This is a genomic window from Actinomadura sp. WMMA1423, from assembly GCF_006547145.1.
GTDB lineage: Bacteria > Actinomycetota > Actinomycetes > Streptosporangiales > Streptosporangiaceae > Spirillospora.
The window spans coordinates 1-224406 of the sequence record NZ_CP041244.1 but is presented as its reverse complement, the minus strand read 5'-3'; the positions used below and the strand labels follow the sequence as shown (position 1 = coordinate 224406).

General features: G+C 74.6%; 215 protein-coding genes, 3 tRNA genes and 6 pseudogenes (1 of these 224 only partly in view). 100 read left to right on the top strand and 124 right to left on the bottom strand.

Translation table 11 applies throughout. From position 1 onward, the window contains the following. The 3 genes in view from FKD65_RS01090 to FKD65_RS01080 are tightly spaced (at most 17 nt apart) and all read right to left on the bottom strand, a layout consistent with a single transcriptional unit that may run on beyond the window. A protein-coding gene (locus FKD65_RS01090) for a HemK2/MTQ2 family protein methyltransferase (protein ID WP_141575353.1) crosses the window boundary here: on the bottom strand, positions 1-195 show its start. It extends 507 nt beyond the left edge of the window; the window shows 195 of its 702 coding nt (coding positions 1-195); the start codon lies at positions 193-195; the stop codon falls past the left edge of the window. Positions 196-212: 17 nt separating this feature from the next. Further along, on the bottom strand, positions 213-1385 hold the full coding sequence (locus tag FKD65_RS01085; RefSeq protein ID WP_141575350.1) for an iron-containing redox enzyme family protein: 1173 nt from the start codon (positions 1383-1385) through the stop codon (positions 213-215). Positions 1386-1399: 14 nt separating this feature from the next. Continuing rightward, positions 1400-2674: a glutamate--cysteine ligase gene (locus tag FKD65_RS01080; RefSeq protein ID WP_141575348.1), complete on the bottom strand. Its 1275-nt coding sequence runs from the start codon at positions 2672-2674 to the stop codon at positions 1400-1402. Positions 2675-2855: 181 nt separating this feature from the next. On the opposite strand from FKD65_RS01080, the gene FKD65_RS01075 reads away from it, so the two are divergent. Continuing rightward, the gene (locus tag FKD65_RS01075; RefSeq protein ID WP_205718501.1) at positions 2856-3449 is read left to right on the top strand and encodes a cysteine hydrolase family protein; all 594 of its coding nucleotides are present in this window, start codon (positions 2856-2858) and stop codon (positions 3447-3449) included. A 7-nt stretch (positions 3450-3456) separates the two neighbouring features. Next, a complete protein-coding gene (locus FKD65_RS01070; RefSeq protein ID WP_141575345.1) occupies positions 3457-4419 on the top strand; it encodes a GlxA family transcriptional regulator in 963 nt (320 codons plus the stop codon). Positions 4420-4549: 130 nt separating this feature from the next. Here FKD65_RS01070 and FKD65_RS01065 read toward each other — a convergent pair whose 3' ends face one another. Next, positions 4550-5419: a sulfite exporter TauE/SafE family protein gene (locus tag FKD65_RS01065; RefSeq protein WP_141575342.1), complete on the bottom strand. Its 870-nt coding sequence runs from the start codon at positions 5417-5419 to the stop codon at positions 4550-4552. Between the two features lie 89 nt (positions 5420-5508). Between FKD65_RS01065 and FKD65_RS01060 the strand changes: the two genes are divergently transcribed. The 3 genes from FKD65_RS01060 (at position 5509) to FKD65_RS01050 (ending at position 8058) form a co-directional block, all read left to right on the top strand. Further along, on the top strand, positions 5509-5859 hold the full coding sequence (locus FKD65_RS01060; RefSeq protein ID WP_141575340.1) for a YciI family protein: 351 nt from the start codon (positions 5509-5511) through the stop codon (positions 5857-5859). Then, the gene (locus FKD65_RS01055) at positions 5856-7154 is read left to right on the top strand and encodes an RNA polymerase sigma factor (RefSeq protein WP_141575338.1); all 1299 of its coding nucleotides are present in this window, start codon (positions 5856-5858) and stop codon (positions 7152-7154) included. Before FKD65_RS01060 ends, FKD65_RS01055 begins: the two co-directional genes overlap by 4 nt. Before the next feature lie 112 nt (positions 7155-7266). Then, on the top strand, positions 7267-8058 hold the full coding sequence (locus FKD65_RS01050; protein ID WP_141575336.1) for an alpha/beta fold hydrolase: 792 nt from the start codon (positions 7267-7269) through the stop codon (positions 8056-8058). A gap of 40 nt (positions 8059-8098) precedes the next feature. On the opposite strand, the gene FKD65_RS01045 is transcribed toward FKD65_RS01050, so the two are convergent. Together FKD65_RS01045 and FKD65_RS01040 are read right to left on the bottom strand one after the other, a co-directional pair. After that, complete coding sequence (locus tag FKD65_RS01045; RefSeq protein WP_141575334.1) at positions 8099-8722, bottom strand: YigZ family protein; 624 nt, start codon at positions 8720-8722, stop codon at positions 8099-8101. A 42-nt stretch (positions 8723-8764) separates the two neighbouring features. Next, the gene (locus tag FKD65_RS01040) at positions 8765-9544 is read right to left on the bottom strand and encodes an HAD-IIA family hydrolase (protein WP_141575332.1); all 780 of its coding nucleotides are present in this window, start codon (positions 9542-9544) and stop codon (positions 8765-8767) included. 189 nt (positions 9545-9733) lie between these two features. Here FKD65_RS01040 and FKD65_RS01035 point away from each other — a divergent pair, with 189 nt between their 5' ends. Together FKD65_RS01035 and FKD65_RS01030 are read left to right on the top strand one after the other, a co-directional pair. Next, positions 9734-11488, top strand: a complete 1755-nt coding sequence (locus FKD65_RS01035) for a class I adenylate-forming enzyme family protein (RefSeq protein WP_240809920.1) — start codon at positions 9734-9736, stop codon at positions 11486-11488. 7 nt (positions 11489-11495) lie between these two features. Beyond that, the gene (locus tag FKD65_RS01030; protein WP_141575330.1) at positions 11496-11915 is read left to right on the top strand and encodes a RidA family protein; all 420 of its coding nucleotides are present in this window, start codon (positions 11496-11498) and stop codon (positions 11913-11915) included. An 83-nt stretch (positions 11916-11998) separates the two neighbouring features. Here the strand turns inward: FKD65_RS01030 and FKD65_RS01025 are convergent, their stop codons facing one another. The 3 genes from FKD65_RS01025 to FKD65_RS01015 form a co-directional block, all read right to left on the bottom strand. Next, positions 11999-12574, bottom strand: coding sequence for a TerD family protein (locus FKD65_RS01025; protein WP_141575328.1), 576 nt, complete (start codon positions 12572-12574; stop codon positions 11999-12001). A gap of 143 nt (positions 12575-12717) precedes the next feature. Beyond that, positions 12718-14511, bottom strand: coding sequence for an acyl-CoA dehydrogenase (locus tag FKD65_RS01020; protein WP_141575326.1), 1794 nt, complete (start codon positions 14509-14511; stop codon positions 12718-12720). Next, positions 14508-15539, bottom strand: a complete 1032-nt coding sequence (locus FKD65_RS01015; RefSeq protein WP_141575323.1) for an ACP S-malonyltransferase — start codon at positions 15537-15539, stop codon at positions 14508-14510. The genes FKD65_RS01020 and FKD65_RS01015 overlap by 4 nt, the downstream gene beginning before the upstream one ends. Positions 15540-15687: 148 nt before the next feature. On the opposite strand from FKD65_RS01015, the gene FKD65_RS01010 reads away from it, so the two are divergent. Then, the gene (locus tag FKD65_RS01010; RefSeq protein ID WP_141575321.1) at positions 15688-16758 is read left to right on the top strand and encodes a 3-oxoacyl-ACP synthase III family protein; all 1071 of its coding nucleotides are present in this window, start codon (positions 15688-15690) and stop codon (positions 16756-16758) included. A gap of 113 nt (positions 16759-16871) precedes the next feature. Then, complete coding sequence (locus FKD65_RS01005) at positions 16872-17834, top strand: SgcJ/EcaC family oxidoreductase (protein WP_168220902.1); 963 nt, start codon at positions 16872-16874, stop codon at positions 17832-17834. A gap of 83 nt (positions 17835-17917) precedes the next feature. On the opposite strand, the gene FKD65_RS01000 is transcribed toward FKD65_RS01005, so the two are convergent. Together FKD65_RS01000 and FKD65_RS00995 are read right to left on the bottom strand one after the other, a co-directional pair. After that, positions 17918-18394, bottom strand: a complete 477-nt coding sequence (locus FKD65_RS01000; protein ID WP_141575316.1) for a DoxX family protein — start codon at positions 18392-18394, stop codon at positions 17918-17920. 113 nt (positions 18395-18507) lie between these two features. Continuing rightward, entirely contained in the window at positions 18508-19365 is an 858-nt protein-coding gene (locus FKD65_RS00995; protein ID WP_205718500.1) for a LysR family transcriptional regulator, read from the bottom strand. A 71-nt stretch (positions 19366-19436) separates the two neighbouring features. Between FKD65_RS00995 and FKD65_RS00990 the strand changes: the two genes are divergently transcribed. After that, a complete protein-coding gene (locus FKD65_RS00990; RefSeq protein WP_141575313.1) occupies positions 19437-20201 on the top strand; it encodes an SDR family NAD(P)-dependent oxidoreductase in 765 nt (254 codons plus the stop codon). Between the two features lie 25 nt (positions 20202-20226). On the opposite strand, the gene FKD65_RS00985 is transcribed toward FKD65_RS00990, so the two are convergent. From FKD65_RS00985 to FKD65_RS00945, 9 genes are all read right to left on the bottom strand, one after another. Beyond that, on the bottom strand, positions 20227-20829 hold the full coding sequence (locus tag FKD65_RS00985) for a DUF6058 family natural product biosynthesis protein (protein WP_141575311.1): 603 nt from the start codon (positions 20827-20829) through the stop codon (positions 20227-20229). Between the two features lie 58 nt (positions 20830-20887). Further along, positions 20888-22300, bottom strand: a complete 1413-nt coding sequence (locus FKD65_RS00980; RefSeq protein ID WP_141575309.1) for a hypothetical protein — start codon at positions 22298-22300, stop codon at positions 20888-20890. Beyond that, positions 22297-22788: a hypothetical protein gene (locus FKD65_RS00975; RefSeq protein ID WP_141575307.1), complete on the bottom strand. Its 492-nt coding sequence runs from the start codon at positions 22786-22788 to the stop codon at positions 22297-22299. Before FKD65_RS00975 ends, FKD65_RS00980 begins: the two co-directional genes overlap by 4 nt. Next, entirely contained in the window at positions 22785-23954 is a 1170-nt protein-coding gene (locus tag FKD65_RS00970; RefSeq protein WP_141575305.1) for a molybdopterin-dependent oxidoreductase, read from the bottom strand. Before FKD65_RS00970 ends, FKD65_RS00975 begins: the two co-directional genes overlap by 4 nt. Continuing rightward, a complete protein-coding gene (locus FKD65_RS00965; RefSeq protein WP_205718499.1) occupies positions 23951-24583 on the bottom strand; it encodes a methyltransferase domain-containing protein in 633 nt (210 codons plus the stop codon). The genes FKD65_RS00970 and FKD65_RS00965 overlap by 4 nt, the downstream gene beginning before the upstream one ends. Then, on the bottom strand, positions 24580-25239 hold the full coding sequence (locus FKD65_RS00960) for a TIGR04282 family arsenosugar biosynthesis glycosyltransferase (RefSeq protein WP_141575303.1): 660 nt from the start codon (positions 25237-25239) through the stop codon (positions 24580-24582). Before FKD65_RS00960 ends, FKD65_RS00965 begins: the two co-directional genes overlap by 4 nt. After that, positions 25236-25904 carry a glycosyltransferase family 2 protein gene (locus tag FKD65_RS00955; protein WP_205718498.1) on the bottom strand — a complete coding sequence of 223 codons (669 nt, stop codon included), beginning with the start codon at positions 25902-25904 and terminating at the stop codon, positions 25236-25238. Before FKD65_RS00955 ends, FKD65_RS00960 begins: the two co-directional genes overlap by 4 nt. Positions 25905-25941: 37 nt before the next feature. Continuing rightward, complete coding sequence (locus tag FKD65_RS00950) at positions 25942-26967, bottom strand: NAD(P)-dependent oxidoreductase (RefSeq protein WP_141575300.1); 1026 nt, start codon at positions 26965-26967, stop codon at positions 25942-25944. Positions 26968-27050: 83 nt separating this feature from the next. Continuing rightward, positions 27051-28109 (bottom strand): aminotransferase class V-fold PLP-dependent enzyme, encoded by a 1059-nt coding sequence (locus FKD65_RS00945; protein ID WP_141575298.1) that lies wholly within the window; start codon positions 28107-28109, stop codon positions 27051-27053. Positions 28110-28193: 84 nt separating this feature from the next. Here FKD65_RS00945 and FKD65_RS00940 point away from each other — a divergent pair, with 84 nt between their 5' ends. Next, complete coding sequence (locus FKD65_RS00940) at positions 28194-29096, top strand: LysR family transcriptional regulator (RefSeq protein WP_141575295.1); 903 nt, start codon at positions 28194-28196, stop codon at positions 29094-29096. 29 nt (positions 29097-29125) lie between these two features. Here FKD65_RS00940 and FKD65_RS00935 read toward each other — a convergent pair whose 3' ends face one another. Then, positions 29126-29902, bottom strand: a complete 777-nt coding sequence (locus FKD65_RS00935; RefSeq protein WP_240809919.1) for an IclR family transcriptional regulator — start codon at positions 29900-29902, stop codon at positions 29126-29128. Between the two features lie 61 nt (positions 29903-29963). Here FKD65_RS00935 and FKD65_RS00930 point away from each other — a divergent pair, with 61 nt between their 5' ends. Then, positions 29964-31340: a cytochrome P450 gene (locus FKD65_RS00930; RefSeq protein ID WP_240809918.1), complete on the top strand. Its 1377-nt coding sequence runs from the start codon at positions 29964-29966 to the stop codon at positions 31338-31340. A gap of 109 nt (positions 31341-31449) precedes the next feature. Here FKD65_RS00930 and FKD65_RS00925 read toward each other — a convergent pair whose 3' ends face one another. Together FKD65_RS00925 and FKD65_RS00920 are read right to left on the bottom strand one after the other, a co-directional pair. Further along, entirely contained in the window at positions 31450-31821 is a 372-nt protein-coding gene (locus FKD65_RS00925; protein ID WP_141575288.1) for a VOC family protein, read from the bottom strand. A gap of 124 nt (positions 31822-31945) precedes the next feature. Beyond that, positions 31946-32899 carry a YafY family protein gene (locus tag FKD65_RS00920; RefSeq protein ID WP_141575285.1) on the bottom strand — a complete coding sequence of 318 codons (954 nt, stop codon included), beginning with the start codon at positions 32897-32899 and terminating at the stop codon, positions 31946-31948. A 61-nt stretch (positions 32900-32960) separates the two neighbouring features. On the opposite strand from FKD65_RS00920, the gene FKD65_RS00915 reads away from it, so the two are divergent. Next, a complete protein-coding gene (locus FKD65_RS00915; RefSeq protein WP_141575283.1) occupies positions 32961-35285 on the top strand; it encodes an excinuclease ABC subunit UvrA in 2325 nt (774 codons plus the stop codon). Between the two features lie 9 nt (positions 35286-35294). On the opposite strand, the gene FKD65_RS00910 is transcribed toward FKD65_RS00915, so the two are convergent. The 3 genes from FKD65_RS00910 to FKD65_RS00900 all read right to left on the bottom strand — a co-directional run bounded on the left by FKD65_RS00910 (position 35295) and on the right by FKD65_RS00900 (position 37580). Further along, a complete protein-coding gene (locus FKD65_RS00910; RefSeq protein WP_141575280.1) occupies positions 35295-35765 on the bottom strand; it encodes a PPOX class F420-dependent oxidoreductase in 471 nt (156 codons plus the stop codon). 63 nt (positions 35766-35828) lie between these two features. Further along, on the bottom strand, positions 35829-37133 hold the full coding sequence (locus tag FKD65_RS00905; RefSeq protein ID WP_141575278.1) for a hypothetical protein: 1305 nt from the start codon (positions 37131-37133) through the stop codon (positions 35829-35831). A 3-nt stretch (positions 37134-37136) separates the two neighbouring features. Next, positions 37137-37580, bottom strand: coding sequence for a hypothetical protein (locus tag FKD65_RS00900; protein ID WP_141575275.1), 444 nt, complete (start codon positions 37578-37580; stop codon positions 37137-37139). A 137-nt stretch (positions 37581-37717) separates the two neighbouring features. On the opposite strand from FKD65_RS00900, the gene FKD65_RS00895 reads away from it, so the two are divergent. From FKD65_RS00895 to FKD65_RS00885, 3 genes are read left to right on the top strand one after another with little or no spacing between them, the layout of a single operon-like run. Continuing rightward, complete coding sequence (locus FKD65_RS00895; protein ID WP_205718497.1) at positions 37718-39640, top strand: hypothetical protein; 1923 nt, start codon at positions 37718-37720, stop codon at positions 39638-39640. Further along, positions 39637-39858 (top strand): hypothetical protein, encoded by a 222-nt coding sequence (locus FKD65_RS00890; RefSeq protein ID WP_141575273.1) that lies wholly within the window; start codon positions 39637-39639, stop codon positions 39856-39858. Before FKD65_RS00895 ends, FKD65_RS00890 begins: the two co-directional genes overlap by 4 nt. Positions 39859-39869: 11 nt before the next feature. Then, positions 39870-40661: an SDR family NAD(P)-dependent oxidoreductase gene (locus FKD65_RS00885; protein WP_141575271.1), complete on the top strand. Its 792-nt coding sequence runs from the start codon at positions 39870-39872 to the stop codon at positions 40659-40661. On the opposite strand, the gene FKD65_RS00880 is transcribed toward FKD65_RS00885, so the two are convergent. Further along, the gene (locus FKD65_RS00880; protein WP_141575269.1) at positions 40615-42276 is read right to left on the bottom strand and encodes an ABC-F family ATP-binding cassette domain-containing protein; all 1662 of its coding nucleotides are present in this window, start codon (positions 42274-42276) and stop codon (positions 40615-40617) included. The genes FKD65_RS00885 and FKD65_RS00880 overlap by 47 nt on opposite strands. Positions 42277-42350: 74 nt before the next feature. On the opposite strand from FKD65_RS00880, the gene FKD65_RS00875 reads away from it, so the two are divergent. After that, on the top strand, positions 42351-43046 hold the full coding sequence (locus tag FKD65_RS00875; RefSeq protein ID WP_141575266.1) for a TetR/AcrR family transcriptional regulator: 696 nt from the start codon (positions 42351-42353) through the stop codon (positions 43044-43046). A gap of 4 nt (positions 43047-43050) precedes the next feature. Here the strand turns inward: FKD65_RS00875 and FKD65_RS00870 are convergent, their stop codons facing one another. The 9 genes from FKD65_RS00870 to FKD65_RS00830 all read right to left on the bottom strand — a co-directional run bounded on the left by FKD65_RS00870 (position 43051) and on the right by FKD65_RS00830 (position 54149). Beyond that, the gene (locus FKD65_RS00870) at positions 43051-43557 is read right to left on the bottom strand and encodes a TIGR00725 family protein (protein ID WP_141575264.1); all 507 of its coding nucleotides are present in this window, start codon (positions 43555-43557) and stop codon (positions 43051-43053) included. A gap of 7 nt (positions 43558-43564) precedes the next feature. Next, on the bottom strand, positions 43565-43864 hold the full coding sequence (locus tag FKD65_RS00865) for a 4a-hydroxytetrahydrobiopterin dehydratase (RefSeq protein WP_141575261.1): 300 nt from the start codon (positions 43862-43864) through the stop codon (positions 43565-43567). Between the two features lie 61 nt (positions 43865-43925). Continuing rightward, complete coding sequence (locus FKD65_RS46130) at positions 43926-46007, bottom strand: glycosyltransferase family 39 protein (protein ID WP_141575258.1); 2082 nt, start codon at positions 46005-46007, stop codon at positions 43926-43928. 15 nt (positions 46008-46022) lie between these two features. After that, positions 46023-48137 carry a glycosyltransferase family 39 protein gene (locus FKD65_RS46125; RefSeq protein ID WP_141575255.1) on the bottom strand — a complete coding sequence of 705 codons (2115 nt, stop codon included), beginning with the start codon at positions 48135-48137 and terminating at the stop codon, positions 46023-46025. Next, positions 48134-49450 (bottom strand): bifunctional glycosyltransferase family 2/GtrA family protein, encoded by a 1317-nt coding sequence (locus FKD65_RS00850; RefSeq protein ID WP_141575252.1) that lies wholly within the window; start codon positions 49448-49450, stop codon positions 48134-48136. The genes FKD65_RS46125 and FKD65_RS00850 overlap by 4 nt, the downstream gene beginning before the upstream one ends. Before the next feature lie 92 nt (positions 49451-49542). Further along, positions 49543-51042, bottom strand: a complete 1500-nt coding sequence (locus FKD65_RS00845) for a HAMP domain-containing sensor histidine kinase (protein WP_240809917.1) — start codon at positions 51040-51042, stop codon at positions 49543-49545. Then, entirely contained in the window at positions 51039-51767 is a 729-nt protein-coding gene (locus FKD65_RS00840; RefSeq protein WP_141575250.1) for a response regulator transcription factor, read from the bottom strand. Before FKD65_RS00840 ends, FKD65_RS00845 begins: the two co-directional genes overlap by 4 nt. 85 nt (positions 51768-51852) lie before the next feature. Then, positions 51853-53055 carry a hypothetical protein gene (locus FKD65_RS00835; RefSeq protein ID WP_141575248.1) on the bottom strand — a complete coding sequence of 401 codons (1203 nt, stop codon included), beginning with the start codon at positions 53053-53055 and terminating at the stop codon, positions 51853-51855. An 83-nt stretch (positions 53056-53138) separates the two neighbouring features. Then, entirely contained in the window at positions 53139-54149 is a 1011-nt protein-coding gene (locus FKD65_RS00830; RefSeq protein WP_141575246.1) for a hypothetical protein, read from the bottom strand. A 283-nt stretch (positions 54150-54432) separates the two neighbouring features. On the opposite strand from FKD65_RS00830, the gene rsgA reads away from it, so the two are divergent. Continuing rightward, on the top strand, positions 54433-55521 hold the full coding sequence (rsgA, locus tag FKD65_RS00825) for a ribosome small subunit-dependent GTPase A (protein WP_141575244.1): 1089 nt from the start codon (positions 54433-54435) through the stop codon (positions 55519-55521). Then, positions 55518-56033, top strand: coding sequence for a GNAT family N-acetyltransferase (locus FKD65_RS00820; protein WP_205718496.1), 516 nt, complete (start codon positions 55518-55520; stop codon positions 56031-56033). The genes rsgA and FKD65_RS00820 overlap by 4 nt, the downstream gene beginning before the upstream one ends. Positions 56034-56145: 112 nt before the next feature. On the opposite strand, the gene FKD65_RS00815 is transcribed toward FKD65_RS00820, so the two are convergent. Together FKD65_RS00815 and FKD65_RS00810 are read right to left on the bottom strand one after the other, a co-directional pair. Continuing rightward, positions 56146-56973 carry an ABC transporter permease gene (locus FKD65_RS00815; RefSeq protein WP_141575239.1) on the bottom strand — a complete coding sequence of 276 codons (828 nt, stop codon included), beginning with the start codon at positions 56971-56973 and terminating at the stop codon, positions 56146-56148. After that, the gene (locus FKD65_RS00810) at positions 56970-57959 is read right to left on the bottom strand and encodes an ATP-binding cassette domain-containing protein (RefSeq protein WP_141575237.1); all 990 of its coding nucleotides are present in this window, start codon (positions 57957-57959) and stop codon (positions 56970-56972) included. The genes FKD65_RS00815 and FKD65_RS00810 overlap by 4 nt, the downstream gene beginning before the upstream one ends. A gap of 96 nt (positions 57960-58055) precedes the next feature. Between FKD65_RS00810 and FKD65_RS00805 the strand changes: the two genes are divergently transcribed. Continuing rightward, positions 58056-58781, top strand: coding sequence for a TetR/AcrR family transcriptional regulator (locus tag FKD65_RS00805; RefSeq protein ID WP_141575235.1), 726 nt, complete (start codon positions 58056-58058; stop codon positions 58779-58781). A gap of 193 nt (positions 58782-58974) precedes the next feature. After that, positions 58975-59418, top strand: coding sequence for a hypothetical protein (locus tag FKD65_RS00800; RefSeq protein ID WP_141575233.1), 444 nt, complete (start codon positions 58975-58977; stop codon positions 59416-59418). 35 nt (positions 59419-59453) lie between these two features. Here the strand turns inward: FKD65_RS00800 and FKD65_RS00795 are convergent. Together FKD65_RS00795 and FKD65_RS00790 are read right to left on the bottom strand one after the other, a co-directional pair. Next, positions 59454-59525 (bottom strand) — tRNA-Arg (locus FKD65_RS00795). Positions 59526-59566: 41 nt separating this feature from the next. Then, positions 59567-59640 (bottom strand) — tRNA-Cys (locus tag FKD65_RS00790). Positions 59641-59967: 327 nt separating this feature from the next. Here FKD65_RS00790 and FKD65_RS00785 point away from each other — a divergent pair. The 3 genes from FKD65_RS00785 (at position 59968) to FKD65_RS00775 (ending at position 62994) form a co-directional block, all read left to right on the top strand. After that, a complete protein-coding gene (locus tag FKD65_RS00785) occupies positions 59968-61428 on the top strand; it encodes a benzaldehyde dehydrogenase (protein ID WP_141575231.1) in 1461 nt (486 codons plus the stop codon). Positions 61429-61494: 66 nt separating this feature from the next. Next, the gene (locus FKD65_RS00780; protein WP_141575229.1) at positions 61495-62409 is read left to right on the top strand and encodes an alpha/beta hydrolase; all 915 of its coding nucleotides are present in this window, start codon (positions 61495-61497) and stop codon (positions 62407-62409) included. A gap of 240 nt (positions 62410-62649) precedes the next feature. Then, complete coding sequence (locus tag FKD65_RS00775) at positions 62650-62994, top strand: hypothetical protein (protein WP_141575227.1); 345 nt, start codon at positions 62650-62652, stop codon at positions 62992-62994. 84 nt (positions 62995-63078) lie between these two features. On the opposite strand, the gene FKD65_RS00770 is transcribed toward FKD65_RS00775, so the two are convergent. The 3 genes from FKD65_RS00770 to FKD65_RS43875 all read right to left on the bottom strand — a co-directional run bounded on the left by FKD65_RS00770 (position 63079) and on the right by FKD65_RS43875 (position 65753). Next, the gene (locus FKD65_RS00770) at positions 63079-64722 is read right to left on the bottom strand and encodes a DUF885 domain-containing protein (RefSeq protein WP_141575225.1); all 1644 of its coding nucleotides are present in this window, start codon (positions 64720-64722) and stop codon (positions 63079-63081) included. Between the two features lie 88 nt (positions 64723-64810). Next, positions 64811-65467, bottom strand: a complete 657-nt coding sequence (locus tag FKD65_RS00765) for a LysE family translocator (protein ID WP_141575222.1) — start codon at positions 65465-65467, stop codon at positions 64811-64813. Between the two features lie 118 nt (positions 65468-65585). Next, on the bottom strand, positions 65586-65753 hold the full coding sequence (locus FKD65_RS43875; RefSeq protein ID WP_168220900.1) for a hypothetical protein: 168 nt from the start codon (positions 65751-65753) through the stop codon (positions 65586-65588). A gap of 774 nt (positions 65754-66527) precedes the next feature. Between FKD65_RS43875 and FKD65_RS00755 the strand changes: the two genes are divergently transcribed. Genes FKD65_RS00755 through FKD65_RS00735 form a run of 5 tightly spaced genes read left to right on the top strand, consistent with a single transcriptional unit; the run spans position 66528 to position 70701 of the window. Beyond that, positions 66528-67544 carry a MoxR family ATPase gene (locus tag FKD65_RS00755; protein WP_141575217.1) on the top strand — a complete coding sequence of 339 codons (1017 nt, stop codon included), beginning with the start codon at positions 66528-66530 and terminating at the stop codon, positions 67542-67544. Further along, positions 67541-68554 (top strand): DUF58 domain-containing protein, encoded by a 1014-nt coding sequence (locus tag FKD65_RS00750; RefSeq protein WP_141575215.1) that lies wholly within the window; start codon positions 67541-67543, stop codon positions 68552-68554. Before FKD65_RS00755 ends, FKD65_RS00750 begins: the two co-directional genes overlap by 4 nt. Next, on the top strand, positions 68551-69498 hold the full coding sequence (locus tag FKD65_RS00745) for a VWA domain-containing protein (RefSeq protein WP_141575213.1): 948 nt from the start codon (positions 68551-68553) through the stop codon (positions 69496-69498). Before FKD65_RS00750 ends, FKD65_RS00745 begins: the two co-directional genes overlap by 4 nt. 40 nt (positions 69499-69538) lie before the next feature. After that, the gene (locus tag FKD65_RS00740; protein ID WP_141575211.1) at positions 69539-70153 is read left to right on the top strand and encodes a class I SAM-dependent methyltransferase; all 615 of its coding nucleotides are present in this window, start codon (positions 69539-69541) and stop codon (positions 70151-70153) included. Continuing rightward, positions 70150-70701: an RNA methyltransferase gene (locus FKD65_RS00735; RefSeq protein ID WP_141575209.1), complete on the top strand. Its 552-nt coding sequence runs from the start codon at positions 70150-70152 to the stop codon at positions 70699-70701. The genes FKD65_RS00740 and FKD65_RS00735 overlap by 4 nt, the downstream gene beginning before the upstream one ends. Before the next feature lie 60 nt (positions 70702-70761). Here FKD65_RS00735 and FKD65_RS00730 read toward each other — a convergent pair whose 3' ends face one another. Then, positions 70762-71604: a LysR family transcriptional regulator gene (locus tag FKD65_RS00730; protein ID WP_141575206.1), complete on the bottom strand. Its 843-nt coding sequence runs from the start codon at positions 71602-71604 to the stop codon at positions 70762-70764. A gap of 72 nt (positions 71605-71676) precedes the next feature. Here FKD65_RS00730 and FKD65_RS44685 point away from each other — a divergent pair, with 72 nt between their 5' ends. Genes FKD65_RS44685 through FKD65_RS44680 form a run of 3 tightly spaced genes read left to right on the top strand, consistent with a single transcriptional unit; the run spans position 71677 to position 74828 of the window. Continuing rightward, the gene (locus tag FKD65_RS44685) at positions 71677-71952 is read left to right on the top strand and encodes a hypothetical protein (protein ID WP_205718495.1); all 276 of its coding nucleotides are present in this window, start codon (positions 71677-71679) and stop codon (positions 71950-71952) included. Then, on the top strand, positions 71910-72983 hold the full coding sequence (locus FKD65_RS00725) for an MFS transporter (RefSeq protein ID WP_205718494.1): 1074 nt from the start codon (positions 71910-71912) through the stop codon (positions 72981-72983). Before FKD65_RS44685 ends, FKD65_RS00725 begins: the two co-directional genes overlap by 43 nt. Before the next feature lie 12 nt (positions 72984-72995). Further along, positions 72996-74828, top strand: coding sequence for a class I SAM-dependent methyltransferase (locus tag FKD65_RS44680; protein WP_205718493.1), 1833 nt, complete (start codon positions 72996-72998; stop codon positions 74826-74828). A 16-nt stretch (positions 74829-74844) separates the two neighbouring features. On the opposite strand, the gene FKD65_RS00710 is transcribed toward FKD65_RS44680, so the two are convergent. Then, positions 74845-75066, bottom strand: a complete 222-nt coding sequence (locus tag FKD65_RS00710; protein ID WP_141575205.1) for an EF-hand domain-containing protein — start codon at positions 75064-75066, stop codon at positions 74845-74847. Between the two features lie 118 nt (positions 75067-75184). Here FKD65_RS00710 and FKD65_RS00705 point away from each other — a divergent pair, with 118 nt between their 5' ends. Beyond that, entirely contained in the window at positions 75185-76000 is an 816-nt protein-coding gene (locus FKD65_RS00705; protein WP_141575203.1) for a glycerophosphodiester phosphodiesterase, read from the top strand. Between the two features lie 7 nt (positions 76001-76007). On the opposite strand, the gene FKD65_RS00700 is transcribed toward FKD65_RS00705, so the two are convergent. Further along, positions 76008-76607 (bottom strand): HAD family phosphatase, encoded by a 600-nt coding sequence (locus tag FKD65_RS00700; RefSeq protein WP_141575201.1) that lies wholly within the window; start codon positions 76605-76607, stop codon positions 76008-76010. A 57-nt stretch (positions 76608-76664) separates the two neighbouring features. On the opposite strand from FKD65_RS00700, the gene FKD65_RS00695 reads away from it, so the two are divergent. Together FKD65_RS00695 and FKD65_RS00690 are read left to right on the top strand one after the other, a co-directional pair. After that, complete coding sequence (locus FKD65_RS00695) at positions 76665-77423, top strand: DeoR/GlpR family DNA-binding transcription regulator (protein ID WP_141575199.1); 759 nt, start codon at positions 76665-76667, stop codon at positions 77421-77423. Next, positions 77420-78628, top strand: coding sequence for an MFS transporter (locus FKD65_RS00690; protein ID WP_141575197.1), 1209 nt, complete (start codon positions 77420-77422; stop codon positions 78626-78628). The genes FKD65_RS00695 and FKD65_RS00690 overlap by 4 nt, the downstream gene beginning before the upstream one ends. Here the strand turns inward: FKD65_RS00690 and FKD65_RS00685 are convergent. Next, complete coding sequence (locus FKD65_RS00685) at positions 78618-78896, bottom strand: type II toxin-antitoxin system Phd/YefM family antitoxin (protein ID WP_240809916.1); 279 nt, start codon at positions 78894-78896, stop codon at positions 78618-78620. The two genes, FKD65_RS00690 and FKD65_RS00685, sit on opposite strands and share 11 nt — an antisense overlap. A 202-nt stretch (positions 78897-79098) precedes the next feature. On the opposite strand from FKD65_RS00685, the gene FKD65_RS00680 reads away from it, so the two are divergent. The 3 genes from FKD65_RS00680 (at position 79099) to FKD65_RS00670 (ending at position 80749) form a co-directional block, all read left to right on the top strand. After that, a complete protein-coding gene (locus tag FKD65_RS00680; RefSeq protein WP_168221395.1) occupies positions 79099-79662 on the top strand; it encodes a ClpP family protease in 564 nt (187 codons plus the stop codon). After that, positions 79659-80264 carry an ATP-dependent Clp protease proteolytic subunit gene (locus FKD65_RS00675; protein ID WP_141575189.1) on the top strand — a complete coding sequence of 202 codons (606 nt, stop codon included), beginning with the start codon at positions 79659-79661 and terminating at the stop codon, positions 80262-80264. The genes FKD65_RS00680 and FKD65_RS00675 overlap by 4 nt, the downstream gene beginning before the upstream one ends. Before the next feature lie 140 nt (positions 80265-80404). After that, the gene (locus tag FKD65_RS00670) at positions 80405-80749 is read left to right on the top strand and encodes an RNA polymerase-binding protein RbpA (protein ID WP_141586204.1); all 345 of its coding nucleotides are present in this window, start codon (positions 80405-80407) and stop codon (positions 80747-80749) included. A gap of 99 nt (positions 80750-80848) precedes the next feature. Here the strand turns inward: FKD65_RS00670 and FKD65_RS00665 are convergent, their stop codons facing one another. Both FKD65_RS00665 and FKD65_RS00660 read right to left on the bottom strand, forming a co-directional pair. Beyond that, positions 80849-81514 carry a response regulator transcription factor gene (locus tag FKD65_RS00665; protein WP_141575187.1) on the bottom strand — a complete coding sequence of 222 codons (666 nt, stop codon included), beginning with the start codon at positions 81512-81514 and terminating at the stop codon, positions 80849-80851. Beyond that, on the bottom strand, positions 81511-82509 hold the full coding sequence (locus tag FKD65_RS00660) for a sensor histidine kinase (protein ID WP_205718491.1): 999 nt from the start codon (positions 82507-82509) through the stop codon (positions 81511-81513). The genes FKD65_RS00665 and FKD65_RS00660 overlap by 4 nt, the downstream gene beginning before the upstream one ends. A 135-nt stretch (positions 82510-82644) precedes the next feature. Between FKD65_RS00660 and FKD65_RS00655 the strand changes: the two genes are divergently transcribed. Genes FKD65_RS00655 through FKD65_RS00640 form a run of 4 tightly spaced genes read left to right on the top strand, consistent with a single transcriptional unit; the run spans position 82645 to position 85833 of the window. Then, positions 82645-83574 (top strand): ABC transporter ATP-binding protein, encoded by a 930-nt coding sequence (locus tag FKD65_RS00655; protein WP_141575183.1) that lies wholly within the window; start codon positions 82645-82647, stop codon positions 83572-83574. After that, on the top strand, positions 83571-84374 hold the full coding sequence (locus FKD65_RS00650; protein ID WP_141575180.1) for a DUF1349 domain-containing protein: 804 nt from the start codon (positions 83571-83573) through the stop codon (positions 84372-84374). The genes FKD65_RS00655 and FKD65_RS00650 overlap by 4 nt, the downstream gene beginning before the upstream one ends. Then, the gene (locus FKD65_RS00645) at positions 84308-85018 is read left to right on the top strand and encodes an ABC transporter permease subunit (protein WP_141575178.1); all 711 of its coding nucleotides are present in this window, start codon (positions 84308-84310) and stop codon (positions 85016-85018) included. Before FKD65_RS00650 ends, FKD65_RS00645 begins: the two co-directional genes overlap by 67 nt. Beyond that, positions 85015-85833 carry an ABC transporter permease subunit gene (locus FKD65_RS00640; RefSeq protein ID WP_141575176.1) on the top strand — a complete coding sequence of 273 codons (819 nt, stop codon included), beginning with the start codon at positions 85015-85017 and terminating at the stop codon, positions 85831-85833. The genes FKD65_RS00645 and FKD65_RS00640 overlap by 4 nt, the downstream gene beginning before the upstream one ends. Before the next feature lie 13 nt (positions 85834-85846). Here FKD65_RS00640 and FKD65_RS00635 read toward each other — a convergent pair whose 3' ends face one another. From FKD65_RS00635 to FKD65_RS00610, 6 genes are all read right to left on the bottom strand, one after another. Beyond that, positions 85847-86389: an FxsA family protein gene (locus FKD65_RS00635; protein ID WP_141575173.1), complete on the bottom strand. Its 543-nt coding sequence runs from the start codon at positions 86387-86389 to the stop codon at positions 85847-85849. Between the two features lie 84 nt (positions 86390-86473). After that, positions 86474-87220, bottom strand: a complete 747-nt coding sequence (locus tag FKD65_RS00630; RefSeq protein ID WP_141575171.1) for a polyprenol monophosphomannose synthase — start codon at positions 87218-87220, stop codon at positions 86474-86476. A gap of 5 nt (positions 87221-87225) precedes the next feature. Further along, positions 87226-88926, bottom strand: coding sequence for an apolipoprotein N-acyltransferase (gene lnt, locus FKD65_RS00625; protein WP_240809915.1), 1701 nt, complete (start codon positions 88924-88926; stop codon positions 87226-87228). A 555-nt stretch (positions 88927-89481) separates the two neighbouring features. Continuing rightward, positions 89482-89877: a hotdog fold domain-containing protein gene (locus tag FKD65_RS00620; protein WP_141575168.1), complete on the bottom strand. Its 396-nt coding sequence runs from the start codon at positions 89875-89877 to the stop codon at positions 89482-89484. Further along, entirely contained in the window at positions 89874-90713 is an 840-nt protein-coding gene (locus FKD65_RS00615) for an OAM dimerization domain-containing protein (protein ID WP_141575166.1), read from the bottom strand. The genes FKD65_RS00620 and FKD65_RS00615 overlap by 4 nt, the downstream gene beginning before the upstream one ends. Further along, positions 90710-92329: a lysine 5,6-aminomutase subunit alpha gene (locus FKD65_RS00610; RefSeq protein ID WP_141575164.1), complete on the bottom strand. Its 1620-nt coding sequence runs from the start codon at positions 92327-92329 to the stop codon at positions 90710-90712. The genes FKD65_RS00615 and FKD65_RS00610 overlap by 4 nt, the downstream gene beginning before the upstream one ends. A 274-nt stretch (positions 92330-92603) precedes the next feature. Between FKD65_RS00610 and FKD65_RS00605 the strand changes: the two genes are divergently transcribed. Both FKD65_RS00605 and FKD65_RS43870 read left to right on the top strand, forming a co-directional pair. Next, on the top strand, positions 92604-93371 hold the full coding sequence (locus FKD65_RS00605; protein ID WP_141575162.1) for a DUF4239 domain-containing protein: 768 nt from the start codon (positions 92604-92606) through the stop codon (positions 93369-93371). Beyond that, complete coding sequence (locus FKD65_RS43870) at positions 93371-94087, top strand: hypothetical protein (protein WP_168220899.1); 717 nt, start codon at positions 93371-93373, stop codon at positions 94085-94087. Before FKD65_RS00605 ends, FKD65_RS43870 begins: the two co-directional genes overlap by 1 nt. 82 nt (positions 94088-94169) lie before the next feature. Here FKD65_RS43870 and FKD65_RS00595 read toward each other — a convergent pair whose 3' ends face one another. Then, the gene (locus tag FKD65_RS00595; RefSeq protein ID WP_141575158.1) at positions 94170-95501 is read right to left on the bottom strand and encodes a DUF2252 domain-containing protein; all 1332 of its coding nucleotides are present in this window, start codon (positions 95499-95501) and stop codon (positions 94170-94172) included. 52 nt (positions 95502-95553) lie between these two features. After that, positions 95554-96606, bottom strand: coding sequence for a zinc-binding dehydrogenase (locus FKD65_RS00590; protein WP_240809914.1), 1053 nt, complete (start codon positions 96604-96606; stop codon positions 95554-95556). 136 nt (positions 96607-96742) lie between these two features. Between FKD65_RS00590 and FKD65_RS00585 the strand changes: the two genes are divergently transcribed. From FKD65_RS00585 to FKD65_RS00575, 3 genes are all read left to right on the top strand, one after another. After that, positions 96743-98119 carry a KamA family radical SAM protein gene (locus FKD65_RS00585; protein ID WP_141575156.1) on the top strand — a complete coding sequence of 459 codons (1377 nt, stop codon included), beginning with the start codon at positions 96743-96745 and terminating at the stop codon, positions 98117-98119. 61 nt (positions 98120-98180) lie between these two features. Further along, a complete protein-coding gene (locus FKD65_RS00580; protein WP_141575154.1) occupies positions 98181-99359 on the top strand; it encodes a cytochrome P450 in 1179 nt (392 codons plus the stop codon). Between the two features lie 63 nt (positions 99360-99422). Further along, entirely contained in the window at positions 99423-100490 is a 1068-nt protein-coding gene (locus FKD65_RS00575) for a DUF3616 domain-containing protein (RefSeq protein WP_141575152.1), read from the top strand. Here the strand turns inward: FKD65_RS00575 and FKD65_RS00570 are convergent. Beyond that, a complete protein-coding gene (locus FKD65_RS00570) occupies positions 100487-101485 on the bottom strand; it encodes an IS481 family transposase (protein ID WP_141575150.1) in 999 nt (332 codons plus the stop codon). The two genes, FKD65_RS00575 and FKD65_RS00570, sit on opposite strands and share 4 nt — an antisense overlap. Before the next feature lie 205 nt (positions 101486-101690). Between FKD65_RS00570 and FKD65_RS00565 the strand changes: the two genes are divergently transcribed. The 3 genes from FKD65_RS00565 (at position 101691) to FKD65_RS00555 (ending at position 104606) form a co-directional block, all read left to right on the top strand. Then, entirely contained in the window at positions 101691-102908 is a 1218-nt protein-coding gene (locus FKD65_RS00565; protein WP_141575147.1) for an acyl-CoA dehydrogenase family protein, read from the top strand. A gap of 155 nt (positions 102909-103063) precedes the next feature. Further along, positions 103064-103603, top strand: coding sequence for a DUF1707 and FHA domain-containing protein (locus tag FKD65_RS00560; RefSeq protein WP_141575145.1), 540 nt, complete (start codon positions 103064-103066; stop codon positions 103601-103603). A gap of 85 nt (positions 103604-103688) precedes the next feature. Beyond that, positions 103689-104606 carry a TIGR03619 family F420-dependent LLM class oxidoreductase gene (locus FKD65_RS00555; RefSeq protein ID WP_141575143.1) on the top strand — a complete coding sequence of 306 codons (918 nt, stop codon included), beginning with the start codon at positions 103689-103691 and terminating at the stop codon, positions 104604-104606. Between the two features lie 40 nt (positions 104607-104646). Here the strand turns inward: FKD65_RS00555 and FKD65_RS00550 are convergent, their stop codons facing one another. Both FKD65_RS00550 and FKD65_RS00545 read right to left on the bottom strand, forming a co-directional pair. Further along, complete coding sequence (locus FKD65_RS00550) at positions 104647-105087, bottom strand: Lrp/AsnC family transcriptional regulator (protein ID WP_141575141.1); 441 nt, start codon at positions 105085-105087, stop codon at positions 104647-104649. A 105-nt stretch (positions 105088-105192) separates the two neighbouring features. Beyond that, positions 105193-106215: a LacI family DNA-binding transcriptional regulator gene (locus FKD65_RS00545; protein ID WP_141575139.1), complete on the bottom strand. Its 1023-nt coding sequence runs from the start codon at positions 106213-106215 to the stop codon at positions 105193-105195. A 144-nt stretch (positions 106216-106359) separates the two neighbouring features. Between FKD65_RS00545 and FKD65_RS00540 the strand changes: the two genes are divergently transcribed. Next, on the top strand, positions 106360-107601 hold the full coding sequence (locus FKD65_RS00540) for an ABC transporter ATP-binding protein (RefSeq protein WP_141575137.1): 1242 nt from the start codon (positions 106360-106362) through the stop codon (positions 107599-107601). Between the two features lie 84 nt (positions 107602-107685). On the opposite strand, the gene FKD65_RS00535 is transcribed toward FKD65_RS00540, so the two are convergent. The 5 genes from FKD65_RS00535 to FKD65_RS00515 all read right to left on the bottom strand — a co-directional run bounded on the left by FKD65_RS00535 (position 107686) and on the right by FKD65_RS00515 (position 113996). Then, on the bottom strand, positions 107686-108624 hold the full coding sequence (locus tag FKD65_RS00535) for a carbohydrate ABC transporter permease (RefSeq protein WP_141575135.1): 939 nt from the start codon (positions 108622-108624) through the stop codon (positions 107686-107688). Continuing rightward, complete coding sequence (locus tag FKD65_RS00530; protein WP_141575133.1) at positions 108621-110006, bottom strand: ABC transporter permease subunit; 1386 nt, start codon at positions 110004-110006, stop codon at positions 108621-108623. The genes FKD65_RS00535 and FKD65_RS00530 overlap by 4 nt, the downstream gene beginning before the upstream one ends. A 24-nt stretch (positions 110007-110030) precedes the next feature. After that, positions 110031-111407: an ABC transporter substrate-binding protein gene (locus FKD65_RS00525; protein ID WP_141575131.1), complete on the bottom strand. Its 1377-nt coding sequence runs from the start codon at positions 111405-111407 to the stop codon at positions 110031-110033. Next, positions 111404-112633 (bottom strand): ABC transporter ATP-binding protein, encoded by a 1230-nt coding sequence (locus FKD65_RS00520; RefSeq protein WP_141575129.1) that lies wholly within the window; start codon positions 112631-112633, stop codon positions 111404-111406. The genes FKD65_RS00525 and FKD65_RS00520 overlap by 4 nt, the downstream gene beginning before the upstream one ends. Positions 112634-112886: 253 nt before the next feature. Next, complete coding sequence (locus FKD65_RS00515; RefSeq protein WP_240809912.1) at positions 112887-113996, bottom strand: Xaa-Pro peptidase family protein; 1110 nt, start codon at positions 113994-113996, stop codon at positions 112887-112889. A gap of 99 nt (positions 113997-114095) precedes the next feature. Between FKD65_RS00515 and FKD65_RS00510 the strand changes: the two genes are divergently transcribed. From FKD65_RS00510 to FKD65_RS00500, 4 genes and pseudogenes are all read left to right on the top strand, one after another. Beyond that, positions 114096-115016, top strand: a complete 921-nt coding sequence (locus FKD65_RS00510) for a 5'-3' exonuclease (protein ID WP_141575125.1) — start codon at positions 114096-114098, stop codon at positions 115014-115016. A 41-nt stretch (positions 115017-115057) separates the two neighbouring features. Then, a pseudogene (locus FKD65_RS45270) lies at positions 115058-115549 on the top strand (cyclic nucleotide-binding domain-containing protein); the annotation flags it as partial. A 68-nt stretch (positions 115550-115617) separates the two neighbouring features. After that, positions 115618-115959 (top strand): helix-turn-helix domain-containing protein, encoded by a 342-nt coding sequence (locus FKD65_RS46505; RefSeq protein ID WP_368367283.1) that lies wholly within the window; start codon positions 115618-115620, stop codon positions 115957-115959. A 79-nt stretch (positions 115960-116038) separates the two neighbouring features. Further along, the gene (locus FKD65_RS00500) at positions 116039-117457 is read left to right on the top strand and encodes an RNB domain-containing ribonuclease (RefSeq protein ID WP_141575122.1); all 1419 of its coding nucleotides are present in this window, start codon (positions 116039-116041) and stop codon (positions 117455-117457) included. 52 nt (positions 117458-117509) lie between these two features. Here the strand turns inward: FKD65_RS00500 and FKD65_RS00495 are convergent, their stop codons facing one another. The 5 genes from FKD65_RS00495 to nirB form a co-directional block, all read right to left on the bottom strand. Further along, the gene (locus FKD65_RS00495) at positions 117510-117698 is read right to left on the bottom strand and encodes a hypothetical protein (protein WP_141575120.1); all 189 of its coding nucleotides are present in this window, start codon (positions 117696-117698) and stop codon (positions 117510-117512) included. A gap of 234 nt (positions 117699-117932) precedes the next feature. Next, entirely contained in the window at positions 117933-118250 is a 318-nt protein-coding gene (locus tag FKD65_RS00490; RefSeq protein ID WP_141575117.1) for a DUF2470 domain-containing protein, read from the bottom strand. Beyond that, on the bottom strand, positions 118247-119137 hold the full coding sequence (locus FKD65_RS00485; protein ID WP_141575115.1) for an amidohydrolase family protein: 891 nt from the start codon (positions 119135-119137) through the stop codon (positions 118247-118249). Before FKD65_RS00485 ends, FKD65_RS00490 begins: the two co-directional genes overlap by 4 nt. Positions 119138-119162: 25 nt before the next feature. Then, positions 119163-120635 (bottom strand): FAD-dependent oxidoreductase, encoded by a 1473-nt coding sequence (locus FKD65_RS00480; protein WP_141575112.1) that lies wholly within the window; start codon positions 120633-120635, stop codon positions 119163-119165. Further along, positions 120632-123133, bottom strand: a complete 2502-nt coding sequence (nirB, locus tag FKD65_RS00475; RefSeq protein ID WP_141575110.1) for a nitrite reductase large subunit NirB — start codon at positions 123131-123133, stop codon at positions 120632-120634. Before nirB ends, FKD65_RS00480 begins: the two co-directional genes overlap by 4 nt. Before the next feature lie 145 nt (positions 123134-123278). On the opposite strand from nirB, the gene FKD65_RS46500 reads away from it, so the two are divergent. After that, positions 123279-123647 (top strand): hypothetical protein, encoded by a 369-nt coding sequence (locus FKD65_RS46500; RefSeq protein WP_368367196.1) that lies wholly within the window; start codon positions 123279-123281, stop codon positions 123645-123647. Then, positions 123566-123913: pseudogene (locus FKD65_RS46495) on the top strand (Sir2 family NAD-dependent protein deacetylase); the annotation flags it as partial. The gene FKD65_RS46500 and the pseudogene FKD65_RS46495, both read left to right, overlap by 82 nt. 65 nt (positions 123914-123978) lie before the next feature. On the opposite strand, the gene FKD65_RS45260 reads toward FKD65_RS46495, so the two are convergent. From FKD65_RS45260 to FKD65_RS00450, 4 genes are all read right to left on the bottom strand, one after another. Continuing rightward, positions 123979-124869, bottom strand: a complete 891-nt coding sequence (locus FKD65_RS45260; protein WP_141575108.1) for a DUF4142 domain-containing protein — start codon at positions 124867-124869, stop codon at positions 123979-123981. Positions 124870-124968: 99 nt separating this feature from the next. Next, complete coding sequence (locus FKD65_RS00460; RefSeq protein WP_141575105.1) at positions 124969-125448, bottom strand: MarR family winged helix-turn-helix transcriptional regulator; 480 nt, start codon at positions 125446-125448, stop codon at positions 124969-124971. A gap of 9 nt (positions 125449-125457) precedes the next feature. Next, a complete protein-coding gene (locus tag FKD65_RS00455) occupies positions 125458-128541 on the bottom strand; it encodes an FAD-binding and (Fe-S)-binding domain-containing protein (protein ID WP_141575103.1) in 3084 nt (1027 codons plus the stop codon). Between the two features lie 95 nt (positions 128542-128636). Continuing rightward, positions 128637-130403, bottom strand: a complete 1767-nt coding sequence (locus tag FKD65_RS00450; RefSeq protein ID WP_141575101.1) for a glycoside hydrolase family 15 protein — start codon at positions 130401-130403, stop codon at positions 128637-128639. A 100-nt stretch (positions 130404-130503) separates the two neighbouring features. On the opposite strand from FKD65_RS00450, the gene FKD65_RS00445 reads away from it, so the two are divergent. Beyond that, positions 130504-131139, top strand: a complete 636-nt coding sequence (locus tag FKD65_RS00445; RefSeq protein ID WP_141575098.1) for a helix-turn-helix domain-containing protein — start codon at positions 130504-130506, stop codon at positions 131137-131139. 14 nt (positions 131140-131153) lie between these two features. Continuing rightward, positions 131154-131882 carry an SRPBCC domain-containing protein gene (locus FKD65_RS00440; RefSeq protein ID WP_141575096.1) on the top strand — a complete coding sequence of 243 codons (729 nt, stop codon included), beginning with the start codon at positions 131154-131156 and terminating at the stop codon, positions 131880-131882. A gap of 70 nt (positions 131883-131952) precedes the next feature. Here the strand turns inward: FKD65_RS00440 and FKD65_RS00435 are convergent, their stop codons facing one another. The 3 genes from FKD65_RS00435 to FKD65_RS00425 form a co-directional block, all read right to left on the bottom strand. After that, positions 131953-132786 carry an ABC transporter permease gene (locus FKD65_RS00435; RefSeq protein WP_141575093.1) on the bottom strand — a complete coding sequence of 278 codons (834 nt, stop codon included), beginning with the start codon at positions 132784-132786 and terminating at the stop codon, positions 131953-131955. Further along, positions 132783-133733 carry an ABC transporter ATP-binding protein gene (locus tag FKD65_RS00430; RefSeq protein WP_141575091.1) on the bottom strand — a complete coding sequence of 317 codons (951 nt, stop codon included), beginning with the start codon at positions 133731-133733 and terminating at the stop codon, positions 132783-132785. The genes FKD65_RS00435 and FKD65_RS00430 overlap by 4 nt, the downstream gene beginning before the upstream one ends. A gap of 179 nt (positions 133734-133912) precedes the next feature. Further along, positions 133913-134272, bottom strand: a complete 360-nt coding sequence (locus tag FKD65_RS00425) for a hypothetical protein (protein WP_141575089.1) — start codon at positions 134270-134272, stop codon at positions 133913-133915. Between the two features lie 205 nt (positions 134273-134477). On the opposite strand from FKD65_RS00425, the gene FKD65_RS00420 reads away from it, so the two are divergent. After that, a complete protein-coding gene (locus FKD65_RS00420) occupies positions 134478-135314 on the top strand; it encodes an oxygenase MpaB family protein (protein WP_240809911.1) in 837 nt (278 codons plus the stop codon). Here FKD65_RS00420 and FKD65_RS00415 read toward each other — a convergent pair. From FKD65_RS00415 to FKD65_RS43860, 6 genes are all read right to left on the bottom strand, one after another. Next, positions 135311-138079, bottom strand: coding sequence for an RNA helicase (locus tag FKD65_RS00415; RefSeq protein WP_141575087.1), 2769 nt, complete (start codon positions 138077-138079; stop codon positions 135311-135313). The genes FKD65_RS00420 and FKD65_RS00415 overlap by 4 nt on opposite strands. A gap of 65 nt (positions 138080-138144) precedes the next feature. Next, positions 138145-139008: a twin-arginine translocase subunit TatC gene (gene tatC / locus FKD65_RS00410; RefSeq protein WP_141575085.1), complete on the bottom strand. Its 864-nt coding sequence runs from the start codon at positions 139006-139008 to the stop codon at positions 138145-138147. A 47-nt stretch (positions 139009-139055) separates the two neighbouring features. Continuing rightward, positions 139056-139421, bottom strand: a complete 366-nt coding sequence (gene tatA, locus FKD65_RS00405) for a Sec-independent protein translocase subunit TatA (protein WP_141575083.1) — start codon at positions 139419-139421, stop codon at positions 139056-139058. A 62-nt stretch (positions 139422-139483) separates the two neighbouring features. Then, entirely contained in the window at positions 139484-139669 is a 186-nt protein-coding gene (locus tag FKD65_RS00400; RefSeq protein WP_240809910.1) for a hypothetical protein, read from the bottom strand. Positions 139670-139691: 22 nt separating this feature from the next. Beyond that, entirely contained in the window at positions 139692-140708 is a 1017-nt protein-coding gene (locus tag FKD65_RS43865; protein ID WP_168220897.1) for a YafY family protein, read from the bottom strand. Then, positions 140705-141733: a YafY family protein gene (locus FKD65_RS43860; RefSeq protein WP_168220896.1), complete on the bottom strand. Its 1029-nt coding sequence runs from the start codon at positions 141731-141733 to the stop codon at positions 140705-140707. The genes FKD65_RS43865 and FKD65_RS43860 overlap by 4 nt, the downstream gene beginning before the upstream one ends. 96 nt (positions 141734-141829) lie before the next feature. Here FKD65_RS43860 and FKD65_RS00390 point away from each other — a divergent pair, with 96 nt between their 5' ends. Beyond that, positions 141830-142912, top strand: coding sequence for a DUF3866 family protein (locus tag FKD65_RS00390; protein ID WP_141575078.1), 1083 nt, complete (start codon positions 141830-141832; stop codon positions 142910-142912). 3 nt (positions 142913-142915) lie between these two features. Here the strand turns inward: FKD65_RS00390 and FKD65_RS00385 are convergent, their stop codons facing one another. The 11 genes from FKD65_RS00385 to FKD65_RS00335 form a co-directional block, all read right to left on the bottom strand. After that, entirely contained in the window at positions 142916-143419 is a 504-nt protein-coding gene (locus FKD65_RS00385) for a DUF3291 domain-containing protein (protein ID WP_141575076.1), read from the bottom strand. A gap of 32 nt (positions 143420-143451) precedes the next feature. Continuing rightward, on the bottom strand, positions 143452-144108 hold the full coding sequence (locus tag FKD65_RS00380; protein WP_141575074.1) for a metalloregulator ArsR/SmtB family transcription factor: 657 nt from the start codon (positions 144106-144108) through the stop codon (positions 143452-143454). A 57-nt stretch (positions 144109-144165) separates the two neighbouring features. Continuing rightward, positions 144166-145098 carry an FKBP-type peptidyl-prolyl cis-trans isomerase gene (locus FKD65_RS00375; RefSeq protein WP_141575072.1) on the bottom strand — a complete coding sequence of 311 codons (933 nt, stop codon included), beginning with the start codon at positions 145096-145098 and terminating at the stop codon, positions 144166-144168. Between the two features lie 133 nt (positions 145099-145231). Next, a complete protein-coding gene (gene pafA / locus FKD65_RS00370) occupies positions 145232-146590 on the bottom strand; it encodes a Pup--protein ligase (protein ID WP_141575070.1) in 1359 nt (452 codons plus the stop codon). A 205-nt stretch (positions 146591-146795) separates the two neighbouring features. After that, positions 146796-147563, bottom strand: coding sequence for a proteasome subunit alpha (gene prcA / locus FKD65_RS00365; protein WP_205718763.1), 768 nt, complete (start codon positions 147561-147563; stop codon positions 146796-146798). 21 nt (positions 147564-147584) lie between these two features. Further along, positions 147585-148430 (bottom strand): proteasome subunit beta, encoded by an 846-nt coding sequence (gene prcB / locus FKD65_RS00360; RefSeq protein WP_141575066.1) that lies wholly within the window; start codon positions 148428-148430, stop codon positions 147585-147587. A 293-nt stretch (positions 148431-148723) separates the two neighbouring features. Further along, a complete protein-coding gene (locus FKD65_RS00355) occupies positions 148724-148933 on the bottom strand; it encodes a ubiquitin-like protein Pup (RefSeq protein WP_021593619.1) in 210 nt (69 codons plus the stop codon). Between the two features lie 273 nt (positions 148934-149206). Continuing rightward, complete coding sequence (gene dop / locus FKD65_RS00350; RefSeq protein WP_141575063.1) at positions 149207-150724, bottom strand: depupylase/deamidase Dop; 1518 nt, start codon at positions 150722-150724, stop codon at positions 149207-149209. Between the two features lie 130 nt (positions 150725-150854). Continuing rightward, on the bottom strand, positions 150855-152618 hold the full coding sequence (gene arc, locus FKD65_RS00345) for a proteasome ATPase (protein WP_141575060.1): 1764 nt from the start codon (positions 152616-152618) through the stop codon (positions 150855-150857). 245 nt (positions 152619-152863) lie between these two features. Then, a complete protein-coding gene (locus FKD65_RS00340; RefSeq protein ID WP_141575058.1) occupies positions 152864-153802 on the bottom strand; it encodes a tRNA (adenine-N1)-methyltransferase in 939 nt (312 codons plus the stop codon). Positions 153803-153865: 63 nt separating this feature from the next. After that, positions 153866-155047: a site-2 protease family protein gene (locus tag FKD65_RS00335; protein ID WP_240809909.1), complete on the bottom strand. Its 1182-nt coding sequence runs from the start codon at positions 155045-155047 to the stop codon at positions 153866-153868. A gap of 138 nt (positions 155048-155185) precedes the next feature. Here FKD65_RS00335 and FKD65_RS00330 point away from each other — a divergent pair, with 138 nt between their 5' ends. The 5 genes from FKD65_RS00330 (at position 155186) to FKD65_RS00310 (ending at position 161851) form a co-directional block, all read left to right on the top strand. After that, complete coding sequence (locus tag FKD65_RS00330; RefSeq protein ID WP_141575056.1) at positions 155186-156169, top strand: PD-(D/E)XK nuclease family protein; 984 nt, start codon at positions 155186-155188, stop codon at positions 156167-156169. A 95-nt stretch (positions 156170-156264) separates the two neighbouring features. Continuing rightward, positions 156265-157488: a sensor histidine kinase gene (locus FKD65_RS00325; RefSeq protein ID WP_141575054.1), complete on the top strand. Its 1224-nt coding sequence runs from the start codon at positions 156265-156267 to the stop codon at positions 157486-157488. 110 nt (positions 157489-157598) lie between these two features. Then, positions 157599-158279, top strand: coding sequence for a response regulator transcription factor (locus FKD65_RS00320; protein ID WP_141575051.1), 681 nt, complete (start codon positions 157599-157601; stop codon positions 158277-158279). Positions 158280-158522: 243 nt separating this feature from the next. After that, complete coding sequence (locus tag FKD65_RS00315; protein WP_141575049.1) at positions 158523-159353, top strand: ABC transporter ATP-binding protein; 831 nt, start codon at positions 158523-158525, stop codon at positions 159351-159353. Beyond that, on the top strand, positions 159350-161851 hold the full coding sequence (locus tag FKD65_RS00310; RefSeq protein WP_240809908.1) for an ABC transporter permease: 2502 nt from the start codon (positions 159350-159352) through the stop codon (positions 161849-161851). The genes FKD65_RS00315 and FKD65_RS00310 overlap by 4 nt, the downstream gene beginning before the upstream one ends. Before the next feature lie 111 nt (positions 161852-161962). Here FKD65_RS00310 and FKD65_RS00305 read toward each other — a convergent pair whose 3' ends face one another. The 8 genes from FKD65_RS00305 to FKD65_RS00275 form a co-directional block, all read right to left on the bottom strand. Then, complete coding sequence (locus FKD65_RS00305) at positions 161963-163033, bottom strand: ABC transporter ATP-binding protein (RefSeq protein WP_141586191.1); 1071 nt, start codon at positions 163031-163033, stop codon at positions 161963-161965. A gap of 80 nt (positions 163034-163113) precedes the next feature. Continuing rightward, positions 163114-164181, bottom strand: coding sequence for an ABC transporter ATP-binding protein (locus FKD65_RS00300; RefSeq protein ID WP_141575047.1), 1068 nt, complete (start codon positions 164179-164181; stop codon positions 163114-163116). After that, on the bottom strand, positions 164181-165194 hold the full coding sequence (locus tag FKD65_RS00295) for an ABC transporter permease (RefSeq protein WP_141575045.1): 1014 nt from the start codon (positions 165192-165194) through the stop codon (positions 164181-164183). The genes FKD65_RS00300 and FKD65_RS00295 overlap by 1 nt, the downstream gene beginning before the upstream one ends. Positions 165195-165299: 105 nt before the next feature. Further along, positions 165300-166739 carry an ABC transporter substrate-binding protein gene (locus FKD65_RS00290; protein WP_205718490.1) on the bottom strand — a complete coding sequence of 480 codons (1440 nt, stop codon included), beginning with the start codon at positions 166737-166739 and terminating at the stop codon, positions 165300-165302. Between the two features lie 62 nt (positions 166740-166801). Then, entirely contained in the window at positions 166802-166945 is a 144-nt protein-coding gene (locus FKD65_RS44675) for a hypothetical protein (protein WP_205718489.1), read from the bottom strand. 163 nt (positions 166946-167108) lie between these two features. Beyond that, positions 167109-168101 carry an ABC transporter permease gene (locus FKD65_RS00285; RefSeq protein ID WP_141575043.1) on the bottom strand — a complete coding sequence of 331 codons (993 nt, stop codon included), beginning with the start codon at positions 168099-168101 and terminating at the stop codon, positions 167109-167111. Positions 168102-168530: 429 nt separating this feature from the next. Next, entirely contained in the window at positions 168531-168956 is a 426-nt protein-coding gene (locus FKD65_RS00280) for a hypothetical protein (RefSeq protein WP_141575041.1), read from the bottom strand. 215 nt (positions 168957-169171) lie between these two features. After that, positions 169172-169828 (bottom strand): HAD family phosphatase, encoded by a 657-nt coding sequence (locus tag FKD65_RS00275; protein WP_240809907.1) that lies wholly within the window; start codon positions 169826-169828, stop codon positions 169172-169174. A 180-nt stretch (positions 169829-170008) separates the two neighbouring features. On the opposite strand from FKD65_RS00275, the gene FKD65_RS00270 reads away from it, so the two are divergent. The 3 genes from FKD65_RS00270 (at position 170009) to FKD65_RS00260 (ending at position 172140) form a co-directional block, all read left to right on the top strand. After that, the gene (locus FKD65_RS00270) at positions 170009-170470 is read left to right on the top strand and encodes a universal stress protein (protein WP_141575038.1); all 462 of its coding nucleotides are present in this window, start codon (positions 170009-170011) and stop codon (positions 170468-170470) included. 181 nt (positions 170471-170651) lie between these two features. Further along, positions 170652-171494, top strand: a complete 843-nt coding sequence (locus tag FKD65_RS00265; protein ID WP_141575036.1) for a PAC2 family protein — start codon at positions 170652-170654, stop codon at positions 171492-171494. Between the two features lie 118 nt (positions 171495-171612). Continuing rightward, positions 171613-172140, top strand: a complete 528-nt coding sequence (locus FKD65_RS00260; protein WP_141575034.1) for an RNA methyltransferase — start codon at positions 171613-171615, stop codon at positions 172138-172140. A gap of 28 nt (positions 172141-172168) precedes the next feature. On the opposite strand, the gene mshC is transcribed toward FKD65_RS00260, so the two are convergent. From mshC to FKD65_RS00225, 7 genes and pseudogenes are all read right to left on the bottom strand, one after another. Next, on the bottom strand, positions 172169-173398 hold the full coding sequence (gene mshC / locus FKD65_RS00255; RefSeq protein ID WP_141575031.1) for a cysteine--1-D-myo-inosityl 2-amino-2-deoxy-alpha-D-glucopyranoside ligase: 1230 nt from the start codon (positions 173396-173398) through the stop codon (positions 172169-172171). A 79-nt stretch (positions 173399-173477) separates the two neighbouring features. After that, positions 173478-174422 carry an ABC transporter permease gene (locus FKD65_RS00250; protein WP_141575029.1) on the bottom strand — a complete coding sequence of 315 codons (945 nt, stop codon included), beginning with the start codon at positions 174420-174422 and terminating at the stop codon, positions 173478-173480. Between the two features lie 91 nt (positions 174423-174513). Then, positions 174514-175395 (bottom strand): annotated as a pseudogene (locus tag FKD65_RS00245) (ABC transporter permease); the annotation flags it as partial. A gap of 242 nt (positions 175396-175637) precedes the next feature. Continuing rightward, entirely contained in the window at positions 175638-176402 is a 765-nt protein-coding gene (locus FKD65_RS00240) for an NRDE family protein (RefSeq protein WP_141575027.1), read from the bottom strand. Between the two features lie 226 nt (positions 176403-176628). Continuing rightward, the gene (locus tag FKD65_RS00235) at positions 176629-177417 is read right to left on the bottom strand and encodes an SCO1664 family protein (protein WP_141575024.1); all 789 of its coding nucleotides are present in this window, start codon (positions 177415-177417) and stop codon (positions 176629-176631) included. A 53-nt stretch (positions 177418-177470) separates the two neighbouring features. Beyond that, positions 177471-178019: a DUF3090 domain-containing protein gene (locus tag FKD65_RS00230; protein WP_141575022.1), complete on the bottom strand. Its 549-nt coding sequence runs from the start codon at positions 178017-178019 to the stop codon at positions 177471-177473. A 10-nt stretch (positions 178020-178029) separates the two neighbouring features. Beyond that, positions 178030-178743, bottom strand: a complete 714-nt coding sequence (locus tag FKD65_RS00225; protein WP_141575019.1) for an MSMEG_4193 family putative phosphomutase — start codon at positions 178741-178743, stop codon at positions 178030-178032. Between the two features lie 53 nt (positions 178744-178796). Between FKD65_RS00225 and corA the strand changes: the two genes are divergently transcribed. Beyond that, positions 178797-179777 carry a magnesium/cobalt transporter CorA gene (corA, locus tag FKD65_RS00220; RefSeq protein WP_240809906.1) on the top strand — a complete coding sequence of 327 codons (981 nt, stop codon included), beginning with the start codon at positions 178797-178799 and terminating at the stop codon, positions 179775-179777. Positions 179778-179782: 5 nt separating this feature from the next. Here the strand turns inward: corA and FKD65_RS00215 are convergent, their stop codons facing one another. Beyond that, entirely contained in the window at positions 179783-180403 is a 621-nt protein-coding gene (locus FKD65_RS00215; protein ID WP_240809900.1) for a hypothetical protein, read from the bottom strand. Positions 180404-180535: 132 nt separating this feature from the next. On the opposite strand from FKD65_RS00215, the gene FKD65_RS00210 reads away from it, so the two are divergent. From FKD65_RS00210 to FKD65_RS00195, 3 genes are all read left to right on the top strand, one after another. Then, positions 180536-181495 (top strand): aldo/keto reductase, encoded by a 960-nt coding sequence (locus FKD65_RS00210; protein WP_141575014.1) that lies wholly within the window; start codon positions 180536-180538, stop codon positions 181493-181495. A gap of 130 nt (positions 181496-181625) precedes the next feature. Then, complete coding sequence (locus tag FKD65_RS00200; RefSeq protein ID WP_240809905.1) at positions 181626-183506, top strand: helix-hairpin-helix domain-containing protein; 1881 nt, start codon at positions 181626-181628, stop codon at positions 183504-183506. A 108-nt stretch (positions 183507-183614) separates the two neighbouring features. Continuing rightward, positions 183615-184250 (top strand): hypothetical protein, encoded by a 636-nt coding sequence (locus FKD65_RS00195; RefSeq protein ID WP_141575012.1) that lies wholly within the window; start codon positions 183615-183617, stop codon positions 184248-184250. A 39-nt stretch (positions 184251-184289) separates the two neighbouring features. On the opposite strand, the gene fabI is transcribed toward FKD65_RS00195, so the two are convergent. Then, positions 184290-185078 (bottom strand): enoyl-ACP reductase FabI, encoded by a 789-nt coding sequence (gene fabI, locus FKD65_RS00190; protein WP_141575010.1) that lies wholly within the window; start codon positions 185076-185078, stop codon positions 184290-184292. Positions 185079-185083: 5 nt separating this feature from the next. Further along, the gene (locus tag FKD65_RS00185; protein WP_141575008.1) at positions 185084-185788 is read right to left on the bottom strand and encodes a beta-ketoacyl-ACP reductase; all 705 of its coding nucleotides are present in this window, start codon (positions 185786-185788) and stop codon (positions 185084-185086) included. 157 nt (positions 185789-185945) lie between these two features. On the opposite strand from FKD65_RS00185, the gene FKD65_RS00180 reads away from it, so the two are divergent. Continuing rightward, a complete protein-coding gene (locus FKD65_RS00180) occupies positions 185946-187445 on the top strand; it encodes a TldD/PmbA family protein (protein ID WP_205718487.1) in 1500 nt (499 codons plus the stop codon). Between the two features lie 5 nt (positions 187446-187450). Beyond that, positions 187451-188833, top strand: a complete 1383-nt coding sequence (locus tag FKD65_RS00175) for a metallopeptidase TldD-related protein (protein ID WP_141586181.1) — start codon at positions 187451-187453, stop codon at positions 188831-188833. 127 nt (positions 188834-188960) lie between these two features. Here FKD65_RS00175 and FKD65_RS00170 read toward each other — a convergent pair whose 3' ends face one another. Continuing rightward, complete coding sequence (locus FKD65_RS00170) at positions 188961-189173, bottom strand: dodecin (protein ID WP_141575004.1); 213 nt, start codon at positions 189171-189173, stop codon at positions 188961-188963. A 68-nt stretch (positions 189174-189241) separates the two neighbouring features. Between FKD65_RS00170 and FKD65_RS00165 the strand changes: the two genes are divergently transcribed. The 6 genes from FKD65_RS00165 (at position 189242) to FKD65_RS00140 (ending at position 194803) form a co-directional block, all read left to right on the top strand. Next, positions 189242-189589: a DUF3099 domain-containing protein gene (locus tag FKD65_RS00165; RefSeq protein ID WP_240809904.1), complete on the top strand. Its 348-nt coding sequence runs from the start codon at positions 189242-189244 to the stop codon at positions 189587-189589. A gap of 588 nt (positions 189590-190177) precedes the next feature. Continuing rightward, entirely contained in the window at positions 190178-190993 is an 816-nt protein-coding gene (locus FKD65_RS45255) for a substrate-binding domain-containing protein (protein ID WP_141575002.1), read from the top strand. Further along, positions 190882-192189 carry a VWA domain-containing protein gene (locus FKD65_RS00155; protein WP_368367282.1) on the top strand — a complete coding sequence of 436 codons (1308 nt, stop codon included), beginning with the start codon at positions 190882-190884 and terminating at the stop codon, positions 192187-192189. The genes FKD65_RS45255 and FKD65_RS00155 overlap by 112 nt, the downstream gene beginning before the upstream one ends. Positions 192190-192304: 115 nt before the next feature. Continuing rightward, the gene (locus tag FKD65_RS00150; RefSeq protein WP_141574998.1) at positions 192305-193456 is read left to right on the top strand and encodes an acyl-CoA dehydrogenase family protein; all 1152 of its coding nucleotides are present in this window, start codon (positions 192305-192307) and stop codon (positions 193454-193456) included. Positions 193457-193473: 17 nt separating this feature from the next. Beyond that, positions 193474-194229 (top strand): 3-oxoacyl-ACP reductase FabG, encoded by a 756-nt coding sequence (gene fabG / locus FKD65_RS00145; protein ID WP_141574996.1) that lies wholly within the window; start codon positions 193474-193476, stop codon positions 194227-194229. 13 nt (positions 194230-194242) lie between these two features. Beyond that, entirely contained in the window at positions 194243-194803 is a 561-nt protein-coding gene (locus tag FKD65_RS00140; protein ID WP_168220894.1) for a TetR/AcrR family transcriptional regulator, read from the top strand. Here the strand turns inward: FKD65_RS00140 and FKD65_RS00135 are convergent. Together FKD65_RS00135 and icmF are read right to left on the bottom strand one after the other, a co-directional pair. Further along, positions 194800-195573, bottom strand: coding sequence for a helical backbone metal receptor (locus FKD65_RS00135; protein WP_141574991.1), 774 nt, complete (start codon positions 195571-195573; stop codon positions 194800-194802). The genes FKD65_RS00140 and FKD65_RS00135 overlap by 4 nt on opposite strands. A 13-nt stretch (positions 195574-195586) precedes the next feature. Continuing rightward, on the bottom strand, positions 195587-198805 hold the full coding sequence (gene icmF, locus FKD65_RS00130; protein ID WP_141586179.1) for a fused isobutyryl-CoA mutase/GTPase IcmF: 3219 nt from the start codon (positions 198803-198805) through the stop codon (positions 195587-195589). Between the two features lie 98 nt (positions 198806-198903). Between icmF and FKD65_RS00125 the strand changes: the two genes are divergently transcribed. Both FKD65_RS00125 and FKD65_RS00120 read left to right on the top strand, forming a co-directional pair. Continuing rightward, positions 198904-199389, top strand: coding sequence for a MarR family transcriptional regulator (locus tag FKD65_RS00125; protein ID WP_141586177.1), 486 nt, complete (start codon positions 198904-198906; stop codon positions 199387-199389). A gap of 44 nt (positions 199390-199433) precedes the next feature. Next, on the top strand, positions 199434-200705 hold the full coding sequence (locus FKD65_RS00120; RefSeq protein ID WP_141574989.1) for a hydroxyacid-oxoacid transhydrogenase: 1272 nt from the start codon (positions 199434-199436) through the stop codon (positions 200703-200705). A gap of 46 nt (positions 200706-200751) precedes the next feature. Here the strand turns inward: FKD65_RS00120 and FKD65_RS00115 are convergent, their stop codons facing one another. Further along, positions 200752-201855: a lysophospholipase gene (locus FKD65_RS00115; RefSeq protein ID WP_141574987.1), complete on the bottom strand. Its 1104-nt coding sequence runs from the start codon at positions 201853-201855 to the stop codon at positions 200752-200754. Between the two features lie 137 nt (positions 201856-201992). Here FKD65_RS00115 and FKD65_RS00110 point away from each other — a divergent pair, with 137 nt between their 5' ends. Beyond that, positions 201993-202793: a tryptophan 2,3-dioxygenase gene (locus FKD65_RS00110; RefSeq protein ID WP_141574984.1), complete on the top strand. Its 801-nt coding sequence runs from the start codon at positions 201993-201995 to the stop codon at positions 202791-202793. Further along, positions 202783-204093: an NAD(P)/FAD-dependent oxidoreductase gene (locus FKD65_RS00105; RefSeq protein ID WP_141574981.1), complete on the top strand. Its 1311-nt coding sequence runs from the start codon at positions 202783-202785 to the stop codon at positions 204091-204093. The genes FKD65_RS00110 and FKD65_RS00105 overlap by 11 nt, the downstream gene beginning before the upstream one ends. Here FKD65_RS00105 and FKD65_RS00100 read toward each other — a convergent pair. Beyond that, positions 204022-205467, bottom strand: coding sequence for an MFS transporter (locus tag FKD65_RS00100; RefSeq protein WP_141574979.1), 1446 nt, complete (start codon positions 205465-205467; stop codon positions 204022-204024). The genes FKD65_RS00105 and FKD65_RS00100 overlap by 72 nt on opposite strands. A 253-nt stretch (positions 205468-205720) precedes the next feature. Here FKD65_RS00100 and FKD65_RS00095 point away from each other — a divergent pair, with 253 nt between their 5' ends. Then, the gene (locus FKD65_RS00095; protein ID WP_141574977.1) at positions 205721-205963 is read left to right on the top strand and encodes a hypothetical protein; all 243 of its coding nucleotides are present in this window, start codon (positions 205721-205723) and stop codon (positions 205961-205963) included. On the opposite strand, the gene FKD65_RS00090 is transcribed toward FKD65_RS00095, so the two are convergent. The 3 genes from FKD65_RS00090 to moaA are packed head-to-tail and all read right to left on the bottom strand — an operon-like array spanning position 205960 to position 207878. Then, positions 205960-206268 carry a DUF6457 domain-containing protein gene (locus tag FKD65_RS00090; protein WP_168220893.1) on the bottom strand — a complete coding sequence of 103 codons (309 nt, stop codon included), beginning with the start codon at positions 206266-206268 and terminating at the stop codon, positions 205960-205962. The genes FKD65_RS00095 and FKD65_RS00090 overlap by 4 nt on opposite strands. 49 nt (positions 206269-206317) lie before the next feature. Beyond that, positions 206318-206884 carry a molybdenum cofactor guanylyltransferase gene (locus FKD65_RS00085; protein ID WP_141574974.1) on the bottom strand — a complete coding sequence of 189 codons (567 nt, stop codon included), beginning with the start codon at positions 206882-206884 and terminating at the stop codon, positions 206318-206320. Between the two features lie 4 nt (positions 206885-206888). Beyond that, on the bottom strand, positions 206889-207878 hold the full coding sequence (gene moaA, locus FKD65_RS00080; RefSeq protein ID WP_240809896.1) for a GTP 3',8-cyclase MoaA: 990 nt from the start codon (positions 207876-207878) through the stop codon (positions 206889-206891). Positions 207879-207985: 107 nt separating this feature from the next. Between moaA and FKD65_RS00075 the strand changes: the two genes are divergently transcribed. Further along, positions 207986-208798, top strand: coding sequence for an alpha/beta hydrolase (locus FKD65_RS00075; RefSeq protein ID WP_141574970.1), 813 nt, complete (start codon positions 207986-207988; stop codon positions 208796-208798). 284 nt (positions 208799-209082) lie between these two features. Continuing rightward, the gene (locus FKD65_RS00070; protein WP_141574968.1) at positions 209083-209877 is read left to right on the top strand and encodes a hypothetical protein; all 795 of its coding nucleotides are present in this window, start codon (positions 209083-209085) and stop codon (positions 209875-209877) included. A gap of 53 nt (positions 209878-209930) precedes the next feature. On the opposite strand, the gene FKD65_RS00065 is transcribed toward FKD65_RS00070, so the two are convergent. From FKD65_RS00065 to FKD65_RS00055, 3 genes are all read right to left on the bottom strand, one after another. Next, on the bottom strand, positions 209931-211124 hold the full coding sequence (locus FKD65_RS00065; RefSeq protein WP_141574966.1) for an RtcB family protein: 1194 nt from the start codon (positions 211122-211124) through the stop codon (positions 209931-209933). A gap of 35 nt (positions 211125-211159) precedes the next feature. Then, complete coding sequence (locus FKD65_RS46490; protein ID WP_368367194.1) at positions 211160-212938, bottom strand: GTP-binding protein; 1779 nt, start codon at positions 212936-212938, stop codon at positions 211160-211162. A 203-nt stretch (positions 212939-213141) separates the two neighbouring features. After that, positions 213142-213750 carry a hypothetical protein gene (locus FKD65_RS00055; RefSeq protein ID WP_141574964.1) on the bottom strand — a complete coding sequence of 203 codons (609 nt, stop codon included), beginning with the start codon at positions 213748-213750 and terminating at the stop codon, positions 213142-213144. Positions 213751-213943: 193 nt separating this feature from the next. Here FKD65_RS00055 and FKD65_RS45240 point away from each other — a divergent pair, with 193 nt between their 5' ends. Genes FKD65_RS45240 through FKD65_RS00045 form a run of 3 tightly spaced genes read left to right on the top strand, consistent with a single transcriptional unit; the run spans position 213944 to position 217427 of the window. Beyond that, positions 213944-214327 carry an MFS transporter gene (locus FKD65_RS45240; RefSeq protein ID WP_240809903.1) on the top strand — a complete coding sequence of 128 codons (384 nt, stop codon included), beginning with the start codon at positions 213944-213946 and terminating at the stop codon, positions 214325-214327. Beyond that, positions 214294-215412, top strand: coding sequence for an MFS transporter (locus FKD65_RS00050; RefSeq protein WP_240809902.1), 1119 nt, complete (start codon positions 214294-214296; stop codon positions 215410-215412). Before FKD65_RS45240 ends, FKD65_RS00050 begins: the two co-directional genes overlap by 34 nt. A gap of 44 nt (positions 215413-215456) precedes the next feature. Next, complete coding sequence (locus tag FKD65_RS00045) at positions 215457-217427, top strand: propionyl-CoA synthetase (protein ID WP_141574961.1); 1971 nt, start codon at positions 215457-215459, stop codon at positions 217425-217427. A 387-nt stretch (positions 217428-217814) separates the two neighbouring features. Here the strand turns inward: FKD65_RS00045 and selD are convergent, their stop codons facing one another. Continuing rightward, positions 217815-218807: a selenide, water dikinase SelD gene (gene selD, locus FKD65_RS00040; protein WP_141574958.1), complete on the bottom strand. Its 993-nt coding sequence runs from the start codon at positions 218805-218807 to the stop codon at positions 217815-217817. A 193-nt stretch (positions 218808-219000) separates the two neighbouring features. On the opposite strand from selD, the pseudogene FKD65_RS46485 reads away from it, so the two are divergent. The 9 genes and pseudogenes from FKD65_RS46485 to FKD65_RS00005 all read left to right on the top strand — a co-directional run. Beyond that, a pseudogene (locus tag FKD65_RS46485) lies at positions 219001-219438 on the top strand (AMP-binding protein); the annotation flags it as partial. Positions 219439-219520: 82 nt separating this feature from the next. Further along, positions 219521-220843 carry a long-chain fatty acid--CoA ligase gene (locus FKD65_RS00035; RefSeq protein ID WP_368367281.1) on the top strand — a complete coding sequence of 441 codons (1323 nt, stop codon included), beginning with the start codon at positions 219521-219523 and terminating at the stop codon, positions 220841-220843. A 10-nt stretch (positions 220844-220853) separates the two neighbouring features. Further along, positions 220854-220949, top strand: a tRNA-Sec gene (locus tag FKD65_RS00030). A 63-nt stretch (positions 220950-221012) separates the two neighbouring features. Beyond that, positions 221013-221204, top strand: a complete 192-nt coding sequence (locus tag FKD65_RS00025) for a DUF3099 domain-containing protein (protein ID WP_141574955.1) — start codon at positions 221013-221015, stop codon at positions 221202-221204. Continuing rightward, positions 221201-221587, top strand: coding sequence for a trimeric intracellular cation channel family protein (locus FKD65_RS46480; protein WP_368367193.1), 387 nt, complete (start codon positions 221201-221203; stop codon positions 221585-221587). Before FKD65_RS00025 ends, FKD65_RS46480 begins: the two co-directional genes overlap by 4 nt. Then, positions 221560-221829 carry a TRIC cation channel family protein gene (locus FKD65_RS46475; RefSeq protein ID WP_368367192.1) on the top strand — a complete coding sequence of 90 codons (270 nt, stop codon included), beginning with the start codon at positions 221560-221562 and terminating at the stop codon, positions 221827-221829. Before FKD65_RS46480 ends, FKD65_RS46475 begins: the two co-directional genes overlap by 28 nt. 58 nt (positions 221830-221887) lie before the next feature. After that, a pseudogene (fdhD, locus tag FKD65_RS00015) lies at positions 221888-222701 on the top strand (formate dehydrogenase accessory sulfurtransferase FdhD). A 162-nt stretch (positions 222702-222863) separates the two neighbouring features. Continuing rightward, entirely contained in the window at positions 222864-223796 is a 933-nt protein-coding gene (locus FKD65_RS00010; protein WP_141574953.1) for a metal-dependent hydrolase, read from the top strand. Between the two features lie 18 nt (positions 223797-223814). Next, positions 223815-224324, top strand: a pseudogene (locus FKD65_RS00005) (alpha/beta fold hydrolase); the annotation flags it as partial. Positions 224325-224406 lie beyond the last annotated feature (82 nt).

Here is a 224406-nt window from a genome sequence, read left to right as displayed (position 1 = left end):
CGAGGCGTCCACCGCGACGACCTCGCACCCGGCCCGCGCCGCGGCCAGCGCCACCGCGCCCGTGCCGGTGCCGAGCTCCAGGACCCGCGCCCCCGCGGGGGCCCCCGCCCGCGCCAGCGACGCCAGCAGCGCCCGGGTCAGCAGCGAGGTGTCGGCCTGCGGCCGGTACACCCCCGGCAGCCTGAAAAGCATCATCGCCCCCTCTTCTCTCTTCACCCGGCCGCCGGCGCGTCCGCGAGCGGGCGCCGCAGCGCCGAGCGGCCCGCCCGCCAGCCGTCCAGCAGACGGCCGCCCAGCCGGTCCTCCAGCAGGCCCGTCGCGCGCACGCCCAGCACCACGTCCCCGGCGAGGCCGGGCTCGGCCTCCAGCAGCCCGCCGATCACCTCGTGGCGCAGCACCTGCTCGTGGACGGCGTCGGCCTCGATGTGCTCGGTGTAGAACAGCCGGGCCCGGGGGCCGGCGCCCAGCCGCTCGAGGGCCCGCGCCATCCGCCGTGCGGCCGGCGCCGTGGTGATCTCCGCCGCGGCGAAGTGGCCCACCAGCGCGGCCCGCAGCGAGCGCCGCAGCCCGAACAGCGACATCATGTTCACCGTCGCCAGCATCACCGCCGGCGCCGCGTCCACGTACGCGCCGTAGGAGGGGTCCAGGCCCAGGTCGTCCAGGAGGTCGGCGTACAGGCCCTGGTGCGTCATCTCCGGCCGGCCGCCGCCGAACTCGTCGTTCTCCACCGCCACTAGCGCCGCCTTGGCGCGTCCCCGCAGCCGGGGGATGACCCAGGCGTGGGGGTCGGCCTCCTTCAGGTGGTACACCGACCGCAGCGCCGCGTACTCGCGCATCTGCCACCCGGTGCCCTCGTCGCGTAGATGGTGGGAGACGCCGTGCGCGTCGACCGGCTCGACCAGCAGTTCCTCCAGCGCGCCCTGGACGTCCCGGGCCGCCGCGTCGCCGCCCGCCCGCCACACGTCGCGGCGCAGCGCCGCCAGGAACACCTCCTCCATCGCGCCGCGCAGCCGCAGCAGGTCCGGGTTCCACTCCCAGTCGGGGTCCACGCCCGCGAATCCCTGGTAGTGCAGCTCGTAGCAGGTGTGCAGGGCCAGTTGCAGGTCGTCGCCGTAGGGGTCGACGGACCGCGCCTCGGCGACCAGGCCGGCGGTCCGCGGCGCGTCCGCGGGGTCGTCGTGGGGGCCCGGGGGCGGGCCCGAGGCCAAGATGGCCGTCACGGCTCGTGACAGCGGCCCGCGGGGCTCGGGCAGTACCGGGGGCCGGTCCGCGCGCGCCCGCACGGATGCGGGTGCGGGGCCGGGCGTGAAGCCGCCCGCCGGGCCCGGAGGGCCGAGGCCCGCGGCGGGGCCGCGGGAGGGCGGTCGTTCCTGTTGAACGGTCATTTTCTCCTCCGTCGTCAGGGGGCGTCCGGCTCCGGTACCCGCTCACTCGCGTCCCATACGCCCGGTTCCTCCCCTGGTGCGGCACCCGGCGGCTCACCCGGCCCCTCGGCGGGGCCGCCCAGCGGCCCGCCCGCCGTGCCCGGCCCCGCACCCGCGGCCAGCCCGCCCGACTCGGTCTGGCGGGCCAGCATCCCCACCACCGCGCGCGGGCCGCCGCGCCGCGCCGCGCGGCGCTGCCGGTCGGTGCCCGTCCCCGCCCGGCGCACGCCCTCCACCAGCGTGGTCACCGTGTCCAGGTCGCCGGCCTCCTCCAGGGCCGGGGCCGCGCGGGCGACCATGGCGTCCACCAGCCGCCACGCCGGGACGGCCCGCCGCGTCACCGGGTCCACCATCGCGCCGCCCAGGCCGTGCCGGGCCGCGTTCCACAGCGCCGCCGCGCACACCTGCCCGTCCAGCCGCGGCGCCTCCCGGCCCCGCGCCAGCTCCGCCAGCGCGGCGCCGACCAGGCCCCGCACCAGCGCCGCCTGCAGCACCGCCTCGTCCGCGGTCGCGGCCGCGTCCCCCGCCCGCACCTCCACCGTCGGCCAGCGCGGCGACGGCCGCGCCAGCCAGAACGTCATCGCCCGGTCCACCAGCGCGCCCGACTCCACCAGCGCCGCGACCCGCGCGTCCCACTCGGACGCCGACGCCGACCACGGCGGCACGCCCGCCCCGGGGAACCGCGCCATCTCCACCATCCGGCGCGCCGCGTAGCGGGTGGGGCGGCCGCGGTCGAAGGGCGAGTTCGCCGCGAGCGCCACCAGCACCGGCAGCCACGGCCGCAGATGGTTCACCACCCCGACCGCGGCCTCCCGGTCCGGGACGCCGACGTGCACGTGGCAGCCGCACGCCTGGTAGTCCTCGACCACGTCGCCGTAGGCGGACACGATCGCGGCGAACCGCTCGCCCCGCGCGGCGGCCGGCGGGTCGCCGCCCAGCACCGGCGTCCCCGACGACACCAGCAGCGCGCCCTCCGCGCGCGCCGCCCCGGCCAGCCGGGCCCGCCCGTAACGCAGTTGGGCGCGCAGGCCCGCCAGGTCGTGGCACACCCCGGTCACCGACTCCACCTGCGAGCCCAGCAGCTCGGTGTGGAACGAGCCGCCCGACTCGCGCCACCGGTGCGGCCCGGCGCGCTCCAGGACGTCCTCGGCGTTCGCCAGGCACTGCCCCGACGCCGCGTCCACCAGCAGGAACTCCTCCTCCACCCCCATGCTGACGCCCGGCGCGTGCCCCCTGCCGCCTCCGCCCATGCCGAGTCCCCCTCACTCGTGCAGACCCCCTCACCTCGGGGGATTCCCGCCCAGAACACCCCCTCCCTCCCCCGCCGGGGAACCTTTACCCGGGCGCGACGCGATCTGGTGACCGGATCGTTCCGCATCCCGCCGCGATGGTGCCTCCCCGAGGGCGCCGCGCCCGGCCAGGATCGAACCCATGAACCGAGCGCTCCTCGTGATCGACGTCCAAGAGTCCTTCCGCCGCCGCCCCAACTGGGAGGCGGTCTCGGCCCCCGACATCGCCGCCCGCGCGCAGCGCCTGGCCGCCGCCGCCCGCGCCGCGGGCGACCTGGTCGTGTGGGTCCTGCACGCCGAGCCCGGCACCGGGAACGCCTTCGACCCCGCGCTCGGCCACGTCCGCCTCATGGACGGCCTGGCCCCCGCCGCCGGCGAGCCCGTCATGACCAAGACCTCCCGCAACGCCTTCACCACCACCGGCCTGCAGCAGTGGCTCACCGAGCGCGGCGTCGGCGAGGTCGTCGTCTGCGGCATCCAGACCGAGCAGTGCTGCGAGACCACCGCCCGCCTGGCCGCCGACCTCGGCTACAAGGTCGCCTTCGTCACCGACGCCACCGCCACCTTCCCCATCGAGCACCGCGACGCCCCGCCCGGCCGCCCCCTCGCCGAGATCCTCGCCGACCCCGCCACCCTGCCCGTCGACCAGATCATCGCCCGCACCGAGTACGCCCTGGCGCGGCGGTTCGCCGAGATCGCCTCCGTCGACGACCTCGCCCCCACCCCGGTAGGCTGACCGGATCGTGACCCGCGTCGCCTTCCTGCTCGTGCCCGGCCTCCACCTGCTCGACCTGGCCGGGCCCGCCCAGGTGTTCGGCACCGCCGCCGACGCCGGCCTGCCCTACCGGCTCGCCTACGTCGCCGACCTCCCCGGCGACCGGCGGGACGAGGAGGCGGCGCCCGAGGCCGCCGCCGGCGCACCCGCCACCGTGCCGACGGCGCAGGGCGTCCCCCTCCAGGCCCCCACCGCCTGGCCGTCCCTCACCGCGGACGACATCCTCCTGGTCCCCGGATGGCGCTGGGGCACCGGCGAACCCCACGCCCCGCCCGTCTCCGCCCACGCCGCCCGCCGCCTGGCCGGCCACCACGCCGCCGGCGGAACCGTCGCCAGCGTCTGCGCCGGGGCGTTCGCCCTCGGCCACGCCGGCCTCCTGGACGGGCGCCGCTGCACCACCCACCACGAGCTCCAGGACGCCCTGGCCCGCCGCCACCCACGCGCCGCCGTCGTCCGCGACGTGCTGTACGTCACTGACGGCCGCGTCATCACCTCCGCCGGCATCGCCTCCGGCATCGACCTCGCCCTGCACCTGGTCGCCTCCCGGCACGGCCCCGCCGCCGCCGCGCGCACCGCCCGCGCCATGGTCGTGTACGCGCGCCGCAACGGCGACGAACCCCAGGCCAGCGCCCTGCTGCGGCACCGCGCCCACGTCAGCGACGCCGTCCACCGCGCCCAGGACCTCATCGACGCCCGCTACACCCGCGCCCTGCCCCTGCACGCCCTGGCCGCCGAGGCCGGCGTCAGCGAACGCACCCTCACCCGCCGCTTCACCGCCGCCACCGGCCTCACCCCGCTGCGCTACCAGCAGGAGCTGCGGCTCGAACGCGCCGAGCACCTCATCGGGCAGGGGGCCACCACCGACGCCGCCGCCCGCGCCGTCGGCTTCACCGACGCCCGCATGCTCCGCCGCCTGCGCTCCCGCCCCTGACCATCAGGGCCGAAAAGACCGGATCCGCTCCAGCGTCAGCGGCGGAGCCAGATCGATCCCGGTGACGTACGCCAGGCATCCCCTGCACCACGGCTGAGAACAGCCGGAACGCCCGCTCCCCCGGCCCCGGTCAGCCGCGCAGGGCCACGTAGGGCGCCAATGCCAGCAGGCTCACCACCAGCGTTCCCCTCAGCGCCCCCGCCGGCACCGCCCGGGCGATCATCCAGCCGGCCAGCACTCCCGCAAGTTCGGGGACGCCCACCAGCGCGGCCAGCGGCCAGTCGACCGCGCCCGCCGTGACGTACCCGGCCGTCCCCGCACCGGCGATCACCACCGACTGGGCCTGCGCCGCCGCCAGCGCGGGCAGCACCGGCACCCCGAGGCCCACCAGCAGCGGCACGCACAGCATCGGCCCGCCGATCCCGAACATCGCGCCCGCGGCCGCGACCCCGGCGCCCACCGCGACGACCACAGCCGGGGAGATCGGCGTGCCCGCCGGTGCCTCCGGCCCGCCCGGACGGCGGACCAGCACCAGCACCGCCGCCACCGCGACCAGCGCCCCCAGCAGCACACCGAACACCCGGCCCGTCACCAGCCCGTTCAGCAGCACCCCCGCCGGCGTCCCGGCGACCGCGCCCGCGCACAGCAGCAGCGCCGTCCGCCGCGTCCCCGGATCGCGCAACTGGCCCGACCGCGTGTACACCGCCGTGCCCAGCACGCCCGTCGCGACGTTGGTGACCAGCGCCGTGCCCGCCACCTGCGCCGGGGACAGCGGCGTCAGCGCGACCAGCCCCGCGGTGACCAGCACCCCGCCCGGCCCCACCGCCGTGATCCCGACGCCCGCGGCCACCGCCAGCAGCACCAGCCCCGCCACCACGCCCGGCCCCAGCCCCGTCACCGGCCCGCCCGCGTCCCGGTGCCCGACCCGTCGTCCCGCCGCGGCGCCGCTGCGGACCGCAGTGCAGTGCCCATTCTCGACATTCTGGGGCTTCGCGCGCATTGGTCAACGAGCGGCCCGCGACCGGGTCTGGGATGCTGCGGTACGGACGGGTGCCGGTTCCAAGGGCACCCCGGTCAGCGGAGGACACCGTGCGCTACGTGCTGATGATCTGCGGCGACGAGACCGCCGGCACCGACCCCGAGCAGGCCGCCGCCACCGGCTGCGGCGGCTGGTCGCGGGAGATGGAGCGGCGCGGCGTCATCCGCGGCGGCGCCGGGCTCGCGCCCGCCCACCGGGCCACCACCGTCAAGGTCCGCGGGGACGAGGTGCTGCTGACCGACGGGCCGTTCGCCGAGACCAAGGACCAGATCGGCGGGTTCTCCCTCATCGAGTGCGACGGGCTGGAGGAGGCCGTCGAGATCGCCGCCCGCCACCCGTGGGCCGCCCTCGGCCAGATCGAGATCCGCCCCGTCGAGGAACCCGCTGCCGGGACCGCGTGACCGGCGCCCCGCCCGCGCCCCGCCCGGCGTGCACGACCACCGGAACGCGGGAGGGCGGCGCCGCGGACGCCGTCGCGCGGGCCTTCCGCGCCGAGTGGGGCCAGGTCGTGGCGACGCTGATCCGGGTGACCGGCGACTGGGACCTGGCCGAGGAGTGCGCCCAGGACGCCTTCGCCGCCGCGCTGGAGCGCTGGCCGCGCGACGGCGTCCCGTCCCGGCCGGGCGCGTGGCTGACCACCACCGCCCGCAACCGCGCCGTGGACCGGCTGCGCCGCGATGCCGCCGGCGCCCGCAGGCTCGCCCAGGCCGCCCGCCCGGCCGAGCCGCCCGAGCCGGCCGAGCCGGACTCCTTCGGCGACGACCGGCTGCGGCTGATCTTCACCTGCTGCCACCCCGCGCTGCGCCTGGACGCCCGCGTCGCCCTCACCCTGCGGGCGCTCGCCGGGCTCACCACCGCCGAGATCGCCCGCGCGTTCCTGGTCGAGGAGGCGGCGATGTCCAAGCGGATCACCCGCGCCAAACGCAAGATCCGCGACGCGCGCGTCCCCTACCGCGTCCCGCCGCCCGGCCTGCTGGCCGAACGCACCACCGCCGTCCTCGGCGTGCTGTACCTGATGTTCAACCAGGGGTACGGCGCCACCGGCGGCGAACCGCGGCGCGGCGCGCTGCGCGGGGAGGCGATCCGGCTCGCCCGGCTGCTGGCCTCGCTGCTGCCCGGCGAGCCCGAGGCGCGCGGCCTGCTGGCCCTGATGCTGCTGCACGACGCCCGCGCCGGCACCCGCACCGACGCCGGCGGAACGCTGGTCACCCTTGAGCACCAGGACCGCTCCCGCTGGGACGCCGCCGAGATCGCCGAGGGCGTCGCCGTGCTGGAGGACGCCCTGCGGCCCGCATCCGGCAGGCCCGCCCCCGGCCCCTACCTGGTGCAGGCCGCCATCGCCGCCTGCCACGCCACCGCGCCCGACGCCGCCGCAACCGACTGGCCCCAGATCGCCCTGCTGTACGACGAGCTCGCCGCGCTCGTCCCGTCCCCGGTGGTGCGGCTGAACCGGGCGGTGGCGGTCGGCATGGCCGACGGCCCCGCCGCCGGCCTGGACCTGGTGGAGGACCTGGAGCGCTCCGGCGCCCTGGAGGGCTACCACCTGCTGCCCGCCACCCGCGCCGACCTGCTGCGCCGCATGGGCCGCGACGCCGAGGCCGCCGACGCCTACCGCCGAGCCCTGGACCTGGCCTCCGACACCGCCGAGCGCCGCTACCTGGCCCGGCGCCTCGCCGAGACCGCCCCGCGCACCTGAGGGCACGGACGCGCGGAAAACTCGTTCCCGGAAGGTGTCCGTTCAGGGGCGGCGCGTTCGTCGGTTGGGCAGAACGGCCCGACAAGGCCGCCCACCTGGGAAGGAACCCTTCATGGAAACCACGCACTCCAAGGACGGCACCCGCATCGCGGTCGAGCGGACCGGAGCGGGGCCCGCCCTCGTCCATGTCGGCGGCGCCCTCAACGACCGCGGCTCCGGGGCCGCGCTCGCCGGGCTGCTCGCCCCGCACCACACCGTCCTCACCTACGACCGGAGGGGACGCGGCGACAGCGGCGACACCCCGCCCTACGCCGTCGAACGCGAGATCGAGGACCTGGCCGCCGTCATCGAGGCCGCCGGCGGGTCCGCCGCGGTGTACGGGATGTCGTCCGGCGCCGCGCTGGCGCTGCGCGCCGCCGCGCACGGCCTGCCCATCACCCGGCTCGCGCTGTTCGAGCCGCCCTTCAACCCCGCCCACGACGAGCGGATCACCCACGCCCGCGGCTACAGCACCGAGCTGACCGGCCTGCTGGCCGACGGGCGCCGCGGGGACGCCCTCGCCCTGTTCATGACCACCGTCGGAATGCCGGAGGAGATGATCCGGCAGATGCGGGGCGCGCCCATGTGGCCCGCGCTGGAGGCGCTGGCCCCCACCCTCGCCTACGACTCGGCCGTCATGGACGACGCGGCGACCGGGGGCGTGCTGCCGGAGGACCTGCTCGGCCGCGTCACCGTCCCGGCCCTGGTCCTGGACGGCGGCGACAGCCCCTCATGGATGCGCGACATCGCGCGCCTCACCGCCGCGCACCTGCCCGCCGGGACGCACCGCACCCTGGAAGGGCAGACCCACGACGTCGACCCCGCGGTGCTCGCACCCGCCCTGGCCGAGTTCCTCAGCAGCTGAGCGGCCCCGGAGCCCGGCCGCCCGCCGGCGGGCGGGCCGGTCACGGGACGGGCACCTCGATGTGGCCGGGCGCGCCGCGACGCACCGACGCGCGCCCGGCGGTGACCTCCGCGGCCCACGCCTCGAACGCCTCCAGCTCCGGGACGGGCACCGCCACGTCGGCCTCCACGCCCGTCCCGTAGCGGACGCCGCCGGGCTGGTGCCCCCGGGCGTGCAGCTCGCCCAGGAACCGTCCCGCCAGCGCGTGGTCCACCGCGACGGTGACCGTCACCACCGGGCGCAGCTCCACCACGCCGACGGCGTCGACGGCACCGGCGACGGCCTGCCCGTAGGCGCGCACCAGGCCGCCCGCGCCGAGCTTCACCCCGCCGAAGTAGCGGGTGACGACCGCGGCCGTGCCGGTCAGCCCGCGCCGCACCAGCACCTCCAGCATCGGGACGCCCGCCGTCCCGGCCGGCTCGCCGTCGTCGCTGGTCCTGGTGATCTCGCCGTGCTCGCCGACGACGTAGGCGGTGCAGTTGTGGGTGGCGTCGCGGTGCGCGCGCCGGTGCCCGGCGATGAACGCCGCCGCCTCGGCCTCGTCGGCGGCGCGGGCGAGCGTGCAGACGAACCGGGACCTGCGGACCTCCAGCTCCAGCGAGCCGCCCTGTCTGATCGTGCGCATGGCGCCTGCGAGTCTACGGCCGCCCCGGGCACCGGGCCCGGGTCAGACCAGGTCGATGAGGTCGGCGATGGACGCCACGACGCGGTGCGGGCGGAAGGGGAACCGGGCGATCTCCTCCTTGCGGGTGACGCCGGTCAGCACCAGGATCGTCTCCAGCCCGGCCTCGACCCCGGCGACGATGTCGGTGTCCATGCGGTCGCCGATCATCGCGGTGCTCTCGCTGTGCCCGCCGACCACGTTCAGCGCCGTGCGCATCATCAGCGGGTTCGGCTTGCCGACGAAGTAGGGGTCCACCCCCGTCGCGCGGGTGATCATCGCGGCGACCGCGCCGCACGCCGGCAGCGAGCCCTCCGGGGACGGGCCGATCGGGTCGGGGTTGGTCGCCACGAACCGGGCGCCGCCCTCGATCAGCCGGATCGCGCGGGTGATCTGGGAGAAGCTGTAGGTGCGGGTCTCGCCGAGCACCACGTAGTCGGGGTCGATGTCGGTGAGGACGAAGTCGGCCTCGTGCAGCGCCGTCGTCAGCCCGGCCTCACCGATCACGTAGGCCGAGCCCTCGGGCCGCTGGTCGGCCAGGAACCGGGCGGTGGCCAGCGCCGAGGTCCAGATCGACTCCGCCGGGACGGCCAGCCCGGCGGCCGCCAGGCGGGCCGACAGGTCCCGCCTCGTGTAGATCGAGTTGTTGGTCAGGATGAGGAACGGTTTCCCCGACGCCGACAGGCGGCGGACGAACTCCTCGGCGCCGGGGACGGGGCGGCCCTCGTGGACCAGGACGCCGTCCATGTCCGACAGCCAGTACTCGATCGGCTTGCGCTCGCTCATGCCCCCATTGTCGCAGGCAGGGATCTTCCCCAGGACCGTTCGAGCGGACCGGTTCGCCCGGGGCCCCGCGCCGCCGGGGCGTTGACCCGCGTGTGACGCGGGCCATAGATTCTCCGGCACGGCGCACCGAATCGTGTTCGGCGGACGGGCCGCCCCGGCGGAGCGCCGTCACCCCCGCGGGAGGCGCGCGTGCAGGACCGGGACGAGCAGGGCCGGGACGGGCAGGACACCGGGCGGCGGCTGCCGGGCATCGCCGAGGTCAGGGCGGCGATGACGGCGCCGGGCCAGCTGTTCGAGATGGCCGAGGCGACGATCCGCGGCGTGCGGACCCGCGTGTGGAAGAACGCCCCGCCGACCCTGCGCGACATCCTGGAGATCTCCCGCGCCCAAGGCGGCAAGGACTTCCTCGTCTACGAGGACGACCGGGTCACCTTCGCCGAGCACTACGCGCGGGCGGCGGCGTTCGCGCGGCTGCTGGTCGACCGGTACGGGATCGCCAAGGGCGACCGGGTCGCGATCGCGATGCGCAACTACCCCGAGTGGTCGGTGGCGTTCTTCGGCGCCGCCGTCGCCGGCGCCGTCGTGGTCCCGCTGAACGCCTGGTGGAGCGCCGGGGAGCTGGAGTACGGGCTGGCCGACAGCGGCGCCAGGATCCTGGTCGCCGACACCGAGCGCGCCGACCGGCTCGCCGCCGTGCTGCCGCAGCTGGGCGTGTCGTGCCTGGTCGCGCGGGCCGACGGCCCCGTCCCGGAGGGCATGGAGGCGTTCGAGGAGATCGTCGGCGACGGCGGCGACCCGCAGGCGGCCGTCCTGCCCGAGGTACCCCTCGACCCCGAGGACGACGCGACGATCTTCTACACCTCCGGCACCACCGGCCGTCCCAAGGGCGCCCTCGGCACGCACCGCAACATCGCCGGCAACCCCGTCGCCCTCGCCTACGGGATCATGTCGGCGGGCGTGCGCGCCGGACGCACCGTCGAGGAGCTCGCCGCGCCGCAGCCGCGCGTGACGCTGCTGAGCGTCCCGTTCTTCCACGCCACCGGCTGCCACTCGGTCCTGGTGACCAGCGCCCTGCAGGGCGGCACCGTCGTGCTGATGTACAGGTGGGACGTCCGCACTGCGCTGGAGCTGATCGAGCGGGAGCGCGTCACCGGGTTCGGCGGCGTGCCGACGATGGCCTGGCAGGTCCTCACCTCCCCCGACTTCGGCGACTACGACACCTCCAGCCTCACCGGCGTCAGCTACGGCGGCGCGCCGGCCGCCCCCGCCCTCGTCGACAAGATCAAGGAGCGGCTTCCCGAGCGGATGCCCGGCAACGGCTACGGCCTGACCGAGACCTCCTCGGTCACCACCTACAACGGCGGCGTGAACTACCTGGAGCGGCCCGAGAGCGTCGGCCCGCCCGTCGCGGTCTGCGACGTCAGGGTCGTCGGGCCCGGCGGAGAGGACCTGCCGACCGGCGAGGTCGGCGAGCTGCTCATCAAGGGGCCCAACGTCATCAAGGGCTACTGGAACAAGCCCGAGGCGACCGCCGCGGCGTTCGTGGACGGCTGGTTCCACAGCGGCGACCTGGCCCGCCTGGACGCCGACGGGTTCGTCTACATCGTCGACCGCGCCAAGGACATGCTGATCCGCGGCGGAGAGAACATCTACTGCGCCGAGGTCGAGGCCGCCCTCTACGAGCACCCGGCCGTGGCCGACTGCGCCGTGATCGGCGTCCCCCACGAGGTCCTCGGCGAGGAGGTCGGCGCGGTCGTCGTCCCGCGGCCCGGCACCGCGGTGTCCGAGCGGGACATCGAGGAGTTCCTGGACGGGCGGATCGCCGCGTTCAAGATCCCCGCGCACTACTGGTTCCGCGAGCAGGGCCTGCCCCGCAACCCCGGCGGGAAGATCCTCAAGACCCGGCTGCGCGAGGAGCTGCTCGACCGCCCGCCGGTATCGTGATCTTGTGATGGACGACGAACCGCGCCCCGCCAACCGCCAGATCGACGTGCCGGGCCTCGCGCCCGGCCCCGGATACAGCCACGCCGTCTCGGTCGACGTGCCCGGCCGGCTGGTGGTGCTCAGCGGGCAGATACCGCTGGACTCGGCCGGGAACCTGGTCGGCCCCGGCGACCTGGAGGCCCAGACCCAGCAGGTGTTCGCCAACCTGGAGACCGCGCTCACCGCCGCGGGCGCCCGCTGGGAGCACGTCGTGCGGCTCGGATACTTCCTGCGGGACGTGAGCGGCGTGGGGGTCGTGCGGGCCGTCCGCGCCGAGTTCGTCCCCGAGCGGGTCGCCCCCGCCGCGTCGCTGGTCGAGGTGTCGCGCCTGGTTCGCGACGACTTCCTCGTGGAGATCGAGGCCCTCGCCGTCGTCCCCGCCGGCTGACCCTTCCGCCGCCCGGGGACCGGGCAGCACGCGAAACGGGGCGCCCCCGGCGATGGGGGCGCCCCGTTTCGCGTGCGGGCGGATCAGACGTTGACCCCGAAGTCGGAGGCGATGCCCGACAGGCCCGAGGCGTAGCCCTGGCCCACCGCGCGGAACTTCCACTCGGCACCGTTGCGGTAGAGCTCGCCGAACACCATCGCGGTCTCGGTCGAGGCGTCCTCCGACAGGTCGTAGCGCGCGATCTCGCTGTTGTCGGCCTGGTTCACCACGCGGATGAAGGCGTTGCGGACCTGGCCGAAGCTCTGCTGGCGGCCGTCGGCGTCGTAGATCGACACCGGGAACACGATCTTGGAGACCTCGGCGGGGACGGCCGCCAGGTTCACCTTGATCGCCTCGTCGTCGCCCTCGCCCTCGCCGGTGAGGTTGTCGCCGGTGTGCTCGACCGAGCCGTCGGGGCTCTTGAGGTTGTTGAAGAACACGAAGTGCTGGTCCGACAGGACCTTGTTCTCCGCCGAGCACAGCAGGGCGCTGGCGTCCAGGTCGAAGTCGGCGCCGGTCGTGGTCCGCACGTCCCACCCGAGTCCGACCACGACGGCGGTCAGTCCGGGGGCCTCCTTGGTCAGCGAGACGTTGCCGCCCTTGCTCAGACTGACTCCCACTGTGTCTACCTCCGTATCGGCTGCGGGCGCCATCACCCGCGTGCGGTCTGTCTAACGAGAACGGTAGCCACCTTGCGTCGGTTCCCCCGCCTCCTTGGCGAATTCGGGGCGTGGCGTGCCGTTTCTCCCCGCGCGGGCGGCCCTCAGGGCAGGAACGCGGCGGGCGCGGCGACCGGGGCGGGCAGCTCGAACGCGGCGGCCAGCTCCTGCGCCCGGGGCGCCAGCTCGTCGCAGGTGCGGCGCCGTGCGGCCCACACCTCGTCCAGGAACCCGGGCGGGACGACCCCCTCGTTGAGCAGGGCGGAGGCGCGGCGCTCCAGCCGGTCCAGGGCGTGCAGGCGCAGGACGGGCCCGAGCGCCCGGGGCCCGTCCCCGGCGGCCGCGGCCAGGATCTCCAGGACGACCCGGTCGGCGCAGGCGTCGGCGGTCCGCGCGGCCAGCGCCAGGTTGCCGTTCCAGGCGGTGAAGGCGTCCTCGCCGCCGTCCAGGGCCGCCTCGACCCGGCCGGCGAGCCGGTCGCGCATGCGGCGCTCGGCGTCGCGGGCCAGGAACAGCCACACGGCCGGGGAGTCCAGGTCGCCGTCGTCGGGCGGCCCGAGCTCGGGGCCGGGCGGGGCGTAGCGGTCCAGGTCGGCCATCGCGCGGGCGGTGTCGTAGCGGATGAGCTCGTTGTCGCCGCCGGCGTTCTGGTAGGCGTGCGTCAGGCCCCGGTAGGCGTTGAGCCGCTCGACGGCGGCGAAGCCGGGCGCGCCGCTGTGCACCCGGCACGCCGACACCGTCTCCTGCGCCTGGGCGGTCGCGGCCGCCTTCAGCAGCGCCAGGTCCCGGTCGACCGCCGACCACGGCGCCCACGCCGTCGCCGGGCCGGCGCCCGCGTCTCCTCCCGCGGCCGCGTCCGGGGAGGGGCGCGGGGCGGTGGCGTGCGCGGCGACGGCGGTGAGGGCGTAGGCGGAGGCGAGCGCGCCCAGCACCGCCTCCTGCTGGTTGCGGTAGTCGGTCAGCGGCCGGCGCGGGGCCAGCCGCCCGAGGGTGGAGCGGCCCGCCGAGTGCGCCAGCAGCATCCCGGCGGACGCCCGGGTGATCGCGGCGGAGGCGGAGATCACCGCCCGCCACACCGGCGGGGCGATGCCCATCGAGCGGGTCAGCCGCGCCGCCGCCGGGCCGTGCGGGTCGTGGAAGGCCCCGTCGGCGCCGATGCCCGCGCCGTCGCGCAGCCACGCCTCGTAGGGGACGCGGACCTCCTCCAGCAGCACGGCGGCGTAGTCGACCTGCAGGCCGGTGGTCTCCGGCGCCGGCACGATCCGCACGCCGGGCGGGACGGCTCCGCCGGGCCCGCGCAGCGGCACCGCGAACACGAAGACCCCGCGCTCCTCGCCGCCGTGGACGAGGGTCGCGTAGACGGCGGCGGTCTTGGGCAGCTCCGGGTGGGCGGTGTTGGTGGGGAACTTGGCGGCCCGCACGTCCGGCGTGCTGAGCACGAACCCGCCCGTGGCGGGGTCGTGGCGGGCGACGGTGCGGGGCGACAGGTGGCTGTTGCTGCGCCCCACCTCGGTCATCAGAAGCGTCCCGAACGAGGCCATCGACTCCAGGGACTCGCGGACCGGCCGCGTCCCCTCCTGCCCTTCGCCGAACCGCAGGATCGGGCCGAGCGCGAGGGTGTAGTGCAGCAGCATCAGGTGGAACAGCGGCGGGTCGGCGATCGCGGCGCGCTCCAGCAGGGCGCACAGCGCCGGGGGGTCGGCCAGCAGTTCGCTCGCGGGCGGCGCGGCCAGCCCGGCGCGGCGCAGCCGCTCGTAGGTGAGCGCGTGCCGCTCGGGGGCGGTGAGCCCGCCGGGGACGGTGAAGAACTCCTCGGGGACGGCCTCCTCCAGCCGGGCGCGCGCCTTGGCGTCCAGAGAGGTGCCGTGCACGAACCGGCGCAGGTCGTCGATGCTCACGAGGGGTCCTTTCGGTCGCCGGAGGGGGTGACGCCGGGGGCGGCCTTGCCGGTCAGGCCGTGGCGGGGCCGGTCGCGCAGCGGCGCCAGCGTCCGCACGCCCGGGACGGTCAGCCGCGCGCACTGGCACAGCGCGTTGCCGGCGCCGGCCTCGGCGAACACCGTCGCGCCCGCCGCGTGCACGGCGCGCAGCGCGTCCGGGAGCCGGACGGGTTTGACGATGCAGTCGGCCATGGCGCGGTGCAGGTCGTCGTCGTCGCGGTAGGCGCGGCCGCGGACCGGGGAGTGGACCGCCACCTCCAGCGGCCGCTGCGGGAAGCCGCGGATCATGGCGTACCACTCGTCGTCGGCGCCGGCCATCGCCGGATGGTGGGACAGGTAGGGCACGGCGAGCCGCACGGCGTTCACGCCCTGGCCGCGCGCGGCCTCGAGGACGTCCTCCAGCGGCCCGTCGGGTCCGGACACGACCGTGACCTGCGGGGCGTTCAGGCACGCCACGACCACCTCCGGGGCGCCCGCGGCGTCGACGCAGGCGCGGGTGCGGTCCTCGCCGGCCTCCAGCAGGCCCATGCCGCCGCCCCCGCCGTGCCGGGCCAGGACGCCGACGGCGGCGACGCCCATGCGGGCGCCGTCGGCGATCGAGAACGCGCCCGCGCACACCAGCGCGGCGATCTCCCCGAAGCTCTGCCCGACCGCGAACGCGGGGTGCACGCCCTGCGCGCGCATGGCGCGGTCCACGGCGACGGATGCGGTGTACCCGGCGAGTTGGGCGACGCCGGGGGTGCGGGCGGCCTCCCGGTAGCCGCCGGGGTCGTCCATCAGGATCGAGCGCAGATTCGGCCATCCGTGCCGCGGCAGGCCCTCCTGAACGGCGTCCAGGACGTCGGAGACCGCGAGGGCGGCGCCGGGGCCGGACCTGGCGAGGGCGGGCAGGTCGGGGACTCCCGCCGAGCCGGTGCCGGGGAACAGGAAGGCGCACTTGTCGCCGGGTGCGCGCTTTTCGGCCGGACGGAATGGAGATTCGGGCACGCGGGGTCTCCTTACCTTGAAGGAAGGCTGCCTTTCCTTTTACGCCAACGGCCGCTTAGTGCTCGGTTATGGACCCAAACCCTGAAATGGGATTATTCACTTATGGGATGGGACTGACAACCCGCCAATGGGGCGACAGGGAGGACGTATGACCGTGCCTGACGCGCGACGGCGGCCCCGGGCGGACGACGGCCGGGCGGCGTGGGACGGCGGGCGGGGGTGGACGATCCTCGGGACCGGCGCCCACCTGCCCCGCGAGGTCGCGCACAGCGAGGACCTGTCGCGCTCGCTGGGCCTGGAACCGGACTGGATCGAGCGCCGCACCGGGATCAGGCGGCGGCACGTCGTCGCGCCCGGCGAGGCCGCCTCCGACCTGGCCGCGGCCGCCGCCGCCAAGGCGCTGGAGGCGGCCGGGCTGCGGGCCGCCGACCTCGGCCTGATCGTGCTCGGCACCTCCACGCCCGACGTGATCGCCCCCTCGACCGCCTGCCGCGTGCAGGCGATGCTGGGCGCCCGCCGCGCCGCCGCGTTCGACATCTCCGCCGCCTGCACCGGGTTCGTGTTCGGGCTGCAGACCGCGATCGGCTGGCTGGCCACCCAGCGCGGCGCGCCCTCCTACGCGCTGGTCATCGGGGTGGAGGTGTACTCCCGGTTCCTCAACCGCGCCGACCGCGCCACCGCCGCGCTGTTCGGGGACGGCGCGGCCGCCGCGGTCGTCGGCCCCGCCCCGGCCGCGCACGGCATCGGCCCGATCACCCTGGGCTCGGACGGCTCGGGCGTCGACGACGTGCTCATCCCCGCGGGCGGCAGCCGGCTGCCCGCCAGCGCCGAGACCCTCGCCGCGCTCGGCCACACCATCCACATGGACGGGCGCGCGGTCCGCGACTTCATCACCGAGGTGTTCCCGCGGCTGGTGGCCGAGGCGACCGAGGGTGCCGGGGTCAAGCCCGCGGACCTGGCGCTGGTCGTCCCGCACCAGCCCAACCCGCGGCTGGTCGCCTCGCTGGCCGGGGACGCCGGGCTGGACCCGGCCCAGCTGGCGATCGTCGGGGACGAGGTCGGCAACATCGGTGCCGCCAGCATCCCCTACGCCCTCGACCGGGCCGTCCGGACGCGGCGGATCGGGCCGGGGGACCTGGTGCTGCTCGCCGGGTTCGGCGCGGGCCTGACCTGGGGCCACACCCTGCTGACCTGGCCGCCCGGCGCGGAGCCCGCCTGACCATTCCATGCCTTGCCAGTTATATGCGGTTCCGGCTATGTTCGGTGGGCGCGGGCGGCCCCGACGGCGGCGCCCGCGCGTCCGGGCACCCGACCGAGGAAGGGCGAGGCGAGATGAGCACCGGCGACGCGCACGCACCCGACGGCACCGCCACCCACCGCGACGGGCGCGCCCTGCTGCGCTTCGAACGCCGCCTGCGCCACCCGCCCGAACGCGTCTGGAAGGCCCTCACCGACCCCGCCGAGCTGTCGGCCTGGCTCGCCGAGGCCGTCCTGGAGCCCGCCGCGGGCGGCAAGTTCGAGTTGCGCTGGCTCAACGCCGGCGACGCCGCCGAGGACGCCACCGCGCGCGGCACCGTCACCGCGTTCGATCCGCCGCGGCTGCTGGAGCTGGACTCCGACCTGCACGGCCGGCTGCGCTGGGAGCTCGCGCCCGCCGACGGGGGGACGCACCTGGTGTTCACCAGCGACGTCCAGCTGCCCGGCGAGTTCCTGATCCGCACACTCGCCGGCTGGCACCTGCACCTGGACTACCTCTCCGAGGCCCTCGGCGGCGCCCGTGTCGACTGGCCGAACTGGACCACCGCCCGCTGGCAGGTCCACCACGACCGCTACGCCGAGCGGCTCGGCGCGCTGGAGGCCGTCCGCGCCCTGTACCGGCGCGTCCTGGACGGCTGGAACGCCCGCGACGGCGCCGCGTTCGCCGCCCCGTTCCGCGCCGACGGCGAGGCGGTCGGGTTCGACGGCACCCTGCACGCGGGCCGCGAGCGGATCGCCGCGCAGCTGGACCGGATCTTCGCCGGCCATCCCACCGCCCGCTACGTCGGCCTCGTGCGCGACGTCCGGCTGATCGCCCCCGGCGCCGCCGTGCTGCGCGCCGTCGCCGGGATGGTCCCGCCCGGCTCGGCCGACCTGAACCCCGCCGCCAACGCGGTGCAGACGCTCACCGCGTCCCAGCTCATGGGCGAATGGCGGGTCGAGCTGTTCCAGAGCACCCCGGCCGCCTACCACGGGCGCCCCGAGGAGGCCGAGGCCCTCACCGCCGAACTGCGCGCCCTGCTGCCCGGGGACGGCTGACGGGCGCCCATCCGCGCAAGCGAAACGGCGGACGGCCCGGAACCCCGCGGGGTCCGGGCCGTCCGCCGCGCGGAGGCGCCTTGTCAGCGCTTCAGCGAGCGCAGCACCGCGCGGGACTCGGCGCGGCGGTCCCAGGCGACGGCGGCGAACACGACCGCGAAGGCCGCGGGCAGCAGCGCGAACGCCGGCTCCAGCACCAGCAGCTGGGTGAGGACGGCCCCGGCCATCAGCCCGATCAGCCCGGTCGCGGCGAGCCCGGCCAGCCGCGGGACAACCAGCCCCATTGCGCCGGCGGCCTCGACGGCCCCGGTCGCGTACCGGAACCACTGCCCCCAGCCGATCTCCTCGAAGGTCCGGACCGCGTCGGCCTGCCCGGCGAACTTCGGCAGCGCCGAGGCGATGAGCAGGAACGCGGCGAGCAGGATCTGCGCGCCCCACAGCGCGTTGCGCAGCGTGCGGCGGTCCCCGCCGGAGGCGTGGGAGGCGGGGCGGGCGGCGGTGACGCGGGCGGCGGTGACGCGCGTGGCGGTGTTCGCGGCGGTGTGGGTCTGGGCGCTCATGGCGGGGGTCCTTCCGTGCGGTGTCTCATCGGCCTTTCACTGACGCGTCGCACGGCCGGTCCACGAATCGACATTCCGCCGCGGCTTTCTCCGGAATCTTTTTCGCGGCTCTATCAGGGCAGATGAGAACCGGTGAACGCGGTCGCGGCGGCGGTCGCGGAGCGCACGAACGCCGCCAGGGCCCGGGACCGGGACGCCTCGGGCCAGGCGATCACGAGCGTGGTCGGGGCGGCGTCGCGGACCGGCACCGCCGCCAGATCGTCGCGCAGCAGCCCGCGCATCGACTCCGGCAGCACCGCGACCATCCGGCCGAGCGCGATGAGCTGCATCAGCTGCCCGCCGTCACCGACCACCGGCCCGTCGCCGGGGCCGGGGTCGTGCGGGCGGCGCGGCAGGACCTCGCCCTCCAGGTCGGCCATCGACACCTCGGCGCGGCCTGCCAGGCGGTGCCCCCTGGCCACGACGAGCACCTGCCGCTCCTCCATCAGCGGCTCGGTGGCCAGCCCCGCGGCGTCCTGGCGCGGCGTGTACAGCAGGGCGGCGTCGGCGCGGCCGTCGCGCAGCGCGTCCGCCGCCCCGTACCCGAACAGCATCTCCACCGGCAGCGCCTCCGGTTCGCGCTCGTAGGCGTCCAGGATCGCGGGCAGCAGGCCGCCGCCGTCCCCGCCGGGCTTCATCGCCAGGACGAGCCGGGGCCCGGCCGCGCCGGCGCGGCGCGTCCGGCGGACCGCCGCGGCGACGGCCTCCAGCGCGGCGCCGCCCTCGGCCAGCAGGGTCTCGCCCGCCGGGGTGAGCGTCACCCGCCGGCTCGTGCGCTCCAGCAGCCTCACGCCCAGGCGCCGCTCCAGCCGGCCGATCGCCCGCGACAGCGGCGGCTGGGCGATCCCGAGCCGCTCGGCCGCCCGGCCGAAGTGCAGTTCCCGCGCCACCGCCAGGAAGTAGGTCAGCTCCCGCGTCTCCACCACATCCATACCCTCAGGGTATTGATCGCGGCGGGATCGGTGTTGGCCCCCGCGCCGCCGCCGGTGGTGGGCTTCGAGCCATGAGCACCACGACTGAGCACACCAAGACCGCCCTGGTGACCGGGGCCAACAAGGGCATCGGACACGCCGTCGCCGAAGGGCTCGCCGCACGCGGCATGACCGTCCTCATCGGGTCCCGCGACCCCGATCCCGGTGAGAAGGCGGCCGCGTCGCTGCGGGAGGCGGGGCACGACGCCCGCGCCGTCGCCCTCGACGTCACCGACCCCGCCGCCGTCGAGGCGGCGGCCCGCGCGATCGCCGCCTCCCCCGGGCGCCTGGACGTGCTGGTCAACAACGCCGGCATCTCCGGCGGCGCGCTGCACCTCCCCGACGAGGCGGACATGGACGTCGTGCGCCGCGTGTTCGACACCAACCTGTTCGGCGTGATCCGGGTGACCAACGCGATGCTGCCGCTGCTGCGCCGGGCTCCGGCGGCGCGGATCGTGAACGTCTCCAGCGGGACGGCCTCGATGGCCGCCATGACCGATCCGGGCCACTACTTCTGGGAAGTGCCGAGCTCGGCGGCCTACCCGGCGTCCAAGGCGGCGCTGAACATGCTGACGATCCAGTACGCCAAGCGGCTGCGGGACACCGGGATCCTGGTCAACGCCGCAGCGCCCGGCGCGTGCGCGACCGACTTCACCGCGGAGTTCACCCGCGCCACCGGCCGGACGACCACGCGCACCGCCGCGCAGGGCGCCGCCATCGCGATCCGGCTCGCCACGCTGGAGGGCGACGGGCCGACCGGCGGGTTCTTCGACGACGACGGGCCCGTGCCCTGGTGAAGCCCGCAGCGGGATCGCGGCGGGTTCAGGCGCCGCGCGGGTAGCGGGCGCGCATGGCGTCGATGCACAGGTCCCGCGACACCGGGCCGGCGAACCGGAGCCGGTCGTAGGCGGTGAACGGCGGCTCCAGCGCGTCGAGCTCGTCGATCAGCGCGTGCAGCCGGCGGGTCCAGGCAGGCGTCCCCGCGTCCGGCTCGCCCGGCGCCGCCTCGATCGCGGTGACCAGGGCGTCCTTGTACTGGATCGTCCGGGGCGTCACCGAGCGCAGGCACACGTACTGGCCCGACAGGTAGGCGGCCCACTCCTGCCCGGCGGCGGTCTCGTCGTCCCAGTGCGCGCGGAACCACTCCTCCAGCGCGTCGAGGCCGCCCGCCTGGTCGGCGAGGCCGAACAGGTCCGGTGGCACCATCTCGGCGCCGTCGGAGCGCAGGTAGCCGGGCAGCGGCAGCCGGCCCTCCAGCATCAGCCGCCGCGCCTCGCCGGCGTCGCGGCCTTCGGCGCGGCACAGGCCCTCCAGGTCGGTGAACCACGCGGTGACGTAGGCGTCGTCGGCCGCGGTCATCGGGTGGTCGCCGTTGACCTCCCGGAACCGCGAGGCCAGCCGCTCCTTCAGATCGGGGTCGCTCATGCGCGGACGCTAACGCGGTATCGCTTCGCCGCCCGCCGAATCATGGCCGCGCGGGCCCTCACCAGGGGGAGAGCACGAGCGCCTGGACGGCCAGCGCGGTCGCCGCCTGCGCCGCCAGCCACCCCCGCGTCCCCGCCCCGGAAGGGGAGCGGTCCACGGCGGCGGCGAGCACCGCCCAGGCGGCGAACGGCACCCAGATCCGCTCGACCTCGCCGCGGGTGACACCGGAAAGGTCCAGGACCAGCACGCCGAGCAGCGCCGCGCCCGCCAGCACCGCCACCGCCGCCGCGGGCGGGGCCTCCCGCCGCCGCGCGCCCCGCCCGAGCGGGTCCCGCCAGAGCGCGCGCCGCCGCAGCAGGGCCGCCGTGCGCGGCAGCGCGTGCGCCACCGCCGGACCGGTCAGCAGCCCCAGCACCGCAAGGTCGCCGAACAGGAAGTAGGCGTAGGAGCGCTGCGCCGACCCGCGGCTGACCAGGTAGGTGTCCAGGGTGGCGCGGACGCCGTCGGGCCACCAGAACCCCAGCAGCGTGAACGCGGCCGGGGCGACCGCCAGCCCGGCGGCGGCGGCCGCGAGCACCAGCGGCCGCGGGCGGCGCAGCAGCACGACCGCGAGCGGCACCGCGAACAGCGGCAGCAGCCCGTAACTCAGATACGGCAGGCACCCGAGCAGCAGCCCGCCCGCCACCGCCGGGACGAGCGCCCGCCTGCCCGCCCCCCGCGCGGCGAGCGCGAGCAGGGCCGTCCCCCACGCCCCGACCGCGAGGAAGAACGCGTCCATCGCCGTGGCGACCCACACCGCCAGGGGCGCCAGGACGAGGAACGGCACCGCGGCCCGCGCGGCCCGCTCCCCCGCCACGCACCGCACCGTGACCGCGATCGCGGCCACCGAGGACGTCCCGGCCGCGATGACGAGCGCCGCCGCCCATCCGGTGCCGCCGAGCCCGGCCTTCTCCAGCGCCCACAGGACCAGCATCGGCAGCGGCGGATGCCCCCGCACGTGCGTGGTGTAGCCGCCGAGCCGCTCGGTGAAGGTCCGCAGCCACTCCAGCGGGTCGGGGCGCACCTGCGCCAGGCCCGCCGGGTACTCGGTCGGCGCGTCCAGCGGCGCGGCGAGCGCGCCCCACCCGTCGGAGGCGGCCAGCGCCACCGTCCACGCGGCGGCGGACGCCCACGCGACCGGCGGCAGCGCCCGCCACGGCAGCCGGGCCGCCAGCACGGGCAGGCCGGCCACGGCCAGGGCCGCCAGGGCCGGTGCCGGCAGCAGTCCCCAGCCCGGCGGCCACCCCCGCGCCCGCGCGTGCAGCGGGGGCAGCCGGTCCTCGGTGGACAGGCCCGCGCGGCGCAGGTACCAGCCCACGGCGAACGCCGCCGCGATCCCGGCCGCCCAGACGGCGACGGCGACCCACGCGGACCGGCCGCGCCTGCGCGGCTCGGCGGCCTCCACCCGGCCGTGCGCCTCGGTGAGCGTCATCGTCCCGTCTCCTTCCGCGGCGGCCGCGGCGCGCGCGTCGCTCCCCCGTGCCTCCGGCGCCCGGCGGCGCGGCGCGCGGTGAGCGCGCGGGCCGCGACGGCGAGGGCCGCCGCGGCGGCGATGAAGCCCAGCACGATCGCCAGGTTGCGGCCGTAGGGCAGCGGCAGGCGGGACGGCTCGTCGGCGCGGCGCCCGTAGGCCAGCACGACGGGGATCGCGACCGCGGTCACGCAGCCGCCGACGACGAGCGCGGCGCGCACGACGCGCCGCTGCCCCGCGGGCACGAGGCCGGTGAGCGCGCCCGCGGCCAGCACCGCCGGGACCAGGACGGCGTCGTGCAGGACCGCCGCCCCCGCGAACCACTTCGCCCACTCGGCGAACGGGACCTCCTCCACGATCCCGTTCAGCCCGAAGGCGATGAGCGCCAGGCCCCCCGTGTACGCGGTCGCCTTCCACACGGCCGCCTTCCGCCCGGTCCGCGCGTTCACGAGACCACCAGCCGGTGGACCCACTTGGTCTGCATGACGCCGGGGCGGTTCGGGGCGATGAGGCGGCAGGGGTGGCCGTGGTCGAGGGCGAGGGGGGCGCCGTTCATGCCGAGGGCCAGCAGCGTCAGCGGGTCCCGCCAGTGCGGCGGGTCGACCTGCGAGGTGCGGTAGCGGCCCCACCGTTCCAGCGACTCCACGCGCACCCGCGCGTCGTCGGCGACGCCCGCCAGGCGCAGCACGTCCCGCAGCCGCACGCCGCGCCAGGACGCCTCGACGCTCCAGCCCTCGACGCAGGAGATCGGCAGCCGCGCGGTGTGCTGCGGCAGCGCCTTCAGGTCGGCCAGGGACAGGGTGACCTCCCGCGCGACGCGGCCGGTGACGGTGAGCCGCCAGCCGGGATCGAGGGCCTGGGCGGTGACGCCGGTCGCGGCGGCCGACTTGTTGACCGGGACGTCCTGCGGCCCGGTGCCGGGGCGGCGGGGCGCCAGCACCGCCAGCGGCGCCAGCGGCGTGACGGCCTCCCCCACCGTGGTCAGCGCGACGACCCCGCTCGCGCCGGCGACCGTCAGCAGGAAGCCGCGGCGCCCGACCGCGTCCTGCGGACGGGTCATCACGGTGCGGCGCGCCTTGGCCCACTGGTCGGCGACGTGGACGACCAGCGCCCCGACCAGGATGTAGGCCGTCCAGTAGTGGGCGCTGGTGAAGTAGAACCGGAACGCGTACCAGTAGGCGACGTTCAGCACCCCGGTGACGAACTGGAACAGCGCCGCGCCGACCAGGACGAACACCAGCAGCCGCTGCGCGCCGTGGACCAGCGAGCGCACCGGCGGCCACTGCCACAGCCGCGGGTACACCGTCCAGAGCTTGGCCAGCAGGAGCGGGACGGTCGCCAGGCCGCCGATGACGTGCACGCCCTGGGTGACCCGGTACAGGTTCACCGGCCGCGACGGCCACTGCATCCACCCGGCCGGCTGCTGCATGAAGTGGCTGACCAGCCCGGTCCCGAAGGAGACCAGGACGCTGGCGCCGAGGGCGATGCCGAGCCAGGAGGCGATCCGCTCGTCGTGCAGGCGGCTGGTGAACCGCCCCGGGACCGCGCGCAGCACGCCGGCCGGGCCGGCCGGCCCGCGCCGCGCCGGCTCGCGTTCGTCGGTCGCGGGGCTCATGAGAGCGCGTCCCCGGAGCGCAGCGCGACGAACCATCGGTCCGCCTCCTCCCAGAACTCGGCCACGGTCGCGGCGCAGCCGGCGGCCAGCCCGGTGACGGCGTCGGCGGACACGTGCGCCCAGGTGAACCATTCGCCGACCGACCGGTCCGAGCGCAGCCGCAGCGGCTCCACCCGGGACGCCGAGCCGGGCGGCCCGACCTCCATCAGCACCTGCCCGCCGGGCGCCAGCAGCGCCAGGACGCGGCGCAGCAGCGCGGCGGGGTCGCCGCCGATGCCGATGTTGCCGTCGGCGAGCAGCACGGTGCGCCAGCGCCCGGTGCCGGGGACGCGGCCGAACACGTCCCGGCACAGGGCCGGGCCGCCCGCCGCGACCGTCAGCGCGACCGCGTAGGGGGCGAGGTCGATGCCGAGGACGGGCAGGCCGCGACGGGCGAGCGCGACCGTCAGCCGTCCCGGCCCGGAGCCGACGTCCAGGGTGGCGCCCCGGCAGCGGTCCAGGAGCCCGCCGTCGCCGGGGCGCACGGCCAGCCAGTCGCGCACGGGCAGCGGGCGGCGGCGCCCGTCGGCGTGCTCGATCTCCACCGGGGCGCGGCCCTGCAGCGCCTCCTCGTACAGTTCGCCGATCATGCCGGGACGGTCCGGTGGCCGAGGGCGCGCACGGCGGCGGCGAAGCGGGTCCCCGGCGCGGCCGCGGCGACGGCCGCGGCGTCGGCGGGGGTGTCGACGTCGGTGAGCTCGGGCAGCGCCGCGGTCCGCAGCCCGGCGGCGCGCAGCCTGGCGAGCTGGACCGCGCCGGTGTCGGGGCGCGACATCGGGACGCCGCGCAGCAGCGCCGCGCGGGGGCGCCGCAGCCCGAGCAGCCAGAACCCGCCGTCGCGGGCGGGCCCGAACACCGCGTCGCCGCGGCCGAGGCCGCGGCGGGCGCGGTCGAGCAGCGCGGGGGTGACCTGCGGGGTGTCCATGCCGATCAGCACCAGCGGGCGGCCGGCGTAGGCGTCGTCGAAGGCGTGGGCGAGGCGCTCGTCCAGGCCGCCGCCGCGCTGGGTGAGGACGGTGAAACCGTCCGGCAGCCACGGCCCGGGGTCGCCGGCGAGCGCGAGGATGCGGCGGGCCGCCGGCACGGCGGCGACGGCGGCGAGGGTGTCGCGCAGGGACGCCTCGGCGAGCGCGGCGGCCTCGGCGGGGGTGTAGGCGGGGGTCAGGCGGGTCTTGACCCGGCCGGGGACGGGCTCCTTGGCGATGACGACGACATCGGCCGCTCCGGAGTCGGGCGCGCCGCTCATCGGGCGACCTCCGCGAGGACGCGGCGCATGTCGCGGACGGCGCGGACCGTTCCGCCGAGCGTCCCGGTCACCTTGGAGGCGCCGGTGCGGGGGCGGTAGGCGACGTCGATCTCGTCGATGCGCCACCCGGCGCGGGCGGCCGACAGCACCATCTCCAGCGGGTAGCCGAACCTGCGGTCCCGCAGGCCGAGGTCGAGCAGGGCCTCGCGGCGGGCGGCGCGCATGGGGCCGAGGTCGTGCAGCCGGGTCCCGGCGCGCCGGTTCAGCGAGCGGGCCAGCACGGCGTTGCCGAGGCGGGCGTGCGGCGGCCACGCGCCCCGCCCGGTCGGGCGCCGCCGCCCGAGCACCAGGCCGCGATGCCCGGCGGCCTCCAGGTCGCCGAGCCGCGCGGTGAGGCGGGGCAGTTCGGCGGGGTCGAGGGAGGCGTCGGCGTCCATGACGCACACGACCTCGGTCTCGGCGGCGCGCAGCCCGGCGTGGCAGGCGGCGCCGAAGCCGCGCTGCGCCGCCGGGACGACGCGGGCGCCGTGGGCCGCGGCCACGCGCGCGGACCCGTCGGTGGAGGCGTTGTCGACCACCAGGGCCCGGAACCCCTCGGGCATCCGGGTCAGGACCCAGGGCAACGCCTCGGCCTCGTTGAGGCACGGAAGAACGACATCGATCACAGCTCGGACGCTACTTTCGGTGACGGGGGAACGACCCTTACGAACTGGTGACGGGCGGCCGGGCGAACTCGGCCATGCCCTCGGCGAACGTCACCGCCGCGCAGAAGCCCAGCTCGCGCTGGGCGCGGTCGGGCCGGGCGACGATGTGGCGGACGTCCCCCAGCCGGTAGCCGCCGGTGACGCGGGGCCGCGGCCCGCCGAACGCGCCCGACAGCGCGGCCGCCATGTCGCCGATGGTGCGGGGCTCGCCGCTGGCGATGTTGTAGGCGCGCAGCCCGCCGGGCTCGGGGGGCCCGGCGGCGGCCCGCTCCAGCGCCAGCACGTTGGCGCGGGCGACGTCGCGGACGTGGACGAAGTCGCGGCGCTGCGCGCCGTCCTCGAACACCAGCGGCTCCAGCCCGTCCATGAGCCGCGACCGGAAGATCGCGGCGACGCCCGCGTAGGGGGTGTCGCGCGGCATCCGCGGCCCGTAGACGTTGTGGTAGCGCAGCGCGGCGACGGACCCGCCGGTCGAGCGCGCCCAGGACGCCGCGAGGTGCTCCTGGGCGAGTTTGGTGTCGGCGTAGACGTTGCGGGGGCCGGGCGGGGTCTCCTCGCCGACGGCGCCGGGAGCCAGCGGGTGCCCGCACGCCGGGCACGGCGGCTCGAACCGCCCGGCGCGCAGGGCCTCCTCGGGGCGGGGTCCGGGGCGCACGAGGCCGTGGGCGGCGCAGGTGTAGGCGCCCTCCCCGTAGACGACCATCGAGGAGGCCAGCACCAGGGCGCCGACGCCGGCGCGGGCCATCTCGGCCAGCAGCACGGCGGTGCCCTGCACGTTGACGGAGGTGTAGTCGGGCAGGTCGGACACGTCCACACCGAGGCCGACCTTGGCGGCCTGGTGGCAGACGGCGTCGACGCCCTCCAGCCGCCGCGCGACCGCCGCGGCGTCGCGGACGTCGGCGGCGGGGCCGCCGAGCCCGTCGGGGCGCAGGTCCAGGCCGCGCACATGGTGGCCCGCGGCGGTCAGGGCCTCGGCGATGTGCGAGCCGATGAATCCGGCCGACCCGGTGAGCAGTACGTTCATGCGCACGAACGTAGGGCGCGGGGCGCGGCCGGGACCGCCTGGAAGGGCCGGTCAAGGCACCTTGTTCGAACCTTGTAAGAACTTCACCCGGCGGCGCGGACGAGCGGGGCGAGCAGCCCGACGGCCTTGTCGACGTCGGCCTCGGTGGTGCTGAGGTGGAAGGCGCAGCGCAGCCGCCCGGCGCGGACGGTGGCGATCACCCCGGCCCGGCGCAGCAGGTCGGCGGTGCCGTCCGGGACGGGCACCGACACGATGGCCGAGTCGCCCGGCGGGAGGCCGAGCCCGGCGGCGAACCGGCGCGCCAGCGCGACGTCGTGGTCGTGGACGGCGGGGATCCCGACCTGTTCCAGCAGTTCCAGCGCCGGGGCGTGCCCGGCCCAGCACTGCCACGCCGGGGACAGGTCCAGGCGGCGGGCGTCGTCGGCCAGCCGCAGCGGCAGCCCGTAGATGGAGTCCCAGATGTCGGCGCCGGCGTACCAGCCGGCGCCGATGGCGGGCAGGGCGTCCAGGGCCTCGCGGGTGCCGGCCAGGAAGCAGGTCCCGCGCGGGCCGAGCAGCCACTTGTAGCCGCCGGCGACCAGCCAGTCGACGCGGTCGGCGGGCAGCGGGAGCCAGCCGGCGGCCTGGGTGGCGTCCAGCAGGACGCGTGCGCCGTGCGCGCGGGCGGCGTCGAGGAGGCCGTCCATGGGGGCGATGCGGCCGTCGGCGGACTGCACCGCCGACACCGCGACCAGGCCGGTGCCCGCGCGGACCTCCTCGGCGAGGCGCTCCAGCGGGACGGACCGCACGCCCAGGTCCGGGCGGGCGGCGAACGGGAACAGCAGCGAGGTGAAGTCGCCGTCGGCGACGAGCACCTCGGCGCCGGCGGGCAGCGACGCCGCGACCAGCCCGGTGAAGTAGGAGACCTGCGGGCCGCACGCGACCCGCTCGGCGGGGACGCCGAGGAGCCGCGCGAACGCCTCCCGGGACCTGGTCACCGCCTCGTCGAGCGCGCCGGGGGCCAGCACCCCGGCGGCCCGGTCGCGCTCGGTCGCCAGCATCGCCTCGTGCGCGGCGCGCGGCGGCAGACCGTAGGTGGCGGTGTTGAGGAAGGCGACGCCGGCGCCGAACTCGCGCTGCGCGTCCCGCAGGGAAAGGCTCATGCCCCGATCGTGGGGCACCGCCGGGCCATAGCACAAAGTACGGTTTTCTTGGCGGCCCATCAGTTCCGTTGATACCTTGCGGGGATGCTGGACCTGCACCGGGGCCGGATCCTGCGCGAGGTGGCCCGGCTCGGCTCGATGACCGCCGCCGCCCGGTCCCTCTCCTACACCCAGCCCGCGGTGTCGCACCACATCGCGCGGCTGGAGGCCGAGGTCGGCACCCCGCTGGTGGTCCGGCACGGCCGCGGCGTGCGGCTGACCGAGGCGGGCCGGATCCTGGTGGAGCACGTCGAGGACGTCCTGGCCCGCATGGACGACGCCGAGGAGCAGATCGCCGCGGTCGCGGGGCTGCGCGCCGGGCGGGTGCGGGTGGCGGTGTTCCCGACGGCGGCGGGCGGGCTGCTGCCCGACGCCCTGGCCCGGCTGCGCGCCCGCGCGCCGGGGGTGTCGGTCACGCTGGTCGACGCCGAGCCGCCCGAGGCGATGGCGCTGCTGCGCGCCGGGGACACCGACATCGCGGTGGTGTTCCGGCACGCGTCCGCGCCGCCGGACACCGACTCGCGGTTCCGGGAGGTCGTGCTGCGCGACGACCCGCTGCGGCTGCTGGTCCCGGCCGCGCATCCGGTGGCGTCGGCGGAGCGGCCGCGCCTGGAGGACCTGGCCGGGGAGACGTGGGCGTCGGGCTGCGCGCGGTGCCGCGACCACCTGCGGTGGGCGTGCCGCAGGGCCGGGTTCACTCCCGACATCGCGTTCGCCACCGAGGACCACGTCGCGATCCAGCGGCTGGTCGCGCGGGGCCTGGCGGTGACGACGCTGCCCGCGCTGGCGCTCGGCCTGCACACCGAGCCGGGCGTCGCGGTACCCGACGTGCGCGGCGTCGGCGGCCGCCGCATCAGCGCGGTCGTCCCGGCGGGCCCGCGGCCCCCGGCGGTCGCGGCGCTGCTGGACGAGCTGGCGGCCTCCCCCGCCGAGGCGGCCCCGAGCTGAACGGCTCGACCCGCCGGGCGGCCGGGGCGCTAGGACAGGTGGCGGTGCAGGTCGGTGAGGCGTCCTGCGGCGGCCAGCACGGCCTCGGCCAGGACGGGCAGCCGCTCGTCGCCGAACCGCACCGAGGGGCCCTGCAGCGCGACGGCCGCGAACACGCGCCCGCCGCCGTCGCGGACCGGCGCGGCCACGGCTCGGACGCCGGCGAGGCGCTCCTCGTCGTTGAGGGAGTAGCCGCGCTCGCGGACGCCCCGCAGGTCGGCCTCCAGCGCGGCGCGGGTGGTGAGGGTCGCCGGGGTGTGGCGGGCGAACGGCTCGTCCATCGCGATCGGGTCGTCGTCGAAGGCCAGCAGCGCCTTGCCCATCGCGCACGTGTGGATGGGGTTGCGGTCGCCGGGCGGCTGGTCGTAGCGCAGCGGATGCACCGAGGGCAGGTGCAGCAGCACCGCGACCTCGTCGCCCGCCCGCACGCCGAGGCTCACCGCCTCGCCCGTCCCGTCGCGCAGCGCGGTCAGCTCGGGCTGCAGCAGGGTCGCGCCCATCCGCTCCAGCGCCAGGCGGCCGAGGATGGCGGTGGTGGGGCCGAGGAAGTACCGCTCGGTCGCGGGGTCCTGCGCGAGCATCCCGGTGTCGTGCAGGGCGCGCACGATGCGGTGCGCGGTGCTGACCGACAGGCCGAGGTGGTGCGCGACCTCGGTGGGGGTCTGCCGGGCGGCGTCCTCGAAGGAGCGCAGCACCGCCACGCAGCGGTCCACCGTCTGCGTGCCCGGCTTCGGCCGGTGGGTCCCTTCCGCGCGGTCGTCCGTCACGTGTCCCATCCTCCCATCGGGTCCGGCCCGCGACTCGCCGGGGCGTGCCATAGTTGGGCCCGTGGCACCCGACATCCCGGTACGCGCGCCCCGTCCCGGCAAGGCCCGCGCGGCCGTCGCGGCGGCGCGGGGCCCCTCCCTCTCCCTGACGGTCCGGCACGGGATCGGGTTCACGCTGAACCCGTGCGCGAGCCTGCTGCGCCTGCACGCGGCGGCGGGCCCGGTCGCCGTCGTCGGCACGCGCCGGATGCCGTTCGTGCACCTGTTCGGCCCCGACGCCAACGCGTTCGTGTTCGCCAACTCGGGCCTGTTCCGCTGGCGTGAGGCGTTCGACCTGCTGGTGCCGGTGAACGGCGAGACCGCGCTGATCGTCAGCGACGGCGCCGACCACCGGCGGCGGCGACGGCTCGTCCAGCCGGCGTTCCACCACCGGCGCGTCGGCGGGTACGTGGAGCGGATGGCGGCCAATACCGACGCGGCGCTGGAGACCTGGCGCCCCGGGCAGACCCTGGACGCCTACGCCGAGCTGCGCGGGGTCATCCGCCGCTCCACCGTCGAGGTGCTGTTCGGGGACCGGCTCGCCGCCGACAGCGAGGTGATCGGGCGGCGGCTGCAGGACGCGCTCGCCGCCGTGGACCGCAACTTCGTGCTGCAGATGGTGCTGCGGTCGGTGCCCAACCCCTACATGCGGCGCGTCGCGGCGTCCCGCGCGCTGGTCGCCCGGCGGGTGGACGAGGAGATAGAGCGGCGGCTGCGCGAGGGCGGCGAGTACGACGACGTGCTGGGGATGCTGCTGGCCTCGCGCGACGAGGACGGCGCGGGCCTGACCCGCCAGGAGCTCCAGGACCAGGTCATCAGCCTCATCTCGGCCGGCTACGACACCACCAGCGCCGCGATGGCGTGGGCGGTGTACGCGCTGCTGGCCCACCCGGAGGCCGAGGAGCGGGCGCGGCGGGAGGTGGCCGAGGTGGTCGGCGACCGGCCGGTCGAGGCCGCCGACCTGCCCGCGCTGGAGTACCTGGACGGGGTGGTGAACGAGACGCTGCGGCTCTTCCCGCCCGCCGTGCTCAGCGCCCGCGTCCCGGTCGAGGACTTCTCCTACGGCGGGCACCGGGTCCCGGCGGGCGCGATGGTGTTCTACTCGCCGTTCGTCACCCACCGGATGCCGGAGGTGTGGCCGCAGGCGGGCCGGTTCCGGCCCGAGCGGTGGGACCGGTCGTCGGCGCTGTACCGGCCGACCACGCCCGCGACGTACCTGCCGTTCGGCGGAGGCCCGCACCGGTGCATCGGCTCGACATTGGCGACGGTGGAGATCAAGACGATGCTGGCGTGCCTGCTGCGCCGCACCCGGCTGTCCCTGGTCTCCACCGCCGCCACGCCGACGAGCGTGACCGCGATGCGCCCGCGCGGCGGCCTGCCGGTGCGGGTCCTCGCCTAGCGCGCCGGCCGCCGAGGGGCGTCGGGCGCGCCGGTTTGCGGCAGGTCGTCCTCATGCGGCGGCCGGTCAGGGCGGTGCGCCGCGACTCGGCCGACCGCCGGGCGGAGGGTCAGTTCTGGCGGACGCAGACGCAGAACGGGTGGCCTGCGGGGTCGGTGAGGACGCGCCAGTGGTCGCCGCCGGGCTGGAAGTCGGGCTTGCCGCCGCCGAGGCCGGTGACCGTCTCCTCGGCCTTGTCGAGGTCGTCGACGTAGAAGTCGAGGTGGAACTGCTGGGGCCGGTCCCCTTCGGGCCAGGTCGGGGGCCGGTGACCGGCGACGCCCTGGAAGTAGACGTCCATGCCGCCCGGCAGCTTGACGGCGGATGCCTCGGGGGTGTCGTAGGTGACCTCGCCTCCGGTCACCGCCGCGTAGAACGCGGCGAGCGCCGGCGGTTCTGGGCAGTCGATGCTGACGGCGGCGAATTCCGCGATACCGGGCATATTTCGGCTCCTTCGTGGTCGGTACGCCCTCAGGTTTCCAGAGGAAGCTGACACCTTCTGTCAGGTAGGGCGGGCCGTCTCGGCGCCGCCCTCGAACCGCCCCCGGAGGGGCCTGCGGGCGGCGTCAGCGGGCGGCGCGGGCGAGGCGTTCCGCCATGGCCGCGACGCGGCCGCGCAGCTCGGCGGGCTCGCGGATCTCGAAGGCGATGTCGAGGTAGGCGATGCGCAGCGCCGTCCATTCCAGGGAGTCGGCGGCGGTGCGCAGCACGCAGGTGCTCTCGTCGACCGGCTCGACCTCCGCGCCGGTCACGCGGAAACGGTCCGCCAGCTCCCGCGCGGAGGCGTGCACGAGCAGCACCGCCCGCGTCGCGGGCTGCGTCCCGGCCAGGAAGCGGGTGACGAACTCGGCGGTGCCGGCGGCGGGCAGCTCGCGCGGCGGGCACCGGACGCCGGTCGGCAGCGGGCCGGACACACGGTCGACGCGGAAGATCCGCCAGTCGTCGCGGCCGGTGTCGAACGCGACGAGGTACCAGCGCCGTCCCGCCGACACCAGGCCGTGCGGCTCGGCCAGGCGCCGGGTCTCCCGCTCGGCGCCGTCGCGGTAGGTGAAGCGGACGCGCTCGTGGTCGCGGCACGCGGCGGCCAGCACCGTCAGGGTCTCGGGGTCGGCGACCGGCCCGGCGGGCGGGTCGCCCAGAGTCGTGGTGGCGGCGTGCAGTGCCGTGACGCGGCGCCGCAGCCGCGCGGGCAGGACCTGTTCGAGCTTGGCCAGGGCGCGCACCGACGCCTCGGCGATGCCCTCGACCGCACCCCCGGTGGCGGTGCGGAGCCCGACGGCGATCGCGACGGCCTCCTCGTCGTCCAGCAGCAGCGGGGGCATCGCGGCGCCGGCCTCCAGCACGTAGCCGCCGGCCGCGCCGAGCGAGGCGTGCACCGGGTAGCCGAGGCCGCGAAGCCGCTCGATGTCGCGGCGGACGGTCCGCGCGCTGACGCCCAGGCGGTCGCACAGCTCGGGCCCGCTCCATTCCCGGCGGGTTTGCAGCAGCGACAGCAGCCGCAGCAGACGTTCGGACGACATGCCCCCAGTATGCGGACAATGAGGCCAGTTTCTGGCCTCATTGGTGCCTAGCGTGGCGGCCATGAACGGGGACCACATCGTCATCACCGGTGCCAGGAACAACAATCTCAAGGACGTCTCGCTGCGCATCCCGAAGGACCGGCTCGTGGTGTTCACCGGGGTCTCGGGATCGGGCAAGTCGTCGGTGGTGTTCGGAACGGTCGCGGCGGAGTCGCAGCGGCAGCTGAACGAGACGCTCAGCTGGTTCGCGCGCGACCGGATGCCCCGCCGCGAGCGGCCCGACGCCGACGTCATCGACCATCTCACGCCCGCGGTCGTGGTCGACCAGCGGCCGATCGGCGGCAACGCCCGCTCCACGGTGGGCACCATCACCGACATCTCCCCGGTCCTGCGGGTCCTGTTCTCCCGGCACGGGACGCCCGGCGCCGGGGAGGCCGCCGCGTACTCCTTCAACGACCCGCGCGGCATGTGCCCCGAGTGCGACGGCCTCGGCCACGTGGCGCGGGTCGACCTGGACCGCTTCCTGGACGCCGACCGGTCGCTGAACGAGGGCGCGGTCGACTTCCCGCCGTTCGGCGTCGGGACGTTCGTGTGGCAGCTGTACGCCGAGTCGGGCCTGTTCGACCCGGACAAGCCGCTGCGGGACTTCACCCCGCGGGAGTGGGACCTGCTGCTGCACGGCAAGGGATTCCGGGTGCCGCGCCTGAACCGGACCGGGTCCATGGGCCACAACGCCTACGAGGGCATGCTCGAGCGCTTCCACCGCCTCTACATCAAGCGGGACTTCGCGTCCCTGCCGCCCAAGGTGCGCGACGCGGCGCGGCGCGTCGTGCGCGAGGACACCTGCCCGGCCTGCGGCGGGGCGCGGCTGAACCCGGCGGCGCTGGCCTCGCGCGTCGGCGGCCGCTCGATCGCCGACCTGTCCCGCATGGAGATCGGCGATCTGGTCGCCGCGCTCGGCGAGATCGGCGACCCGGTCGCCGCGCGGGTCGCCGGGGAGGCGGTGACGCGGCTGCGGCGGCTGGAGGACATCGGCCTGTCCTACCTCACCCTGGACCGCCCGACCCGCACGCTGTCGGGCGGGGAGGCGCAGCGGCTCAAGGTCGTCCGGCACCTGGGATCCAGCCTGACCGGGATGACCTACATCTTCGACGAGCCCAGCGCGGGCCTGCACCCCCGCGACGTCGACCGGCTGAACGCGCTGCTGCTGCGGCTGCGCGACAAGGGCAACACCGTGCTGGTGGTCGAGCACGACCCGGCGGTGATCGGCGTCGCCGACCACGTGGTCGACATGGGGCCCGGCGCGGGCGTGCGCGGCGGCGAGATCGTGTTCACCGGGACGGTCGCGGGGCTGCGCGCCGCCGCGACGCCGACCGGCCGGGCCCTGCGCCGCGCGGCGCCGGTCAAGGCCGCGTTCCGGGAGCCGGCCGGATGGCTCGAGGTGACCGGCGCCCGCGCCAACAACCTCAAGGACCTGGCGGTGCGGTTCCCCACGGGCGTGCTCACGGCGGTGACCGGTGTCGCCGGGTCGGGCAAGAGCACCCTGGTCATGGAGGAGTTCGCCGCCCGGCACCCCGAGGCGGTGGTGGTGGACCAGTCGGCCATCGCGGCGTCGCGCCGCTCCAGCCCCGCGACCTTCCTCGGCGCGATGGGCCCGCTGCGCAAGCTGTTCGCGCGGGTGAGCGGCGCCCCCGCGGCCCTGTTCAGCCACAACTCCAAGGGCGCGTGCCCGGAGTGCGACGGCAACGGCGTCATCGTCACCGACCTGGCGTTCATGGACCCGGTCACCACCACGTGCGAGGCGTGCGGGGGCGGCCGGTACCGCCCGGAGGTCCTCGCCCACACCCTGCGGGGACGGACGATCGTGGACGTCCTGGCGATGACCGCCGAGGAGGCCCTGCCCTTCTTCGCCGAGCCCGCCGCCTCGCCCCGCGGCGACGGCGGCGGCGACCCGGCCGAACGCGCGATCGCCGAGCGGCTGCGCGCACTCAACGACGTCGGGCTCGGCTACATGACGCTCGGGCGGCCGCTGGGCTCGCTGTCGGGCGGCGAGCGCCAGCGCATCAAGCTGGCGACCCGGCTGCACCGCGCCGGCACCGTCTACGTCCTGGACGAGCCGACGACGGGCCTGCACCTGTCCGACGTCGGGGCGCTGCTGGCGCTGCTGGACCGGCTGGTGGACGGCGGCGGGACCGTCATCGTCGTCGAGCACGACCAGCAGGTGGTCAAGCACGCGGACTGGGTGGTCGACCTCGGGCCCGGCGGCGGCCGGCACGGCGGCGAGGTCGTGTTCGCCGGCACCCCAGCCGAGCTGCTGGAGGCACCGTCGGTCACGGCGGAGTTCCTGCGCCGCGGCCTGCCCGGGCGGGCCGCGGCGCCGGGCTGATCGGCGGCGCTAGTCGCCGGGGGCCAGGCGGGCGGGGAACCCGCCGGTCGCGATCGGCCCCCACCTCTCGATGGTGACGCGGATGAGGGACTTGTCCTGGCGCCGCATCGCCTCCCGGTACTCGTCCCAGTCGGGGTGCTCCCCCGCGATGCAGCGGTAGTAGTCGACGAGGGCGTCCGCCGCCTCGGGCATGTCGATGACCTCGGCGGTGCCGTCCACCTGGACGTAGGGGCCGTTGAAGTCGTCGGACAGCACGCACACCGACACGCGCGGGTCGCGGCGGGCGTTGCGGGCCTTGACCCGTTCGGGGTAGGTGGAGATGACGATGCGGCCCTGCTCGTCGACCCCGCACGTCACGGGCGACATCTGGGGCCGCCCGTCGGAGCGGGCGGTGGACAGCAGCGCGTGGTGGCGGGGGCGCAGGAACTCCAGTAGTTCGGAACGGTCGACGCGGTTCGCGGTGGCGATCGAAGGAGCCATGCCCGCCACTCTAGGAACCGGTCGCCGATGGGTGCGCCGCCGCCGCGCCGTCCACCCCTGCGGTCAGCCGCTCAGCAGGGCGAACAGGCCGGCGCAGGTGAGGGCGATCATGACGGCCGCGATGGGGAGCTGTCCGCGCGCGGCCCGGCCGGGGCCGCGCAGGGCGAGGTCGTGCGCAGCGATGGTTCCGGCGATGTGGCCGAGGACGATCGCGTTGACCTGCACCTGCGCGACGAGGGTCGGTCCGGCGAGGCCGTAGTCGACGCGGTTGCCGGTGGAGCCGAGCAGGTTCAGTCCCGTCCCGAAGGGGTCGCTGGCGAGGATGGCGGTGGTCTGGCCTTCCAGGACGAAGAACGAGAAGTAGTGGGCGACGGTGTAACCGAGGGCGATCGGCAGCAGGGTCGCGGCGAACCGCGCGGGCCCCGCCCGGGTGGCCGGGTCCTGGCCGGTCAGCCGCGCGCTGAGCCGCAGCGCCGCTACGTACAGGGCCGCGACGGCGCCGACGGCGCAGGCCAGGCCCAGGGTTCCGGCGGGGACGCTGGAGGGGTCGACGTTGTCGCGCCAGTAGGTGGTGCGGGTGACGCCGTCGAACCCGGTCGAGCCGATCAGCACGCAGGCGGTGGCGGTGAGGCCGGGTTCGGGGTCGCCCTTCATGATGCCGGTCAGCGGGGTGCGCAGGACGAGGGCGCCGTCGCCGCGCCGTCCGATCGGGCACAGCCGGGCCAGGAGGCTGGAGTAGGCCTCGAACCCGTCCCCGCGGGTGAACCAGTCGCGGCCGAACCACCAGGCCAGGGCGAGGTTGCAGGCGGCGTAGGCGAGGACGAGGGCGCCGACCAGGCGCGGGTCGGAGCGGTGCGGTGCGACCAGTTCCAGCCAGACGAACCCGGTGAGCCAGGCCGCGGCGGGCCAGTAGCCGACCCGTTCGGGCAGGGCGCGGCGCCCTGAGGGCGGGGTGCGGGTGGCGCGGCAGAGCGCGGCGTGCAGGGTCCGCAGGGGGTTGACGCGCCGCCACACGGGCCCGAGTAGGACGCTGGCGGGGACGAGGCCCACCCAGAACGTCACGTACAGCGCCCAGGGCGCGAGGTTGCGGGTGTCGGAGGGCGGCCCGGCGAACGCGACGGCGACGACGAGGGCTGTCGCGGCCAGGGCGAGGGCGCGTCCGGCGGCGGTGAGGGCGGGCGCGTCGAGCAGGCGGGCGAGTGCGGGCGGCAGCGGGCGGCCGGCGCCGGGGTGGAGGCGGGGCCGTTTCCACGCGGCGGTGAGGGCGAGGAAGGACGCCGCGACGGCCAGGCCCCCGCCGGCGATGGCGGCGACGGCGTCCAGGGGCAGGTCGGTGCGGCCGCCGAGCCCGTGGGCGAGCACGTGCACGGGTCAGCCGACCTGGAGTTCGAGGACGCGGGCGCCGGAGTGGTGCAGCTCGGCCTCGAACACGCCCGGGGTGTCGGCGGTGAACCGCAGGACGGCGGTCCGTCCGGGGGCGAGCTCCAGTTCGCGGTCGTAGCCGTGCAGGTGGAACTCGTCGGCGGTGTCGCCGGTGACGGTGATCTCGACCGCCGCGCCGCGCGGCACCTTCACGCGGCGGTGCGCGGTGTGCGCCTTCCCGCCGGTCACGGTGACGGCGATCCGGACGGCGGACGGCCCGGACGCGCCCGGTGCGGGCCCGGACGCGCTCGGTCCCGCTCCGGAGGGGGCGGAGGTCCGGGCGCTCGGCGAGGCCTCGGGCGCGGGCTCCCCGCACCCGGCCGCCGCCGTCAGTACCGCCGCCAGCACCGTCGTGACCGCCGTCGTGACCGCTCCCGTTCGTGCCCGCCGCATGGCTCCCCTTCCGTCCCGGTGTCGCACACCACAGATTGTGACACTAGACAATGACACATTGGAAAGTGACATACTCCGGGCAGGGGGTCGTCCCGGCGGAAGCGGGTCGTCCCGGTTCCTGCGGCGAGGGAGCAGTGGTGTTGGAGCACGTGACGGGCACGGGCGCGCGGATCGGCGGCGCCGGCGCGGGGATCGCGGCGCGGCTGGCCGCCGGGGCGCCCGCCAGGCCGGCGGGCGGCGCGGCGCTGGACCAGATCCTCATCGCCTCGGGCGCCGCAGGCGTCCTGACGGCGGCGCTGCTGGTGCTCGGGTGGGGGCACCGCAGCGGCCGCGTCACGGTGCTGGCGCGCGCGGCGGACGTGGCGGCGCGGGGCCCGGGCCGCGGCACCCCCGGGTGGGCGGCGCTGCCGATCCCGGTGGCGATGGTGTCGCTGATGGTCGCGCTCCTCGGGATGTACTGGGACATCTCCCTGCACATCTCGCACGGCCGGGACGAGGGGCCGCTGGCCAACATCGCCCACTACCCCATCCTGATCGGACTGTTCGGGATCTTCACCTCCGGCGTGCTGGCCGTGGTGCTGCCCAAGGGCGAGCGCCCCGGCGCGGCATCGGTGCGGATCACCCGGGACTGGCACGCCCCGGTGGGCGGGGTGCTGCTGGCGGGCGCCGGCTTCTACGCGCTGCTGGGGTTCCCCCTCGACGACGTGTGGCACCGCATCTTCGGGCAGGACGTGACGCTGTGGGGGCCGACGCACCTGATGCTGATCGGCGGCGCGGGGCTGTCGCTGGTGGCGATGATGGTGCTGGAGCGGGAGGGCCGCCGGGCCTGCGGGGCCGCCGGGCAGCCGCCGGGGTGGCTGCGCTACGCGCGGCGCTGCATGCACGGGGGCGGGCTGCTGATCGGGCTGTCGGTGTTCCAGGCCGAGTACGACTTCGGGGTGCCGCAGTTCCGGCTCGTCCACCAGCCGCTGCTGATCGCGCTGGCGGCGGGCTGCGCGCTGGTGGCGGCGCGGCTGTGGGCGGGGCGCGGCGGCGCGGTGTTCGCCGTCGTGTTCTACATGGCGGTGCGCGGCGGGGTGTCGCTCCTGGTCGGCGGGGTGATCGGGGAGCTGTGGGCGGCGGTGCCGCTGTACTTCGCCGAGGCGGTGTGCGTGGAGGTCGCGGCGCTGGTGCTGGCGCGGCGGCCGCTGGCGCTGGGCGCGGTGTCGGGCGTGCTGATCGGCACGGCCGGGTTCGGCGCCGAGTACGCCTACGGGCAGGTCGCGTTCCGGCTGCCGTGGACGCCCGACATCCTCGCCGAGGGCATGGTGATGGCCGTGGCCGGCGGCGTCGCGGGCGGGGTGTGCGGGGCGCTGCTGGCCGAGGGGCTGCGAGGGCGGATGCCGCGCCCGGCGGTGGCGCGGGGGGTGTTCGCGGCGGCGCTCGTGGCGGTGGCGGCGGCGGTGGCCAACGGCCTGGTGTTCACGGTCCCGCAGGGCCGCACGGCCACGGTCACCCTCACCGATGTGCGCGGCGACGCGGCGCACCGCACCGCCGAGGCCCGCGTGGAGTTCTCCCCCGCGGACACCGTGGACGGCCCGGCGTGGGTGACGGTGACGGGCTGGCAGGGGCAGGGCCTGCACGTCGACCGCCTGGTGCGGGTGCGCGAGGGCGTCTACCGGACGACGGCGCCGATGCCGCTGCACGGCGACTGGAAGACGCTGGTCCGCGTCCACGACGGGCGGGCGCTGGCGGGCGTCCCGGTCTACCTGCCCGACGACCCGGCGATCGGGGCGAAGGAGCTGGCGGCCCCGCCGCGCTTCACCCGGGACCTGCGGGGCGAGCGGACGATCCTGCAGCGGGAGCTGAAGACCGACGTGCCGGGCTGGCTGTGGGCGGCGTGCTCGGCGGTGGTGCTGCTGTGCACGCTGGCGCTGGTGCTGTCGCTGGGCTGGGGCGTCGCGCGGATCGCGCGGCGGCTGCCGGACCGCCCGGCGCCCGCGGGGGCGGGCCGGGACGGGGCACGCCATGAGGTGGGCACGGAGGAGGACGCCGAGGAGAGCGCGGAGGCGGGCGCGTGACGGTGGCGGCAGGGGTGCTGGCGTCCCATCCGATCATCACGGCGGTGCCGTTCTTCGTGCCGACGTTCGTGGTGGTCGCGGTGATCGTCTTCGTGGTGTGGCGGGACCGGCGCCGCGGCGACGACCCGCCGGACGACCCGCCGGACGGGCGGCCCGCCGACATGCCCGCCGACCGGCCGGACGGGCCGCCGCGGGACGGCGGGGCCGGCGCCCCGTAGACTCTGCGATCATGAGCGCCCGGCCCTCCCCCGCCCCGTACCTGTCGGAGCTGTTCTCGCTGGAGGGCAGGGTCGCGGTGGTGACGGGCGGCACTTCGGGGATCGGCCGGGCGATCGCGGAGGCGCTCGCGCGGGCCGGGGCGTCGGTGGTGGTCGTGGCGCGGCGGGAGGCCGAGCTGGCGGCGACCGTCGCCGATCTGCGGGGGCACGGCTGCCGGGCCGCGTCGGTGAGCGCCGACCTGGGGTCGCGGGAGGCGGTCGCGCGGGCCGCGCAGGCGGCGGTGGAGCCGTTCGGCGAGCCCGACATCCTGGTGAACGCGGCGGGGGTGAACCTGCGGCCGCCGATGGACGAGCTCGGCGCGGAGGTGTGGGACACCACGATGGCGGTGAACCTGGACGCGCCGTTCCTGCTCGGGCAGCGGTTCGGGCCGGGGATGGCCGCGCGCGGCTTCGGGCGGCTGATCCACATCGCCTCGCAGCAGGCGTTCCGGGCGTCGGTGACCAGCGGCGCCTACGGGGTGTCCAAGGCGGGGCTGGTGGCGCTGGCCAGGTCGCAGGCCGAGGCGTGGTCGAGCCGCGGCGTGACCGCCAACACCCTGGTGCCGGGTTTCGTGATGACGCCGCTCAACGCGCGCCTGTCGTCGGACCCGGTGAAGGTGCGGGCGCTCGCCGAGCGGACGATGGTGGGCCGCAACGGGCTGGCGGAGGACTTCGCGGGCGCGGCGGTGTTCCTGGCCTCGTCGTCCGCCGCCTACGTCACCGGGCAGTCGGTCTTCGTGGACGGCGGGTTCTCCGCCCACTAGGCGGCGGGGCGCCGGTGCCCGCGGGGTCCCGGTCCTGCTCGTTCCAGACGGGTTCGGCGCTCTCCTGGACGCGGCCGTCGGCGCGGAAGAGCAGGTAGCGGTCGAAGTCGGCGGCGAACCAGCGGTCGTGGGTGACGGCGAGCACGGTGCCGGCGTAGGCGTCCAGGGCGTCCTGGAGTGCCTGGGCGCTGGCCAGGTCGAGGTTGTCGGTGGGTTCGTCCAGGAGCAGCAGCGTGCAGCCGGACAGCTCTAGCAGCAGGATCTGCAGGCGGGCCTGCTGCCCGCCTGACAGGGTGTCGAACGGCCGGCGCCCGGCGGGGGCGAGTTCGTAGCGGGCCAGGGCGCGCATCGCGTCGTTGAGGGTGCACGCGTGCCCGGTGGTGATGATCTCGGCGGGGGTGCGTCCGCGCAGGTCGGGGCGGGCGTGGGTCTGGACGAAGTGGCCGGGGACGACGCGGGCGCCGAGCCGGGCCGCTCCCTGGTGGGGGACGTCGGGGTCGGGCAGGCCGGCGAGCAGCCGCAGGAACCGCGACTTGCCGGAGCCGTTGGCGCCGAGCACCGCGACGCGCTCGCCGTAGCGGACCTCCAGGTCGAAGGGCCTGGTCAGGCCGGTCAGTTCCAGGTCCTCGCAGACGACGGCGCGCTTGCCGGTCCGGCCGCCGCGCAGCCGCATGCGGACGCGCTGCTCGGGCGGGGCGCTGAGTGGCGGCCCGGCCTGCTCGAAGCGGGCCAGGCGGGTGCGCGCCGCCTGGTAGGAGGAGGCCACGGCGTCGTTGTTCGCCGATCGCTGCCGGAGGGTGTGCACGAGGTTCCGCAGGCGGGCGTGCTCCTCGTCCCAGCGGCGGCGGCGCTCGTCGAGGCGGGCGGACCGGTCGCGCCGCGCGGCGGCGTAGGTGGCGAACCCGCCTCCGTGGACCCAGGCGGTGCGGGCCTCGACGGTGACGATGCGGTCGGCGGCGCGCGACAGCAGCCACCGGTCGTGGGAGACCAGCAGGACGGTCTTGGCGGTGGCCGCCAGCCGCTGCTCCAGCCACTCCTTGGCCGGGACGTCGAGGTAGTTGTCCGGCTCGTCCAGGAGCAGGACCCGGTCCGGGCCGCGCAGCAGCGCCTCCAGCATGAGCCGTTTCTGCTCGCCGCCCGACAGGGTCGCGGCCCTGCGGTCGCGGACCCGGTCGTAGGGCAGGCCGAGCGCGGCGGTGGTGCAGGCGTCCCAGACGACCTCGATGTCGTATCCGCCCGCGTCGGTGTAGTCGTTGATCGCCTCGGCGTAGGCGAGCTGGCCGGCCTCGTCGTGCCCCAGCGCCTCCTCGGCCGCCGCCAGGGCCCGCGCGGCGTCGCGGACGCGGCCGGGGGCCACCGACAGCAGCAGTTCGGCGACGGTGCGGTCGCCGGGGACGAACTGCCGCATCACTCCGAGGCCGCCGGAGTGGGCGGCGGTGCCCGAGGACGGCGCGATCTCGCCCGCGATGAGGCGCAGCAGGGTGGTCTTGCCCGCGCCGTTCGGGCCGACGAGCGCCGCCTTGGCGCCCTCGCCCACCCGGAAGGAGACCCCGTCGAGCAGGGGCCGCCCGTCCGGCAGGAGGTAGGTCAGGTCGCTCACCTCGATGTGGCCCATCCGAACCCTTCTAGAACGTTGTACCGGTACCGGATCATTGGTCTAGTCGTAGCACAACGTACTAGAGTGGCGGCATGGCATCGAGTGAGGCGGAGCGCATCTGGTTCCGGGAGGCCAGGCCCCGGCGCGAGGGGCCCCCGTTGAGCCGGGAGCGGATCGTGGCCGAGGCGGTGTCCCTGCTGGACGAGGAGGGCATCGGCCGGTTGACGATGCGGCGCCTGGCCGAGCGGCTGGGCACCGGCTCCACGACCCTGTACTGGCATGTGCGGACCAAGGACGACGTGCTCGACCTGGCGCTGGACACCGTGTTCGGGCAGGCCCGGCTCCCGGGCGCCCCGTCCGGCGACTGGCGCGCCGATGTCGCCGCGCTTGCCGGGGAGTGGCGCGCGGCGCTGCTGCGCCACCCGTGGGCGGCGGCGCTGCTGGGCCGCCCGCTGATGGGCCCGAACGTGCTGGAGCGCACCGAGTTCCTGCACGCGGCCCTGGTCGGGGCCGGGCTGGCGGGCGCGGAGCTGACCGCGGCCGCCTACGGCCTGGCCAACTACGTCATCGGGTCGTCGATGATGCAGGCCGCGTGGCAGGGGCGCGACGAGGCGGCCGTCCGGCGGGCCGCCGACGAGCATCTGGCGGAGCGGCGCGACCGGTACCCGGTCCTGGCCGAGCACGGCCACGTCAGCGGCAACGACTGGGACGCCACCTTCGCCCACGGTCTGGAGTACCTGCTCGACGGCATCGCCGCCCGGCTGCCCCGCGCCGCGCCGGACCTCTGACCGCTCAGCCCCCTCCCCCGGGCGCGGGGCCGCGGGGCCGGTGCCACAGGCCGGTCGCGTCGACGGCGGCGGCCGGGTCCTGGGCGTGCACGACGCCGCCGACGGGCCGCCCGTCCTCGTCGAGGACGCGCCATCCGCCGAGCTGGACGACGGGGACGCGGCCGGCGCGCATGGCCAGGGCGATCTCCGAGAGCGTCCCGCAGGACCCGCCGACGGCGATGACGGCGTCGGCGGCGTTGACGATGACGTTGTTGCGGGCCTGGCCGAGGCCGGTGGGGACGATGACGGTGAGGTCGCGTCCGGCGGCGGCGCGGTCGGCGGCGGGCAGGATCCCGACCACGGCGCCCCCGGCGGTGCGGGCGCCCGCGGCCGCGGCGGCCATCACGCCGCCGTGCCCGCCGCACACGACCACGGCGCCGCGTCCGGCGAGGATCCGGCCGGTCTCGTAGGCGTGGTCCCACTGGCGTTCGGTGCATTCGCCCGGCCCGCACACCGCGACCTGGAGCGCCACGGCGCGCCTACCCGGCGCCGTGCCGGGCGGCGATCCGGTCGATCGCCGCGGCGAGGTCGAAGTCCTTGCCGGTGAGGCCGCCGGCGCTGTGGGTGGTCAGGGCGAAGGCCAGGGTGCGCCAGCGGATGTCGATGTCGGGGTGGTGGTCGGCGTCCTCGGCGGCGCGGGCGACGTCGGCGACGATCTCGATCCCCGCCATGAAGGAGGGCGCCTGGACGCGCCTGCGGATGAGGTCGCCGTCGCGGCTCCAGGCGGGCAGGCCGCGCAGGCGGTCGGCGACGCCGGCGGCGTCGAGCGTGTCGGCCATCGGGTGTCTCCCTGGTCGCTGGTTCCGTTCGCTCCTGTCCCTTCCCGCCGGGGGCGCCGGGTCACCCCGCGCCCGGGGTCAGGTCGTACAGGACGGTGCCGCCGACCGTGGTGGCGGTGTAGTTCGCGGCGACCCACGCGCTGATCCGCTGTGCGGCGTCGCTGCCGGTGCTCGCCGCGGGGCCCGCGCCGCGTCCCTGCCCGCCTGCCTGCCCGCCTGCCTGCCCGCCTGCACGGCCTCGGTCGCCGCCGATGAAGTAGTGGATCCTGCCCTGCCGGGCGAGGCGCTGGAACTCGGCGAGGGTGGGGGCGGGGTCGGTGCCGTTGAACCCGCCGACGGCCATCACGGGCCTGCCGGCGGCGAGCTGGTATCCGGCGGCGGTGTTGGATCCGACGGCGGCCGCGGCCCAGGTGTAGGAGGCGGCGCCGGCCCTGAGGGCGGCGGTCGCGGCGGCGTCCGGGGTCGCGGCGTTCAGGACGCCGCCCGGTCCCCCGCCGGGCCCCGCGGCCCGCGGTCCTCCGCCGCCCCAGGGGCCCGCGGGCATGCGCGCCGCCGTCCCCGGCCCTTGGGGCGGGGGGCCGCCGGGGCCCGCGATCCGGCCGCCGGGCCCGGGGCGCCCGGGGCGTCCGCCGGGGCCGCCTCGTCCGGGCCCGAACCCGGCGGAGGTGGCGGGTCCGGCGGTGACGATGGCGCCGCCGTGCGGGGTGCGGGCGGTCTCGGCGGCGTAGGCGGCGGGCCCGGCGAGGCAGGCCAGGACCGCCAGGGCCGCGGCGCCTGCGAGGACGGGGCCGCGCAGCACCCGCGCGGCCGCGAGGCCGGCGGCGGCGAGCAGGCCCGCGCCGGCGACGGCGGGCGCGAGCCAGGGCTGCCAGTCGGGGGACCGGTCGAGCAGCACGTAGGCCCACAGGGAGGTGGCGGCGACGGTCGCCGCCAGGACCGCGGCGGCCTCGGGGGTGCGGCGGCGCTCCCACAGCAGCGCGGCGCCCATGCCGGTGAGCGCGGCGATCGCGGGGGCGAGCGCGACGGTGTAGTACTCGTGGAAGATGCCCTGCATCCAGCTGAAGACGGCGGCGGTGAGCAGGAGCCATCCGCCCCACAGCCCCAGGGCCGCGCGGGCGGGGTCGGTGCGGGGCGCGCGGCGCGTGGCCCACAGCCCTGCGGCGAGCAGGGCGAGCGCGGTGGGCAGCAGCCAGGAGATCTGGCCGCCGACGACGGGCCCGAACATGCGGCCCCATCCGGCGTCCTGGTTGAGGTTGCCGAGGCCTCCGGTCTCCTCGCCGTTGAGGCGTCCGAGGCCGTTGTAGCCGAGCGCCAGTTCCAGGACCGAGTCGTGCTGCGATCCGCCGATGTAGGGGCGGGCGGAGGCGGGCACGAGCGCCACGGCCGCGACCCACCATCCGGCCGAGGCCGCCAGCGCTCCCCCGGCGGCGGCCAGCTGCCACAGCCGCCGCCGCAGAGGCGTGGGCGCGGCGAGCAGGTAGACCAGGGCGAACACCGGGACGACCAGGAACGCCTGGAGCATCTTGGCGAGGAACCCGGTCCCGACGCAGGCCGCGGCGAGCAGCAGCCAGCGGGTGCTCGCGGTCTCCTGGGCGCGCAGCGCGGCGTAGGCGCCGGCGGTCAGCAGCAGCACCAGCAGCGCGTCGGGGTTGTTGAACCGGAACATCAGCGCGGCCACCGGCGTCAGCGCGAGCGCGGCGCCGGCGAGCAGCGCCGCCCAGGCGGGGAAGCGGCGCCGGACGGCCGCGTGCAGGGTCGCGACGGTCGCCACGCCCATGAGCGCCTGCGGGACGAGGATGCTCCAGGCGTTGACGCCGAAGGCGCGGGCGGCCAGGGCCATGGGCCACAGCGCGGCGGGCGGCTTGTCGACGGTGATGGCGCCCGCCGCGTCGGAGGACCCGAAGAAGAACGCCTTCCAGCTGGTCGCGCCGGCCTGGACGGCGGCGGAGTAGTAGGCGTTGGCCCATCCGGACGCGCCGAGCCCCCAGATGTACAGGAGGCTGGTGGCGGCGAGGAGGGCCAGCAGCGCGGACCGGGCCCAGGCGGGGTCGGCGTCGGGGCCGCGCAGCAGCCGCCGGAGGGGGCCGCCCCGCCCCCGCGGGGTGCGGGGCGCGGGCGGGGCGGCCGGGATCGTGGAGGTCATGCGGGTGCTCCCTGGTCAGCCGAGCTTGTAGAGCCGGGCGCCGGTGGTGCCGGACGGCGAGTCCGTCGAGGTGCCCGAGGCGGATCCGGTGGCGGTGCCGCCGTAGGCGGCGGGGTCGACGGGGGCCGCGTTCTTCTGGACCCAGTCGGTGACGGCGGTGTCGCCGCCGCCGGGCCCCATGCGGCCGCCGAGCAGGATGTAGCGGAGCTTGCCGTCCTTGGCGTACTGCTGGAGCTTGGCGACGGTCATGGCGGGGTCGCTGCCGGTGAAGCCGCCCATGGCGATGGCGGGGCGGCCGGTCCGCAGGATGATCGAGGAGGCCTCCTGGGCGCTGGAGACGGCGACGAGCCAGGTGGCGCCGCCCTGGTTCTTCTCCAGGTAGGCGAGCATCCGGGTGTCGACGCCTCCGCCTGGCCCTCCTCCGGGCCCGCCGCGCGCGCCGGATCCGCCGGGGCGCTGCCCGCGCCCGTCGGGCCGGCCGTCCGGGGCCTGCCCGTTCTGGCCGCCGTCCTGCCAGGGGGGCCGCTGCCCGCCGGGGGCCTGCCCGCCGGGCATGGCGGGCGGTGCGCCGCGCCCGCCGCCGGGGAAGCCGCCGGGGCCGCCGAAGCCGCCGCCGGACGAGGGCCCGGCCAGGGGGTTGGTGCCGTTGGAGGCGGTGGAGGCGGCCGAGGCGGCGTAGGCGCCGGGGCCGGCCAGGCCCGCGATGGCGGCGAGGGCCAGTCCGGCGGCGGTGGCGCGCGTCCCGGCGCGGCCGGCGAACCGCCCGGCGGTCAGGGCGACGACGGCCAGGAGCGTGGCGGCGGCGACGGCCCACCGCAGCCACGGGTGCCAGGACGGTGTGCGGTCCAGCAGCACGAACGCCCAGGCTCCGGTGGCGGCGACGCCCGCGGGCAGCGCCCACGCCCAGGCCCGCGACTCGCGGTGGGCGCGGGTCAGCAGGACGGCCCCGGCGCCGGTGAGCGCGGCGATCGCGGGTGCAATCGCGGTGGAGTAGTAGGGGTGGAAGGTGCCCTGCGCGAAGCTGAACACCAGGTAGTGGACGGCGAGCCATCCGCCCCACAGCAGCAGGGCGGCGCGCGCGGGGTCGGTGCGGGGTCGGCGCCGCAGCAGGACGAGCCCGGCGCCCAGGGCGAGGACGGCGAACGGGATGAGCCAGGAGATCTGGCCGCCGAGGATGTCGTTGAACAGCCGCCCGGCGCCGGACTGGCCGCCGAACCCGCCGCCGCCCCCGGGGCCGCCGCCGCGCCCGCCGGGGCCGCCGCCCTGGCCGAGGACGCGGCCGAGGCCGTTGTAGCCGATGACCAGGTCCCAGGCGGTGCCGTCGGTGCTTCCGCCGATGTAGGGGCGGGACCGGGCGGGGATGGCGTCCACCAGCAGGACCCACCACAGGGACGACACGGCGAGGACGCCGCCGGCGGCGAGCAGGTGCCGCACGCGGCGCGCCGGGCCGGGCCGCGCGGCGACCAGGTAGGCCAGGCCGAGGGCGGGGACGACGAGGAACGCCTGGAGCATCTTGGTGTTGAAGCCGCAGCCGACGAGGAGCGCCGCGAGCAGCAGGGGCCGCAGCCGGCCGGTGTCGACGGCGCGCTGGCAGGCCCAGGCGGCGGCGACCAGGAACAGCACCAGGAGGGTGTCGGGGTTGTTGTCGCGGTTGATCGCGACGGTGATCGGGGTGAGGGCCAGGACGGCGGCGGCGGTGAGCGCGGCGCCGTGCCCGAAGGCGCGGCGGACCGCCGCGTACAGCACGGCCACGGCGGCGACGCCCTCGACGACCTGCGGGAGCAGCAGGCTGAAGGTCCCGAATCCGAGGACGCGGGCCGACAGCCCCATGACCCACAGGGCCATGGGCGGCTTGTCGACGGTGATGAAGGACCCGGCGTCCAGGGCGCCGAAGAAGAACGCCTTCCAGCTCTGGGTGCCGCTCCTGACGGCGGCGGAGTAGTAGGCGTTGGCGTCGCCGGCGGCCGACAGCCCCCACGCGTACAGGGCGGCGGCGGCGATGAGGACGCCCCACAGCGCGGGCCGCGCCCAGGCGGGGTCGCCGGGCGGGCCGAGCAGGAGGCGGCGGGCGCGGCCGCGGGCCGCGGCGGGGCGCCCGGTGGCGGGCGGCGGGGTGAGGGTGGAGGTCATGCCGGGGTCCCTCCGGTGTTGTCGGCGGCGGGCGGCGCCGGCGCGGTCGCCGGCGCGGTCGCGGGCCGGGCGGGGGGTGCGCCGAGGCGGCGGGGGTGGAAGATCCAGGCGCGCATCAGCAGGAACCGCACGAGGGTGGCGACGGCGTTGGCGGCGACGACGGCGGCGACCTCGACGCCGCGTCCGGCGCCGGGCGCGGCGGCGTGCAGCAGGGCCAGGCCGCCGGTGCTGAGGGCCAGGCCGAGCAGGAACGCGGCGCCGCCCTCGAGCTGCTGGCGCAGGGCGCGTCCGGGGCCGGTGACGCCGAAGGTGAAGCGGCGGTTGGCGGCGGTGTTGCCGACGGTGGTGGCCACCAGCGACAGCGCGTTGGCCCACAGCGGCCCCATGACCAGGCGCAGCAGGACGAACAGGATGAGCTGGGCGATGGTGCTGACGGCGCCGATGACGGCGAACACCGGGAGCTGGCGCGCCATGCCTTCGGGCAGCGCCGCGGCGGCGGGGCCGGGGCGGCCGCCGACCGGGGCGCGGAACGCGCCGGTGAGCATGCGCCGCGCGACGCGGGCCATGCCGCGCAGGTCGTCGCGGGCGGTGCGCAGGACGTCGACGCGGCTGTCGGGGTCGTCGACCCAGTCGACGGGGACCTCGTGGATGCGCAGCCCGTTGCGTTCGGCGAGCAGCAGCAGCTCGGTGTCGAAGAACCACTCCTCGTCCTCGACGGAGGGGAGCAGCGCCTGGACGACCTCGGTGCGGGCGGCCTTGAAGCCGCACTGGGCGTCGGTGAAGCGGGCGGCGAGGGCGGTGCGCAGCAGCAGGTTGTAGCAGCGGGAGATGATCTCGCGGCGGGGGCCGCGGACGACGGCGGAGCCGCGGGTCAGGCGCGAGCCGATGGCGAGGTCGCTGTGCCCGGAGATGAGCGGGGCGACCAGCGGCAGGAACGCGTCCAGGTCGGTGGACAGGTCGACGTCCATGTAGGCGACGACGTCGGCGTCGCTGCTCCCCCACACCTGGCGCAGCGCCCGGCCGCGGCCCTTGCGGTCCAGGTGCACGGCCCGCACGCGGGGGTGCCGGGCGGCCAGGCCGCGGGCGATGGGCCAGGTGGCGTCGGTGCTGGCGTTGTCGGCGACGGTGATGCGGAAGGGGTAGGGGAGGCTTTCGGCGAGGTAGTCGTGCAGGCGCTCCACGCTGGCGGCCAGGACGCGCTCCTCGTTGTGGACGGGGACGACCACCTCGACGAGCCGTTCCCGCCCGCCGCGGTCGGGCGGGGTCGGGGGCGGCGCGGCGGGCGTGCCCGGTTCGGTGGTGAGGTGACTCATGGGACCGAGGTTCGGGGCCGGGTGTGGGAGGGCGGTGAGCCGTGCCTTAACGCTCCATGAGAAGCGCGCCGGGCCCGGGGCGCGGGGGTCGTTCAGTCGCCGGGTGCGGGGGTGCCGGGCAGGTGGAGGCGGGCGAGGGTGCCGCCGCCGGGGGCGGGTTCGAGGGCGACGCTCCCGCCGCATTCGGCGACGACGCGCGCGACGATGGACAGGCCGAGCCCGGAGCCGGGCAGGCTGCGGGCCGACGGGGACCGCCAGAACCGCTCGAACACGTGCGGGAGGTCGGCGGCGGGGATGCCGGGTCCGTGGTCGCGGACGGTGAGCTCGCCGCGGTCGAGGCGGACGGCGACGGTGCCGCCGGGCGGGCTGAACTTCACGGCGTTGTCGAGGAGGTTGACGATGGCGCGTTCCAGGGAGGCGGGGTCGCCGTGGACGTGCCAGGGCCGGGTGTCGCTGGTGATGGTGAGGCCGGGGCCGCGCAGGCGGGCGCGTTCGACGGCGCGGTCGACGACCTCGTGCAGCGCGACGGTCTCGCGGACGGGTGCGGTGTCGGCGGGCCGGGCCAGTTCGAGCAGGTCGCCGACGAGGCTGGTCAGTTCCCGCAGCTGCGCCCTGACCGAGACGAGCAGGTTGCGGCGGGTCTCGGGAGGCAGGTCGCGGCCGGTGGCCTGGGAGCGCAGCAGCAGGTCGATGTTGGTGCGCAGGCTGGTGAGGGGGGTGCGCAGTTCGTGGCCGGCGTCGGCGATGAGCTGCTGCTGGCGCTCGCGGGAGGCGGCCAGGGCGGCGGTCATGGTGTTGAAGGAGCGGCTGAGGCGGGCGATCTCGTCGGTGCCCTCCTCGGGGATGCGGGTGTCCAGGTCCTCGGTGCGGGCGATGTGCTCGACGGCGCCGGTCAGCTCGTCCACGGGGCGCAGCGACGCGCGGGCGATCGCCAGGCCGGCGGCGGCCGACACCACGACGCCGAGGGCGGTGACGGCGGTGAGCATCAGCGCGAGGTTGTCCAGGGGGCCCTGGACCTCGTCGAGGGAGATGGCATAGGACACGGCGGCGGGGGTGCCGTCCCGCAGCCGGAACGAGCGGGTGAGGACGCGGACGTCGTCCTCGGTCCCGGAGGCGGTGACGCCGGTGCCGTCGTGGTAGGCGTGGCCGCTCTCGCCGCGGGCGATCCGCGCGTCCTGCGCGGTGACCTGCAGCGCGCCGGCGCCGGGGACGGTGCAGCGGCGCCCGTCGGCGCGGACCAGCTGCATGATCTCGTAGGGGCCGGGCGGCGGGTTCTGTTGTGCGCCGGTGCCGGTGGGCTCGGACGAGCACGCGGCGAGCAGGGCCTCGGCCTGGCGCGGGAGGCGGGGCACGCGGGGGCCCTGGCCGGGCGGTCCGGGGCGGTAGCCGTCGGGGGCGGCGGGCGGGCCGCCGGACACCGCGCCGAGGCGGCGGTCCAGTTCCCGGTAGAGCTGGTTGCGGGTGAGGAGCCAGCCGGCGCTGGCGCAGGCGGCGACGGCGAGCGCGACGGCCGCGGCGGTGAGCAGCGCCATGCGGGCCCGCAGGGTGAGCCGCCGCGTGAGGCGCCGGGCGACGGGGGCGCGGGTGCTCACGGGGACGCCGCCGCGCGCAGCACGTAGCCGACGCCGCGGACGGTGTGCACCAGCCGCGGCAGGCCGCCCCGCTCGGTCTTGCGCCGCAGGTACATCACGTACACGTCCAGGGAGTTGGACGCGGGTTCGAAGTCGAATCCCCAGACGGTCTCCAGGATCTGCTCGCGGGTGAGGACCTGGCGGGGGTGGGCGAGGAACATCTCCAGCAGCATGTACTCGGTGCGGGTCAGCTCCAGGGGGCGCCCGGCGCGGGTGACCTCGCGGGTGCGGGTGTCCATGCGCAGGTCGTCGAAGGCCAGGACGTCGCCGGGGGCGGCGGCGCCGGGCGCGTTCATGGCGGCGCGGCGCAGCAGGGCGCGGACGCGGGCGAGCAGCTCGTCGAGCTCGAACGGCTTGGCGAGGTAGTCGTCGGCGCCGGCGTCCAGCCCGGTGACGCGGTCGCCGACCATGTCGCGGGCGGTGAGCATGAGGACCGGCATGGTGGCGCCGAGGGCCCGCAGCCGCCGGCAGGTGGTCAGGCCGTCCATGCGCGGCATGAGGACGTCCAGGACGACCAGGTCGGGGCTGTCGCGCTCGACGCGGTCGAGGGCGGCGACGCCGTCGGCGGCGCCGGTGACCCGGTAGCCCTCGAACTCCAGGCTGCTGGACAGCGACTCGCGGACGGCGGGCTCGTCGTCGACGACGAGGATCCGCGGGGGCCGTGTCTCCTGCGCGCCGGGTTCCATGTACTCACGGTAAACACCGCCGGTGGGAGGCCCGGCCGCCGGCGGCCGTTTCTCATGGTTCTTTCAGGATCTTCTGAGCGGCGGTTCAGCGTGCGCGGTCCGGAGGCGTGTCGGCGTCGGCGGTGGCGTCGGCCCAGACGTCCCCGGCTGTGCGGGTCTCTACCGTGCGGGTCTCTACCGTGCGGGTCTCGACGGTGGTGGTCTCGACGGTGGCGTCGATGACGACGGTCTTCGGGGCGCGGCCCGCCGGGGCGGGCCGGGTGGCAGTGGTCCAGGTGGTCTTGGCGACGTCGACGACGACGTCGCGGGACACGTCGACGATGATGCCGCGCAGGGTGTCGCGCAGCGCGAGCTTGAGGGCGTCGCGGAGCAGCTCGCGCAGGACGGCCTCGACGGCGGCGGTGGCGGCGCGGGCGGCCAGGTCGCGGGCGGTGCGGGCCAGGGCGCTGCCGGCGGCGGCGGTGAGCAGGCCGGTGGCGGTGCGGGCGGCGCCGCGCACGGCGGGGTCGCGGCCGGCGCGGGCGGCCAGGTCGGCCAGGGGCGCCAGCTCGGCGGCGACGCCGGTGGTCTGCGCGGCGCCGCGGGCGGTGTCGCGCAGCGCGGCGGCCAGGTCGCGGGCGGCCTGCTCGGCGGTCTGGCGGACGACGCGGGCGACGACGTCGCGGCCGGTGGTCAGCAGGGCGTCCACGGCGGCGTCGGCGACGGTGTCGACGGCGGCGTCCACGACGGTGCGGGTGGCGGCCTGCACGACGGGGGCGGACGCGGTGCGCCCGGCGACGTCCAGGGCGGTGGCGGTGGCGGCGCGGGCCAGGGGGCTCTGGGCGGCCAGGCGGCGCGCGGCGGCGGCCATGGGGTGGCGGGCGGCCTGCTCGGCCAGCGTCATCGCCGCGGCGGCGGCCTCGAACGCGCCAGCGGTGGCGGGGTTGGCCTCGGCGGCGGCGCGGGCCTCGGCGACGGCGCGTTCGGCGGCGGCGCGGGCGGCCCTGAGGGCGGCGTCCCGCGCGGCCTGCTCGGCGGCCCTCATGACCGGCGTCCCCGACACCTGCTCCAGGATGCGGTCGGCGGCGAGCGCGGCGGCGCCGCGGGCGGCGTCGCGGACCGGTTCGCTCGCGGTGGCGATCCGGGCGGCGGCCGGGGCCAGGCCGTCCCAGATCTCCTCCACCCGCCGTGCGGCGGCCCGGTCGGCGCGCCCGGCGCGAGCGGCCCAGTCGGCCCAGTCGGCCCGGTCGAGCCCGGCCGGCCGGCCGTCGCCGTCGTTGTTGTTCTCGTTGCCGTCGTCCACGGTCACGCCCCCTCGTCGCGATCCCGCCCTAAATCACCATAACTGCCGACGACGCCTGCCGGTTCCGGCCGGGTCCGTGGCCTGGGCGGTCAGCGGCGGCAGGACGGGCAGGGGGTGCGGGTGCGGCGGGCGTAGGCGCGGGCGGCGGCGGCCATGCCCGCGCCCCAGGCGAAGTAGGCGGGGACGGCGACCCAGAAGAACGCCTCGGGCAGGTCGAGGCCGCCCTCGGGCGGGAACGGGTTGCGGCCGTGCAGCCGCTCCCAGGACATCTGGAGCAGCATGAGCCCGAAGTAGACGACCAGCCCGCCGGAGATCGCGGCGCCGGGCCACAGCACCAGCCGGCGCGGGACGCCGCGCCGGCCCAGGCCGGGCACCCACCGCGGCCACGTCCGTCCGAAGGAGTGCACGAGGGCGAGCGGCAGCAGGCAGCCGCCGAGCACGAACCCCGCCTCGAACAGCACCGCCGACGTCCCGCCCGACAGGGGCGACTCCTCGAACCCGACGGCGGCCTGGGCGGCGATGCGGGTCAGGCACCCGGCGACGGCGAGGTAGGCGGCCGCGTAGGCGCGTGCGGGGGTGCGGGCCAGCGGGCCGGGCGCGGTCGCGGGCCGCGCGCAGGCGGCGCAGGCCGGCCCGGGCCGGGCGCGGGCGGTGTAGGCGCGGGCGGACAGGGCGGTCATGGTCCCGGCGGCGACGGCCGCGGCCCGCGACAGCGCGCCGAGCGGGTACAGGCCGAGGCCGAGGCCGGGCAGGACCGCGCCGACCACGTCCAGCAGCAGCATCGCGCCGGAGGCGACCAGGCACGCCGCCGCGGCCCAGGCCGCGGCCGCCAGCGCCGTGCGCGGCGCGCGGGCGAGCCGGTCCGCGCGCGGGTGCGCGAGGGCGGCCAGGGCGAGCGCGGCGGCCCCGCACAGCGCGGCGCCGCCCCATCCGGTGAACACGACGAGGTCGGTGCCGATGGGCGACATGTCGTGCGGCTGGTGCCCGGACGCCCAGTACGCGCGCAGGGCGCCGTAGGCGGCGACCCAGGCGAGCGCGGCGGCGGGGAGGCGGCGTCCCAGGGCGTGCGGCGAGACGCGCCGGCTCAGCGTGGTGGCCATGGCCACGATCCTGCGCGCGGCGGGACGGGCGGGGCCTCCCCACCGGGGCCGAGGCCGCTCCCCCTGGCGGGTGAGAAAAACCGTTGGCCGGGCGGGCCGGGTCCGGTAATGTCGCGGGCGGAACCGAAGGGGAGGTGAGGACGAATGGCCGTCGCCTCGGTGGCTGCTGCCCGCGGCAGCACTCAGCCCGTCCTCGTTTCCCGGGCTTCCGGCTGACCGTCCCATCACGCGCCGCGTTCGGCGCCGTCACGCCGGGGCCCCTTCACGCAAGGGTTCCGATCCGTTGTCTTCCTCTTTCACGGGGTCGTCCCCTCTGGCCGCCTACGGCTGGGACGACGCCCTGGAGCACGAGTTCACCTCTCACCGCGCGGCCGGGCTGACCCCGGCGCGCGTGGCCGCGGTCGACCGCGGCCTGTGCGACGTCGTCACCGAGAACGGCCCGGCGCGGGCCTCCACCGGAGCCGCCGTGTCCGGCGGCGGGCCGGAGCAGGCGCCGTGCACGGGCGACTGGGCGGCGCTGCGCGCCGGCGGCCCGGACGGGCGGCCGGCGGTGGCGGCGCTGCTGCCGCGCCGGACCGCGATCGTGCGGTCGTCGGCGTCGCGGGATTCACGCGGCCAGGTGCTGGCCGCCAACGTCGACACCGTCGCGGTCGCGGTGTCGCTGGCCGCCCCGCTGGACCTGGGGCGCATCGAGCGGCTGCTGGCGCTGGCCTGGGAGAGCGGGGCGCGGCCGGTGGTCGTGCTCACCAAGGCCGACCAGGTGCCCGGCACCGACGCGCAACTGGGCGAGGTCGCCGCGGCCGCGCCGGGCGTGGACGTGGTGGCGTGCAGCGCCGCCACCGGCGGCGGCGTGGACGCGGTCCGCGCCGTCCTGACCGGGACGGTGGTGCTGGTCGGGCCGTCGGGCGCGGGCAAGTCCACGCTGGGCAACGCGCTGCTGGGCGCCGACGCCCTCGCCACGGGCGCGGTCCGCGAGTCCGACGGCAAGGGCCGGCACACCACGGTGCGGCGCGAGCTGCTGCCGCTGCCGGGCGGCGGCGTCCTGATCGACACGCCGGGCCTGCGCGGCGTGGGCCTGTTCGAGGCGTCGCAGGGGCTGGAGCGCACCTTCGCCGACGTCGAGGAGCTCGCCGCGCTGTGCCGTTTCGGCGACTGCGCGCACCGGTCCGAGCCGGGCTGCGCGGTGCTGGCCGCGGTCGAGGACGGGACGCTGGCGCGCCGCCGCCTCGACAGCTACCGCAAGCTGCTGCGCGAGAACGCGTGGGCGGCCTCGCGCACCGACCGGCGGCTGCGCGCCGAGCGGGAGGGCGGCACCAAGGCGATCAGCAGATGGCAGCGGCAGTACTACAAGGAGCGGGGGCGCGGCCGATGAGCGGGGCGGCCAGGCGGGAGGCGGCGGGCGAGGCGGCCGCGGTCCGCGCGGTGGTCCTGGCGGCGTTCCCCACCGCCCACGAGGCGGACCTGGTGGACGCGCTGCGCCGCGACGCGGCGTGGATCCCGGAGCTGTCGGTGGTCGCCGAGGACGGGGACGGCGCGGTCGCCGGGTACGCGCTGGCGACGCGGTGCGCGGTCGGCGGCGCGGTCGCGCTGGCGCTGGCGCCGGTGGCGGTGCTGCCGCGGGCGCAGGGCCGCGGCCTGGGCGGCGCGGCCGTCCGGGCGGTGCTGGAGGCGGCCGCGGTCCGCGCGGCGGCCGGCGGGGAGCGGCTGGTGGTGGTGCTCGGGCACCCCGGCTACTACCCGCGGTTCGGGTTCGTGCGGGCGTCGCGGCTCGGTGTCGGGGTGCCGTTCGAGGTGCCCGACGAGGCGCTGATGGCGCTGTCGCTGGAGGGTCCGGGCCCGGTGCCGTCGGGGACGGTGCGGTACCCGGCGCCGTTCGGCTTCTGATCGGCGGGCGCGCGGTGAGGCGCTGAGAGCCCCGGTCGGCCGGGCCTTGCACGGGCACGGCCGACCGGGGTCCGCGCGATGCGCTCGGCTCGTGCGGCGCCGTCCGGTGGGGTCAGCGGCCGCGGACGCGGTAGGTCCGCACCGACAGCGGCGCGAACACCGCGAGCAGGAGCAGCGACCAGCCGATGGTGGCGGCGACGGGGTGCGCGAGGGGCCAGGCGAGGTCGCCGGAGGGCGCGCCGGGGTTGCCGAACAGCCCGCGGCAGGCGGCGGTGAGGGCGCTGACGGGGTTCCAGTCGGCGATGACGCGCAGCACGGCGGGCATGCCGGCGGTGGGGACGAAGGAGTTGGACAGCATGGTGACGGGGAACACCAGCGGGATGAGCTGGTCGGCGGTCTGCTCGTTCTTCACCACCAGGCCGAGGTAGCAGCCGGCCCAGCTGAGCGCGTACCGCATGAGCGCCAGCAGCAGGAACGCCTCGGCGGTGTGCCAGATCCCCTCGCGGGCGCGCCAGCCGACGAGCAGCCCGGCGACGGCCATGATCACCAGGCTGAGGACGCCGCTGAGGATCTCGGCGCCGGTCTGGCCGAACGGCACGGCGGAGCGGGCCATGGGCATGGAGCGGAAGCGGTCCATGACGCCGCGGGAGGCGTCGGTGGCGACGCGCAGGGTGACGGCCATCATGGAGGTGAAGGTGACCATGGCGAACAGGCCGGGCATGAGGTACTCGCGGTAGTCGCCGCCGCCGGGGACGGAGATGGCGCTGCCGAACACGTAGCCGAACAGCACGACCATGACCGCGGGGAAGATCAGCGCGGCGACGAGCTCGCCGGGCGCCTGGCGGAGGTGGCCGAGTTCGCGGCCGATGAGGGTGATGCCGTCGGTGAGGGCCCAGCGCAGCCGTCCGGCGCGGGAGGCGGGGGCGGTGAGGGCGGTCATCGGACGGTCTCCTTCGGGCGGTCCTCGGCGCCGGAGCCGGGGTCGGGGTCGTGGGGGGTGTCTCCGGTGAGGCGCAGGAACACCTCGTCGAGGGTGGGGCGGCGGAGCCCGACGTCGCCGACGGTGACGCCGGCGCGGTCGAGTTCGCGGACGACGTCGGCCAGGCGCACCGTGCCGGTGGTGAGCGGTACCGAGAGGCGCTCGCCGTCCAGGGCGGGGTGGCTGCCGGTGAGGGTGCGCAGGAGCGCGGCGGCGCGGCCGGCCATGGCGGGGTCGTCCAGGACGACGTCGAGGCGGTCGCCGATGGAGGCCTTGAGCCGGTCGGGGGTGCCGGTGGCGATGACGCGGCCGTGGTCGACGACGGCGATGTCGTCGGCGAGCCGGTCGGCCTCGTCGAGGTACTGGGTGGTGAGCAGGACGGTGGTGCCCTCGGCTACCAGGCCGCGGACGGCGTCCCAGATCTCGCCGCGGCTGCGGGGGTCCAGGCCGGTGGTGGGCTCGTCCAGGAACAGCACCTGGGGCCGCAGGATGAGGCTGGTGATCAGGTCGAGGCGGCGGCGCATGCCGCCGGAGTAGCCGGCGACCTGCCGGTCGGCGGCGGCTTCGAGCCCGAACCGCTCGAGCAGCTCGTCGGCGCGGCGGCGGGCCTCGCGGCGGGGCAGGTGGGACAGGCGGCCGAACAGGCGCAGGTTGCCGCGTCCGGTGAGCTTCTCGTCGACGGCGGCGTACTGGCCGGCCAGGCCGATGCGGGCGCGGACCCGGTCGGGTTCGCGGGCGACGTCGTGGCCGGCGACGCGGGCGTGCCCGGAGTCGGCGTCGGCGAGGGTGGCCAGGATCCGCACGGCGGTGGTCTTGCCCGCGCCGTTGGGGCCGAGGACCCCGCAGACCGTGCCGGCGGGGACGGCCAGGTCCAGGCCGTCCAGGGCCCGGGTGTCGCCGAAGCGCTTGCGCAGCCCCTCGGCGACGACGATCGGTTCGTCGGTCACGATCCCCTCCTCTGGGTACGGTGTACGCAGCTACGGTAGACAACCGGGTACGGTGTACGCAACTAGGATGCTCGGGAAGGGCTACGAGGAGGTCGGTTGGCGGGCGGCGAGCGGCATGGCGGCATATGGTCGGTTCCCGAGCGGCAGGGCCGGGGGCCGCGCCCGGCCTACAGCCGCGCGCAGATCACCGAGGCGGCGGTCCGGATCGCCGACGCCGACGGGCTGGAGGCGGCGTCCATGCGGCGCATCGCCGCCGACCTCGGCACCGGCGCGATGTCGCTGTACCGCTACGTGCCCTCCCGCGACGACCTGCTCGACCTGATGGTCGACCACGTCCTGCTGGAGATGGAGATCCCGGAGCGGCCGAGCGGGGACTGGCGCGCCGACCTGCGGCTGATCGCCGAGCGCACCCGCGCGGTGTGGAGCAGGCACACCTGGCTGGTGGGCCTGCACCGGCCCCGCGCCACGCTCGGCCCCAACCGGCTGCGGCTGGTGGAGTTCGCCATCGGCGCCCTGGACGTCGGCGTCCCGATCGACGACATGATCGCCCTGCTGGAGATGCTGAACGGCTACGTCGAGCGCGCGGTGCGCGGCGAGATCGAGTGGATGCGCGAGCTGCGCCAGAGCGGCATGACGCCCGAGCGCTGGATGACGCAGAACGCCCCCTACGTCCGCGAGCTGCTCGACTCCGGCAGGTACCCGATGTTCAAGCGGATCGTGGTCGACGCGCGCCTGCCCCACATGTCCGGAGACGAGCAGTTCCGGTACGGGCTCGAGCGCGTCCTGGACTGCATCGCCGGCGCCCTGCCCGACCCGTCCTGACGCCCCCTCCCGGCGCCCCGGTTCGCGGCGGGCGGCCTGCGGGTGAGCGGTGGGTGAACGGCGGGGCGGGGCGCGCATGAGCGGGGGCGGGCCGGGGCACAGATCCGGCGAGCAGCAGTCGATTGCGTTCGGTCCGGCACGGCCGGTCCGGGGCCCTCGCGGGCCCGCAGCTCGTTCGTGATCGGAGGGGCAAATGACCGTCGTTCCCGCCCATGGCGCCGCGCGGGCGGCTCCCCGCGCCGGCCGGTGGGCGCTGCCGGGCGGGCGCGCGGCGGTGGGCAGCGTCCGCGGGATCGTGCAGGGCGCCCTGCACGTGTGGGGGCTGGGCCCGGCCGCGGGGGGCCTGACCGACCGGCTGGCGCCGCTGATCCAGGACGCGGTGGCGCGGGCGGCGGTGCGGCGGCGCGGGTCGCTGGAGCTGCGGCTGGAACTGCACGAGCCGGTCCGGCTGCTGCTCGGCGAGGTCCTGCGGCCCGGCGGCGGGCCCGGGGCGGGCGCCGAGGGCGGGCATGTCGCCGCGATCGCCGTCACCTACGGCAGGCGGCCCGTCCGGGGCGGCGCGGGCGACTGGTACGCCCACGTGTTCGTGTGGCCGCCTGCGCCGGGCCCCGCGCCGCGCGGCCCGGCGTTCGGCTGAGCCGGCGCGGCGCGCGCCGCGCCGGCCGATGGGTGTCTCCCCGGCAGGGATCGAACCTGCGCTCGCGGCTTCGGAGGCCGGTGCTCTGTCCTCTGAGCTACGGGGAGCCGGGGTCCCGTCCCCAGGGTGACAGCGGGGACGGGACCGGAGACGCCGGTGGGATTCGAACCCACGTCGTGACGGTTCTGCAAACCGCCGCCTGAACCGCTCGGCCACGGCGTCGCGGGCGTGCAGGGGCACCGCCGCGCAGGGGGCGCGGGCGCGGTGCGGGTGGGTCAGGGGGCCGCCCGGCCGGTGGTGCGGGGCCGGGAGGTCGTGCGTCGGCCGCGACAGCGGGTCATGTCCCGTCCCTCCCTCCGGCGCCGCGGGCCCGCCCTCGTGCGGGGCCCGTGCGGTTCTCTCGCGTTCAGGGTGCCCCGCCGGGCCGGGGCGCCGCAACGGATTTTCCCCGGACCCGCTTTCCACTGAGCGGAACGATCCGGCTCCCGCGCGGGCCGCGTGCGGTGAGGGTGGGAGGTTCGGCGCGGGCACCCCTTGCTTGGAGGAACGATGACGTTGCTCGATCCCGGCGCGTGGACCGGGAAGATCTTCGACGGCGGCTGGACGGCGGCCGGGGACGGCGGCGTGTACGAGGTGACCGAGCCCGCGACCGGCGGGGTGCTCGGCACGCTCGGCGAGGCCCGCGCCGCCGACGCGGCGCGGGCCGCGCGGGCCGCGGCCGCGGCGCAGCGGGACTGGGCGGCCCGCACCTACGAGGAGCGCGCCGCGGTCCTGCGCGCGGCGGGGCGCCTGCTGGAGGAGCACGCCGCCGAGATAGGCGACTGGATCGTGCGTGAGGCGGGGTCGATCCCGCCGAAGGCGGAGCTGGAGACGCACTTCGCCGCGAACCTGTGCTTCGAGGCGGCCGGCCTGGCCTCGCACCCGCAGGGCCTGGTGCTGCCGTCGGCGCAGCCGCGGTGGAGCCTCGCGCGGCGCCGCCCCGCCGGCGTGGTGACCGTGATCTCGCCGTTCAACTTCCCGCTGATCCTGGCGATGCGGTCGGTGGCGCCGGCGCTGGCGCTCGGCAACGCGGTGCTGCTCAAGCCGGACCCGCGCACGGCGGTGTGCGGCGGGGTGGCGATCGCGCGGGTCTTCCAGGAGGCCGGGCTGCCGGAGGGGCTGCTGCACCTGCTGCCGGGCGGCCGCGAGGCCGGGGAGGCGGTCGTGGAGGCGCCGGAGGTGCGGGTGGTGTCCTTCACCGGCTCCACCGCCGCCGGACGCAGGATCGGCGAGGTGTGCGGGCGGCTCCTCAAGCGCGCCCACCTGGAGCTCGGCGGCAACAACGCGCTGATCGTGCTGCCGGGCGCGCGGGTCGCCGACGCGGTGTCGGCGGGCGCGTGGGGCGCGTTCCTGCACCAGGGGCAGATCTGCATGACCTCCGGGCGGCACCTGGTCCACGAGAGCCTGCACGCCGAGTACGTGGCGGCGCTGGCCGACAAGGCCGACAAGCTGCCGGTCGGGGACCCGGCGGCCGGGCCGGTCGCGCTCGGCCCGATCATCGACGCCGGGCAGCTCGCGCGCGTCGACGAGCTCGTGCGCGACACGGTCGCGGCGGGCGCGCGGCTCGCGGCGGGCGGCACCCACGAGGGCCTGTTCTACCGCCCGACCGTGCTGGACGAGGTGACGCCCGACATGCCCGCCTACGCGCAGGAGGTGTTCGGGCCGGTCGCGCCGGTCGTGCCGTTCTCCACGCCGCAGGAGGCGGTGGAGCTGGCGTCGGCGACCGAGTACGGGCTGTCGCTGGGCATCCTCGGCGACGTGGGGCAGGCGATGCGGATCGCCGACGCGATCCCCTCGGGTCTGGTCCACATCAACGACCAGACCGTCAACGACGAGCCGGTCGTGCCGTTCGGCGGGGTGGCGGCGTCGGGCAACGGGTCGCGGTTCGGCGGCCCGGACGCCAACATCGAGGCGTTCACCGAGACGCAGTGGGTCACGGTCCGCGCCGAGATCGCCACCTACCCCTTCTGACCCGGCCCCGGCCCCTTCGCGGGCGGGTCCCCCGCGGGCCCGTAGGCTCGGTGCCGAGGAGGGGCGATGGGCCGCGATCCGGAGTACCTGGCGTTCCTGCGCGCCCGCCTCGCCGAACCCGGCGGGGCGGGCCGCACGGTCGCCGACGCCCGCCGCGAGCACGCCGCCGACCTCGCCCGCTCCCCGCGCCCGCCCGCCGGCACCGTCCGCGACCTGACCCTGCAGGGGCCCGCGGGTCCGCTGCCCGCCCGGCTGTACCGGCCGGACCGGCCGGGCCCGGCGCCGGCGCTGGTGTACTTCCACGGCGGCGGGTGGGTCCTCGGCGACGTCGACTCCTACGACCCGGTCGTGCGGGCGCTGGCGGCGGCCAGCGGGGTCGCGTGGGTGTCGGTGGGGTACCGGCGCCCGCCCGAGGACCCGTTCCCCGCGGCGCTGGACGACGCCGTCGCGGCGGTCCGCGAGGTCGCGGCGGGCGCGGCGCGGCTCGGCCTGGACCCCGGCCGGATCGGGGTCGCCGGGGACAGCGCGGGCGGCCAGCTCGCCGCCGCGGCCGCCGGGCTGCTGCGCGACGCGGGCCCCGCCCGGCCCGTCCTGCAGGTCCTGCTGTACCCGGCGCTGGACCTGCGGGAGGTCCCGCCCGCGCCGCCCGACCCCGACGGGCTGCGGTTCCCCCCGTCCGGCATCGGCCGCGCGCTGCGGGCCTACCTGCGCGGCGCCGACCCGGCCCGCCCGGAGGTGTCGCCGCTGCTGGACCCCGACCCCTCCGGCCTGCCCCCGGCGGTCATCGCGACCGCCGAGCACGACCGGCTGCGGCCCCAGGCCGAGGCGTACGCGGCGCGGCTGGCGGGGGCCGGCGTCCCCGTCGACCTGGTGCCCGGGACGGGCCTGGACCACGGCTTCCTCGGATGGGGGTCGTTCGCCCGCCGCCCCGCCGAGGCCGTCGCGCGGATCGGCGCCGCCGTCCGGGACGCCCTCGCCTGACCGGCCCCGGACGCTCCGCACGGCTGGGCTCGGGGCTCCGCACGGGCTTGGCCCCGCATGGCCTCGTGTTTGCCCCGGGCCCCCACTCCCACCGTTAGTGGGGCCCTTTACGGACATGTCGAACCCATCGGAGCCTTGACCTTAAATACGTTTGCCGTGCCGTTTAACCCCGCCGGACCCCGGAAATCACTAACGCACGAACGCTGACCGGAACTCAGCCGACGGTCGAGGAGAGCCAAGTTGCACCGGACCCACGAGCTGCGCCGCGTCCGGACCGAGGAGTCGGGACTGGAGGAGTGGGCCTGCCCCACCTGCGGCCGCCGCCTCCTGCTGCGGTGGCCGCCCCACTACCACAAGACGATCATGGAGCCCGGGGACGAGCAGGCCTGCCACATCGGCAGAACCGGCGCCTCCGCCGACGCGCCCGCGGGCGCACCGGGCGAACCCGCGGCCGCCCCGGGCGGCACCGACGCCCCCGAAGCCGACTGGCCGCACGCCAACGCGCGGCGCTGGCTCCGCGAGACCGGCGTCGACGCCCTGGAAAGCCCCGAACGCGCCCGCCTCAACTCCTCCGAACCCGTCTGACCCCGCCCCGTCCGCGCCCGCCCCTCGGCGGCGCCCAAGCGGCCCCGCCGACAAGTCACGACCCGCCCGTCACGACCCGCCCGGTCACGCGCGCAGTTCCGCGCGCAGCAGATCCAGGCCCATCGGCCCCAGATCCAGCGCCCGCCGGTGGAACTCCTTCAGGTCGAACCCCGCGCCCTCCCGGCGCCGCGCCTCCTCCCGCGCCTCCAGCCAGACCCGCTCCCCCAGCTTGTAGGCGATCGCCTGCCCCGGGCGCCCCAGGTACCGGTCGATCTCGAACGCCACCGCCGCGTCCGGGTCAGGCCCCTTCCGGGCCCGCAAGAACGCGAAACCGAGCTCCGGCGTCCACCGCTCCCCCTCGTGGAAGCCCGTCCCCGCCGGGATCGGCAGCTCCAGATGCAGCCCGATGTCCAGCACGACCCGCGCCGCCCGGAACCGCTGCCCGCCCGCCAGCATCCCCAGCCGGTGCGCCGGATCCCGGTAGTGGCCCAGCTCGTCCATCAGCCGCTCCGCGTACAGCCCCCACCCCTCGCAGTGCCCCGGATGCAGCTCGCCGGCCAGGCGCTGGAAGCGGCTCAGGCCCCGGTTCAGCGTCGTCATCCCCAGCTGCAGGTGGTGGCCCGGCACCCCCTCGTGGAACATCGTCGTCGGGACCGTCCAGGTGACGATCTCCGCCGCCGGGTCCTGCACCGTCCACCACACCGTCCCCGGACGCGACAGGTCCTCCGCCGGCGCCAGGTAGTAGATCCCCGCCTCCACCGGCGGGATCCGGCACTCGATCCGCCGCAGCGGCCCCGGGATGTCGAAGTGCACCCCGTCCAGATCGGCGATCGCCCGGTCCGCCAGCTCCTGGATCCACCCCCGGAACGCCTCGGCGCCCCCGACCCGGTGCGCCGGATCGGCGTCCAGCGCCGCCATCACCGCCGGCAGCGGCTCACCCGGCGCGATCTCCCGCGCCGCGCCCGCCATCTCCGACTCGATCCGCGCCAGCTCCTCCCAGCCCCACGCGTAGGTCTCCGCGAGATCCAGATCCGTCCCGAGGAAGTCCCGCACCCCCAGCCGGTACCGGTCGGCGCCCAGCGCGTCCCGCTCCGGCGCCCGCGCCGCCAGCTCCCCCGACAGGAACGCCGCGAACTCCCCCAGCGCCGCCGACGCCTCCGAAGCGGCCGCCTCCAGCGCCCCGCGCAGCGGGCCCTGCCCGTACCGCGCCGCCAGCCCCGCCAGGAACGCCGGAGTCTCGGCGCACTCGCGGGCGCTGCGCAGCACCTGCCGCCGCGCCGCCACCCGGCCCCGCCCGCACGCCCGCCGCAGCGACACCCGCAGGCCCGCCAGCGCCCCCGGCAGCGCCAGCATCCGCGCGCGCACCGCCTCCCAGTCGCTGCCCGGCCCCTGGTCCAGCAGCTCCAGCGCCACCCGCAGCCGCTGGACGGGCCCGTCGGTGGTGTCCAGGTACCCCTCCCGCACATCCGCCTCGTCCAGCGCCGCCTCGACCTCCAGCCGCTCGCGCAGCACCGCGGCCGCGATCCGCCCCGCCTCGCCCTCCACCGGCACGCGGGCCAGATCCCCCAGCGTCCGCCGCGTCAGGTCCGCGCGCGCCGCCACCCCCTCCGGCCCGTAGTCGGTCAGCCGGGAGTCCTGCCCGGCGATCCCCATTTGCGCGGCCTGGCACGGATCCAGCGCGGCGAACTCGTCCACATAGCGGTCGGCCAGGTCATCCAGAGCGGTCATCGCCCCAGGCTAAGGCCCCCGCCCCCAAAAGCGATCATGAAGATGTGCCAAACCGGCCGCCCGTACCGGCCGCCCCCGCGCGGATCCCTCAGCGGGCTTCGGCGGCCAGCCGCACTCCCAGCGCCACCAGCACCACCCCCGACACCTGGTCCAGACGCCGCCGCACCCCCGGACGCCCCAGCACCCGCCGCGCGGCGCCCACCAGCCACACCACCCCCGTGTACCAGACCAGGTCGATCAGCGCCCACAGCACCGAGAACCCCACCAGCACCGCCGCCACCGGCCACCCCTCCGGCACGAACTGCGGCAGGAACGACACCGCGAACACCCCCGCCTTCGGATTGGCGAAGTTCGTCACCAGCCCCAGCCGGTAGCACCGCCACCCCGAACCGCCCGCCCCCGGGCCCCCGCCCCCCTCAAGGCCCTCCTCCGCGCCCGCTCCCGCCGCGGCCGGGCCACCGCGCCGCGCATGCCACAGCGCCCGCACCCCGAACCACACCAGAACCACCGCACCGGCGACCCGCAGCCCCTCGTACGCCAGCCGCGACGCCGCCAGCAGCGCCGACAGCCCCACCGCCGCCGCCACCCCCCACAGCAGCACACCCGTCTCGTTGCCCAGCACCGTCGCCAGCCCCGCGCGCCGGCCCGACCGCATCGACTGGCGCATGATCACGACCGTGCTCGGGCCCGGCGCCATCGCGATCAGCACCGCGGCACCCGCGAAAGCGAGCAGACTCTCCAGCATCCCCCCCATGCTGGACGCTCGACGCACTCCCCTGCAACACCCATTCCCCACACAGGCGACCTTCCCCGCGCAAGCGAACGCACCCCCACGAACACCCCGCTACAGCGGGGCGCCGTCGTCACCCCCCGAACCCGACGGCGACGGAACCGGCGACGTCGGCCCCGACGGACCAGGCGACCGCGGCGAAGGCGACGGCGTCGTCGGAACCGGCGACCTGCGCGGCACACTGAACGACGGCGTCGGCTCCGGCGGCGCAGGCCGCGGCGGCTTCTCCTCCGGCACACACGCGAACAACACCCCCATCAGCAACGCCAGCACCAGCAACACCGCGGCCAACCCCACCACGACCGCCACCAGACTCCGCTCAGGCCCACGCTCCCCCACCGGAACCGGACCCACGCCCCGCGACGGCCGAGGCCGCTCCAACGCCAGCTCACCCGCACCCAGCCAATACGGCTGGAACTGCGGACCACGCCGCCGCCCGCGCGGGCGCCCACCACCCGACCCCTGGAACACCACCGGCTCCAGAAACCGCTCCGCCCCCGCACGATCCGCCTCGTACAACGTCGCCACCCACGGCGCCGGCCCATCCGGCTGCGCCGCCACCACCGGCGCCTCACCCGGCCCCCCGGCCCCCGCACCACGCCCCGGACCCGGCACCGCTGCGTTGATCGCCGCCCGGAACCGGTCCCGCGCCGCGGCATCACCCGCCGCACCCCGGTTCAGCACCGCCACACTCGCGCGCCGCCCCTCACCGTCCACCCCCAGGAACACGATCCCGGCGGCCGACTCCGACAAACGCGCCGACAGACGAAACGGCCCCAACTGAGCGGGGTCCCCAGGCGGCAACGGCCTCGACATGGCCGCAACACTAACAACCACGCCCTACGATCGGCCCCGACAACACCCCCGCCGCACCCCCCGAACCGATCACCCGCCACACGCACGTATCCCCGGCGAACGGGTACAAGTGATCGCGTAGGGTCGTAAGGCGCCCACGCGCCGACCACGCACGACGCACGATGACAGGGCACACGACGGACAAGTGAGGGACACCCACATGACCATCGCCGCCACCGACGTCGACGAGGCCGCAGCACTCCTGCAGCACACCCTCGCCGAGGTCAAAAAAGTCATCGTCGGCCAGGAGCACATGGTCGAGCGCATGATCGTCGCGCTCCTCGCCCGCGGCCACTGCCTCCTCGAAGGCGTCCCCGGCGTCGCCAAGACCCTCGCCGTCGGCACCCTCGCCCGCGTCGTCGGCGGCACCTTCGCCCGCCTCCAGTTCACCCCCGACCTCGTCCCCTCCGACATCGTCGGCACCCGCATCTACCACCCCTCCACCGAGCAGTTCGACGTCGAACTCGGCCCCGTCTTCGTCAACTTCGTCCTCGCCGACGAGATCAACCGCGCCCCCGCCAAGGTCCAGTCCGCCCTCCTGGAGGTCATGGCCGAACGCCAGGTCTCCCTCGGCGGCAACACCTACCCCCTGCCCCGCCCCTTCCTCGTCCTCGCCACCCAGAACCCCATCGAGTCCGAAGGCGTCTACCCCCTCCCCGAAGCCCAGCGCGACCGCTTCCTCATGAAGGTCGACGTCCACCACCCCGCCGCCCACGAGGAACTCCAGATCCTCCAGCGCATGAGCGTCGACCCGCCCGAAGCCGCCCAGGTCCTCGACACCGGCCTCCTCGCCGGCCTCCAGCGCGCCGCCGAAGAGGTCTCCGTCCACGAACTCATCGCCGACTACATCGTCCGGCTCGTCATGGCCACCCGCGAACCCGACCAGTACCGCCTCCCCGACCTGCGCGGCGTCATCGACATCGGCGCCAGCCCCCGCGCCACCCTCGGCCTCGCCTCCGCCGCCCGCGCCCTCGCCCTGCTCGCCGGCCGCGACTACGTCCTGCCCGACGACGTCCGCGCCGTCGCCCGCGACGTCATGGCCCACCGCATCGTCCTCACCTTCGACGCCCTCGCCGACGGCGTCGACACCGGCGACGTCATCACCCAGATCCTCACCGCCGTCCCCCCGCCCCGCGTCGTGTGGAACCACGGCGCCGCCGCGGTGACCACCGCATGACCACCGGGCGCCGGCGCAGCGGCAAACTCGCCCACCTCGCCCCCGAACGCACCCTGCGCCGCCTCGAACTCCAGGTCACCCGCCGCCTCGACGGCCTCCTCAACGGCGAGCACCTCGGCCTGCTCCCCGGCCCCGGCACCGAACTCGCCGAAGCCCGCCTCTACCAGCCAGGCGAGGACGACGTCCGCCACATGGACTGGGCCGTCACCGCCCGCACCACCACACCCCACGTCCGCGACCTCATCGCCGACCACGAACTCGAAGCCTGGGCCCTGGTCGACCTCACCCCCAGCATGGACTTCGGCACCGGCACCATGATCAAACGCGACCTCGCCGTCGCCGCCCTCGCCGCCGTCGGCTTCCTCACCGTCCGCCTCGGCGACCGTGTCGGCGCCTACCTCCTCCACGACGACGGCATGCGCCGCTGGCCCGCCCGAACCGGCAAGGCCGCCATGTACGCCCTCCTCCAAGCCGTCCTCGACGCCCAGTCCGTCGACGACACCGCCGGGCCCCGCACCCCCGCCGCGGCCGCGCCCCGCGACCTCGCCGCCGCCCTCACCGCCCTCGACCGCGGCCAGACCCGCCGCGGCCTGCGCGTCCTCATCTCCGACTTCCTCACCCCCGACGGCGCCGACCCCGCCCCGGACGGACCCCACGGCCAACCCGCCTGGGAACGCCCCCTGCGCCGCCTCACCACCCGCCACCAGGTCCTCGCCATCGAGATCATCGACCCCCGCGAACTCGACCTCCCCGACGTCGGCCTCGTCGAGATGACCGACCCCGAGACCGGCACCGTCCACGAGATCGTCCTCAACCGCCGCGTCCGCGAACGCTACGCCGCCGCGGCCGCCGCCCAACGCGACCGCACCCGCGCCGCACTGCGCCGCTGCGGCGCCCACCACCTCGTCCTGCGCACCGACCGCGACTGGATCGCCGACGTCGCCCGCTTCGCCCTCCGCCAGCGCCGCGCCGCAGGCCGGCCCGTCACCACCGCGGGAGTGCGCCCATGACCTTCCTGTCACCCGAACGGCTCTGGCTCCTCGGCCTCCTGCCGCTCCTGGCCGCCGTCTACCTGCTGCTGCAACTGCGCCGCCGGCAGTACGCCGTCCGCTTCACCAACCTCGCCCTGCTGTCCCAGGTCGCCCCGCGCCGCCCCGGCTGGCGCCGGCACGTCGCCGCCGTCCTGTTCCTCATCATGATCGCCTTCATGATGTTCGGGTTCGCGCGCCCCGCCACCGCCGTCAAGGTCCCCCGCGACCGCGCCACCATCGTCGTCGCGGTCGACGTGTCGCTTTCCATGATGGCCAGGGACGTCACCCCCAGCCGCCTCGACGCCGCCAAGTCCGCCGCCAAGCGGTTCATCGACGAGCTGCCCCGCCGCTTCAACGTCGGCGTCGTCGCCTTCGCCGGCAACGCCAACCTCATCGCCGCCCCGACCGCCGACCGCGACGCGGCCGTCGCCTCCCTCGACCAGCTCGTCCTGGCCAAGCGCACCGCCATCGGCGAGGCGGTCTTCACCTCCCTGCAGGCCGTCCGGTCCTTCGACGCCCAGGCCCGCCAGGACCCGCCGCCCGCGCACATCGTCCTGCTGTCCGACGGGGACAACACCACCGGACGCACCGTGCAGGAGGCCATCGACGCCAGCCGCACCGCGCACGTCCCGGTCTCCACCATCGCCTTCGGCACCCCCTACGGCACCGTCGACATCGAAGGCGAGACCACCAGCGTCTCGGTCAACAAGGACACCCTGAAGAACCTCGCCGAGAGCACCGAGGGCAAGGCCTACGAGGCCGCCGACGCAGGCCAGCTCCGCGAGGTCTACGCCAACATCGGCACCTCCCTCGGCTTCAGGACCGAGCACCGCGACGTCGCCGCCCGCTACATCGGCATCGCGCTGCTGTTCGCCTTCGCCGCCGGCGGCGCGTCCCTCGCCTGGTTCTCCCGCCTCCCCTGACGGCACGCGCGGCCCCCGAACGCTGATACGGTCGGCCGACGTGGGGGAACACTACTTCGCCGGCAGGCCCGACGCCGCCAGCCGCCGCCGCACCGTCGACCTCGTCCTTCCGGACCTGCACCTGCGGCTCGCCACCGACAGCGGCGTGTTCTCCCCCGACCGCGTCGACCCCGGCACACGCGTGCTGCTGGAGACCGTCCCCGCACCCCCGGCCACCGGCGACCTGCTCGACCTCGGCTGCGGATACGGCCCAATCGCGATCACCATGGCGAAGCGCTCGCCGCAGGCGAGGGTTTTGGGGGTTGATGTGAACCAGCGAGCCCTTGGACTCGCTGGGGAGAATGCCAAAGCCGCCGGCCTTGACAATGTAAGGTTCAGTCTGGCGGACGAGACCGACCCCGGCCTGCGGTTCGCGGCGATCTGGTCCAACCCCCCGATCCGCATCGGCAAGGCCGCCCTGCACGACCTCCTGCTCACCTGGCTCCCCCGCCTCGCCCCCGGCGGCCACGCCCACCTCGTCGTCCAGAAGCACCTCGGCTCCGACTCCCTCCAGAAGTGGCTGACCGGCCAGGGCTTCCCCACCGAACGGATCGCCTCCCGATCCGCCTACCGCGTCCTGCGCGTCGCGACCCGCCCGGAAGGCCACACCCGATGAGCACCCCCGACCCCGCCCAGGGGCGCCGCCAGCTGCGCGCCACCGACGTCAAGCGCCTCAACCGCGACTGGCGCCGCCGCACCGGCGCCCGCCTCGACCTGCTCGTCGAATCGGTCACCCAGCCGTTCAACATGGGCTCGATCATCCGCAGCGCCGCCGTGTTCGGCGTCGAGCACCTCTGGCTCGCCGGCAACGCCACGCCCCCCACCCACCGCAACGTCGCCAAGACCGCCCTCGGCACCGACCGCCTCGTCTCCTGGGAGCACGCCGGCACCGCCGCGGAGGCCGCCGCCGCCGTCCGCAAGGAGGGCCTGCGCCTCGTCGCCGTGGAACTCACCAGCGACGCCGTCCCCCTGCACGAGGCCCCCCTCGACGGGGACGTCTGCCTCGCCATCGGCAGCGAGGACCACGGCTGCTCCCCCGCCCTGCTCGCCGCCGCCGACGCCGTCACCTACATCCCCCAGATCGGACGCGTCGGCTCCCTCAACGTCGCCGTCGCCACCGCCATCGCCCTCGCCGAGGCCCGCCGCCGCGAATGGAGCACCTGACCGGACACCGGAGACCGCCCCCGGGCCCCCGGAAACAGGCGCCCCGGCCCGCGGCGGTTCTCAGATCATGCGCCGCAGCGCGGTCTCCACGGCGTCGACCAGCGGATCGCCCCCGGTCGCCGGATGCCGCACGAGACCGAACTCGACGTCCGGCAGGGCGGGCAGCGCGTCCGCGTCATGGCAGGCCATGGCCGGTTCCAGGTTCGCGGGCATGAGCGCCGCGACGCCGAGGCCGGCCCGCACCGCGGCCAGCACACCGGCCAGGCCGTTGCTCTCGAACGCCACCCGCCAGCGCCGGTCGGAGCGCTCCAGCGCCTCCAGCACCGCCGTCCGCCAGGAGCACGGGTTGGAGAACAGCACCACCGGCAGCGGATCCGCGGCCACGTCCGCGCCCTGGCCGACCGCCCAGACCAGCGGGCGGCGCACCGTCCAGCGCGGCGGCGCGGGAACGTCCGGCACCGCGTCGAGCACGAGCTGGACGCGCCCCGCGTCGTAGGCCTCCCGCATCGCGGTGTCGGACAGGCTGAGCACCTCCAGCGTCGCGCCGGGGTGCAGCCGGGCGAGGTCGGCCAGGGCCTGCGAGAGCCGGGACGCGGCGAGGTCTTCGAGAAGCCCCACACCGCAGTGGCCGGTGAGCGCGCGCCCGGCCTCGGCGAGCGCCTGCGCCGAGAGCGACAGGATGCGCTCGGCATAGGGCAGGAGCTCCTCCCCCGCCCGGGTCGGCGCGACCCCCGAGGTCGACCGGTGCAGCAGCGGACGGCCCACGGCGCCCTCGAGCCTGCGCAACTGCTGACTGAGCGCGGGCTGGGTCTGCCCGAGCGCGGCCGCGGCGCGGCTGATGCTGCCCGCCCGGACCGCGGAGACGAACGACCGCAGCAACGCGATCTCCAGATCCCTGGGCATAACGGATCATTATATCGGCTCCAGCGAATTAACGACTTCCTATGACCCGACGGATGATCTAGCGTCCCGCGGGTGACCGGTTACCGCCAGGTGCTCGCCGTGCCGGGGCTCACGCCCCTGCTGGGCATCGCGTTCCTCGCCCGCGCCGCGATCACCGCGGACGTCATGGCGCTGACGATGTACGTCGTGCTGGGCCTCGACCTGAGCTACGCGGCGGCGGGAGGCGTCGCCGCGGCCCTGTGCACGGGGATGGCACTGGGCGGGCCGCTGCTCGGCCGCATGATCGACTCACGGGGGCGCGGGTCGTGCTGCCGGCCACCGCCGCGGTGCAGGTCGCGTTCTGGCTGAGCGTCCCGATCCTGCCGTACGGGGTCCTGCTGGGCGCCGCCTTCCCCGCGGGCCTGCTGATGGTGCCGGTCCCCCTGGTCACCAGGCAGGCGATCGCCGCCATGACGACCGCGGGACAGCGCCAGGCCGCGTTCGCGCTGGAATCGGTCCAGGGCGAACTGTCGTACATGCTGAGCCCCCCGATCGTGATCTTCTGCGCGGCGAAGACGTCCCCCGGCGCGGTGGCGTGGGGCGTCGGCACCGCGATGCTGGCCGGCGCGGTCGGGATCGCCCTGCTCGACCCGCCCCTGCGGACCGAGGACGAGACGGCCGCCGCCACGGCCCGCCGCCCCCCGCGCCGCGAATGGCTCGGCCCGGGCATGATCGCGATGCTGGTCATGGCGTTCGGCACCACGACGCTGCTCAGCGGCACCGACCTGGCCATCGTCGCCACCCTCGAGGACGCCGGCCAGGTGTCCCGGGCGGCCATCGTCGTGGCCGTCTACGGCGTCGCCTCCATCGTCGGCGGGCTGGTCTACGGCGCCCTCCCCCGGCCGATGCCCACATGGCTGCTGCTCGGCCTGCTGGGCCTGGCGACCGTCCCCGCCGGGCTCGCCCACGACTGGCGCTGGCTGTGCGCGGCCGGCGCCGGCGCCGGGCTGCTCGCCGCGCCGACCCTGTCCACCGTCGCCGACGCGGTCAGCCGGCTCGCGCCCGCCGGCGTGCGCGGCGAGGCCACGGGACTGCAGTCCTCGGCGCTGAGCGCGGGCTTCGCGCTCGGGTCCCCCGCCGTCGGCACGGCGATCGACGCCACCGCGCCGGGGGGCGGCTTCGCCGCGGCCGGACTGGCCGGACTCGCCGCCGCACTGGCCGGGGGCCTGCTGGCCCGCCGCTCCCCCGCGCCGCGCGGCCCGGTGGGATTTCCCACCGGTCCGGCGGACGCTACGATCACGGCATGCGGTTCCTCATCTACGCGTAGGACGCCCCCGCCGCCGCTCACGCGACGGCGGCTTCCGGCGTCCCCGCAAACCGGCCCTCCGGGGCCTTCCTGAGGAACCGATCCCATGACGACGTCCTACGCGGCCGTACTGCGCGCCCCCCACGCCCTGCGCACCTTCGCCTTCGCATTCCTCGGACGGCTGTCCTACGGAACCGTCTACCTGTCCCTGACCCTGGCGTTCACCGCCTCGACCGGCTCCTACGCCCAGGCAGGCGGGCTGCTGGCCCTGCTCGGCCTCACCGTCTCCGTCCTGTCCCCGGTGCGCGCCGCCCTCATCGACCGGCACGGGCCGCGCCGCGCCCTGCCCCCGATGGCCGCGGCCTACACCCTGCTCCTCGCCGCCCTGGCCGTCCTCACCTGGCGGCCGGGCACGCCCGTCCCGCTGCTCGGCGCCCTGTCCGTCGCGGCCGGCGTCACCGCGCCCCCGGTCGGCGTCGTCATGCGGACGCTGTGGAACGGCCTCCTGCCGGAAGGCCCGCTCCTGCGCCGCGCCTACAGCCTCGACACCGTCTCCGAGGAACTCGTCTTCGTCACCGGCCCCCTCCTGGCGGGCCTGATCGCCGCGATCGCCGCGCCGTCCCTCGGAGTCGCCCTCGGCGCCGTCCTCATCGCCGCCGGGACCTTCGGGATGGTCGCCTCCCCCGCGACGCCCCGGCCTGGCCCGCACCGCCGCGCGCCGCGCGTGCGGGTGTTCCCGCTCGCGCCGGCCCTCGCGGCCGCCGCCACCGGGGTCGCCCTCGGATCCACCGGCCTGCTGGCCGTCGCGTTCACCGAGCGCCACCACCAGCCCGCCGCGGTCGCCTGGGTGGAGGCCGCGGTCGCGGTCGGCAGCACCCTGGGCGGCCTCGCCTACGGCGCGCTGAGCCGGACGGCCCCCGGCCGCGCCCGGCTGGCCGCGCTCGCGTGCCCGCTCGGCCTCGTCCTCGCCGCCGCGGGGCTCGCCCCGTCCGTCGCCGTCCTCGCGGCGGCGGCGTGCGCCGCCGGGGCGTTCGTCGGCCCGACCCTGACCACCGCCTACCTCATCGCCGACGCCGGCGCGCCGCCCGGCGCCCGCACCCGCGCCGTGGCCTGGGTCAACACCGCGCTGAACCTCGGCGCGTCCGGCGGCACGGCCGCCACGGGCGCGGCCCTGGACGTGCTGCCGCTGCCCGCGTGCTACGCCCTCGCCGCGGCTCCCGCCGCCCTGGTCCCGCTCGCCCTGTTCGTCTTGCCGAAACGGCAACAGGGTTCGCCACCTGACGCGGTCACCGCGCACCATCGGAGCATGGACGACACCACCGACCACCAGGAGTACTGGGACTCCCGCTACTCCGAGAACCACCACATCTGGAGCGGGGAGCCCAACGCCGTACTCGTCCAGGAGATCGCCGGGCTGGAGCCCGGCACCGCCCTGGACCTCGGATGCGGCGAGGGCGCCGACGCCGTCTGGCTCGCGCGCCGGGGCTGGCGCGTCACCGCCGCCGACATCTCCGGGGTGGCGCTCGAGCGCGCCGCCCGCCACGCCGAGGAGGCCGGCGTCGCCGACCGCGTCGACTGGCAGCGCCGCGACCTCGCCGCCTCGTTCCCCGAAGGGACCTACGACCTCGTCTCCGCGCAGTTCCTGCACTCCCCCGCCGAGATGCCCCGCGAGGAGGTGCTGCGGGCCGCCGCCGCGGCCGTCGCGCCGGGCGGGACACTGCTCGTCGTCGGGCACGCCGGGCCCCCGCCGTGGGACCCGGACGCCCACCCGGAGGTCCACCTGCCCACGCCCGAGGAGGTCCTGGCCTCGCTCGGCCTGCCGGACGGCGAATGGGAGGTCCTGCGCAGCGACGAGCACGAGCGCGTCCAGACCGCACCCGACGGACGCACGATGACCCGCACCGACAACACCCTCAAGCTGCGGCGCCGGGCGCGGTGACGCGCGGCCGCCGGCGTCAGCGGGGCGAGGTCCGCTCCATCAGCGCGGTGAACTCCTCCAGGGAGATCTTCCCGTCCCGGTTGGCGTCGGCGGCCACGACCACCTCCACCGCGCGGGTCTCGGTGATGTCCTGCCCGAGCCGGGTCATCAGGTTCTTCAGCTCGGCCGTCGAGATGTAGCCGTCACCGTCCACGTCCACCAGCTCGAACGTCGCCCTGTAGTCGTTCACGTCCGCCATGTCCGGGATCTCCTAGCTGATTGGTCTTTGCCGCGCCGACGCTAGCACCGGCGCCATCACCCCCGCCCTTTACGTAGTAAGGTCAAGGCGGGCCGCGCGTTCGGCCATAATCGGACGGGTGCGGCGCTCGTACGAATTCCTCGACCACCCCGGCCCGATCCCCTTCGCCCACCGCGGCGGCGCGGCCGGGCGCCCGGAGAACTCGATGGCCGCGTTCCAGCGCGCCACCGACCTCGGCTACCGCTACCTGGAGACCGACGCCCACGCCACCGCCGACGGGGTCGTCGTCGCATTCCACGACCGCACCCTCGACCGGGTCACCGACCGAACCGGCACCATCGCCCGGCTCCCCTACGTTGAGGTCGCCAGGGCCCGCATCGGCGGTACCGAGCCCATCCCCCGCCTGGAGGACGTCCTCGGCTCCTTCCCCCAGGCGCGCGTCAACATCGACCTGAAGGACGCCCCCGTCATCGGCCCGCTCGCCGAGACGCTGCGCCGCACCGACGCCTGGCGCCGGGTGTGCATCACCTCGTTCTCCACGCGGCGGCTGGCGCAGATGCGCGCGCGCCTCCCCCGGTACACCGACCACGAGGTCTGCATGGCGCTCGGCCCCCGCGGCCTGATGGCGCTGCGCGCCAAGTCCATCGGGGGCCCCACCGCCAAGCTCGTCCGCCTCGCCGCCACCGGCGTCGCGTGCGCCCAGGTGCCCTACGGCCTCGGCCCCGTGCCCTTCGTCACCGAGGCGTTCATCGAGCACGCCCACCGGCTCGGCCTGCAGGTCCACGCGTGGACGGTCAACGACGCCGCCACCATGAAGCGCCTGCTGGACCTCGGCATCGACGGCATCATGACCGACGAGCTGGTCACCCTGCGCGACGTGATGGCGGCCCGCGGCCTGTGGCCGCACGAGACCCCGCCGGCCGCGCTGCCCTGAACCCCGCTCACCCGGCGACGCAGGCCAGCTCCTCGCGCAGCCGGGGGACGCCGGTGAACAGCACCGACCGGATTCCGAGCATCCGGGCCGCCCGCACGTTCTCCTCCCGGTCGTCCACGAACACCACCTCCTCGGGGGCCGCGCCGAGCCGGCCGGTCAGCTCACGGAAGATCTCCGGCTCGGGCTTGGCCAGGCGCAGGTCGGCGCTGTAGAGCCGGTGCCGGAACAGCGAGGCCCAGGGCCGGCGGTCCACCATGCGGGCGAGCTCGACGGGCGCGTTCGACAGCAGGGCCAGCGGTGTGCCCCGTCCGGACAGCTCCTTCAGCAGCGCGACGGTCTCCTCGTTGATGTGCGCCCACGTGCGGACGTCCAGGCTCACCAGGACGTGGCCGAGGTCGTCGTCGAACGGCACCTCCAGCGCGCCGCACACCCGCCGCCAGAACTCCGCGGCGGTCACGGCGGCCAGGTCGTAGTCCCGCCGGTGCGCCCAGTACACCGGCCAGAACCGCGCGGGAGGCGCCCCCACCGTCTCGGGCAGCAGCGCTCCGGCGCGCACGGGCGGGGCCGCGCTGATCACGCCCGCGTAGTCGAACACGATCCATGTCATGGGTCCCTCCAAGATCCTGAGTTGACTACTTAACACCAGAAATGGTTGATTGAACACATGGAGAGTGCGAAACGGGTGGACATGCTCATCGAGCGGTTGCGGACCACCGAGCGGGTGAGCGTGACGGACCTCGCCGAGGAGACCGGCGCCTCGGAGATGACCATCCGGCGCGATCTGGACCTCCTCGCCGAGCGCGGCGTGCTCCGCCGGGTGCGGGGTGGCGCGGTGAGCCTGCTGCTGCGCGGCGAGGCGATGCCCTTCGCCGTCCGCGAGCACGAGGCGGCCGAGACCAAGCGGCGCCTGGCCGCCGAGGTCGACGCGCTGCTCACCGACGGCGAGGCCGTGGTCCTGGACGCGGGGACCACCGCCCTGACCGTCGCCCGCACGATCGCCGGCCGGCGGCTCACCGTCGTCCCGCTCGACCTGCACGCCGCCACCGCCCTCAGCGGGGCGGCGCGGATCCGGCTGCTGGTGCCGGGCGGGCGGACCACGCCCGGGGCGCTGGCGTTCACCGGACCGCTCACCGAGGCCTCCCTCGCCTCGCTGCGCGTCGACACCGCCGTCCTCGGCGTGTGCGGCCTGTCGGCCGAGCACGGGCTGACGGCCCACGACCTGGACGAGGTCCCGGTCAAGCGCGCCGCGATCGCCTCGGCCCGCCGCGTCATCGCGGTGTGCGACGGCGCCAAGTTCGGCCGCAGCGGCCTCGGCCTGGTCTGCCCGTCCACCGCCCTCGACATGGTGGTCACCGACCGCACCGCACCCGCACCCGCCGTCGCTCGCCTGCGGGACGCCGGCGTGGACGTCAGGCTCGTATGACCGGCGGCGCTCCCGAGACGGCCGGATCACTTCGCGCGGCGAGGCTGGCCACCTTCGCCTACTTCGCTCTCGCCGGGTTCCTGCTGGGAATGTGGATCGTCCACATCCCTCCCATCGAGCACCGGACCGGGATCGACCACGCGGTGCTCGGACGGCTCCTGCTGCTGCTCGGCGCGGGCGCGCTCGTCGGGATGCGGATCGCGGGCCCCCTCGCCGACCGCGCGGGCGCCCGCAGGGTGGTGCCCGCCAGCGCCGCGACCGCCGCCGCCGCGCTGGTCCTGCCGGGCCTGGCGCCCGGCGCCTGGACGCTCGGCGCGGCCCTGCTGCTGCTCGGCGCCTGCCACGGGGCACTGGACGTCGCCATGAACGCCCACGCCGTCCAGGTCGAGCGCGGCTACGGAAGGCCGATCATGGCCGCCTTCCACGCGACCTTCTCCCTCGGCGGCGTCCTGGCCGCCCTGGTCGGCGCCCGGACGCTCAGCTGGGGCTGGAGCCCGGCCGCGACCTTCGGCGCGGTGGCGCTCCTGAGCACGGCCGCGGGCGCGGCGGCAGCTCCGGTGCTGCTGCGGTCCGGCGGAGCGCCCGCGTCCGGCGCCGCTCCGGTGCGCCGCCGGACGCCCCGGCGCATCCGGGGGCTGGCCGCCCTCGCTTTCATGATCATGCTGTGCGAGGGAGTGGCCAACGACTGGAGCGCGCTGCACCTGCGCGGCCTGGACGCGTCCCCGGGCACCGCGGCGCTCGCGTTCGGGGCCTTCTCCACCGCCATGACCGGCGGGCGCCTGCTGGCCGACCGGCTCGCCGCGCGCTACGGCCCGGTGGCCGTCCTGCGCAACGGCGCCGGCCTGGCCGCCTTCGGCCTCGCGGTGGCGGCGCTGTCGACCGGGGAGGCCGCGGCCCTGGCGGGCTGGGCCGTGCTCGGGGCAGGGCTGTCGGGAGCCGTCCCCCAGTTGTTCAGCGCCGCCGGTCACCACGACCGGGCCGCCTCGGGCGCCAACGTCTCCCGGGTGGCCGGGCTCGGCTACCTCGGGATGCTCGCGGGCCCCGCCGTCATCGGGCCGCTCACCCGCGCCATGCCGCTCGGCCTCACGCTGCTCCTGCCGGCGGCGCTCTGCGTCGTCGCGGCCGCGGCGGCGGGCCTCGTGCGCCACCCGGACGACGCCGGCGCCCGCCCGCGGGCCGACCGCGGAACCGGGGTCAGTGCCTGAAGCCGGGCGGGCGGTACTCGGCCGCGATGCGCATCGGCTGCTGCGGCTGCGGCTGGGGCCGCTCCGCGGGACGGGGCGGCTGCCCGGGCGGGACGGCCCCGCCGACCTGGAGGTCGCCCCGCTGGGAGCGGAACTCCTCCAGGAGCTCCAGGTCCTCCGGAGAGACCAGGGCGGCCATCACCCTGCCCCGCCGCGTGAGCCGGACGGGCTCGCCGGTGTAGGCGACCCGGTTCACCAGATCCGCGAACTCGGCGCGTGCTTCGGTCACCGGAACATCCACGTGATTCATCGTATAGCGAAACCTCCCGCGGCCCCCTGGCCGTCCGCAGTCCCCTGGATTAGTGTCCGTACGTAGCGTACGAAACGTACAGATGATCAAGGAGGCGGACGTGAACGGCGGACCGGGGCGACAGGACGGCGGACGGCCGGCGGAGACCTTCGTGGGCAGGTCGCGGGCACGGGTGATCGAGATGCCGCAGCCGGCGGACGCGCAGTTGTTCGAGCGGCTGCTGGCGCAGCGGATCGTGTTCCTCGGCACCGAGATCGACGACGGGACCGCCAACCGGGTCAGCGCGCAACTGCTGCTGCTCGCGGCGCGGGACGCCCGGCGCGACATCACCGTCTACATCAACTCCCCCGGCGGCGTCGTGGACGCCGGGATGGCGATCTACGACATGATGCAGTTCGTCCCGAACGACATATCCACGGTCGCGATGGGAATGGCCGCGTCCATGGGACAGACGCTGCTGTGCGCCGGGACGCGGGGCAAGCGGTACGCGCTGCGCCACGCGCGGGTGATGATGCACCAGCCGCACGGCGGCATCGGCGGCACGGCGTCCGACATCAGGATCCAGGCGGAACAGTCGCTGTACCTCAAGCGGACCCTGGCGGAGCGCACGGCGTTCCACACGGGCCAGACGCTGGAGCGGATCGAGGCCGACGGGGACCGCGACGCGTGGTTCACCGCGGAGGAGGCCCGCGACTACGGTTTCGTCGACCACGTCATCGACAGCACCGACCGGGTGGGCACATGACACGCGCGGAACGGCGCTCCCTCGTCCCCCAGTTCGAGGAGCGCACCGGCCAGGGACGCAAGGAGACCGACCCCTACAGCAAGCTGTTCGAGGAGCGGATCGTGTTCCTCGGCGCGCCGGTGGACGACACCAGCGCGGGCGACGTCACGGCGCAGATCCTGGCGCTGGAGGCCATGGACCCCGACCGGCCCATCGCCCTGTACATCAACTCGCCGGGCGGGTCGATCACCGCGATGCTCGCGATCTGCGACACGATGCGCCACGTGCGGCCCGAGATCGAGACGACCTGCGTCGGGCAGGCCGCGTCGGCCGCGGCGATCCTGCTGGCGGCGGGCTCGCCGGGGCGCAGGCAGGCGCTGCCGGACGCGCGGATCCTGCTGCACGAGCCGTCGCTGGAGGTGGCCGGGGGCCAGGCCACCGACCTCGCGATCCAGGCGCGGGAGGTGCTGCGGCTGCGCGAGCAGACCGAGGCGATCCTGGCCGAGGCCACCGGGCGCGACCCCGCGGCCGTCCGCCGCGACCTCGAGCGCGAGCGCTACTTCACCGCCGCGGAGGCCAGGGACTACGGGCTCATCGACGAGGTCCTCGCCTCCCGTCACTAGCGGGCGAGCCGCATGTTCCCCGCCGGCGGCTGGGTACGGCCGCAAAGAGCAGGGTTGGATCACCCCGGGCGCGGGAATCTTGTCACGGTGTTCAGCGTTGGTGAGGGCAAGACCGCAAGCCGTCTGGGAGGCACGTGACGATGGCCGAGCGCGCACTTCGCGGCACCCGACTCGGAGCGACGAGCTACGAGAACGATCGCAACACCGATCTGGCCCCTCGGCAAGAGGTGGACTACACCTGCACGAAGGGCCACCGGTTCACCGTGACGCTCGCAGCCGAGGCCGAGGTGCCGATCACCTGGGAATGCCGCAACTGCGGCGCCACGGCCCTGCGGGTCGACGGGGAACTGCCCCAGACCAAGAAGGGCAAGCCGCCGCGCACCCACTGGGACATGCTCATGGAGCGCAGGACCCTTGAAGACCTTGAGGAGGTCCTGGCAGAACGCCTGGAGATCCTGCGAGCGGGGCGCAGGAAGTCCGCGTGAGCGGATAGCAGGCTCGTCGCGAAGGCCCGTACCGGCGGGGGTACGGGCCTTCGCCATGCCTGCGCCCCTTTTGTCCCGGCTTGGGGTCGCGGACCGGGGTCACCGGCCCGCGCGGGGCAGCACCAGGCCGCTCTCGTAGGCGGCGACGACGGCCTGGACACGGTCGCGCAGCCCGAGCTTGCGCAGGATCCGGCTCACGTGGGTCTTGACCGTCTCCTCCCCGACGACCAGCCGCGCGGCGATCTCGGCGTTGGACAGGCCCGCCGCGACCAGGCGCAGGACGTCGGTCTCGCGCGGGGTCAGCGCCTCCAGTTCCGGTCCGCGCGACGGCGGGCGCGGACGCAGCCGGGCGAACTCCCCGATGAGGCGGCGGGTGACGGCCGGGGCGAGCAGCGCGTCCCCGCCCGCGACGACCCGGACCGCGTCGAACAGCCGCTCGGCGGTGACGTCCTTGAGCAGGAACCCGCTGGCGCCCGCGACGAGGGCGTCGTAGACGTGCTCGTCCAGGTCGAACGTCGTCAGCATCAGGACGCGGGGCGGGTCCGGCTCGGCGGTGACGCGGCGGGTGGCCTCGATGCCGTCCATGACCGGCATCCGCACGTCCATCAGCACGACGTCGGGGCGGTGCTCGCGGCACGCCAGGGCCGCGGCGGCGCCGTCGGCCGCCGTCGCCACGACCTCCAGGTCCGGCTGGGTGGCCAGCAGGGCCCCGAACCCGGCGCGGACGACCTCCTGGTCGTCGGCCACCACGACGCGCACGCTCACGGTTCCTCCCCCAGCGGCAGGGTCGCCTCCACCAGGAACCCGCCGCCGGGCCCTGGACCGGTGCGCAGCTCGCCGCCGACGGCGGCGGCTCGCTCGCGCATGCCGAGCAGCCCGTGCCCGGCGGGGCCGCCGCCGTGCCCCGGCCCGTTGTCGCGGACGCTGACGCGCAGGGCGTCGGCCGCGTAGTGGAGCTCCACGTCGACGGCGGCGCCGGGGGCGTGCCTGCGGGCGTTGGTCAGGGCCTCCTGGACGATCCGGTAGGCCGCCAGCTCCAGCCCGGGGTCCAGGGCGGCGACGTGGCCGCCGACGATCAGCCGGACGCCCGCGGCGCCCGACTCGCGGGTCTGGTCGACCAGGTCGAGGAGCTGCTGCAGGCCGGGCTGGGGGCGCCGGGTCGGCTCGGCGCCGGCGTCCTCGCGCAGCACGCCGAGCAGCCGCCGCATCTCGGTGAGGGCGGTGCGGGCGGTGTCGCCGATGGCCAGCAGCCGCTTGGCGCCCTCGTCCGGCATGCCGGGGACCGCGAGCCGGGCGGTCTCGGCCTGCACGGAGATCATCGAGATGTGGTGGGCGACGACGTCGTGCAGCTCGCGCGCGATGCGGGCCCGCTCGCCGCGCGCGGTGTGCTCCAGCAGGGTGGACTCGAACGCCCGCCGCGAGGCGTCGCGCGCGGCGGTCTCGGCCCGGCGCCGCAGGAGGCGGCGGCGCGCCAGGACCGTCCAGACGGTGGCGAGGGCGGCGAGGGCGGCGAGGGCGGCGCCGCCGTGCAGGACGCACGCCGCGGCGGCCGCGGCGGTGATCACGGCGGCGGCGGCCGGGCCCCGGTCGCGGACGAGCGCCAGCGGGAGCGTCGCGCACAGGTCCACCGCCAGCGCCAGCGACAGGGCCACCCCCGAGCCGTGGGTGCGCAGGACGGCCTCGGCGGCGGCGGCCAGGGCGAAGCAGCCGCCGGCCACGGGCCACCGCGCCCGCCCGGCGGTCTCGTCGCTTTCGCCCACGGACGCCATTGTGGCGCGGGCGGTGCCGCCGCGGCGTCCCTCGCGGGAGGGACGCCGGTCCCCCGGTCCGTGCCCGCCAAGACTCCTCCCCGGCGTGATGACCCGGGGGCGCGGGGCTCCGTAGCCTCCCGGTCCATGGAGGCAACCATCGAAGTGCGGGGCCTGCGCAAGCGCTACGGGCCCACCCTCGCCGTGGACGACCTGTCGTTCACGGTCGGTCCGGGGCAGGTCACCGGGTTCGTCGGCCCGAACGGGGCCGGCAAGTCCACCACCATGCGGATGATCATGGGGCTGGACCGGCCCGACGGCGGGGCGGCGCTGGTCGGCGGCCGGCCCTACCGGTCGCTGCGGGCGCCGCTGTGCCGGCTCGGGGCGATGCTGGACGCGTCGGCGGTCCATCCGGCCCGCCGCGCCCGCGACCACCTGCTGTGGCTCGCCCACGCGGGCGGGCTGCCCGCCCGGCGGGTGGACGAGGTGATCGCGATGACCGGGCTGGCGAGCGCGGCCCGCCGCCGGGCGGGCGGATTCTCACTCGGCATGCGGCAGCGGCTCGGGATCGCCGCGGCGCTGCTCGGGGATCCGCCGGTGCTGATGTTCGACGAGCCGGTCAACGGCCTGGACCCCGAGGGCGTCACCTGGATCCGGGGGCTGCTGCGGTCGCTGGCCGCGGAGGGGCGCGCCGTGCTGGTGTCCAGCCACCTGATGGGCGAGCTGGAGGGCGGCGCCGACCACCTGGTGGTGATCGGGCGCGGCCGGCTGGTCGCCGACACCAGTGTCGCGGAGCTGCTGGACGCCGCGTCCGGGGGCCGGGTCGAGCTGCGGACCGCCGAACGGCGGGAGGCCATGACCGCCCTGGCGCGCGCGGGCGCCACCGTCGCGGCGGCGGGGCCGGACGCCGTCACGGTCACGGGACTGGCCGCCGAGCGGATCATCGCCGTGCTCACCGAGGCCGGGGTCGGGTTCAGCGGAATCGGTGAGCACCGCGCTTCGCTGGAGGAGGCGTACATGGAGCTGACCCGCGACGCGGTGGAGTTCCAGGCCGCGCGGGCCGGGGAGGCCCGGTGAGCGCCCCGGGGACCGCGGCCTCGTACCGCAGCACGCTCGAGGACGAGGCCCGCGACGGGTTCGGGCGGCTGCTGCTGGCCGAGTGGACCAAGCTGCGCACCGTCCGCCGCTGGGTGCTGGCCCTGCCGGCGGTGGTGCTCCTGGCCGTGCTGGTGGCGCTGCTGACGGCGGCGAGCAGCGAGTCCACCGGTTCGGGGGACGGACCGTCCGACCCGGCGCGGCTGCAGATCATCGACCTCGGCCACTTCACCTACCTGCCCCTGGCGGGGGACGGCTCGATCGTCGCGCGCGTCACCGCGCAGGAGGGCGGCGGCGGGTGGGCCAAGGCCGGTCTGATGATCAGGGGGAGCGCCGGGCAGGGCGCCCCGTACGCGGCGCTGGCGGTCACGCCGGGGCACGGTGTCCGGCTGCAGACCGGGTACAAGAGCGGCGGCGCCTACGGCGGGACGGGCGCCGTGCCCCGCTGGCTCAAGCTGACCCGCGCCGGAACGGAGGTCACGGGCTACGCCTCGTCCGACGGGCGAGGCTGGAACCGCGTGGGGTCCGTCCGGCTGGACGGGCTGCCCGGCAAGGCCCTTGCGGGCATGTTCGTCTCCGCCCCGGACGTGGTCGAGGTGAAGCGCGTGTTCGGCGGGGAGAGCGTCTCAGGCAGCCCGGGCCGCACCGGGCGACGTTCGACCAGGTCGCGGTGGCGCCGGCGCAGCCGGGAGCCGCGTGGCGCGACCGCGGCGCCGTGGGCGGGCCGGCGGCCGACCCGTCCCTGGACGGCCGCACCGGGTCCGGCGGGACGTTCACGCTGAAGGGCGTGGGCGACATCGGGCCCAACGAGTTCGCCGACGACGCCACCAAGGCCGTCCTGGCCGGGGCGCTGATCGGCCAGGTGGCGATCGTGGCGATGGCGGTGCTGTCGGTGACGGCCGAGTACCGGCGCGGGACGCTGCGCACGACGCTCGCCGCCTTCCCCGGGCGCGGCCGGGTGCTGGCCGCCAAGGCGGTCGTGGTGGGCCTGGCGTCGCTGGCGGCGGGGCTCGCGGCGGCGGCCGGGTCGGTGCTGCTCGCCCGGCCGGTGCAGCGCTCGCACGGGCTGGCGACGCCGTCGCTCGGCGACGGCGCCGTGCTGCGCGCGGTCCTCGGCACGGCGGTGCTGCTCGCCGTGATCGGCGTGTTCTCCGTGGCGGTCGCGGTGATCGTGCGGCGCAGCGCGCCGGCGATGACGATCGTGCTGCTGCTCCTGCTCGTCCCGCAGATCGTGGCGACCGGGCTGCCGCTGTCGGCGGCGCGGTGGCTGGAGCGGCTCACCCCGGCGGCGGGGTTCGCGATCCAGCAGACCGTCGTCCGGTTCGACCGGGCGATCGACCCGTGGGCGGGGCTCGGGGTGCTGTGCGCCTACACGGCGGTCGCGCTGGCCGCCGCCGCGTGGCTGCTCAGGCGGCGCGACGCATGACCGGCCCGGTGCCCGGGGGCGTGCGCGCGCTGCACGCGCTGCACGCCGAGTGGACGAAGCTGCGCACGGTGCCGAGCACCCTGCTGCTCGCACCGGCGCTCGCGGTGCTGGTCGCCGCGGTGGGCGCCGCGGTGACCGGGACGGTGGACACCGCGCACTGCGCCACGCCGGCCGCGTGCATGGAGGACACGCCGAAGCTGGCGCTGTCGGGGGTCCAGGTGGGGCAGGTCGCCGCGGTCGTGCTCGGCGTGCTGGCGGTCGGCGGCGAGTACGCCACCGGGACGATCACCGCGACGCTGGCGGCGGTGCCGGGGCGGGTCACCGTCCTGGCCGCCAAGGCGGCCGTGGTGGCGGGCCTGGTCGCCGCGGCCGGGACGGCCGGGGTGCTGGCGGCGCTCGCGGCGGGGCGGGGCATCCTGCCGGGCAACGGCTTCACGGCCGCGAACGGCTACCCGCCGCTGTCGCTCGCCGACGGCCCCACCGCCCGCGCGGCCGCGGGGACCGTCCTTTACCTGGTGCTGGTCGCTCTGCTCGCCCTGGGCGTGGGGACGGTGCTGCGGGAGCAGGCGGTGGCGATCGGCGCGGTGCTGGCACTGCTGTGGATCGTGCCGGTCCTGGTGGGGCTCGTCGGCGACGACGCGTGGCGGGACCGGCTGTCGAAGGCCGCGCCGATGACGGCGGGCCTGGCCGTCCAGGCGACGCGCGGCCTGGACCGGCTGCCGATCGGGCCGTGGCAGGGCCTCGGCGTCCTCGCCCTTTACGCGGCCGCCGCCCTGCTGGCGGGCGGCGCCGTGTTCGCCGCCCGCGACGCCTGACGGGGCGGGGCGGTCAGGCGCGGGAAGGCCTGTCGTCCTTCTCCCCGGCGGCCTCGCCGTCGTGGAGGACCTCGCCGCGGACCACCGGTCCCGGCGGGGTCTCGACGCGCTCGGGGCCGCGGCCGCGCCCGAACGGGTCGAACCCGGCGGCGCCGGGCGGGAACATCGTGGCGGCGCGCTCCTCGGCGGCCCGCATCCGCCGGGCCGCGAACACCGCCAGCGCGCGGCGGACGAGCGGCCGGGTGAACGGGAGCACCAGCGCGAGCCCCAGCACGTCGGTGACGAAGCCGGGGACCAGCAGCAGCACGCCGCCGGCCATGACCAGCGCAGCGTCCGCTACCTCCCGGTCGGGCAGGACGCCGCGCCGCGCCGTCTCCTGCAGGGCCCGCCACGCGCGGCGGCCCTCCCGGCGGACGAGCCACGCGCCGAGGACGGTCTCGGCGATCAGCAGCCCGACCGTGGGCCAGACGCCGATCACCCCGCCGACCTGGATCAGCACGAAGATCTCCAGGACCGGCAGCAGCAGGAGCGCCAGGACGATCAGCAGCGGCAGCATGGCTCCATCTCAGGGTCGAAAGCCTCTCCCCCTGTTCAACGCCGGGACGGCCCCGTTCGTTTCCCGGCGGCCCCGCCGGGCGTGTCAGCCCGGGTCGCGGAGCTTGCCGATGCGGTCCGACATCCCCCACTGGGTGATGCGCAGCGCCGCCTCGGCCATCACGTCCCGGCTCATCTTGCTGGTCCCGTGGACGCGCTCGACGAAGGTGATCGGCACCTCCACCACGCGCAGGCCCTGCCGCAGGGCCCGCAGCGCCAGGTCGATCTGGAAGCAGTAGCCGCGCGAGTCGACCCCCTCCAGCCCGATCTTCTCCAGGGTCGCGGCGCGGAAGGCGCGGTACCCGCCGGTGGAGTCGTGCAGCGGGATGCCGAGCATCACCCGGGCGTAGGTGTTGGCGCCGCGCGACAGCGCCTCGCGCCGCTTCGGCCAGTTGCGCACCCGGCCGCCGGGCACCCAGCGGGCGCCGATGACGAGGTCGGCGTCCTCCAGCGCCGACAGCAGCCGCGGCAGCTCCTCGGGCTGGTGGGAGCCGTCGGCGTCCATCTCGACCATGACGTCGTAGCCGTGCTCGGCCGCCCACCGGAAACCGGCGATGTAGGCGGGGCCGAGGCCCTCCTTGCCCTGCCGGTGCAGGACCTTGACCTGCTCGTCCGCGGCCGCCATCGCGTCGGCGGCCTCGCCGGTTCCGTCGGGGCTCGCGTCGTCCACGACCAGGACGTCCGCCGACGGGGCGGCCTCGCGCACCCGCCCGACGATGCGCTCGATGTTGTCCCGCTCGTTGTACGTCGGGATGATCACGAGCACCCGGCCGAGCCCGGCTGGGATCTCCATCGGCGTCAATTCCCCTCGTTCTTCCTGGCTGTCCATGCCGCCGCGCAGACCGCGCCGAGCCCGAGCAGCGCGAGCGCCCACTCGGGCGCCTCGCCCAGCCGGTCGGCCGTCGTCCGCGACGAGCGCGCCGGGACGGCCGCGACCTGGATGTCGGGGACGAACTCCCGGGACCGGTCGACCATCCGGCCGTCGGGGGCGACGATGGCACTGATCCCGCTCGTCGCGGCTACCAAGATCGTACGGCCATGTTCGACCGCCCGCAGCCGCGACATGGCGATCTGCTGCGGCGGCAGGCTGGTCTTGCCGTAGGTGGCGTTGTTGGTCTGCACGACCAGGAGGTCGCCGCGCGCCACGTCGCGGACCTCCTTGTCGTAGGCGACCTCGAAGCAGATCACGTCGCCGACGTCCACCGGCCCGAGCCGCATCACGCCCGAGCGCGTCCCCTTGGCGAAGTCGCGGGGGATCCGCTCGAACCGGGTGATCAGCTTGGTGAGCACGTCGCGGAACGGCAGGTACTCCCCGAACGGGACGGGGTGCCGCTTGACGTAGTAGTCGCCGGGACCGGTCCGCGGATCCCACACGATGCCGCGGTTCTCGACCTTCTCCCCGTCGGGGGTGTCGGTGAGGGCGCCGACGAGGACGGGCACGCCGATGTCCTTCACCGCGCCGTCGATGGCGTTGTAGGCGTCGGGCTCGGCGTAGGGGTCCAGGTCGCTGGCGTTCTCCGGCCACACCACCAGCTCGGGCCTCGCGACCCGGCCCGAGCGGACCCGCGCGGCCAGCTCGTGGGTGGCCTTGACGTGGTTGTTCAGGACGGCCTGGCGCTGGCCGAGGAAGTCGAGGCCGAGGCGCGGCACGTTGCCCTGGATCACCGCGACGGTGACCGGGCGGCCGGACGCGGGGGTGGGGATCAGCAGGCCGCCGCCGACGACGGCCCCGACCGCGCCGAGGCAGACCGCGGCGGGGACCAGGGCCCGGCGCGTCCGGGACGGCTCCCGCTCGCCCTCGCCCCCGGAGCTCTGGACCTCGGAGCCCTGAGCCCGGGAACGGGCGCGCCGGGCGCGGTGGGCGGCGACGGCCGCGCAGGCGAGGAGCCCGCCGACCAGCGCGGTGAGGAACGTGACCAGGGGCGCGCCGCCGATGGACGCGTACGGGGTCAGCGGAGTGGAGGTCTGGCTGAACGCCAGCCGCGCCCAGGGGAACCCCCCGAACGGGACGCGGCCGCGGAGCGCTTCCTCGCCGACCCACAGCGCGGCCGTCCACACCGGCCAGCCCGGGAGCCGGGTGACCACCGCGACGCCGGCGCCCAGGGGCAGGAAGTAGGCGGCCTCGACGAGGCTGAGGACGACCCAGCCGTCCGGGCCGATCCTGGAGATGCCCTCCAGGGCGGGGAGGAAGAACGCGGCGCCGCCGACGAAGGCCAGCCAGGCGCCGGTCCGGGCCGCCCGGCGGTACAGGGCGAGGGTCAGCAGGGCCACGCCCACCGGCGCGAGGGGCGTGAGGTCGAACGGGGGGAAGGCCGGCCACATCAGGAGCCCGGCCGCCACGGCCAGCAGCGTGCGGGGCCAGCCCGCGCGGCCGCCTGAGCGCAGGCCACCGCGCAGCCGGCCGAGCCGCCGCCGCCGCGCCCCGGTACCGGGCTCGCCGCCCGGGCCGTCGCCCGGCCCCGCCGCCGGCGACCGGTCCGGGAGGGTCTCCTGGGCCACGTCCCACCTCGTTCGATCGGGTCCCTTGCCGGAACGCTACCGGGCGCGGGCCCTCGCGGCGACCAAGGGCGCGGAAGGAAGGAGGCAGGGCGGTCCGCCAGGGGCCGGACACGGAAGAGGGCCCGCGACATCCGTCGGGCCGGAGTCGTCCCACAGGCGGTGAGAACGAGGCTCCGTTTTCTACTGGATGTCCGGGCCCTTCCCGGGTCCAACCCCCCGCGCGATCGGGCGGCTCCGCCCGGTACGGCCCCGGATCACCGCGCTGGCTCGGGCGGGCACGATGCCGACCACTGTCGTGATCCCCGTCCCCGTCGCGGCGCGGCGCCCGGCGGCCCCTCGGGCGGCCGATCGGTGAGTCCCGTGCTGGACTGCAGCAAAACTACCGGCTTCCGCCACCTTGTCAACCGCCGCATGTTCTGCGGCGACTCCATGTTCTCCCAGCTCAGCACCATGATCAGGGCGTTCGGCGATTTCACCGGACGCCCTTTTCCCGCCCGCGGCGGCCGCCGCGGGCGGCGGTCCCCGCCTCGGCGCTGCCCGTGAGGGCCCCGCGGGTCAGGCTCCCGAGGCCGCCACCACGACGGTGCCGGACGCGGTGACCGCGACGACCGGCTCGGGCAGCACCTCGGCGGCCGACTCGCCCTTGTCGGGACGTCCCCGGCAAACCACGCGGGCCTCGAAGTCCATCACGCGGCTGCGGGTGCCCGCGCGGGTCAGGACCGCGGTGGTCTCCAGGACGTCGCCGGCCCGGACCGGCGCGCGGAACTGCACGTCGGAGTAGGAGGCGAACAGGCCCTCGTCGCCGTCGGTGCGGATGCACAGCTCCGTGGCCACGTCCCCGAACAGGCCCAGCACGTAGGCGCCGTCGACCAGGTCGCCCGCGTAGTGCGCGTGCGAGTAGGGGATGTAGCGGCGGTGGGTGACGGTCAGTCCCTCGCGGGGGTCGCTCACTCTTCCTCCATCGTCGTGGGCCGGTGCTCGCCGGGCAGCAGGGCGTGCACGAGGTAGCTGGCGACCTCGGCGGGCGTGGTGCCCTTGCCGAAGATGCGGTCGACGCCGAGGTCGGCCTCGGTGACGGTGTCGAAGCGGGGGCCGCCGACGACCAGCAGCGGCCGGCCCATGCCCCCGGCCACCGCGGTCGGGTACTCGGCGTGGAACGCGGCGGCCATCTGCTTGGTGTTGTGCAGGTGGGCGTTGCGCTGGGTGACGACCTGGGAGACCAGGACCGCGTCGGCGTCCTCGGCCTTGGCGCGCTCCACCAGTTCCTCGACCGTGACCTGGGCGCCCATGTTCACGACCTGGATCTCCCGGTAGTACTCCAGGCCCTTCTCCCCCGCGTACCCCTTGACGTTGAGGATCGCGTCGATCCCCACGGTGTGCGCGTCGGTGCCGATGCAGGCCCCGACGACCACCAGCCGCCGGTTCAGCGCCTCGCGGATCGCCAGGTTCACCTCCTGGGAGGACAGCAGCGGGTAGGCGCGCTCCTCCGGGGCGGGGATGGAGGCGTAGTCGATGAGGTGCCGCACCTTGCCGTACACGATGAAGAACGTGAAGTCGGGGCCCATCGGCTTGGCGTGGACGACGCTGGCCGGGTCCAGGCCCATCTTCCCGGCGAGCTGCAGGGCGGCCGCCTCGGCGCGCTTCCCGGCCGGGACGGGCAGGGTGAACGACATCTGCACCATGCCGTCGCCCGTGGTGTCGCCGTAGGGGCGGATGACCTGCCGGGTGTCGGCGGGCTCGGCGGGGGCCTGGGTCCCGGTACCGGTTCCGGGGCTCTCGACCGTCATGCGGGCACCTCCTGGTCGGCGGCGGGGCGGGCGGCGTGCGGGTCCTCGGTGTCGAGGATGTCGATCGCGGGGTTGAAGTACCCGTCGGCGCGCGGGACGACGCCGTCCAGGCCCTTGCCCCCGTCGGACGGGCGGCGGGTGACGCCGAACGTGCCCTCGGCGATGGCGTCCAGGAGCCCGTCGTCGGCGATGCGCTCCAGCAGATCCACCGACTCCGACAGCACCTGCTTGGCGCGCTGGACGAGCATCCCGTCCGGGCGGGGCATGAAGTCCTCGGCGAGGTCCCCGCACGCGTCGCGGACGTACCGGACGTTCTCCAGCGCCAGGTCGCGGTCCGACAGCCAGGGGGTGTGGATGCCCTCGGTCATCATCCCGATCAGGATGATCGACTGGCCGGTCATCACGCCCGCGAGGTTGAAGAACGCGTCCAGCAGGTAGCCGGCGAAGATGTTGCCCGTCATGTGCTTGGTCGGCGGCATGTACTTCAGCGGCGCGCCGGGGAACAGCTCCCGGACGAGCTGGGCGTGCGCCAGCTCCAGCCGGAACGACTCCGGGATCGCCGGGTTGATCTCGAAGGCGTGGCCGAGGCCGAGCTGGTCGTCGCGGAGCCCGGCCTCGTGCCCGAACCGCTCGTTCAGCAGCTGGCTGACGACCACGGTGTGCGCGGCGTCGACGGCGTCGGCGGTGGTGAGGTAGTTGTCCTCGCCGGTGTTGATGACGATCCCGGCGCGGGCGTGGATCTGCCGCGAGAAGCGCTGGTCGATGAACGTCCGGCGCGGGTTGATGTCGCGGAAGATGATCCCGTACATGCAGTCGTTCAGCATCATGTCCAGGCGCTCCAGCCCGGCGAGCGTCGCGATCTCCGGCATGCACAGCCCGGAGGCGTAGTTCGTCAGCCGCACGTACCGGCCGAGCTCGCGGGAGACGTCGTCGAGAGCCGAGCGCATCAGCCGGAAGTTCTCCCGGGTGGCGTAGGTGCCGGCGTAGCCCTCCCGGGTGGCGCCCTCGGGGACGAAGTCCAGCAGCGACTGCCCGGTGGAGCGGATCACCGCCACAACGTCGGCGCCCTCGCGCGCGGCGGCCTGCGCCTGCGGGATGTCCTCGTAGATGTCGCCGGTCGCCACGATCAGGTAGACCAGCGGCCTCGGCGGCTCGGCCCCGTCGGGGGTGGGCAGCTCGGCCAGCAGCCGGTCGCGCTCGGCGCGGCGGCGGTCGACGCGCGCCATGCCGCCGCGGGCCGCCTCACCCGCGGCCTTGCGGGCGTGCTCGGCGTCGGTGCCCGACGGCAGCCGGAACGACACCCGTCCGCGGGCGGCGGCCCGGGCCAGGTCGTCGAGGGAGCCGTACGGGCCGCTCAGCAGGGCGTCCCAGACCGGCAGGGCGAGCCCGTGCTCCAGGCCGACCTGGTCGCGGACGGTGTCGGCGAGGTGGTTGACCCAGGGGCGCCCCTCATCGTCGGCGCCGGTCAGGCCTGCCAGCCGCAGCAGCGCCCGCTCCACGGAGACGGTGGTGTGGGAGCGGGCCATGTCGATGATGGGTTCGGCGGCCCGGGCGGCCAGGCGCCGGGCGGTGCGCACCACCTCCGGGTCGAGGTCCAGCTTTCCCTGCGGCGCCATTGCCGTCTCCCCTCACGCAGCCGCCCCTCTCAGGCCGGTCCGAACAATCATCCTTCATACCGAGTTCTCTTCAGGAGATCTTCCGGTATGGACACCGTATTCCACAAGAACTACCACCACATCTCCCGCCATCTTCCGGCGGCACCCAGGCCCGCCTTCCCTCCGCGGACGGTCACCTCACCTCCAGGTGACGGTTGGCGGCGACCCGCTCATGGCAACGCTTGGTAAAGCTATGCTCACCCCCGGTCATGGACGGGTCGATCTCTGGAGGGGCATGATCATCTATTTCGCGGCCGCGGCCTGCGCCGTCGGCGTGGTCATCGCGGCGAGCCGGCTGGTGCGGCGGACGCGCGGCACCGTGGACGACGACGCCCCCGACGGCCCCACCTCCTCCCACACCGGCGCGATGCTCTCGGCGCTGTTCCTGCTGGCGTTCGCCATCGCCATCGTCGTGCCGTGGACCACCGCCGACTCCGCCCGCTCCAACACCTACACCGAGAGCCAGGCGATCACCGAGGCCTACTGGGCCGCCGAGCGCCTCCCCGCGGTGGACGCCCGGCGCGTCCAGGAGGGGCTCATCACCTATGTCGAACTCGTCCGCGGCCCCGAGTGGCGGCTGATGAAGCACGGGCGGCTCAGCTCACGCGGCTGGGCAGAACTGGACGGGCTGCGCCACGAGGTCATCGCGATCCAGGCCCCGACCGACGAGGCCAAGGACGCCCGCGGCGCCGTCCTGGACCACCTCGGCGAGGTCTCGGCGGCGCGCCGGCAGCGCGCCGCCGACGCCGCCACGACGCCGCCCGCCGGCCTGCTCGCCGTCACCTTCCTCACCGGCGTCGTGGTCCTGCTGCTGCCGTTCCTGGTGGGCGCCCGCCCGCGCGGCATGGCGCTGGTGCCGCTGGCGCTGATGGCCGGGCTGCTCGCCGCCGGGACCTATCTCACCATCGACATCTCGCACGTGTTCACCGGCGCCCTGGCCGTCGGGCCGGAGGCGTTCACCAGCCTCCACGCCGACCTGCAGCGCATCGCGGGAGGGGGTTGATGCGCCGCCGCCCAGCCCCGCCGGCCGCGGCACGGCCGACCCGCAGCCGCCCGACCCGCACGTCGCGGCCACGGACACCCCCGGCACGAACGACACCGGCACGAACGACGCGGACGCCGCACGCCCGCGGGCTGCCGGCACTCGCTCTGCCGGCTCTGGCGCTGCCCACGGTCCTGCTCGGCCTCCCGGCCACCGCGGCGGCCGAACAGCCGCCCGCGCCGGAGATCAGCATCAGCATCTGCGTCGACATCGAGATCGCGGGCGGCCCCGCGGACGCCTGCGGCCTGCCGGACGCCCCCCAGCCCGCACCGCCGGAGGAGCCGCCCCCCGACACTCCGGAGCCCCCGGCACAGCCCCCGGCGCCTCCCCAGGAACCGCCGGAGCCGCCTGCGGCCCCGCCGGAGGCTCCGCAGCCCGCGCAGCCCGCGCACCCTGCACCGGCCCCGCCGGCCGCCGCCGCGCCGAAGCCGCCGCCCGTGACGCTCGCGCCGCGCACGCCGGGCCCGCCCCCGCGGACGCGGCCCGAACCGGCTCAGCCCGCACCGGAAGCGCCCGCACCGAAACCGCCCGCGAAGCCCGCACCGATGCGGATGCACACGGTGCCGCGGGCGGACAAGCCGCCGCCCCGGCGCCGCGACCCGCTGCGCTCCTCGCTGGTGCTGGTCGTGCTCGCCGTCGTCATCAGCGCCGGCACCGCGATCGCCTTCGCCCACTGACCGGCACGGCCACCGCACCACCGCGCCCGACGAAGGCGCCGGGCCGCCACCGGCCGCCTGCCCCGGCGGCCGGTGGAGCGGTCTACAGGCCGGGGATCTCGTGGTTGCGGAAGGCGTCCACGAAGAAGATGTGGTCCTGCCGGACGATCTCGGCGTACTCGGTGCCGAACGCCACCATCGCCTCGACGAAGGCCGACTCGTCCCGGCCGATCACCGCGTCGATGGCGTCCTCGACCTGGAACCCGACCAGGGTGTGGTCGGAGTCGGTGTCGGACACGCAGTGCACCTTGGCGGTGGCGCGGCCCAGGTCGTCCAGCACCGACAGCATGTCCTCGGGCTCGGTGAGGCCGCCCCAGTCGAGGTCCTCCTCGTAGGGCGACAGCTCCTGCACGACGTAGCCGACGCCGTCGATCCGGGTGTGCCCGAGCCAAGGGTCGCTGTTGGCCTGCAGCGCGCGCCGCGAGACGGCGGTGCGGTGCCCGTGGTGCCGGAAGTACTCGCGGATGCGGGTGTCGTCGACGACGCGGCTGGCGGCGGCGACGTTGCCCTGCTTCATCGACAGGATGACGTCGTTCTCCAGCGCCTGGGTGTTGCCCTCCACGAGGATGTTGTAGGCCGACAGCCCGGCCGAGCCGATCCCGAACCCGGACGCGCCGACGATGTCCTTGATCATGTAGGTGAGGCTGCCGAAGCGCTTCTCCGCCGGGATGGTCTCCAGGTACTCCTCGTAGGCGGCCTCGACCTTGGCCCGCTCGGCGTCGTCCAGGCGTCGGACGCCGGGGCGGTCGAGGAACCGCCGCTCGGCCCCGGACACCACGGTCATGCCGGCCAGCAGCCCGGTCCGGGTGCCGCCCATCGCGGCGACGAGCACGTCGCGGACGTAGCCGTCGGTGGTGTCGAGGGTCAGCGCGAACTTCTGGTCGCCCTCGTGCGCGGCGAACCTGCGGACCTGGTCGACGTAGGCGCGCACGTAGGTCTCGATGAGCCGGCGGATGTCGGCGTCGGAGATCGCCTTCTGCCACGCCAGCAGCGCCAGGCTGGCGACCAGCCGCTTGACGTCCCAGGTGAAGTGGCCGACGTAGGCCTCGTCGTAGTCGTTGACGTCGAAGACGAAGACCCCGTCGTCGTTCATGTAGGTGCCGAAGTTCTGCGCGTGCAGGTCGCCCTGGATCCACACGCGGGACGTGCGCTCGTCCGCCCACGGGTCGTCGTCGTGCACGATGTCGGCGTAGAACAGGCAGGCGCTCCCCCGGTAGAAGGCGAACGGGTCGGAGGCCATCTTCCGGAACCGGCGGCGGAACTCGGCGGGGCTGCGCTCCATCAGGTCCGAGAAGGCGTCGACCAGGACGTCGACGATCTGCGCCTGGCGCTCCTTCGGGTCCCGCCCGCGCAGTTCGTCGGTGATGCTCGCCATGCTCTCTCCCTCGATGGTCGGACGGTCCCCGCCAGGGCCGGGACGTTTCCGGTCATTCTGCCGAATCCGCACCGGTCCGGGAGGTGAACAGCGCACGCACGGCGGGTTCCGACCGCACCAGTTCCAGGGCGGTCTCGGCGTGCCCGGGGACGTAGCCGTTCCCGATGAGCATCGTGACGTCGGCGGCGAGCCCCTCGGCGCCGAGCGCGGCGGCCGGGAACGAGGTCGCCATCGAGAAGAACACGACGGTGCCGCCGGGGGCGGTGGCGAGGATCGCGCCGTGCTCGCAGCCCGGCACGTCGACGCACACCACCGTGACGTCGACCGGCTCGCCGACGGCCTCCGCGACCGCCACCGGGTCGCGCGCGTCGGCGCGCACGACGGCGTCGGCGAGGCCGGAGGCCGCCAGCCGCTCCTCCTCCTCGGCGGTGGGGACGAGCCCGATCAGGCGGGACGCGCCGGCGCGGCGGGCGGCGGCCAGCGACAGGCACCCGCTCTTGCCGGCCGCGCCCAGCACGGCCACCGTGGGAGCGCCCCCGCGCGCCGAGACGACGCGGTGGGTAAGGGCGGGCGCGCCGCACACGTCCATGACGGCGAGGGCGAGCGGCACCGGGAGGTCGTCCGGCAGGACGGCGGCGATGGAGCGGGCGAACAGGATCGCGTGGCCCCGCGCAGGCACCTGCTCCGACCGCCCGTCCCACCCCGCGAGCCCGTCGGTGACCGCCAGCGGCGTGAGCGTGAGGGACACCAGCGTGGCGACGCGGTCGCCGGGCTTCAGGCCGAGCGGCGATTCCGGCCCGGCCTCCTCGACCACGCCGACGAGCATGCCGCCCGACCCGGTCACCGGGTTGTGCATCTTGCCGCGCTCCCCGATGATCCGCAGCACCTCGGCGCGGATCGCGTCCGGGTCGCCGCCGTGCGCGGTGTGCAGCTGGCGGTAGGACGCGGCGTCCAGGTTGAGGCGCTCGACGCCGATCCGCACCTCGTCCGGCCGGATCCGCGGGTCGGGATCCAGCCGGAGCGCGGCCTGCGGCAGGACGCCCGCGGGCTCCAGCACGCGGTGCAGCCCGACCGCCGTCCCGGTCCCGCCTCCCGTCATCGCCATGCCGTCTTTCTCCTAACATCGGGTGGTGTCACGCAAGATATCCAGGGCACCACTAGTTTCAACGAAAGTCTTCCCGTAACGTCAACGGCACACAAGACTTTTATGCGATCAATGTGAGGCGAGGAGGCGGTCGACGATGACCACTGCCCTGCACCCGGACGCCCTCCAGTCCGAGGAGGCCGCGCGCCAGCCCTACGCCTACCGGCGCCGGCCGCTGGTGGAGCCCGACTGGCGGCGCCTGCCGGGATGGCGGGACGTCACGGAGGCCGAGTGGGAGTCCGCGCAGTGGCAGCGCGCCCACTGCGTGAAGAACGTGCGGCAGCTGCGACGCGTCATGGGCGACCTGCTCGACGAGCGCTTCTACGCCGACCTGGAGCGCGACCAGGCCGAGCGCGCCACCATGTCGATGCTGCTGCCGCCCCAGATGCTGAACACGATGGACTCCTCCTCCACCGAGTCCTTCTACGCCGACCCCGTGCGCCGCTACATGCTCCCTGTGTTCAGCGACCGGCGGACCGACTGGCCGTCCCACCCGCACGCCTCCCGCGACTCTCTGCACGAGGCCGAGATGTGGGCCGTCGAGGGCCTCACCCACCGCTACCCCACCAAGGTGCTGGCCGAGCTCCTGCCGACCTGCCCGCAGTACTGCGGCCACTGCACCCGCATGGACCTGGTCGGCAACTCCACGCCGACCGTCGACAAGCACAAGTTCACCATCAAGCCGCCGGACCGGCTCGGCGCCATGCTGGACTACCTGCGCCGCTCCCCCGGCGTCCGCGACGTGGTCGTCTCCGGCGGCGACGTCGCCAACATGCCGTGGGCGCGCCTGGAGTCGTTCGTCGACTCGCTGCTGGACATCGAGAACATCCGCGACGTCCGGCTGGCCAGCAAGGCGCTCATGGGGCTGCCGCAGCACTGGCTGCAGGACGACGTCCGCGCCGGGATGGAGCGCCTGGCGACCAAGGCCAACTCGCGCGGCGTGCAGATCGCCATCCACACCCACGTCAACGCCGCCCAGTCGGTGACGCCGCTGGTCGCCAGGGCCGCCCGCGCGATGCTCGACACCGGCATCCGCGACGTGCGCAACCAGGGCGTGCTGCTGCGCGGCGTGAACGACACCCCCGAGGCCCTGCTCGACCTGTCGTTCGCGCTGCTCGACGAGGCCGGGATCCTGCCGTACTACCTGTACATGTGCGACATGATCCCGAGCAGCGAGCACTGGCGGCTCGCGGTCTGGGAGGCGCAGGAGCTGCAGCACGCGATCATGGGCTACCTGCCCGGCTTCGCCACCCCGCGGATCGTCTGCGACGTCCCCTACGTCGGCAAGCGGTGGGTGCACCAGCTCGCCGACTACGACCGCGAGCGCGGCATCTCCTACTGGACGAAGAACTACCGCACCGGCCTGGAGCTGTCCGACCCCGACGCGCTGACCCGGCGCTACGAGTACCACGACCCGATCTACACGCTGCCGCCGGAAGGCCAGGAGTGGTGGCGGCGGCAGTCGGAGGCGTGAGCCGCCGCGGCCGGCGCCTATACATTGTAGATCTGGAACGTGCCGGAATAGGCTGGGGCGGGTGACCTCCGACCCGGCCTCCCGCTTCCCGCTCGGCGCGTCGGTGACGGCCGCCGACCTGGAGGACGACCCGCACCCGCACCTGGCCCGGCTGCGCGAGCGCGAGCCGGTCTCCTGGCTGCCCGCGCTGGGCGGCTGGCTGGTGACCGCCCGCGGCCCGGCGCTGGAGGTCATGCGCGACGCGGCCGCGTTCACCGTGGACGACCCGCGCTTCTCCACCGCCCAGGTCGTCGGGCCGAGCATGCTGTCGCTGGACGGCGCCGCCCACACCCGGCACCGCGACGCGTTCGCGCGGCCGTTCCGCCCGGCGCCGACCCGCGAGCGGTTCACCGCCTTCGTGGAGGCCGAGACCGGCCGGCTCGTCGGCGCGCTGGCGCCGGCGGGCCGCGCCGAGCTGCGCGGCGAGCTGGCCGGGCCGCTCGCCGTGGCGGTCGTCACCGAGGCCCTCGGGCTCTCCGGAGTGGACGCCGGAACCGTCCGCTCCTGGTACGGCGCGTTCGTCGAGGCCGTGTCGGCCATCACCGCGGGCGGCGCGCCGCCCGAGCGCGCGGATGAGGCGTACCGGCTGCTGAGCGCGGCGGTCCAGGAGGCGGTCGACGCGGCCCGCCCCGGATCGCTGCTGGCCGAGGCCGCCGGCGGCGGCCTGCGCGGCCCCGAGGTCGTGGCCGACGCCGCGATCCTGATGTTCGGCGGCATCGACACCACCGAAGGCATGATCGCCAACGCGGTGCTGCACCTGCTCGGGCACCCGCACCAGCTCCGGCTCGTCCGGGACGACCCGGCCCTGCTGCCCGCCGCGATCGAGGAGTCACTGCGGCTGGAGCCCGCGGCCTCGGTCGTCGACCGGTACGCCACCCGCGACGCCCGGCTCGGCGGGGCGGACGTCCGGGCGGGCGACCTGGTCCGGGTGTCGATCGCCGGAGCGGGACGCGACCCCTCGGTGTTCCCCGACCCGGACCGCTTCGACGTGCGGCGCCGCAACGCCGCCGACCACCTGGCGTTCGCGCACGGGCCGCACTTCTGCTTCGGCGCGCACCTGGCCCGGCTCGAGGCCCGCACCGCGCTCACCGCGCTGCTGGACCGCCTGCCGGGGCTGCGCCTCGATCCCGCCCGGCCCGCACGGCCGCGCGGGCTGGTCTTCCGCAAGCCGCCGCGCCTGGACGTCCTCTGGCGGGCCTGAGGGCCGGTTCCGGACCGTTCCCCCACGTCGCCGCGGGTCCCGGCGCTGTGGGAGCATTCCCCAATGATCGTGGAACGCCGGGTCGAGCTGCGCTTCGGCCAGGAGAGCCGTGAGGCCGAGACGCACACCAACCTGTCCGCCGTCCGCCAGGACGGCCGCTGCCTGTGGGTGGCGGGCGACGAGACCGCCACCATCGAGCGGCTGACCGCCGTCACCGACGACGAGGGGCGCGTCACCGGCTACGGCGGCCAGGTCACGGTCGCGCTCGCCGACCTCGTCCCGCTGCCGGCCGGGCCCGACGAGGAGGCCGACATCGAGGGCCTCGCCCGGGCCGACGGGTGGCTGTGGGCGATCGGCTCGCACAGCCTCAAGCGCAAGAAGATCAAGCCGGGGAACGGCGACGCCAAGGCGCGCAAGCGCCTCGCCGCCGTCGTGCGGGAGGACAACCGGTACATCCTCGCCCGCATCCCCCTGGTCACCGGCGAGGACGGGCTGCCCCGCGCCGTCCGCGACGACGGCGACCGCACCGCGGCCGTCCTCGGCCTGGACAAGGACTCCATCGCCGACCTGCTGGCCGACGACCCGCACCTCGCCCCGTTCCTGCCCATCCCGAGCAAGGACAACGGCCTGGACATCGAGGGGGTCGCCGTCCACGGCGACCGCCTCTACATCGGGCTGCGCGGGCCGGTGCTGCGCGGCTGGGCGGTGCTGGTGGAGATCCGCCCGGCACCGCACCCGAGGGACCCGCGCCGCCTGCGGGCGCTGCCCGTCTGCGACGACGGCCAGACCTACCGCACCCACTTCCTGGACCTCGGCGGCCTCGGCGTGCGCGACCTGTGCCCGCACGGCGACGACCTGCTCGTCCTCACCGGGCCGAGCATGGACCTGGACGGCCCCGTGCGGCTCGTGCGCTGGCCGGGCGCGGCCCGCGCCGACGCCGGCGAGATCGTCACGGCGGACGAACTGGAGGTGCTGGGCGAACTCCCCCACGGCGACGGCGACGACCACGCCGAGGGCATCGCCATGCTGGACGAGCCGGGCACCCGGCTCCTGGTCGTCTACGACAGCCCCGCCCCGGACCGGCTCACGCCCGGCGGGGGCGTCCTCGCCGACGTCGTCCACCTCGGCTAGCTGTTCTGTCCCGTGAGGTTGGGGACGCGGCTGGCGGGTGGGTGGCCGCCGAGTGCGGTGTGTCCGCGGTGGTGATTGTAGGTGTGCAGCCAGTGCGGGAGTGCCTGGCGGCGTTGGGTCTCTGAGGGGTAGGGCTGGTTGTAGGCCCATTCGTCGAGAAGGGTGCGGTTGAACCGTTCGACCTTGCCGTTGGTCTGGGGCCGGTAGGGGCGGGTGCGTTTGTGGGCGATGCCGGCGGCGGTGAGGGTGTCGTGCCATAGCCGTGAGCGGTAGCACGAGCCGTTGTCGGTCAGCACGCGCTGCACCGTGATGCCGGCGTCGGTGAAGAATGCCTGGGCCCGCTGCCAGAACGCGGCGGCGGTCTCTTTGGTCTCGTCGGGCAGGATCTCGGTGTAGGCCAGGCGGGAGTGGTCGTCTACGGCGTTGTGCAGGTAGCCGTAGCCCAGGTTGGGGCGGCCGTGCACGGTGCGGGACCGGTGGGGGTCGCGGTGGGCCGAGGAGTTGCGGCCGCCGGTGGCGCGGCCGTGCACGCGGTGGCCGCCGCCGTCGGGGATGTTGCCGAGTTTCTTGATGTCGACGTGGACCAGGTCGCCGGGCGCGGGATGCTCGTAGCGGCGGACGGTGCGGCCGGTGGCGCGGTCCAGGTGCCGTAGGTGGGGCAGGCCGTAGCGGGTCAGGACACGGTGGACGGTGGCGGGGTTGAGGCCGAGCAGGTAGGCGATGCGGGCCGGTCCCCACCGGCGCAGTACCCGCACCTTGATGATCCGCCGCTCGGTCCGGGTGGGGGTACGGCGCGGACTGCGGTGCGGGCGCGAGGACCGGTCGGCCATCCCGGCCTCGCCCAGCTCCCGATACCGCGCGGCCCATCTCCGGGCGGTGCCGACCGAGACCTGGAACCGTTCGGCGGCCCGCCGCAGCGGCCAGCGGCCATCGACCACGCAGCGGGCCAGGCGCAGGCGTCCGGTCTCGGTCAGCGGGGCATTACGGTGGGGCATGAGGGCCTCCTGTGGTGCCGGTGCAGATGTCGCAATCCACACCGAACCCGGAGGCCCTCCCTCATATCAAGATCATCCAACCGCGCCGCCGTGTTCCCAACCTCCGTGGGCAGTACAGCTAGCACCCCCTCGATAAGCGCTCACTTTCAGACTCTGCTTGGATGGGTCCCGGGAACCCGGCAGGCGTCGAGAGGGCGGGCAGAGCATGATCGAGTGGTCCGAGGAAGACTTGATGATCCGGGACGCGGTGCGCGGCTGGATCGACGCGGAGGTCCGCCCGAACCTGGACGCGCTGGAGTCGGGCGAGCTGCCGCCCTACGACCTGCTCCGCGGCCTCTACAAGACGTTCGGGATGGACGAGATGGCCCGCTCGTCCTTCCACGCCCGGCTGGCCAAGGAGCGCGAGGGCGGCTCCGGCGGCGAGGGCGCCGCCGAGGGCGACCGGGCCGGCGGCGGCAACGCCGCGATGTCGATGCTGCCCGTCATCGAGCTGTGCAAGGTCGCGCCCGGCCTGGTCTCGGCGATGGGCGTCGGGCTCGGCCTCGCCGCCGGGACGATCATGAAGCGCGGCACGCCCGAGCAGAAGGAGCGCTGGGCCCTCCCGCTGCTCACCATGGAGAAGGTCGGCGCCTGGGCCATCACCGAGGCGAACTCCGGGTCGGACGCGTTCGGCGGGATGCAGGCCACCGCGAGGAGGGACGGCGACGAGTACGTCCTCAACGGCAGCAAGACGTTCATCACCAACGGCCCCTTCGCCGACACGATCGTCTTCTACTGCAAGCTCGACCAGGGGGAGGACCCCAGGGACCGGGAGATCCTCACCTTCGTCCTCGACCGGGGCATGCCGGGCCTGGAGCAGAGCAGGCCGCTGCGCAAGATGGGGCTGCACTCCTCCCCCACCGGTGAGCTGTTCCTGAACGACGTGCGCGCGGGCGCCGACCGGCTCCTGTCCTCCGGCTCGCAGGGCGGCAAGGAGTCGGCGCGCCAGAACTTCGTCACCGAGCGCGCCGGCGTCGCCGCGATGGCCCTCGGCGTCATCGAGGAGTGCCTGAAGCTGTCGGTCGAGTACGCCAAGACCCGCGAGCTGTGGGGGCAGCGCATCGGCGACTTCCAGCTGATCCAGCTGAAGCTGGCGAAGATGGAGGTCGCCCGCCTCAACGTGCAGAACCTCGTGTTCCGGCACATCGAGATGCAGCGCGCCGGGCGCACCCCCACCCTCGCCGAGGCGTCGGCGATGAAGCTGTACGCCGCGCAGGCCGCCAGCGAGGTCGCGCAGGAGGCCGTGCAGCTGTTCGGCGGCAACGGCTACATGAGCGAGTACCGCGTGGAGCAGCTCGCCCGCGACGCCAAGTCGTTCCAGATCTACGCCGGCACCGACGAGATCCAGGTCACCCACATCGCCCGCGACCTGCTGTCGCGCTGAGCCCCCCGCGGCGTCCGGACGCCGCCGTCCCGCCCGCGAACTTCCGGGGGCGGGACGGCGTCGGAAAGGGAGAGGACGGATGACTCCGGTCGCCCCTCCTCGGCCCGAACGGGCCTTTCTGGACAGCCGACGATGGGGACTGGATACTCACAGCTATGGACGGTCAGCCCTCATTCCCGGTGAGAGCGTCCGACACGGAGCGGGACCGGGCACTGCGCGTCCTCAGCGAACGCGTGGCCGAGGGCCGGATGTCGGACGAGACGTTCGAGCGCCGCGTCGACCAGGTGCTGCGGGCGCGCAGCCGGGCCGAGCTGGCCGACATCGTGCACGACCTGCCGACCTCCAACCGCGTCGTGAACCGGCTGACCGGCCTGGTCTCCTCGGTGTCGCAGGCGACCGCGCGGATCGAGGCGGCGTGGCGGGCGCCGCGACTGCCGCGCTTCATGCTCCCCCCGCCGGACCTCGGCCGCATCGTCGTCGGCCGCGCGCCCGCCTGCCAGTTCATCCTCACCGACCTCACCGTCTCCCGGTTCCACGCCGAGATCCAGCGCGCGGACGAGGGCTGGATCGTCTCCGACCTCGGCTCCATGAACGGCACCCGGGTGAACGGGTACCGGCTGACCGGCCCGACCCGCGTCCGGCCCGGCGACGAGATCGGCTTCGGCAACTCCGCCTTCATCGCCACCGCCCCCTGACCGAGCTCGTCTCAGGACTCGGCCGGTGCGTCCCGGCGCCGCCCTTGACGTTGTAAGGTCACGCCGGAGCAGGTAGGGGGACGCAGTGGAGATCGGGTTCGCGGTGCCGGGGTCGGGAGCATGGGCGACCCCGCGCAACCAGGTGGAGGTGGCTCGGCGGGCCGAGGAGCTCGGCTACCGCTCGCTCTGGACGCTGCAGCGGGTGCTCAACCCCGCCGGGTCGCAGGACCTCACCTACCGCAACGTCCCCGATCCCCTGATCACCCTGGCCTACCTCGCCGCCCACACCGCCCGCGCAAGGCTCGGCGTCGCGGTGGTGAACCTGCCGTTCTACGCGCCCCCGATCCTCGCCAAGCAGGCCGCCACCCTCGACCACGTGAGCGGCGGGCGCCTGGACCTCGGCCTCGGGATCGGCTGGATGCGCGAGGAGTTCGCCGCGGTCGGCGCCCCGATGGAGCGGCGCGGCGCCCGCGCGGAGGAGTTCATCGCCGCGCTGCGCGCCCTGTGGGCGGGCGGGCCCGGGGAGGCGACGCGGTTCCACGGCGAGTTCTACGACATCCCGCCGGTGACCATGGACCCGCGCCCGCTCCAGCCGTCCGGGCCGCCGATCCTGCTCGGCGGCGCGGCCGACGCCGCGCTGCGGCGCGCCGGACGGCTGGCGGAGGGCTGGGTCAGCTCCAGCCGCGCCGACCTCGCCGCGATCGGGCGCTCCATCGACGTCGTCCGGGAGGCGGCCGAGGAGGCCGGGCGGGACGCGTCCGCCCTGCGGTTCGTGTGCCGGGGCGCGGTCCGCGTCCGGCCCGCGGGCCGGGAGGAGCGGCGCCTGCTCACCGGCTCGCCGGAGGAGATCCGGGGCGACTTCGGCGCGCTCGCCCGGCAGGGCGTCACCGAGCTGTTCGTCGACCTGAACTTCGATCCCGGGATCACCGGGCCGGACGCCGACCCGGAGGCGTCGCTGGAGCGCGCCCAGGAGGCCCTGGAGGCGTTCGCACCCGGAGCCTGACACCAGCGCCCGGTGCCCCTGACTGACCCGGAGCCCCTGACTACAGGGGCGGGCGCCGCGCCTCCCAGGGGGTGCTGAGGACGACGGTGGTGCGCGTCGCGACGTTCGCGGCGGCGCGGATCTTCTGCAGCAGGTCCTCCAGCTCGTTCGGGGAGGCGACCCGGACCTTGAGGATGTAGCTCTCGTCCCCCGCCACCGAGTGGCACGCCTCGATCGCCTGGAGGTGCGCCAGCCGCTCGGGGGCGTCGTCGGGCGCGGCCGGGTCGATCGGTTTGATCGACACGAACGCGGTCAGCGGCAGGCCGATCTCCCGGGTGTCGAGCTGCGCGGCGAAGCCCTTGATGACACCGCGCTTCTGCAGCCGCCGGACCCGCTGGTGCACCGCCGACACCGACAGCCCCGTCTCCTTGGCCAGGTCGGTGAAACTCATCCGCCCGTCGTCGGCCAGCAGCGCCATGATCTGACGATCGATCTCCTCCACGCGGGAAATCTAGCGCGCCGGAGCCGGTGCGCGGGCCCGCATGCGATCACGGATCGGCGGCGCCGCGAGGGCCGGGGGCCCGCGCCGGCCCCGCGCCGGCCCCCGTCAGCGGCGCACGTGGCGCAGCGGGCCGCAGCTGCCGCGCACCACCAGCTCCGTCGGCAGCAGGACGGGGCCTCCCCTGCCGCGCCGGGCGGGCTCGCGCAGCAGCAGCTCGCAGGCGCGGTAGCCGATGTCGTGGCCGGGCCTGGCCACGGCGGTGAGCGGCGGGTCGCACAGCTCCGCCCACGCGACGTCGTCCACCATCGCGATGGACACGTCGGTAGGCACCCGCAGGTCCAGCTCGCGGGCGACCAGGACGGCGGCCTCGCCGAGCAGGTGGCCCGCGGCGAGGACCGCCGTGACGTCGGCGCGGCGCTGGAGCAGCCCGGCGGCGGCGGCGTAGGCGGCGTCGCGGGCGGGGCGGGCCGCCACGATCAGGTCCTCCTCGACGGGCACGCCCAGCTGGGCCAGGGTGTCGCGGAACGCGCGCTCGCGCACCCCCGAGGGCCGGCCCGGCGCGCCGCCGAGGAACCCGATGCGGCGGTGCCCGAGCCCGACGAGGTACTCGGCGAGGGACCGGACGCCCCCCGCGTCGTCGGCGAGGACGGACGGGACCTCCGGCAGCCCCGGCAGCACGCGGTCGGCGAACACGACGCTGGAGCACACCCGTGCCGCCGCGCGCCAGTCGGCCTCGTCTCCGGCGGGCAGCGCGATGATCCCGTCGACCCGCTGCTCGACGAGCCGGTCGACGATCTCGGCCTCGCGGGCCGGATCGCCGTGCGCGGCGTCCACGATGACGTGCTCGCCGAGCGTGCGCGCGCAGGCCAGCACGCCCGCGACGAGCTCGGCGCAGAACGGGTCGGTGACGTCCGGGACGACCAGGCCGATGCCGCCGCTGCGGCGCAGCTTCAGGCCCCGGCCGAGGGCGCTCGGCCGGTAGTCCAGCTCGCGGGCCGCGGCCAGCACCCGCTCGCGGGTCGCGGCGCTCGCCGAGCCCGTCCCGGAGAACACCCGCGACACCGTGGCGATGCCGACGCCGGCCGCCGCGGCCACGTCCTTGATCGTCGCCGACCGCCGCTCCGCCATCCGCGCACCGTCCCCTGCCGCCCGTTTCGATCATCTTCTCACGATGAGTCTCCCCTGGAAACGATTCCATGATGTTTACTCCACCCAATACGACATATCCCCTGTTCGGCAGGGGACCGGCGGAAACGTTTCCAAGGGGTACGGATGGCCAAGATCGTGCTTGACCGGGTGGACAAGGTGTACGGCGGCGGCGTCAAGGCCGTCGACGGGCTCGACCTGGAGATCCGCGACGGGGAGTTCATGGTGCTGGTCGGCCCGTCCGGCTGCGGCAAGTCCACCGCGCTGCGGATGATCGCCGGACTGGAGGAGATCAGCGGCGGGAAGATCTCCATCGGCGACCAGGTCGTCAACGACCTCGCGCCGAAGGACCGCGACATCGCGATGGTCTTCCAGAACTACGCCCTCTACCCTCACATGACGGTGGAGCAGAACCTCGCGTTCGGCCTCAAGCTGCGCGGCACGCCGAAGGCCGAGATCAAGCAGAAGGTCCGCGACGCCGCCAAGATGCTCGGGCTGGAGCAGTACCTGTCCCGCAAGCCCGCCGCGCTGTCGGGCGGCCAGCGCCAGCGCGTCGCCATGGGCCGCGCCATCGTCCGCCAGCCGCAGGCGTTCCTCATGGACGAGCCGCTGTCCAACCTCGACGCCAAGCTCCGCGTGTCCATGCGCGCCTCCCTCAGCCAGCTGCACGAGCGGCTCGGCGTCACCACCGTCTACGTCACCCACGACCAGGTCGAGGCGATGACGCTCGGGTCGCGGGTGTGCGTGCTCCGGGAGGGCAAGCTGCAGCAGGTCGACACCCCGCAGCGGTTGTTCGACAACCCCGTCAACCTGTTCGTGGCCGGGTTCATCGGGTCGCCGGCGATGAACTTCGTGCTCGCCGACCTCGAGACCGGCGACGGCGGTGCGCGCGTCTCCTTCGCCGGCTACACGCTGCCGGTGCCGGCCGCCGTCGTGGACGGCAGGCCGGGCCTGCGCGACTACCTCGGCCGCAAGGTCGTCCTCGGCGTCCGCCCGTCGGACTTCGAGGACGCCGCGCACGCCCAGCCCGACTGGGCGCCGATGGCGGTGCGCAGCAGCGTCACCGAGGAGCTCGGCAGCGAGATCAACGTGATCTTCACGATCGACGCGCCGCCGGTCGAGCACAAGGACACCGCCGACCTCGCCGAGGACGCCGCCGAGGGCGAGGGCGACATGGCGATCCCGCTGATCGAGAACAAGGCGCTGTGGACGGCCCGCGTCAACTCCCGCTCGCACGTGCGGCCGGGGCAGGACGTGGAGCTCGCCGTCGACACGCGCCGCCTGCACTTCTTCGACCCGTCGAGCGGCCTGGCCATCGGGCACTCCGACGCCCCCGAACCGCACGGCGCCCCGGACCTGCGCAAGTAAGGGCAGATCCCCCGGAACGCGGCGGTGCCCACGGCCTTCCTCAGGCCGTGGGCACCGTCTCGCGTCGGGCGCCGCTCCCGGTGGTCACTTCACCGAGCCGGCGAGGACCCCCTGGACGAAGTAGCGCTGGAAGGCGAAGAACACCGCCAGCGGGACGACCAGCGACAGGAACGCGCCGGGCGCGAGGATGTCGATGTTGCCGGTGAACTGCCGCATGCGCTGCGACTGCAGCCACTTGGTCATCGGCTGCGACTCGGTGTTGGCGAACACCAGCGCGACCAGGAGGTCGTTCCACACCCACAGGAACTGGAAGATGCCGAGCGAGGCGATCGCCGGCCCGCCCAGCGGGAAGATCACCCGGCGGAAGATGGTCCATTCCGAGCCGCCGTCCATCCGCGCCGCCTCGAGCAGGTCCCGGGGGATCGCCGCGAAGAAGTTGCGGAGCAGGAAGATGGCGAACGGCAGGCCGAACGCGACGTGGAACAGCACCACGCCGGTGACCGAGCCGAACATCTGGAAGCCGCCGAACTCGATCTTCCCGTAGAGCTTGGCGACCGGGATCAGCGCGACCTGGACCGGCACCACCAGCAGCGCCACGACGATCAGGAACAGCCAGTCCCGCCCCGGGAACTCCATCCAGGCGAACGCGTAGGCGGCCAGCGAGGCGATCGCGACCACCAGCAGCGTCGCCGGGACCGTGATCAGCACCGTGTTCCAGAACGAGTCGACGAAGTCGCCCTTGTCCAGCAGCGCGCTGTAGGACTCCGTCGTGAGCTGCGCCGGCTTGGCGAAGATGTTCCACCAGCCGTCGGCGCTGTTGTCCTCGTTGGAGCGCAGCGACGCGACCAGCAGGCCGAGGGTCGGCACCAGCCAGAACACCGCGATGAGGACCAGCAGTGCCTGCGCCGCGCCCCCGCCGACCTTCCCGATGATCCGGGCGGCCACGCCGCGGCGCGGCGCTCCCGCCGTGCCGGTGTCACCGGCCCCGGAGGGCGCCGGGGCGGCCTTCTCCGCGGTGCTCATTTGCGCTCCTGCCGCATTCGCCGGATGTTGAACAGCATGGCGGGCAGCACGAGCACGAACAGCAGCACGGCGATGGCGCTGCCGGAGCCCTGGTCGTTGCCGCCGCCGAACGACTCCGTCCACATCTGCAGCGCCAGCACGCTGGCGTTCGGATCGCCGCCGCCGATGATGTAGACGAGGTCGAAGACCTTCAGGACGTTGATGACCAGCGTCACCAGCACCACCATCAGGACGGGCGCGAGCAGCGGGATCGTCACCCGCCGGAACACCTGCCACTCGGTGGCGCCGTCCACCCGCGCCGCCTCCAGCGCGTCGCGCGGGATGGCGGCGAGCCCCGCGGCGATCAGCACCATCGCGAAGCCCGACCACACCCACAGGTACGACCCGATGATCGCCGGGGTGATGAGGGTGTCGCCGAGCCACTCGGCGCCCTGGTAGGCGGTGGTGAAGTTGTCCTTGGGCAGCCGGATCGTGTACGACCCGGCCGGCACCTTCCTCATGGTGAAGGTGCCGTCGGCCTCCGTGGTGGCCTTCGCGACGACCTTGCCGCCCCGGACCGCCTCGACCCGGATGCCCGGCAGGCCCGACTCGCCGGAGTTCGGGGCGTTCTGCTGCCCGCCGCCGCCCCGGGTGAAGTCGAACCAGACCGTGCCGGTCACCTGCCCGGCCTTGGCCGCCGGGGGCTGCGCGGCCGGCTTGGCGTCCTTCGGCAGGTACTCCGGCTTGACCTTCAGCAGCGGGACGAGCGCGCTCTGCCCCGCCGAGACCGGCGCCGAGGTGACCACGGCGCCGCCGTCCAGGCGCACCGGAGCGCTCCCGCCGCTGCGGGGCCCCGCGCCGGGGTAGGTGGTGTCCTGCCGGAACATGTCGTGGACCGCGACCATCGCCGCGTTCGCCACGCCCTTGTCCGGGTCCTGCTGGTACACCAGCCGGAAGATCACGCCGGAGGCGAGGAACGAGATCGCCATCGGCATGAACACCACGAGCTTGAACACCGTCGCCCACCGGATGCGCTCGGTGAGCACGGCGAAGACCAGGCCGATGATGGTCACCACGGTCGGCGCCACGACGACCCAGATCGCGGTGTTGCGCACCGCCACGAGGTTGTCGTGCCCCTTGAAGATCCCGGTGTAGTTGTCGACGCCGGCGAACGAGTCGCCCGAGGCGTCGAAGAAGCTGCGGATCACCGAGTAGACGATGGGGTAGACGACCAGGAAGCCGAGCAGCAGCAGCGCCGGCAGCAGGAACATCAGCGCCAGCCACGAGGGCGGGTTCAGCCGCTCGCGCGCCCCGCGGGCGCCCGGGCGGGCGGACGGCGCGTTCACGGCGGCGGCGCCGCCGGCCGTCGCGGCCGGCGGCACCTCCTCATTCGGAGCCTTCATTCAGGGGTTCCCTACTTGTGGGCCCTACTTGTACGCCTTGGCCGCCTCGGCCTCCAGCTTGGCCTGCGTGCCCTTGACGTCGGTCGGGTTCTGCACGAACTGGCGCAGCGCCTCCCACTCGCCCTTGCCGGGCGTCGCGCCGAACGCGGCGGGGGCCAGGTCGGACATGTCGTAGCGGGCGGCGTCGCCGGCCTGCTGGAGCTGGGTGATCAGCTGCTTGGCGATCGGGTCGGAGTAGGCGTCGGGCTTGACGTTCTTGTTCGGCGTCAGGTAGCCGCCGAGCCCGGCCCACACCGTGCCCGCCTCGGGCGAGGCGAGGTACTTCATGAGCTCCTGCGCGCCCTTGCCGTCCTTCAGCGCGACCGCGACGTCGCCGCCGAGGATCGCCGGGGCCGTGTCGCCGGCCTTCGGGAAGGCGAACACCTTGGCGTCCGTGCCGACCTTGGCCTTGGTGGTGGCGATGTTGGCGGCGGCGAAGTCGCCGCCGTAGACCATGGCGGCCTTCTGCTGGCCGAACACCTGGGTGACCGACTCGTCGAACTTGGTCTTGGTCGCGGTCGCGACGCCGCCGTTGAGGTAGTCGGGCTTGCCCCAGATCTCGGCGAGCGCCTGCAGCGCCTTGGCGACGCTCGGGTCGGTCCACTTGATCTCGTGCTTGGCGAGCTTGTCGTAGTTCTCCGGCCCGGCCTGCGACAGGTAGACGTTCTCGAACCAGTCGGTCAGCGTCCAGGAGTCCTGCGGCCCCGCGGCGAGCGTGAACGGGGTGGTGCCCGCGTCCTGCAGCGTGCCCGCCGCCTTGGTCAGGTCGGCCCACGCCGCGGGCGGCTGGACGCCGGCCTCGTCGAGCGCCTCCGGCCGGTACCACAGGATCGACTTGTAGGCGGCCTTGACGATCACGCCGTAGGTCTTGCCGTCGGAGGAGCCGAGCTCCTTCCAGTACGGCGCGAAGTTCTGGCCGACCTGCGCCACCACGTCGTCGCCGAGCGGCTTCAGCGCGCCCTTGCCGGCGTACTGCTGCATCAGGCCCGGCTGCGGCAGGATCGCCACGTCCGGCGGGTTCTTGGCCTCGATGCGCGGGCCGAGGTAGGCGTCGGTGTTCTCACCGGTGGAGGCGTAGTTGACCTTCGCCCCGGTCTTCTTCTCGAACGCCTGCAGGACCTTGCGGAAGTTCGTCTCCTCCGGACCGGTCCACTTGGCCGCGACCTCGATGGTGGTGCCCTTGAGCTCACCCCCGCCGGCCGGCGCCGAGTCGTCGCCCTTGTCGTCGCCGCCGCACGCGGCGGCGGCCGACAGGAGCAGGCCCGCCGCCACGGCGGCCCCCGTCACGCGCCTGCCGAGGCCGGCGGAGCCGGGACGGGCGGCGCGGGGGGCGGTCCCCCCACCTGAAAAGCTGACCCTCATTCTTCATCCTCCCTGGCCGGAGCGGCGTCGCCTGGTCCCCAGATCGACGCGCCGGACTCGATATCGAAGAAGTGCAGGCGGCCGGTGTCGACGCGGATCGTCACCGGGTCGCCCACCTTCACGCGGGTGCGCGGGCTGAACCGCGCGACCAGGTCCGTGTGGGGCCTCTCCAGCTCCCCCAGCACGTCGGTCCCCGCGTCGCGCGCGAGCTCCTTGGTGTCCTCGGTGACGACCTGGGACGCCTCGATCGCGAAGTGCACCAGCACGTCCGAGCCCATCGCCTCCACGAGGTCGGCGGTGGAGGCCAGCCCGGACCCCTCGGGCGCCTCCACGAGCTCGGAGTCCTCCATGTCCTCGGGGCGGATGCCGACGACGACGTCGCGCCCGAGGTAGGACGCCAGGGCGGGGCGCTCGGTCAGCACCTCGGCCGGGAGCGTCAGGGTCTGGCCGCCGATCTCCAGGCGCGGGTTCGCCGCGTCGCCGGACAGCGTGCCCTGGATCAGGTTCATGGCCGGTGAGCCGATGAATCCGGCGACGAACAGGTTCGCCGGCCGGTCGTAGAGCTCCTGCGGCGCGGCGACCTGCTGCAGGCGCCCCTTCTTCATCACCGCGACGCGGTCGCCGAGCGTCATCGCCTCGGTCTGGTCGTGGGTGACGTAGATGGTGGTGACGCCCAGGTCGCGCTGGATGCGCGCGATCTCGGCGCGCATCTGGACGCGCAGCTTGGCGTCGAGGTTGGACAGCGGCTCGTCCATCAGGAACGCCTGCGGCTCGCGGACGATGGCGCGGCCCATCGCGACGCGCTGCCGCTGCCCGCCCGACAGGTTGCGTGGCTTCTTGTCCAGGTAGTCGGTCAGGCCGAGGGTCTGCGCGGCCTTGTCGACCTTCTCGCGGATCTCGGCCTTCGGCAGCTTGCGCAGCGACAGCCCGAAGCCGATGTTGTCGCGCACCGACAGGTGCGGGTAGAGGGCGTAGCTCTGGAACACCATCGCGACGTCGCGGTCCCGGGACGGCACCCGGTTGACGACCCGGCCGCCGATCGTGACCTCGCCCTCGGAGATCTCCTCCAGACCGGCGACCATCCGCAGCGCGGTCGTCTTGCCGCAGCCCGACGGGCCCACCAGGACGAGGAACTCCCCGTCCTCGATGTGGAGGTTCAGGTCGGTCACGGCCCGCGTGCCGTCGGGATAGACCTTCCCGACGCTGGTCAGGTCGACCTCTGCCACGGCGTCTCCTCTTCGTCACGGCACGTTGATGCGGGGAAAATTCGCTTACTCCCGCGTAACAGTGCAACAAGGAGGTACAGGGCCGGGCCCCCGGATCGCAACCGGCGGCATGCGGTCCGGGGCATTTGGTACAGAGATCGTTACCGGGTCGTTTCCGCCTCAATTTCCGCCAACCGAAAACGAATCGTGGGCATGGACGCAAAACCGTCCATGCCCACGGTCGTCCGGGCGCCCCGGCGGGCGCCGGCCGGCGTCAGTCCACGATCACCAGCCCGCGCTCGGTGGTGTTCATCGGCTCGTGGCCGTCCTCGGTGCACACGACGATGTCCTCGATGCGGGCGCCGTGCGGACCGGGGTAGATGCCCGGCTCGATCGAGAACGCCATCCCCGGCTCCAGCGGCTCGCGGTTGCCGGCGACGATGTAGGGCTCCTCGTGCGACTCCAGCCCGATGCCGTGGCCGGTGCGGTGGAAGAAGTGCTCGCCGTGCCCGGCGGCGGCGATGATCTCGCGGCCCGCCGCGTCGACCGCCTCCGGCGTCGCGCCCGGGCGCACGGCCTCCCGCGAGGCGCGCTGCGCCTCCTCCAGCACCGCGAAGTAGGCGCGGTAGTCGGCGGGCGGCTCGCCCACGCAGTAGTTGCGGGTCGAGTCCGAGCAGTAGCCGCTCGGCATCGTCCCGCCGATGTCGACCACGACGGGCTCGCCGGGCCGGATGACCCGGTCCGACAGCTCGGCGTGGGGGTTCGCGCCGTTCGGGCCCGAGCCGACGATGACGAAGTCGACCTGCGCGTGGCCCTCGGCGATGATGGCGTCGGCGATGTCGCGGCCGACCTCGCGCTCGGTCCGGCCGGCCTTCAGCAGACCGGGGACCCGGCGGTGCACGCGGTCGATCGCCTCCCCCGCCTCCCGCAGCGCCGCGACCTCGGCGGCGCTCTTGCGCATCCGCAGCTCCCGCAGCACGCCCCCCGCCGCGACCTGCTCGGCGCCGGGCAGCGCGGCGCGGAACCGCAGCGCCATCACCGCCCACATCCGGTCGGCCACGCCGACGCTCCGCACGTCCCCCGGCAGGCGGCGGGCGACGAGCGCGTAGGGGTCGTCGGTCTCGTCCCACGGCACCAGCTCGAGGCCGAGGGAGCCCGCCGGCGACTCCTGCGCGGCGGGCATCTCCAGCCTCGGGACGACCAGGAACGGCTCGCCGACCGCCGGGACCACCAGGCAGGTGAGCCGCTCCAGCTGCTTCGCGTCGTAGCCCGTCGCGTACCGCAGGTCGGGGCCGGGCGTCAGGAGCACCGCCCCGAGGCCCGCCTTCTCCGTCGCCTCGCGCACCAGGCCGACGCGCTCGCGCGGATACAACTCCGTTGTCACACCCGTCTCCATATCTCCGGTCCTCATCCAGTGGCCGCCACCAGGATCCCAGGAGCGTCCGGGCGCCGCCGACCCGGCCCGCGTGGCAGCATGTGCCCCATGAGCGGGCTGATGCTGCTGGACACGCCGTCGTTGTACTTCCGCGCCTTCTTCGGGGTCCCCGAGTCGGTGACGGCTCCGGACGGGACGCCGGTGAACGCCGTGCGCGGGCTCATCGACATGATCGCCCGGCTCGTCCAGGACCGCCGGCCCGACCGGCTGGTGTGCTGCATGGACGCCGACTGGCGGCCCGCGTTCCGGGTGGAGGCACTGCCCTCCTACAAGGCGCACCGGGTGGCCGAGGACGGCGGCGACCAGACGCCGGACGCGCTGGAGGCGCAGCTCCCGCTCATCGACCGGGTGCTGGACGCCTTCGGGCTGGCCCGCGCGGGGGTGCCGGGCTACGAGGCCGACGACGTGATCGGCACGCTCGCGGTGCGGGGCGCGGCCGCGGGGCCGGTCGACATCGTGACCGGCGACCGCGACCTCTTCCAGCTCGTCGACGACCGCGGCCCCGTCACCGTCCTCTACACCGCGCGCGGGATCCGGAACCTCCAGCTGATGGGCGAGAAGGAGGTCGCGGACAAGTACGGCATCCCGGGGCGGGGCTACGGCGACTACGCCACGCTGCGCGGCGACCCGAGCGACGGGCTGCCCGGCGTGCCGGGGGTCGGCGACAAGACCGCCGCCGCGCTCGTCACCCGGTTCGGATCGGTCGAGGGCATCCTCGCGGCGCTGGACGCGGGCACCGACGAGGGGTTCCCGGCGGGCGCGCGGCGCCGGATGGAGGCCGCCCGCGACTACCTGGCCGCCGCCGAGACGGTGGTGCGGGTCGTCACCGACATCGACGCTCCCGAACTGGCGGACCTCGACGACCGGCTGCCCGCCGAGCCGCGCGACGCCGAGGCCCTCGTCGGGCTGGCCGACACGTGGAACCTGTCCAGCCCGGTCAACCGCCTGCTGAACGCGCTCTCCCGCTGAACCTCCCCGTTCCCCGCTGCAAATTGCGCCGAGAGTGTCATATGACACAGACGGCGCGGTCTCCGGGGTGCAGCATGCGGAACAGTGAGGGGTTCTCATTGGCACATGCAGGCGACCGGTACCCGCGGCACTTGGGCCTCAACGCCCCACTCCCCCCAATTGCCGTGGGTACCGGTTCATCCGGGCCCCGGACCGGAGACGGGTGTGCCGTGAGCGAGCGGACCGGAGCCCGCGGCGGCGCGGGCGGCCTCGCCGCCGACCCCGGCGGCGGGTTCTGGGCCGCGCTGGACGCACCGGAGCGCGCGGCCCTGCGGGAGGCCGGCCGGACGCGGAACTACCAGCCGCGGGCGCCCCTGTGCTACCAGGGCGACGACTCCGACCACATCATCGTCATCGAGTCGGGCTGGGCCAAGGTCACCTGCGCCGGCGAGGACGGCCGCGCGGTGGTGCTCGCCGTGCGCGGGCCCGGCGACCTGGTCTGCGAGAGCGCGGTGCTCGGCCGCCGTGAGCGGTCGGCGACCGTCCAGGCGCTCGACCACGTGCGGGCGCTGATCGTCCCGGCGACGCGGTTCACTGCCTTCCTGGACGCCCATCCGCGCGTGTGGCGGCTGGTCAGCGGGACGTTCGTGCGGCGGCTCGACGACGCCGACCGCAGGCTGGCGGCGCACGTGTCGGCGCAGGGCGCGCGGCGGCTCGCGCTGCTGCTGGCGGCCCTCGCCGACCTGTCGGCCCGGCACGCCCCGCCCGGCGACGGCGGGGCGATCGCGATCGGGCCGCCGCTCTCCCAGGAGGAGCTCGGCAGCTGGATGGACGCCTCCGGGAGACCGTGGCGCGGGCGCTGTCCACGCTGCGGCGCGAGGGCCTGGTCAGCACCGGCTGGCGCAAGATCACCGTGGAGGACCCGCCGGGGCTGCGCGCGTTCGCCGATTCCTCCGGCGACTGAGCGGTCGGGGATCCCGCCCGGCGCCTTTACATTGTAGATTTTCTAAGAATCGATCGTTTCGTCCCGTACGCTCGGTCGTGTGCCGCGCCGACCGCTGCGACTGCGAACCGCCGAGGCCGACGCCGAGGTCCGCGCGGGGCTCGACCGGATCCGCGCCGAGTTCTCGGTGCCCGGCGCGTTCCCGCCCGCCGCCCTCGCCGAGGCCGCCGCGCCCGCGGTCGCGTCCGCCGGACGCGCGGACCTGCGCGACGTCCCGTTCTTCACCCTGGACCCTCCCGGGTCGCTCGACCTCGACCAGGCGATGCACCTGGAGCGGCGCGGGTCGGGGCACCGGGTGCGGTACGCGATCGCCGACGTGGCCGGGTTCGTGCGGCCGGGCGGCGCGCTCGACGCCGAGGCCCGCGTCCGTGGCGTCACGCTGTACCTGCCGGACGCGAACGCTCCGCTGCATCCGCGCCCCCTCTCGGAGGGCAGCGCGAGCCTGCTGCCCGGGCGCGAGAGGCCCGCCGTGGCATGGACGATCGACATCGACGACGCCGGGGGGATCACCGGCGTGGACGTCCGGCGCGCCGTCGTCCGCAGCCGCGACCGGCTCGACTACGCCACAGCCCGGCACGACGGCGGCGACCCGCGGATCGCGCTGCTCGGCGAGATCGGCGAGCGGCTCATCGCGGCGGAGGCCGCCCGCGGCGGCGTGAGCCTCCCCCTGCCCGAGCAGGAGGTCGTGCACGCGGGCGGCGGCTGGGCGCTGAAGCTGCGCGGCGACCTCGCGACCGAGGCGTGGAACGCGCAGATCTCGCTGCTGACCGGGCGGGCCGCGGCCCGGCTGATGCTGGACGGCGGGGTCGGGCTGCTGCGCACCATGGCGCCCGCCCCTGCCGAGGCCGTCGAGCGGCTGCGGCTGGCGGCCCGGGCGCTCGGCGTCTCCTGGCCGGGCGACGCCTCGTACGGCGACATCGTCCGCGCCCTGGACCCGTCGCTGCCCCGGCACGCGGCGTTCCTGCACGACGCGGCCGGGCTGATGCGCGGCGCCGGCTACACCGCCTTCGACGGGACGCCGCCCGAGCAGGCCGCGCACGCCGCCGTCGCCGCCCCGTACGCGCACGTCACCGCGCCGATCCGGCGGCTGGCCGACCGCTACGCCACGGAGGTGTGCCTGGCCCTGGCGGCCGGGCGCACCGTCCCCGGCTGGGCGCGGGAGGCACTGCCGGAACTCCCCGAGGCCATGCAGCGGGCGCTGCGCCGTGGCGCCGAGATCGACCACGCCTGCGTCGACCTGGTCGAGGCGCTCCTCCTGCGCGACCACGTCGGTGAGGTGTTCGACGCGGTGGTCGTGGACGTGAACGGCGACCGCACCGGCGGGCGCGTCCAGCTGGTGGCGCCGCCGGTCTTCGGCCGCTGCGAGGGGGAGGCGCTGCCGCTCGGCGAGCAGGTCAAGGTGCGGCTGGAGGAGGCGGATCCGGCGCGCCGCCGGGTCCGCTTCTCCCGCGCGGAATGAGCCGCCCCGCCCCGGCGGCGGCCGGGACGGGGCGGGGCGGTCGGCGGTCGGGTCACCGGCGGCTGCGGCGGCGGGGCCGCCAGCCCGCCGAGGTGCCGGTGCCGACGCCGCCGAGGTGCAGGGCGAGCAGCAGCAGGCCGAGGACGGTCAGCGTGCTGTTGTTGATGGCGTCCGAAGTGATGTCGGCCAGGTCGAACAGCAGGGCAAGTGCGAAGACGATCGCGGCGACGATCGCGAGCATGTCGGCCTCCGTGGGGGTCGGGGGCCCACCGCGGGCCCCTCGGGTGCCTACCGGATCTCCCCCAGCCCGCCCCCGAAACCGCGCCCTCTTTCCGGCCGCCCGATATTTGAGTTTTGTACCGAACTGATGTTCGCACCGGTCAGCGGCCGGTCACGCGGCGTCGCGGCGCAGGCGCTCGCCCGCCTCCTCGGCGAGGGCGACGCCGGGCATCCGGCGGTGGCGACGCCGGCCGCCTTACGGGCCGTCCGGAACATCCCGCCGCTCGGCGAGCGCGGCGCGTGCGCGCTCGGTCATGCGGACGACCTCGCGGCGCACCTGCGGGCGCTCGGTGAGCCGCTCGCCGAACGGGATCCGGACGGCGTGCTCGACCCCGCCGTCGGCGACGGCGAACTCGATGCCCTCCGCGTCCAGGCCGGTCATGCGGGCCGAGGTCGCGCCGGGACGGCCGCCGAGCGCCCGGCAGATCGTCAGGCAGTCGGCGGCGTGGTCCTCGTTCATGTGCCGCGCGATCCGCCTCACGACGTCGTCGGTGAACGGGCCGGCGTCGGTCATGCGGTGGTCCTTCCGTCGGGCGCCGGCGCGAGGGCCAGGTCCTTGTAGATCCGTAGGGCGTTGCCGGCCAGGACGAGCGCGAGCGCCTCCGCGTCCAGGCCGAGGGCGGCGCCGACGGCGCGGGCGTTGCGGGCGATGCCGGGCACGCCGGGCCAGTCGGTGCCGAAGACGAACTTGCGGGCCAGCCGCCGCAGGTCGTGCCGGGCGTAGTACTCGGGGAGCCGCCGGGGCGGCAGCCCGGACAGCTCGATCCACACCTCCTCGCGCGACAGCGCGAGGAACGCGGCGGCGTCGTACCACCAGCCGCGCCCGCCGTGGGCGAGGACGAACGTCAGGCCGGGGAACAGCCGCAGCACGTCGTCGACGGGCGCGGGGTCGGCGTACCGGTTGACCGAGCCGGGGAAGGAGCTCGTGCCGCAGTGCACGACGACCGGGAGGCCGGCGTCGCGGCACACCTCGTAGGCGGGGTAGAGCTCGGGGTCGGCGACGCCGAACCCGCCGTGCACCGGGTGCAGCTTGAGCGCGGCGGCGCCGAACCCGAGCTGCCGCTCGACCTCCTCGCCGATCGGGTAGTGCAGGTGCGGGTTCACGTTGGCGACCGGCCGGAAGCGCCGCGGGTTGTGCTCCAGGAGCGGCCGCAGGTCCTCGATGGGCTGCGTGCCGGTGGTCCGCGGGCTGTACTCGCACAGCAGCAGGGCGATGTCGACGCCCTCGCCGTCGAAGTAGGCGTCGACCCGCTCGGGCACGAGGGCGCCGCCGTCGTCGTAGAGGTCCTGCCACGGGTGGGACGAGCCGAACTCCTCGGCCCAGCGCCGCCAGGCCGGGCGGAGCGTGGGCAGCCGTGCGGCGTGCACGTGCGCGTCGATCAGCGGGCGTCCGTCGAGCATGCGGCGGAGCCTACCCGCCGCCGCGTCAGGCGACCTCGACGGCGTCCTGCTCGTCCAGCCAGGCGACGATGCCCTCCACGGCGGAGCGGCAGCTTCCGCAGCCGGTGCTCGCCCGGGTCTCGCGCGCGACGGTGTCGGCCGTGCGGGCGCCGCCCTCCCAGCAGGCGCGGATCCGGCCCTTGCTGACGTTGTTGCACTGGCAGACGGTCGCCGCGTCCGGCATCCGCAGCGGCGAATCGGCCTCGGCCGCGCCGCCGGCGCCGGGGAACAGCAGGCCGAGGCGCTCGGAGGGCAGCGGCGCGGCCCGGTCGTAGAGCTGGGTGAGCGTCCCGGCGGTCGAGGTCTCCCCCAGCAGGATCGCGCCGATCAGCCGCCCGTCCCTGATCACCGCCTTCTTGTAGGTGCCGCGCGCGGCGTCGGTGAACCGGACGACCTCCACGTCCTCGTCGTCGTCGCCGAAGTGCGTCTCGCCCATCGAGGCCAGCTCGATCCCCGCGGCCTTGAGCCGGGTGATCTGGCGGGCGCCGGTGAACCGCGCCGCGGGCTCGGTGCCGGCGAGCAGGTCCGCGAGCACCGCCGCCTGCTCCCACGCGGGCGCCACCAGCCCGTACACCTCGTCGCGGTGCTCGGAGCACTCGCCGATGGCGCGCACGGACGGGTCGGTGACCGACCGCAGCTCGTCGTCGACGACCACGGCCCGACCGACCGCCAGGCCCGCGTCCCTGGCGAGGGCGACCTCGGGCCGGACGCCGCAGGACAGGATGACGAGGTCGGTGTCGATGACCTCCGTCCCGCCGCCGGGCAGCGCCAGCTCGACGCCGGTCACGACGCCGCCGGCGGTGCGCAGCGCCGCGACGTCGGCCTGCAGCCGGGTGCCGATGCCGAGGGCCGCCAGCGTGCGGGCCAGGACCCTCCCGGCGGCGGGATCGAGCTGGCGCTCCATGAGGTGCCCCGCCAGGTGCAGGACGGTGACCTCGAGGCCGCGGCCCGTCAGCCCGCGCGCGGCCTCGATGCCGAGCAGGCCGCCGCCGACGACGACCGCGCGGCGCGCCGACTCGGCCAGCTCGGAGATGCGGCGGCAGTCCTCCAGCGTGCGGAACACCTGCGCGCCGCCCGGCAGGCCGTCCCGCAGGCCCGGCATCGGCGGGATGAACGCGGTGCTGCCCGTGGCGAGGACCAGGGTCCCGTAGGGGGTGACCGATCCGTCCGAGGCGTGCACGGTCCTCGCCTCGCGGTCGATGCGGGTGACCTGGACGCCGAGCCGGGCGTCCACCCCGTGCGAGGCGTACCAGGCGGCGTCGACCAGGCTGATGTGGTCGGGCCGCGTCATCCCGGCGAGGACGTTCGACAGCAGGATCCGGTTGTAGGGGCGCTGCTCCTCCGCGCCGAACACCGTCACCGGCGTCGCGGCGTCGCGGGCGCGCAGCTCGTCCACGAACCGCGAGCCGGCCATGCCGTTGCCGACGACGACGATGCCCGCGGGGCCTGCGGGACTCACCGCTTCACCTCCAGTGGCAGGGGCTTGATCTGGTCGCGCTCGGTCCCGAAGGCGATGCTCGGGTCGGGGGTCCGCGGCGCGTTCACGAACGAGACGAACCGGCGGAGCCGCTCGGGGTCGTCCAGGGTGTCGCGCCACTCGTCGGAGTAGGAGGCGACGTGGCGGGCCATGGCCGCGTCGAGGTCGGCGCAGATGCCGAGCCGGTCGTCCACGATGACCTCGCGCAGGTAGTCCAGGCCGCCGTCGAGGGCCTCCAGCCAGCCCGCGGTGCGCTGCAGCCGGTCGGCGGTGCGGATGTAGAACATCAGGAAGCGGTCGACATAGGTGATCAGCTCGTCGTCGGTGAGGTCGGTGGCGAACAGGTCGGCGTGCCGGGGCCGCATGCCGCCGTTCCCGCCGAGGTAGAGGTTCCAGCCGTTCTCGGTCGCGATGACGCCGAAGTCCTTGCTCTGGGCCTCGGCGCACTCGCGGGCGCAGCCGGAGACGGCCGATTTCAGCTTGTGCGGGGCGCGCAGCCCCCGGTACCGCAGCTCCAGCCGGATGGCCATCGCGGCCGAGTCCTGGACGCCGTAGCGGCACCAGGTCGACCCGACGCACGACTTCACCGTGCGCAGCGCCTTGCCGTAGGCGTGGCCGGACTCGAACCCGGCCTCGACGAGCCGGCGCCAGATCGCGGGCAGCTGCTCGACGCGGGCGCCGAACAGGTCGATCCGCTGCCCGCCGGTGATCTTGGTGTAGAGGCCGAAGTCGCGCGCCACCTCCCCGATCACGATGAGCCGCTCCGGGGTGATCTCCCCGCCGGGGACCCGCGGGACGACCGAGTAGGTGCCGTTCTTCTGCAGGTTGGCGAGGAAGTGGTCGTTGGTGTCCTGCAGCGCCGCCTGCTCGCCCTCCAGGATGTGGCCGTTGCCGAGGCTCGCGAGGATCGAGGCGACGACGGGCCTGCAGATGTCGCAGCCGCGGCCCGTCCCGTGCTCCTCGACGAGCTGGGTGAAGCTCGTGACCCGCCCGGCCCGGACGATGTCGAACAGCTCGGCGCGGCTGTAGGCGAAGTGCTCGCACAGCGCCCTGCTGACCTCGATGCCCGCGGCGGTCAGCTCGGCGTCCAGGATCCGCTTCACCAGCGGGACGCAGCTGCCGCAGCTCGTCCCCGCCCGGGTGCGGTCCTTCACGCCGGGCACGTCGGTGAGGGAGCATTCGGCGATCGCGCAGCGGATGCCCTCGGCGGTGACGTTGTTGCAGGAGCAGATGACCGTCGCGCCGGGCAGGTCGCCGCCCGCCGCCTCCGTGCCGCCGAACAGCATCTGCTCGGGCGCGCCCGGCAGGCTGCCGCCGACGTGGGCGCGCAGCGTCCCGTAGGACTCGGCGTCGCCGACGAGGACGCCGCCGAGCAGGGTCCGCGCGTCGTCGCTGACGACGAGCCTCTTGTAGACCCCGGCGACGGGGTCGGTGTAGGTGACGCCGAGGGCGCCCTCGTCGGGGCCGGCGAACGGGTCGCCGAAGCTGGCGACGTCGACGCCCATCAGCTTGAGCTTGGTCGACATGTCCGCGCCCTCGAACACCGCCGTGCTCGCCTGCGACAGCAGCCGGTCGGCGACCACCTCGGCCATCGAGAAGCAGGGTCCCACCAGCCCGTACACCGTGCCGCCGACCAGGGCGCACTCGCCGATCGCGAAGACGGCCGGGTCCTCGGTGCGGCAGGAGGCGTCCACCGCGATCCCGCCGCGCTCCCCCACCGCGAGGCCGCAGCCGCGGGCCAGCTCGTCGCGCGGGCGGATCCCGGCGGAGAACACCACGACCTCGGCGTCGACCGCCGTGCCGTCCTCCAGGACGACGCGCCGGACGCGGCCGTCGTCCCCCGCCTCCAGCGCGCGCATCGGGGTGCCCGCGTGCACCGCCATGCCGAGCGCCTCGATGTGGCGGCGCAGCATCGCGCCGCCGCCCTCGTCCAGCTGGCGGGGCATCAGCCACGGCGCCACCTCCACGACGCCGCTGCGCAGGCCGAGGCCCTGCACCGCGCGGGCCGCCTCCAGGCCCAGCAGGCCGCCGCCGACGACGGCACCGGTCTCCTTGCCCCGCGCGTACGCCCGGATCGCGTCGAGGTCGTCGATCGTGCGGTAGACGAACACCCCCGGCAGGTCCCTGCCCTCGACCGGCGGGACGAACGGCGAGGACCCGGTGGCCAGCACGAGCGCGTCGTAGGCGACGGCCCGGCCCGCCGACGTCGTCACCGTCCGGGCGGCGCGGTCGATCCCGGTGACCCGCTCGCCGGTCCGCACGGTGACCGCGCCGTCGTGCGCCGGGTAGGCGAGGTCGGCCCCCTCCAGATGCGTCGTGAGCGCCACCCGGTCGTAGGCGGTCCTCGGCTCCTCGCCGATCACCGTGATCGTCCACGTGCCCGCGGTGTCGCGCTCGCGCACCGCCTCCACCAGGCGGTGCGCGGCCGGCCCGTGGCCGGCGACGACCAGGCGCTTGTCCGGTCTGCTGTCGGCTCCCATGGCCCCGATCGTCGGCGGCCCGTATTTCCCGGAGGGATCCCCGCCGTCATCGCCGCGTTAACTGGGTCTCACAACCGGCACACCCGGGATGTGGGACGCGGGCGCCCCCCGCGCCGCACCCGTTCCGGTCGTGCACCATGGAAGGGTGACGGAGGTTGTGGAGGACGGGACGCGGACCGGGTTGCGGATACTGGCCGACCTCGTCTCGGACGGCGACGTGGTGGTGCTCAGCGGCGCGGGGCTGTCGACCGAGTCGGGCATACCCGACTACCGGGGTGAGACGGGCCGACGGCGGCGCGCGGAGCCGATGACCTACCAGGCCTTCACCGGGAGCGAGGCGGCGCGGCGCCGCTACTGGGCGCGCAGCCACCTCGGCTGGCGGCACATCGCGCGGGCCGCCCCGAACGCCGGGCACCGCGCGCGGTCGCCGAGCTGCAGCGGCGCGGCCTGCTGGCCGGCATCATCACCCAGAACGTCGACGGCCTCCAGCAGGCCGCCGGGGCGCGCGAGGTGATCGAGCTGCACGGCGCGCTGGACCGCGTCGTCTGCCTGTCCTGCGGGGAGCGGTCGGCGCGCGAGCGGCTGGACGAGCGGCTGCGCGAGGCCAACCCCGGCTGGTCGGCGCGCGCCGAGGCGGTCAACCCCGACGGCGACGCCGTCCTGCCCGACGTGGCCGTCGAGGCGTTCCGCGTCGTGGACTGCGAGCGGTGCGGCGGCGTGCTCAAGCCCGACGTGGTCTTCTTCGGGGAGAACGTGCCGCCGGCCCGCGTCCGCGACTGCTACGCCCTGACCGAGGCGGCGGGCGCCCTGCTGGTGCTCGGGTCGTCGCTGACCGTGGTGTCGGGCTACCGGTTCGTCCGGCACGCGGCGCGGCACGGCATACCGGTGGCCATCGTCAACCGGGGCGAGACCCGCGGCGACCCCCACGCCCTGGTCGTCCTGGACTCCCCGCTCGGCGCGACCCTGGACGCGCTGGTGGACGGGTTGCCCGCCTGAGCGGGGCCCGTCCCCCGGCCCGTTCCCGGCCTACCGCCCGCCGCCGAGCAGCGAGGTGGCGGCCGGCGCCGGGCTGTGCGGCTGGCCGGGCTGCCCGCCGGTGGCGCGCCCGTGGACTGCGGCGGGTCGGGCAGCATGTCGCCGGTCACGAAGCCGGTGCCCTCCAGCAGCCGCATGTGGGTGCGGACGAACGTCTCGCACTGCTCGGAGAAGTCCCGCACGAGCGTGTTGCGGGTGCTTCCGCGGACCGCGCCGATCGCCGGGTAGATCTGCCCGTGCGCCATCCGGAGCCGGGCGACGGCGGTCCGGTCGTAGTCGTTGCCCGACTTGCCGGTGATTTCCGACATCCAGCTCTGCTGGTCGGGCGTGGGCTGGTTCGGCAGCGGGACGTTCAGCTTCGCGGCGATGGCGCGGTCCAGGGCGTCCAGCCGGACGTGCTGGCGGGCGATCTCGCCGAGGTTGCGGCGGGTCGCGGCCCGGGTGGCGCGGCGCTCGGCCTCCCGGCCTACGGGGATCTCCCACAGCCCCGCCTGCCGGACCTTCACGATCAGCTCGCGGTCGGCGGGGCCGAGCGGCCCCCACGCGGTGTCCACGGTCGCCTGCGCCGCGTCCGCGGCGCCCGCCTGCGGCGCCACGGCGCCGCCGTCGGCCGCCTGGCGGCCCATCGGGGCGCAGGCGCCGAGCAGCAGCGCCGCGGCGAGGCCGCATACCGCCGCGACGACCGGTCGGGGTTCTCGCATCCGCCGCAGCCTTTCGGTGGAGGGAAGGGGCTCGCTGCGGAGTACGCGCGTCCGGGCATGGAGGTTCGACGGGACGACGACCGGTTCGGTACGGGGCCTTCAGGTCCAGCCGAGCTGGGCCAGGGACGTGATCGGCGGCTCGCCGCCCGCCTCGGTGAAGGCGCGCAGCGCCTCGACGAGGGCGCGCCGCTGCCCGGCGGGCATCCGGGACACGACCGCGGCGATGTCGGCGCGGCGGCGGGCGGTCACGTCGTCGACGATGCCGCGCCCCGCCGGGGTGAGCTGGATGCGGACCTCGCGGCCGCTGTCGGGGCTCGCCTGCCGGTCCACCAGCCCGGCGCCCGCCAGCCGGTCCACCATGCGCATCGCGGTCGAGGGGTTGACCTCGAGGAGACCGGCGAGCGTCACGAGCTTGGCGGGCCCCTGCGAGGACAGCACCACCAGGAGCCGGAACTGCGGCAGGGTGACCGCGTCCTCCACGGCGGCCAGCGAGCGCACCGAGACCGCTACCAGGAGCCGCGACGCGGTCAGCAGCGCCGAGGTCACCGCATCGACGCCATCGTCGTCCAGCGCGTTCATGACGACTTTCTACAGGTGCCGGTCCCACGTGCGCCAACGCGGCCCGGGACCGGTCCGCCTTTGGTCACCGGCCGTCTCCCTGCGGTAGCAGATCGGCCAGGAGTTCGGCGAGATGCCGGGGCGGGCGCCGGTGCCCGCCTCGATCTGGGTCCGGCAGGAGAACCCGTCGGCGAGGACGGCCGTGCCCGGTTCCGCCTCCTCGACCGCGGGCCACACGCCCCGCTCGGCGATCGCGGTCGAGACCTCGTAGTGGCCGGCCTCGAAGCCGAAGTTCCCCGCCAGCCCGCAGCACCCCGCGTCGAGCGTCCGCACGTCCACCCCGGCGCGCGCCAGCACCCGCTGGTCGGCGCCGAAGCCCATCACGGCGTGCTGGTGGCAGTGCGGCTGGGCGATCGCGGTGACCCTCGGCGTGTCCAGCCCCGCGACCACGTCGTGGGACGCGCCGGGCGAGGCGCCGCCGGACTCCTCCTGGTGCTCGTCGAGCAGCTCGGCGAGGGTCCGGGTCTGGTCGCGCAGCCGCTTGACGTCGTCCTCGACCGCGTCGCCCTCCATCAGCTCGGGGGCGTCGGCGCGGAACACCGCGGTGCAGCTCGGCTCCAGCCCGACCACGGGGACGCCGTCGCGCAGCCGGGGCGCGAGCGCCCGGACGGTGCGGCGCAGCACGCGGGCGGCCACGCCGAGCTGGCCCGTGGAGATCCAGGTCAGGCCGCAGCACAGCGGGACGGGCGGGACCTCGACCCGGTGGCCGGTCGCCTCCAGGACCCGGACGGCGGCCTTGCCGATGTGCGGGTGGAAGTTGTTCGTGAAGGTGTCGGGCCACAGCACGACCCGCCTGCCCCCGCCGCGCGGGGTCCGGCGCCTGAACCAGTCGGTGAACCGCTCGCCGGCGAACCGGGGCATCTCGCGGCGCGGATCGATGCCGCCCGCCCGCTTGGCGGCCCCGCCGAGGACCGGGGCCCGCAGCGCGGCGTTGGCGGCGCCCGGCGCGAGCGCGGCGATCCGGGCCCACAGGGGCAGCCAGCCCATGGTGTAGTGCGCGGGCGGACGGATGCGGCCCTTGTAGTGGTGGGCGAGGAACTCGGCCTTGTAGGTGGCCATGTCCACGTTGACCGGGCAGTCGCTGCGGCAGCCCTTGCACGCCAGGCACAGGTCGAGGGCGTCGCGGACGTCCTCGGACCGCCAGCCGTCGGTGATGACGGCCGCACCGCCCGGCCCCGGCACCGCCGGGTCCGGGGTGCCTCCGCCGGGCATGCCGCGCATCATCTCCATCAGGACGCGGGCCCGGCCGCGGGTGGAGTGCTCCTCCTCCCCCGTCACCCGGTAGCTCGGGCACATGACGCCGCCCGACGACGCGCGGCACTTGCCGATCCCGACGCAGCGGGACGCGGCGTGGGTGAAGCGGTGGTGGTCGTCCGGGAAGGAGAAGTGGGTGTCCGGCTCTGAGGGGTCGTAGCCGAGGTGGTCGAGGTCGTCGTCCAGCCGGTACGGATGGACGATCTTGCCGGGGTTCATCCGGTTCCCCGGGTCGAAGACCGCCTTGAACCGCTCGAACAGCCGGACCACCTCGTTCCCGAACATGATCGGCAGCAGTTCGCCGCGGGCCTGGCCGTCGCCGTGCTCGCCCGACAGCGACCCGCCGTAGGCCGCGACGAGGCGGGCGGCCCGCTCGATGAACCGGCGGTACTCGCCGGCGCCCCGCTCGTCCTCCAGGTCGAACGGGATCCGGGTGTGCACGCAGCCCTGCCCGAAGTGCCCGTAGAGCGAGACCGGCCCGTAGCCGAACTCCCCGACGAGGGCGCGGAAGTCGCGCAGGTAGTCGCCGAGCCGGTCGGGCGGGATCGCCGAGTCCTCCCAGCCCTCGTGCGTGTCGGGCCGGCCGGGCGGGTAGGCGGTCGCGCCGAGCCCCGCCTCCCGCACCTTCCAGAGCAGCTCCTCCTCGTGCGGGTCGTGCACGAACGTGCAGCGCGGCGGGTTCGGCCCGCTCCGCATCTCCTCGATGAGGTCGCGGGCCCTCGCGTCGGCCTCGTCCTTGCTGCCGCCGCCGAAGCGGACCATGAGCCAGCCCGCCCCCTCCGGCATGTCCTCCACCGCCCCCGGCGCGGCGAGGTGGTCATGCTCGGCCAGGTCGAGCAGCTGCTCGTCCATGCCCTCCAGCGCGAGCGGCTCCGAGGGCAGGACGCGCGGCACGGCGTCGCCGGCGGCCGCGATGTCGTCGTAGCCGAGGACGGCGAGCGACTCGAACGCCGGGACCGGCACCAGGCGGATCTCCGCGCGCAGCACGGTGACGAGCGTGCCCTCCGAGCCGACCAGGGCGCGGGCCACGTCGAAGCCCTTCTCCGGCAGCAGCGAGTCCAGGTTGTAGCCGGACACCCGCCGCGGGATGTCCGGGTAGCGGGTGCGGATCAGCTCCATGCCCTCGTCGCGCAGCTCGCGCAGCGCCCGGTAGATCTCCGCGCGCCGGCCGCCCTCGGCGACGATCCGCTCGTACTCCTCCCGCGAGGTCTCCCCGACCCACATCCGCAGCCCGTCGTAGGTCAGCACCTCCAGCCGCACGACGGAGTCGACCATCTTCCCGTACGCCTGCGCGGACGCGCCGCACGAGTTGTTGCCGATCATCCCGCCGATCGTGCAGGTGTCGTGGGTGGACGGCTTCGGGCCCACCATCAGACCGTGCTCCGAGAGCCGCTCGTTCAGGTCGTCCAGGCACGCGCCGGGCTCGACGACGGCGCGGCGCGCCTCCGGGTCGAGCGAGACCAGCGCGCGGCAGTACTTGGACCAGTCGACGACCACGGCCTCGTTGACGCACTGCCCCGCCAGGCTCGTCCCGCCGCCGCGGGACAGGACCGGCACGCCGTGCTCGGCGCAGACCCGGACGGCCTCCGCGCCCGCCTCGACCGTCCGCGGCACCACCACCCCGATGGGCGGCTGCCGGTAGTTGGACGAGTCGTGGGAGTACGCGGCCCGGGAGCCGGGATCGAACCGGACCTCGCCGTCCACCCGCTGGGCGAGCGCGCGGCGCAGCGCGTCCTGCCCGCCGGGTCCCGCGGCCTTCCGCCTGTGCTCCTGCCTGGTTCCCTCCGCCGAAACAGCCATGTCAGTGCGACTATCCCGGAAACGGGGCTTCAATCGCCGGGGCCGCCGTCCGCTCTGCGATCCACCGGTGCCGGGGCGGCCTCCGCCCGGCGGGGTCAGCCCGCGAGGCGGCAGGCGGCCTCCAGCAGGAGGGCGTGCACGAACGCCTGCGGCATGTTCCCGCGCAGCTGCCGCTGCTCGACGTCGTACTCCTCGGAGAACAGGCCGCTGGTCGCGCAGCCCGACCGGGTCCGCTCGAAGGTCGCGAGGGCGCGGGCGGTGTCGCCCTGGCGGTCCTCGGCGAGGGCGAGGAAGAAGCCGCAGAGGATGAAGGCGCCCTCGGCCACGCCTAGGGGCTCGTCCCCGACCCGGTACCGGTAGACGAACCCCTCCTCGACGAGGTCCTCGCGCACCGCCCGCAGCGTCGCGGCGGTGCGGGGGTCATCCCTCGGGAGCGCGCCCCGCAGCGGCGGGATCAGCAGCGCCGCGTCCACGCGGTCGTCGCCGGGCGCGCGCCTCCACCGGCCCTCGGGGGTGAGGGAGGTGCGCGCGGTCTCGGCGAGGACGGCGTCGGCGAGCGAGGTCCACCGGCGGGCCTCCGCCCGGCCCGCCAGCGTCCGGGCCGCCTGGCGCAGGCCGGCGACGCAGGTCAGGCGCGAGTGCGTCCACAGGTCGTCGTGGATCTCCCAGATCCCCGCCTCGGGCCGGGTCCAGCGGCGCGCGACGGCGGCGGCCGCGACGCGGGCGGCCTGCACCGCCTCCGGCTCGCGGCGGTCGTGCTCGGCGGCGGCGGACAGCAGCAGCAGCGCCTCCCCCAGTGCGTCGAGCTGGAACTGGTCCCCGGCCCTGTTCCCCACGACCGCCTCGGCGCCGGGGTAGCCCGGCAGACCGCCGGAGCTCTCGCCCGGCACCTCCCCGCCGGTGACGGTGTAGGCGGGTCTCAAGCGGTCCCCATCGGCCAGGACGCGGGCGGACACGAAGTCGACGGCGCTCCGCAGGAGCCGGGGCGGCCCGCCGTGCAGGGCGACGGCCCGCCCGGCGAAGCACTGGTCGCGGATCCAGGCGTAGCGGTAGTCGAAGTTGCGGCCCTCGTTCGAGCGCTCCGGCAGCGCCGTCGTGGCGGCGGCGACCATCCCGCCGCCGGAGGCGGTGAGGCCGGTGAGGACGGAGTAGGCGAGGCGGGCGTCGCGCGGCGCGATGGTGTCGCGGCAGTCCGGCACGGCCTCCCGCCAGTCCCGCTCGGTCGCCTCCCACAGGCCCGCGGCGTCCAGCGAGCCGCTCCGCCCGCCCGCGGCGAGCTCGAGGACGAGGTCGCGGACCTCCCCCTCCGCGAGGTCGAAGGAGAGGTCGAGCACGGGCCCGCCGTCGCGGCCCGCCCGCACGACGGCGCCGTCCGCGCCGAGCCAGCGCAGCGACGCGCCGCCGGCGCGGGCGCTCCACTCCGGGCCGTCGCGGCGCGGATCCCCCATCCCGGCGGCGCCGGGACCGCCGCGCACGTCCAGCACGGCCCGGACGCGGGACCGGCCCCGCACGGCCCGGCAGCGGCGCAGGACGACCGCCCGATCAGGGGTCGCCGGGCGGGCGAGCGCCTCGCGGCACTCCAGGACGGCGCCGTCGCCGGTCACCCACCGGCTGTGCCAGATGAGCCCGCGGTCCTCGTAGTAGCCGCCCCAGACCCAACGCGCGGCCGCGGGCTGGACGACGTACGCGCCGGGACCGCCGAGGAGCCCGGCGAAGGCGGGCGGCGAGTCCCACGCCGGGAAGCACATCCACGCGTAGTCTCCGTGGGGGCCGACGAGGGCGCCGCGCTCCCCGTCGGCGATGAGGGCGTAGTCGCGCAGGGCCTTCGGGCGCGATTCCCTTTCCTCGGGGTGGTCCAGCATGCCCTTCCCACTACCCGGCGGCCCGCCGTTACTCGGAGCCGATGGCAGGACAATCATTCCTGTCTTGACAATTTCGTTTGTCGGTTGCCACGATGGCCCCATGCTGGACGTGACGGTGATCGAGGACCCGGAGGCCGCGGCCGCCTCCCTGGACCCCATGCGGGCGCGGCTGCTCGCCGAGCTGGTCGAGCCGATGTCGGCGGCCACGCTGGCCGGACGGGTCGGCCTCCCCCGGCAGAAGGTCAACTACCACCTCAAGACCCTGGAGCGGCACGGCCTCGTCGAACTGGTCGGCGAGCGCCGCAAGGGCAACATGACCGAGCGGCTGATGCAGGCCACCGCGGCGTCCTACGTCATCTCCCCCCTCGCCCTCACCGCGCTGCAACCCGACCCGGACCGCCACCGGGACGCGCTCTCGGCGCGCTGGCTTCTCGCGATCGCCGGACGGCTGGTCCGCGATGTCGGCACACTGATCACCGGGGCGGCGCGGGCCGACAAGCGCCTCGCGACCTTCGCGCTGGACGGCGAGGTCCGCTTCGCCTCCGCCGCCGACCGGGCGGCGTTCGTCGAGGAACTGGCCGCGGGAGTCGGCGCGCTCGTCCGCAAGTACCACGACGGGTCGGCGGAGGGCGGGCGGGCGCACCGCGTGGTGGTCGCCGTCCACCCGGCCCTGAAGGACGCCCCCGAGGCCTCCCCCGGGGGCGGGCCGGACGGTCCGGGGGCGATCGAGGCCTGAGAGGTGGAGGGACCATGGGCAGGGAGTTCGAGATCGTCCGCGAGTACGAGGTCGACGCGACGCCCCAGCAGGTCTGGGACGCCGTCACCACCGGCAGCGGCGGGTGGATGTGGCCCGTGGAGTACGAGCCCCGCGAGGGCGGCGCCGCCGGGCACGGGAGCGTCGTCACCGTCTGGGACCCGCCGCACCGGCTGACCGCCAGGCGGGACAGCGCCGAAGGGCTCCCCCAGGCCCTGAACCAGCTCGACCACCTGATCGAGCCCCGCGAGGACGGGGGGTCCTGGGTCCGCTACGTGCACAGCGGCATCTTCACCGGCGACTGGGACGACCAGTACGACGGCGCGAGCAGGCACACCGACTTCTACCTGCACACGCTCAGGCAGTACCTGGAGCACTTCACGGGCCTGCCGGCGGCGCACTCCGACATCCAGGGGCCCGAGGCGTCCATGCGGAAGGGCTCGTTCCCGGCCGTCGGACGCGCGCTGGGCCTGGACGGGGCGGCCGAGGGCGGCAAGGTCCGGGTCGACCTGCCGGACGCCGGGCCGGCGGACGCGGTGCTGGACTTCCGCACCGAGCACTTCATCGGCCTGCGCACCGCCGACGCCATGTACCGCTTCTTCGGCCGCGACGCGTGGGGAGGTCCCGTCGGCATCGCCCTGCACCGCTTCGCCCCGGACGCCGCGGCCTCGCGCGAGCGGGCGCGGGAGCGCTGGCAGACCTGGCTGAACGCCCTCTACGCCTGAACAGGCTGTACTCCGGAACGCTCCGGAGCCGTCCGGCCCGCTCGTCGGGCGGGCCGGACGGCTCCGGTCGCTAGGCGTCGCGGCGCTTGAGCAGGACGGCGGCGATGGCCAGCAGCACGGCCGTCCAGAGCGCGAAGACGCCGTAGCCCTGCCAGGGGGTCAGCAGGTCGTTCTCGCCCTGGCGGGCCTGGGCGATCAGATGGCCCGCCTCGGACGGCAGGTAGGCGTGGATGTGGTCGCCGATGCTGCCGGGCAGCAGCGTCGCGAGCGGCGCCAGCACGAGCACGAACCCGATGACACCGGTGATGCCGCCGGCGGTGTGCCGCACGATCCCGCCGATCGCCAGCGCGAACAGCCCGAGCATCGCCAGGTAGAGGCCGCCGCCGACCACGGCGCGCAGCACGCCCTCGTCGCCGAGCGAGACCTCGGCCTTGCCGCCGAGGAGGGCCGAGCCGATGAAGAACGAGCCGAACGACACCACCACGCCGAGCACGAGCACGACCAGCGCGAACACCAGCGCCTTGGCCCACAGCATGGGCAGCCGGCGCGGCACCGCGAGCAGGCTCGCGCGGATCATGCCGGTGGAGTACTCGGAGCCGATGACCAGCACGCCGAGCACGCAGATGGTCAGCTGGCTGAGGAAGAACCCGCTGCCGAGGATGAAGCCGGTCGGGTCGGCGAGGACCTGGGCGCGGTCGCCGGGATCGGTCTGGTCCCACTGCGCGATGGTGAGGCCGACGAACAGGGCGGTGAAGCCGAGGTCGAGGACGACGAGCAGGATCAGCGTCCACAGCGTGGACCGCACGGTGCGGATCTTCGTCCACTCGGAGAGCAGCAGCCGGCCGAAGCCGGGCCGGGGGTGCTCCGCGGGGTCCGCGGCGGGCTTGGCGGTGGCCGTGGTCATCGGGTCTCCCCCTCCTCGGCGGGCACTCCGGCCGGGACGGGCGCGCCCGCCCCGCCGTACTCGACGCTCTCGCGGGTCAGCTCCATGAACGCCGACTCCAGCGAGCCCCGGGTCGGGGTGAGCTCGTGCAGGACGATCCCCTCCGCGGCGGCGAGCTCCCCGACTCGGGGCGCCTCCATCTGGGTAACGGTGAGCAGGCCCTCCCCGTCCGGGGCGGCCTTGCCCCCCTCGGCGGCGACGAGGCCGGCGAGGCGGTCGGCGTCCGGGCTGCGGACGATCACCGCCTTCTCGGTGCTGCGCTCGATGAACTCCTCGGTGGAGCAGTCGGCGATCAGCCTGCCGCGGCCGATGACGATGAGGTGCTCGGCGGTGACGGCCATCTCGTTCATCAGGTGGCTGGAGACGAACACCGTGCGGCCCTCGGAGGCGAGGTGCTGCATGAGCGTGCGGATCCAGACGATGCCCTCGGGGTCGAGGCCGTTGACCGGCTCGTCCAGGACGAGCACGGACGGGTCGCCGAGCAGCGCGGCGGCGATGCCGAGCCGCTGGCCCATGCCGAGCGAGAAGCCGCCGGCGCGCTTGCGGGCCACGCCGGAGAGGCCGACGAGCTCGACCACCTCGTCGACGCGCTTCCTGCCGATCCCCTGGGTCTGGGCGAGGCACAGCAGGTGGTTGTAGGCGCTGCGGCCGGTGTGCACCGCCCGTGCCTCGAGCAGCGCGCCGACGACGCGCATCGGGGCGTTCAGGTCCCGGTAGTGGCGGCCGTGGATGCGGGCGTCCCCGCGGTCCGGCCGGTCGAGGCCGAGCAGCAGCCGCATGGTCGTCGACTTGCCCGCCCCGTTCGGGCCGAGGAATCCGGTGACCCGCCCGGGGATGACCGTGAACGACAGGTCGTCCACGGCGGTCCGGTCGCCGTAGCGTTTGGTGAGGTTCTCCGCCTCGATCATGCCTCTCCCGGCTCGCGTTCTCGCAGATGGTCCGTGATCAGCCTCACACTAGTGCCCCGGAGTGAGAGCCATGTCCTCCTGGAAGCCGATCCGACCTGGGCCGAAAGGACGAGCGCCGGGGAGCGGAGACGGCGGGACGCCCTCCCGGAACCGGGCAGGGCGTCCCGCCGGGGAGAGCGTCAGGCGGCGACACCGTCGGCGGCGTTGACGTCCTTGTGGAACCGCTTGTGGACGTAGAGGCGCTCGCCGAGCGTCTCGCAGCGCCACCACAGCCCGCTCGGGGGACCGATCCGGGTGCCGCGGGGCAGTTCCCGCAGGACCTCGTTGACCGGTGTCACGCGCATCCGGCCGGACCGACACACGAGGATGCGCCGGTCGGTCACCACGACGACCCGGTAGGCGTTGCTGAGGACGATGATCCAGTACGAGATCAGGGCGAAGTACTGGCTCGTGGTCTGGGCGCCGAACACCGCCTGGATGTTCTCGCCCGGCTGCAGGACGTGGGCCGCGTTGGCGCGCATCTTGTCGCGGATGGCCACGGTCGGGGCCTTTCTCGTGTTCCGACGAAACGCCTGATTGTGCCACCGGCCACCGTCCCGCATAAGGCCTTCGCCCGTCCGGTGGCCGATGCCGGACTCGATCTGGAACGTCCGAGGCCCCCGCCCGGGACCGGCAGTGTTATTGACCATCTGCCAATAGGTGCGCGAGGATGGCCCGGCACGTTTGCGACCGCCGGGAGGCGCCGTGACCGCCACGTCCGAGACCATGACCGCCCGCCTCGCGGACCGCGACGTCCTGCGGAGCCTGGCGGCCGAACCGCTGGTCGGCCTCGCGGTCGGCAGGGCCCTGCTCATGCAGCTCGCCCACCCGGCCGTGGCGCGCGGCGTCGCCGAGCACAGCGACTTCGCCGACCGCCCGCTGGCCCGGCTCTTCGGCACCCTCGACTTCCTGCTCGTCGTCACCTTCGGCACGCCGGAGCAGGTGGAGCGCATCGCGGCGAAGGTCCGCGGCATCCACACGGCCGTGCGCGGCGAGGACTACTCCGGCAACGACCCGGCCCTGCAGCTGTGGGTCAACGCGACCCTCGTCGACTCGGCCCTGCACGTCTACGAGCACGTCATGGGGGGCGGCGACCCCGACCTGGCGGAGGCCTACTACCGGCAGTCGAGGGTCGTCGCCGAGGTGCTCGGCTGCCCGCTGGACTCGCAGCCGCCCGACCTCGCCGCCTTCCGCGCCTACATGGCCGGCGCGCTCGCCGAGCTGGAGGTCACGGGCACCGCGCGCGAGGTCGCCGACGCCGTCCTGCGGCCCCGGCGCCTGCGCGCCCTCTTCCCCGCGCTCGCCGTCTTCCGCCTCGTCACGGCCGCGCTCCTGCCCGAGGAGCTGAGGGACCGCTACGACCTGCCGTGGACCCCGGCCCGCAGGCGGGCGGCCGGCGCGCTCCTGCGGACCGCCGGCCTCACCTGCCGGCTGACCCCCGCGTGGCTGAGGCGCCCGCCGGAGCCCCTCCTGGTCCGGCTGGCCTCCCACCGCGTCGACCGCACCCTCTCGGCGCGGCGGGCCCGGCGCCGGGCCGCCTAGGCGACCGACGAGTAGGCGACGACGCCGCGCCGCATGGCGTCCATGGCGCGGCGGGCGGTCCTGCGGATGTGGCTGTTGGCCGGCGCGGCGTCGGTGACCTGCCCGAGCAGGTCGAGCAGCTGCTTGACGGCCCGCACGAAGTCCCCCGCGGTGAGGTCGCTCTCCAGCAGCACCTCGTCGAGCTCGTCGCCCTTGGCCCACCGGTACGCGGTCCAGGCGAAGCCGAGGTCGGGCTCGCGCAGGAACGAGACCCGGTTGTCGTGCTCGACGGCCTCCAGCTGGCCCCACAGCCGCACCATCGCGGCCAGCGCGTCCTGGGCGGGACCCGGGGGCGTGCGGGGCGGAGCGGCGTCGTCGGGCTGCCGCGACTCGTAGACGAGGGCGGACACGCACGCGGCCAGCTCGGCCGGGCCGAGCTTCTCCCACAGCCCCTCGCGCAGGCTCTCGGCGGTGAGCAGGTCGAGCTCGTTGTAGATGCGGCCGAGCCGGCGCCCCTCGGCGGTGACGGAGTCGCCGTCGAGGTAGCCGAGCTGCTGCAGGACGGCGCAGACGCGGTCGAACGTGCGGGCGATGACCTGGGAGCGGCCCTCGACGCGGCGCCGGAGCTGCTCGGTCTCGCGGTCCAGGCGGTGGTAGCGCTCCGCCCAGCGGGCGTGGTCCTCGCGCTTGTCGCAGCCGTGCACCGGGTGCCCGCGCAGCTCGGCGCGCAGCCGGGTGATCTCCGCGTCGTCGGTGGCGGGCGAGTCGCCGCGCGAGCGCCTGCGCTCGCGAACGTCGTCGGGGACCTTGTTGCGCAGCGTAGAGGCCAGGTCGCGGCGGTCCTGCGGGTTGCGTGGGCTGAACGACTTCGGGATGCGGAGCCGCTCGACGGGCTCGACGGCGCGCGGGAAGTCCTGGATCGAGAGCCGCTGCACGGACCGGTTCACGGTCAGCACGAGCGGCGCGGGCCCGTCGGAGCGGCGGCCGACGCCCGGGTCCAGGACGACGGCGAGGCCCGAGCGCCGCCCGGACGGGACGAGGATGACGTCGCCCGGCCGCAGCCGCTCCAGCGACCGGGCGGCCTCGGCGCGGCGGGCGCCCGCGCGCTCGCGCGACAGCTCCGACTCGCGGTCCGACAGCCGCCGCCGCATGGCGGCGTACTCCATGAAGTCGCCGAGGTGGCACTCTGCGGCCTTGGCGTAGCCCTGCAGGGCCTCCTCGTTCTTGTGGACCTGCCGGGCCAGGCCGACGACGGCGCGGTCGGCCTGGAACTGCGCGAACGACTCCTCCAGGAGCGTGCGGGCGCGCTCGACGCCGACGGCGCCGACCAGGTTGACGGCCATGTTGTAGGACGGCCGGAAGCTGGAGTTCAGCGGGTAGGTGCGGGTGCTCGCCAGGCCCGCCACGGACGCGGGCTCGACGTTCGGGCCCCACACCACGACGGCGTGGCCCTCGACGTCGATGCCCCGGCGGCCGGCGCGGCCGGTGAGCTGGGTGTACTCGCCCGGTGTGAGGTCGACGTGGGCCTCGCCGTTCCACTTGTCCAGCTTCTCGATCACCACCGTGCGGGCGGGCATGTTGATGCCGAGTGCGAGCGTCTCGGTGGCGAACACGGCCTTGATCAGCCCGCGGGTGAACAGCTCCTCGACGATCTCCTTGAACGTGGGGAGCATCCCGGCGTGGTGGGCGGCGACGCCGCGCTCCAGAGCCTCCCGGAAATCGCCGTAGCCGAGGATCCGCAGGTCCTCCGGCGCGATGTCGGCGGTACGCAGATCGGCGTGCGCGCGGATCTCCTCGGCCTCCTCCTTGGAGGTCAGCCGGATCCCCGCGTGCAGGCACTGCAGGACGGCGGCGTCGCAGCCGGCGCGGCTGAAGATGAACGTGATGGCCGGGAGCAGCCCGGCGCGGTCCAGCCGCTCGATCACGTCCGGCCTGGCGGGCGGCCGGAACCGCTGCGGGCGCGGGGCGCGGCGGCGCCCGGTGCGGCGCCCCTGGTTGACCTTGGCGCGCCGGACCTCCTCCACGGCCATGCGGGTCAGCTGCGGGTTCAGCCTGGCCTGCCGGTCCCTGCCCTTGCCGGTGTCGACGAACAGGTCGTACAGCCGCGTCCCCACCAGCATGTGCTGGAACAGCGGGACGGGGCGGTGCTCGTCCACGATCACCGCGGTGTCGCCGCGGACCTCGTGCAGCCACTCGCCGAACTCCTCGGCGTTGCTGACGGTCGCCGACAGCGCCACGATCCGCACCGAGTCCGGGACGTGGATGATCACTTCTTCCCAGACGGCGCCCCGGAACCGGTCGGCGAGGTAGTGCACCTCGTCCATCACGACGAACGCCAGCCCGGCGAGGGTCTGCGAGCCCGCGTACAGCATGTTCCGCAGGACCTCGGTCGTCATGACGACGATCGGGGCCTCCCCGTTGACGCTGTTGTCGCCGGTGAGCAGGCCCACCTTCTCCGGGCCGTACCGGCGGACGAGGTCGGCGTACTTCTGGTTCGACAGCGCCTTGATCGGCGTGGTGTAGAAGCACTTGGTGCCGCCGGTGAGGGCGAGGTGGACGGCGAACTCCCCCACCACCGTCTTGCCGGACCCGGTGGGGGCGGCGACCAGCACGCCGCTGCCCTCCTCCAGCGCCTGGCACGCCTCGAGCTGGAACGCGTCGAGTTCGAAGTCGTACAGCGTCCGGAAGTCGAGCAGGGCCGGGCCATGCCCCGCGGTGCGCCTGCGATAGGCGGCGTACCGCTGAGCCGGGGTCTCGCCGGCCGACGTGGTGTCGGGGGTGGTCATGTCTTCGAGCCTACGGTTTCGACCGGCCCGATACCCAATCAGCGGGACCCGAGCTGCGGGCCCGGTCAGCGGGCCCGGTCGCCCTTCTCCAGCTCGGCGTCGATCGACTCGAGGTCGAGGGGCGAGGCCTCGTCGTCGGACAGGCCCGCGTAGGGGTCGGGGCGGCGGGCGCGCCTGCGGTCGTTGAGGAAGGCCAGCAGCGCGGCGATCTCGAACAGCAGGACGGTAGGCAGCGCGAGCGCGAGCATCGTGAACGGGTCGGCGCTCGGCGTGGCGACCGCCGCGAAGACGAAGATGCCGAACAGGATGATCCGCTGGGACCGGCGGATCCGCGACGAGCTCAGCACGCCCGCCATGTTCAGCACGACCACGAACAGCGGGAGCTCGAACGTCAGGCCGAAGACCAGCAGCATCGTCAGCACGTAGCTGAGGTAGCTGTCAACCGTGATCAGGGGTTTGACGTCGTCGGCGACGAACCCGAGGAAGATCGCCAGGCCCTTGTCGACGGTCAGGTACGCCAGGGCGGTGCCGACGAAGAACAGCGGGACCGCGGCGCCGAGGAACACATAGGTCCAGCGCCGCTCGCGCTGGTACAGGCCGGGCGCCACGAACGCCCAGAGCTGGTAGAGCCAGAACGGCGCGGAGACGACCCCGCCGATGATGCAGGAGATCTTCAGCTTCAGGAAGAACGAGGAGAAGATCCCGTTGACGAACAGGGAGCACTCGTCCTTGTCGACCACGTGGGACTGGGGCAGCGAGCAGTACGGCTGCTTGAGGAAGTCCCACACCGGGTCGAACAGGAGCCAGCCGAGGACGGCGCCCACCGCGAACGCCAGCACGGCCTTGATCAGCCGGTTCCGCAGCTCACGGAGGTGGTCCATGAGGGGCATGCGGCCGTCGGGGGCGGCGTCGCGCCTGTTCAGCTTCATCGTCGGCATTCGGCTCGGGGGTCGGGGTGGACGGGGCGCGGGCCGGATCAGCCCTTGCGCGCCTGACCGGGGTCCGACACCGGGACGCCCTGGATCGGCTCGCCCGAGCCCAGAGCGCCGCGCTGGCGCTGCCCGCCCTCGCTCGCCGCCGCCTCGCGCTCCAGCCGGGCCGCCTCCTCGCGCAGCCGCGCCGCCTTCTCGCGGGCGTCCTCGCCCTGGGAGGCCGGCATGGTCTTGGCGGGACGGTCGGCGGGCGCGTCGTCATCGTCCTCGCGCAGGCCCTTGGTCTCGGCCTTCAGGATGCGCGCCGACTTGCCCAGCGACCGGGCCAGCTGGGGCAGCTTCGCCGACCCGAAGATCAGGACGACGACCAGCAGGATGATGAGCAGTTCGGGGGTCCCGATGTTCGGCATGGGCAATCCTCTTCAACAGGTGACACTCAGCACGATCGTACGCCGTCCCCGGGCGGTTGTGGCTACCGGCCGTCCTCGATCCGGGAGAGTTCATCGCGCAGTGCGGACCGTTTCGGCTCCAGCCGCCGCCGGGTGCGCTCCAGTTCACGTCCGAAACGCCGCACGCCGAGCCACACCTTGACCGCGCACCAGGCGAGCACGGCCAGGCCGACGAAACCGAGCGACACCGAAACCCAGACCCACGCCACGTCCGCCACGCTATCGGATCGCTCAGGCCAGGCCGTACCGGGCGAGCGCCCGCGCCGCGTCCTCCCGCACCCCGGCCGCCACCGCCTCCGGCGCCACGACGCGGCCCTGGTCGCCGAGCCGCAGCGCCAGGCCCCGCACCCAGCGGGCGTCCGGGGTGCGCAGGACGACCCTGAGCCGCCCCTCCCCCAGCTCCTCCACGCTCTCGCACGGGTAGTAGTCGGCGACCCACCGGCCGCGCGCGGACAGCTCCAGCGTGACCGCCTCGTCCTGCGGCGAGGGGCGGAAAAGGCCCGCGTCCACGTCGATGGGCTCCGCGTCGTCCGGCACCTCGGCGGGCACGTCGAGCACCGAGAGGTCGGCGATCCGGTCGAGCTTGAACAGCCGCACGCCCTCCGCCCGGCGGCACCAGCCCTCCAGATAGGTGTTGCCCTCCACGACCAGCAGCCGCATCGGGTCGACGTCGCGCTCGGTGTTCTCGTCCCGCGCGGGGACGTAGTAGGTCAGGTGGACGCGGCGGCCCGCCGCGATCGCGTCGCGCAGCGTCCCGACGGCGGTGCGGGCCGAGTCGGCCGACCCGCCCCGCGCGTCGACCTCCACGGCGACCTTGCTGGACACCGCCGCCGCGGCGCCGGCCGCGCTCTCCAGCTTGGCGATCACGCGGCTGAGCGCGTCGCGGTCGTCCAGGTCGGGGATGCCGGCCAGCATCCGCAGCGCCACCAGCAGCGCGCTCGCCTCGTCGACCTTCAGCCGCAGCGGCCGGGCGATCGACTCGGCCTCCGCGACCGTGATCTCCCCGCCCTCGTAGGACAGGTCGATCGGGCAGTAGGGGTCGGGCGCGCGCAGCTCCACGCACCACAGCAGGTTCAGGTCGTCGATCAGCTGCTTCTCGGTCACCCCGAACGCGGCGGCGGCCTCGCCGAGCATCACCGAGTCGCGGTTCACCACGTACGGGACGAGCGCCAGCAGGCGCGCGAGCCTGTCCGTGGACGTCGTCGCCGCCGGTCTCGCCGCCGCCTTCGCGGCCGTCCTCGACGTCATCGGCCCTCGGTCCCCCCATGCTCGCCGTGCCCGGCCGCCGGGTGCGGACCGGTCGCCGCCAGCACCGACTTCAGGTGCTGGATCACCGCCTCGCGCAGGTCCGGCGGGTCGAGCACAACCACGTCGTCGGCGAACCGCGCCAGGTAGGGCGCGAAGCGGTCGACGTCGCGGAAGGTCAGGACCGCCTCGTCCCACTCGCCGTCCCAGGCCGGCTCCTCGACCGGGCGGACCTCGCGCGCCCACCGCCTCGGCCCCTGCGCCGCGCCCCGCCGCAGCCGGACGGCCGCCGGGCGCGGCTCGCCGAGCGGCTCGCTCCAGTCGAAGGCGATGCGCCGCACGTCGACGCCGTCCGGCACCGTGACCGAGCCGGGCGGCCCGTCGGGCGCGACGTCGCCGACGATGCGGCTCAGCCGGAACACCCGCTGCTCGTCGCGGTCGCGGTCGAACCCGACCACGTACCAGCGGCCCCGCCGGCTCACCACGCCCCACGGGTCGAGGTGGCGGCGCGCCACCGACGTCCGCCCGATGCCCTGGTAGTCGAACGCGACGGGGCGGCCGTCGCGCACCGCCTCCCACAGGGCGGGGAAGGACGGGTCCTGGGTGTTCACCCGCGGCTCGATGCCCGCGGCGGTGGTCACGTCGGTCTCCACGCCCGCCGCGCGCAGCTTCAGCAGCGCCCCCGAGGCCGCCTCGGCCATGCTGGCGCGCTGCCACACCCGCGCCGCGAGGCCGAGCACCGCCGCCTCGTCGGGCGTCAGGTGGATGTCGGGCAGCTCGTAGGCCTGCGGGGGGATCCGGTAGCCGATCTCCTCGCCGCCGCCGCCCTGCTGGTCGCTGCCGACCTCCAGCGGGACGCCGAGCTCGCGCAGCTCCTCCTTGTCCCGCTCGAACATGCGCTTGAAGGCCTCGCCCGAGTCGGGGTAGCCGGGCACCGCCCGGCGGATCTGCTCGGCCGTCAGATAGCGCCGGGTGGCGAGCAGGCAGACCACCAGGTTCAGCAGCCGCTCGGTCTTGCGCCGCGACACTTCGCCACCACCTCGTTCCCTCCGTGAGCCCCGAACCCCGTCCGGCGTTCCGATCGTCCCCACGTGCCGTCGTGCAGGACGCTACCGTTTCCCGGTGTGATCCGATGGCGCAAAGGCACAGTTGAGGACATCCGCCGCGAATGGCCGGGGGCGGTCGAGCTGGACGTCTCGATCGGGGGCGACGGGACGCACCGGGCCCTGGCCTACCCCGCCCTGGTGGGGAGGCCCGAGCCCGGCGACACCGTCCTGCTCAACACTACGGCCTTGGCGATGGGTCTCGGGACCGGCGGCTACGCCATGGTCGTCGCCGTCCCGGACCGGCTCCCGCCCGACCCGGAGGGGCCCGGCCACCTGGTCAAGGCCCGCTACACCCCGCTCCAGGCCACCGTCCTCGGCGCCGACGAGCAGGACTCCCCCCACCACGCGGCCCTGCGCGACGCCGACTCGCTGGACGGCATGCCCGTGGTCGTCGCCGACCTGCACTCGGCGCTGCCGCCGATCCTGGCCGCCCTGCTGGCCGGGCGCCCGGACGCCCGGGTCGTCTACGTCATGCCGGACGGCGGGGCGCTGCCGGCGTGGTTCTCGATGTCGATCGCCCGGCTGAAGGACGCCGGGGCCCTCGCCGCGACCGTCACCGTGGGGCAGGCGTTCGGCGGCGACCTGGAGGCCGTCACCGTCCACACCGGCCTGCTGGCCGCGCGGCTCGTCCTGGAGGCCGACGTCGCCGTCCTCGCCCAGGGGCCGGGCAACCTGGGGACGGGCACCAAGTGGGGTTTCTCGGGCGTCTCGGCGGGCGAGGCCGTCAACGCCGCGTCGGTGCTGGGCGGGCGGCCGGTGGGTTCGCTGCGGGTCAGCGAGGGCGACCGGCGCGAGCGCCACATCGGCGTCTCGCACCACTCCGTCACCGCCTACGGCCGCGTGGCGCTGGCCGCCGCCGACATCCCCGTCCCCGAGCTCGGCGGGCCCTTCGGCGCCCGGGTCGCCGCCGAGGCCGCGCCGCTCGGCGACCGGCACCGGCTCGTCCCCGTCGCCGTGGACGGCCTCCACGAGGCCCTCAGGGCCGCCGAGAAGGACTGGGGCGTCCGGCTGTCCACCATGGGGCGCCGCCTCGACGAGGACCTCCCCTACTTCCTCACGGCCGCCGCCGCGGGCCGCCACACGGCCGCCCTGCTCGGCTGAGGCTCACAGCGCCGCGGGCTCGGCGCCGCCGACCCTCTCGGCATCCTCGGCCTCCTCGGCGGTGAAGGACGAGGCGAACGTGAACGCCCGCGGCGACGGGCCGTCCGCCTCCAGCAGCGCGAGGCGCTCCATGGCCTCGCCGACCGTCGGGACGCGGCCCGCCGGCACCCACCACAGGACGAGATGCGCGTCCACGTGCCGCTGGAACCACTCGCGGCGGCGCCGCATCGTCTCCAGGTGGCCGCTGCGGTAGACGAAGTCCCACAGCGCCTCCGCCGACTCCCAGACCGAGAAGTTGACGATCACGTCGTCGCCGGCCGGGCGCAGCCCGGTGGCGTCGGCCTCCCCCTCCTCTACCAACCGCCAGACGAACCCCGGCGTGCCGTCGGCGAGCGCGTTGACGGGCTCCACGAGCGCGAGGAAGTCGGCCATGCGCGGGTCGTCGAGGGGGTATCGGAGCGTGCCGACGTTGAACTGGGCGAGGTGGTACCGGGTCCGGGTGCTCATGGGCCCACCCCACCACGCGTCCCTTTTCTATGTCAATGCTCATCGTTTTTAGAAGGGGCGGCCGCCACGCAGCACCAGCCGGGCCGCGGATCCATCCGGACCCGGACCGGCGAGCCCTCCACGAGGCCTTCGAGAAGGGCCAGGTTCATCCCGCACACCAGCGGAGGGAACTGCTCGGCGACGGCATGGAAGGGGCAGTTGCGCATGCGCAGGACGCCGGCCTCGTCGTCCATGACGGGCTCGTAGCCCCGGTCGGCGAGCGTCTTCGCCAGATCGTCCAGGTCGCCGCAGGGACCTCTCCTGCCGCGCAGGGCCCTGCCCTGGCGGCGGGCCGCGTCCTGGAGCTCCATGTCCAGCCCGGCGGTCTCGGCGGCCTCGGCCAGCAGGCCCGCCGCCGTGCGGTAGTCGCGGGCGGGCACCGACACGCCCCGCTCGGCCGGCGACCGCCGGTACACCTTCGCCGGGCGCCCCGCCCCGGGGCCCGACCGGCCCGTCAGGCGCCTGCTGGCCGCCTCCAGGAGCCCGGCGTCGACCAGCTTGTCCAGATGGAAGGCCGCCAGCGTCCGGGCCACGCCGACCGCCTCGGCCGCCTCGCCCCGGCCCACGTCGCGGCCCTGCGCCGCGACGAACTCGTAGAGCCGCCGCCGCAGCGGATCCTGGAGCAGCGCGATCGCCTCGATGTCCTCCATCCCGCCATTCTAAGAACAACGGGGGTACGACTTAGAGGACCGGCGGGCGGCTCCGGCTCAGTGCGCGCCCAGCAGGTCGACGACGAACACCAGCGTGTCGTTCCCCTTGATCCCGAACTGCGGCAGGCCCTTCGCCCCGTACCCGAGGGACGGCGGCACCACCAGCAGCACCCGGCTGCCCACCGGTCGGCCGACCAGGCCCTGGTCCCAGCCCGCCATCACCTGGCCGGTCCCGATCATCGCCGCGAACGGGTGGCCCTGCGACCAGGACGAGTTGAACACCTTGCCGTCGCGCCAGAAGTACCCGCCGTACTGCAGCGCCACCAGCTGGCCCTTGCGCACGACCGGGCCGTCGCCCTTGACCAGGGTCTGCGCCTGGAGCCTCTTCGGCGGCGCCGTGCGCGGCATCGTCACCGCCGGGGCCTGGCCCGCCGCCGCGTCCGCCACCCTCGGCAGCCCGGCCTGGGCGGCCGGCGCCTGCCGCGCGCCGTGCGGGCCCGCCGTCCGCGGGTACACCGCGCGGACGTCCAGGACGTACACCAGCGTGTCGTCACCGCCGACCTGGTGCTTCGGGTCGCCCTCGCCGCCGAAGCCGTCCTTCGGCGGGATCCGGGTCACCACCCGCGATCCCGGCCGCACCCCGTCGAACGCCTTGGCCAGGCCCGGCACGAGCTGGCCGGTCGGGAACGCGCCCGGCTCGCCCTTGGAGTAGCTGCTGGCCAGCAGCTTGCGCCCGCCCTTGTTCCACCGGTAGCCGACGTAGTCGGCCACGACGAGGTCGCCCTTGCGCGCCGCCGTGCCCTTGCCCTCCTTGACGGTCTTCACCGCGAAGGAGTCGCCGGGCTCCCCCTTGGGGAACTTCACCTGCGGCAGCTTCCCGAAGGCCCCGCTCACCTCGACGCCGACGCCGCCGCCCGAGCAGGCGGCCGACAGCGCGAGCGGCACGGCGAGCACGGCGGCCGCGGGCAGGAACCGAAGACGACGGCGCATAGGGAGTCCTTCGGGGGGTGGTGAGCGCTACTGCGCGCTCACCCTACCGCCCGGGTGACCTACCGGTAACCTGCCGTGCGCGTGTCGCCGCGCCCGCGCCGCACCGGCCTCCCGCCGCCCTCGCCTCCCGCGCTCACATGCCCGCGATGAGCTTGTCCACGCGCTCGTCGACGGACCGGAACGGGTCCTTGCACAGCACCGTGCGCTGCGCCTGGTCGTTCAGCTTCAGATGGACCCAGTCGACCGTGAAGTCGCGCCGCTTCTCCTGCGCCTTGCGGATGAACTCGCCCCGCAGCCGGGCCCGCGTGGTCTGCGGGGGCACCGACTTGGCCTCGAAGATGTCGAGGTCGCGCGACACCCGGTCGACCGACCCGCGCTTCTCCAGCAGGTAGTACAGGCCGCGGTCGCGGTGCACGTCGTGGTAGGTGAGGTCGAGCTGGGCCACGCGCGGCGACGACAGCGGCAGGTCGTACTTGCGCCGGTACCGCTCGATCAGCTTGTACTTGATCACCCAGTCGATCTCGCGGGACACCAGGTCCAGGTCGCCGGTCTCCACCGCGCGCAGCGTCCGCTCCCACAGCTCCAGCACCCGCTTGGCCGTCGCGTCGCCGCCCCGGGCGTCCACGAAGTCGCGGGCCTTGGTGTAGTACTCCTTCTGGATCTCCAGCGAGCTCGCCTCGCGGCCGTTGGCCAGCCGCACCTTGCGGCGCCCCGTCATGTCGTGGCTGACCTCGCGGATCGCCCGGATGGGGTTCTCCAGGGTGAGGTCGCGCATCACCACCCCGGCCTCGATCATCCGCAGCACCAGGTCGGTCGCCCCGACCTTCAGCAGCATCGTCGTCTCGCTCATGTTCGAGTCGCCGACGATCACGTGCAGGCGGCGGAACCGCTCGGCGTCCGCGTGCGGCTCGTCGCGGGTGTTGATGATCGGACGGGACCGCGTCGTCGCCGACGACACGCCCTCCCAGATGTGCTCGGCCCGCTGCGACACGCAGTAGACCGCGCCGCGCGGGGTCTGCAGGACCTTGCCGGCGCCGCAGATGATCTGCCGCGTCACCAGGTACGGGATGAGCACGTCCGCCAGCCGCCCGAACTCGCCGTGCCGCCCCACCAGGTAGTTCTCGTGGCAGCCGTAGGAGTTCCCGGCCGAGTCGGTGTTGTTCTTGAACAGGTAGATGTCGCCGGCGATGCCCTCCTCGCGGAGCCGCCGCTCGGCGTCGACCAGCAGCCCCTCCAGGATCCGTTCGCCCGCCTTGTCATGGGTCACGAGGTCGACGACGCTGTCGCACTCCGGCGTCGCGTACTCCGGGTGGCTCCCCACGTCCAGGTAGAGCCGGGCCCCGTTGCGTAGGAACACGTTGCTGCTGCGGCCCCACGACACGACCCTGCGGAACAGATAGCGCGCCACCTCGTCCGGTGACAACCGCCGCTGCCCGCGGAAGGTGCAGGTGACGCCGTACTCGTTCTCAAGCCCGAAGATGCGCCTGTCCACACCAAGACCCTATGCGGCGCGGCCGTCACTTGGCAGTCTCTCGACCCACCGTTTCCGGTGAACCCGGCCGCCGCCCCGCGAGCCGCCCGCGACCGCCCGGCACGCCGCGGGCCCGCGGGGCGGGCGGCCGTGGCCGCCCGCCCCGCGGGCCCGTCCGCGTCCGGCGGGCGCCTCCCGGCGCCGCGCCGGGGGCGCGGTATGCGCGTCAGTCCTCGTCAGCCCCGGTGCCGGCGGAGCCCCCGGCGTCCTCGTCGTCCGCCGCGCCGCCCGAGGTGATGCCCGGCCCCGAGCCCTCCGCCGCCAGCAGGTCGCCGATACGCGCGGCCGACAGCCGCTTGAACAGACGGTGCTCGCGGTTGCGGTCCAGCACCGCGACCTCCAGCGACGTCGCCTCCAGGTGGCGGTCGGAGTCCTGGGCCTCCAGGGCCCGCACCGCCGTGCGCAGCGCGTCCTCCAGCGAGGAGCCCTCCCGGTAGCCGTCCTTCAGCGATTGCGCCACCGCCTCGGCCTGCCCGCCCATGGCGACGTAGCCGTGCTCGTCGGCGACCGAGCCGTCGAACGTCAGCCGGTAGATCTGGTCGGTCTCGGCGTCCTCCCCCACCTCCGCGACGACCAACTCGACCTCGTACGGCTTGTTGGTCTCGGTGAAGATCGTCCCGAGCGACTGGGCGTACACGTTCGCCAGGCCCCGCGCCGTCACGTCCCGGCGGTCGTACTGGTAGCCGTTGATGTCGGCGTAGCGGACGCCCCCGAGCCGCAGGTTCTCGAACTCGTTGTACTTCCCCACCGCCGCGAACGCGATCCGGTCGTAGATCTCGCTGATCTTGTGCAGCGCCCGCGACGGGTTGTCCGCCACGAACAGGATGCCGTCGTCGTACTGCAGCACCACGACACTGCGGCCGCGCGCGATCCCCTTGCGCGCGTAGTCCGCCTTGTCCTTCATCTGCTGTTCGGGCGACACGTAGAACGGCATGGACACCGGTCTGGATCCCTTCTATCGCAGCGGGGCGGTCGGGCCGCCCGGCGAGTCGTAACGTCCGTCGACGACGGCCTGCGCCAGCGCGCCCACCTCGTCCTCGCCGAGCCGGCGGTACCCGTCCTGCGTCACCGACGCCACCACGGGGAAGATCCGGCGGGTCAGGTCGGGGCCGCCCGTCGCCGAGTCGTCGTCGGCCGCGTCGTAGAGCGACTGGACGCACGCCAGCGCCGCGTCCTGCGCCGACAGGTCCGGCCGGTAGAGCTTCTTCAGGGCGCCCCGCGCGAAGACCGAGCCCGAGCCGATCGAGTGGAAGTCGCGCTCCTCGTAGCGGCCGCCCGCGGGGTCGTAGGAGAAGATCCGCCCCTCGTTCCGCTCCTCGTCGTAGCCCGCGAACAGCGGCACGACCGCCAGGCCCTGCATCGCCATCCCGAGGTTCTGCCGCACCATCGTCGCCAGGCGGTTCGCCTTGCCCTCGACCGACAGCGTCCGGCCCTCGCGCTTCTCGTAGTGCTCCAGCTCCACCTGGAACAGCCGGACCATCTCGATCCCGATGCCGGCGGTGCCCGCGATCGCGATCGCGGAGAACTCGTCGGCCCGGAAGACCTTCTCGATGTCGCGCTGCGCGATGACGTTGCCCGCCGTCGCCCGCCGGTCGCCCGCCATCACCACCCCGCCGGGGAAGGCGACCGCGACGATCGTCGTCCCGTGCGGGATGTCCTCGCCCGCCCGCGACGCCGGCGGCGTCCGCCTGCCGGGCAGCAGGTCCGGGGAGTACGCCCCGAGGAACTCCGTGAACGACGACGTATCCGGGCTCGCGAACAACCCCGGCAGACGTCCGGTGTGCGAATCGTGGGACGCCACGCGACTCCCTTCCCCTCCACCATGGCGCCGGCTTGGATGATCTCACCGGCGCGGACTCTACGACCCTACTGTTCAAGGTCGCCCGCGCGCATGCCGCCCGATCACCGGTCCGGTCAGCCCACGGCGAACCCGGCGCGGCGCCGCGCGGGCCGCGCCGCCGGCCCCGGACGCACGAACATGGGCGGGCCGCCTCGGCCCACCCATGTCCCATGTCGTCACTGCCGTGTCAGGTCGGAGTTCCGCCCCCGGGGAAACGGCGATTCGCTATGCGGCCGAGCCGCTGGAATCAGGGGTCACTGCCCGCCCTTTTGGATATAGGCGCGGACGAAGTCTTCGGCGTTCTCTTCCAGCACCTCGTCTATTTCGTCCAGGATCGAGTCCACGTCGTCGGTGAGCTTCTCCTGGCGCTCCTGCACGTCCTCGGTGGTCGTGGCCTCGGTCTCCTCGACCTCTTCCGTGCGCCGGGTGGTCTGCTTCTGACCGCCGGTGTCCTTCGTGGCCATTTCCTACCTCCGCTCTGCCGGTGCCTCCGACCCTATCTCCGATCTTCGACGGCGCGCGGAACTCTCGGCTCCGTTTCGCCGCCTCCGGCCGGGGACCGGGGGCATGCTCGGGTTATCGCCGGTCCGCGCCCCAGCGAAACGGGCAAACCGGCCAGTAAACAGGGCGGCCGCCGTCGCGGCACGTCAGCGGGCCGCCCCCACTCGATAGTCCCGCTATCCAACAGGTGGGCGAGCGGATCCCTCCGGGGCGCTCATTTCGCCCGTGCCGCGGGTTCAGCCCTGGCCGGTGAGGGTGGCCACGAGGTCGGCGGCGGTGCGGCAGCGGTCCAGGAGGGCGCCCACGTGCTGCTTGGTGCCGCGCAGGGGCTCCAGGGTGGGGACGCGCTGCAGCGACTCGCGGCCGGGGACGTCGAAGATGACCGAGTCCCAGGAGGCCGCGGCGACCGAATCGGCGTACTGGCGCAGGCAGCGCCCGCGGAAATAGGCCCGCGTGTCCTCGGGCGGGTCCTCGACGGCGGCCTGGACCTGCTCCTCGGTGACCACCCGCTCGACGCGGCCGCGATCCACCAGGCGGTTGTACAGGCCCTTGTCGGGCCGGATGTCGGTGTACTGCAGGTCGACGAGCTGCAGGCGCGGGTGGGACCAGTCGAGCCCGTCCCGGCTGCGGTAGCCCTCCAGCAGGGACAGCTTGGCGACCCAGTCGAGCTCCCTGGACAGCTGCATCGGGTCGTCGCCGAGGCGGTGCAGGACGGACTCCCAGCGGTCCAGCACGTCCCTGGTCATCTCGTCGACGTCGGAGCCGAACCGGTCCTCGACGTACTTGCGCGACTGCTCCAGGTACTCCATCTGGAGCTGGACCGCGGTCATCTTGCGCCCGTCGCGCAGCGTGAGCAGGTGCTTGCAGGACGGGTCGTGGGAGACGGCGCGGAGCGCGGCGACGGGCATGTCGACCGACAGGTCGACGGTGAGGAAGCCGTCCTCGATCATGGCGAGGACGAGCGAGGTGGTGCCGAGCTTGAGGTAGGTGGACAGCTCGGCCATGTTGGCGTCGCCGATGATGACGTGCAGCCGCCGGTACTTCTCGGGGTCGGCGTGCGGCTCGTCGCGGGTGTTGATGATCGGCCGCTTGAGCGTGGTCTCCAGCCCGACCTCGACCTCGAAGAAGTCGGCGCGCTGGCTGATCTGGAAGCCGTCGCCGCGGCCGTCCACGCCGATGCCGACGCGGCCGGCGCCGCAGACGACCTGGCGGGAGACGAAGAACGGGGTGAGGTGCCGGACGATGTCGGCGAAGGGCGTCTCGCGGCGCATGAGGTAGTTCTCATGGCAGCCGTAGGAAGCGCCCTTGTTGTCGGTGTTGTTCTTGTAGAGCTGGATGGGGTGGGTGCCGGGGACGAGCGCGGCGCGCCGCGCGGCGTCGGCCATCACGCGCTCGCCCGCCTTGTCCCAGAGGACGGCGTCGAGCGGGTTGGTGCACTCGGGCGCCGAGTACTCGGGGTGCGCGTGGTCGACGTACAGCCGCGCGCCGTTGGTGAGGATGACGTTGGCGAGGCCGAGGTCCTCGTCGGTGAGCTGCGTGGGGTCGGCCACCTCGCGGGCCAGGTCGAAGCCGCGGGCGTCGCGGAGGGGGTTCTCCTCCTCGAAGTCCCAGCGGGCCCTGCGGGCCCGTGCCGCCGACGCCGCCAGGTAGGCGTTGACGACCTGGGAGGAGGTCACCATCGCGTTGGCCCCTGGCTGTCCGGGTACGGAGATGCCGTACTCGGTCTCGATGCCCATCACCCGCCGAACACTCATATCGTCGAGCCTATCGGGGCCGGGAGAGTGGAGCCATGGGGCCCGCTGCCAACGGCGGGCGTGGCGCGGCGCGCCCGTGCGGCGGCCCCTGCCGGCAGGGGCCGCCGCACGCGTGCGTCAGGGTCGGGGGCTACAGGTACTGGCCGGTGTTGGCGACGGTGTCGATGGAGCGTCCGGCCTCGGCGCCCTTGGTCCCGGAGACGAGCGTGCGGATGTAGACGATCCGCTCGCCCTTCTTGCCGGAGATGCGGGCCCAGTCGTCGGGGTTGGTGGTGTTGGGCAGGTCCTCGTTCTCGCTGAACTCGTCGACGCAGGCGGCCAGCAGGTGGCTGACCCGCATGCCCTTCTGGCCGGTGTCGAGGAACTGCTTGATGGCCATCTTCTTGGCGCGGTCGACGATGTTCTGGATCATCGCGCCGGAGTTGAAGTCCTTGAAGTACAGGACCTCCTTGTCACCGTTGGCGTAGGTGACCTCCAGGAAGCGGTTCTCCTCGCTCTCGGTGTACATGCGCTCGACGGTGCGCTGGATCATCGCCTCGACGGTGGCCTCGGACGATCCGCCGTGCTCCTTGACGTCGTCGGGGTGCAGCGGCAGCCCGTCGAGGATGTACTTGGAGAAGATGTCCTTGGCCGCCTCGGCGTCCGGCCGCTCGATCTTGATCTTGACGTCGAGCCGGCCGGGGCGCAGGATCGCGGGGTCGATCATGTCCTCGCGGTTGGACGCGCCGATCACGATGACGTTCTCCAGCCCCTCGACGCCGTCGATCTCGCTGAGCAGCTGGGGGACGATGGTGTTCTCGACGTCGGAGGAGACCCCGGACCCGCGGGTGCGGAAGATGGAGTCCATCTCGTCGAAGAACACGATGACCGGGGTCCCGGCGGAGGCCTTCTCGCGGGCCCGCTGGAAGACCAGGCGGATGTGCCGCTCGGTCTCGCCGACGTACTTGTTCAGCAGCTCGGGGCCCTTGATGTTCAGGAAGAAGCTCTTGCCCTCCTGGCCCGTCTTCTCCGCGACCTGCTTGGCGAGCGAGTTGGCGACGGCCTTGGCGATGAGCGTCTTGCCGCAGCCGGGCGGGCCGTAGAGCAGGACGCCCTTGGGCGGCCGGAGCTGGTGCTCGCGGAACAGGTCGGCGTGCAGGTAGGGCAGCTCCACGGCGTCGCGGATCATCTCGATCTGCGATCCGAGGCCGCCGATCTCGTCGTAGGAGATGTCGGGGACCTCTTCGAGGACGAGCTCCTCGACCTCCGCCTTGTGGATCTTCTCGTAGACGTAGCCGGACCTCGGCTCGAGCATGAGGGAGTCGCCCGCCCGCAGGGCCACGCCGCGCAGCGGCTCGGCCAGCTTGACGATGCGCTCCTCGTCGGCGTGCGCGATGACCAGGGCGCGCTCGCCGTCGTCGAACAGCTCCTTGAGCATGACGACCTCGCCCTGCTCTTCGAACTTCAGCGCCTCGACGACGTTCAGGGCCTCGTTGAGCATGACCTCCTGGCCGCGCTGCAGATCCTCGATCTCGACGGCCGGGCTGACGTTCACGCGGAGCTTGCGCCCCCCGGTGAAGATGTCGACCGTCCCGTCGTCGCGGGCGTCCAGGAAGACGCCGAACCCGGAGGGTGGTTGTGCGAGCCTGTCGACCTCCTCCTTGAGCGCCACGATCTGTTCGCGAGCCTCTTTGAGGGTCGCTACGAGACGCTCGTTCTGACCGGTTACGGCGGCCAGGTTGGCCTGTGCCTCATGGAGGCGTTCTTCCAGCACACGTACTTGGCGCGGGGATTCCGCGAGCTTGCGGCGCAGCACGGAGATCTCCTCCTCCAGGAAGGAGATCTGCGTCTGGAGGTCCTTGACCTCCTTTTCGTGCTGCGCCCTGCGCGCCCCAGCATCGTCACGAGCGGCCACGCCCCGCCACCTCCTCACGAAGAGAGCCGACGACCTACTGAGACCCTACCTATCTGGAGGGCTTCCGTAACCTGCCCATTCGGTGTTCGTGTCGTGCGGGGGTCTTCCGGGAGGGTTGGCAGGGGTCCCGTGGAGGTACCGCGGGGCGGGGGCTTACGACCCCTGGACCTGCGGGTTCGGGGCACCGGGCGTGTCGTGGCACGGCGTTTGCCGAGTCCGGTGGATGGGCTCCGGCCGAATGTGATCTAGGCCTCTGCGGGGCCGTCCGGCGCGGCGCCGCCCGCGGGCGCGGCCTCGCCGGGGGCGGGGCGGGCGCCCTTGGCCGGACGCCGGCGGCGGGCGGGCGGGGTGACGCCGTCGGCCAGCCGCCGGGCGGTGACGAGGAAGCCGGTGTGGCCCACCATGCGGTGGTCGGGGCGGACGGCGAGCCCGTCGACGTGCCAGGAGCGCAGCATCGTCTCGAAGGCGTAGGGTTCGGCGAACCGGCCGTGGGAGCGCAGGTCCTCGACGACGCGCGACATCTGGGTGGTGGTGGCGACGTAGGCGCAGACCATGCCGCCCGGGACGAGGGCCTTGGCGACGGCGTCGAGGGTCTCCCAGGGGGCGAGCATGTCGAGGACGACGCGGTCGACGTCGCTCTCGGCGATCGCGTCCTCCAGGGAGCCGACGGTGAGGCGCCAGGCGGGGTGGGGCCCGCCGAAGAACTTCTCGACGTTGGCCCGCGCGATGTCGGCGAAGTCGGGCCGGCGCTCGTAGGACGACACGACGCCGTGCTCCCCGACGGCGCGCAGCAGGAAGCAGGTCAGGGCCCCGGACCCGGCGCCGGCCTCGACGACGCGGGCGCCGGGGAAGATGTCGGCCATCGCGACGATCTGGGCGGCGTCCTTGGGGTAGACCACGGCGGCGCCGCGCGGCATGCGGAGGGTGAAGTCGGCGAGCAGGGGGCGGAAGGCCAGGTACTCGGTGCCGCCGCTGGAGCGGAAGACGCTCCCCTCGGGGCTGCCGATCATCTCGTCGTGCGGGACCGACCCCTTGTGCGAGTGGTAGACCTTGCCGGGCTGGAGGGTGATGGTGTTGATCCGGCCCTTGGGGTCGGTGAGCTGAACCTGGTCGCCGGGGCGGAAGGGGCCGTGCGGGATGCGGCCGGGCGACGGTGCGGAGCCGTTCGGCTGGGGTTCGCTCATGGAGGTCAAGGCTAGCGGCGGGCGCGGGCAGGTCGGTCCGCCGCGAGGGCGGGCGCGGGCCGGTCAGATCCCGGTGAAGGCGCGGTCGACGTCGGCGACCGCGAGGACGCCGTAGACGCCGCCGCCGGGCTCGACGAGCAGGTACTCCGAGGCGGGCGCGCGGCGCAGCGCCTCGACGAGGTCCTCGCCGGAGATGTCGGCGGGCAGGGTGAGGCCGTCGTCGACGCCGCGCGACAGGTCGCCGGCGCTGACCCACGGGCGGCGGTGCTCGGGGGTGGCGGTGACGGCCTTCTCGCTGACGAGGCCGAGGGGCCTGCCGTCGTGGTCGGCGATGACGATGGCGCCGGCGTGGTCCTCGCGGGCGCGGCGGACGGCCTCGGCGAGCGGGACGTCGGGGGTCACCAGGGTGGCGCGGCGGGCCAGGCGCCGCGCCGACAGCAGCGGGATGCGGTCGCGGACGCGCTCGGCGCGGATGGACTGCGTGGCGCCCACCCAGATGAAGGAGGCGACGAGGGCCGACCAGAGCAGGGCGAGCCAGCCGATGCCGCCGCCCTCGCCGGTGTCGTAGGTGGCGAGGTAGGCGCCGGCGACCAGGCAGGCGATGGCGACGCCGCGGCCCACCCAGCCCGCGAAGACGGCGCCGTTGCGGCTGCGGCCGGTGACCTTCCAGACGACGGCGCGCACCAGGCGGCCGCCGTCGAGCGGGAGGCCGGGCAGGAGGTTGAACAGGCCGACCAGCAGGTTGGCGAAGGTGAGCGCCTCGACGAGCAGCAGCGCGACGTCCGGCATCGGCACGACGGCGTGGGCGAGCAGGCCGAGCCCGGCGAGGACGAGGTTGACCAGGGGCCCGGCGAAGGCGATCAGGAACTCGCGGCCGGGGGTGGGGGCCTCGCGCTCGATGGAGGTCTCCCCGCCGAGGATGTGGAGGGTGACGGAGCGGACCGGGAGCCCGAAGGCACGGGCGGTGACGGCGTGGCTCAGCTCGTGGACGAACACCGAGCCGTACAGCAGGACGGCGTAGGTGAAGGCGACCAGGTAGCTCAGCGGGCGGTCGACGACGCCGTCGACCTGGCCCTCGAACATCACGGTGACGAGGGCCGCGACCAGGAACCAGCTGGGCGAGACGTAGACGGGCACGCCGAACAGCCGGCCCATGAGGAGGCCGGGGCGGCCGGTGCGGTCGTCGTCGGGCCCGGAGCCGCCGGCCGGGGTCCTGTCCTCGGTCGGGGGCGCGCTTTGTGTCACGCCCCCGATGCTACGGCCCCGGCGGCGCCGTCCGACCGCGGGCGCCGCCGCGCCCGACGCGCCCCCCGGCGGATACGGCGGCGGGCACGGCGGCGGATGCGGGATTTCCGTCGGCGGTGTCGCCTAGTGTGCTGTGCCATGACGACGACCGAGACGGGCAGCACCGAGGCGGGCGGCAGGGCGTCCGTCCCGTCCGTGCGCACGGCGGACGAGGGCGGCGGCGCGGGGGACGCGGTGGTGGTCGGGTCGTTGTCGCCGTCGCGTGCGGGCGATTTCATGACATGCCCGCTGCTGTACCGGTTCCGGGTGATCGACAAGATCCCGGAGCGGCCCAGCGCGGCGGCCGTGCGGGGGACGCTGGTGCACGCGGTGCTGGAGCGGCTGTTCGACCTGCCGACCGGGGCGCGCACGCCCGAGGCGGCGCTGGAGATGCTGGCCCCCGAGTGGGACCGGCTGCTCGAGGCCGAGCCGGAGCTGGCCGGGCTGTTCGAGGACGGCGACGCCGGCGACGCCGAGCACGCGCAGTGGCTGGAGCAGGCGCGGCGGATGGTGGAGCGCTACTTCACCCTCGAGGACCCGCGCCGCCTGGAGCCGGCCGAGCGCGAGCTGTTCGTGGAGACGGTGCTCGACTCGGGTCTGAAGCTGCGCGGGTACATCGACCGGGTGGACGTGGCGCCCAGCGGCGACGTGCGCATCGTCGACTACAAGACCGGCACGGCGCCGCGGGCCGACTTCGAGGCGCGCGCGCTGTTCCAGATGAAGTTCTACGCGCTGGTGCTGTGGCGGCTGCGCGGCCGGGTGCCGCGGCTGTTGCAGCTGATGTACCTGGGCAACGGCGAGGTCCTGCGCTACGAGCCGGACGAGGCCGACCTGCGCGCCACCCAGCGCAAGGTCGAGGCGCTGTGGCAGGCCATCCGGCGGGCGATGGAGACCGGCGAGTGGCGGGCGCGCACGGGCCGGCTGTGCGACTGGTGCGACCACAAGGAGCGCTGCCCGGAGTTCGGCGGCACTCCCCCGCCGCTGCCCGCGGCGCCGGTGGACCGCCCCTCCCCCGCCGACCTCGAGGGCGCCGGGACCGGGGCGCCCGCGGGGGTCGGCCCGCGGGAGCACGACGACCTCTAGAGGCCCCCCGGCGCGGCCGGGTCATCCTTGGGGAGGACGGCGGATCCGCGTCCAGGAGGGGTCGGGACCTGCTGCGGCCTCCTAGGGTGAGTGTCGTGTCACCCCGCATCCGTGGTCTCCACGCCTTCCGTGCCTGGCTGCAGGCGCGGCCGATGGCGGCCGACGCGCTGCTCGCGGTGGGCCTGCTGGCGGTGGGGCTGCCGCAGCTGTTCCTGGAGGAGCTGCCCGCCGGCGACGGCTACGACGGCTTCCGTTCCCCGGACGTCTGGAACGGGCTCCTCGTCGTCGCGGTGACGATGGCGCTGACGTGGCGCCGCCGCCACCCGATGCCGGTGCTGCTGGTCATCATCGGCGGCGAGCTGGTGATGGCGGCGGCGCACTACCCGCCCTCGGTGCCGGACGTCGTGGCGTTCCTCATGGCCGTCTACAGCGTGGCCGCGCACCGGGGGCTGGCGCAGAGCGCGCTCGGCGGCGTGACGGCGTTCGTCTACTTCCTCACGTACCTGCTGGTGCTGCCGGTGGAGGCGGCCCCGGAGGTGCTGATCACCGACTGCGCGCTGCTGATCGGCGTGTGGGTGCTCGGCCGCAACCTGCGGCTGCGCCGGGCGTACTTCGCCGAGCTGGAGGACCGGGCCGCCCGGCTCGAGCGGGCGCGCGGCACCGACGCGCGCGCCGCCCGGGTCGAGGAGCGGTCCCGGATCGCGCGGGAGCTGCACGACGTCGTCGCGCACCACGTGAGCGTGATGACGGTGCAGGCGGGCGCCGCGCGCCGGATCATCGACCGGGACCCGGGCAGCGCGCGCGAGGCGATGTCGACGATCGAGGAGGTCGGGCGGACGGCGCTGAGCGAGATGCGGCGGATCGTCGGCGTGCTGCGCACGGACCGCGACACGGAGCGGCCGGGCCGGGAGCTGGCGCCGCAGCCGGGCCTCGGCGACCTCGGCGAGCTGCTGGAGCACGTGCGGGAGACGGGCCTGTCGGTGCAGCTGTGGATGGAGGGCGAGGCGCGGCCGCCGTCCCCGGGGGTGGACGTCGCGGCCTTCCGGCTGATCCAGGAGGCGCTGACGAACACGCTGAAGCACGCGGGGCCGCAGGCCCGGGCCTGGGTGCGGCTGTACTACGGCGACAGCGACCTGACGGTCGAGATCGAGGACGACGGCCGCGGGACGTCGACGTTCATGGCCGGCAACGGGGACAATCCCGGCCACGGTCTGGTCGGCATGTACGAGCGGGTCGCGCTGTACGGTGGCGAGTTGAAGATCGGGCCGCGGGTCGGCGGCGGGTTCGGCGTGCGGGCCCGGTTCCCGCTGGAGCCGTGAACCGTGCGAGGCCGTAGGTTGGGGCACGGGCGCCGCGGACGCGGCGGTCCGGTGAGGGCGAGGAGCTGGGCGATGAAGGGTCCTGGACGGCGGCCGGCGGTGTCGGCCCGATGACCACGGTGCGGGTGCTGCTAGTCGACGACCAGCCGCTGCTGCGGACGGGTTTCCGGCTCATCCTGGAGGCGGAGTCCGACATCGCCGTGGTGGGCGAGGCCGGGGACGGCGCCGCCGCGGTGGAGATGACCCGGTCGCTCCTGCCGGACGTGGTGCTGATGGACATCCGGATGCCGGGGGTGGACGGCATCGAGGCGACCCGCCGGATCATCCGGGAGGGCGCCGCCTCGCACGACCCCAAGGTGCTGATCCTCACCACCTTCGACCTGGACGAGTACGTGATCGAGGCGGTCCGGTCGGGCGCGAGCGGGTTCCTGCTCAAGGACTCGCCGCCGGAGGACCTCGTGCAGGCGATCCGGATCGTGGCGGAGGGCGACGCGATCGTCGCGCCGTCGGTGACGCGGCGCCTGCTCGACAAGTTCGCCAACCGGCTCCCGTCCGTCCGCGACTCGGCGCCCCCGCCGGGGCTCGACACCCTCACCCAGCGGGAGCGCGAGGTGCTGTCGCACGTGGCCCGCGGGCAGTCCAACGCGGAGATCGCGGCGGAGCTCGTGGTCAGCGAGACCACGGTGAAGACCCACGTCGGCAACGTCCTGGCGAAGCTGGGCCTCCGGGACCGCGTGCAGGCCGTGGTGTACGCCTACGAGACGGGTCTGAGCAGGCCCGGCCAGAGCTGACGCGCGGGGCCCGCGGAGCGGGCCTCAGGGTCGTTCCCTGAGCGGTCCCCGGCTTTCGGCGACGGAGGCCTACTCCGGTAGGACGACGGCGGGGTCCCTTCTCCTGCCGTGGGTGGACGGGCAAGTCCGTTCCTGGGGTCCAGGAAACGGGTTTGTCGGGCTTCTAGGGTTTTGAGAGTCGGATCGCCGGGGGCACGGCGCGGTCCGGCCGCATCCCTGCTCACTCACCCACGGGAGTTTCACGTGACGAACACCGCCCCATCGACCGCCGGCGCGCCGCACGCGCCCGGGGCGGGCGACTTCGCCGCTCGGACCCAGCAGATCGCGAAGGTGTACGGGCGCGGCGACGCCCAGGTCGTCGCGCTCGACGGGGTCACCGTCGGCATTCCCCGCGGCCGCTTCACCGCGATCATGGGCCCCTCCGGATCCGGCAAGTCCACGCTGATGCACTGCATGGCGGGGCTGGACTCGGTGGACTCGGGGCAGGTCTTCATCGGTGACACCGAGCTGACCCGCCTCAAGGACAAGCAGCTCACCCGGTTGCGCCGCGACAAGATCGGCTTCATCTTCCAGGCGTTCAACCTGGTGCCGACGCTGACGGCGCTGGAGAACATCACGCTTCCGATGGACATCGCCGGGCGCAGGCCCGACCAGGCGTGGCTGGACGAGGTGATCGAGACGGTGGGGCTGCGGCCGCGGCTGAAGCACCGCCCCACCGAGCTGTCGGGCGGCCAGCAGCAGCGGGTGGCGTGCGCCCGCGCCCTGGCCTCCCGCCCCGAGATCATCTTCGCCGACGAGCCGACCGGGAACCTGGACTCGCGCTCGGGCGCCGAGGTCCTCGGCTTCCTGCGCGACTCGGTGCGGAGGATGGGGCAGACCATCGTGATGGTCACCCACGACCCGTCCGCGGCCGCCTACGCCGACCAGGTGCTGTTCCTGTCCGACGGGCAGATCGTCGACACGATGACCGAGCCGACCGCCGAGCGTGTGCTGGAGCGCATGAAGGGCTTCGACGCCGGCGGTCACAACACCCGTCTCGCGGCCACGCCCGAATCCGGGGTGTCGGCGCGATGATGGGCAAGGTCACGCTCCGCAACCTCGCGGCGCACAAGATCAGGCTGGTGCTGACGGCCGTCGCGGTCATCCTCGGCGTCGCGTTCGTGGCCGGCACGCTGATCTTCACCGACAGCATGAACAAGCAGTTCGACGACCTGTTCAGCCGGATCGGCACGAACGTGGCCGTCGACGTGCGGGCCAAGAAGGTCGTCGACGGCGGCGACGACGGGACGCCGTCGCAGCCCGTGCCGGCGACCGTGCTGAAGACCCTGCAGGGCATCGACGGTGTCAAGGACCCCAAGGGCAACGTCAGCGGGTACGCGGCCGTCGTCGGCAAGGACGGGAAGATCGTCGGGACGGCGCAGAACGGTCCGCCTCAGATTGGGACGAACTGGACGACGGGCGGCACCTACGACCTGTCGTCGGGCCACGCCCCGCAGGGGCCGGACGAGATCGTCATCGACTCCAAGACCGCCGAGAAGGGCAAGCTCGGGGTCGGCGACACCACCCAGGTCATCACCGCGGGGCCGCCGGCCCGGATGCGGATCGTCGGGCTCGTCGACGCCGGGAACCTGATGGGGGCGACCCTCACCGGATTCGACACCGCGACCGCGCAGCGGCTGATGCTGAAGCCCGGCTACTTCAGCGACATCGAGATGGGCTCCTCCGGCCCGTCCCAGGCCGAGCTGCGCGACCGGGTCGCCAAGGCCCTGCCGCAGAACCTGGAGGCCGTCACCGGCGAGAAGCTCCGCGAGGAGTCCAAGAGCGACATCGCGGCGATGATGAGCTTCTTCCGCACGTTCCTGCTCGTGTTCGCGCTCATCTCGATCTTCGTCGGGTCCTTCATCATCTTCAACACGTTCTCGATGCTGGTCGCGCAGCGGACCCGCGAGCTGGCGCTGCTGCGCGCGATCGGCGCGGCCCGGGGGCAGGTGACCCGCGCGGTGATCGGTGAGGCCGTCGCGGTCGGCGTGGTCGGCTCCACCCTCGGCCTCGCGGCCGGCGCGGGACTGGCGTCCCTGCTGCAGACGCAGATGGGCGATGCCGGGCAGGGCGGGCTGACATTCACCGTGTGGCCGGTCATCTGGTCGTACGCGGTGGGCATCGTGGTGACGGTCGTGTCGGCCTACTTCCCGGCCCGCCGCGCCGCCAAGATCCCGCCGGTGGCTGCCATGCGCGACGACGTGGCGCTGCCGCAGCGGTCGCTGCGGATCCGGGTCGCGCTCGGCTCGCTGCTCACCCTGGTCGGGGCGGCCCTCATCGCCGTGGGCCTGGCCGGGGGCGGCGGCAACCCGGCGATCCCGGTGGGCGCGGGCGCGTTCGGTGTCTTCATCGGCGTCACGATGCTCGCCCCGGTGATCAGCGTCCCCGTGATGAAGGTGCTCGGCGCGCCGTTCGCCCGGCTGCTGCGCTCCCCGGGCCGGCTCGCGCGGCAGAACGCGCTGCGCAACCCGCGCCGCACCGCCGCGACCGCCTCGGCGCTCATGATCGGGCTGGCGCTCATCACCACGGTCAACGTGATGGGCGCGACGATGCGGGCCTCGGTGGACGAGCAGGTCGACGCGCAGTTCGGGGCCGACTACCTCGTCGAGGTCGAGGGCGCGGGCGGCATCAGCGCCGACGCGGCGCGCAAGGTCGGGGCGACGCCCGGAGTGGTCTCCGCGTCCCCCACCTACGAGGGCGACGCGAAGATCAACGACAAGCGGGCCTGGTACATGGCCGGTGACGTCGCGGTGATCGCCAAGGCCGCCCGGCTGAAGATGGTCTCCGGTGGCACCGCCATCGGCGACTCCGGGATCATGGTGGACGAGGCCACCGCGAAGGCACGCGGCTGGAAGGTCGGGGCGGCGGTCCCGGTGCAGTTCACCGACGGGCGCACCGAGCGGCTGACGCTGACGGGCGTGTACGCCAGGAGCGATCTGATCGGCCCCCGCCTCATCTCCCAGCAGGCGCACCTGCGGCACACCGTGACTCCGTCCGTGGCCGCGATCGTGGTCGACGCCTCGGCGCCGTCGGCGGCGACGAAGAGCGCGCTCGAGTCGACGCTGAAGGCCTACCCGAACCTGAAGGTCTCCGACCAGGCGTCGCTGAAGGCCGATGCCCGCAAGCAGGTCGACGGGTTCGTGACGTTCCTGACGATCCTGCTGGTGATGTCCGTCATCATCGCGGCCGTGGGAGTGATCAACACCCTGGCGCTGTCGGTGATCGAGCGGACCCGGGAGATCGGGCTGCTGCGCGCGATCGGCATCTCCCGCCGGCAGCTGCGCCGCATGATCCGGCTGGAGTCCATCATGATCGCGCTCTTCGGCGCGCTGCTCGGGATGGGCATCGGGGTGGCGTTCGGCGCGGCGCTGCAGAACGCGCTCGCCGACGAGGGCCTCGGCGTCCTGTCCATCCCGTACGGGACCCTGGTGGTCTACCTGCTGGTGGCCGTGGTCATCGGCGTCCTGGCGGCCCTCTGGCCGGCGTGGCGCGCGGGCCGCATGGACGTCCTCAAGGCGATCTCCACCGAGTAGTCCGGAGCGGGCGCCCATGAGGAAGGCCCGGTCCCCCTCGCGGGGGCCGGGCCTTCCTCATGCGTGAGGCTTCCCTCTGGTGCGGGGCGCGCTCATGCGCCGGCCACGGCGCTACTCCGCGGGCTCCGGGTCCTCGGCCGGGACCGGGGCGGCGGGCGCCACCGCGGCCTTGGCGACCGCGTCGGTCGCGCTAACCGTGGTGTTCTCCGGGAAGTGGCAGGCGGCCTGGTGGCCCGGGCTGAGCTCGACCAGCGGCGGCTCGACCTGCTTGCAGATGTCCTGCGCCTTCCAGCAGCGGGTGTGGAAGCGGCAGGCGGGCGGCGGGTCGAGCGGGCTCGGCACGTCGCCCTGCAGCCGGATCCGCTTGCGGCCGGCGCGCTCGCTCGGGTCCGGGATCGGCACCGCCGACAGCAGCGCGTTGGTGTAGGGGTGCATGGGCCGCTCGTACAGGTCCGCCCGGTCCGCCACCTCGACGATCTTGCCGAGGTACATGACGGCGACGCGGTCGGAGATGTGCCGGACGACCGACAGGTCGTGCGCGATCACCACGTAGGTGAGGTCGAGCTCGTTCTGCAGGTCCTCGAGCAGGTTGACGACCTGCGCCTGCACCGACACGTCCAGCGCCGAGACCGGCTCGTCCGCGATGATCAGCTTCGGCTTGAGGGCCAGGGTGCGGGCGATGCCGATGCGCTGGCGCTGGCCGCCGGAGAACTCGTGCGGGTAGCGGTTGTAGTGCTCGGGGCTCAGCCCGACCAGCTCCAGGATCTCCTGGACGGCCTTCTTCACGCCCTGCTTGGCCTCGATGTTCTGCAGCCGGAAGGGCGCCCCGACGATCGCGCCGACCGTCTTGCGCGGGTTCAGCGACGAGTACGGGTCCTGGAAGATCATCTGGAGGTCGCGGCGGAGCGGCCGGAGCCGCCCCTGGGACATCTTGGTGATGTCCTGGCCCTCGAAAGTGATCTTGCCGAAGCTCGGGTCCAGCAGCCGCATGATCATCCGGCCGGTGGTGGACTTGCCGCAGCCCGACTCGCCCACCAGGCCGAGCGTCTCGCCCTTGCGGACCGAGAACGACACGCCGTCGACGGCCTTCACCGCCGCGACCTGCCGGCGCAGCAGCCCCGCGGTGACGGGGAAGTGCTTGCCGAGGTTGTCCACCTCCAGCAGCGGCTCGCCGTCCCGCACGGGGCGGGTCTCCGCGGCCTGACGGGTCTCGTCGGCCGGGGTCTTCGTTGTGTTCACAGTCTCGTTCCCACCCGTGCTCGTCACAGCTTCGCCCGGATCTCGTCGTTCCAGATCTGCCGCTTCTTCTCCAGCGGGAGGTGGCACGCGGCCTTGTGGCCGGGCTCGACCTCGACCAGCTCCGGCCGCTCGGTCGTGCTCTTGTCCCCGTTGAGGTCACTGTAAGGGCAGCGCGGATGGAACGCGCACCCCGAGGGCACGTTGATCAGGCTCGGCGGCGATCCCTCGATCGGCATCAGCCGCTCCGAGCGCTCCCGGTCCAGCCGCGGCATCGAGCCGAGCAGCCCCCAGGTGTAGGGGTGCAGCGGCTGGTGGAAGGCATCGTCGACGGAGGCGTACTCCACCGCGCGGCCCGCATACATCACCAGGATGTCGTCGGCCAGCTCCGCGACCACCCCGAGGTCGTGGGTGATCATGATGACCGCGGAGTTGAACTCCTGCTGCAGGTCGCGGATCAGGTCGAGGATCTGCGCCTGGACGGTGACGTCCAGCGCGGTGGTCGGCTCGTCGGCGATCAGCAGCTCGGGGTCGCAGGACAGCGCCATCGCGATCATCGCGCGCTGGCGCATGCCGCCGGAGAACTGGTGCGGGTAGTCGTCCACCCGGCGGTCCGGCTTGGGGATGCCGACCTTGCCGAGCATGTCGATGGCGTGCTTGCGCGCCACCGACTTGGACACGTCGTTGTGCACCCGGTAGGCCTCGATGATCTGCTTGCCGACCGTGTAGAAGGGATGCATCGACGACAGCGGGTCCTGGAAGATCATCGCCATGTCGCGGCCGCGGAGCCGGCGCACCTCGCTCTGCGGGGCGCCGACGATCTCCTTGCCGTTCAGCCAGATCTCCCCGGACACGTCGGCGTTGCGCCGGTTGTGCAGGCCGAGGATGCCGAGGCTGGTCACGCTCTTGCCGGAGCCCGACTCGCCCACGATGCCGAGCGTGCGGCCGCGCTCCAACTGGAACGACAGTCCGTCGACGGACTTGACCAGCCCGTCGTCCGTCGGAAAGTGGATCTTCAGGTCGCGGACCTCGAGGAAAGCGCTCGGGGCCTCGCCGGTGCCCGCGGTGTCCGCGGCGGGCGCGGTGCCGGTCATCAGCCAAGCCTCACTCTCGGGTCGACGATCGCGTACAGCATGTCGACGATCAGGTTGATCACGATGATGGAGGCCGCCGTGACCAGCGTCACGCCGAGCACCATGGGCAGGTCGCCGCCCCTGATCGAACTGATCGCCAGCTGGCCCAGGCCCGGGATGCCGAAGGTGTTCTCGGTCAGCACCGCGCCGCCGAGCAGCAGGCCGATGTCGAGGCCGAAGATCGTGAGGATCGGCGTCAGCGAGGCGCGCAGCGCGTGCTTGGTGACGACCGTCTTCTCCGGCAGCCCCTTGGCGCGGGCGGTGCGGATGTAGTCCTCGTTCATCGTCTCCAGCATGCCCGCTCTGGTGAGCCGCGCGTACATCGCGGCGTAGAGGAACGCCAGCGTGATCCAGGGCAGCACCAGCGACTCGAACCAGGTCAGCGGGTTCGAAGTGAACGGAACGTAACTGCCGCCGCCCGGGAAGATCTTGAGGCTGTAGGAGAACAGCGCGAGGGAGACCAGGCCGGTGAAGTAGATGGGCAGCGAAACGCCGGCCAGGGCGATGATCATCGCCCCGCGGTCCCAGACCGTGCCTCTGCGCAGCGCCGACACCACGCCCGTGGCGATACCGGCGATGAGCCAGATGACGGCGGCGCCGAGGGACAGCGACATGGTGGCGGGGGCCCGGTCCACCAGTGTCTCCAGGACCGGCTGGCTGCTGCGGAACGAGTACCCGAGGCACGGCGCGGGGCAGTGGTCGGTCACGGGGCCGGCCTTGTAGTCCTTGCCGACCACGATGGCCTTGACGTAGTTGCCGTACTGCACCACGACCGGCTTGTCGAGGCCGAGCCGCTCCTTGGTGTCCTGGATGGCCTCGACGGTCGGCGCCTTACCGACGTAGGCGGCCGCGATCTGGTCGGTCGTCTGCCCCGAGAGCTTGGGCAGCCAGAAGAAGATGCCGAAGGTCACCATGCTGACCAGCAGCAACATGATGACGGCACCGATGAGGCGCCGGATTATGTATGCGAACACATTGCTCGGCCCAGCCCGCCGGCCGGCGGGACCTGTGGGTCCCGGACCGGCCGGCGGGCGTCGCCTTCACCTGCCTTCAGCTGTACGCACGGACGAAGCGGAGTGTCACTCCACGCCCATGTTGAGGTAGTCGTACATTCCGCCGTAGTAGTAAGTGATACCCGCGTTGGTCACGCGCTTCGGCCGGTACATCAGGGCCTTGGCGTAGATCAGCGGGACCTCGGCGCCGGTCGCCATGACCGCCTTGTCGACCTCACCGTAGCCCTTCAGGCGGGCCGCCTTGTCCGGGTTGGAGATCGCGTCGTTGAGCCCCTGGTTGACCTTCGGGTCGTCGAGCTCGGCGAGGTTGTTGCCGCCCGAGGGCTTGATCGCCTGGCCGTGCACGATCTGCGACAGGAAGCCGTAGCCGGTGTTCCAGTCCGCCGCCCAAGCCATGAGCATCATGCCGATGCCGTGGTCGTGGACGTACTTCGGCGCGCCGACGTACTTGTTGAAGTAGTCACCGGCCGGGAACTGGACGATGCTGACCTTGATGCCGACCTTGGCGAGGCTCTGCTGGATCGCCTCGGCCATCGCGACTTCCTTCGGCCGGTCCGACCGCGCCGAGATCTTGGTGGTGAAGCCGTCCGGCTTCCCGCACTGCTGCAGCTCCGACTTGGCCTTCGCCAGCGTGGCCTGGTCGAGACCGCCGCCCTCGGCCTGCTTCTGCGGGTACAGGTCGAACTTGGTGTAGCCGTCCACCGACGGGGGCAGGACGGTGGTGGCGATGTCGCCGCCGGCCAGGGGGCCTCCGTAGGCGGTCTGCGCGGCGACCTTGTCGGTCGCGTACTGCACGGCGAGCCGGCAGTGGATGTTGTCGAGCGGCTTGACGTGCACGTTCAGCGACATGAACCGCAGGAAGCCCTGGACGGGGTTGTCCACGTACGGCTTCTGCTCGGGGGTCAGCACCTTCGGCTGCGTCCCGGACTGGACGCCGACGCCGGTGATGTCCATGTCGAGCGAGCCGGCCAGCAGGCGCTGGTCGATGTCGTCCGCGTTCTGCTTGATCTGGACTTCGATCTTGTCCGGCAGCGCCTTGCGGAGCGGGTCGGTGCTCTGGTTCCAGTTCGGGTTGCGCGACAGCGACATCGACTTGCCGCGCGTGTAGTTGTCGATCTTGTACGGGCCGCTGGAGACGATCGCGGTCTCGTACTTCGTGCCGGTGTCCTTGGCCTTCGGCACGGGGATCGACTGCGACATCGCGACCAGGTAGTCGAACTCCTGGAACGGCTCGTTCAGGTGGAACACGATCGTCTGGTCGTCGGGGGTCTCGATGGACTTGAGACCCTCGTCGCTCTTGTCGTCGTACGGGCCCTTGTAGGCGGGCTTGTTGTCGACGAGGTACTGCTTGAAGTACTTCGGCCCGAGCTGCAGTTCCTTGGTGTAGTTGCTGCGCTCGATCGCGTACTTGACGTCCTTGGACGTGACCGTGGTGCCGTCGTCGTACTTGACGCCGGTCCGCAGCTTGTACGTCCAGGTCTTGCCGCCGTCCGTGGACTGGCCCATGTCGGTGGCCAGGTCAGGGACGATCTCGAGGCTCTCCTTGCCCGCCGCCGCCTTGGCCGTGGTCAGACCGCGGCCGTAGAGGCGGGCGAAGTTCTGGGAGAACGCGCGTAGTAGGTGTTGCCGGGGTCCGGCGAGTCCCAGTCGTCGGAGTCGGCCAGCTTGAGCGTGCCGCCCTTCTTGTCCGACTTGTTGACGACCTCGTTCACACCGGCGTTGTACCCGGGCCGCTCCCCGAGCCTCCGGATTCACCGCCGCCGCAGGCGGCGAGCCCAGCGGCCGCGACCACACCGGCCGCGAAGACCGCAAACGGTCTCATTTTGTTCATGTGCAGGCGCACCCCTTCAATTAGACGGGTCGATTGAACCCGAGTCACTTGGCCCGAGGGTCGAGAGCGTCCCGCAGCCCGTCACCGAAGAGGTTGAAGGCGAGGACGGTGATGAAGATGGCCATACCGGGGATGATCATGTAGGCCGGGTCCGACGAGTAGATCGGCACCGCGAGCGTCAGCATGGCGCCCCAGGACGGCGTCGGCGGGATCACGCCGACACCGAGGAACGACAGCGCCGCCTCGAACAGGATGTTGGTCGGGATCAGCAGGGTCGAGTAGACCAGGATCGGCGCGACCAGGTTCGGCAGGATCTCCTTGAAGAGCACGTAGGAGTTGCGTGCTCCCAGGCTGCGCGCGGCGTCGACGAATTCGCGCTCGCGCAGCGACAGCGTCTGGCCGCGGATGATGCGGCCGATGTAGGGCCAGTTGAAGAAGCCGATGACCACGACGAGGACCGAGATCCGCAACCCGTTGCCGTTCAGGCCGAACGCTCCGTCGGAGACGACGCCGACCAGGGCGATCGCGAACAGCAGCAGCGGGAAGGCCAGGAAGGCGTCCATCGCCCGGCTGATCAGGTAGTCGACCCAGCCGCCGAAATAGCCGGCGGTGATGCCCATGACCGTCCCGATGACCACCGACATCAGCGTCGCCAGGAACGAGACCAGGAGCGAGATCCGGGCGCCGTGCACGATGCGGGCGAGCAGGTCGCGACCGGTGCCGGGCTCCACGCCGAGCAGGTGCTCGCCGCTGATGCCCGTGTGCCAGATGCCGGACTTCGGCCGGTTGTAGGTCGGGTCGATCAGGTTCTGGTGGTACGTCAGCGGGTTCTGCACGAAGTACGGGCCGACGATCGCGATCACGATGAGCACGGCAACGATCGCGGCGCCGGTGAGAGCGACCTTGTCCCGCTTCAGCCGCATCCAGGCGATCTGCCCCAGGGAGCGCCCCTGGATCTTCTTCTTGTCGACACCGACAAGTACCGCTTCCGGCTGCGCCTCGCTGTCGGACCCGGTCACCTCTATGGGTGCGGCCACGCTCGATACCTCCTACCGTCCGGCCACTGGTTCTGCCTGCCGCCGGCGAGTGACCGGCGGTCGCGGAGATCGTCCGCTGCCCCCGTGCCCGTTACGCCGCGTTTGCTGAAGGGAAACGTAGTCCTTCGGGCACGACTGTCCATCCGTGAGGCGTACATCGGAAGTACCCGTATCTGACTTGTGATCTCGTCGTCATCTGGCAAACACGCGTCTGTATGCCACATCGGACAAATCGCCCGAATAGTACGTTCGACTGACACGAGGCAGGCAACTCCGGAGGGGTCCGGAACGACAAGCTTTACCGTACTGAGTCCGATCTGAGACTGATCGTCCGCAGGTCAGGGCCCGGATGCGCAGAAACGGCGGGCCGGGACGCCCGTATCGGGACGTCCGGCCCGCCGTCGTGACGCGTGCGGGAGCCGCTCGGTCTCAGGAGATCCCGCGGTCGCGGAGGATCCGCTCGATCTCCGCCATCTCCGGGTCGCCCCCGCCCGGCGCGGGCCCCTCGACGCCGCGCTTCGGCTTGGCGGCGCGCCCCGCGGAGCGGTGTCCCTCGCCGCCCTTGGCGGCCTTGCCGCCCCCGGCGTCCCCGCGGCGGCTCAGCATCGCGCCGGAGGCCAGGTAGAGCAGCACGGCGAGGCCCGCCACGGCGACGCCGGCCCATTTCACCGGGCTGAAGGCCAGGTCGACGAAGAACTCGGTGACGCCCGTCATCGCCGCGGCGAGCGGCACCAGGGACAGGGCGGCGCCGCGCAGCCCGGTGGCCGCGCCCCGGCGGCGGTAGGCGCCCCAACTGATCACCAGCCCGACGAGGGTCACCCCGAGACTGATCGCGAAAATGACTGAGTCGCTCATGCCGGCCCCTCACTCCGTGCGGCGGTGCTCTCTCCATCGTCACACGTGAAACGCCGGTTCTGCTCCTCCAGGCGGACGGTTTGCGGCCGGGCCCGCCTCCTCCCTCGGCGGGACCCTTCCCCTGGGGACCCCTCCTTCGGAGCCTCCCGGGCACCGCCCCGCGGGTATCAGGCCGGCGCGGCCCGCGGCCGGGCGGACGGCGGGCGCGGCCCTCGTCAGACGACCAGCGAGCGCAGCCGCTCCAGGTCCACCTCGCGCAGCGAGGCCACCACCGTCCGTCCCGGCGCGGGCGGGATCGGCAGGAGGCCGGGGACGGCGACGGTGACACAACCCGCCGCCTCCGCCGCCGCGACGCCGTTCGGGGAGTCCTCCAGGACCACGCAGCGGGCGGGGTCGGCGCCCAGCCGGGCGGCGGCGGTCAGGTACGGCTCGGGGTGGGGCTTGGTCCTCGCGACCTCGTCCCCGGCGACGCTGAGCGCGAAGTGCTCGCGGCCGACGGCGTCCAGCACCGGCTCGATCAGCCGGCGGTGGCTGGAGGACACCAGGGCCGCCGCCATCCCGGCGGCGCGGACCTCGGCGAGCAGGTCCTTGGCGCCGGGCATCATCGGGACGCAGGCGCCGAGCCGCTCGGCCATGCCGTCCAGCATCCGCCGGCCGACCTCCTCTCGGGGGGCGTCGGCGCCGGTCAGCTCCAGCATGTAGTCGACGGCCAGGTAGAGGGAGCCGCCGACCAGGCGCTCCTGGTGGGCGGGGCTCCACTCGCCGCCGAGCCACGCCATGACCTCGGACTCCACCTCGAGCCAGACGTGCTCGGAGTCGATGAGCAGGCCGTCCATGTCGAACAGCACCGCCTGCGGGCCGCCATCGGTCACGTCTCTCCCCTACGCCGCACCAACCGGGAGAACCACCCTATCCATGTGATCAACGGACACTCCGGACCGTCCGGTCCGGAGGTTTGGCGCCTCTTGGACGGGGTGTGCAAAGAGACGGTGACGGATGGGTCACCGGACCGATAGCGTGCCACCAGTGACTACTAACGGGTAAGGAACGGCATGAGCGCGTACCGCATCATCCTCGTCGGCACCGACGGCTCTGACTCCTCGTTCCGCGCGGTCGACAGGGCCGCGCAGCTGGCCGCCGCCACGGGCGCCACCCTCCTGCTCGCCTCCGCCTACAGCCCCATGCCGGAGCGCGAGCGGGCCAGTGCCTCCGACCGGCTCGGCGACCTGGCCTACAAGGTCCAGGGCTCCACGCCCGCCGACGACGCGCTGCGCGCCGCGCGGGAGCGGGCCGTCGCCGCCGGGGCCACCGACATCGAGCAGGAGGCCGTCGAGGGCGACGCCGTGGACGTGCTGTCGAAGCTGGCGAAGGAGCGCCCCGTCGACCTCATGGTGATCGGCAACCGGGGCCTCAACAGCCTCGCGGGCCGGATCCTCGGCTCCGTCCCGGCGAACCTGTCCCACCGCGCGCCCTGCGACGTGCTGATCGTGCACACCACTCCCCGGGGCCGGTGACCCGATCGTAACCCGGGTTCCGCCGCGGGCGTACAGGGCGGGGTCTGGCCTCCGGAGGGGTGGGGTACGTCACCGTCAGGACGTAGGCTGACAGCCACCGATCATGAGCGGGGCCCCCGACCCCCGGGAATGTCGGCCCCCGTCGGTGACGCTGTACCTGGGCGTCGGAAGGAGGCAGCGCGTGGTCGAACTCGAAAGCGTGCCGGAACTCGTCGAACCGGTGCTCGTGGCCGCCTTTGAGGGGTGGAACGACGCCGGGGAGGCCGCCAGCGGGGTGATCGCGCACCTGGAGTCGACCTGGGAGGCGGTGCCCATCGCCGAACTCGACCCGGACGACTACTACGACTTCCAGGTCACCCGCCCCATCGTCGAGATGAGCGACGGCGAGACCCGCGGCATCACCTGGCCGACGACCCGCGTGTCCTGGGCGCGGCTGCCGAACGGCAAGGACGTCGTGCTCCTGCACGGGATCGAGCCCAACATGCGGTGGCGGTCGTTCTGCCGCGAGCTGGTCGGGCTGATGCTGGAGCTGGAGATCCGCAACGTCGTGCTCCTCGGCGCGCTGCTCGCCGACGCCCCCCACACCCGGCCGGTGCCGGTCACCGGCGCCGCGTCCGAGGCCGGCCTGGTCAACACCCTGAACCTGGAGCCGGCCCGCTACGAGGGGCCGACCGGCATCCTCGGCGTGCTCCAGGACGCCTGCGCCAAGGCCGACCTCGACACCGTCTCGCTGTGGGCGGCCGTCCCGCACTACGTCGCCCAGCCGCCGTCCCCCAAGGCGACCCTCGCCCTACTGCGCCGCGTCGAGGACCTCCTCGACGTCACCGTCCCGCTCGGCGAGCTGCCCGAGGAGGCCCGCGCCTGGGAGCACGGGGTCAACGAGCTCGCCGAGGAGGACTCCGAGGTCGCCGAGTACGTCCGCACGCTGGAGGAGCAGAAGGACGCCACGGAGCTGCCGGAGGCGAGCGGCGACGCCATCGCCCGCGAGTTCGAGCGCTACCTGCGCCGCCGCGACCCGGGCTGAGCCGCCCGCGGCGGGCTACACTCGGTTCGCGTAGAGTCCCCGTCGACGGCCCGCGCACGCCGCGAAGTGCGCCCGACATGACGTCTCCTTCTCCGGAGGGCGGTAGCGCCCGGGGCCGGTGAGCCCCCGCCAGGCGGCGATCCGCGTCCGCCCGCCCCGCGAGCTCCGCCGCCAGCGCCGCGACCGCTCCCACCCCTGCTGGGACCACCTCCTCGCCGCCCCGCTCTGGCCGCTGCACGGCGCCAATCTCGGAACCCTGCTGCGCACCTGCGACGCGGTCGGCGCTTGTATGGCGGTCCCCCGCTTCCCCTGGGTGCCCGAGGCGCTCGCCCGCGGCAACACGCTGCGCCGCCCCGCCTGCGTCCACTGGGTGAACGACCCGCTCGGCTGGCTGGAGCGGCAGCGGGAGGCCGGCAGCCGGGTCGTCGGCGTCGAACTGGCCGACGAGTCCGTGCGGCTCGCCGACCTGCCCGCCGCCCGCACCCGGACGGTGGCGGTGCTCGGCCACGAGCAGACCGGCATCCCCGCCGAGGCCCTCGAGCTGCTCGACCTGGCCGTGGAGATCCCCATGGTGGGCGGCGGCAGCAGCCTGAACGTCGCGGTGGCCGGCTCGCTCGTCCTCTACAAGCTCGCGGGCCTGCTGTGACGGGCGGGCGAGCGAGCCGCCCGGCCGGTCAGAGCGCGACGCCGAGGAGGGCGTCGACGACCGCGGCGGCCTGCGCCGGCGCGGCATCGTCGCCGCCGTCGGCGGCCGCCCAGGCGTCGACGGCCGCCAGCGCGGCCGGAGCGTCCAGGTCATCCGCCAGGTGGTCGCGGACCGCGGCGGCCAGCGGCCCGGCGGGCGGGCCGGACGGGCGGGCCGCGGCGGCGCGCCAGCGGTCGAGGCGGGCGGCCGCCTCGCCGAGCGCTTCCGGCGTCCACTCCCAGTCGGAGCGGTAGTGGTGGGCCAGCAGCGCCAGCCGGATCGCCATCGGGTCGGCGCCGGACCTCCGCAACCTGGAGACGAACACGAGGTTGCCGCGCGACTTGGACATCTTCTCCCCGTCCAGGCCGACCATGCCGGCGTGGACGTAGGCGCGGGCGTGCGGCCGCTCCCCCGTGGCGACCTGGGCGTGCGAGGCGCCCATCTCGTGGTGCGGGAACGCCAGGTCCGAGCCGCCGCCCTCCACGTCGAACGCCATGCCGAGGTACTCGATGGAGATCGCCGAGCACTCCACGTGCCAGCCGGGGCGGCCCTCCCCGAACGGGGAGTCCCAGCCGGGCTCGCCGGGCCGGCGCGCCATCCACAGCAGCGCGTCGAGCGGGTCGCGCTTGCCGGGCCGGTCCGGGTCGCCGCCCCGCTCGGCGAACAGCGGCGCCATCTCCTCCCGCGTGAGCCCGCTGACCTGCCCGAAAGCCGGGTCGGCGGCGATCGGGAAGTAGACGTCGCCGGCCACCTCGTAGGCGGCGTCCCGGCCGCGCAGCTTCTCGATCATCTCGATGATCAGCGGGATCGACTCGACCGCGCCGATGTAGCGGTCGGGCGGCAGGACGCGCAGGGCGGTCATGTCGTCGCGGAAGAGCTGGATCTCCCGGTCGGCGAGCTCGCGCCAGTCCTCCCCCGTCTGCCGGGCACGTTCCAGAAGGGGGTCGTCGACGTCGGTGGCGTTCTGGACGTACAGCACCCGGTGGCCGAGGTCCCGCCACACCCGGTTCACCAGGTCGAAGGCGAGATAGGTGTTGGCGTGGCCGAGGTGCGTCGCGTCGTAGGGGGTGATACCGCAGACGTACATCCGGGCGGTGTCGCCGGGGGACGTGGGGCGGGTCGTGCCCGTGCCGGTGTCGTGCAGGCTGAGGGGCCGCGTCGCGGCGGGCAGTCCCGCATCGGACAGGCGGGGGACTTCGGAGGCGGGCCACGATCGCATACCGAAAGCTTATCCATGCACGATTCGCGGCTTGAATCCGAGATCGCGGCATCTCGCCGGGCCCGCCGGCCGGGCGACCTCAGGCGAGCCGGACGCGCGGGTCCAGCACCGAGTAGCCGATGTCGACCAGCAGGTTCGCGACGACCACGAAGAACGTCACCAGCAGCGTCACCCCGATGATGACCGGGGTGTCGCCGAGCGCGATGGACTGGTAGACCAGCTGCCCCACGCCCTGGAGCCCGAACACCTTCTCGGTGACGACCGTGGAGCCGATCAGCGCGCCGAGGTCGATGCCGAACTGGGTGACGACCGGGGTCAGCGCCGGGCGCAGCCCGTGCCCGCCGACGACGCGGCGCTCGGGCAGGCCCTTGGCCCGCGCCGTGCGCACGAAGTCCTCGCCGAGCACGTCCAGCATCGCGCCGCGGGTGAGGCGCGTGTAGGTGGCGACCATGAGGAAGGCCAGCGCGATCCACGGCAGGACCATCCGCCGCAGGAAATGCTCCTGAAGGGGCGGCCCGGCCTCGAACAGGTGGGCGGCGCTCCCGCCGAACCCGGCGGAGGCCAGCTGCAGCAGCGCCAGCGCCATCACGAACGGCGGGGTGGACAGGCCGACCAGCACCAGGACGGTCGCGGCCCTGTCCCACAGGCCGCGCGCCCGCATCGCGCTGAGGACGCCGAGCAGGACGCCGCCGCCGAACCACAGGACCGCGGCGCCCGCCACCAGGCACAGCGTCGTGGGGAGGCGCTCGCCGATCAGGGTGGTGACCGGCATGCCGTTGATGTAGGAGTCGCCGAGGTCCCCGCGTACCAGCCGCCCGGCGAACCGCCAGTACTGGACGAGGACGGGGCGGTCCAGCCCGAGGTTGCGGCGGATCTGGTCGAGGGTGTCGGCGGTGGCGCGCGGCCCGCCGATGACGCGCTCCACCGGGACGGGCGAGACGTGCAGGAAGACGAACACCAGGGTGGCCACCAGCCACAGCACCACGACCGCGTACAGCAGCCGGCGGAGGACGAACCGCGCCACCCGCCTCACCGCCCCCGGGGACGCGGTCGCCGCGCGGGTCGAATGCCTCGCGGACGCCCTCGCCGAGCACGTTGAACGCCAGCGTGGTCGCCAGCAGCAGGGCGCCCGGGACGGCGAGCAGCCACCAGGCGGTCTGGAAGACGTCGCCTCCCTCTCCGAGCATCGACCCCCAGCTCGGCATCGGCAGGCGCACCCCGACGCCGAGGAACGACAGCGTGGCCTCGAAGACGATCGAGGCGGGGATCAGCAGCGAGGTCAGCACGGTGATCTGGGCGGACAGGTTCGGCAGGATCTCGCCGAACATGATCCGCGCGTCGGAGGCGCCGAGGGCGCGGGCCGCCTCGATGAACTCCCGCCGCCTGAGCGAGATCACCTGCCCGCGGATCACGCGGGCGACGGCCGCGAACGAGAAGAACGCGATCATCAGGATCGTCATGGTCAGCCCGGCGGTGACCGAGGCGAGCTGGAACGTGGTCGCCAGCATGATGGCCACCAGCAGGTAGGGCAGGGCGAGCAGCATGTCCATCAGCCGGGCGAGCAGGCCGTCGAGCGCGCCGCCCGCGAAGCCGGCGAGGGTTCCCACCGCGGTCCCGGCGGCGGAGGCGAGCAGGGCCGCGAGGATGCCGACGGCCAGGGAGATCCGGGCGCCGTAGGCGGCGCGGACGAGGACGTCGCGGCCGAGCTGGTCGGCGCCGAGGGGGAAGCGCCCGCCCGGTCCGCGCGGCTGGCCGCCGGCGTCCAGGCCCGTGTCCGGGAAGGTCGCGTCATAGGGGTGGCCGGTCAGGTGCGCCCACAGCGGCGCCAGCGCGGCGAACGCCAGGATCAGCATCAGGACGGCGAGCGCCGCGACCGCGAGCCGGTCGCGGCGGAACCGGGCCCACGCGAGCTGGCACGGGGTCCGGCCCTCCACGGGCGGGGACCCGTCAGGCGCCGGCCTCGGCCGGCGGGTCTCCACCTCGGCGCAGCTGCTCATCGCGCCGCCCGCGAGGGGGTCGCGGTCCGCTCCGGTACGCGGTCCCGACCGGCGGGCGCGAACGCCGCGCGCCGTGCCTCCGCCGCCATCCGCACTCCCCGTCCGCCGATGACCCTCCGCCGGCGGCCCCGCCCCGACGAAGATCGCAACAGGTAGTCAACGTAGCACCGAGCGTCACGTCCCGCAGCCGGAGCCGCCAAGAGGCCGGGACCGCGGGCCTCGCCGCCCCCCGCCGCCGCGGCTCAGCGGACGCGGGTCCAGGCCCGCCCGTCTCCCGGGACGGCGGAGAAGTCGTACCGGACGCCGGTCCGGCCGAGCGCGACGAGGCTGACCGAGGTGGTGCCCCACACACGGCCCTCTCCCAGGTCGAGGAGGGGGAGCAGGGCGCGGTGGTCGGCGCGGGGCAGCCCGCCGCCGTTCACCAGCGGCAGCCACGCGCCCCAGGCCCGCTCCACCGGGTCCTCGGGCCGCGGCTCCGGGCGCGGCGCGGTGGCCAGGAGCGGACGGAAGTGCGCGAGCCGCGCGGCCATGTAGGCGTCCTCGGTCTCGCCCTCGAGCTGCCCCTCGCCCTCCAGCCCGCTGTTGACGATCATGTGCAGGCCGGGACCGAGGCCGCGCTCGGTGAGGGCGGTGCCGTCCCAGCTCCAGAGCCGGACCCGGCCCGGTTCGGCGCCGACGAGGTGGAACGGGTCGAACGCGGCGAGGTCCGGCAGGCCGAGCTTGCCGTCGGCGGCGACCCGCAGGGGCAGTTCCCCGCGCGAGACCCGGCCCGCCTCGGGCGCCTCCCGGCCGCGGCCGTTCAGCACCACGGCGAGCCGCGGAGCGCCGGGGTCCACCGCCAGCCAGGTGCCGCCCGCGCGCAGGTCGCGGCCGCCGACGAGGCCGGGGCGGTCCGGCCAGTGCGGGCCGGGCGGCTCCCACTCGCGGGCGACGAACTCGTCGCGCACGCCCGCGACGAGCACCGGGACGGGGGAGGCGGGATCGACACTGATGATCGCCGTGCACATGCCCCAATTGGAGCATTCCCCGGAAATACCACGTGCGGCGGGGGCGGCTAGGGCCTGAAGCGAAGTGGCCTCGGCCACGCGCGCGAACGCGTGACCTGGCCGGTGGAGCGAAGCCGGAGGCGAGCGGAGCCGGGCAGATCGCGAAGCGATGCCGCGTTCGCCCAGGCACGGTCACGTAGCGAGCCGCAAGGCGAGCGAAGTGGGCCGGGACTGCCGGAAACACAGCCTACAGCGGCGGCCAGGGGATGGCGGGCCAGTCCTCGGGGGGGTAGGGGTGGATGCGGTGCTTGAGCATCAGCTCGACGCGGCGGCGCGTGGCGTCGACCTCCTCCGCCGTGAGCAGCTCGGCGAGCCGCGCGCCGAGGGCGCCGCGCAGCCCGCCCTCGACCCGGCCGAGCGCCTCCACCGACTCGGCGGTGAGGGGCTTGCCGCGCCACTGCCACAGGACGGTGCGGAGCTTGTACTCGACGGAGAAGCAGACGCCGTGGTCGCAGCCGTACACGTGGCCGTCGCCGGGCGGCAGCAGGTGGCCGATCTTGCGGTCGGCGTTGTTGACGACGGCGTCGAAGACCGCCATGCGGCGGACGGCCTCCTCGTCGGAGCGGGACAGGCCGACGAGGTCGATGTCGGGGTCGGGCTCGACCCACAGCTGCACCATGCCGGGCCCGTAGGGGCCGTCGCGGTGGACGGTGGGCGGCACGGTGCTCCACCCCATCGCCTTGGAGACCTCGTAGGCGGCGACCTCCCGCTCGGCGAGCGTGCCGTCGGGGAAGTCCCACAGGGGCCGCTCCCCCGCGACCGGCTTGTAGACGCAGTTGGCCGACACGCCGTCGTGCTCGATCGAGCAGTAGAGGGTGGCGTTGGACGCCTGGACGAGCCGGCCCTCCACGGCGATGCGCCCGGCGGACAGCAGCCGCTCGGCGGCGGCCGCGTCGCGCGGGGACACCGGGTGCCCGGCGCCGTCCCGCCCGCCGGCGTCGCCGGCGGGCGCCCGTCCGCGGGAGGACTGCGTCATGCGTTCATTCTCCCGGCCACGTCGTCCATGATCCAGCACAGCGGGGTGTCATCTCAGCCGAGGTATCCGTTCTGGCGGGGGCACACGTGCCCCTCGCCGTCGAGCGGCAGGCCGCACAGCGGGCACGGCGGCCGCCCGGCCGCCACCACCTTCAGGGCGCGCTCGGCGAACGCGCGGGCCTGCGCCGCGCTGATGCGCACCCGCAGCACCGCGATGGCGGGGTCGTCCTCGCCGACCTCGGGCTCCTCGTCGGACTCGGTGACCTCCTGCGCCTCGATCACCACCTGCTCGTCGTCGGGGTCCCAGGCGAGCGCCATCGTGCCGACCTTGAACTCCTCCTCGACGGGTTGGTCGAGGGGGCCGTCGTCGGCGAGCTCGGACGGGGCGACCGCGGGGACGGCGGCGTCCCCGCCGCTGCGCCGCAGGACCTCGTCCAGCAGCTCCTCGAGCCGCTCGGCCAGCAGCGTCACCTGGAACTTCTCCAGGCCGACGCTGGTGACGCGGCGGCCGGAGCGCGCCTGCAGGTAGAAGGCGCGGTCGCCGGGGCGCCCGACGGCGCCGGCGACGAAACGCTCCGGCGGGTCGTAGGAGATGACGGGCATGCCAATGACCCTACGCGCCGCCGCCGACGACCGCGTCACTCGACCCGAGTCCGTCTTTCCCGGAACGTTCCTCCGGAGGTTCCGGGACCAGTCCGGCGACGTCGCCTCCGGTGTCGTTGAGCCGGACGACGAACGGGCGCGTCTCGGTGTACCGGATCACGGTGAGCGAGGCGGGGTCGGCCTGGATGCGCTGGAACTGGTCCAGGTGCAGGCCGAGGGCGTCGGCGACGACGGACTTGATGATGTCGCCGTGGCTGCACACCGCGTACAGGGCGTCCGGGCCGTGCGAGGCCGCGATCCGCCCGTTCCACTCCCGGACCGCGGCGACGGCGCGGTGCTGCGCGTCGGCCAGCGCCTCCCCCTCCGCGCCGGGGAACCGGGCGGCGCTCGGATGGGCCTGCACGACGCGCCAGAGCGGCTCCTCGGCCAGCTCCTTGAGGGGACGGCCCGTCCAGTCGCCGTAGCGGACCTCGCCGAACCGCTCGTCGGTCTCGATCTTCTCGGCCGGCTCGGCGCGCGCCGCGACGATGGCCTCCGCGGTCTCGGCGCAGCGCTCCAGGGGGCTGGAGACGACGGCGGCGAGCGGCAGCGGCGCCAGGCGGGCGGCGAGCGCGGCCACCTGCGCACGGCCGCGCTCGTCCAGGCGCACGCCGGGCGTCCATCCGGCCAGCACGGGGCCGGTCATCGCGGTCAGGCCATGCCGGACCAGGAGAAGCGTCGTCACACCGGCCACTCTAGGAGATCCACGGCGCATGGCGGCGCCCCGGATGCGCGACAATGCGTGGCGTGATCGTCGACAAGGCAATCTACGCCGGCGGGAAGCGCCGCGACTTCGAGGGCGACATCAGCGACGCCTTCGACCTCGCCCGCGAGGACGGCGAGTGCTTCCTGTGGATCGGCCTCTTCGAACCCGACGAGGCCGAGTTCGAGCTGGTCAAGGACGAGCTGAACCTGCACCCCCTGGCGGCCGAGGACGCGGTGTCCGCGCACCAGCGGCCCAAGATGGAGCGCTACGGCGACACGCTGTTCGTGGTGCTGAAGACGCTCGCCTACATCGACAAGACCTCCGACATCGAGGTCGGCGAGATCATGGTCTTCCTCGGCCGGGACTTCGTGGTGACCGTCCGGCACGGCGCCGGGAACCCGCTCGGGCCGGTCCGCGAGCGGCTGGAGGACAGCCCGGAGCTGCTCGGGCACGGCGCCACCTCCGTCCTGTACGCGGTGTGCGACGAGGTCGTCGACCGGTACGGCGTCGTCGCCCACGAGGTCGAGGTCGACATCATCGGGCTGGAGCGGGCCGTGTTCGACCCGAACGCCCGGGACGTCACCGCCGACATCTACTCGCTCAAGCGTGAGGTCCTGGAGTTCCGCAGCGCCGAGGACCCGCTCGTCCCGGTGCTGCAGGAGATCGTGAAGGGCCGCGTCGCCGAGTGCGGCTCGACCCGCGAGTACTTCCGCGACGTCCTGGACCACCTGCTGCGCGTCGACGAGCAGGTCGACTCGCACAACGAGCTGCTCAACAGCGTCCTGACCGCCCACCTGGCGCTGCTCGGCAAGCGGCAGAACGAGGACATGCGCAAGATCTCCGCCTGGGCCGCGATCATCGCCGTCCCCACCGCGATCGCCGGGATCTACGGCATGAACTTCGACCACATGCCCGAGCTGCACTGGACCATCGGCTACCCGCTGGTCGTCGCGGTGATGGCCGTCGTGTGCGTGCTGCTGTTCCGCCGCCTCCGCAAGAGCGGCTGGCTCTAGGCGTTCTAGGCGCTCTGGTCGCGGGGAGGCAAAGGGGCGGCGAGGAGCACCGCCCAGAGGTGGGACTCGGCGCCCCGGGCCTCGAGGCGCCGCCGCATCCGCTCCACGCCCGAGCGCGTGGGCAGGGCCAGCCAGACCAGCAGCGGGTAGCCGAGGACGAAGCCCACGACGAAGACGAGCTCGCTGTGGGCGACCATCGCGAGCGGGAGGCCGAGGAGGATGACGCCCTCGGCGAGGGCGAACCGCAGCAGGACCGCCTGCCGGAACATCATCAGCGCGGTCAGCGCCGCCGCGCCCTGGTCGGCGCCCGGCGCCATCGGGCGCGGCGCGCGGGGCCCGGCGAGCAGCGCCAGCAGGGCGGCGGCGGCGAGCGGGAGGTGGATCCACGGCGGCGGTCCGCCGTGGCCGTCCTCGACGATCAGCGGCATGATCGCGAGGATCAGCACGGGGGCGGCCAGCAGCGCCAGCATCATCGTGCGCATCCGGCCGAGCTCGGTTCCGCCGCGCAGCGAGGCGAGGTAGCCGGGGTCGTCGCCGGGGCCGGCGCCGAACACCGGCGCCACGCTCGGCCCGCCGTCGCCCTCCGGCGTCTTCGGCGAGTACATCGAGAACGGGGGTGGCGCCATGGCTGCGAACTCTAGCCCGGCGGGGCCCGGCCGCAATAGATCCTCACCAGGATCTTCGTGCCGCCGGCGCGTGCGGCCCGAGCGGTCGCTCGCTTTCCGCGCGGCTCGCGCGGACCGATAGATTGGCCGCCTATGAAGGAGCGTCACCTCGGGCGGAGCGGGCTGCTGGTGTCCCGGCTGGGCCTCGGCACCATGACCTGGGGCCAGGACACCGACCCGGACGAGGCGGCGGCGCAGCTCGTCGCGTTCGTGGAGGCCGGGGGCACCCTGGTCGACACCGCCGACGTCTACAGCGACGGCGACAGCGAGCGCATCCTCGGCCACCTGCTGCGCGAGCTGGTCGACCGGGACGACCTCGTCGTCGCGACCAAGGCCGCGATCAGGCCGAACGGGCGCTACGACGGTTCCCGGAGGCACCTGCTGCGCGCCCTCGACGCCTCTCTCGACCGCATGGACCTCGACCACGTCGACCTGTGGCAGCTGCACGTCTACGACCCGGCCACGCCGCTGGAGGAGACGCTGTCGGCGCTGGACGAGGCGGTCTCGTCCGGCCGGGCCCGGTACGTCGGGGTCTCCAACTACGCCGGATGGCAGGTCTCCAAGGCGGCGGCCTGGCAGCGGGCCTGGCCGGGCCGCGCGCCGATCGTGTCCGCGCAGCTGGAGTACTCGCTGCTGCGCCGCGACATCGAGCGGGAGGTCGTGCCCGCCGCGCTGGACGCCGGAGCCGGCCTGCTGCCGTGGTCGCCGCTCGGCCGGGGCGTCCTCACCGGCAAGTACCGCACCGGCATCCCCGCCGGGTCGCGCGCCGCCGCCCCGCACTTCGCCGACTTCGTCCAGCCGTACCTGGACGAGGAGTGCGCCCGCATCGTGGAGTCGGTGGTGACCGCCGCCGAGGGCCTCGGCTGCTCCCCGCTCGCCGTGGCGCTCGCGTGGGTCCGCGACCGGGCGGGCGTCGCCGCGCCGATCGTCGGCGCCCGGACCGCCGCGCAGCTCGGCGCGATCCTCGCGAGCGAGGAGGTCACGCTGCCGAACGAGATCCGCGGCGCGCTGGACGACGTCTCCGACGTCTCCGACACGACGTCCCACCCGTGAGCGAACCGCCCGTGAGCGATCCGTCCGCGCGTCTTCCGTCCGCGCGTGTTTCATCCGTGAATCCCAGGACCGTCCGTGGCACCCTCTGGACGGTCCACCGCCGACCGCGACCAGCCGTGACGGGAAGCCCGTGACCGACACCCCTGACCACACCCCCTCCCCCGCCGAGCGCAAGGCGCGCGCCGAGGCCGCCATGCGCGCCGCCGAGGCCGCCGCCGGCGCGCTCGACGTGCGGGACGCCCCCGAGCCCGCGCAGGCGCCGCCGCCCGAACCCGGCCGGACCCCGGAGGAGGGCCTGCGCGCCCTCGAGGCGCTGCTCGCCGAGACGGGCGCGCCCGCCGCGCTCGCCGCCCGGACCGCGGCGCGGCTCGGCCCGTCCGCCGCCGGCCGGCTGCGCGAGGACCCGTGGCGGCTGCTGAGCGTCCCCGGCGTCCGGCCCGAACAGGCCGACCACTTCGCCCGCGCCCTCCTCGGGGACGGCGCCCGCCCCGACGACCCCCGCCGCGGCGGCGCCCTGGTCCTGCACCTGCTGACGGAGGCGGCCCGCCAGGGCCACACGGTCACGCCCGCCGCCGACGTGCTGTCCGCGCTGGAGCGCCTGCGCTACCCCGACCCGCCGCGCGCCGTCGAGGCGGCGCTGGACGAGGCGGAGGTCCTGTCGCTCACCGAGGAGCCCGAGTTCGACGAGGAGGCGTTCGAGGAGGACGCCGAGCCCGCGGAGCCGGAGGAGACGCTCGGCCCGGCGCGGTGGGCGCTCGCCGAGGAGGCGGCGGCCGAGGGCTTCCAGCGCCTGACGCTCACCGCCGCGCCGCTGCTGGACGACACGGCGCTGAAGGAGCTGCGCGACGGGCTCGCCGAGGACCGCTCCCTCGCCCTCACCGCCGCGCTGCGCACCGGCGTCAGCATCCTGCGCGGCACGCCCGACGGGCTCGCGGGCACGGTCGCCGCGATCGCCTCCGCCGCCGCGTCCCAGGGCGTCCGCACGGCGGTGGCGGCGCCCACCGACCGCGCCGCGGCCGACCTCGCCGCCGGTCTCGGCGAGGGCGTCGCGGTGACCAGCCTGCACCGGCTGCTGGAGCCCCGCGAGGACCCCTCGGCCGCGCCCGGGGCCGTCGGCTACGGGCGCGGCGAGCAGCGGCCCTTCGAGCTCGACCTCGTCATCGTGGCCGACGGCGCGGCGCTCGACGTCGAGCTGTGCGCGGTGCTGACCGAGGCGTGCCCCGACGGCGCCCACCTCGTGCTGTGCTGCGAGCCGGACGCCCCGCCGCCCGCCGGTCCCGGCCGGCCGCTGGACGACCTGGAGGCGTCGGAGACCGTGCCCGTCGTGGCGCTTGACGACGGGCCGCCGGCCGGCCCGCTCGGCGAGCTGACCGAGTCGGTGCGCGGCGGCGGGCTGGCCGCCGTGGACGCCCCCGGCCGCGAGGTCGTCATCGTGCCCGCCGAGGGCGCCGCGGAGGCGGTCCACCGGGCCGTCCAGCTCGTCGCCGACTCGATTCCCCGCGCCCTCGGCATCCCCGTCGAGGACGTCCAGGTCGTCGCTCCGGCGGCGGGCGGCGACGCGGGCGCCGGCGCCCTCAACGCCGCGCTCAAGGCCCGCCTGAACGCCGGCCCCGGCGCGTTCGGCGGCATGGACCCCGGCGACCGGGTGGTCGTCGCCGCGCCGCTCCCGCACGCCCCGCTCGGCGAGACGGGCGTGGTGGCGGGCGGCGGCCCGCACGGGCTGGAGGTCGACTTCCCGGGCGGTGCCGCGGTCGTCTCCCCGGCGGAGGCGTCCCGGCTGCGGCACGGCTGGGCGGTGCCGGTGGCGCTCGCGCGCGGGACCCGGCGTCCCGCCGTGGTCGCGGTCCTGGCGGCGGACGGGCTGTCGCGTCCGCTGGTGGCCACCGCTTTCGGGCTCGCGCGCCGCCACCTGTCGGTCGTGCAGGCGGCCGGACCCGCGCTGGCCAGGGCCGTCCGCGAGGACGGGGCCCCGGCGCGGCGCACCAGGCTCGCACGGCTGGTGGCCCAGTGAGGTACTGACAGGTAAAGAAACCCCCGTGTCGCGGTTTACGGGCGGCCCCGTATGGGACACGATGTCAACAAGGGTCAGGGAACGGCATCGGGTGGGTGGAGGAGCGACATGCCCCAGCGGCTCAGGCGGCTAGGTACGGCATCGGCGACGGTCTCGGCGGGGGCGCTCGTCCTGGTGCTCGCCGCCCCGGCGGCCGGCGCGGCGGCGGAGACGTGCAAGAAGGGCGTCGATCCCCAGAGCACGATCGAGAACTGGAAGTGCAACCTCGGCAACCTGCGCGAGGGGCTCACCCCGAAGCCCACTCCGACGCCGGCGCCGACGAAGACCGTGAAGCCCGCCCCGCAGAAGACCTCCAAGAAGACGAGGACGCCGGCCAAGGCGCCCGCCAAGGCCCCGCGCAAGCCGTCCTCCGCGCCGAGAGGCGGCCAGGGGGCGGCCCCGTCCGGGCCCGCCCCGATGACGGCGCCGGGCAGCCTCAAGCCGTACAAGGGGCAGGCCCCGTCCACCGCATCGGGGCTTCCCGGCGTGCTCCCCACGCCGGAGATCGCGGCCGACCCGTACGCGAACGCGGCCGGCGGGACGGCCGCCGCGCCGCAGACCCGGCTCATCTCCCCCGTCGCCGCGTCCGGCCAGGACAACGGCCAGCTGCTGCTGGTCGCCGCCGCGGCCGGGGCCGCCGGCGCCGTGGGCGCGCTCCACGTCAGCGTCGCGGGCCGCGCGCTGCGCCGCCGCCGGGCACGCTGAGGCCGTCGCGGGCCGCGGTCCGCCGCGGCCCGCCGGGCGTCACGCGGACGCGCCGCCGATGGAGTGCAGGCCGCCGTCCACGTGGACGATCTCGCCCGTCGTCGCGGGGAACCAGTCCGACAGCAGCGCCGCGCAGGCGCGGGCCGTGGGCTCGCTGTCCTTGATGTCCCAGCCGAGCGGGGCCGCCTTCGGCCACATGTCCGTCATGCCCTCGAACCCGGGGATGCTCTTGGCCGCCATCGTCGCGAGCGGACCCGCGGCGACGAGGTTCACCCGGATGCCCTGCGGGCCCAGGTACTTGGCCAGGTAGCGGGCGCACGACTCCAGGCCGGCCTTCGCCACGCCCATCCAGTCGTACACCGGCCACGCCTTGGTGGCGTCGAAGTCGAGGCCGACGACGGAGCCGCCGTCCTTCATCAGCGGCAGGCACGCCATCGTCAGCGACTTCAGCGAGTACGTCGAGGCGTGCACGGCGACGGCGACGTCCTCCCACGGCGTCTCCAGGAAGTTGCCGCCGAGCGCGGTCTGCGGCGCGAAGCCGATCGCGTGGACCACGCCGTCGAGGTGGTCGAAGCCGCTGTCGCGCAGGTTCCCGGCGAGGGCGCCGAGCTGGTCGGCGTCGGTGACGTCGAGCTCCAGCACCGGAGGCGGGTTGTCGGGCCCGGACGGCAGCCGCTTGGCGGTCCGCTGGGTGAGGGTCGGCCGCGGGTAGGCGGTCAGGACGACCTCGGCGCCCTGCTCCTGCGCGATCCGCGCGACGTGGAAGCCGATGGAGGCGTCGGTGAGGACGCCGGTGACCAGGATGCGCTTGCCTTCGAGGATTCCCATGACTGTCAGTGCCCCATTCCCAGGCCGCCGTCGACCGGGATCACGGCCCCGGTGATGTAGGCGGCGTCCTCACTGGCCACGAACCGGACGGCCTTGGCGACCTCCTCCGGCTTCGCGATGCGGCCGAGCGGCACCGCGGCGGTGATGGCCTTCTGCTGGTCCTCGCTCAGCACCGCCGTCATGTCGGTGTCGACGAAGCCGGGCGCCACCACGTTGACCGTGATGCCCCGCGACCCGAGCTCGCGGGCGAGCGAGCGCGCGAACCCGACCATGCCGGCCTTGGACGCGGCGTAGTTGGACTGCCCCGGCGAGCCCATCAGCCCCACGACCGAGGAGACCAGCACGATCCGCCCCGTGCGCTTGCGCATCATGCTCTTCACCGCGCGCTTGGCCACCCGGAACGAGCCCGTCAGGTTGGTGTCCAGGACGGAGGTGAACGACTCCTCGCTCATGATCGCCAGGAGGGTGTCCTTGGTGATCCCCGCGTTGGCGACGACCACCTCGACCGGGCCCTGCTCCGCCTCCACCTTGCCGAAGGCCGCGTCGACGTCCTCGGCGCTGGTCACGTCGCACCGGACGCCGAACAGCCCCTCGGGCGGCTCTCCCGACCGGTAGGTGACCGCGACCGCGTCGCCCGCCGCGGCCAGCTCGCGGGCGATGGCGAGGCCGATGCCCCGGTTACCGCCGGTCACGAGGACAGAGCGACTCATCAGGACCCTCTCGTTGTACTGCTCGTTGGCTGCTGCCCGACACTAGCGGCCCCGGCGCCCGCTGCGGATGTGCCGAACCGACAAGATCCCGTCACCTCCCTTTGTTCGGGCGCCTCGCGGCCCGCCGGGACGGGCGCGGACCGGTAGGTTGCGGAGGGTGCATGACATCGATCCCGCCTTCACCGCGCTGCCGCTCCGCGCGCTGGCCGACGCGGCGCTGTCCCGCGCCAGGGAGCTGGGCGCCGAGCACGCCGACTTCCGCCTGGAGCGCATCCGCAGCCAGACACTCCGCCTGTACGACGCCGCTCTGGAGACCGCCCTGGACGCCGACGACGTCGGGCTGTCGGTGCGGGTCGTCAAGGACGGCACCTGGGGCTTCGCCGCCGGCATCGACCTGACGCCCGAGGGCGCCGCCCGCGTCGCCGCGCAGGCGGTGGAGGTCGCCGCCGTCGCCAGGGCCGTCAACCGGGAGCCGATCGAGCTGGCCCCCGAGCCCGTCCACGGCGAGCGCACCTGGGTCTCGGCGTACGAGACCGACCCGTTCGAGGTGCCGACCGCCGACAAGGTCGCGCTGCTGGCGGACTGGAGCCGCCGGCTGCTCGGCGACGACCGCGTCGACCACGTCGACGCCACCATGCTCCAGATCAAGGAGAACAAGTTCTTCGCCGACCTCGGGGGCACGGTCACCACCCAGCAGCGCGTCCGGCTGCACCCCGTGGTGAACGCCGTGGGCATCGGCGACGGCCTGTTCGACACGATGCGCACGCTGGCGCCGCCCGCCGGGTACGGCTGGGAGTGGCTGTCGGGCGCGCACTGGGACTGGGACGGGGAGCTCGCCCGCATCCCCGAGCTGCTCGCCGAGAAGCTCGCGGCGCCGTCGGTGGAGCCGGGGCCCTACGACGTCGTCGTCGACCCGTCCAACCTGTGGCTGACGATCCACGAGTCGATCGGCCACGCGACCGAGCTGGACCGCGCGCTCGGCTACGAGGCCGCCTACGCGGGCACCTCGTTCGCCACCCCCGACAAGCTCGGGAGCCTCCAGTACGGCTCCAAGGCCATGAACGTCACCGGGGACCGGACGACCGAGCACGGCCTGGCCACCATCGGCTACGACGACGAGGGCGTGGAGGCCCAGTCGTTCGACATCGTCTCCGAGGGCGTGTTCACCGGCTACCAGACCGACCGGCGCATCGCCCGCCTCACCGGCGCCGAGCGCTCCAACGGCTGCGCCTTCGCCGACTCCTCGTCCAGCATGCCGATCCAGCGCATGGCGAACGTCTCGCTCAGGCCCGCCGAGGGCGGCCCGTCCACCGAGGAGCTGATCTCCGGGGTCGAGCGCGGCATCTACATCGTCGGCGACAAGAGCTGGTCGATCGACATGCAGCGGTACAACTTCCAGTTCACCGGGCAGCGGTTCTTCCGCATCGAGAACGGCCGCCTCGCCGGGCAGCTGCGCGACGTCGCCTACCAGGCGAGCACCACCGACTTCTGGAACTCGATGGAGGCCGTCGGCGGTCCGCAGACCTACGTGCTCGGCGGCGCGTTCAACTGCGGCAAGGGCCAGCCGGGGCAGGTCGCGTCGGTCAGCCACGGCTGCCCGTCGGCGCTGTTCCGCGGCGTCAACATCCTCAACGCGCTGAAGGAGGCCGGCCAGTGAGCACGATCAGGCCGCAGGAGGCCGTGGAGCGGGCCCTCTCGCTGTCGCGCGCCGACGACTGCGTCGTCATCGCCGACGAGTCGAGCACCGCGAACCTGCGCTGGGCCGGCAACACCCTCACCACCAACGGCGTGACCCGGTCCAGCCGCCTCACCGTCATCGCGCTGCGCCACACGGCGGACGGCGTGGCCGCGGGCGTGGTGTCGCGCTCGGCCGTGGGCGCGGGCGACATCGAGGAGCTGGTGCGCGCCGCCGAGGCCGACGCCGCGGGCAACGAGGCCGCCGAGGACGCGCGGCCGCTGGTCGCCGAGGGGCCGCCCGCCGGCGGCGCCGGATGGGACGACGACCCCGCCGAGACCGGCATCGGGGTGTTCGAGGGCTTCGCGCCCGCGCTCGGCGAGGCGTTCGCCGCCGCGCAGGCCGGCGACCGGCGCCTGTACGGGTTCGCCAACCACGTCCTCACCTCCACGTTCCTCGGCAGCTCGGCGGGCCTGCGGCTGCGCCACGACCAGCCGACCGGCCTGCTGGAGCTGAACGCCAAGGGCACGGGCGGCTCGGCGTGGGCCGGCGTCGGCACCCGCGACTTCACCGACGTCGACGTCCCCGCCCTCACCGGCGACCTCGCCCGGCGGCTGGACTGGGGAGAGCGGCGCGTGGAGCTGCCCGCCGGTCGCTACGAGACGATCCTGCCGCCCTCCGCCGTCGCCGACCTGATGATCTACCTGTACTGGTCGGCGGGCGCCCAGGACGCGCAGGACGGCCGGACCGTCTTCAGCGCTCCCGGCGGCGGCACCCGCGTCGGGGAGCGGCTCGCCGGCCTGCCCGTCACCCTGGCGAGCGACCCGGCCGCCCCGGGCATGCAGTGCGCCCCGTTCGTGATCGCGCACTCCTCCGGCCGCGAGTCGTCGGTGTTCGACAACGGGCTCGCGCTCGGCCCCACCGACTGGATCGCCGACGGCGCCCTCGCCTCCCTCACCCAGACCCGGCACTCCGCCGAGCGCACCGGCCTGCCGGTCACCCCCGCCGTCGACAACCTGGCGATGAGGGGGCCGGAGGGCGGCGCCTCCCTGGAGGAGATGGTGGCCCGCACCGAGCGCGGGCTGCTGCTCACGTGCCTGTGGTACATCCGGGAGGTCGACACGCAGAGCCTGCTGCTGACCGGCCTCACCCGCGACGGCGTCTACCTCGTCGAGAACGGCGAGGTCGTGGGGGCGGTGAACAACTTCCGGTTCAACGAGAGCCCGGTCGACCTGCTGTCGCGGCTCGCCGAGGTCGGCGAGACCGGCCCCACGCTGCCGCGCGAGTGGTCCGACTACTTCACCCGCACCGCCATGCCGCCGGTCCGGGTCCCCGACTTCCACATGTCGACGGTGAGCCAGGCGACCTGACCCGCCGCGGCACCGGGACGGCGGGACGCCCGCGGGCCGGGAGCCGGACCCCGCCGAGGGGCCCCGCCGTCCCGTGGCCGTGAAGGTCCGGACGGCGGGCGCCCCCGGCGCTAGGCCCTCCGCGGGCTCACGCGTCCTCCAGGCGGAAGCCCACCTTCATGGTCACCTGGAAGTGGGCCACCTCGCCGTCCTCGATGTGGCCGCGGACCTCGGTCACCTCGAACCAGTCCAGGTGGCGCAGGGTCTGCGAGGCGCGCCGGACGCCGTTGCGGATCGCGGCCTCGACGGTGTCCGGCGAGGTCCCCACGATCTCGGTCACGCGGTACGTGCGATCGGTCATTCGCTCCTCCAGAAGTTTTGCCCGGTACCGCCGGTGCGGGTCGGACTCCATGGGCTTACCGTGGAATGGTGAAGGTCAATCCCCGCCACCACCGCGAGCCGGCGGTCTACACGGTCACCGACGCTCCCCGCCCCATGTCGGAGGACATCGGCCACCGCCAGCGGCGGTACCTCGTGTCCATGGCCGTCCGCACGCTCTGCTTCGTCGGCGCCGTGGTGGCCGCGGTGGCGGGCGCGCCGTGGTGGCTCGCGGTCCTCATGGTGGTCGCGGCCGCGATCCTGCCCTACGTCGCCGTCGTCTTCGCGAACGGGGGCGCGCGAGCCGACGGCCCGGGCGGCCTTCGACGACCGCGCCGGCAGGGAACACAAGCCGGTTTCCGGACAGCGTCCGGAAATCCGGTCGTGACATTCTCTTGACTAACCGCGGGGGGTTTCGGTGTACGATTTGTACCGGCGCTCTGGTCCCCCGTCGGAGCGCCCGTGCCGGTGTTCCGGGCCCCCGTCGGAACACCGATGATGCGGCGCCGGGTGGATTGCCCCCGTATCCACCCGGCGCCGCTTTTCAATGCCCGGGGCGTCCCATGAAGCCGCGCGGTGCCGCGGATGACCCTCCGCGGACCGGCCGTTGACCGCCCTCCCGGGCCGAAGCACATCCTCGCGGAAACGCAAGCGGTCCCGGCTGGCCTGCTCCGGCCAGGGTCCCGAAACCGGGCCCTCCGCCCCTTCCCGCCCTGATCCGCGCGGGGCGCGGCGCCTCCCCCGGCCCCTCCCCGCCGGGACGTCCCGGTCCCCGGCCGATCCCCTCCCCGGGCCCGCCGCGTACTGCTGAGCGGCCTCACCCCGACGCTCCGAAGAGTGGGCCGCCCACCCCTTGACGGAGGGGGACGTTGAGACGAACATCACGTCTGCCCCATTGAGACACATCCGTTCTGTGTCTCACCCGGCGGGCCGTCGACCCACGGCGCGACGCGGCCCGCACCCCCGCCCGGGAAACGGAGACCGGCCATGAGCGCATTCGACGACGTTCCTGAGTGGGCACCCCGGACCCCACCGGAGCCGGGCGGCCCGGAGTCCCCCCACGTCTTCCTCGGCGCCTCCCACCCCGGCCCGCTCCCGCGCCGCGGCAGGGGCGGCTCCGAGGGGGAGCCGTTCGACGCCTTCAAGCGGCCGGGCCGCACACCCCGCCCCCAGGGCCCGGCGCACGCCGCCGCCAAGTCCGCCCGGGGGCCCTGGAGCCTCGGCGGGGGCCGGCCGCCGAGGCGCGTCGGCGGCATCCTGCTCGGGCCGCTGGCCGGCGCGGTCGGTCTCGTGCTCCTCGGCGGATTCGGCGCCTACGCCCTCGCCTCGGCGGGCGGCGGGTGCTCCGGCGGCGGCGCGGTGACGCTCGACGTGGCGGTGGCGCCGGACGTCGCGGCCGCGGTGGCGCGGGCCGCGGACCGGTTCAACGACGCCGGGCACGAGGTGGACGGGCGGTGCGCCCGCGCGCGGGTGCGCGCCACCGATCCGGCCGCGGTCGCGACGCTGCTGTCCGGAAAGGGCGTGGCCGGGGTCGCCCGGCGGCCGGACGTCTGGATCCCCGACTCCTCGCTGTGGACCAAGCTCGTCGAGGGGCCCGCCCAGGCGGCCCGGCCCCGGGGGACCCGGGCCGCCTGGGCGGGATCGCCTCGACCCCGATCGTGCTGGCGATGCCGCGCGGCCTGGCGACCCAGCTGCGCAACCTCGGCGCGCCGGAGCGGCCGTCCTGGAAGGACCTGCTCGCCGCGGCCGGGACGGCCTCGGACGCCGAGCAGGACCCGGCCGCCGGGCAGGGCGGCGGAGTGATCCCGCCGCGGCTGCTGCGGCTCCAGGTCCCCGATCCGGGCCGCAGCTCGACGGGCATGGGCTCGCTGATCCTGGCCGGCGCGCTGCTCGCGGACGCTCCGGAGGGCGAGGCGTCCTTCACCGGCGTGGTCCGGACGATCCGGGAGGGCGTGGCGCCCTCGGTCGAGGCCGAGCTCGCCGCCTTCACGGCCTTCGACCAGGGCAGGTCCGACCGCTACCCGGTCGCCCTGGCACCCGAGCAGGCGGTGTTCGCCTACAACGCGCGGCGTCCGGCCGAGCCGGCGGTCGCGGTGCACCCGGCGGAGGGCACGGTCTACCTCGACCACCCGGTCACCGTCCTGGCGGAGGACCGGGCCAAGGCCGGCGCCGCGCGGTCGCTGGCCGCGGCGCTCACGGACAGCGCCACCCGCGACGACCTCCAGCGGCTGGGCTTCCGGACGCCCGGCGGGGCGGCGCCCTCGTCGTTCTCCGCGCGGACCGGCCTGGACCCGCGCCCGCCGCGGGCGCTCCCGGACGCGCCCGCCGCGGACGTGCGGCGCACCATGCAGTCGTGGGCCCAGCTGTCGCTGAGCATCCGGATGCTGAGCGTGATCGACGTGTCGGGCTCGATGGACGAGGGGGTCGCGCCGGGGGTGACGCGGTTGCAGTCCACGGTCCGCACGGCCCAGGGCGGGCTCGCGCTGCTGCCGGACGACAGCGAGCTCGGCCAGTGGGTCTTCTCCACCGAGCTGGAGGGCGACCGGGACTGGCGCGAGCTCGTCAGCGTCGGGCCGCTCAACGAGCGGCTCGGGTCGGCGACCCGGCGGCAGCTCGTGCTGAGCGCGTTCGCGCGGATCCGGGTGAAGAAGCACGGCGACACCGGCCTGTACGACACGGTCATGGCCGCGTTCGACTACATGAAGCGGACCTACAAGCCGGAGTACGTGAACTCGGTCCTGCTGTGGACGGACGGCAGGAACGAGGACCCCCGCGGCCCGTCCCTGGAGGAGACCCTCGACCACATCCGCCGCGAGTACGACCCGGAGCGGCCCGTCCAGGTCAACATGCTGGGCTACGGCTCGGGCGTGGACGTCGAGGAGCTGCGGCGCATCGCGGCGGTGACGCACGGGGACGCCTACGTGGCCGAGACGCCCGGGCAGATCCAGAAGATCTTCCTCAGGGCCGTCTCGCGCCGGGTCTGCGAGCCCGGCTGCTGACCGCGCAGGCCGCCCGGCCCCGGCGGGGCCGCCCCTTCCCTCTCGTATTTGATTCTAGAACTCTGTTCGAGTTAACTTAGCGTTCTGTTAGTAACGCAGGCGAGAGGGGCACGGCGTGCGCCGCACCGTTTTCAACGAGGACCACGAGGCCTTCCGGGAGACGATCCGGGACTTCATCGAGGCCGAGGTGGCCCCGGTCTACGAGGAGTGGGAGAACGCGGGCCATCCCCCGCGCGAGTTCTACAACAAGCTGGGCGAGCTCGGCGTGTTCGGCATCCAGGTGCCCGAGGAGTACGGCGGCGCGGGCGAGACCAGCTTCAAGTACCAGGCCGTGGTCTCCGAGGAGTGCGCCCGCGCCGGGGTGAGCTTCGGCGGCTACGGGGTGCACGTCAACCTCGTCCTGCCCTACCTGCTGAAGTACGGCTCGGAGGAGCAGAAGAAGCGCTGGCTGCCGCCGTTCGTGTCCGGCGAGATGATGACGGCCATCGCGATGACCGAGCCCGGCACCGGCTCGGACCTCGCCGGCATGCGGACCACGGCGAAGCGGGACGGCGACCACTACGTCCTGAACGGCGCCAAGACGTTCATCACCGGCGGCGTCCTCGCCGACCGGGTGCTCGTGGTGGCCCGGACGTCCGAGGCCACGCCGGAGAACCGCCGGGCGGGCCTGTCGATCCTGGCCGTGGACACCCGGAGCGAGGGCTACGCGGTCGGACGCAAGCTGGAGAAGATCGGTCTGCGCAGCTCCGACACGGCCGAGCTGTCGTTCAGCGACGTCCGGGTCCCCGTGGAGGACCTGCTCGGCGAGGAGGGGCGCGGGTTCGAGTACCTGACGCACAACCTCGCGGAGGAGCGCCTCGGCATCGCGACCAGCTCCTACGCGTCGGCGGCGGCCGCCGTGGAGTTCGCCCGCCGGTACGTGCGGGAGCGCACCGTCTTCGGCAAGACCGTCTCGTCGTTCCAGAACACCAAGTTCGTGCTGGCCGAGTGCGCCACCGAGGTCGAGGCCGCCCGCTCACTCGTCGACCGCTGCATCGAGGCGCTGGACGCCGGCGAGCTCACCCCCGCCGACGCCGCCGTCTGCAAGCTGTTCTGCACCGAGGTGCAGGCCCGCGTCGTCGACAAGTGCCTCCAGCTGCACGGCGGCTACGGCTACATCCTGGAGTACCCGATCGCGCGCCTGTACGCCGACGCCCGGGTCACCCGGATCTACGGCGGCACCAGCGAGGTGCTCAAGACCATCATCGCCAAGGACATCCAGGTCTGACGGAAGGGCTCGCGCACATGACCGGAACCCGGGTCGCCATCGTCACCGGCGCCGCGCGCGGCATCGGCGCCGCCACCGCCGTCCGCCTCGCCAGGGAGGGCTTCGCCGTCGCCGTCTGCGACCTCGACGAGGCCGCCTGCGCCGGCACCGTCGAAACGATCACCAAGGACGGCGGCACCGCGCTGGCCGTCGGCGTCGACGTCGCCGACACCGCGCGGGCGAACGCCGCCGTCGCGCGCGTCGCCGCCGAGCTCGGACCCCCCGTCGTCCTGGTGAACAACGCCGGCATCACCCGCGACAACCTGCTGTTCAAGATGTCCGACGACGACTGGGACTCGGTCCTCTCGGTGCACCTGCGGGGCTCGTTCCTGATGACCCGCGCCGCGCAGGAGCACATGACGAAGGCCGGATGGGGCCGGATCGTGAACCTGTCGTCGGTGTCGGCCCTCGGCAACCGCGGCCAGGTCAACTACTCGGCGGCCAAGGCGGGCCTCCAGGGCTTCACCAAGACGCTGGCGATCGAACTCGGGAAGTTCGGCGTCACGGCCAACGCGATCGCGCCGGGGTTCATCGCCACCGAGATGACGGCCGCGACCGCCGCCCGCGTCGGCGTCGGCTTCGAGGACTTCAAGGCCGCCGCGGCCAAGGAGATCCCCGTCCGGCGCGTCGGCGTCCCCGAGGACATCGCGGGGACCGTCGCGTTCCTGGTGAGCGACGACGCGTCCTTCGTGTCCGGGCAGGTCATCTATGTGGCCGGTGGTCCCCGCGCGTGACGGGGCGGCCCGCGTGCGGGACCGGGAGGGGACCGAGGAGTCGCTGCGGGCGGCGGCGGTCGCGCTGCTGCGGCGCGGCGGCGTCCTCGCCGGGCTGAACCTGCGCCAGGTCGCCGACGAGGCCGGGGTCAACCGCGGGCTGGTCTACCAGTACTTCGGGTCGCGCCGGGCGCTGCTGCGCTCGGCGCTGTTCCACCGCTCGCGGCCGAACGCCGAGGACGCGGTGGAGGCGGCCGGGCTGCCGCTGCGCGAGCGGCTGGCGCGGCTGTTCTGGACGAGCCTGCGCCACCCCGAGCCGGTCCGGCTGGCGACGCTGCTCGTGCTGGACGGCGACGACCGGCCCCGCGTCCTGCTCAACCGGGGCGCGGGCCGCGAGGACCTCGCCGCGGAGGCGGCGCGGGGGGACCTGCCGGTCGAGGACGTGGCGGCCGTGCAGGCGGCCATCGCCTCCACGATCTACGGGTACACGCTGCTGCGCGAGCACCTGGCGCGGGAGATCGGCGTGCCCGCCGACGAGCTCGACGAGCGCATGGCCCGCTGCGTGGAGGCCATGTTCACCCGCCGCCCCGGCTAGCGGGGGCGGGCCGCGGCGAGCCGTCCGGCGAGAACGGCCGGGGCCTCGACCAGGGACGGGCCGTACCAGGTGAGGAGCCGGCCGCTGACGAGCGCGGCGTCGAGCCCGGGGAAGCACTCCGGGCCGTCGTCCTCGGTGAAGCGGTACGGCTCGTCCGGCAGGACGACGAGGTCGGCGCCGGCCGCGTTCAGCTCGTCCAGCGGGATCTTCGGGTAGCGCTCGGGATGCCCGGCGTAGACGTTGGAGACGCCCAGGCGGGACAGGACGTCGCCGGTGAAGGTGTCGCGCCCGACGACCATCCACGGCCGCCGCCAGATCGGGATCACCGCCGCCCGGGGCTCCCCCGGCGCGACCCGCGACCAGACGCGGGACGCCTCCTCCAGCCATCCGGGCGCCGCAGGCACCCGGCACGCCTCGGCCAGCATGCGCCGCAGCGACGCCAGGGCCTCCTCGACCGTGCGGATCCGCGTCATCCACACCGCGACGCCCGCCGCGCGGAGCGCCTCGACGTCGGCGGGACGGTTCTCCTCGGTGTTGCCCACGACGACGTCGGGCCGCAGCGCGATGATCCGCTCCAGGTCGGGGTTCTTGGTGCCGCGCACGCGCGGCACGTCGAGGCCCTCGGGATGGGTGCACCAGTCGGTGGCGCCGGCCAGCAGCTCCGGCGCGGTCGCCGCGACCGTCTCGGTCAGGGACGGGACGATCGACACGACGCGGCGCACCCGGTCCGGCAAGCGGACCGGGGCGCCGGTGTCGTCGCGGGCGGCCATCGGCGGACGGTCCTCAGACGTTGCGGCGGTACTGGCCGCCGACCTCGAAGAAAGCGTCGGTGATCTGCTGGAGGCTGCACACGCGCGCCGCGTCCATCAGCACCGCGAACACGTTCCCCCCGGACCGGGCCGCGTCCTTGAGCGCGGCGAGCGCGGCCCGCGCCTCGTCCCCGTGCGCCCGCTGGTAGCCGCGGACGCGGTCGAGCTGGGACCGCTTCTCGTCCTCGGTGGCGCGGGCGAGCTCGATCGTCTTCGGGGTCCCGTCGCCGGACTCCGGGGTGCGGAAGGTGTTGACGCCGATGATCGGCAGCGAGCCGTCGTGCTTGCGCTGCTCGTACAGCATCGACTCGTCCTGGATGCGGCCCCGCTGGTAGCCGGTCTCCATCGCGCCGAGCACGCCGCCGCGCTCGCTGATGCGGTCGAACTCCGTGAGCACGGCCTCCTCGACCAGGTCGGTCAGCTCGTCGATGACGAACGACCCCTGGAGGGGGTTCTCGTTCATCGCGAGGCCCCACTCGCGGTTGATGATGAGCTGGATCGCCAGGGCCCGCCGCACCGACTCGGCCGTCGGCGTGGTGACCGCCTCGTCGTAGGCGTTGGTGTGCAGGCTGTTGCAGTTGTCGTAGATGGCGATGAGCGCCTGCAGCGTCGTGCGGATGTCGTTGAAGTGCATCTCCTGCGCGTGCAGGGAGCGCCCGGACGTCTGCACGTGGTACTTGAGCTTCTGGCTGCGCTCGTTGGCGCCGTACCGGTCGCGCATGGCCACGGCCCAGATGCGCCGGGCCACGCGTCCCAGCACGTTGTACTCCGGGTCCATGCCGTTGGAGAAGAAGAACGACAGGTTGGGCGCGAAGTCGTCGATGTCCATGCCGCGCGCCAGGTAGGACTCGACGTAGGTGAAGCCGTTGGCGAGGGTGAACGCGAGCTGGCTGATGGGGTTCGCCCCGGCCTCGGCGATGTGGTAGCCGGAGATGGACACCGAGTAGAAGTTGCGGACCTTGTTGGCGATGAACCACTCCTGGATGTCGCCCATCATCCGCAGCGAGAACTCGGTGGAGAAGATGCAGGTGTTCTGCCCCTGGTCCTCCTTGAGGATGTCGGCCTGCACGGTGCCGCGCACGGTGGACAGCACCCGCGCGCGGATCCGCGCGGCCTCCTCCTCGGACGGTTCGCGCCCGTTCTCCTCGTAGAAGGCGTCCAGCCCCTGGTCGACGGCGGTGTTCAGGAAGAACGCCAGGATCGTGGGCGCGGGGCCGTTGATGGTCATCGACACCGAGGTGGTCGGCGAGGACAGGTCGAACCCGTCGTAGAGCGCCTTCATGTCGTCCAGCGTGGCGATCGACACCCCGGACGTGCCGACCTTGCCGTACACGTCGGGACGCTCGTCGGGGTCGCGCCCGTACAGGGTGACCGAGTCGAACGCGGTGGACAGGCGCGTCGCGGGCTGGCCCTCCGACAGCAGCTTGAAGCGGCGGTTGGTGCGGAAGGGGTCGCCCTCCCCCGCGAACATGCGGGCGGGGTCCTCGTTGTCGCGCTTGAACGGGAACACCCCGGCGGTGAACGGGAACCGCCCGGGCAGGTTCTCGTTGCGGAGGAAGCGCAGCAGCTCGCCGTGGTCGGTGTAGCGCGGCAGGGCGACGCGGGGGATCCGGGTGCCCGACAGCGACTCGCGCGCGAGCGCGGTGTGCAGCTCCCGGTCGCGGATCCGCACGACCTGCTCGTCGCCGGAGTAGGACTCCACCACCGCGGGCCAGCCCTCGACCAGCTGGGCGTTCCCCGGCTCCACCTCGCGGCGCGCCTTCTCCAGCAGGGCCTCGACCTCGGAGGCGTCCGTCAGCTCGGCACGGACCTCGTCCAGCCGCTGGACGCGCCGCACCGCCTCCATCTGCCTCACCGTGTCGGCGTGGTAGCCCCGGACGGTCTCGGCGATGTCGGACAGGTACCGCACGCGGTTCGGGGGGATGACGGTCGCGGCGCCGGTCGGCACCTTGGTCGCGACCTCGGGGAGGGCACCGTCCTCCAGGCGCAGGCCGTGCTCGCCCAGCAGCCCCCCGAGGTGCTGGTAGAGCGCCGTGACGCCGTCGTCGTTGAACGTGGCGGCGCTGGTGCCGAACACCGGCATGTCGTCGGGGCGCCGCCCGAACGCCTCCCGGTTGCGCACGAGCTGGCGGCCCACGTCGCGCAGCGCGTCGGCCGCGCCGCGCCGCTCGAACTTGTTGATCGCCACCACGTCCGCGAAGTCGAGCATGTCGATCTTCTCGAGCTGGGACGCGGCGCCGAACTCCGGCGTCATCACGTACAGCGACACGTCGACCAGCGGCACGATCGCGGCGTCGCCCTGCCCGATGCCGGGCGTCTCCAGGACCACCAGGTCGTACCCGGCGGCCTTGCAGGCGGTGATGATGTCCTCGACGTTCTCGGGCAGCTCCCGCGCACCCCGGGTCGCCAGGGAGCGGAAGAACACGCGGTCGCCGTCCAGGGAGTTCATCCTGATCCGGTCGCCGAGCAGCGCGCCGCCGCCGCGCCGCCGCGTCGGGTCAACGGCGAGGACCGCGACGCGCAGCCGGTCGCCCTGGTCGACGCGCAGCCGCCGCACCAGCTCGTCGGTGAGCGAGGACTTCCCGGACCCGCCCGTCCCGGTGATCCCGAGCACGGGGACGCGCCGCCCGGCCGCAGCCTCGGCGAGCCGCGCGCGGTCGTCCGCGGGCAGGTTCCCGGCCTGCAGGCAGGTGACGGCCCGGGCGAGGGCGCGCCGCTCCCCCGCCAGCACGTCCTCGACCGGCACCGGCTCGGCGGCCAGGTCGACGTCGCACTCGCGGACCAGCTCGTTGATCATGCCGGGCAGGCCGAGCCGCTGGCCGTCCTCCGGGGAGAAGATCCGCACGCCGGCGTCCGAGAGCCGCGCGATCTCCTCGTGCACGATGACGCCGCCGCCCCCGCCGAACACCTTCACGTGCTCGGCGCCGGCCTCCTTCAGGCTGCGCGACAGGTACTCGAAGTACTCGACGTGGCCGCCCTGGTAGGAGCTGATCGCCACGCCCTGAGCGTCCTCCTCCAGGACGGCGTCGACGACCTCCCGCACGGAGCGGTCGTGCCCGAGGTGCACCACCTCGGCGCCCTGGGACTGCAGGATGCGCCGCATGATGTTGATGGCCGCGTCATGGCCGTCGAACAGCGCCGCCGCCGTCACGAAGCGCACCGGGTGCACCGGCGCGTGCAGCTCCCCCGTCACCGTCTCCACCTCAACCCTTGGACATCCAATATTTGGAAGTTAAAGTAGTTTCCGTGCGCGACGCAGTCAAGACGTCATACGGTGGGCCGGTGCCCGACATGCCCGATCCCATCGCCGAGGCCCACCGCCAGTGGAGCGGCCGCTGGCCCGAGCACGCCGACCGCATGGCGGCCGTCACCTCGGTGATGCGGGCCCAGCAGGTCCTGCTCAGCCGGATCGAGGCCGTCCTCAAGCCCTACGGGCTGACGTTCGCCGCCTACGAGGCCCTGCGCCTGCTCGCCTTCACCCGCACCGGAACCCTTCCCATGGGCAAGATGGGCACCCGCCTCATGGTCCACCCGGCCTCGGTGACCAACGTGATCGGCCGCCTGGAGCAGCGGGGCCTCGTCGGCCGCCGCCCCTCCCCCGACGACCGCCGGGTCGTCCTCGCCACCATCACCCCCGCGGGCCGCGACCTCGCCGAGGAGGCCACGCTCGCCCTCAACGAGTCCGGCTTCGGCATCGCCGGCCTCCCCGAGGCCGAGGCCGCCGAGATCACCGCCGCGCTCCGCCGCGTCCGCCTGGCGACCGGCGACCTCGACTGATCCGGGGGACCCGGCGCCGCCGGGACGTGTGACACCTTGGGGGCATGACGAGCGAGACGGTCTTCACCTACGGGGCGCCGCAACTGAAGTTCGGCAGCGGGGCGGCGGACGAGATCGGGTTCGATCTGGCGCAGTTCGGGGCGCGGCGGGTGCTGGTCGTCACCGACCCCGGGATCGCCGCGACGGGCGGGCCGGCGCGGATCGCCGAGGCGATGGGGGCGTACGGGGTCGAGGCCGCCGTGTTCGACGGCGTGCGCGTGGAGCCCACGGACGCGAGCATGCGGCAGGCGGTCGAGCACGCCCGGGAGACCGGCCCCTACGACGCGTACGTGGCGGTCGGGGGCGGGTCGAGCATCGACACCGCCAAGGCGGTCAACCTGCTCACGACGAACGAGGGCGACCTCGCCGACTACCTGAACCCGCCGGTGGGCGCGGGGCGCGCGCCGGAGCGGCCGCTGCTGCCGCTGGTGGCCGTCCCCACCACGACGGGCACGGGCGCGGAGAGCACCACGGTGTGCGTCCTCGACGTCCTGGACCTGCGGGTGAAGACCGGCATCAGCCATCCGCGGCTGCGGCCGGCGCTGGCCGTGGTGGACCCGGAGCTGACGATGTCGCAGCCGCCCGGGGTGACCGCCTCGGCCGGGATGGACATCCTCTGCCACGCCCTGGAGAGCTACACCGCGCGCCCCTACGACGCGTACGAGCGCAAGAGGCCCGAGCAGCGGGTCCCCTACTGCGGGGCCAACCCGGTGTCGGACATGTGGGCGGAGAAGTCGCTGAGCCTGCTGTCGCGGTCGTTCCGCAGGGCGGTCGAGGACGGGGAGGACCGGGAGGCGCGCACCGACATGGCGCTCGCGGCGACGTTCGCGGGCCTCGGGTTCGGCAACGCCGGGGTGCACATCCCGCACGCCAACGCCTACCCGATCGCCGGGCAGGTCAGGGACTTCCGCCCGGACGGCTACCCCGCCGGGGAGGCGATGGTCCCGCACGGCATGTCGGTGTCGCTGACCGCGCCGGAGGCGTTCCGGTTCACCTTCGAGGCGTGCCCCGGGCGGCACGTCCGGGCCGCCGAGCTGCTCGACCCTCGGACGGACCGGCCGGACGAGGCGTCCGAGCACCTGCCGCTGGCCGTGCTGCGGCTTATGCGCGACATCGGCCTCCCGGAAGGGATCGGCGGAGTCGGGTACACCGAGGGCGACGTCCCCGCGCTGGTGGAGGGCGCGATGAAGCAGCAGCGGCTGCTGGCGACCGCGCCTCGCGCGGTGGACGAGGAGGCCGTGGCCGGGATCTTCACGCGGTCGCTGCGCCTGTGGTGAGGCCGCTGTGGTGAGGCCGGTGGTGAGGCCGCTGCGGTGAGGCCCCTCAGCGCTCGCGGACCCAGGCGTCGACGAGGTCGGCGGCCTCGGGCCGGGAGTCCGGCAGGTAGTGGGTGTCCCTGATCCGGTGGAGGGTCCTGTCCGGCGCGGCGAGGGCGTCGAACACCGCGCGGGCGTCGCTTTCGTAGACGCCCTCGTCCGCCGTGGCGTGCACCACCAGGGACGGGGCGGTGATGCGCGCGAGGTGCGGGGCGGCGGCGCACTGCGAGGTGCGCAGGCTCCACATCGACAGCCAGGAGCGCAGCGTGCACAGCGAGCCGATGCCGAACACGCCGTAGTTCGCCTTGGCGGGCTCGCCGAGGTAACAGCGGTTGGGCCGGCGGTCCGACGGCTCGATGGAGGGGTCGATCATCCTCAGGTCGGCCCAGGTGCGGTGGACGGTGAACAGGGTGTCGCGGGCGCGGGTGCCCTTCAGGGCGTCCAGGCGGGCGAGGACGCGGTCGGTGATGCGCTCGTTGCGGGCGCGCTGGGCGGCGCGGTACCGGGCCTGGAACTCCGCGTCGTACGGGGGGCCGTTGCGGGGGTCGAAGGGGTCGAGGGCCGGGTCGACCGACAGCGGGTCGGTCTCGTCGGTGACCGACGGGTCCATCCAGGCGGTGAGGACCTCCGGGCGGCCGGCGTGGGCGGCGAGCGCGACGAACAGGTCCCCGGCGGGCAGGTCCTCGATCGCAGGGACGGGGCGCATCCCCGCGACGGGCGTGATGTTGGGCTCGACGGCCTGCGACTGGTAGGCGGCCATAAGCGAGCCGCCGCCGGAGTTGCCGAGCAGGACGACGCGCTCGGCGCCCGCCCGCTCGCGGAGCCAGCGGACCCCGGTGCCGATCTCGGCGAGGGCGTGGTCGAGCAGGAAGTACGCCTCGTTGCCCCGGAAGCGCGTGTTCCAGCCGAGGAAGCCGTGGCCGCGGGCCGCGAGGTGCTCGGCGAGGTAGTGCTCGGAGAAGTCCACGTTGTAGTGGGCCGCGATGAACGCGGTCTTCGGGGCGGCCCCGGCGGGCCGGTGGTAGACGCCCTGGCACGGGTGCCCGCCCGCGCCCGCCCTGCCCGCGAGCGGTGACGGCAGCCCCACGAACTCCCTGACGATCTCACCCATCCGGCGCCTCCCGGCTCGCTACCGAATCAGGTTCTGATCGTAGGGGGATATGGACTCCGCACGACCACCCAACGCCTGGTCGTACAGATCCATCCCATATGCTGCGGATCACATCCGTTGTGTCGCAAGGAGGCGTGATGGCGGATTCGCCGACGATGACGTACGGCGGCTATCTGAGGCTCGACGACCTGCTGTCCTGCCAGGAGCCGAAGACCCGGGCGCACGACGAGCTGCTCTTCGTGATCATCCACCAGGTCTACGAGCTGTGGTTCAAGCAGATCCTGCACGAGGCCGCGCTGCTCCAGGCCCGCCTGGAGGAGGGCAACAGCGCCGGGGCGCTGCACACCGCCCGCCGCATAGCCAAGATCCTCAAGACCGTGGTCGGGCAGCTGGACGTGCTGGAGACGATGACGCCCCGGCAGTTCGCCGCGTTCCGCGACGAGCTCGGCAACTCCAGCGGCTTCCAGAGCGAGCAGTTCCGCGAGATCGAGGCCGTCCTCGGGCGGCGCTCCTTCCCCGCCTCGGACCTGCGCGGCGACGAGCGGCTCCAGGCGGCCGTGTCGCGCCCGTCGGTGTTCGACTCGCTGCTGCGCTACCTCGCCGGCCGCGGCCACGCCGTCCCGCGGGGGGCCCTGGAGCGCGACTTCTCCCGGCCGTGGGAGCCGGACCCCGGCGTGCAGAAGGCCCTGCTCGCCGTCTACGCGGACGAGACGGGCCCCGCCGCCGAGGTCTGCGAGGCGCTCGTCGACGTGGACGAGGGCATCCAGGAGTGGCGGTACCGGCACCTGAAGATGGTCGAGCGGACGATCGGCGCGAAGATCGGCACGGGCGGGTCGGCCGGCGCCGACTACCTGCGCAGCACCCTGTTCGCCCCCGCGTTCCCCGACCTGTGGGAGGTCCGCTCCCAGACCGAGGAGGTCCCCGTCCATGGCGGCTGAGGCCGGGGAGCGGGTCGCGGTCGTCGGCGCGGGCCTCGCGGGCTGCCTGCTCGCGGTGCTGCTCGGCCGGCGCGGCATCGCGGTGACGGTGTACGAGCGGCGCCCCGATCCGCGCGTGGCGGGCGCCGAGCGGGGGCGCTCGATCAACCTGGCGATCTCCGCGCGCGGCCTGGCGGCGCTGGAGCAGGTGGGGCTGCGCGACCAGTCCCTCAAGCAGGCGCTGCCCATGCACGGCCGGATGGTGCATCCGCTCGCGGGCGCGCCGAACTTCCAGCCCTACAGCGCCGACGGCGAGCGCGCCATCAACTCCATCAGCCGCGCCGAGCTGAACCGGTCGCTCCTGGACACCGCCGAGGGCACCCCGGGCGTCACGCTGCGGTTCTCCCAGCGCGTCACCGGAGTGGACGTCGAGGCCGGAGCCGTCCTGCTGGAGGGCGCCGCCCCCGAGCCCGCCGGCATCGTCCTGGCCGGGGACGGCGCGTACAGCGCCGTCCGCCGGTCGCTGCGCCTGGACGAGGACGCCGACTTCCTGGAGCACGGGTACAAGGAGCTGACCGTCCCGCCGAGGGACGGCGGGTTCGCGCTCGACCCCGACGCGCTGCACATCTGGCCGCGCGGCACCTCGATGATGATCGCGCTGCCGAACCTGGACCGCTCGTTCACCTGCACGCTGTTCTGGCCCAAGGCGGACTTCGCCGCCCTCGACACCCCGGAGGAGGTCACCGCCTACTTCGAGCGGCACTACCCCGACGTCGCGGGCCTGATGCCGGACCTCGCCGGCGACTACGAGCGCAACCCGGTGGGGTCGCTGGTGACCGTCCGCTGCTGGCCGTGGACGCGGTACGGCAAGGGCGCCCTGGTGGCGCTGCTGGGCGACGCCGCGCACGCGATCGTGCCGTTCTTCGGGCAGGGCGCCAACTGCGCGTTCGAGGACTGCATCGAGATCGACCGGTGCCTCACCGAGACCGGCGGCGACTGGGCCCGCGCGCTGTCGCTCTACCAGGAGCGGCGCAAGGCCAACACCGACGCGATCGCCGAGATGGCGCTGGACAACTTCATCGAGATGCGCGACCGGGTGTCGTCCCCGGTGTACCGGGCGAAGCAGGCGGCGGTCCACGCGCTGGAGCGGCGCCTGGCCGGGCGCTATGTCTCCCGCTACGAGCTGGTGTCGTTCTCGACGGTGCCGTACGCGCGGATCCCGGCGCGGATCAGGCGGCAGAACCGGGTGCTAGCCGCGGCCGCCGCCGGCACCGCGGCGGCCCTCGGCCTGGGCCTGCGCGCCCTCCTCCGGCGGCGCTGAGCCCCGGCGGCCGGCGGCCAGGTCGGCCAGGGCCGCCGCCAGCGCCGCCAGCACGAACCCGAGGACGACGATCAGCCCGTGCCGGAACGCGGCGGCCCAGTCCCCGCGCGTCCCGGCGATCGTGGCGAAGAACACCGACCCGACGGCGGCGACCCCCATCGCGGTGCCGACCCGCTGGCCGGTCTGCAGGACGCCGGCCGCGCTGCCGCCCTCGGTGTAGTCCACCTCCGACAGGGTGATCGTCTGGTTCGGCGAGATCACCAGGCCGCTGCCCAGCCCGGCCAGCAGCAGCGGCGCCGCGGTGGCCCAGGCGACGCCCGCGCCGGGCTTCAGCTCCACCGCGAGCCACGCCGCGCCGAGCCCGGCCAGCACCAGGCACAGGCCTCCGGCGACGAGTTGGCGGCCGTACCGCGAGACGGCGCGGCCGCCGAGGGTGGACCCGACCGCGGAGCCGAGCGCGAACGGCGTGATCGCCAGGCCCGCCTCCAGCGCGCTGAGACCGAGGCCCGCCTGGAGGTAGAGCGTGAAGATGAAGAAGACCGCGGTGAATCCGGCGAAGTACAGCAGCGCGATCGCCGACCCCAGCGAGTAGGAGCGGAGCCGGAACAGCGCGAGGTCGACCATCGGCGCCCGGGCCCGGCGCTCCCAGGCGGCGAAGGCCGCCAGCAGCACGGCGCCCGCCAGGACGAGCAGCCACTTGAGGTCGCCGCGCCACTGCTGCTCCTGGACGAGCGGCAGCAGCACGCACAGGACGCCCGCGCCCAGCAGCAGCACGCCGAGGGGGTCCAGGCCCTGCCGCTCCCCGTAGACCGGGGCGGGCAGCAGCCGCCACGCCAGGAACAGCGCCACGACGCCGACCGGGATGTTGACGTAGAACACCCACCGCCAGCCCTCCGCCGGACCGGCGATCGCGATCAGCCCGCCGCCGAGCAGCGGCCCGACGGCGGTGGCGATCCCGATGACGGCGCCGAGCGCCCCGAACGCCCGTCCCCGCTCGGGGCCCCGGAACAGCTGCTGGATGAGCCCGGCGACCTGCGGGTTGAGGATGCCGCCCGCGACGCCCTGCACGAGCCGGGCGAGGACGAGGAACAGGATCGTCGGGGCGATGCCCGCCCCCGCGCTCGCCGCCGTGAACAGCGCGAGCCCGAACATGAACACCGCCCGGCGGCTGCGGGCGTCGCCGAGCCGCCCGGCCGGGACGAGGACGAGCCCGAACGTCAGCGCGTACCCGGACAGGATCCACTGGAGCTGCGCGTCCGACGCGTGCAGGCCCGACCGGATCGACGGCAGCGCCACGTTGACGATGCTGACGTCCAGCAGCGTCATGAACGCCGCGACAAGGCAAACCGAGAGCGCCTGCCACCGCCTTGTCATTGCCTTTGCTCCTCCTTCGGGCCCGGAGGGCCCTCCATCGTCGACAAAGGCGGGCGATCGCTGGCATCGCTCCGTCTCGCCTTGCGGCTCGCTTCGCGATCAGGTTCTCGCTTCGCTCGAACCTGCCTTCGGACGCGATCGCGACCATTGAGGTTGTTGCGTGGTTGCGGCGGTGGTTGAGGTCGGTGTGGGACGGTGCCTTCGGGTCCGGAGCAGAGCACTGCTGAACACAGCAATGCAATAGATTCCCCTGATGAGCGATTCCGACTCGGGGACCGGCCCCGAAGAACTCCAGTGCTCCGCCAAGGGCTGCCGGGCGGACGCGGTGTGGGCGCTGCGGTGGAACAACCCGAAGATCCACACGCCGGACCGGCGGAAGGTCTGGCTCGCCTGCGACGAGCACCGCGAGAGCCTGTCGGCGTTCCTGTCCCGCCGCGACTTCCTGAAGGACGTGGTGCCGGTCGCCGACCGCGACGAGCCCGCCGGGCGCGGTTAGGCCTCGTCGAGGACCGGCGCGCCGCCCTGCTCGGGAGCCCCGCCCTGCTCGGGGACCCCGGCCTGCTCGGGCGCCTCGGCCGGCCAGCCCTCGGCCATCTCCGTCAGCCGGGCGGCGGCGTCGCGCGCGGGCACGCCGCGGCCGACCGCGAGGCCGAGCAGGTAGGCCGTCACCGGCGCGCCGGGCCGCGCGACGTTGTGGGCGACGTCGCGGGCCAGGTCGAGCACCAGGCCCTGGTCGACCTCGCCGCGCTCCAGGCCCAGTTCGAGGCAGGCCGCGTTGATCCAGTCCTCGAGGACGGACATGGTTTCCCCCTTCGAGCGTGGTGCCGGTGGTCTGCCCACTCTCGCACGATCAAAGCAGTCGCTCGGCCGCGGCCAGCTGCTCGGGGGTGTCGCAGTCGAACCACGCCGGACGGACGCCGGCCGGCAGCCTCACCGGCACCGGATCCAGGGGGCCGAGGAACCCGCGCAGGGAGGCGCCCTCGTAGGCGGCCAGCGCCGTCCGCAGGGCGCCCGCGCGCCAGCACCCGGCGAGCCACTGCTCGCGGCCGTCCTCGTCCACCAGGACGGCCCCGTCCCGCTCCCCCATCGCCTCGAGCAGCGCGGCGACGTGGGCGGGGCGCAGGAACGGCAGGTCGGCGGCCAGCAGCGCCAGGACGGGCGCGCGGACCTCGGCGAGCCCGGCGCGCAGCGCGGGCACCGGCCCGGCGCCCGGCGGGTCCTCGCGGACGACGACGGCGTCCGGCAGGACGTCGCGGCGCGGCCCCACCACGACGAGCCGGGACGCCCCGGACGCGGCGGCCGCCGCCCATTCGACCAGCGGGCGTCCCCCCGCGGGGGCGGCGGGCTTGTCGGCGCCGAACCGCCGCGCGCGCCCGCCCGCGAGCAGCACGGCGTCGAACGACGCGCCGGCGCCCACCGGCTCAGCCGCCGATCGCCGACATGGGGCGGGCGGGCTGGAGGAACGACGGGTCGTCGATGCCGTGCCCGGCGCGCTTGGCCCGCACCGCCGCGCGCCAGCGGTCGGCCAGCTCGGCGTCGGCGGCTCCGGCGCGCATCGCGTCGCGCAGGTTGGACTCCTCGGTGGCGAACAGGCAGTTGCGGACCTGTCCGTCGGCGGTGAGCCGCACCCGGTCGCAGGCGCCGCAGAACGGCCGGGTCACCGAGCCGATCACGCCGACGGTCTCAGGGCCGCCGCCGACGAGGAACGACTCGGCGGGGGCGCTGCCGCGCTCGTGCCCGCTGTCGGGCGCGAGGTCGAACTTGGCCGACAGCCGGTCCAGGATCTCGTCCGCGGTGATCATGTTCTCGCGGGTCCAGCCATGCTGGGCGTCCAGCGGCATCTGCTCGATGAACCGCAGCCGGTAGCCGTGCTCCAGGCAGTACCGCAGCAGCGGGACGGCCTCGTGGTCGTTGATCCCGCGCATCAGCACGGCGTTGATCTTGACGGGGGCGAGCCCCGCGCGCCGCGCGGCCGCCAGCCCCGCCAGCACGTCCCCCAGCCGGTCGCGGTGCGCGAGGCGCCGGAACGTGTCGCGGTCGAGGGTGTCGAGGGAGACGTTCACGCGGTCGAGCCCGGCCTCGGCCAGCGGCGCGGCCAGCCGGTCGAGCCCGATCCCGTTGGTGGTCAGCGAGATCTGGGGGCGCGGCGCCTGCTCCGCCGTCCGCCGCACGATCTCCGGGAGGCCGCGCCGCAGCAGCGGCTCGCCGCCGGTGTAGCGGACCTCCGTCACGCCGAGGTCGCGCACGGCGAGGCCGACCAGCCGGGCCACCTCGTCGTCGGTGAGCAGTTCCGGCTTGGGCAGCCAGTCCAGCCCCTCGGGCGGCATGCAGTACGAGCACCGCAGGTTGCAGCGGTCGGTGAGGGAGACCCGCAGGTCCGTCGCGGTACGGCCGAAGGTGTCGACCAGCACGGGCACCCCTTCCTGTCGCGGTCTGGCTCCCCAGCCTATTCCGGTGGTTGACGAACTGATCCACGCGGGAGACGGTGGCCTTCCGCCGATGATCTGTGGAGGGCGCGGTGGCGACGGCGCGGGAGTGGGAGTTCGCGGGCACGCGGGGGGCGGTCACGGCCCGGATCTGGGCGGACGGCGAGCCGCGCTACGTCGCGGTGCTCGTGCACGGCTACGGCGAGCACCTCGGGCGCTACGACCACGTCGCGGCCGTCCTGGTGCGGCACGGGGCCGTCGTCTGCGGCCCGGACCACCTGGGCCACGGCCGCTCGGCCGGCGAGCGCGTGCTGGTCGAGGACTTCGAGGACCTCGTCGCCGACCTGCACACGGTCGTGGAGGCGGCCCGCGGCGACCACCCGGGGCTGCCCGTCGTCATGATCGGCCACTCCATGGGCGGCCTGATCGCCACCCGGTACGCCCAGCTCCACGGCGGCGTCCTCGCCGCGCTGGTGCTGTCCGGCCCGGTCCTCGGCCGCTGGCACGTCGTGGAGCAACTGCTGCCCCTCGACGAGATGCCGGACGAGCCGATCGACACCGCCACGCTCTCTCGCGACCCGGCCGTTGGGAAGGCCTACACCGAGGATCCGCTGATCTGGCACGGGCCGTTCAGGAAGCCCACCGTCCGGGCCCTCGACACCGCCCTCCGCCGCGTCGACGAGCACGGCTCCCTGGGGGCGCTGCCCACCTTCTACGTCCACGGCGACGCCGACGAGCTCGTACGCCCGCGGGACACCCGCGTCGGCATCGAGGCGGTCCGCGGGGACGACCTCACCGAGCGCCTCTACCCCGGCGCCCGCCACGAGGTCTTCAACGAGACCAACCGCGACGAGGTCCTCGCCGACGTCACCGCCTTCATCGACCGGGTGCTGCCGGAGGCGTGAAGCGCCGGTCCGCGCCGCGCCAGGGCCGGTAGCGGATTCGCCTCGCACGGCCCGCTTCGCCTTCTGGGCGCACCTCGTCCTGGTGCGGCCACGAAGTCCTGACCAGGGCGGACACCCAAACAAGGCCGTCCGAAGCATGGCGACTCTCCGTGAAAAGTTCTTTACTTTAAGACATCATTTCCTGGTTCAAGGGGGGACGTACACATGAACCGGATCCAGATCGACGACCGGGCGACCACGACCGGGCACCGCGACCGCGCGGTCCCACCCGAGGGAGGCGGGTCATGACGGTCCTCTGGCCGCTCGTCGGCGCGGCCGTCATCCCGACGAGCGGCCAGACGTGGCAGCAGGCGATCAGCGCGTTCGAGACGCTCACCGGACGGCCGCTGCCGGTCCGCCGCTGCTACGACGGCGCTCCGCCGTCCACGGTGGCCACCTCGCAGATGCGCTACGACCTGGGGGTGCGCAAGAGCGTCTACAGCATCAAACCGACGATGTCGACGCCGCTGGCGACGCTGCAGTCGCTCGCGAACGACATCATCACCACGGGCGCCAAGGCCGACGTGATCATCTACCACGAGCCGGTCGACAACATGAGCGGTCCCGACTTCATCAACCTCTACAAGCGGTCGGCACCGCCGTTCCGCTCGGCCGGGGTGAAGGTGGGGGTCTGCTACACCAACTACTCGTGCAACCTCCCGTACTCCGATTCGCGGTCGGCGCTGAAGTACTACTGGCCGCCCACGGGCCTGGTCGACTTCATCGGGATCGACGAGTACCCGATCGGCGAGATCTCCGCCACCTCGGACGCCCCTCCGATGGACGTGCGCACGCGGCGGGTGTGCCAGTTCGCCGACTCCCTGGGAGTCCCCCTGGGGCTCGCCGAATGGGGCGTGGACGCCTCCTGGCCGGTCACCAAGTCCGTCCAGTGGATGCGGTCGGTCACCGACTGGGGCCGCCAGCGCACCCTGCTCGGCGTCCCGCTGCGGTGGTCGTGCTATTTCAACATCGCGCCCTACGCCATGACGCACGCCGAGTACGTGGACGCCTACGACAACCAGTCCGACCTGCTGATGTAGGGGGACGGCGGGCCCGGCGCCCCGCCTGAGCGGGGCGCCGGGCCCGCGCGCCTTCAGCCCTTGACGCAGATGAGCTGGCGGAGGTGCGCCACGACCTCGACGAGGTCGGACTGGGCCTCGATCACCGTCTCCAGGTCCTTGTAGGCGCCGGGGATCTCGTCGATGACGCCGCTGTCCTTGCGGCACTCGACGCCCCGGGTCTGCTCGACCAGGTCGTCCACGGTGAAGCTCTTGCGCGCCTTGTTGCGGCTCATCTTCCGCCCCGCGCCGTGCGAGGCCGAGTTGTACGCGGTCTCGTTGCCGAGTCCGCGGACGATGTAGGTGCCGGTCGCCATGGACCCCGGGATGATCCCGAGGTCGCCGCTCCCCGCGCGGATCGCGCCCTTGCGGGTGACGAGCAGCTCGACGCCGCCGTACTCCTCCTCCGCCACGTAGTTGTGGTGGCAGGAGATGACCTGCTCCCACCGGCAGCGCTTCTCCCCGAACCGCTTCGTCACGACGTTCTGCGCGAGGGCCATCATGACGGCGCGGTTGCGGCGCGCGTACTCCTGCGCCCAGAACAGGTCGTGCCGGTAGGAGTCCATCTTGGCGGTGCCGGACAGGAACACGGCGAGGTCGTTGTCCGGCAGGTCCTGGTTGTGCGGGAGCCTGCGGGCGGCCTCGATGTGCTGCTCGGCCAGCTCGTTGCCGATGTTGCGCGACCCCGAGTGCAGGACGAGCCAGATCGCGCCGTCGTCGTCCGCGCACAGCTCCAGGAAGTGGTTGCCCCCGCCGAGCGTGCCCATCTGCGAGCGGGCGCGGCCGAGGCGGGACCGCACCGCCGGGTGCAGGTCCTCGAACGCCTTCCAGAAGTCGTACCAGCCGCGCTCCTTCAGGCCGGGCAGCGCGGACGGGTCGACGGCGGTCTTGTGGGAGCCGCGCCCGACGGGGATCGCCCTCTCCAGGCGGCCGCGCAGGCCGGCCAGGTCGTCGGGCATGTCCTCGACGGTGAGCGAGGACTTCGCGGCGGTCATCCCGCAGCCGATGTCCACGCCGACGGCCGCCGGGGACACCGCGTCCCTCATCGCGATCACCGAGCCGACGGTGGCGCCCTTGCCGTAGTGGACGTCGGGCATCACCGCGAGGCCCTCCACCCACGGCAGGGCGGAGACGTTGCGGAGCTGGTCGAGGGCGAGGTCCTCGACGGTGGACGGGTCGGTCCACATCCGGATCGGGACGCGGCCGCCCTTCAGGGTCTGGTACGGCATTTCCCTCTCCTTGATCGACGGAACCGAACCGCGATCTATGACGCCAGAGTCACCCGTCCCGGTTCAACCGGTTTTCGCCCTGGCGGCGCTCGGTCAGGCCGAGGCGGTCGAGGTGGCGCAGCAGGGCGACGGCGGTGTCGCGGCCGGTCCCGAGGGCCTCGCCGGCCTGGGCGGGGCGTGAACGGCTGCGGCAGGGCGGACAGGACGCGCAGCGCCTCCTGGTCGGCGCCGGGGAGCAGCACGATCGCGTCGCCGATCCGCAGGAGGGCGCCCGCGTTCTGCGCGCCGGCGAGGATTTCGCCCGTGAGGCCCAGCTCCTCGAGGCGCTCGGCGCTGGGCGGCCGGAAGGGGGTCTCGGCCAGCTCGGCGCGGAGCCGCTCCACGGCCTCGGCCCAGGGCGGCGGCGGTTCCGCGGCCACCGCCGCCCGCGACGGCTCGGCGGCCCGCGCCGGGGCGGGGCCCGGAGCAGGGCCGTAGACCCGCCCGGCGTCCACGCGCAGCGGCGGCCGGACGAGCGCGGCGACGAGCTGGCGGGCGGGCAGGCCGAGCCGCAGCCGGACGGTCTCCAGGGGGATCCCGGGGGCGCGCGGGCTCTGCGCGGCGTGCCGGGCCGTCTCCTCGGCGAGCCGCTCGAACAGCGACCGCCAGTGCGCCGGGTCGGCGACCCAGTCGCCGTTCAGGGCGACGGCGTCCGGCGGTGGCGCGCAGCCCATGACGGACAGCTCCGACCTGCGGAGCACGCCGTGCCGCCGCAGGACGAGGGCGCCGTCCGGGCGGTCCGGCCAGGACGCCAGCTCCCGGGCGCGGGCGGCGCCGGCGCCCGGCCGCACGAGGGTCGGCGGCCGGACGTCCAGGACGCTCACCCCGGCGATCGAGCGGCGCTCGGGGTCGCGCAGGAGCCCGGTGTCGCCGAGGTGCAGGGCGAGCCGGGTGTTCAGGGTCAGGCGCGCGGTGTCGGGGCCGAGGGGCCGCAGCCGGACCGGGACGGCGGCCGACCCGACGTGCAGCGTCATCCGCCGCGCGAGCCTGCCGGACGCCTCGCCGAAGCGGGTGCGGACGTCGACGCAGGTGGTGTGCGTCCAGGCGCCGGGGGTGACCAGGGCCATGCCGGCGTCCACGCGCCCGGCGTCGCGCAGGGTCAGCACGACGCGGGAGACGCCGCCGACCGATTCGCGGGGCTCGCCGGCGCAGCCGATCGTCCGGACGCGGACGCGCTCGCCCGCGGGCATGAGGAGCAGCTCGTCGCCCACCGCGACCGTTCCGGCGGTGAGGGTGCCGGCGATGACGCTCTGCCGCCCGGCGGTGAACGCCCGGTCGGCCCACAGCCGCACCGGGGCGTCCGGGTCGGGCACGGGCAGCCGGGCGGCGAGGCGGTCGAGCGCGGCGGCCAGCTCGGCCATCCCGGCGCCGGTCTCGGCGCTGACCGCGACGGCCTCCGCGCCCCCCAGCGCGCTCCCGGCGAGCCGCTCGCGGATCTGGCGCAGCGCGGGCTTCGGGTCGGCGGCGTCGGCCTTGGTGACCGCGACGACGCCGAACCGGGCGCCGAGCGCGCCGAGCGCCTCCAGGTGCTCGCGCGTCTGCGGCATCCACCCCTCGTCGGCCGCGACGGCGAGCAGGACCGCGGACGCGGGCGCCGCCCCGGCGAGCATCTCCGGGACGGACCGCTCGCCCCCCGGGGCGTCGACGAACGCGACGCGGCGGCCCGAGGGCAGCTCCGTCCAGGCGCCCGGTTCGCCGGGCTCGCTGCCGGTGAGGGCGCGCACGAGCACCGACTTGCCGTGCCCACCGTGACCGGCGGTGGTGACGACCTGCATCAGCGTCCTTTCCGGGCCTGAACGCCGATGGCCGCGCGAGGGCCGGCCGTGCGGGGGATGGCGGTGCGGGGGTTGCGCAGACGAAGGTCCACGAAAGGCAACCCTATGGAGGCCGGGGCCAGGGGCAAACCGCGACGCGCGGGCGCGGCCGGTTCGCCGCGCGACACCGCCCCGGACGGTGGGGCCCCGGCCCTCCCCCTGGCTCAGGCGAACCGGCGGAGGGCCGGGAGGTCGCGGACAAGGGGCGCCAACGCGTCGAGTTCGCGGGTGCGGGCGGGCGGTGTGCTGCCGAACCGTTCCGTCTCGGCTTGTCGCCGAGCCCACGCGTTGGCGAAGACCAGGGCGCGCACCGGCGCGGGGGCCGCGGCGAGGCGCTCGGCCCTTGCCGAGGCCTCGGGGGTGTCCGTCTCGGGCTCGGCGGGGCGCGCCGTCCTCGCATGGGCGCCGGCCGGGGACCGCCACAGCGGGGAGCCGTCGTCGACGAGAGTGTCGGCGGGGGCCGTGCCGCAGGCGGCCAGGAGGGCCGCCGTGAGCGGTTCCGGGTCGGCGCAGCCGGTGCCGGCCAGCAGCCCTACCGTGTGCCGCCCGGTCTGCCAGGCGCTGAGGAATTCGGGCCAGGCTTCCGTGGTCAACACGCTCGCGTAGCGTTCGGTGATCTCGCGCATAACGGGTCCGAGCGCGGTGTGCAGCGGCTCCGGCAGCAGCGTGGCGAGGTCGGCGGCGAGACCGTCCGCGACCGCCGGCCGCTCGCCCGGCCGGCACCCGGGCGGCAGCGGCGTGGCCCAGAGGCGGGACAGGTGGAGCCGCCGCAAGTCGACGGTCTGGACTTCACGGCTGACCCTGTCATCACGCGCGCCTCCCGGGCTCCGTGCCCGACCAGGATAGGGGGCGCGTCGGGCCGTACCGGGGCGTCGCGGGGTGATTCCCCCGCTCTACACTTACTTAGGTTAAGTAAGTACATGCCGTGCGCCGGGCTCCGGCGACCGGCCGATGCGGGAGGTTCGCATGACCGGCGCCCCGGCGGCTCGAGGGACAGGGGTCCCGGCGGTGCGCGAGGCGCGCGCCGCGGTGGTCCCCGGAGCCGGCGCCCCGGCCGCACGGCACACTGGCCCCACGCTGCTCGCGCTCTCCGTGGCGGGGATGGTCGTCTCGGTGCAGCAGACGCTCGTGCTGCCGCTGCTGCCGCAGCTCATGGCCCGCTTCGACGCCCCCATCACCGACGTGACATGGGTGTTCACCGCGTCCCTGCTGGCCGGCGCCGTCGCCACCCCGCTGCTCACGCGGTTCGGCGACATGTACGGCAAGAAGCGGATGATCCTGCTGGCCCTGGTGCTGCTGCTGGCGGGCTCGGCGGTGTGTGCGCGGTCTCCGGCACGCTGCCGGTGCTGATCGCCGGACGCGCCCTGCAGGGCGTCTCGGTGGCGATGATCCCCCTCGCCATCGGCATGATCCGCGACACGTTCCCGCCCGAGCGGGTCACCACGGCGATCGGCATCGTCAGCGCCACCATGGGCGTCGGCGGCAGCGCGGGCATGATCGTGACCGGGCTGATCGCCGCCCGGACACCGAGCCACCACCCGGTCTTCTGGATCGCCGCCGCGCTGGCGGCGGCCGGGCTGGTGCTGGTCGCCGCCACGGCGCGCGACGTCGGCGTCCGCGCCGGGGGCCGGCCCGACCTGCCGGGCGCGGCGCTGCTCGCCTGCTGGCTGGTGTGCCTGCTGCTCGCCATCAGCCAGGGCAACGCGTGGGGCTGGGCGTCCGCCGGGGTCCTCGGCCTGTTCGGCGCCGCGGCCGCGCTGTGCGCGGTGTGGGTCGCGGTCGAACGGAGGGTCCGCGCGCCCATGGTGCGGCTGAACCTGCTCGTCGGCGCCCGGTCGCTGTCGGCCAACGTCGTCTCGGCGCTGCTCGGCTTCTCGATGTTCGCCGCGTTCACGCTCATCGCGGGCTTCGTGCAGGCGCGGCCGGAGGAGGTCGGGTACGGCCTCGGCGGCTCGGTGCTGGACGTCGGGCTCTACATGCTGCCGAGCACCGTGACGATGCTGGTCTTCTCGGCGATGGCCGGGCGGATCGCCGCCCGGCTCGGCCCCGCCCACACCCTCGCGATCGGGTCGGCGTTCGCCGGGCTCTGCTACGCGTGGCTCGCGGTGTCGAACACGCACGTGTACGACATGCTCGCCTTCAGCGCCATCCAGGGCATCGGGTTCGGGATCGCCTACGCGGCGCTCGGCACCCTCGCCGTCCGGCACGTCCCGATGGACCAGAGCGGGATCGCCAGCGGGATCAACTCCCTCGTGCGGACCACGGGCGGCAGCGTCGCGGGCGCCGTCACCGCGTCGATCCTGGCCGGACGGGCCGCCGCGGGCACCGGCGCGCCCGGCCTCGGCGCCTACGAGCTGTGCTTCTGGATCGTCTCGGCGGGCGCCGCCCTGGCCGCCCTCATCGCCGTCGCGCACGCCCTCCGCCACCCCGGGTAGACCTCCGGCGGCGGCGCGGGCCCTTGACGAACCGGCCCCGCGCCATGCCCTATAGGGGTGCGGCCCGAATCGCGGAGACGCCGGTCCGGGCCTCCGCGCAGATCCGGGCCAGGACCCGTCACCGGGAGGACGACATGGGCGCCTACGCGGCCGCGTACGAACGCAGCATCGCCGATCCGACCCGCTTCTGGGGGCTGGCGGCGCGGGACGTGCGGTGGCTCGTCCCGCCCGACCGGGTGCTGGACGACGGGGCCCCGCCCTTCTACCGCTGGTTCACCGGCGGTGAGCTCAACACCTGCGACAACGCCCTGGACCGCCATGTCGAGGAGGGGCGCGGCGAGCAGGCCGCGCTGATCTACGACAGCCCCGTCACCGGGACCGTGCGGACCTACACCTACCGGGAGCTGACCGAGCTCGTCGCGCGGTTCGCCGGAGCCCTGCGCGCGCAGGGCGTCGAGCGCGGCGACCGCGTGGTGATCTACCTGCCGATGGTGCCCGAGGCCGTCATCGCGATGCTGGCGTGCGCCCGGCTCGGGGCGGTGCACTCGGTGGTCTTCGGCGGGTTCGCGGCGCGCGAGCTGGCCGTCCGCATCGACGACGCCCGCCCGAAGGCGGTCGTGTCGGCGTCCTGCGGCATCGAGGCCGGCCGTGTCGTCCCCTACAAGCCGCTGCTGGACCGGGCGCTGGAGCTCGCCCGGCACAAGGTCGAGCGGTGCGTGATCCGCCAGCGCGAGCAGCTGCACGCCGACCTCGTCCGGCCGCGGGACGTGGAGTGGGACGAGGCCGTCGCGGCCGCAGAGCCCGCCGGGTGCGTTCCCGTCGCCGCCACCGACCCGCTCTACATCCTCTACACCTCGGGCACGACCGGGCGGCCGAAGGGCGTCGTCCGGGACAACGGCGGGCACGCGGTGGCGCTGCGCTGGTCGATGGAGAACGTCTTCGACGTGGGGCCGGGCGACGTCTTCTGGGCGGCGTCCGACGTCGGCTGGGTCGTCGGGCACTCCTACATCGTCTACGCGCCGCTGCTCACCGGCTGCACGACCGTGCTGTACGAGGGCAAGCCGGTGGGGACGCCGGACGCGGGCGCGTTCTGGCGCGTCGCCGCGCAGCACCGTGTCAAGGCGCTGTTCACCGCGCCGACCGCGATCCGGGCGATCAAGAAGGAGGACCCCGAGGGCGCGCTGCTCGCCGGGCACGACCTGTCCGCCCTGGACACGCTGTTCCTCGCCGGCGAGCGCCTCGACCCCGACACCTACCGGTGGGCCTCGCGGGTCCTGGAGCGGCCGGTGATCGACCACTGGTGGCAGACCGAGACCGGCTGGCCGATCGTGGCGAACCTGCGCGGGCTGGAGCCGATGCCGGTCAAGGCGGGGTCCCCCTCGGTGCCGGTGCCCGGGTACGACGTGCGGGTGCTCGGCCCGGACGGGTCGCCCGTCCCGCCGGGCGCCGACGGCGACATCGCGATCCGGCTGCCGCTGCCGCCGGGCACGCTGCCCACGCTGTGGCAGGACGACGAGCGGTTCGTCGAGTCGTACCTGACCAAGCACCCCGGCCACTACCTGACCGGCGACGGCGGGCACATCGACGAGGACGGCTACGTGTGGGTGATGGGCCGCACCGACGACGTGATCAACGTCGCCGGGCACCGGCTGTCCACCGGGACGATGGAGGAGGTCATCTCCGCCCATCCGGCCGTCGCGGAGTGCGCGGTCATCGGCGTCCAGGACGCGCTGAAGGGGCAGGTGCCGCGCGGGCTCGTCGTGCTCAAGAGCGGGGTCCTGGCCGAGCCCTCGGAGGTGTGCGCCGAGCTGGTCGCGATGGTCCGCGAGCAGGTCGGGCCGGTGGCCGCGCTCAAGGAGATCTCCGTCGTGCCCGCGCTGCCGAAGACGCGGTCGGGCAAGATCCTGCGGGGCGTGATGCGGGGCATCGCCGACGGGCAGGAGGTGCCGGTCCCGTCCACGATCGAGGACCCCGAGGTCCTGGACGGCCTGCGCCCGGTGCTGCGCCGGCCCTAGGGCTCTTCAGGGGGGCGGCGGCCGTGTCGCGCGTCGCGGCCCCGCGCTCGGGCCAGAACGCCGCCACCAGGAGGATGGCGGCCACCGGAAGGGCGGACTGGAACAGCGCCTCCCACACGTTCCAGCCGCCGTCGCCGAGGTCGGACAAGTGGACCAGGCCCGTCCCGGCGAACGCCGCGACGACGCCGACCGTGGCCAGCAGCCATGCCGGCACGCGCTTGCGGCCCGCCAGCACGAACCGGCTCAGGACTCCGATGGCCGCGCCCAGGACGACGGCGGCCACGATCCCGCCGATGGTCATGCGTCGCCTCGCCTCCCCCCGTCCCCATGAGGCCAGCCGGGGACCTACCCGCGACCTTGATCGGCGACACGGGGCGGCGCGGGCGGCTAGCGGATGACGAGGGTGTACCGCTGCCGGCCGACGAGCTCCCCGATGACGGGGGCGCCGGGGATCTCCCCGGCGACCAGCAGCCCGCCGGAGGTCTGGGCGTCGGCGAGCAGGAGGCGCTCCTCCTCGGCGATCCGGCGGAAGTCGGTGTGCGGGGAGACCCACCTGAGGTTGCGGCGGGTGCCGCCGGGGACGAACCCGTCCCGCACCGCGGCGCGCGCGCCGTCCAGGTAGGGGACGGCGGAGGCGTCCACGACGGCGGTGACGCCGCTCGCCCGAGCCAGCTTGTACAGGTGGCCGAGCAGCCCGGGTCCGGCGACGTCGGTGGCGCAGGCGGCGCCGCGCTCGAGGGCGGCCAGGCCAGCCGCCGCGTTCAGCTCCGTCATGGCCGCGACCGCGTGCGCGAACACCTCGCCGGTCGCCTTGTGCCGCGCGTTCAGGACGCCGAGGCCGAGCGGCTTGGTCAGCGTGAGCGGGACGCCGGGGCGGCCCGCGTCCAGCCGCAGCAGCCGGTCCGGGTCGGCGATCCCGGTGACCGCGAGGCCGTACTTGGGCTCGGGGTCGTCGATGGTGTGGCCGCCGGCGATCGCGACGCCGGCGAGGGCCGCCGTGTCCCGCCCGCCGCGCAGCACCTCGCGGGCCAGCTCGGCGGGCAGCGCGTCGGCGGGCCAGCCGAGCAGGTTGAGGGCCATCAGCGGCACTCCCCCGACGGCGTACACGTGCGAGAGCGCGTTCGCGGCCGCGATGCGGCCCCAGTCGTAGGCGTCGTCGACGACGACGGGGGTGAAGAAGTCGGCGGCCGACACCACGGCCCGGCCGCCCTCGATCCGCAGCACGGCGGCGTCGTCGCCGTCGGGACCGCCGACCAGGAGCGCGTCGTCCCCGCCGGTGAGGCCGGCCACGATCCGCTCCAGCTCCCCCGGCGGGATCTTGCACGAGCCGCCGCCGCGCGCGTACTGCGTCAGGCGGGCCACCGGGGCGAGTCGGGTCACCGCAGAATTTAACGCACAACTACCTCAAATGATCAACAAACGGACGGTATGCACTCGGTCACCGATCGGCGACCGGTCCCGCGACCAGCACGGAAAAGCCTCCACCCCCTTGTCCGAACCCTGTTCGGCATGATGCGATCTCCCCTCTGCAAGTCATCACTTACTTCGGTGACCAACGACCACGAGGGGCGACATGGGGATCCAGGAACAGCGGGCCGACCTCGACCGGGCCGTCGCGGGGCAGACGATCTGCACCGCCCTCGCCGCGACCGCCGAACGGCACGGGGGCAGGCCCGCCTATTCCGACCGGATCGACGGCGAGTGGCAGACCCTCACCTGGGCGGAGACGAGGACCCGCGCGCTGGAGACGGCGGCCGGGTTCGCCGCGCTCGGCCTGGAGGCCGGCGACGTCGTCGCGCTGATGATGCCGAACCGCTCCGAGCACGTCCTGGCCGACCTCGGCGCGGTGCACGCCGGCGGGGTCCCCACCACCGTGTACGCGACGCTCGCGCCCGACCAGGTCGCCTTCGTGGCCGGCCACTGCTCGGCGAAGTACGCCGTACTGGACGGCATCGACCAGCTGGGCCGCTGGCTGCCCGCCCTGGACCGCCTGCCCGGCCTCCGCAAGATCATCGTGGTGAACGCCAAGGCGTGCCCGCCAGGCGACCGCTTCCTCAGCTGGGACGCCCCTCACCGAGCTCGGCCGCCGGGAGCTGGCCGCCGACCCGCTCGCGATCGACCGGCGCTGGCAGGCGGTCAGGCCCGAGGACACCGTCACCCTGCTCTACACCTCCGGCACCACCGGCGACCCCAAGGGCGTCCTGATCACGCACTCGATGGTGCTGCACGAGGCCGAGATGGTCGAGCGCAGCTCGGTCCTGCCCGAGCACCCCGCCGGGATCTCCTACCTGCCGTTCGCCCACATCGCCGACCGCGTGCTCAGCTACTACCTGCCGGTCCGGCTGGCCTCGCACGTCCATTTCTGCCCCGACCCGGCCCAGCTGACGTCGGTCCTCGGCGCGGTCCGGCCGCACTCCTTCTTCGGCGTCCCGCGCGTCTGGGAGAAGATCATGGCCGGCATCCAGGCCGTGCTGTCGGCCGAGCGGGACGAGGCGAAGAAGCGGGCGGTCGCCGCCGCCCTCGACGCGGGCCGCGCCTACGTGACGGCGCAGGAGCACGGGGGCACGCTCACCCCCGAGATCGCCGAGGCCTTCGAGCGCGCCGACCAGGCCGTCCTCACCCCCATGCGCGCCCTGCTCGGCCTGGACCGGGTCCTCCAGGCGTCCAGCGCCGCCGCGCCGCTGCCCGTCGAGGTGGCCCGGTTCTTCGCCGGCCTCGGCCTGAAGATCTTCGACGCCTACGGGATGACGGAGACGACGGGCGCCATCACCGCCAACCTGGCCGACTCGTTCAAGCTCGGCACCGTGGGGCGCCCCTTCCCCGGCGTCGAACTGAAGCTCGCCGACGACGGCGAGATCCTCGTCCGCGGGGCCACGTGCACCCCCGGATACCTGGACCGGCCCGACGCCACCGCGGACCTGATCGACTCGGACGGCTGGGTGCACACCGGTGACGTCGGCCGCCTCGACGGCGACGGCTTCCTCACCGTCGTCGACCGCAAGAAGGAGCTGATCATCACCGCGGGCGGCGAGAACATCGCGCCGTCCCTGGTCGAGAACCGCCTCAAGGAGCACCCGCTCATCGGCCAGGCCCTCGCCTTCGGCGACCGCCGCCCCTACGTCATCGCCCTCATCACCCTCGACGGCGAGGTCGCGCCCGTCTGGGCGGCGGCCCACGGGATCGAGGCCACCGACCTCGCCGCCCTCGCCGACCACCCCCTCGTCCTGGAGGAGGTCGCCCGGGCGGTCGAGGACGCCAACGCCCGGCTCGCCCGCGTCCAGCAGGTCAAGAGGTGGCGGCTGCTCACCGCCGAGTGGACCGCCGAGAGCGAGGAGCTCACCCCGACCCTCAAGCTCAAGCGCCGCGTCGTGCACACCAAGTACGCCGCCGACATCGACGCCCTGTACACCGGCTAAGATCACCGCCGGAGGCGTGTGAGCGCCTGGTGGCCTCCCCGGCCTTCAAAGCCGACGGTCCCGAGGATCTCGGGACGGCGGGTTCGATTCCCGTACGCCTCCGCCACCCCGCCCCCAGGCGGGGGCGGGGGCGGGGCGAGCCGGTTCGGGCGCGGCGTAACGTGAGGGCATGAGGCGTCGCAAGCTGGCCTACGGGATCATGATGGGGACCTGCCTCACCCTGTTCGTGCTGGCCTGGGCGGTGGTGCGGCTGTACTCGCACACGGCCGCGATCGCGATGACGGTGGTCGCGCTGGTGATCCCCCCGTTCGCCGCGATCGTGGCGAACTGGAACATCGACCGCCGGGACCGGCGCGATTGAGCGGCCAGGGTGTCGCCTGGCTGCTCGACCTCGCCGGGATCTTCGTCTTCGCGGTCTCGGGGGCCCTCGCGGCCGTCCGGCAGCGGCTGGACGTCGTCGGGATGGTGGTGCTGGCGGAGATCACCGCGCTCGGCGGCGGGATCCTGCGCGACCTGCTCATCGGGGCCGTCCCGCCGGCGGCCTTCACCGACCTCGGTTACGTGCTGGTCCCGTTGGCGGCCTCGGCGCTGGTGTTCTTCTGGCATCCGCAGGTGACGCGGCTGCTGCCCGCGGTGCTGCTGTTCGACGCCGCCGCGGGCTCGGGCTGTTCTGCGCCACCGGGACGGTCAAGGCGCTCGCGTACGGGCTCTCGCCGGTGCACGCGGTGCTCCTCGGGATCGTGACGGCGGTCGGCGGCGGCATCCTGCGCGACGTGCTGGCCGGGCGGATCCCCGCGGTGCTCTACGACCGGCAGCTGTACGCGGTCCCCGCGCTGCTCGGCGCCGCCGCGACCGCCGCGGCAGACGCCGCCGGCCTGCACGGCGGAGCCGTCACCGCGGGCGCCGCCGCGATGGCGTTCGGGCTCCGCGTCCTCGCCATGCGCCAGGGGTGGCGGGCCCCCCGCCCCCGCGGAGTACCGGACTGACCCGCGCGGAGCCCGCGCCCTTCGTTTGCGGCGGGTCGTCGGGGTACCGTCAACGTTCATGGGGCGGATCACCGTGCGCAGGCCCGTACTGCGGCTGAGCGCGTCCGGCGCGCCGGTGCGGCGGCCCGACACGCTCGCGGCGGAGGAGCCGCTGGAGATACGCGTCGCCGGCAAGCCGCTCACGATCACGATGCGCACCCCGGGGCACGACTTCGACCTCGTCGCCGGCTTCCTGGCGGCCGAGGGCGTGGTCGCCCGGGCCGCCGACATCGCGACGATGCGGTACTGCGCGGACACCGAGGAGCAGAACACGCTCGACGTCGTGCTGTCCCCGGGCGTTACACCGCCCGACGACTCCATGACGCGGGCGTTCACCACCACCAGCGCCTGCGGGGTCTGCGGGAAGGCGAGCATCGAGGCACTGCGCTCCGACCGGCCCTACGAGGTGGCCGCGGACCCGGTGCGGCTGACCCCTGCCGTGCTGGCGACGATGCCCGAGCGGCTGCGCGGGGCGCAGCGTGTTTTCGACCGGACGGGCGGCCTGCACGCCGCCGGGCTCTTCGACGCGGACGGCGGGCTCCTGGCCGTGCGGAGGACGTCGGCCGGCACAACGCCGTCGACAAGGTGATCGGCTGGGCGCGCTGCGGCAGGAGAGGCTGCCGCTGGCCGGGACGGTCCTCATGGTGAGCGGGCGCGCGTCGTTCGAGCTGACCCAGAAGGCGATGACGGCGGGCGTCCCGGTGCTGGCGGCGGTGTCGGCGCCGTCCTCGCTGGCGGTGGACCTCGCCGAGGACGCCGGGATGACGCTCGTGGGCTTCCTGCGCGGCGAGAACATGAACGTCTACACCGGGGCGGAGCGTATCGCCCTCTGATCGGGGCCGTTTGTCATAAAGGATCGAAAACCGAGCGGTAACTTGTTGGGTTGCCCTCAAGAAACCGCGGGTCCGGCAGGAGTTGACTGCTCTGCCAATGACCAACGCGGCGGCGGGGGCTCGCCGCGCCCGGCGCCCGGACGCGTGGAAGGCGAGGACCGAATGACGAGGCCCCAGGTGAGCGGCGGAGCGGCGCCCATCGACGAGCGCCACCCGCCGATCAAGCCGCGGCGCGTCTCCTTCGACTGGTCGCGGACTCCGCTGCACTGGGTCCCGAACGACCCGGTCGCCACCCACATCATCAACTCCTTCCACATCGTCCTGCCCGAGGGCGAGAAGTGGTTCATCCAGTGCGTCAAGGACGCCCGCCCGCACATCCGCGACGAGCGGCTGCTGGAGGAGATCAAGGGCTTCATCGGGCAGGAGATGGTGCACGCCCGCTCCCACCAGGGCGTGCTCGACCAGATTCTGGAGCGCAACGGGATCGACGTCTCCAAGATCACTGACGCGGCGGGGCGGGGGAACGCCGAGCGCCCCGCGCAGATGGCGGCGCTGAAGGAGCGCAACCCGCGGGCGTGGCGGCGGCGGCTGCGCTTCGAGCTGGCCGCGGTCGCCTCGATCGAGCACTACACCGCCGTCCTCGGCCAGTGGATCATGGACAACGACCGGCTCGACAAGGCCGGCGTCGACCCGACGATGCTGGACCTGCTGCGCTGGCACGGCGCCGAGGAGGTCGAGCACCGCTCGGTGGTGTTCGACGTCTACAAGGCCGTGGGCGGCCGGTACCCGACCCGCGTCGCCGCGTGGGTGGTGTCGCTGTTCTTCCTGTACTGGGCGCTGATCGGCGGTTCGCTCTACCTGCTCAAGCAGGACCCGACGATCAAGGGGCGGGTGAGCCCGCTGCGCGTCTACCGGTCCTACCGGCGCTCCGTCCGGCTCGGCCACGTGCCCGGCATCTTCCGTCTCCTGCTCGGCGAGGCGCCGGTCTACCTCAGGCCGGACCACCACCCGTCGAAGGTGTGCTCCACGCCCCGCGCTCTGGAGTACCTCATGCAGTCGCCCGCCGCGAAGGCCGGGGGCTACGACCCGTACTAGAAGCACGGGATTCCACCGATGCGCGTGGGATTCTCATTCGGTGTACGGTTCCTCCAGACCATCGGCGGCGGACCGGTCAAGGGGCGCCTGGAGGGGCGCTCCCCGGTGGGCCCGACGGGAGACGACCGCATGAAACACCCCGCCCCACCCGCCATCCGGCGGCGCGTCCGCGGCGACGGCGTCGACCTCGCCGTCTACGAGCAGGGCGACCGGTCGCGCCCGACCGTCCTGCTGGTCCACGGCTACCCCGACACCCACGCGGTCTGGGACGAGGTGGCCGCGCGGCTCGCCGAGCGGTTCCACGTCGTCCGGTACGACGTGCGCGGGCGCGGCGCCTCGTCCCGTCCGTTCGGGCGCAGACGCTACACGTTCGAGTACCTGATGGCCGACATGCAGGCGGTGCTGGACGCGACCGCGCCCGAGCGCAGGGTGCACCTCGTCGGGCACGACTGGGGCTCGATCCAGTCGTGGGAGGCGGTCTGCACCATGCAGGACCGCTTCGCCTCGTTCACCTCGATCTCCGGGCCGTGCCTGGACCACGTCGCGCACTGGACGCGCCGGAACCTGGCGCGCCCCACCCCGGGCAACCTGCGGCGGGCGGCCGGGCAGG

What these genes read in the sequence shown, in the direction of transcription:
- FKD65_RS01085 (WP_141575350.1), bottom strand. Translation starts at nt 1,385, where the DNA reads ATGACCGTTCAACAGGAACGACCGCCCTCCCGCGGCCCCGCCGCGGGC.
- FKD65_RS01080 (WP_141575348.1), bottom strand. Translation starts at nt 2,674, where the DNA reads ATGGGCGGAGGCGGCAGGGGGCACGCGCCGGGCGTCAGCATGGGGGTG.
- FKD65_RS01075 (WP_205718501.1), top strand. Translation starts at nt 2,856, where the DNA reads ATGAACCGAGCGCTCCTCGTGATCGACGTCCAAGAGTCCTTCCGCCGC.
- FKD65_RS01065 (WP_141575342.1), bottom strand. Translation starts at nt 5,419, where the DNA reads ATGCGCGCGAAGCCCCAGAATGTCGAGAATGGGCACTGCACTGCGGTC.
- FKD65_RS01050 (WP_141575336.1), top strand. Translation starts at nt 7,267, where the DNA reads ATGGAAACCACGCACTCCAAGGACGGCACCCGCATCGCGGTCGAGCGG.
- FKD65_RS01045 (WP_141575334.1), bottom strand. Translation starts at nt 8,722, where the DNA reads ATGCGCACGATCAGACAGGGCGGCTCGCTGGAGCTGGAGGTCCGCAGG.
- FKD65_RS01040 (WP_141575332.1), bottom strand. Translation starts at nt 9,544, where the DNA reads ATGAGCGAGCGCAAGCCGATCGAGTACTGGCTGTCGGACATGGACGGC.
- FKD65_RS01030 (WP_141575330.1), top strand. Translation starts at nt 11,496, where the DNA reads ATGGACGACGAACCGCGCCCCGCCAACCGCCAGATCGACGTGCCGGGC.
- FKD65_RS01010 (WP_141575321.1), top strand. Translation starts at nt 15,688, where the DNA reads ATGACCGTGCCTGACGCGCGACGGCGGCCCCGGGCGGACGACGGCCGG.
- FKD65_RS01005 (WP_168220902.1), top strand. Translation starts at nt 16,872, where the DNA reads ATGAGCACCGGCGACGCGCACGCACCCGACGGCACCGCCACCCACCGC.
- FKD65_RS01000 (WP_141575316.1), bottom strand. Translation starts at nt 18,394, where the DNA reads ATGAGCGCCCAGACCCACACCGCCGCGAACACCGCCACGCGCGTCACC.
- FKD65_RS00995 (WP_205718500.1), bottom strand. Translation starts at nt 19,365, where the DNA reads ATGGATGTGGTGGAGACGCGGGAGCTGACCTACTTCCTGGCGGTGGCG.
- FKD65_RS00990 (WP_141575313.1), top strand. Translation starts at nt 19,437, where the DNA reads ATGAGCACCACGACTGAGCACACCAAGACCGCCCTGGTGACCGGGGCC.
- FKD65_RS00985 (WP_141575311.1), bottom strand. Translation starts at nt 20,829, where the DNA reads ATGAGCGACCCCGATCTGAAGGAGCGGCTGGCCTCGCGGTTCCGGGAG.
- FKD65_RS00980 (WP_141575309.1), bottom strand. Translation starts at nt 22,300, where the DNA reads ATGACGCTCACCGAGGCGCACGGCCGGGTGGAGGCCGCCGAGCCGCGC.
- FKD65_RS00970 (WP_141575305.1), bottom strand. Translation starts at nt 23,954, where the DNA reads ATGAGCCCCGCGACCGACGAACGCGAGCCGGCGCGGCGCGGGCCGGCC.
- FKD65_RS00965 (WP_205718499.1), bottom strand. Translation starts at nt 24,583, where the DNA reads ATGATCGGCGAACTGTACGAGGAGGCGCTGCAGGGCCGCGCCCCGGTG.
- FKD65_RS00960 (WP_141575303.1), bottom strand. Translation starts at nt 25,239, where the DNA reads ATGAGCGGCGCGCCCGACTCCGGAGCGGCCGATGTCGTCGTCATCGCC.
- FKD65_RS00950 (WP_141575300.1), bottom strand. Translation starts at nt 26,967, where the DNA reads ATGAACGTACTGCTCACCGGGTCGGCCGGATTCATCGGCTCGCACATC.
- FKD65_RS00945 (WP_141575298.1), bottom strand. Translation starts at nt 28,109, where the DNA reads ATGAGCCTTTCCCTGCGGGACGCGCAGCGCGAGTTCGGCGCCGGCGTC.
- FKD65_RS00940 (WP_141575295.1), top strand. Translation starts at nt 28,194, where the DNA reads ATGCTGGACCTGCACCGGGGCCGGATCCTGCGCGAGGTGGCCCGGCTC.
- FKD65_RS00925 (WP_141575288.1), bottom strand. Translation starts at nt 31,821, where the DNA reads ATGCCCGGTATCGCGGAATTCGCCGCCGTCAGCATCGACTGCCCAGAA.
- FKD65_RS00920 (WP_141575285.1), bottom strand. Translation starts at nt 32,899, where the DNA reads ATGTCGTCCGAACGTCTGCTGCGGCTGCTGTCGCTGCTGCAAACCCGC.
- FKD65_RS00915 (WP_141575283.1), top strand. Translation starts at nt 32,961, where the DNA reads ATGAACGGGGACCACATCGTCATCACCGGTGCCAGGAACAACAATCTC.
- FKD65_RS00910 (WP_141575280.1), bottom strand. Translation starts at nt 35,765, where the DNA reads ATGGCTCCTTCGATCGCCACCGCGAACCGCGTCGACCGTTCCGAACTA.
- FKD65_RS00900 (WP_141575275.1), bottom strand. Translation starts at nt 37,580, where the DNA reads ATGCGGCGGGCACGAACGGGAGCGGTCACGACGGCGGTCACGACGGTG.
- FKD65_RS00885 (WP_141575271.1), top strand. Translation starts at nt 39,870, where the DNA reads ATGAGCGCCCGGCCCTCCCCCGCCCCGTACCTGTCGGAGCTGTTCTCG.
- FKD65_RS00880 (WP_141575269.1), bottom strand. Translation starts at nt 42,276, where the DNA reads ATGGGCCACATCGAGGTGAGCGACCTGACCTACCTCCTGCCGGACGGG.
- FKD65_RS00875 (WP_141575266.1), top strand. Translation starts at nt 42,351, where the DNA reads ATGGCATCGAGTGAGGCGGAGCGCATCTGGTTCCGGGAGGCCAGGCCC.
- FKD65_RS00865 (WP_141575261.1), bottom strand. Translation starts at nt 43,864, where the DNA reads ATGGCCGACACGCTCGACGCCGCCGGCGTCGCCGACCGCCTGCGCGGC.
- FKD65_RS46130 (WP_141575258.1), bottom strand. Translation starts at nt 46,007, where the DNA reads ATGACCTCCACGATCCCGGCCGCCCCGCCCGCGCCCCGCACCCCGCGG.
- FKD65_RS46125 (WP_141575255.1), bottom strand. Translation starts at nt 48,137, where the DNA reads ATGACCTCCACCCTCACCCCGCCGCCCGCCACCGGGCGCCCCGCCGCG.
- FKD65_RS00850 (WP_141575252.1), bottom strand. Translation starts at nt 49,450, where the DNA reads ATGAGTCACCTCACCACCGAACCGGGCACGCCCGCCGCGCCGCCCCCG.
- FKD65_RS00840 (WP_141575250.1), bottom strand. Translation starts at nt 51,767, where the DNA reads ATGGAACCCGGCGCGCAGGAGACACGGCCCCCGCGGATCCTCGTCGTC.
- FKD65_RS00830 (WP_141575246.1), bottom strand. Translation starts at nt 54,149, where the DNA reads ATGGCCACCACGCTGAGCCGGCGCGTCTCGCCGCACGCCCTGGGACGC.
- FKD65_RS00820 (WP_205718496.1), top strand. Translation starts at nt 55,518, where the DNA reads ATGAGCGGGGCGGCCAGGCGGGAGGCGGCGGGCGAGGCGGCCGCGGTC.
- FKD65_RS00815 (WP_141575239.1), bottom strand. Translation starts at nt 56,973, where the DNA reads ATGACCGCCCTCACCGCCCCCGCCTCCCGCGCCGGACGGCTGCGCTGG.
- FKD65_RS00800 (WP_141575233.1), top strand. Translation starts at nt 58,975, where the DNA reads ATGACCGTCGTTCCCGCCCATGGCGCCGCGCGGGCGGCTCCCCGCGCC.
- FKD65_RS00785 (WP_141575231.1), top strand. Translation starts at nt 59,968, where the DNA reads ATGACGTTGCTCGATCCCGGCGCGTGGACCGGGAAGATCTTCGACGGC.
- FKD65_RS00780 (WP_141575229.1), top strand. Translation starts at nt 61,495, where the DNA reads ATGGGCCGCGATCCGGAGTACCTGGCGTTCCTGCGCGCCCGCCTCGCC.
- FKD65_RS00770 (WP_141575225.1), bottom strand. Translation starts at nt 64,722, where the DNA reads ATGACCGCTCTGGATGACCTGGCCGACCGCTATGTGGACGAGTTCGCC.
- FKD65_RS00765 (WP_141575222.1), bottom strand. Translation starts at nt 65,467, where the DNA reads ATGCTGGAGAGTCTGCTCGCTTTCGCGGGTGCCGCGGTGCTGATCGCG.
- FKD65_RS00755 (WP_141575217.1), top strand. Translation starts at nt 66,528, where the DNA reads ATGACCATCGCCGCCACCGACGTCGACGAGGCCGCAGCACTCCTGCAG.
- FKD65_RS00750 (WP_141575215.1), top strand. Translation starts at nt 67,541, where the DNA reads ATGACCACCGGGCGCCGGCGCAGCGGCAAACTCGCCCACCTCGCCCCC.
- FKD65_RS00745 (WP_141575213.1), top strand. Translation starts at nt 68,551, where the DNA reads ATGACCTTCCTGTCACCCGAACGGCTCTGGCTCCTCGGCCTCCTGCCG.
- FKD65_RS00735 (WP_141575209.1), top strand. Translation starts at nt 70,150, where the DNA reads ATGAGCACCCCCGACCCCGCCCAGGGGCGCCGCCAGCTGCGCGCCACC.
- FKD65_RS00730 (WP_141575206.1), bottom strand. Translation starts at nt 71,604, where the DNA reads ATGCCCAGGGATCTGGAGATCGCGTTGCTGCGGTCGTTCGTCTCCGCG.
- FKD65_RS44680 (WP_205718493.1), top strand. Translation starts at nt 72,996, where the DNA reads ATGACGACGTCCTACGCGGCCGTACTGCGCGCCCCCCACGCCCTGCGC.
- FKD65_RS00710 (WP_141575205.1), bottom strand. Translation starts at nt 75,066, where the DNA reads ATGGCGGACGTGAACGACTACAGGGCGACGTTCGAGCTGGTGGACGTG.
- FKD65_RS00700 (WP_141575201.1), bottom strand. Translation starts at nt 76,607, where the DNA reads ATGACATGGATCGTGTTCGACTACGCGGGCGTGATCAGCGCGGCCCCG.
- FKD65_RS00695 (WP_141575199.1), top strand. Translation starts at nt 76,665, where the DNA reads ATGGAGAGTGCGAAACGGGTGGACATGCTCATCGAGCGGTTGCGGACC.
- FKD65_RS00690 (WP_141575197.1), top strand. Translation starts at nt 77,420, where the DNA reads ATGACCGGCGGCGCTCCCGAGACGGCCGGATCACTTCGCGCGGCGAGG.
- FKD65_RS00680 (WP_168221395.1), top strand. Translation starts at nt 79,099, where the DNA reads ATGCCGCAGCCGGCGGACGCGCAGTTGTTCGAGCGGCTGCTGGCGCAG.
- FKD65_RS00675 (WP_141575189.1), top strand. Translation starts at nt 79,659, where the DNA reads ATGACACGCGCGGAACGGCGCTCCCTCGTCCCCCAGTTCGAGGAGCGC.
- FKD65_RS00670 (WP_141586204.1), top strand. Translation starts at nt 80,405, where the DNA reads ATGGCCGAGCGCGCACTTCGCGGCACCCGACTCGGAGCGACGAGCTAC.
- FKD65_RS00655 (WP_141575183.1), top strand. Translation starts at nt 82,645, where the DNA reads ATGGAGGCAACCATCGAAGTGCGGGGCCTGCGCAAGCGCTACGGGCCC.
- FKD65_RS00640 (WP_141575176.1), top strand. Translation starts at nt 85,015, where the DNA reads ATGACCGGCCCGGTGCCCGGGGGCGTGCGCGCGCTGCACGCGCTGCAC.
- FKD65_RS00635 (WP_141575173.1), bottom strand. Translation starts at nt 86,389, where the DNA reads ATGCTGCCGCTGCTGATCGTCCTGGCGCTCCTGCTGCTGCCGGTCCTG.
- FKD65_RS00630 (WP_141575171.1), bottom strand. Translation starts at nt 87,220, where the DNA reads ATGGAGATCCCAGCCGGGCTCGGCCGGGTGCTCGTGATCATCCCGACG.
- FKD65_RS00615 (WP_141575166.1), bottom strand. Translation starts at nt 90,713, where the DNA reads ATGACGGTCGAGAGCCCCGGAACCGGTACCGGGACCCAGGCCCCCGCC.
- FKD65_RS00610 (WP_141575164.1), bottom strand. Translation starts at nt 92,329, where the DNA reads ATGGCGCCGCAGGGAAAGCTGGACCTCGACCCGGAGGTGGTGCGCACC.
- FKD65_RS00605 (WP_141575162.1), top strand. Translation starts at nt 92,604, where the DNA reads ATGATCATCTATTTCGCGGCCGCGGCCTGCGCCGTCGGCGTGGTCATC.
- FKD65_RS43870 (WP_168220899.1), top strand. Translation starts at nt 93,371, where the DNA reads ATGCGCCGCCGCCCAGCCCCGCCGGCCGCGGCACGGCCGACCCGCAGC.
- FKD65_RS00595 (WP_141575158.1), bottom strand. Translation starts at nt 95,501, where the DNA reads ATGGCGAGCATCACCGACGAACTGCGCGGGCGGGACCCGAAGGAGCGC.
- FKD65_RS00590 (WP_240809914.1), bottom strand. Translation starts at nt 96,606, where the DNA reads ATGGCGATGACGGGAGGCGGGACCGGGACGGCGGTCGGGCTGCACCGC.
- FKD65_RS00585 (WP_141575156.1), top strand. Translation starts at nt 96,743, where the DNA reads ATGACCACTGCCCTGCACCCGGACGCCCTCCAGTCCGAGGAGGCCGCG.
- FKD65_RS00575 (WP_141575152.1), top strand. Translation starts at nt 99,423, where the DNA reads ATGATCGTGGAACGCCGGGTCGAGCTGCGCTTCGGCCAGGAGAGCCGT.
- FKD65_RS00570 (WP_141575150.1), bottom strand. Translation starts at nt 101,485, where the DNA reads ATGCCCCACCGTAATGCCCCGCTGACCGAGACCGGACGCCTGCGCCTG.
- FKD65_RS00565 (WP_141575147.1), top strand. Translation starts at nt 101,691, where the DNA reads ATGATCGAGTGGTCCGAGGAAGACTTGATGATCCGGGACGCGGTGCGC.
- FKD65_RS00560 (WP_141575145.1), top strand. Translation starts at nt 103,064, where the DNA reads ATGGACGGTCAGCCCTCATTCCCGGTGAGAGCGTCCGACACGGAGCGG.
- FKD65_RS00545 (WP_141575139.1), bottom strand. Translation starts at nt 106,215, where the DNA reads ATGGCGGAGCGGCGGTCGGCGACGATCAAGGACGTGGCCGCGGCGGCC.
- FKD65_RS00540 (WP_141575137.1), top strand. Translation starts at nt 106,360, where the DNA reads ATGGCCAAGATCGTGCTTGACCGGGTGGACAAGGTGTACGGCGGCGGC.
- FKD65_RS00535 (WP_141575135.1), bottom strand. Translation starts at nt 108,624, where the DNA reads ATGAGCACCGCGGAGAAGGCCGCCCCGGCGCCCTCCGGGGCCGGTGAC.
- FKD65_RS00530 (WP_141575133.1), bottom strand. Translation starts at nt 110,006, where the DNA reads ATGAAGGCTCCGAATGAGGAGGTGCCGCCGGCCGCGACGGCCGGCGGC.
- FKD65_RS00525 (WP_141575131.1), bottom strand. Translation starts at nt 111,407, where the DNA reads ATGAGGGTCAGCTTTTCAGGTGGGGGGACCGCCCCCCGCGCCGCCCGT.
- FKD65_RS00510 (WP_141575125.1), top strand. Translation starts at nt 114,096, where the DNA reads ATGAGCGGGCTGATGCTGCTGGACACGCCGTCGTTGTACTTCCGCGCC.
- FKD65_RS00495 (WP_141575120.1), bottom strand. Translation starts at nt 117,698, where the DNA reads ATGCTCGCGATCGTCGCCGCGATCGTCTTCGCACTTGCCCTGCTGTTC.
- FKD65_RS00490 (WP_141575117.1), bottom strand. Translation starts at nt 118,250, where the DNA reads ATGACCGACGCCGGCCCGTTCACCGACGACGTCGTGAGGCGGATCGCG.
- FKD65_RS00485 (WP_141575115.1), bottom strand. Translation starts at nt 119,137, where the DNA reads ATGCTCGACGGACGCCCGCTGATCGACGCGCACGTGCACGCCGCACGG.
- nirB (WP_141575110.1), bottom strand. Translation starts at nt 123,133, where the DNA reads ATGGGAGCCGACAGCAGACCGGACAAGCGCCTGGTCGTCGCCGGCCAC.
- FKD65_RS45260 (WP_141575108.1), bottom strand. Translation starts at nt 124,869, where the DNA reads ATGCGAGAACCCCGACCGGTCGTCGCGGCGGTATGCGGCCTCGCCGCG.
- FKD65_RS00460 (WP_141575105.1), bottom strand. Translation starts at nt 125,448, where the DNA reads ATGAACGCGCTGGACGACGATGGCGTCGATGCGGTGACCTCGGCGCTG.
- FKD65_RS00455 (WP_141575103.1), bottom strand. Translation starts at nt 128,541, where the DNA reads ATGGCTGTTTCGGCGGAGGGAACCAGGCAGGAGCACAGGCGGAAGGCC.
- FKD65_RS00450 (WP_141575101.1), bottom strand. Translation starts at nt 130,403, where the DNA reads ATGCTGGACCACCCCGAGGAAAGGGAATCGCGCCCGAAGGCCCTGCGC.
- FKD65_RS00445 (WP_141575098.1), top strand. Translation starts at nt 130,504, where the DNA reads ATGCTGGACGTGACGGTGATCGAGGACCCGGAGGCCGCGGCCGCCTCC.
- FKD65_RS00440 (WP_141575096.1), top strand. Translation starts at nt 131,154, where the DNA reads ATGGGCAGGGAGTTCGAGATCGTCCGCGAGTACGAGGTCGACGCGACG.
- FKD65_RS00435 (WP_141575093.1), bottom strand. Translation starts at nt 132,786, where the DNA reads ATGACCACGGCCACCGCCAAGCCCGCCGCGGACCCCGCGGAGCACCCC.
- FKD65_RS00430 (WP_141575091.1), bottom strand. Translation starts at nt 133,733, where the DNA reads ATGATCGAGGCGGAGAACCTCACCAAACGCTACGGCGACCGGACCGCC.
- FKD65_RS00415 (WP_141575087.1), bottom strand. Translation starts at nt 138,079, where the DNA reads ATGACCACCCCCGACACCACGTCGGCCGGCGAGACCCCGGCTCAGCGG.
- tatC (WP_141575085.1), bottom strand. Translation starts at nt 139,008, where the DNA reads ATGAAGCTGAACAGGCGCGACGCCGCCCCCGACGGCCGCATGCCCCTC.
- tatA (WP_141575083.1), bottom strand. Translation starts at nt 139,421, where the DNA reads ATGCCGAACATCGGGACCCCCGAACTGCTCATCATCCTGCTGGTCGTC.
- FKD65_RS43865 (WP_168220897.1), bottom strand. Translation starts at nt 140,708, where the DNA reads ATGACGTCGAGGACGGCCGCGAAGGCGGCGGCGAGACCGGCGGCGACG.
- FKD65_RS00385 (WP_141575076.1), bottom strand. Translation starts at nt 143,419, where the DNA reads ATGAGCACCCGGACCCGGTACCACCTCGCCCAGTTCAACGTCGGCACG.
- FKD65_RS00380 (WP_141575074.1), bottom strand. Translation starts at nt 144,108, where the DNA reads ATGGAGGACATCGAGGCGATCGCGCTGCTCCAGGATCCGCTGCGGCGG.
- FKD65_RS00375 (WP_141575072.1), bottom strand. Translation starts at nt 145,098, where the DNA reads ATGCGCCGTCGTCTTCGGTTCCTGCCCGCGGCCGCCGTGCTCGCCGTG.
- prcA (WP_205718763.1), bottom strand. Translation starts at nt 147,563, where the DNA reads ATGCCGTTCTACGTGTCGCCCGAACAGCAGATGAAGGACAAGGCGGAC.
- FKD65_RS00355 (WP_021593619.1), bottom strand. Translation starts at nt 148,933, where the DNA reads ATGGCCACGAAGGACACCGGCGGTCAGAAGCAGACCACCCGGCGCACG.
- dop (WP_141575063.1), bottom strand. Translation starts at nt 150,724, where the DNA reads ATGAGTGTTCGGCGGGTGATGGGCATCGAGACCGAGTACGGCATCTCC.
- FKD65_RS00340 (WP_141575058.1), bottom strand. Translation starts at nt 153,802, where the DNA reads ATGAGCGAACCCCAGCCGAACGGCTCCGCACCGTCGCCCGGCCGCATC.
- FKD65_RS00330 (WP_141575056.1), top strand. Translation starts at nt 155,186, where the DNA reads ATGACGACGACCGAGACGGGCAGCACCGAGGCGGGCGGCAGGGCGTCC.
- FKD65_RS00320 (WP_141575051.1), top strand. Translation starts at nt 157,599, where the DNA reads ATGACCACGGTGCGGGTGCTGCTAGTCGACGACCAGCCGCTGCTGCGG.
- FKD65_RS00310 (WP_240809908.1), top strand. Translation starts at nt 159,350, where the DNA reads ATGATGGGCAAGGTCACGCTCCGCAACCTCGCGGCGCACAAGATCAGG.
- FKD65_RS00300 (WP_141575047.1), bottom strand. Translation starts at nt 164,181, where the DNA reads ATGACCGGCACCGCGCCCGCCGCGGACACCGCGGGCACCGGCGAGGCC.
- FKD65_RS00290 (WP_205718490.1), bottom strand. Translation starts at nt 166,739, where the DNA reads ATGGGCCAGTCCACGGACGGCGGCAAGACCTGGACGTACAAGCTGCGG.
- FKD65_RS00280 (WP_141575041.1), bottom strand. Translation starts at nt 168,956, where the DNA reads ATGAGCGACTCAGTCATTTTCGCGATCAGTCTCGGGGTGACCCTCGTC.
- FKD65_RS00270 (WP_141575038.1), top strand. Translation starts at nt 170,009, where the DNA reads ATGAGCGCGTACCGCATCATCCTCGTCGGCACCGACGGCTCTGACTCC.
- mshC (WP_141575031.1), bottom strand. Translation starts at nt 173,398, where the DNA reads ATGCGATCGTGGCCCGCCTCCGAAGTCCCCCGCCTGTCCGATGCGGGA.
- FKD65_RS00240 (WP_141575027.1), bottom strand. Translation starts at nt 176,402, where the DNA reads ATGTGCACGGCGATCATCAGTGTCGATCCCGCCTCCCCCGTCCCGGTG.
- FKD65_RS00235 (WP_141575024.1), bottom strand. Translation starts at nt 177,417, where the DNA reads ATGACGCAGTCCTCCCGCGGACGGGCGCCCGCCGGCGACGCCGGCGGG.
- FKD65_RS00230 (WP_141575022.1), bottom strand. Translation starts at nt 178,019, where the DNA reads ATGCCCGTCATCTCCTACGACCCGCCGGAGCGTTTCGTCGCCGGCGCC.
- corA (WP_240809906.1), top strand. Translation starts at nt 178,797, where the DNA reads ATGCGTGGCGTGATCGTCGACAAGGCAATCTACGCCGGCGGGAAGCGC.
- FKD65_RS00215 (WP_240809900.1), bottom strand. Translation starts at nt 180,403, where the DNA reads ATGGCGCCACCCCCGTTCTCGATGTACTCGCCGAAGACGCCGGAGGGC.
- FKD65_RS00210 (WP_141575014.1), top strand. Translation starts at nt 180,536, where the DNA reads ATGAAGGAGCGTCACCTCGGGCGGAGCGGGCTGCTGGTGTCCCGGCTG.
- FKD65_RS00195 (WP_141575012.1), top strand. Translation starts at nt 183,615, where the DNA reads ATGCCCCAGCGGCTCAGGCGGCTAGGTACGGCATCGGCGACGGTCTCG.
- fabI (WP_141575010.1), bottom strand. Translation starts at nt 185,078, where the DNA reads ATGGGAATCCTCGAAGGCAAGCGCATCCTGGTCACCGGCGTCCTCACC.
- FKD65_RS00185 (WP_141575008.1), bottom strand. Translation starts at nt 185,788, where the DNA reads ATGAGTCGCTCTGTCCTCGTGACCGGCGGTAACCGGGGCATCGGCCTC.
- FKD65_RS00170 (WP_141575004.1), bottom strand. Translation starts at nt 189,173, where the DNA reads ATGACCGATCGCACGTACCGCGTGACCGAGATCGTGGGGACCTCGCCG.
- FKD65_RS45255 (WP_141575002.1), top strand. Translation starts at nt 190,178, where the DNA reads ATGAGCGCATTCGACGACGTTCCTGAGTGGGCACCCCGGACCCCACCG.
- fabG (WP_141574996.1), top strand. Translation starts at nt 193,474, where the DNA reads ATGACCGGAACCCGGGTCGCCATCGTCACCGGCGCCGCGCGCGGCATC.
- FKD65_RS00135 (WP_141574991.1), bottom strand. Translation starts at nt 195,573, where the DNA reads ATGGCCGCCCGCGACGACACCGGCGCCCCGGTCCGCTTGCCGGACCGG.
- FKD65_RS00125 (WP_141586177.1), top strand. Translation starts at nt 198,904, where the DNA reads ATGCCCGATCCCATCGCCGAGGCCCACCGCCAGTGGAGCGGCCGCTGG.
- FKD65_RS00120 (WP_141574989.1), top strand. Translation starts at nt 199,434, where the DNA reads ATGACGAGCGAGACGGTCTTCACCTACGGGGCGCCGCAACTGAAGTTC.
- FKD65_RS00115 (WP_141574987.1), bottom strand. Translation starts at nt 201,855, where the DNA reads ATGGGTGAGATCGTCAGGGAGTTCGTGGGGCTGCCGTCACCGCTCGCG.
- FKD65_RS00110 (WP_141574984.1), top strand. Translation starts at nt 201,993, where the DNA reads ATGGCGGATTCGCCGACGATGACGTACGGCGGCTATCTGAGGCTCGAC.
- FKD65_RS00105 (WP_141574981.1), top strand. Translation starts at nt 202,783, where the DNA reads ATGGCGGCTGAGGCCGGGGAGCGGGTCGCGGTCGTCGGCGCGGGCCTC.
- FKD65_RS00100 (WP_141574979.1), bottom strand. Translation starts at nt 205,467, where the DNA reads ATGACAAGGCGGTGGCAGGCGCTCTCGGTTTGCCTTGTCGCGGCGTTC.
- FKD65_RS00095 (WP_141574977.1), top strand. Translation starts at nt 205,721, where the DNA reads ATGAGCGATTCCGACTCGGGGACCGGCCCCGAAGAACTCCAGTGCTCC.
- FKD65_RS00090 (WP_168220893.1), bottom strand. Translation starts at nt 206,268, where the DNA reads ATGTCCGTCCTCGAGGACTGGATCAACGCGGCCTGCCTCGAACTGGGC.
- FKD65_RS00070 (WP_141574968.1), top strand. Translation starts at nt 209,083, where the DNA reads ATGACGGTCCTCTGGCCGCTCGTCGGCGCGGCCGTCATCCCGACGAGC.
- FKD65_RS00065 (WP_141574966.1), bottom strand. Translation starts at nt 211,124, where the DNA reads ATGCCGTACCAGACCCTGAAGGGCGGCCGCGTCCCGATCCGGATGTGG.
- FKD65_RS46490 (WP_368367194.1), bottom strand. Translation starts at nt 212,938, where the DNA reads ATGCAGGTCGTCACCACCGCCGGTCACGGTGGGCACGGCAAGTCGGTG.
- FKD65_RS45240 (WP_240809903.1), top strand. Translation starts at nt 213,944, where the DNA reads ATGACCGGCGCCCCGGCGGCTCGAGGGACAGGGGTCCCGGCGGTGCGC.
- FKD65_RS00045 (WP_141574961.1), top strand. Translation starts at nt 215,457, where the DNA reads ATGCCCTATAGGGGTGCGGCCCGAATCGCGGAGACGCCGGTCCGGGCC.
- FKD65_RS00025 (WP_141574955.1), top strand. Translation starts at nt 221,013, where the DNA reads ATGAGGCGTCGCAAGCTGGCCTACGGGATCATGATGGGGACCTGCCTC.
- FKD65_RS00010 (WP_141574953.1), top strand. Translation starts at nt 222,864, where the DNA reads ATGACGAGGCCCCAGGTGAGCGGCGGAGCGGCGCCCATCGACGAGCGC.